The organism is Pseudomonas sp. G3-19, from assembly GCF_054855875.1.
The window spans coordinates 57,672-288,357 of record NZ_JBMPIQ010000003.1; the positions used below are offsets into that span (position 1 = coordinate 57,672).

Sequence of the window (230,686 nt, forward strand, 5' to 3'; positions counted from 1 at the left end):
ACGACCAGTACGGCCATGCCGTGGGCGATCGGGTGCTGCAGGCGGTGTGCGAGCGCATCGGCCATCGTTTACGGCGGACTGATGTGTTCTGTCGTCTCGGTGGTGAAGAGTTCATGGTGCTGTGCCCGGACATCGACGGCGAGCATGCGTACATGCTGGCGGTGGAGTTGTGGCAAGGCCTGCGCAGTGCGCCGGTGGATGTGGTCGGGGTGGTGACGGCCAGTTTCGGCATCGCCAGCTGGCGCCCGGGGGAGGGCGCGGATGCGCTGCTGCTGCGCGCGGATTCGGGGGTGTATGCGGCGAAGCAGGGCGGGCGCGATCGGGTCGAGCAGATGAGCTGAGCCTTGGCACGATCTACCTGTGGGAGCGGGCTTGCTCGCGAAAGCGGTGTGTCAGCCAGCAAAAATACTGACTGATCTGACGCCTTCGCGAGCAAGCCCGCTCCCACATGAGAGCGGCTGTGTTTTTACAGGGCCGAAGCGGTCTGCGGCAGGCGCGGCTGCTTGTACAGATCCAGCAGCACCTGATCCAGCACCGACGACGCGCCGAACGGGGCCTTGTCGTTGAGGATCGCCACCACCGCCCAGGTGTTGCCGTTGACGTCGCGGCTGAAGCCGGCGATGGCGCGCACGGTGTTCAGGGTGCCGGTCTTGACGTGGGCCTCGCCGCGCATCGCGGTGGTCTTCAGGCGTTTGCGCATGGTGCCGTCGGTGCCGGCAATCGGCAGCGAGCTGATGTACTCGGCGGCGTACGGGCTGTGCCAGGCGGCTTGCAGCATGTTGGCCATCTCGCGGGCGCTGACGCGTTCGGCGCGCGACAGCCCGGAGCCGTTCTCCATCACCAGGTGCGGCGCGGTGATACCTTTCTTCGCCAGCCACTGGCGGACTACGCGTTGTGCGGCCTTGGCGTCGTCACCGTCGGCTTCGTTGCGGTACTTCTGACCGAGGCTCAGGAACAGCTGCTGAGCCATGGTGTTGTTACTGTATTTGTTGATGTCGCGGATGATTTCCGCCAGATCCGGCGAGTAGGCGCGGGCCAGCAGCTTGGCGCTGCTCGGGGTCGCGGCGAGGCGATCCTTGCCCTGGATGCTGCCGCCCAGTTCCTTCCAGATCGCACGCACGGCACCGGCGGTGTAGGTCGCGTGGTCGAGCAGCGACAAATAAGTCTGCGAGCTGCAGCCATCTCCCAATTGACCGGCGACGGTCACGGTCACGCTGCCGTCAGGCTGGGTCACCGGGTTGTAGCGCACACCACCGGTGCACTGCTTGGAGTTGAGCGCCTTGACCGTATTTTCGATACGCACGCTGGCAATCGGCGGCTCCACCGAGATCAGCACCCGGCCCCCGTCATTGCGCGCGACGAAGCGCAGGGCCTTGAGGTTGACCAGCAGCGAGTCCGGTTTGACCAGGAACGGCTTGTTCTCGTCATTGCCGTCGTCGTTGAACTCGGGCAGTTGCGGCTGGATGAAGAAGCTGCGGTCGAGGATCAGGTCGCCGGTGACCTGGGTCACGCCGTTGGCGCGGAGGTCGCGCATCAGCAGCCAGAGTTTTTCCATGTTCAGCTTCGGATCGCCGCCGCCCTTGAGGTACAGGTTGCCGTTGAGAATGCCGCCACTGAGGTCGCCGTCGGTGTAGAACTCGGTTTTCCACTGATGGTTGGGGCCGAGCATTTCCAGCGAGGCGTAGGTGGTGACCAGTTTCATGGTCGAGGCCGGGTTGACCGAGACGTCGGCGTTGTACACGGTCGGATTGCCCGGGCCGTCGAGCGGAATCATCACCAGCGACAGTGCAGTCGGCTGCAGCTTGCTGGCCTTGAGGGCTTTTTCGACGTTAGGGGTGAGGGCGGTATTGATAGTGGCAGCGGCAACCGGCAGGGCCAGGGGCAGAAGAAGGCCGGCAAGAAAGAGAGGACGCAACGATTTGATCATATGAAATAAAACCCTGCAGAAGAGGGGAAAAATAACGAGGGCATGGATGAAAAAGCCCTCAGTGGTCATGAAAGTGTCGGCATTATGCCCCAAGGTGTAACAGCTTGTGCCTTGCCCGGGGCGGCCATTTCGTTATTTTTTTACAGGCGGTCGGCCACCGTACCCAGAGAGTCGGGCAATTGACCGCTTAAACTGGTAAAGTGCCGGCCGTTATTACTTAAGAGGATTGTTCCAATGGCGACTAACCGTTCCCAGCGTCTGCGCAAAAAACTGTGCGTTGATGAATTCCAAGAGCTGGGTTTCGAACTGAACCTGGACTTCAAAGAAGACTTGTCCGAAGAAGCCATTGACGCTTTCCTCGAAGCATTCATCAAAGAAGCCATGGAAGCCAACGGTCTGGGTTATGTTGGCGGCGATGACTTCGGTCTGGTTTGCCTGCAGAAGCGTGGCTCGGTCAACGAAGAGCAGCGCGCTGCCGTTGAAGCCTGGCTGAAAAACCGTAGCGAACTGACCAGCATGACCGTCAGCCCGCTGCTGGACGTCTGGTATCCGGAAAAGCCGATCAACGCGGCTAAGTGATACTGAAAAAAACGGCGACCTGAGGGTCGCCGTTTTTTTATGCCTGGGCTTTACGCCAATTCAAAATCAGTAACGTCAAAACCCCCGCGACAATCCCCCAGAACGCCGAGCCGATGGAAAACAGCGTCAACCCCGACGCCGTGACCATAAAGGTGATCAGCGCCGCCTCGCGTTCCTTCACTTCGCTCATGGCAATGCTCAGGCCGTTGATGATCGAACCGAACAGCGCCAGCGCGGCAATCGACAGCACCAGTTCTTTTGGCAACGCGGCAAACAGCGCCGCCAACGTAGCGCCGAATACGCCGGCAATCCCGTAAAAAATCCCGCACCAGACGGCGGCGGTGTAGCGTTTGTTGCGATCCTCATGGGCGTGCGGCCCGGTACAGATCGCCGCGCTGATCGCCGCGAGGTTGATGCCGTGGGAGCCGAATGGCGCCAGCAACAGCGAGGCGATGCCGGTGCTGGTGATCAGTGGCGAGGCGGGCACGTTGTAGCCGTCGGCGCGCAGTACGGCGATGCCGGGCATGTTCTGCGAAGTCATCGCCACCACGAACAACGGAATGCCGATGCTGATGGTTGCGGCCAGCGAGAAGTGCGGCGTGGTCCAGACTGGCGTCGCCAGTTCCAGGTGGAAACCGCTGAAATCCAGCAGGCCCATGAAGCCCGACAGCGCGGTGCCGATCAGTAGCGCAGCCAGTACCGCGTAACGCGGTGACAGGCGTTTGACCAGCAGATAAGTGAAGAACATCCCCAGCACCAGCCCGGTGCGGTGTTGCGCGGCGACGAAGATTTCGCTGCCGATCTTGAACAGAATCCCCGCCAGCAACGCTGCCGCCAGCGACGCCGGGATCTTCTTCACCAAGCGTTCGAAGCTGCCGGTCAGGCCGCAAATGGTCACCAGCACCGCGCAGGTGATGTAGGCGCCAATGGCCTCGCCGTAGCTGACGCCGCCCAGGCTGGTGATCAGCAGGGCTGCACCGGGGGTCGACCAGGCGATGGTGATCGGTGTGCGATAGCGCAGCGACAAGCCGATCGAACACACCGCCATGCCGATCGAGATCGCCCAGATCCACGAGGAAATCTGTCCGCTGCTCAGGCCCGCCGCTTGCCCGGCCTGGAACATCAGCACCAGCGAACTGGTGTAGCCGGTCATCATTGCAATGAACCCGGCAACGATCGCTGAGGGCGAAGTGTCGGCGAGGGGGCGCAGGCGCGTGTAGGTGGCGTCGTTCATGACGGCGGTGTTCCTTATACAGATGGAGATGTCGTAGCAACGCTGAACCCTGTGGGAGCGGGCTTGCTCGCGAAAGCGCTGGGCCAGTAAAGGCAGATGTCGCCTGACACACCGCCTTCGCGAGCAAGCCCGCTCCCACAGGAGAGTTGTGTTCTGGCAGCGGATTCTGCGATCAAGCCTAAACTCAATCGTAACGGATCGTTGCAATACAGCCGTGGTCACAAACAGCCGTACAGTCGTGTTGCCACCATCCATTGTGTACAATCGCGCTGTTTTTTACGCGATACTTGCCAGCGACCTACTGTGCCGTATTACAGTCACGGTCTATTCGCCGCAGTTCTCCCGACTCGAGTGCCCATGAACGAACAGTTGCAACCCCTCAAGAAACAACCGCGAGCAGGCAAAGCCGGCCGCAGCGGAACCCAGGACGATATTGTCTACGCGCATATCTTCGAGGCCATCCTCGAACAGCGTCTGGCGCCCGGCACAAAATTGAGCGAAGAAGCGCTGGGGGAAATCTTCGGGGTCAGCCGCACCATCATTCGCCGCGCGCTGTCGCGTCTGGCCCATGAAGGCGTGGTGCTGTTGCGGCCGAACCGTGGCGCGGTCGTCGCCAGCCCGAGCGTTGAAGAAGCGCGTCAGGTGTTCATGGCCCGCCGTCTGGTGGAGCGCGCGATCACCGAACTGGCCGTGCAGCACGCCACCGCCGAGCAGATCGCCGAACTGCGTCAGATGGTCAACGACGAGCGCGACAGTTTCTCCCGTGGCGATCGCGGCGCCGGTATCCGTCTGTCGGGCGAATTCCATCTGAAACTGGCCGAAGCGGCGAAGAACGCGCCACTGATCAGCTTCCAGCGCAGTCTGGTCTCGCAGACCTCGCTGATCATCGCCCAGTATGAAAGCGGCAACCGCTCGCATTGCTCCTACGACGAGCACACTCAGTTGATCGACGCCATCGAAGCGCGCAACGGTGAGCTGGCAGTGGACCTGATGATGCATCACATGGATCACATCGACAGCAAGCTCAACCTCGATGAGGAGAGTGCGTCGGATGATTTGCATGCGGTGTTCTCGCATCTGTTGCAGACCAAAAAAACTGGGCGCCCGGCGGCCAAGCTTTGAGCTGACACCGAGTCGCGGCCTTCGCGAGCAAGCCCGCTCCCACATTGGATCTTCAGTGAATATAAAATTTGGCATCGACTGAGATCCCCTGTGGGAGCGGGCTTGCTCGCGAATACGGTCTGACAGGCAACAAAAATCCCCCGGGGCTAACACCACCGGGGGATTTTTTTATGCCTCGGGAAAACTCAGCGCTGATGCACCAAAGCCCCCGCCGCATAAGTCTGCTGCACCGTGCGGTCATCGCCCAGTGTCATCAGCACAAACAACGTTTCAGCAATGTTGTTAGCCTGTTTCAGGCGATAGCTGAGCAGTGGCGTGGCGTTGTAGTCCAGCACCAGGAAGTCGGCGTCTGAACCCGGTTGCAGGTTGCCGATCTTGTCTTCCAGACGCAGTGCCCGCGCACCGCCCAGCGTCGCCAAGTACAGCGACTTGAACGGACTCAACCGCGCGCCCTGCAGCTGCATGACTTTGTAGGCTTCGTTCAGCGTTTGCAGCAGCGAGAAACTGGTGCCGCCGCCGACGTCAGTGCCGAGACCGACGTTGAGCTTGTGCTTCTCGGCCATCGGCAGATTGAACAAACCACTGCCGAGGAAGAAGTTCGAGGTCGGGCAGAACGAGATCGCCGAGCCGGTTTCCGCCAGTCGCGCGCATTCGTCGTCGCACAGGTGCACGCCGTGGGCGAACACCGAGCGCTCGCCGAGCAGTTGGTAGTGATCGTAAACGTCGAGGTAACCCTTGCGCTCCGGGAACAGTTCCTTGACCCACTCGATTTCCTTGAGGTTTTCGCTGATGTGGGTCTGCATGTACAGATCCGGGTATTCGGTCAACAGTTGGCCGGCGAGGGTCAGTTGCTCCGGGGTGCTGGTCGGGGCGAAGCGCGGGGTGACCGCGTAGTGCAGGCGGCCCTTGCCATGCCAGCGTTCGATCAGCGCCTTGCTCTCGACGTAGCTCGATTCGGCGGTGTCGGTCAGGTAGTCCGGGGCGTTGCGGTCCATCATCACCTTGCCGGCGATCATCCGCAGGTCGAGCTTCTCGGCGGCCTCGAAGAACGAGTTCACCGATTGCGGGTGCACGCTGCCGAATACCAGCGCGGTGGTGGTGCCGTTGCGCAGCAGCTCCTTGATGAAGATATCGGCCACGTCGTCGGCGTGGGCCTTGTCACCGAACTGGCTTTCGCACGGGAAGGTGTAGGTGTTGAGCCAGTCCAGCAGTTGCTCGCCGTAGGCGCCGACCATGCCGGTTTGCGGCAGGTGGATGTGGGTGTCGATGAAGCCCGGGGTGATCAGCGCGTCCTGATAGTGGGTGATCTCGATGTCCGCCGGCAGGGTCGGCAGCAATTCACTGGCGTGGCCGAGGGCGCTGATCTTGCCGCCATCGACCACCAGCAGGCCGTCCTCGAAATATTCGTAGGAGGCTTCGATCCCGACTTCGGCGGGGTCGGCGATGCTGTGCAGGATGGCGGCGCGGTAGGCTTTGCGAGTCAGAGGCATGAGGGTTCTCTAATCAGTTTGAGGCTTTGAGTTTGGCGGCCTGACTGCGCCGGGAAACCGGCAGCAGTTTGGCAATCGGTTCGGCGCTGGCGCTGTGCTGGCCGAAATTGGCGTTATAGGTGGCGATGATTTCGCCGGCGATGGAGATGGCGATTTCCACAGGCAGTTTGCCTTTGACGTCGCCGATGCCCATCGGGCAGCGCATGCGTTGCACGACGCCGCTGTCGAAACCGCGATCACGCAGGCGATGTTCGAACTTGGCCCGTTTGGTCTTCGAACCGATCAGGCCGAAGTAGGCGAAGTCGTTGCGCTTGAGGATCGCGGCAGTGAGTTCCAGGTCGAGCTGATGGTTGTGGGTCATGACGATGCAGTAGCTGCCGGCGGGCAGGTCGTCGATTTCATCCACAGGCTCTTCGGCGACGATTTTACGCACGCCGTGGGGGATCTGTTCGGGGAATTCCTCTTCCCGCGAATCGATCCAGCGCACCCGGCACGGCAGGCTGGCGAGCAACGGTACCAGCGCACGGCCGACGTGCCCGGCGCCGAACACCGCGATCTGCGCCTGCACCTGGCCCATCGGTTCGAAGAGCAACACGGTGGCGCCACCGCAGCACTGGCCGAGGCTGGCGCCGAGGCTGAAGCGCTCCAGATGGGTGTCCTGCTTGCCGCTGGCGAGCATCTCGCGGGCGATCTGCATGGCTTTGTATTCCAGATGCCCGCCACCGATGGTGTCGAAGGTCTGTTTCGCGCTGACGACCATCTTCGAGCCGGCGTTGCGCGGGGTCGAGCCGAGTTCTTCAATGATCGTCACCAGAACACAGGGTTCGCCCTGGTTCTGCAGGTCGGCGAGGGCGTCGATCCAGTTGTACATAGTTCACCCCTACAACATCGTTGTCTGTTCGGGCCTATTCGCGAGCAAGCCCGCTCCCACATTGGATTTGCACAAGTCCAACAGTCAGCACATATCCCTGTGGGAGCGAGCTTGCTCGCGAATGGCCGCACCTCGGTCCCTAGAGCGGAGCCAACTCGGTTTCAGCTTCGACCGCTTTCACCGTCTTGAGCTGGCGCATCTGCTCACAGCCCCACAACACCCGCTCCGGGGTCGCCGGCGCATCGATCTGCGGCTGATGCTTATAGTCACCGAGGCTCGCCACCGCGTCCTTGATCGCGCACCACGCGGCAATCCCGAGCATGAACGGCGGCTCACCCACAGCCTTGGAATGGAACACCGTGTCTTCCGGGTTCTTGCGGTTCTCCACCAGCTTCACCCGCAGGTCCAGCGGCATGTCCGCCACGGCCGGGATCTTGTAGCTGGCCGGGCCGTTGGTCATCAGCTTGCCCTTGTTGTTCCAGACCAGCTCTTCCATGGTCAGCCAGCCCATGCCCTGGACGAAACCGCCCTCGACCTGACCGATGTCGATCGCCGGGTTCAACGAGGCGCCGACGTCGTGGAGGATGTCGGTACGGAGCATCTTGTACTCGCCGGTCAGGGTGTCGACGATCACTTCGCAGCACGCCGCGCCGAAGGCGAAGTAGTAGAACGGCCGACCACGGGCCTGGCTGCGGTCGTAGTAGATTTTTGGGGTCTTGTAAAAGCCGGTGCTCGACAGCGAGACCTGATTGAAATACGCCAGTTGAATCAGCGCCTCGAAGGTCATGATGTGGTCACGCACGCGCACATGGCCGTTGTGGAATTCCACGTCTTCTTCGCTGACCTTGTAGTGCCGCGCGGCGAATTCCACCAGACGCTGCTTGATGATCTCGGCGGCGTTCTGCGCGGCCTTGCCGTTGAGGTCAGCGCCGCTGGAGGCCGCAGTCGGCGAGGTGTTCGGCACTTTGTCGGTGTTGGTCGCGGTGATCTGCACCCGATCCATTTCCACCTGGAACACTTCGGCCACCACCTGCGCGACTTTGGTGTTGAGGCCCTGGCCCATTTCCGTGCCGCCGTGGTTCAGGTGGATGCTGCCGTCGGTGTAGACGTGGATCAGCGCGCCGGCCTGGTTGAGGAAACTGGCGGTGAAGGAGATGCCGAATTTCACCGGGGTCAGCGCCAGGCCTTTTTTCAGGATCGGGCTGTTGGCGTTGTAGCGGCGGATCGCTTCGCGGCGCTCGGCGTACTGGCTGCTTTCTTCCAGTTCAGCGGTCATTTCCTCGAGCATGTTGTGCTCGACGGTCTGGTAGTAGTGGGTGACGTTGCGCTCGGTCTTGCCGTAGTAGTTGGCCTTGCGTACCGCCAGCGGATCGAGGTTGAGGTGACGGGCAATCGCGTCCATCACTTCTTCGATGGCGACCATCCCTTGCGGGCCGCCGAAACCACGGTAGGCAGTGTTCGACGCGGTGTTGGTCTTGCAGCGGTGACCATTGATGGTCGCGTCCCCAAGGTAGTACGAGTTGTCCGAGTGGAACATCGCCCGGTCAACGATCGACGCCGACAGATCCGGCGAACAGCCGCAGTTGCCGGCCAGGTCCATGTTGATCCCGTGCAGACGCCCGCTGCTGTCGAAGCCAACGTCGTACTCGACATAGAACGGGTGGCGCTTGCCGGTCATCAGCATGTCTTCGACCCGTGGCAGGCGCATCTTGGTCGGCTGGCCGGTGAGGTGCGCGATCACCGCGCACAGGCACGCCGGGCTGGCGGCCTGGGTTTCCTTGCCGCCGAAACCACCGCCCATGCGGCGCATGTCGACGACGATCTTGTTCATCGACACGTCGAGCACTTCTGCCACCAGTTTCTGCACTTCGGTGGGGTTCTGCGTCGAGCAGTAGACGATCATGCCGCCGTCTTCGGTGGGCATTACCGAGGAGATCTGGGTTTCCAGATAAAAGTGTTCCTGGCCGCCGATGTGCAGCGTGCCCTGAATGCGGTGTTCGGCGGTGGCCAGGGCCGAAGCCGAATCGCCGCGCTGATGGGTGTGGCTGTCGAGCACGAAGTGGCGTTTGCGCAGGGCTTCGACCACATCCAGCACCGGCTCGAGATCTTCGTACTCGATGATCGCCGCCATCGCCGCTTTGCGTGCGGTTTCCAGGTCTTTCGCCGCCACGGCCAGTACCGGTTGCCCGACGAACTGCACGTCATCGATGGCCAGCAGCGGATCGCCCGGCAGCAACGGGCCGATGTCTTTCAGGCCCGGCACGTCTTCGTGGGTGATCGCAATGCGCACGCCTTCGAAGGCGTAGCAGGGCTTGGTGTCGATGCTGATGATTTTCGCGTGGGCGCGGTCCGACAGCCGTGCGTACACGTGCAGTTGATTGGGAAATTCCAGACGATCATCGATGTACTGCGCTTCACCGGACACATGCTTGGCGGCGCTGTCGTGCTTGACGCTGCGGCCGACACCGGTGGTCAGGTCCTTGGCAAACAGTTCCGCCAATTCGGCTTGGGTCTTCTCTACGGCGTGATGGTTAGACATAAGCGGTCACCCGAGTCTCGATGTGCGGTGTTTGCAGTTCGATGAAGTATTTGCGCAGCAGGTTCTGCGCACTGAGCAGGCGATATTCCTTGCTGGCGCGGAAGTCCGAGAGCGGCGTGAAGTCTTCGGCCAGTGCGGCGCAGGCGCGTTCGATCACGGCGTTGTTGAACGGCTGACCGAGCAGCACGGCTTCGCAATGGGCGGCGCGTTTCGGGATCGCGGCCATGCCGCCGAATGCCATGCGCGCATCGCTGATCACGCCGTTTTCCACGCGCAGATTGAATGCGGCGCAGACGGCGGAGATGTCATCGTCCAGACGCTTGGAGACTTTGTAGGCGCGAAAGCGCTGCTCGGCCGTGGCACGCGGGACGATGATCTTCTCGATGAACTCGCTTTCCTGACGGGCGGTGACCTTGTAGTCGATGAAGTAATCTTCCAGGTTCAGCGTGCGCCGGGTTTCGCCTTTGCACAGCACCACTTGCGCGCCGAGGGCGATCAGCAGCGGTGGCGAGTCACCGATCGGCGAGGCGTTGCCGATGTTGCCGCCGAGGGTGCCCTGGTTGCGGATCTGCAGCGAGGCGAAGCGGTGCAGCAGTTCGCCGAAGTCCGGGTATTCGGCGGTCAGCGCTTCGTAGCAGTCGGAGAGGGCGGTGGCGGCACCGATTTCGATGCGGTCGTCGAAGGTTTCGATGCGCTTCATTTCGGCGACGTTGCCGACGTAGATCATCACCGGCAGGGTGCGATGGAACTGGGTGACTTCCAGCGCCAGATCGGTGCCGCCGGCCAGCAGCCGCGCTTGTGGGTAAGCGTCATACAGATCGGCCAGATCGGCGACGGTCAGCGGCACCAGGCAACGCTTGTCGCCACTATTGAGTTCACCGATATCGGTCGGGGCGATGGCTTTGAGGCGGGCGATGGTCTCGGCTTCGCGGGCGTCGAACTGGTCCGGTTGCTTGCCACAGCAGGATTGCTCGGCGGCGGCGAGGATCGGCCGGTAGCCGGTGCAGCGGCAGAGGTTGCCGGCCAGCGCTTCGTGCGCCTTGGCCGGATCCGGTGCATCGCTGTTCTTTTGCAGGGCGAACAGCGACATGACGAAGCCGGGGGTGCAGAAGCCGCACTGCGAGCCGTGGCACTCGACCATGGCTTTCTGCACGCTGTGCAGTTCGCCCTGGTGCTTGAGGTCTTCGACGCTGATCAGTTGTTTGCCGTGCAGCGACGACACAAAGGTCAGGCACGAGTTGAGGCTGCGATAGCGAATGTGTTCGCGGCCGGCGTCATCCGTTTGCAACTCGCCGACCACTACGGTGCAGGCGCCACAGTCGCCGCTGGCGCAGCCTTCTTTGGTGCCGGATTTGCCCACGTGTTCGCGCAGGTAATTGAGCACGGTCAGATTCGGGTCCAGGGCGTGCTCGCTACGGAGTTCCTGGTTAAGTAAAAACTGGATCACGGAAGGCCTCGCAGACTCATTATTGTTGTTAACCGACTTCAACCGAATTTAGCAGGTCTGACTTTTCGGTCAATGGTTTTCTGACTTAAAGGTCAGGAAAAACGGTTTTGTCGATTAACGCGTGCTCTATTGAGTATTGACCCTGAGCGGATCCACTGCCTTTTTGCTTGAATCGTGCCAAAAAGCGCCGTGCGGGCACTCCGCCATGCACCTGCATTTGCGCTACACTGCGCCGCTTGTGCAGATCGAAGAGTTTGAAGGACAACCATGACGTTCAAGGCGCCGGACAGCCTCGCCGAGCAAATTGCTCACCACCTCGCCGAACGCATCATTCGCGGCGAAATGAAGCCGGGAGAGCGCATTCAGGAACAGAAGGTCACGCTGGCCCTCAATGTCAGCCGCGGATCGGTCCGCGAAGCCCTGCTGATCCTCGAACGCCGTCACCTGATCGCGATCCTGCCGCGACGTGGCGCCCATGTCACCGAACTCACCGCGCACAAGGTGCAGAGCCTGTGCACGCTGATGAGCGAGCTGTACATCCTGCTCGGCAATGCGGTCGCCAATGGCTGGCAGATCCAGGCCGACATGGCGCCGTTCGTGCAGATCCAGCAGCGCCTGACCGCCAGCTACGAGCGTCAGGACATCCGCACCTTCGTCGACGACAGCTTCGCCGTGATGCGCGCTGCGTACCCGTTTGCCAACAACCCGTACCTGCAAGAGACCGTCGAGAACCTGCAGCCGGCCATGAGCCGTGCCTATTTCCTCGCCCTCGAACAGCGCAAGGCCGAAATGAGCGAGTTTCTCGAACTGTTCGAACGCCTGCTGGCCGCTGTGCTCGCCCGTGATTTGCCGCAGATCCGCATCGTGCTGACGGCTTACGCCCAGCGCAGCTGCGATCTGGTGGTCTCCGCCCTGACGGTTGCCTGAGCGTGCGGCTGAAGTGCATCAAACTGGCGGGGTTCAAGTCCTTCGTCGACCCGACCACGGTGAACTTCCCCAGTAACATGGCGGCGGTCGTCGGGCCGAACGGTTGCGGCAAGTCGAACATCATCGACGCCGTACGCTGGGTGATGGGCGAGAGTTCGGCGAAGAACCTGCGTGGTGAGTCGATGACCGACGTCATCTTCAACGGCTCGACCAGCCGCAAACCGGTGAGCCAGGCGAGCATCGAGCTGGTGTTCGACAACTCCGCCGGCACGCTGTTGGGCGAATACGCGGCTTACGCGGAGATTTCCATCCGTCGTAAGGTGACCCGCGACAGCCAGACGACTTATTACCTCAACGGCACCAAATGCCGTCGTCGCGACATTACCGATATCTTCCTCGGCACCGGTCTGGGCCCGCGCAGCTACTCGATCATTGAGCAGGGGATGATCTCCAAGCTGATCGAGTCCAAGCCTGAAGACTTGCGCAACTTCATCGAAGAAGCGGCAGGCATCTCCAAGTACAAGGAGCGCCGGCGCGAGACCGAAAACCGCATCCGCCGCACCCACGAAAACCTTGCGCGTCTGACCGACCTGCGTGAAGAGCTTGAGCGTCAGCTCGAACGTTTGCACCGGCAGGCCGAGTCCGCCAAGAAGTATCAGGAATACAAAAACGAAGAGCGCCAGCTCAAGGCGCAACTGTCGGCCCTGCGCTGGCAGGATCTGAACGATCAGGTCGGCCAGCGCGAGTCGATCATCGGCACCCAGGAAGTCAGTTTCGAAGCGCTGGTTGCCGAGCAGCGCAATGCCGATGCCGCCATCGAGCGCCTGCGCGACGGGCACCACGAACTGTCCGAGCGCTTCAATCTGGTGCAGGGCCGCTTCTATTCGGTCGGCGGCGACATCGCCCGGGTCGAGCAGAGCATCCAGCACGGTCAGCAGCGCTTGCGCCAGTTGCAGGACGATCTGAAAGAAGCCGAGCGCGCGCGTCTGGAAACCGAATCGCACCTGGGCCACGACCGCACGCTGCTGCTGACCCTCGGCGAAGAGCTGGACATGCTCACCCCCGAGCAGGAAGTCACCAGCGCCGCTGCCGAAGAAGCCGCCGCTGCGCTGGAAGATTCCGAAAGCGTCATGCACGGCTGGCAGGAGCAGTGGGACACTTTCAACCTGACCGCTGCCGAACCACGGCGCCAGGCCGAAGTGCAGCAGTCGCGGATCCAGCAGCTGGAAACCAGCATGGAGCGTCTGGCCGATCGGCAAAAGCGTCTCGCCGAAGAGCGCGATCTGCTTTCCGCCGACCCGGAAGACGCGGCGATCATGGCGCTCAACGAGCAGCTCGCCGAATCCGAAGCGACCCTCGAAGATTTGCAGACCAGCGAAGAAGCGCAGGTCGAAAAACTGGAACAACTGCGTCAGGAATTGCAGCAGGCACTGACCGCGCAGCAGCAGGCGCAGGGCGATTTGCAGCGCCTCAACGGGCGACTGGCGTCGCTGGAAGCCTTGCAGCAAGCCGCGCTCGACCCGGGCACCGGCACCGCCGAATGGCTGAAGGAACACAACCTCGCCGAACGGCCGCGTCTCGCCGAAGGCTTGAAGGTCGAGGCCGGTTGGGAGCTGGCGGTGGAAACCGTGCTCGGCGCCGATCTGCAAGCGGTGCTGGTGGACGACTTCAACGGCTTCGATCTGTCCGGTTTCACCCAAGGCGATCTGCGCCTGCTCAGCCCCGCCAGCGATGGTGTGCGAGTGGCGGGCAGCCTGCTGGATAAAGTCGAGGCGCAGATCGATCTGTCGCCGTGGCTCGGCCAGGTCAAACCGGTCGACAGCCTTGAACAGGCGTTGGCCCTGCGCGGCCAGTTGAGTGCCGGGCAGAGCCTGATCAGTCGCGACGGTTACTGGGTTGGTCGACACTTCCTGCGGGTGCGTCGCGCCAGTGAAGCCGAGAGCGGCATGCTTGCCCGTGGCCAGGAAATCGAGACGCTGCAGGTCGAACGCGAAGAGCGCGAAGCCACGGTCGAAGCCATGGAAACCCGTCTGCAAACCCTGCGGGCGCAACAGCGGCAGCAGGAAAACGGCCGCGAACACTTGCGCCGTTTGCTGCAGGACGAAGCCCGCTCCCAAGGTGAATTGAAAGCCCAGTTGTCCGCCGGTAAAGCCAAGGCTGAACAGCTGACGCTGCGCCGCACCCGACTCGATGAGGAGCTGATCGAACTCGGCGAGCAACGCGAACTGGAACACGAGCAGATCGGCGAAGCGCGCATGCAATTGCAGGAAGCGCTCGACGCCATGGCGCTGGATACCGAGCAGCGCGAGTTGCTGCTGGCTCAGCGTGACAGCCTGCGAGAACGCCTTGATCGCGTGCGCCAGGAAGCCCGCCAGCACAAGGATCACGCCCATCAACTGGCGGTGCGTCTCGGCTCGTTGCGCGCGCAGCACGATTCCACGCGTCAGGCGTTGGAACGTCTGGAGATGCAGGCCGAGCGCCTGACCGAAAAACGCGAACAGTTGAGTCTGAATCTGGAGGAGGGCGAGGCACCGCTGGAAGAGCTGCGCCTGAAACTCGAAGAGCTGCTCGACAAACGCATGACCGTCGACGAAGAACTGAAGACTGCGCAGATTGCGCTGGAAGACGCCGACCGCGAATTGCGCGAGGCGGAAAAGCGCCGGACCCAGGCCGAGCAGCAATCGCAACTGATCCGTGGCCAGCTCGAACAGCAGCGCATGGAATGGCAAGCGCTGACCGTGCGGCGCAAGGCGTTGCAGGATCAATTGCTCGAAGACGGCTACGATCTCAATGGCGTGCTCGCGACGTTGACCCCCGAGGCCAGTGAACGCGCCGCCGAAGAAGAACTCGAACGGATCAATGCGCGGATTCAGCGCCTGGGTGCGATCAACCTCGCGGCCATCGACGAATACACGCAACAATCCGAGCGTAAACGTTATCTGGATGCGCAGGACGCCGATCTGGTCGAAGCATTGGAGACCCTGGAAAACGTCATTCGCAAGATCGACAAGGAAACCCGTAACCGCTTCAAGGATACCTTTGATCAGATCAATGGCGGATTACAGGCGCTTTTCCCGAAAGTTTTCGGTGGTGGCAGCGCGTATTTGGAACTGACGGGCGAAGATCTACTCGATACAGGGGTGACGATCATGGCGCGGCCGCCAGGAAAGAAGAACAGCACCATCCATTTGCTCTCTGGCGGGGAAAAAGCCCTGACCGCACTGGCACTGGTTTTTGCGATCTTCAAATTGAATCCGGCGCCGTTCTGCATGCTCGATGAAGTTGACGCGCCACTGGATGACGCTAACGTTGGACGCTACGCACGATTGGTTAAAGAGATGTCGCAGACCGTGCAGTTCATCTATATCACCCACAACAAGATCGCCATGGAAATGGCCGATCAACTGATGGGTGTGACGATGCACGAGCCGGGTTGTTCGCGACTGGTTGCAGTGGATGTCGAGGAGGCGATGGCGATGGTGGACGCCTGAGTCAGCGTGGTGTCGGAAGGGTATGAGTAGTCTGTAGGACTTTTTTACCGACTTCGACTTGCTGGCCAATCGACATATTCGCGCAAGCCAATGTGACAGACGGTGTAAAGTTGTCTTTGGTCGTGCTAGTTTAATGTCAATTTTTCGTATACGTGGGCAAAACGCCTGTCAGAACATAGAGTTGGCGCCACGTTTTAAAGCGGTTTGCACAATGTAAACCCCTTATTTTTCAGCATTTTTTATAGAGGCACGGGATTACATGGAAATCGGTCTGCGCGAGTGGCTGATCGTCATCGGCATCATTGTGATAGCCGGTATTCTTTTCGATGGCTGGCGCCGTATGCGCGGCGGCAAGGGAAAACTGAAATTCCGTCTTGACCGAAGTCTGTCCAACCTGCCGGACGAGGACACCAGTGCCGAGCTGTTGGGCCCGGCCCGCGTGCTGGATACGCATAAAGAGCCGCAACTGGACGAACACGATCTGCCGTCGGTGAGCATGCCGGCCCGCGAAGCACGCGAGCCTCGCGAATCCGGTTCGAAACGTGGCAAGCGCGGCAGCAATGGTCCGGCCCAGGGCGACCTGAACCTCGATCTGGATTTGGACGGCGGCCCGAGCTTCAGCAGCCGTGATGACGACTTCGTCGACGACAGCAAGCCTGCGCCAGCGGTGGCCGACAAGGATCAGCCGCAAGCCGAAGAAGTCCTGGTGATCAGCGTGATCTGCCGCGATGCCGCCGGCTTCAAAGGCCCGGCCCTGCTGCAGAACATTCTCGAAAGCGGTCTGCGGTTTGGCGAGATGGATATTTTCCACCGCCACGAAAGCATGGCCGGCAACGGTGAAGTGCTGTTCTCCATGGCCAATGCGGTCAAGCCGGGCATCTTCGATCTGGACGACATCGACCATTTCAGCACCCCGGCGGTGAGCTTCTTCCTCGGCCTGCCAGGCCCGCGTCATCCGAAGCAGGCCTTCGACGTGATGGTGGCGGCAGCGCGCAAGCTGTCCCAAGAGCTGAACGGCGAGCTGAAAGACGACCAGCGCAGCGTGCTGACCGCACAGACTATCGAGCACTACCGTCAGCGCATCGTCGAATTCGAACGCCGCGCCCTGACCCAGAAGCGCTAAAGGCCAGAGCGCAGTTGTGGCGAGGGAGCTTGCTCCCGCTCGGTGGCGAAGCCGCCGTAAATCCTGCAACCGGGTTGTGCCTGATGCAACACGGTGGATGGTATTGGGGCTGCTTCGCAGCCCAGCGGGAGCAAGCTCCCTCGCCACAATGTCCATAGCCTTGAGCCATTGTGATTTAGAAGATTGAGCAGCCTCGGCTGCTCTTTTGCTTTATGAGAGAACACCCATGACCGCCGCCAAAAACCGCATTCTAGAGCTGCGCGCTGAACTCGATCAGCACAACTACCGTTACCATGTCCTCGACGAGCCGAGCATTCCGGACGCCGAGTACGACCGGTTGTTCCACGAGCTCAAGGCGCTGGAAGCGGCCAATCCGGAATTGATCACCAGCGACTCGCCGACCCAGCGTGTCGGCAGTGTGGCGCTGACCGCGTTCACCCAGGTGCGTCACGAAGTGCCGATGCTCAGCCTCGGCAACGCCTTCGAAGAAACCGACATGCGCGAGTTCGACCGCCGGGTGACCGAAGGTCTGGATCTGCCGGCCGGTGATCTGTTCGGTGGCGGCGCGGCGGTGGAATACAGCTGCGAGCCGAAACTCGATGGCCTGGCGGTCAGCCTGCTGTATCAGGACGGCGTGCTGGTGCGCGGCGCCACCCGTGGCGACGGCACCACCGGTGAAGACATCAGCGTCAACGTGCGCACCGTGCGCAACATCCCGTTGAAGCTGCACGGCACAGGCTGGCCGGCGACCCTCGAAGTGCGCGGGGAAGTGTTCATGTCCAAGGCCGGTTTCGAGCGCCTCAACGCCTCGCAACTGGAAGTCGGCGGCAAGACCTTCGCCAACCCGCGCAACGCCGCTGCCGGCAGCCTGCGTCAACTGGATTCGAAGATCACCGCCAATCGCCCGCTGGAATTCTGCTGCTACGGCATCGGTCAGGTCTCCCACGATATCTCCGATACTCACATCGGCAACCTCAAGCAATTGCAGAAGTGGGGCATGCCGATCAGCCACGAGCTGAAGCTGGCCAAAGGCATCGGCGAGTGCCTGGATTACTACCGCGACATCGGTGAGCGGCGTAACGCGCTGGCCTACGAAATCGACGGTGTGGTGTTCAAGGTCAACAGCATCGCCGATCAGCGCGAGCTGGGCTTCCGTGCCCGCGAACCGCGCTGGGCGATCGCGCACAAATTCCCGGCGATGGAAGAACTCACCGAACTGCTCGACGTGGAATTCCAGGTCGGTCGCACCGGCGCGGTCACTCCGGTGGCGCGGTTGAAACCGGTCAAGGTCGCCGGCGTCACCGTCGCCAACGCGACCCTGCACAACATGGATGAAGTGGCGCGCTTGGGCCTGATGATCGGCGACACGGTGATCATCCGTCGCGCCGGTGACGTGATCCCCCAAGTGGTGCAAGTGGTCACCGAACGCCGTCCCGAGAATGCCCGTCCTGTAGCGATTCCGGAGAGCTGCCCGGTCTGCGGCTCCCATGTCGAGCGTACGCAACTGGTCAAGCGCAGCAAAGGCAAGGAAACCATCAGCGAAGGTGCGGTGTACCGCTGCGTCGGCCGTCTGGCCTGTGGCGCGCAACTGAAGCAGGCGATCATTCACTTTGTCTCGCGCCGGGCGATGGACATCGAAGGCCTCGGCGACAAGAGCGTCGAGCAACTGGTCGACGAAGGTCTGGTCAGTTCGCCGGCCGATCTGTATGCGTTGAAGTTCGACGACATTGTCGATCTGGAAGGCTTTGCCGAGGTCTCCAGCAACAAGCTGCTGGCGGCGATTGAAGACAGCAAGCAACCGGGACTGGCGCGGTTCATTTATGCGCTGGGCATTCCCGACGTCGGCGAGGAGACGGCCAAGGTGTTGGCGCGCTCGCTGGGTTCGCTGGAGCGCGTGCAGCAGGCGTTGCCGCAAGTGCTGACCTACCTGCCGGACATCGGCCTGGAAGTGGCGCACGAGATTCACAGCTTCTTTGAAGATGCACACAACCAGCAGGTGATCACCGAGTTGTTGGGGCATGGCCTGCAGATTCAGGATCAGGGTGAACTCGGCGCCGAATTTGCCGCCAGCACGACCCTCGGTGGTCTGCTCGACAAGCTGCACATTCCCTTTGTCGGCCCGGGCGGCGCGCAGAAACTGGCGGACAAATTCGGTTCGCTGGAAGCGGTGATGAATGCCGACTGGCTGGACATGCGTCAGGCGCTGCCGGAGAAGCAGGCCAATTCGGTGCGCGAGTTTTTTGCTGTGCCCGAGCATCGGCAGATCGCCGAGTCCGCCGAGAAACAGTTGCGGGATTTCGGCATGCACTGGCTGAGCGAGAAGAAAGTCGTCGAAGGCCTGCCGCTGTCCGGCGAGACCTGGGTGCTGACCGGCAAGGTCGAGTTGATGAGCCGTGATGTCGCTAAAGAGCACCTGGAAAGCCTCGGCGCCAAGGTCGCCGGCTCGGTATCGGCGAAAACTCATTGCGTGGTCGCAGGGCCGGGTGCTGGCTCGAAGCTGACCAAGGCCAATGAACTGGGGGTGAAGGTGATGGATGAAGAGGCGTTTATCGCGTTCCTCAAAACCCATGGCATTTCTGCCTGATAGGGCTCAAACCTGTAGTGAGGGGATTTATCCCCGACCGGCTGCGCAGCAGTCGTAAAGCCTGAGCACACGGTTTGTCTGATTCAACTGAGTTTTAGGATTTGGGGCTGCTTCGCAACCCATCGGGGCGGTGCGACGTTTCGCTAAATCCCCTCACCACAAGGGTGGTATCGGCCAATAGCCGTGGAGTATTCGGAACGATGTCGGCTCGGCAATGATCTAGTCTTGGCAAGCCCCAGGGAGAGATCGCCATGTACCGCTTTTTCGAGCAGCTCAGTTCTCGCATCGTCGCGCCGTTCATGGGCGAATCTTCACGCAACAGCAAAATCTGGCCGTGCCGCTGCGGCCAGTCGCTGTTCTTTCGCAACAGTCAGTGTCTGGCTTGCAGCGCCTTGTTGGGCTATCAGCCTGAAGAAAGTCGCCTGACCTCGTTGCAGCCCGGGCCACAGGACGGCAGTTGGACACTCGATGCCGATCCCGACGCCGGACTGTTTCGTCGCTGCGCCAACCTCGACACTCCCGCCGCGTGCAACTGGCTGCTGCCGGATAACGGCCACGACAGCCTGTGCATCGCCTGCAGCCTCAACCGCACCATCCCCGACCTCTCAGTGCCGGAAAACCCCGAACGCTGGCGCAAAGTCGAAATCGCCAAGCGCCGGCTGGTGGCGCAACTGATCACCCTCGGCCTGCCGGTCATCCCGAAAACCGTGGATGAGGCCACCGGTCTGGCCTTCGACTTCATCGGCGTCGACCTCGAAGGCAACGCGCCGATGACCGGCCACGCCAACGGCCTGATCACCCTCGACATCAAAGAAGCCGACGACGCCCATCGCGAGCAGATCAGGGCGGCGATGCATGAGCCCTATCGCACGCTGCTCGGGCATTTTCGGCATGAGGTCGGGCATTATTATTGGGATCGTCTGATCGCCAATGGGCCGTGGCTTGAACCTTTCCGAAACCTGTTCGGCGACGAGCGCGCCAGTTACGCCGAAGCGCTCGACCGTCACTACCAGCAAGGTGCACCGCTGGACTGGCCGCAACACTACGTCAGCGCCTACGCGACCATGCACCCATGGGAAGATTGGGCCGAAACCTGGGCGCATTACCTGCACATGATGGATGCGGTGGATACCGCGCTGGGTTTCGGCATGAGCGCGCGGGAAATGGACTTCGACTACCAGCCGTTCCCGTCCAGCACGCTGTACGACCCGGAGCACCCCGGCGGCCCGGCGTTCCTGTCGTTCGTCAATGCGTGGATCGAACTGGCGGGCATGCTCAACGAGCTGTCACGCAGCATGGGGCAGCCGGATTTCTACCCGTTCGTGCTGCCGGCGGCGGCGATTGCCAAGTTGCACTTCATCCATCTGGTGATCCAGCAGGCGGGCGGCAAGGCGGACGAGGTGTTGCAGGCGCAATAGCAAGTGCTTGAAGCCCTTCATATTTTTAATCTGAAACCAACGGTTGTAACTTCGCTTCAGATAGGTACAATGGCGCGGCTCGCCGACAGGTGAGTGTCGTTATGGTGACCCCATCGGTCCCCCCGCAACGATTACCCGTGAACCTGGTCAGAGCCGGAAGGCAGCAGCCACAGCGGGAACATTGTGTGCCGGGGTGTGGCTGGTGGGGTTACCACCTTAACGAACGAAGAACGCTTCAACAGAACTGCATGGGTTTCGCCCACTGCGGTTTTTTTATGCCCGCGATTTGGGCTTTCACACCAGCCCCTGTGGGAGCGAGCCTGCTCGCGAAGGCTGCCCCCCGATGCCTGTTCAGTCACCAAGGTTGAACAGTGGCATACTCCACCGTCTTGCTGCGCGCGTCGTTGACAAGTTCGCGCCCTGGCTACGAGGTTGTATGCACCCGGAACATCACGATTTATCCACCGCCGTGTACTTGCCCGTGACGGATGAGACCTGCGCCAGCCTGTTGCAGCCCGATGGCGCAAAAACCCTCGGCGAGTTGACGGATGCGCAGCTGGCCGCCGTGCTGGTCATCCAGAATCTGGCTCAGGCCACCGAAAAGGATCTCACCGCCGTAGCGGCGGAGAAGGTGCTGGCGCGACTGATCGCCTGGGCGGTCGATGGCGGGGCAGGGCTGCTGTCCGAGGCGCAACGGCTGTTCGACCCGCGCCAGTTGTACTTCGGCCTGAACGCCATCAGGGGATTGAACCTGCGATTGCTGTTGGCCGAAGAGGTGTCGGCGCAGGATTACCTGCTGCCCGATGGCAAGTGGGATGACGAGTTCAAGACGCGCCACCACGCGATCAACAATCCGTTCAGCCAGCAGATGATCAGCCCCGCGCACCGCGAGCGCTGGCTCAGCGCCGCGCAGGACAAACTGGTCAGAACCTTCCGCGCCAACCTCGATGAAGACCTGCACGTGCAAGGCTATGCCGGGATCGGCAAGAGCCACCTGGTCGGTGCCTTGACCGAGTGCCTGGACCCCGGGAAAACCCTTTTGCTGGCACGCACCCCGGAAAAACTCGCAACCCTGTGCCAGCGCATGGGCGTTGCCAGTGAACGCAAGCCAGGCATCACCTTTGAGGCGTTCGCGCGCGGGCTGATTTATGGGCGCAAGCCACAGCCGGCAAGCGCCGCCGGCCGAGTCGCGAGCAAACAGAGTCTGGCGCAGGAGCTGAACATCCTCGGCTTTCGCGAGCATGACGCGCAAAGGACTCTCAACGTCTGTCTGGAAACCCTCGAGCGCTATTGCCACTCCCGGGATTACAGCCTGTCGGCGCATCATCTGCCGTATTTCAAACTGTCCTTGTCCAGCCTTGAGTCCAAGGTGCTGCTGGAATATTCAAGCCGCGTCTGGACTTACCTTGAGGCCAACCCGGCGTGGGGCCGGCAGAGCGGCTTTGAAGCCTTGTTGCTGATCAAGCGTGCAAGCCTTGCGGGCTGCGTGGTGCCGCCGCGTTATACCCACGTGCTGATTGACGAGAGTCAGGACATTCCCGCTTCGCTGCTGCAGATAATCGAGCGTGGCCGACAGGTGCTGATCACGCTGGGCGATGAGTATCAGCATGCCGAGCGCGATCTGGTGAAAAGAAAGCGTGAAGTGCGCCAGAGCGATATCACCTATTCGGTGCGCTCGGGGCGCAACGTCGAACGTCTGGTCAATCCGCTGATTTCCCGGCACTCGGAAAAGAGCAAGGTGCCGTTCGAAGGCGCGCGTGAAGCTGACGTCGGCATCGAGTTTTATCCGCAGGGCTTTGTCCCGCCGGAAGGTTGCGTGGTGCTGACGGCGTCCCCTTGGGACACCATGAAGTGGGCCATGCAGCTGCACGATGCCAATTGCCTGTTCAGCTTTGCCGACATGAAAGCCCAGCGCGACCTCGAGCACTTCATGATCACCGCCATCGAACTGTTCAGGGTCGACTTCTACAGTGCCGAACACAGCGAGAAGGGCCCGCATCGCTATTTCAGCGATCTGCCGAAGTGGCAGCAGGTGCGCGATGCCAACCAGTTCGACGAGGCGTTTCTGTGGGTCGAGGCCGAACTGGAGAAGGGCTTCAAGGTCGCTGACCTGACCCGGCTCAACCGGATGATCGGCGGCCCCGGCAAAAGCTGCCTGTTGATGCAGGCGCACGAGGCGGGCGGCATGGAGTTCGACCGCGTTCTGCTGACGCCCGAACTGCTGACCAATGTGCAGTTCAAGGACGCCTACGCGTTCGATCAGCGGATCTGCGCCGTGTACATCGCCATCTCCCGCGCCCGGCAGCAGCTTTATCTGCCGTACGATGTGGTCGAATGGATCGAATTTCACGACTACCAGAAATTCCGTGAGTCGCACGGCTACTGAATAATTCTCTGTCGGAAATGTCCCCCTGTGGGAGCGGGCTTGCTCGCGAAGGCGGTGTGCCAGTTAACGAATCAGATGACTGACACACCGCCTTCGCGAGCAAGCCCGCTCCCACAATGGGTTATGGGGTGGCTTCAGTGGACCCGGTATACAACCGGATGATGTCATCAATCTCCCCCGACATTTTCATCCGCAACAACGTGCGCAAGATCCGCTGCACCGGCACCTGAGGGTCATTCCTCACGTAGCAGCCGACATGCTGCTCCTGCAACACCGCGACGCCGTGCAGTTGCTGCCCGGGCAGCAGGCGCTGATTGAACCAGTCCAGTGTCCATTGATTGCTCACCGCATAGCGGTAGCGGCCGGCCAGGAGTTTTTCCAGTACTTGTTCCTGATTACGCGCGTCCTCGCGTTGCAGGCGATCGGCGTCGAACAGCGGTTGCAGGGTCGGATAGGTATAGCCGAGCACGGTGCCGATCGATTGGCGGGGCAGGTCGGCAGGGTCGACGCGGGGCGGCTGAGCGTCGCGGCTGATCAGCAAATCGCGCTGGAACAGCAGCGGAAGGCTCCAGATATAGTCCCCGGACTGATTCGGCAGCCACGATTGTGCGGCATAGCAGCGCACGTCGACTTCGCCGTGCTCCATGGCGTTCTGCACCCGGGCGCGCGGCAGGACGTGGAATTCGGCCGGCACGCCGACCTGCGTCGCAAGGCTGAGCATGATGTCGTGGAGGATGCCCTGGGTTGGGCGGCCATGGTCGATCTGCACCATCGGCATCGCCCAGCTGTCGGCCACGACGAAGCGCAGCGGCGGTTCGGCCGCGCTCACGCTCAGACTGATCCCCAACAAGGCTCCCAAGGCCCAACGCATACATGCTCCGATGAGTCCCGATCATGAGCGAAATTTCCCCGCCAACAGCAGCTTAGCCAGATTAGACGAGCACACCGGATGCAATTTTGCCCTTGCTCCGCTAGCATTAGCCGCTTCAGCTTCCTTCGTTGCGACGGTTTTCGATGAGTTATCAGGTTCTTGCACGTAAATGGCGTCCGCGCTCGTTCCGCGAAATGGTCGGCCAGACCCATGTGCTCAAGGCTCTGATCAATGCCTTGGACAGCCAGCGGCTGCATCACGCGTACCTGTTCACCGGTACCCGCGGGGTCGGTAAGACCACCATTGCGCGGATCATTGCCAAATGCCTGAACTGTGAAACAGGTATCACTTCCAGCCCCTGCGGCGAGTGTTCGGTATGCCGCGAGATCGATGAAGGGCGCTTCGTCGACCTGATCGAGATCGACGCCGCGAGCCGGACCAAGGTCGAAGACACCCGCGAGCTGCTCGACAACGTGCAGTACGCGCCGAGCCGTGGGCGCTTCAAGGTCTACCTGATCGACGAAGTGCACATGCTCTCCAGCCATTCCTTCAATGCGCTGCTGAAAACCCTCGAAGAGCCGCCGCCGTACGTCAAGTTCATCTTGGCGACGACGGATCCGCAGAAACTTCCGGCAACGATTTTGTCGCGTTGCCTGCAGTTCTCGCTGAAGAACATGACGCCCGAGCGCGTGGTCGAGCATCTGACCCACGTGCTCGGCGCCGAAAACGTGCCGTTTGAAGACGACGCGCTGTGGTTGCTGGGCCGCGCCGCTGACGGCTCGATGCGTGACGCCATGAGCCTGACCGACCAGGCCATCGCCTTCGGTGAAGGCAAGGTATTGGCCGCCGATGTGCGGGCGATGCTCGGCACGCTGGATCACGGCCAGGTCTTCGACGTGCTGCATGCACTGATCGAAGGCGACGCCAAGGCGTTGCTCGAAGCCGTGCGCCACCTGGCCGAGCAAGGCCCGGACTGGAACGGCGTGCTCTCGGAAATTCTCAACGTGCTGCACCGCGTCGCCATCGCCCAGGCCTTGCCTGAAGGTGTCGACAACGGTCATGGCGACCGTGACCGCGTATTGGCGCTGGCGCAGGCGCTGCCGGCCGAAGACGTGCAGTTCTATTACCAGATGGGCCTGATCGGTCGCCGCGATTTGCCGCTGGCGCCAGATCCCCGTGGTGGCTTCGAAATGGTCCTGCTGCGGATGTTGGCCTTCCGGCCAGCTGACACGGCGGACGCCCCGAGGCAACCGCTAAAGCCAGTGGGGATCAGCCAGGCCACAGTTGATTCCGCAAACTCAGTGGCTGCCGCGCCCAAGCCTGCGCCGGTAGTCGCTGCGGCTGTCGCGCCTGCACCGGTGGTTGCGCCAGCGCCGGCTCCAGCGCCTGTGGTGGTGGCTGCGCCGGCACCCGCGCCAGAAGCAGAACCTGAACCGGTCGCCGCCGAAGCGCTGGTCGACCTGCCGTGGAACGACCCGGTCGAACCCGAGCCAGAACCCGAGCCGGTGCAGCAACCAGCCGTCGAGCCTGTGCTGGAAACCGCCAGCGAGCAGCCCGAGTTGCCGCCGATGCCGCTGCCGACCCCGGACAGCGTGGTGCCGGATGCACCGGAGTGGGCCGCTGCGCCGATTCCCGAGCCGTCGGTCGCCGACGTCGATGCCGCCACTCCAGGCATGGACCTCGACGACGAGCCGCCGCTGGACGAAGACTACATCGAGCCGGACATGGATTCGGCCTACAGCTACCTCGACGACCTGGCCAGCGAACACACCGCCGAGCCGGCCCCGGAACCCGAGCCGGAGCCTGCCGCAGCGCCGGCCACCGGTCTGGCGTTGCAATGGCTGGAGCTGTTCCCGCAACTGCCGATCTCCGGCATGACCGGCAGCATTGCCGCCAACTGCACGCTGATCGCGGTCGATGGCGACCACTGGCTGATGCACCTGGACCCGGCGCACAGCGCGCTGTTCAACGCCACGCAACAGCGGCGCCTGAACGATGCGTTGAACCAGTTCCACGGTCGCACGCTGACCCTGACCATCGAATTGATCAAGCCCGAGCAGGAAACCCCGGCGCAGGCCGCGTCCCGTCGCCGGGCCAACCGTCAGCGCGAGGCGGAGGAATCGATCCACGGTGATCCGTTCATCCAGCAGATGGTCCAGCAGTTCGGTGCGGTCGTGCGACACGATACTATTGAACCTGTCGATGCCTTGGTCGCCCAAGGCTAATAACTGAGGGCGTTCGGCGTTAAGTGCCGGGCGCTGTTTTGATCCAAGTACTTTTGAGGTGATTCCCATGATGAAAGGTGGCATGGCCGGCCTGATGAAGCAGGCGCAGCAGATGCAGGAAAAAATGGCCAAGATGCAGGAAGAACTGGCCAACGCCGAAGTCACCGGCAAGGCCGGTGGCGATATGGTCACCGTGGTGATGACCGGTCGTCACGACGTGAAAAGCGTCAGCATCGACCCAAGCCTGGTTGAAGGCCTGAGCGAAGACGACAAGGAAATGCTCGAAGCCGTTGTCGCCGCGGCCGTCAACGACGCCGTGCGCAAGATCGAAGCCAACAGCCAGGAAAAAATGGGCAGCATGACCGCCGGCATGAACCTGCCAGCAGGTATGAAACTGCCATTCTGATTCGCCATCGCGAGTTGGATGAGCTACACAAAATGCCAGGCATCGCGCCTGGCATTTTTGTTTCTGCCTGAGTGTCATGTGTTGGCAGAGCTGACGCTTTCGCGAGCAAGCCCGCTCCCACATTTGGAATGCGTTCTTCCTGTGGGAGCGGGCTTGCTCGCGAAGGCGTCGACTCGGACCAACTGAAGAAACATCGAACCCACCACCGCCGCCAAAGGTCTGCTCCCTATACCCCCGAATTCCCCATTCACAGGAGACGCTGACATGTCCGACCCTCTGACCCTCAACCAACGCTTCGTCCTCGCTTCACGTCCGGTGGGCGCGCCGACTCCGGAAAACTTCCGTCTGGAGCGCGAAGCGTTGCCGGATCTCGAAGACGGCCAGGTGTTGCTGAAAACCCTGTACCTGTCGCTGGACCCTTACATGCGCGGGCGCATGAGCGATGCACCATCCTACGCCGCGCCGGTACAAATCGGCGAAGTGATGACCGGTGGCGCTGTCAGCCGTGTCGAGAATTCCCGTCATCCGAAATTCCACCAGGGCGATCTGGTGGTCGGCCTCACCGGCTGGCAAAGCCACAGCATCAGCGACGGGCGCAACATCATGCCGATTCCGTCCGGTCTGCCGAGCCCGTCGATGGCGCTCGGTGTACTGGGCATGCCGGGGATGACCGCGTACATGGGGCTGATCGACATCGGTCAGCCGAAAGAAGGCGAGACCCTGGTGGTGGCTGCAGCGTCCGGTGCGGTCGGTTCAGTGGTCGGTCAGGTGGCGAAGATCAAGGGCCTGCGCGCCGTGGGTGTGGCCGGTGGTGCCGACAAATGCAAATACGTGGTCGAGGAACTGGGGTTTGATGCCTGCATCGATCACAGGGCGCCGGACTTTGCCGAACAACTGGCCAAGGCTTGCCCGAATGGCATCGACATCTATTACGAGAACGTCGGCGGGCATGTGTTCGATGCCGTGGTGCCGCTGCTCAACCCCAAGGCGCGGATCCCGCTGTGCGGGCTGATCGCCGGTTACAACGCCACTGAAGCGCCGCAAGGTCCGGATCGTCTGCCGATGCTGCAACGCACCCTGCTGACCAAGCGTGTACGGATTCAGGGCTTCATCGTGTTTGACGACTACGGCGACCGCCAGCCTGAGTTCATCAGCCATATGGTGCCGTGGGTGCGCGACGGCAAGGTCAAATTCCGCGAAGACGTGGTGGAAGGTCTGGAGCAGGCGCCCGAGGCGTTCATCGGTCTGCTGGAGGGGCGCAACTTCGGCAAACTGGTGGTGAAGGTCGCCCAGGACTGAGCATTTGACGCTGGCCAGAGGCGCGGGTATAAACCGCGTCTCGTTGTTTTGTCGGACTTTTTACCCATGAGCTTCAGCCCTTTGATTCGCCAACTGATCGACGCCCTGCGCACTTTGCCGGGCGTGGGTCAGAAAACCGCCCAGCGCATGGCGTTGCAGTTGCTCGAGCGTGATCGCAGCGGCGGCACGCGCCTGGCCCAGGCCTTGAGCCAGGCCATGGAAGGGGTGGGGCACTGCCGTCAGTGCCGCACGCTGACCGAAGACGATCTGTGCCCGCAGTGCGCCGACACGCGCCGCGACGACACGCTGCTGTGCGTGGTGGAAGGGCCGATGGACGTGTATGCGGTGGAGCAAACGGGTTTCCGTGGGCGCTACTTCGTGCTCAAGGGCCACCTGTCGCCGCTCGACGGTCTGGGGCCGGAAGCTATCGGTATTCCGCAGCTGATGGCGCGTATTGAAGAGGCGGGCACGTTTACTGAAGTCATCCTCGCCACCAACCCGACGGTGGAAGGTGAAGCTACTGCGCATTACATCGCCCAGCTTCTGGCCAACAAAGGCTTGATCGCCTCGCGGATTGCCCACGGTGTGCCGCTGGGTGGGGAGCTGGAGTTGGTGGATGGCGGGACACTGGCGCATTCGTTTGCCGGGCGTAAGCCGATTTCCCTCTAAGTCATAGGGTGTCTGAACAGACGCCTTCGCGAGCAAGCCCGCTCCCACAGTTGATCGAGTTCATTCAGATTGAATGCGGTCGAATGTGGGAGCGGGCTTGCTCGCGAATGGCGCACCTCGGTCTGACTGATTCACACAAACCTATTGAAAACCAAGCAAGCGCTCGGTTAACGTCGGCCAACCCCTCAGTGGAGTTCGCCGATGCCTGCTTTCCAGGAATACTTCGACCCCAGCCACCAAATGGTCCGCGACAGCGTCAGACGTTTCGTCGAGCGCGAGATCCTGCCGGACATCAATGCGTGGGAAGAGGCCGAAAGCTTTCCCCGTGAGCTGTACCAGAAGGCCGGGGCGGCGGGGATTCTCGGCATCGGTTATCCCGAAGCGCTGGGTGGCAGCCACGAAGGTGATGTGTTCGCCAAGGTTGCCGCCAGCGAAGAACTGATGCGCTGCGGCTCCGGTGGTCTGGTCGCGGGCCTCGGTTCGCTGGATATCGGCCTGCCACAGATCGTCAAATGGGCCCGGCCCGAGGTGCGCGAGCGCGTCGTGCCGCAAGTGCTCAGCGGCGAGAAAATCAGCGCCCTGGCGGTCACCGAGCCCGGCGGCGGTTCCGACGTCGCCAACCTGCAAACCCGCGCCGTGCGTGACGGCGAGTTCTACCGGGTCAGTGGCAGCAAAACCTTTATCACAAGCGGCGTACGTGCCGATTTCTACACCGTCGCAGTGCGCACCGGAGCGCCGGGTTTCGGCGGCATCAGCCTATTGCTGATCGAGAAGGGCGCCCCAGGCTTCACCGTAGGCCGCCAACTGAAGAAAATGGGCTGGTGGGCCTCGGACACCGCTGAACTGTTCTTCGACGATTGCAGGGTGCCTGTGGGCAATCTGATCGGCGCCGAGAACATGGGCTTCGCCTGCATCATGGGTAATTTCCAGAGTGAACGACTGGCGCTGGCACTGATGGCCAACATGACCTCGCAGCTCGCGCTCGAAGAGGCGCTGAAGTGGGCGCGCGAGCGTGAGGCGTTCGGCAAACCCATCGGCAAGTTCCAGGTGATCAAGCATCGGCTGGCCGAAATGGCCACGGCGCTGGAAGTATCGCGCGAGTTCACCTACCGCCAGGCGGCGAAAATGGCGGCGGGGCAGAGCGTGATCAAGGAGATTTCCATGGCCAAGAACGTTGCCACGGACACCTCGGACCGGATTACCACCGAGGCAGTGCAGATTCTTGGTGGCCTGGGTTACATGCGCGAAAGTCTGGTGGAGCGGCTGTATCGGGATAACCGCATTCTGTCGATTGGCGGCGGGACGCGGGAGGTGATGAACGAGATCATCAGCAAGCAGATGGGGCTTTAGGTTCTGCGGTGAGGCTGCAGGCCCCTTCGCGAGCAAGCCCGCTCCCACATTGGATCTGTGGCGTTCACAAATCCTCTGTGGGAGCGGGCTTGCTCGCGAAGGCGCCAGTACAGACGCCGCTTACTTGTCAGTCAAAGCAAACTGCGTCAGACAGAAAGTAGGAATCCCCATATCTTCCAGGCGCTGCGAACCCCCCAGCTCCGGCAGATCAATGATCGCCGCCGCTTCATGCACCCGCGCGCCCATGCGGCGGATCAGGTTGGCCGCGGCGATCAGCGTGCCACCGGTGGCAATCAGGTCATCGAACATCACCACCGAATCGCCTTCGCACAGGCTGTCGGCGTGTACTTCGAGGAACGCTTCACCGTATTCGGTCGCATAACCCTCGGCCAACACGTCCGCCGGCAGTTTTCCCTGCTTGCGGAACAGCACCAGCGGCTTGTTCAGTTGGTAGGCCAGCACCGAACCGATCAGGAAACCGCGCGCATCCATCGCGCCGATGTGGGTGAAATCGGCTTCCACATAACGGTGGGCGAAGCTGTCCATCACCAGGCGCAGGGCCTTGGGCGACTGGAACAGCGGGGTGATGTCGCGAAAGATCACGCCCGGTTTCGGGAAGTCGATCACGGGGCGGATCAGGGATTTGATGTCGAAGGAGTCGAAGACCATCGTCGAGGTGTCCTGGCAGGGCTGCAAACGGCGCAGTATACCCGCGGCTGAAACGCTTCGCTCAACCGCGGATCGAGATCAGCCTTCGAGCGAGCCGCCGGCCAGGGCGCAGAGCTGGATCGGGTCGAGGATGTGGATCTCTTTGCCCTCGGCGGCGATCAGTTCGTTCTGCTGGAAGCGGGTGAATACCCGTGACACGGTTTCCACCGCCAGGCCCAGATAATTGCCGATTTCATTACGCGACATGCTCAAGCGGAACTGGTTGGCCGAGAACCCGCGAGCACGGAAGCGGGCCGATAGGTTGACCAGGAACGTGGCGATGCGCTCGTCGGCGGTTTTTTTCGACAGCAACAGCATCATTTGCTGGTCGTCACGGATCTCGCGGCTCATCACCCGCATCAACTGACGGCGCAGCTGCGGCAGTTGCAGGGCCAGTTCATCAAGGCGTTCGAAAGGAATTTCACAGACCGAGGTGGTCTCCAGGGCCTGGGCCGACACCGGGTGTTTCTCGGTGTCCATGCCGGACAGGCCGACCAGTTCGCTCGGCAGGTGGAAACCGGTCAGCTGTTCTTCGCCGCTGTCGCTCAGGCTGAAGGTCTTCAGCGCGCCGGAGCGTACTGCATAAACGGAATCGAAGGTGTCGCCCTGACGGAACAGGAACTCACCCTTTTTCAACGGGCGGCCACGTTTAACGATTTCGTCCAGCGCATCCATGTCTTCCAGATTCAGAGAAAGTGGCAGGCAGAGAGGGGCCAGGCTGCAATCCTTGCAATGGGCCTGGTTGTGAGCGCGCAGTTTGACTGGCTCGGACATTTCTTAAATCCTTGTGGGAAAACACACATAAGACGTAAGGGTAACCCACGGGGGGACATTCAGGCCAGCCTGTGGCGAGTTTGTCCCGCGGGCGTAAAGCCGCAGGGCAAGTGGCCGATAAAGGGGTATCACCACGCATGCAAGGAATCGCTTCGATGGCCGCCATTGACACGCTGAACCCCGGTAATAGCGGCGTTGCGTCTGTGCCGAGCACCGCCAGGACGGGCACCGACAGCGAGCAGAATGCCGCCTCTGCGCCGTTGACAACCCCGACCTTGGTCGAGGGCGTCAAAGTGTCGCTGTCCGGCGCCTCCATCGAAAAATCCTTCAGCGTCAGTGGTGAGAACAGCGACATCGAAGACAGCGGCTTGCCCGAGAACGTCCAGCAGTTGCTGAAGATGATCCGCAAACTGCAAAAAGAGATCGCCGAGAAGAAAGCCCGGATGGCGGCCGTCATGTCCGACAGAACACTGACCAACGAAGCCAAGGTCAATATGCTCGCCGCGCTGCGCGGTGCCATCGCCGCCCTGAATACCGGGCTGATCAGCGCCAATCTGGCCCTGTCCAAAGTCATGGATCAGTCCGGCCTCACCTCCGAGCAGAACCTCAAACTCGGCTCACTGCTGACGAAAAACTAGATCACCCGCGAGAAGCGCTGGCGGTTCTGCTGTTCCAGATACGCGTCGAACACCATGCACACCGAACGCACCAGCAGACGCCCGGCCGGCAACACCTCGATGCGCTCGCGTTCCAGCGTGATCAATCCATCGTTGGCCATGCCTTGCAGTTGCGGCCACAGCTCGCCGAAATAGCCCTGAAAATCGATGTTGAACGCTTGCTCGATTTCGGCGAATTCCAGGCTGAAATTGCAGATCAGTTGCTGGATCACCGCACGCCGCAGGCGATCGTCGGCATTGCACACCAGGCCACGGCTGGTTGCCAGTTGCGCGGCGGCGAGGGTGTTCTGGTACTGGTTCAGATCGCTGTTGTTCTGGCAGTAGAGGTCGCCGATCTGGCTGATCGCCGACACCCCAAGACCAATCAGGTCGCAATGGCCGTGAGTGGTGTAGCCCTGAAAGTTGCGCTGCAGGGTCTGTTCTTCCTGAGCGATTGCCAGCTCATCGTCGGGCAGCGCGAAGTGGTCCATGCCGATGTAGCGGTAGCCGGCGGCGGTCAGTTGTTCGATGGTGCGCTGGAGCATTTCCAGTTTTTGCGCAGGGCTTGGCAGTTCGTGGCTGTTGATCCGCCGCTGCGGCATGAAGCGCTCCGGCAGGTGTGCATAGTTGAACACCGAGAGTCGATCCGGTTGCAGGCTGATGACTTCCTCGACGGTGCGCGCAAAGTTCTCCGGGGTCTGCTTCGGCAGGCCGTAGATCAGGTCGATGTTGATCGAGCGAAATTGCAGGGTGCGCGCGGCGTCGATCACCGCGCGGGTTTCTTCCAGGCTTTGCAGGCGATTGACCGCCCGTTGCACCGCCGGGTCGAGGTCTTGCAGGCCGATGCTGACCCGGTTGAAGCCGAGTTCGCGCAACAGACCCATGGTCGACCAGTCGGCCTCGCGCGGGTCGATCTCGATGCCGTAGTCGCCGGAATCGTCATCCAGCAGATTGAAGTGTTTGCGCAGGTGCGCCATCAACTGCCGCAGTTCGTCGTGGCTGAGAAAGGTCGGAGTGCCGCCACCAAAGTGCAGTTGCTCGACTTTCTGCGCCGGTTCCAGGTGGCAGGCGATCAACTGGATTTCCTGCTCCAGCCGTTGCAGATACGGCTGCGCTCGCCCGCGATCCTTGGTGATGACCTTGTTGCAGGCGCAGTAGTAGCAAATGTTCGCGCAGAACGGCACGTGCACATACAGCGACAACGGGCGCAACGCCTTGCGGCTGTCGCGCAGGGCGTGGAACAGGTCGAAGGTGCCGACCTGGCTGTTGAATTGCACGGCCGTCGGATACGAGGTGTAGCGCGGCCCCGCCAGGTCGTAGCGGCGGATCAGATCAGTGTCCCAACGAATGGCGTCGAGCATGCGGGCATTCCCCCGGATAGGCTGGCAGTGTGGCGAGTCTATCGGGGTGCGACGACGGGGCTGTTGATTTGCATCAACGGCGGATTGGTAGTCACTGCTTTTGTGGTGAGGGAGCTTGCTCCCTCACCACTGTTTAGTGGCCCATCAACCAATGTTGGTGAGGGCCAGGAAGCGTCCAGATCCCGAACACAATCACCAACAACCCCCCAGCCATGCGCACGCTGCGTTTACGCAGCAACGCCGTGACCCGCTCGGCCGCCAGCCCGGTCGCCAGCAGCACCGGCCATGTGCCCAGCCCGAACGCCAGCATCAACAGCGCACTGTCCAGCGCATTGCCCTGGCTCGCCGACCACAGCAGCGTGCTGTAAACCAGTCCGCACGGCAGCCAGCCCCATAGCGCGCCGAGCAATAACGCACGGGGCAGTGTCGACACCGGCAGCAATCGATTGGCCACCGGTTGAATGTAACGCCACAAACCACGACCAAGACTTTCGATGCGGGTCAGGCCGCTCCACCAGCCGGCCAGATACAGGCCCATGGCGATCAGCAGCAGTCCGGCGAGGATGCGCATGACCATCGCCGCCGGGCTGTTCGCCACCGCCCAACCGGCGAGGCCGATCAGCAAACCGGCGGTCGCGTAACTGAGGATCCGTCCGAGGTTGTACGCCAGCAGCAGACGAAAGCGTCGGCTGCGCTGCTCCTTGGGAATCGCCAGGGTCAGCGCGCCCATCAGGCCGCCGCACATCCCCAGGCAGTGACCGCCGCCGAGCAGGCCGAGGATCAGCGCGGAAACCAGCAGCGGCGCCAGCTCAAGCATGGGGTGGCGCCTTGTCCTGCGGTTTGTCGGCTTTGGCTTCGTCCACGGCGGCGGTGTGGTTCGGGTCCTGATCATCGAACAGGATGCTGTGGGCCGGACCATCGAGGTCGTCGTACTGCCCGCTGTCCACCGCCCAGAAGAAGATGTACACGGCGATGGCCACGATCAGCAGGGCGGCCGGGATCATCACGTAAAGAGCTGGCATCGGTACTCCTGGCCCGCGCGGCTCAGGCCGGCAACGGGCGGGTTTCTGAACGGGTGCCGGCGACCGGCGCGCTCGGCAGGCGAGTCAGGCGCAGGGCGTTGAGCACCACGGTCAACGAACTGATCGACATGCCGACCGCAGCCCACACCGGGGTGATCCAGCCGAGGGCGGCGAACGGCAACATGAGGCCATTGTACAGCGCCGCCCACAGCAGGTTCTCGATGATTACCCGACGGGTTCTGCGCGCTAAGGTAAAGGCTTGCACCAGCGCGTCGAGGCGGTTGGACAGCAGCACCGCGTCGGCACTGGTTTTCGCCAGATCGGTGGCTGATCCCATGGCCACGCTGATGTCGGCAGCGGCCAGCACCGGTACGTCGTTCACCCCATCACCGAGCATCAGCACTTTACGACCTTGAGCGTGCAGCTGTTGCAGCACTTGCAGTTTGTCGTCCGGACGCAGACCGCCACGGGCCTCGTCAATACCCAGTTCGGCGGCGACGCTGGTGACCATCGGCGAGCTGTCGCCGGACAACAGCAGCGTGCGCCAGCCACGGGCCTTGCAGGCGGCGAGCAGGGCGGGCGCATCGTCGCGCAGGCGGTCGTCGAGAACGAACCACGCCAGCGCTGCCGAGTCATCGCCGAGCAGCAGCCACTGACCCGGTTCATCCGGCATCGCCGGCAGCGGCGAACCGCTGAGGGCGCAGACAAATTCTGCCTGACCGATGCGCAAACGCTGTGTGCCAACCAGCCCTTCGAGGCCGAGTCCCGGCGTGCTGTGCACTTCTTCAGCCGCCAGTGGCGCACGACCGAAGGCGCGGGCAATCGGGTGTTCCGAACGATTTTCCAACGCGGCGGCAAGGCTCAGGCACTGGTCGCTGTTCAGCGTGCCCAGTGGACGGATCGAACGCAAAACCAGCCGCCCCTCGGTGAGGGTGCCGGTCTTGTCGAAGATCACCGTGTCAATCTGGTTCAGGCCTTCCAGTACATGGCCGCGCGTCAGCAACAGGCCGAGTTTGTGCAGGGTGCCAGTGGCGGCGGTCAACGCCGTCGGGGTTGCCAGCGACAGCGCGCAAGGGCAGGTCGCCACCAGCATCGCCAGCACGATCCAGAACGCCCGCGACGAATCCAGCTGCCACCACAACAGGCCGATCGCTGCGGCCGCAATCAGCGACAACAGCAGAAACCATTGCGCAGCGCGGTCGGCGATTTCTGCCAGTCGCGGTTTCTCGGCCTGGGCGCGATCAAGCAGACGGACGATGGCCGACAGGCGCGTGTCCTGACCCAGCGCCAGAACCTCGACGGTGAGCGCGCCTTCGACATTCAGCGTGCCAGCGGTGACCGCATCGCCCAGCGTGCGCGGTTGCGGCAGGTATTCGCCGGTCAGCAGCGATTCGTCGATGCTCGACTGGCCGTCGAGGATCTTGCCGTCCGCCGGCAGGATCGAACCCGGTTGCACCAGCACCCTGTCACCCAGGCGCAATTCGCTGAGCAGGATGCGTTCGCTCTGGCCGTCGGCGTCGAGGCGCAGGCACGAGGCTGGCAACAGGTTCACAAGCTGCGCGGTGGCCGCGGCGGTGCGCTCGCGGGCGCGTCGCTCCAGATAGCGCCCGGCGAGGAGAAAAAGCGCGAACATCCCGACCGCATCGAAATACAGCTCACCGACGCCGGTGATCGAGGTCCAGATCCCGGCGATGTAGGCACTGCCGATCGCCAGCGACACCGAGACGTCCATGGTCAGGTGGCGGGTGCGCAGATCGCGCATCGCGCCCTTGAAGAACGGCGCGCAGCTGTAGAACACGATCGGTGTGGTCAGGAACAGCGCGACCCAGCGCAGGATCGTGTGCAGTTCGGGGCTGAGGTCGATGTTGAATTCCGGCCAGGTGGCCATGGTCGCCATCATTGCCTGAAACCACAGCAGCCCGGCGACACCGAGCTGACGCAACGCGAGACGGTTTTCGCTGGCCAGTTGCTCGCTGGCGCGGTCGGCCTGATAGGGGTGGGCGGCGTAACCGATGTGGCGCAGCTCGGCGAGGATCTGGCTCAGCGGCAATTGTGCGTCGGCCCATTGCACGTGCAGGCGATGGTTGGACAGATTGAGCCGCGCCTCGGCCACCGCCGGCAGGCTGCGCAGGTGTTTCTCGATCAGCCAGCCGCAGGCGGCGCAACTGATGCCTTCCATCAACAGCGTGGTTTCGGCGAGCTCGCCCGCGTGACGGACGAAGGGCTTTTGCACGTCGGCGCGGTCGTACAGCGCCAGTTCATCGGTCAATTGCACCGGCAAGGCTTCGGGGTTGGCCGAGGCTTCGCTGCGATGCTGGTAATAGCTTTCCAGACCACCGGCGACGATGGCTTCGGCCACGGCCTGACAGCCGGGGCAGCAGAACTCGCGGGACTCCCCGAGCACGACGGCGGTGAAGCGGCTGCCCGACGGGACGGGCAGAGCGCAGTGGTAGCAGGGGAGTGGGGTGGTCATGGCATCGTTGAGGGGGTAAGCCCTTGCATTGGGGTTGTCCGCTTGCCCTCAACCTAGCCCTCTCCCGGAGGGAGAGGGAGCCGATTGATGGAGGCCGGAAAAGAGGTGCATCCACGGATATCGTCACTGCCATACACAAGGCATGCGAGCCCCTCACCCTAACCCTCTCCCTCCGGGAGAGGGTTAGGGTGAGGGGCTTCTGCAGTTTATTTATTTATCCAGGTCTTCGGCGCCCTGCAGCGGTTCGTCACCGAGCAGCAGATCCTTGTCGTGGCTGACCTGTTCCTCTTCGAACATGCGCCACACGTGGTCGTCCTGCGTGCCCAGCAATTCGACAAAACGCCGGCCTTCGACCTTGTCGCCCAACTGACCGATGTAACGGCCGGTTTCGGTTTCGCTGCGGGTCAGGACGATCTTGCGATCCTTCTCCGGCTGGGTCGGCGAGATCAGGTTCAGTTCCAGGGTTTTCGGCTGGCTGTCACCGCTCAGGCGCAGGTCGACTTCGCCGGTCAGGTCATCCAGATGCACGCTGGCGCGCATCTTCAGCTCCTGCGCCAGCAGCTCGCGATCCAGCGAGCGGTTGATGCCTTTGCCGGCCTCGTAATAGTTGTCGTTGACCAGGTTGTCCGGGTTGTTCACCGCGATGGTCACCATCGACAGGGTCAAGGTCACCGAACAGGCCAGAATTCCGATGATGATCCACGGCCAAAGGTGCTTGTACCAAGGACTGGCGGCGTTTGCTGCGGGCATGTTCAGTTCTCTCAACGGGTTTGTGGGCCGATGAATCGGCTCTTGGCTTCAACGTGGACGCTGTCGTCGTCGGCATCCTTGAGGATGAATTTCACCTCGTTGGTGCTCGACGGCAATTGTTCCGGTGCGCTCGACAACTCCACCGGCATGCTGAAGATTTCGCCGGCCGGCACCTTGATCTCGCGTTTGCCCTGCAAGCGCAGGTCCGGCAGACCGGCGGCTTCCAGGACGTAGGTGTGGTCGCGCTGATCCTTGTTCATGATCTTCAGGCTGTAGACGTTTTCGATCCGGCCTTCGGCGTTTTCGCGGTACAGCACGCGATCCTTGCTGACGTCGAAGCCGACCAGCGAGCGCATGAAGAACGCCGTCACCAGCAGGCTGATCATCGCCAGCAGCACCACCGCGTAGCCAATCAGGCGTGGCCGCAGTTTATGGGTTTTCTGGCCGGAGAGGTTGTGTTCGGTGGTGTAGCTGATGAGGCCGCGCGGGTAGTCCATCTTGTCCATGATCGCGTCGCAGGCGTCGATACACGCGGCGCAACCGATGCACTCGATCTGCAGGCCGTCACGGATGTCGATACCGGTCGGGCACACCTGAACGCACATGGTGCAATCGATGCAGTCGCCCAGACCCATGGCCTTGTAGTCGACACCTTTCTTGCGCGGGCCACGGCTTTCGCCGCGACGCGGGTCGTAGGAAACAATCAGGGTGTCCTTGTCGAACATCACGCTCTGGAAACGTGCGTAGGGGCACATGTAGATGCACACCTGCTCGCGCAGCCAGCCGGCGTTGCCGTAGGTGGCGAGGGTGAAGAAACCGACCCAGAAATACGACCAGCCATCGGCCTGGCCGGTGAAGAACTCGATCACCAGTTCGCGGATCGGCGAAAAGTAGCCGACGAAGGTCATGCCGGTGACGAAGCCGATCAGCAGCCACAATGAATGCTTGGCGAGCTTGCGCAGAAATTTGTTGCCGCTCATCGGCGCTTTATCGAGCTTGATCCGCTGGTTGCGGTCGCCTTCGGTGACCTTCTCGCACCACATGAAAATCCACGTCCACACGCTTTGCGGACAGGTGTAGCCGCACCAGACGCGGCCGGCGTAAACGGTGATGAAGAACAGGCCGAACGCCGCAATGATCAGCAGCCCCGACAGCAGGATGAAGTCCTGCGGCCAGAAGGTCGCACCAAAGATGAAGAACTTGCGTTCCGGCAGGTTCCACCACACCGCCTGATGCCCGCCCCAGTTCAGCCACACCGTACCGAAATACAACAGGAACAGCGCGGCGCCGCCGATCATCCGCAGATTGCGGAACAGGCCGGTGAAAGCACGGGTGTAGATTTTTTCTCGAGAGGCGTAAAGATCGACGCTGTTGTTCGCGTTTTTGCTCGGTGGTGTGACGTCGTGTACCGGAATCTGGTTGCTCATCATTGCATCCCACGGCAGTGGACAAATGCCTCGGTCGATACGTGCCGACCGCGGTCAGAAAGGGGTGTCGCAGTGGCGCAATGATACGCCTGTCGCTCTAACTCAAGGGTGCGACCTTTGGTCGCGTTGGGGAAAAAGCATTATTGGTGTAGCGAATGCAGCAAAGCCTGATGCAGATCAATTGACTTGATGAGTATGGACAGTTTTCGCGCAGTCGCTCGCTCATTGTTCCCATGGATTGATCAGGGCGACACCGCTCGACTGGAAATCGCCGACGTTACGAGTGACGACGGTGAGCCCGTGCACCAGTGCCGTGGCAGCTATCAATGCATCGCTTTCATTGGCCTGGTCGGGTACATGCAGGCTGGCACAACGCAGTGCCACCGCGGCATCGACCGGCAGGATTCGGGCTTCGAAGGCCGGCATGACGTGACGCGTCAGCCAGCTGCGCAACAGCTTTCCTTGAGCAGGATCACGCCGTTCCATTCGTAGTACCCCGGTTTCCAGTTCTTTCAAGGTAATGGCCGAGATGTACAGGCGCGGTGCGATGACGCTTTTGGCCCAACTGACGACATTGGCATCGGCTTGCGGCTTGCGAAGTTCGGAAATCACATTGGTGTCGAGTAAATACATCAGGACAGATCCACAGGACGATGAATGATGACTGCGCGCTCGGTTTCGAAATCGATGTCGGCAGCCTCCGGCATGACCAGCAAATCGACAATGCTGGCGTGTGCACCGCTCAGTTTCTGAAATTCCTCAATGCTCAACAGTACGTGAGAGGCCTTGCCACGGTCGGTGATGATCACTGGACCCAGACGTGCAGCCTTTTTGGCGCCGCTGGTGTCCTGATTGAATTCACGGCTGGAGATGGTGGTGATTGCCATCATGGTTGACCTCTCGCAATACAGATGTAGCAACGTTACTACTTCGCCTTGGGGGCGGCAATCGAGGAAGACAGGACTCAGCCGTCCGTTGGTCGGTCCGTGGCAGGCATCAGTCGAGCCAGCCTCGCACAAGGCGCAGACCGGCTCGGATTGATTCAGACGTGGCGTCAAGACTCAGGGAAGTCTGCCGCCGCCCAGGCTCTCGAGACTGCCGGTATTTCTGTGGGGCTTTGTGGTGCTTCTGGAGTCGGGTTGCAACGGATTACCCAGTGTCACGGCAATCGATTCCACGGGGTGGTTCGATGGATCGATTGCCTGATCGTTGTCTATGAGTTTCTGATCAACCGGGAGAGGGTTTTTGCTGTCATTCAACATAGCGGCTTCATCCTTGAAGTGGCTCCGATGAGGGTCAACGGGCTGTGGACGACCCTACAGAGCATAGCGAATCGAGTCCATCAGGCATGTGTCTCAAAGTATTAATTTCGAAGGCGATTTTAATATTCAAGAAATATCATTAGTTAATTAATGGGTTTTGCTTTCTTGTTTTTTTCGAATAGCTTATTGGCTGTTCTGCAGCGTGCTAGTTGCATGTTCATGTTTTGAAATTTAACGGAATAATGGAGTGTTATGAAAATCAAGGAAGTTAAAAAGCTTTTCGCTTGTCTGTGTCTGGTGTCCCTGACTTCTCTCGCCAGTGCCAACGAAGGTATGCCGCAGCACATGGTATTTGCATCAGACCCGCAATACCCGTGGACAGAAAAGTCGGACAGTGGCGAGGATGAGTCGAGCGCGGATTTCGAAAAGCGCGCGAAATGGCTGGTGGAAACCCAGTTCGCGAGCATTGCCCAGTTCCGCACCGAGATGGGCGGGCAGGCTGCCGTGCCATTGATGATCAACGGTGACATGACCGCGTTTGGCCACGGCTGGCAGCGCTCTTTCATCGGTTCGATGCTGAAGAAACACTTTGGCGATCACGTGCTCTACGGATTGGGCAATCACGACTACCAGAACAACGTGAATGACTGTTTCAGTGAAAGTTGCGCAGCGGGCAGTATTGTTGATTACCGTGATCATCATGTCGGTAAAGTCGATGAATTTGATCTGGAAGTCACCGGCAGCTTTGTGAATAAACACTATCTGGGTAGTCTGGCTTATTCAAAGAATATGGGTGAAGTGCATCTGGTGCAGTTGAACAATGAACCCACTTATGCGGTGAAGATTTCTCACGCGTTGAATCCGACCACATTCGATATCACGGCGTCGCTGGACTGGCTGGAAAATGATTTGCGAATAGCGCGAGCGCAGGGCTACGCGATCATTATCAACATGCACAAGCCCTATGAGTGGAAAGGCAGTTGGGATCAAGAGAAGCGCTTTCGCGAAATGATTGAAAAGTATCAGGTGACGGCGATGTTCGCCGGCCACTTCCACGACGAGGGTGGTAGCCAGACCTATATGGGGAGCGTGCCGATGTTTCTCAGCGGTTCAGCTTCTCAGCAGACGTACCTGACCGCCACTTTTTCCAAGGATCGCAAGCAATTGGAGGTGAGTCTGGTCGAGGACAATCAGTGGCGCAAACGTACGCCGGTGGCCACCGTGCCGGTGAAGTCGATCTGGGCCAGTAACCCATAAAAAATCCCCCGCCAGAGCACTGGCGGGGGATTCTTCATTACATCAAGCCCTGGCCTTATTGCGCCTCGGCCTCCGGCGCTTTTTCACCGTGGGACAGGCTGTACACGTACGCTGCCAGCAGGTGCACCTTGTCGTTGCCTTGCAGTTGTTCCTGCGCCGGCATCTGGCCCTGACGGCCGTAACGGATGGTCTGCTGCAGTTGCGCGAAGCTCGAACCGTAGATGAACGCGGCCGGGTGGGTCAGGTTAGGCGCGCCCATCGCCGGGGTGCCTTTGCCTTCCGGACCGTGGCAGGCCACGCAGTTGGCGGCGAACAGTTTCTGGCCGTTGGCCGGGTCAGCCTTGGTGCCTTCCGGCAGTTTGCGGCCATCGAGCTGGGTCACCACGAAGGCTGCGACATCGGCTACGCCTTGTTCGCCAATGACTTCGGCCCAGGCCGGCATCACCGCGTGTCGACCGCCCATGATGGTGGTCTTGATGGTTTCCGGCTCGCCGCCCCAGCGCCAGTCGGCGTCGGTCAGGTTCGGAAAGCCATAGGCGCCCTTGGCGTCGGAACCGTGGCATACCGAACAGTTGGAGGCGAACAGACGGCCGCCCATCTTCAGTGCTTGCGGATCCTTGGCCACTTCCTCGATCGGCATCGCCGCGAACTTGGCGAAGATCGGACCGAACTTGGCGTCCGAGCGGGCCATTTCCTTTTCCCACTCATGCACGCCGGTCCAGCCGGTCTGGCCGTTGGCGAACGCGGTCTGCTTGTCGTTATCGAGGTAGTTGTAGCCCGGCAGCAGGCCTTTCCAGTTGCCCAGGCCCGGGTACAGCACCAGATAACCCAGGGCGAACACGATGGTGCCCACGAACAGCATGAACCACCATTTCGGCAGTGGGTTGTCGTACTCCTCGATCCCGTCGAAGGAGTGGCCGACCGTTTCGTCCGTCTGTTCGCTGCGCTGGCCCTTGCGGGTCGACAGCAGCAGCCAGGTCAGGGCGAAGATCGTACCGAGACTGAGGACTGTGACGTACAGACTCCAGAATGTAGTCATTCTTTGTTACTCCTAGAAGCTTGCTCGACGTGCTTGATGGCTTCGGGATCATCCGCAAAAGGCAGCAAGGTTGCGTCTTCAAACTCCGACTTGCGCTTGGGGCTGAATACCCACAACGCCAAACCGATGAAGGCCACCATCACGACGACGGTGCCCAGGCCGCGAATCATCCCGATATCCATGAAGAATCACCGTTTGCTTTTGATGATGGTGCCCAGGCCCTGAAGGTAGGCCACCAGCGCGTCCATTTCGGTTTTGCCCTTCACGGCATCTTTTGCACCGGCGATGTCTTCGTCGGTGTAAGGGACGCCGAGCGTGCGCAACACTTCCATTTTCTTGGCCGTGTCTTTGCCGTCGAGCTTGTTTTCCACGAGGAACGGGTAAGCCGGCATTTTCGACTCAGGTACCACGTTGCGCGGGTTGTACAGGTGCGCACGCTGCCAGTCATCGGAGTAACGACCGCCCACGCGAGCCAGATCCGGGCCGGTACGTTTGGAACCCCACAGGAACGGGTGGTCCCAGACGCTTTCACCGGCGACCGAGTAGTGGCCGTAGCGTTCGGTTTCAGCGCGGAACGGACGGATCATCTGCGAGTGGCAGCCGACACAACCGTTGGCGATGTAGACGTCGCGGCCTTCCAGTTCCAGCGCCGAACGCGGCTTCATGCCTTCGACCGGCTTGTTGGTGACGTCCTGGAAGAACAGCGGAACAATCTGGGTCAGGCCGCCAATGCTGACGGCGATGACCATGAAGAAGGCCAGCAGGCCAATATTCTTCTCGACAGCTTCATGCTTCATCAGTGAGCTCCAACGACAGCGATCTGGGCAGCGGCTTCGGCTTCAGCCGGGTTCGAGGCGCGCACGGTGCGCCAGACGTTGTAAGCCATCAACAACATGCCGCTGGCGAAGAATGCACCGCCCAGGGCACGGACGATGTAGCCCGGGTGGCTGGCCTGCAGCGCTTCGACGAACGAGTAGGTGAGGGTGCCGTCATCGTTGATTGCACGCCACATCAGACCCTGAGTGATGCCGTTGACCCACATCGAAGCGATGTACAGCACGGTACCGATGGTCGCGAGCCAGAAGTGCGCGTTGATCAGGCCGACGCTGTGCATCTGCGCACGACCGAACAGTTTCGGGATCATGTGGTAGATCGCGCCGATCGAAATCATTGCCACCCAACCCAAAGCGCCGGCGTGGACGTGGCCGATGGTCCAGTCGGTGTAGTGCGAGAGCGAGTTGACGGTCTTGATCGCCATCATCGGACCTTCGAAGGTCGACATGCCGTAGAACGCCAGCGACACCACGAGGAAGCGCAGGATCGGGTCGGTGCGCAGCTTATGCCAGGCGCCCGACAGGGTCATCATGCCGTTGATCATGCCGCCCCAGCTTGGCGCCAGCAGGATGATCGACATCGCCATGCCCAGCGACTGTGCCCAGTCCGGCAGTGCGGTGTAGTGCAGGTGGTGCGGACCGGCCCAGATGTACAGGGTGATCAGCGCCCAGAAGTGCACGATCGACAGGCGATACGAGTAGATCGGACGTTCGGCCTGCTTCGGCACGAAGTAGTACATCATCCCGAGGAAGCCGGTGGTCAGGAAGAAGCCCACGGCGTTGTGGCCGTACCACCACTGGATCATCGCGTCGGTCGCACCCGCGTAGGCCGAGTAGGACTTGAAGAAGCTCACCGGCAGGGAGGCGTGGTTGACGATGTGCAGCATTGCGGTCACGACGATGAACGCGCCGTAGAACCAGTTACCGACATAGATGTGTTTGGTCTTGCGCTTGGTGATGGTGCCGAAGAACACCAGCCCGTAGGAGACCCAGACAATGGCCAGCAGAATGGCGAGCGGCCATTCCAGTTCGGCGTATTCCTTGGTGGTGGTGTAACCCAGCGGCAAGGTAATGATTGCGCCGACGATGACCGCCTGCCAGCCCCAGAAGGTGAAGGCGGCAAGGCTGTCGGAGATCAGTCGCGTCTGGCAGGTTCGCTGCACGACATAGTAGGAAGTGGCAAACAGTGCACAACCACCGAAGGCGAAAATCACCAGGTTTGTGTGCAACGGGCGCAGGCGTCCAAAGCTCGTCCACGGCAGACCGAAGTTCAACTCCGGCCAGACCAGTTGCGAGGCGATGAAGACACCAAGCCCCATGCCAAGGATCCCCCAGACCACCGTCATGATGGCGAACTGGCGGACTACCTTATAGTTATAAGCAGTCGGACTGATTGCTGTGCTCATTCTAAGGTTCCACGGTTTGGGTGTTTTATTAGGATTAAAATCGGCCGCAAGTATGCAGAGAGCAGGGGGTCATTGCAACGCGCCATGACCTGGGTCAATGCTTTCCAACGCTGATTCTGCGGCCTTTCCATACGCCGCGTAAGGTCAAAATTGGCCTCGGACAAAATGTCGCAACGGACGAAAAAAGCGAGGGGATCAGGTCGCTTGTAACGGGGTGTGTTCAAACGCTCAGTTCGGGTGACGGACGGTAAATGGCACGACAGCCGGTATCTACCGGCGTTTGCGGCCACATCAGTCAGCCGGTTCGAAGAACACAGCAGTCAGCGTTGACCTGGAACCAGCACAAGCCAGTCCGCATCGAGCAAGCGTAGACCCGAATCCGGGGAACCGAAAGGAGAGGGTGTGACGGGGTGCGACAATGCGTCGCAAAGGGGCGGGATGCTGCCGCACCGAGAATGGTGCGGCAGAGGTGTGTGCAATGATTACTGTTTGTTGTCTTCAGTAATCAGTTTTTCTGTATTCAATCCATGGCTAAGGCTGTACACATAAGCTGCGAGCAGTTGCACTTTATCGTTGCCCAACAGTTCGTTCTGTGCCGGCATGTGGCCCTGGCGACCGTGGCGGATGGTCTGCTCAAGCTGCGTCAGACTCGTGCCATAAATAAATCCGGCCGGGTGCGTCAGATTCGGCGCACCCATGGCTTCAGTGCCGTGGCCGGTTGCCCCATGACAGGCTACGCAGGTGGTGCTGAACGCTTGCTGTCCGGCTTGCAGGTCAGCTTTGCTGTCGGCAGGCAGCGGCAGGCCGGCGAGTTCGTGACGCACATACGCCGCGACGTTCTTCACCCCGGCTTCACCCAGCACGTCGCCCCAGGCTGGCATTGCCGCCATCCGGCCACCCATGATGGTGGTCTTGATGGTCTCGGCATCGCCGCCCCAGCGCCAATCGCTGTCGGCCAGGTTAGGGAAGCCGAAAGCGCCCTTGGCGTCGGAACCGTGGCACACCGAGCAGTTGGAAGCGAACAGCCGGCCACCCATTTTCAGCGCCTGCGGATCCTTCGCCACTTCTTCCACCGGCATGGCGGCGAATTTGGCGAAGATCGGCCCGAATTTGGCGTCGGCCTTGTTCATTTCCTTTTCCCACTCGTGGACGCCGGTCCAGCCGTCCTCGTAGCCGGGCAGGATGCCTTTCCAGTTGCCCAGGCCCGGATACAGGATCAGATAGCCCACGGAGAACACCAGCGTGCCGGCGAACAGCATGAACCACCACTGCGGCAGCGGGTTGTCGTACTCCTCGATGCCGTCGAAGCTGTGGCCCATGGTCTGGTCGACGCTGCCCTTGGTCTCGCCCCGGCGGGTGCCGATCAGCAGCCAGGTCAGGCCGATCAGGCTGCCGATGGTCAGTACGCAGATCCACGTACTCCAGAAGGTGGTCATGGCCGGGTACTCCTTGGTTCAGATACTGGTTGGGTGTCGGGTTTCGGCTCGTCGGCGAACGGCAGCAGGCGCGCTTCGGCGAACTCCGGCGTGCGCTTGCGGTTGAACACCCAGATCGTCAGGCCGACGAAGGCGACGAACACCACGACGGTGCCGAGGCCGCGAATCAGCCCTGCACTCATTTCAATGATCATCGTGCTCACCTCTTGCTCTTGATCGCAGTGCCGAGCACTTGCAGGTAGGAGACGAGGGCGTCCATTTCGGTCTTGCCCTTGAGGCTGGCGACCGCGCCGCTGATGTCGTCGTCGGTGTACGGCACGCCGAGGGTGCGCATGGTCTTGAGCTTGGTTTCGGTGTGGCTGCTGTCGACCGCTTGCGTCACCAGCCAGGGGTAGGCCGGCATTTTCGACTCCGGTACCACGTTGCGCGGGTTGTACAGGTGCGCGCGGTGCCAGTCGTCCGAGTAACGCGCGCCGACCCGGGCCAGATCCGGCCCGGTACGTTTCGAACCCCACAGGAACGGGTGATCCCACACGCTCTCACCGGCCACCGAGTAGTGCCCGTAGCGTTCGGTTTCGGCGCGGAACGGGCGGATCATCTGCGAGTGGCAACCGACGCAGCCTTCGCGGATGTAGATATCGCGGCCTTCCAGTTGCAGCGCGGTGTAGGGCTTCATGCCTTCCACCGGTTTGTTGGTGACGTCCTGGAAGAACAGCGGGACGATCTGGGTCAGGCCGCCGATGCTCACGGCGAACACCATCAGCAGCATCAACAGGCCGACGTTCTTTTCAATCGTTTCGTGTTTCATGGCGGACTCCTCAGGCCATCTGCGCGGCAGCAACGACGTCAGCAGGCTGCGAGGCCCGCACGGTGCGCCAGGTGTTGTAAGCCATCAGGAACATGCCGCTGAGGAAGATCGCCCCACCCACCAGACGCACGATGAAGCCTGGGTGGCTGGCCACCAGGGTTTCGACGAAGGAGTAGGTCAGCGTGCCGTCCTCGTTGACTGCGCGCCACATCAGGCCCTGGGCGATGCCGTTGACCCACATCGAGGCGATGTAGAGCACGGTGCCGATGGTCGCGAGCCAGAAGTGCGCGTTGATCAGGCCGATGCTGTGCATCTGCTCTTTGCCGAAGACTTTCGGGATCATGTGGTACAGCGCGCCGATCGAGATCATCGCCACCCAGCCGAGTGCGCCGGCGTGTACGTGGCCGATGGTCCAGTCGGTGTAGTGGGAGAGGGCGTTGACCGTCTTGATCGCCATCATCGGACCTTCGAAGGTCGACATGCCGTAGAACGCCAGTGAGACCACGAGGAAGCGCAGGATCGGGTCGCTGCGCAACTTATGCCACGCGCCCGAGAGGGTCATCATGCCGTTGATCATGCCGCCCCAGCTCGGTGCCAGCAGGATCAGCGACATCACCATGCCCAGCGACTGCGCCCAGTCCGGCAGTGCGGTGTAGTGCAGGTGGTGCGGGCCGGCCCAGATGTACAGGGTGATCAGCGCCCAGAAGTGCACGATCGACAGGCGATACGAATACACCGGACGTTCGGCCTGTTTCGGCACGAAGTAGTACATCATCCCGAGGAAACCGGCGGTGAGGAAAAAGCCCACGGCGTTGTGGCCGTACCACCATTGCACCATCGCGTCGGTCGCACCGGCGTACACCGAGTAGGACTTGGTCAGGCTCACCGGCAACTCAAGGTTGTTGACGATGTGCAGAATCGCCACGGTGATGATGAACGCGCCGAAGAACCAGTTGCCGACGTAGATGTGCTTGGTCTTGCGCTGCATGATCGTGCCGAAGAACACGATGGCGTAGGCGACCCAGACGATGGTGATCAGGATGTCGATCGGCCATTCCAGCTCGGCGTATTCCTTGGAACTGGTGTAACCCAGTGGCAGGCTGATCGCTGCCAATAGAATCACAAGCTGCCAGCCCCAGAAGCAGAATGCGGCGATTTTCGGCGCGAACAATTGCGTCTGGCAGGTGCGTTGTACCGAGTAGAACGAACTGGCGAACAGCGCACAGCCACCGAAGGCGAAGATCACCGCGTTGGTGTGCAGCGGGCGCAGACGGCCGAAACTGGTCCAGGGCAAATTGAAGTTGAGTTCGGGCCAGACCAATTGGGCCGCGAGAAAAACCCCGAGCCCCATGCCGACGATGCCCCACACCACCGTCATAATGGCGAATTGGCGGACCACCTTGTAGTTGTAGGCGGTACTGATAGAAGTGTTCATGGTTCCCCATCCACGGTTCAGCCGAAGTGAGCGCGCGCGGAAAACGCCGCGAATCCTTCGCCTGGAGTTATAGGCAGACTAAAAGCGAGGCAAGCATGGACAAACAGCACAAGGCCAGTATTGACGGGGATCAATGGGCGCAGTGCGTGCGGGATCATGGGTGGCTTTGGGATGCCGCGTCGGGCGAGGCTTCGGCGACTCTGATCCTGGCGCATGGGGCGGGGGCGCCGATGGACAGTGAGTGGATGGCGGATATGGCTGGGCGCCTTGCTGGATTGGGCGTGAACGTGTTGCGGTTTGAGTTTCCTTATATGGCGCAGCGGCGGGTGGATGGCAGTAAACGGCCGCCTAATCCGGCGCCGAAATTGCTGGAATGTTGGCGTGAGGTTTATGGCCTGGTGCGACGTCATGTCGCTGGGGTTTTGGCGATTGGCGGGAAGTCGATGGGCGGGCGGATGGCCAGTCTTTTGGCTGACGAATTGGGCGCCGATGCGCTTGTCTGTCTTGGATATCCGTTTTATGCGGTTGGGAAACCTGAGAAACCGCGGGTTGAACATTTGGCTTCTTTGCGGACTCGGACGTTGATTGTTCAGGGGGAGCGGGATGCTCTCGGAAATCGGGACGCTGTCGAGGCTTACGATCTATCGCCGAGTATTGAGGTGTTTTGGTTGGCCTCTGGGGATCATGATTTGAAGCCGCTCAAGGTTTCCGGGTTTACGCATGAGCGGCATTTGGCTGCCGCCGGGCAGAAGGTGGCTGCGTTTCTTCAGTGTTGACCGAGCCGAGCTGAAATTTTGAAACTCATGAAGATCGGCTCCCTTTCCCCCCTCGCTCCCTTGGGGGAGAGGGCTGGGGTGAGGGGGTAGATCTTGAACGTTGCACACTTTTCGAACTGTGTGCATATCCGTTGCTGCGGTAACGGCTACTTAGGGTTCCGCCCTTACGGCGGGTCACTTTTTACAAACGCCTAAAAAGTAACCAAAAACGCTTGCTCCTACGTCCGGCCCGCTCGCTAAAGCTCGGGGTCCCTTCGCTCCGGGATCCATCCGGGCGCAGCGCCTACGGTTTGCTTCGCTGCACCTCCTCTCGCTGTGTTTGGCTGCGCCAAACGGTCGCTGCGCTCCCACCCCCGGATCAATCCCTCCGCTCAGCCTTCCGATGTCGCCTGTGGATCAAGATCAAGAGCGACAGCCGAGCTTGCGCTCATCCTGTTGAGTGGTGAGGAGCAAGAGCGGTGCGCGTTCTGCTCTTGCTTTTGTGTGGGAACCCGCCTGCTGGCGAAGGCGGCCTGACAGCCGACCATTCTATTACTGACTGCACGCAATCCCTGTGGGAGCTGGCTTGCCAGCGATGGCGGCCTGACAGCCGACCATTCTCTTACTGATGTACCCGGCCCTACTGTGGGAGCGAGCCTGCTCGCGAAAGCTGTCTTCCGCGCGCCATCCATTTCAAACAGGCAATAAAACCCCGGAGGCTTTCGCTAACCAGTTTTTCACGATCAAAGGATCGCATCCTGCGGCAGCTCCAAGGAGTCATTCTTTCAAATTACATTGAAGGGGTACTCCTCCGGAGTTGCAGCGAGCACCCCTGCCAGAGTTAGCCAGCATCCGATGGTCTCAGTCTCGTCATGGTGAAAGTCCCCTTGGGATTCAGACGATAGCGATGACTTTTGAACACGGCCTCGAATGATCCCGTAGCGATGTCCGTTTCAGCATCATATTTAACGCTGAGGATCGCCGAGTCGGCGTCCACCGAAGCCATTCCGATAAATCCCGGCGGCGCAGGGATCCAATGGCTGTGGACAAATGTCAGCCCGTCGTCGAAGTTATAGACGCCTGTGAGTGACTCATCGGATTGGTAGGGCAGAGTCATGGAGAACGAAAAATAGCTTTCATCGTCGAAATTTCCTGTTCCACCACTGATGGACCAATACCGCTCGCCCAAGAACTCGTCCTGATAGAAAGATCTGAATTTCGCTGTTTTCCGTTTACCGCCCAATCTCCATTGAAACCTGTCATCACTGACGAGCGGTTTTTTCGGGAGAAACATAACGTGCGTGGTCATTGTTAAACCTGCCTTTTCAATTAAGAGGAGGTGTTACAACCGACTGCAATTACGGTTTCTCTTGATATCCGCTTGAACAGGTGTGCGTCTACTGTCAGATCTGACAGCTAGGCAGCCAGCCTTATATGTGCTGGTCAGCTAATAACGTTGCCGAGACTGCGTGAATATCCGTTGCCGCGGTAACGGCCACTTAAGGTTTCGCCCTTACGACGACTCACTTTTTTGACAAACACCTCAAAAGTAAGCAAAAAACGCTTGCTCCAACGTTCGGCCCGCTCGCTGGAGCTAGGGGTTCCTTCGCTCCGGGATCGATCCGGGGGGCAGCGCCTACGGTTTGCTTCGCTGCACCTCCTCTCGATCGCCGAGGCTTGCGAATCGTTGTCGTCGGCCAAAGTCATGGCTGGCAATATCGCCAACTCAATCGGTGGCCCGGAGGGCAATCCGCTGCTGGCGCTGCAACAGCTGATCATTTTGAACGAGCTGTTGGTTAATCGATTGCTGGACAAACTGCGGTTGCCTCAATAATTCCGCTGGCCGTTATGGCCTCTTCGCGAGCAAGCTCGCTCCCACATTGGTTCTGCGTACACAGGACTAAATGTGGGAGCGAGCTTGCTCGCGAATGCGGTCTGCCAGACACCACCAGTTTCAGACTGGCAACAAAAAGCCCGGACGCTTTAGCTGTCCGGGCTTACAGGTCAAAAGATCGCAGCCTTCGGCAGCTCCTACAGGTGATCGGTGTAGGAGCTGCCGAAAGCTGCGATCTTTTGATTTACTTTGTGGTGGATAGCCTGCCAGTGATCACATATTTATCGAACACTTTCTGCCCATCACGCGCGGCGTGCCGAGCATCCAGGAATGTCAGTTCATCACGAACTTACTGTTTGTGGGGGTTTCGCGTGGGGTATGTATTCATGCTGGCCGATCTGCGTGATTGAGTAGCGACCGGCAAGCGATAGAACTTGGCTGCACCAAGCACCAGTCGGCGCATTCTGGCGCAGTTGTAGGCAGTGTCTGCGTTGCTTGAGTGAGATCGTCGTTGGCAGAGAAGGCGTCTTCGCGAGCAAGCTCGCTCCCACAGGTGATTGTCGTCGTGCGCAGAACTGTGACTCAACGCAGTGCCAATGTGGGAGCGAGCTTGCTCGCGAATGCGGTCTGCCAAGCACCATCAATTTCAGACTGGCAATAAAAAGCCCGGACGCTTTCGCTGTCTGGGCTTTTAAGATTAAAAGATCGCAGCCTGCGGCAGCTCCTACAGGTGATCGGTGTAGGAGATGCCGCAGGCTGCGATCTTTTACTTTTAGCGGTTAAACCGCTCCACCAACGAATACTGAGTATTCGCAGTCTTGGTCAGCTCTTCACTCAGCAACGCCGAGTTATGCGCCTGTTCCGAGGTCTGGTCTGCCAACTCCGAAATGTTGCTGATGTTGCGGCTGATTTCTTCAGCCACGGCACTTTGCTCTTCGGTCGCAGCAGCGATCTGCGTGGTCATGTCGGTGATGTTGGCCACTGCTTCGCTGATGCCGACCAGTGCCTGATCCGCTTCCAGTACCCGCGCCACACCTTCTTCGGCCTGGCGATGGCCGGCTTCCATGGTCTGCACGGCGCTGGACGCGGTCTGCTGCAGCTTGGCGATCAGGGCGTGGATCTGGCCGGTGGATTCGCTGGTGCGTTGCGCCAGTTGGCGCACTTCGTCAGCTACCACGGCGAAGCCACGGCCCATCTCGCCGGCACGTGCCGCTTCGATGGCGGCGTTGAGGGCGAGCAGATTGGTCTGGTCGGCGATGCCTTTGATCACGTCGACCACGCCGCCGATTTCGTCGCTGTCCTTGGCCAGTTGGGTGACGGTCAGGCCGGTTTCGCCGACCACCACCGACAGGCGCTGGATGGCTTCGCGGGTTTCCCCGGCGATGTCACGGCCACGACCGGTCAGGCGATTGGCTTCCTGGGTGGCGTCGGCAGTGCGCTGCACGTGGCTCGCCACTTCTTGCGTGGTGGCAGCCATCTGGTTGACGGCGGTGGCGACCTGTTCGGTTTCCACGCGCTGGCGCTCCAGACCGCTGGAGCTGTTGTGCGCCAGGGCGTCGGACTGTTTGGCCTGATCGGTCAGGTGCTCGGCGGTGTCCTGCAGACGGGTCAGGCAGGTTTTCAGGCGCGCTTCCTGGCTGAGGATCGACATTTCCAGACGCGCCTGCGCGCCACGGCTGTCGGTGTACATCTGCGCGATCAGCGGGTCGGAAGTGGTCTGCTCGGCCAGACGCAGCAGGCGCTTGAGCCCGCGTTGCTGCCATTGCAGACCCATCAGGCCCAGCGGCACCGAGAGGCCCGCTGCCAGGGCGAAGCCCCAGTGCGAGTTCAGGGTTGCGCCGATCACGAAGCTCAGTTGGCTCACCAGAATGAACGGCAGCCAGTCCTGCAGCACCGGCAGCCATTTGTCGCTGGAAGGGATCGCCGACTTGCCTTGGTTGATGCGTTGGTAGAGCGCTTCGGCACGGCGGATCTGTTCGGCGGTGGGTTTGATCCGCACCGACTCGTAACCGACCACCTGATTGCCGTCGAACACCGGTGTCACGTAGGCGTTCACCCAGTAGTGGTCACCGGATTTGCAGCGATTCTTGACAATGCCCATCCATGGCAAGCCTTGTTTCAGTGTGCCCCACATGTGCGAAAACACCGCAGCCGGGACGTCGGGGTGACGAACCAGGTTGTGCGGCGCACGGATCAGCTCTTCACGCGAAAACCCGCTGATTTCGACGAAAGCGTCGTTGCAGTAGGTGATCACGCCTTTGGCGTCGGTTGTGGAAATCAACCGCTGCTGAGCCGGGAAAGTCCGTTCGCGTTGTGTAATGGGCTGGTTATTACGCATGGTTTTTCAATCCGCAAGGCTTTGAAAGGTTGTCGGCGCTGTCAGGAAATTATTGAAGTTTTTTTTTCAGATATAAGTACGGCGTCGCAAAACCGCTCTTGCTTCAACCGGCCAGCATCGGATAGGTGAACAGCGCAAAATGCAGCAGGTTCAGCCCGAAATGCGTGGCGATCGCCGCCGCAAGGCCACCGAAACGGTAGGCCAGACCATAGCCGACACCCGCCAGACCCGCCAGCAACACCCAGTGCCAACCCGCGCCCAGATGCGCCAGGGCAAAGATCAGCGACGCCAGCAGCAGAGCGAGGTTGTCGCCGTGGGGCAGGTGTTTGAACAGTCGGCTCAAACCGCCCTGTATATAGCCGCGAAACAGCGCTTCCTCGACCAGCGTCACCAACAGCAGATTGTTCAGCAGCCACAGCCATGCTTGATCAGGCCACTTCGGCGCCCAGGCAATCATGCCGAACAACAGTGCGCCGCCCAGCGCCAGGACGGCGCTCAAGGTCAGGGCGAGGACGCTGGCGTACTCCGTCGGACGCAGCGAGCGTGCCGCGACAATCCACGGGCAGGCGAGCAACAGCCAGAAGCCGATCAAGGGTTTGTCCAGATTCAGGTACATCGCAAACGGCACGGCGTCGTCGGTGAAACGCAGCGGGGCGATGGCCCGGCCGTTGGCGAATCCCGGCAACCAGTGCAGCGCCAGCGACAGGGCGAGGAAGATGAACACGGCATGCCCCAACAGGCGCGCCACCGGCACCTGCTGTTGGCGCACGGCGAAACCGGTCAACAGCAATAGTCCCACGGAGATCAGCGCGAGCCAGCCGAGTTGGCCAAAGCTCAACGCCAATCCATAACCGAGGCTGAGAAGTGCCAGATAGAGCCATGGCAACGCCTTCATCGAAAGTCCTTGTGCAGAATTTTGTGGAAGGGCTTTCTACACGGGTGAGGGCGTGGGGACAAGTAAAGCTGTGGCGGGATGCGGGGACAGGTTCCAAACCTGAGGCCATCCACAAAACCCATTGTGGGAGCGGGCTTGCTCGCGAATGCGGTGTGTCAGGCGATAAAAATCTCGACGGATACACCGCATTCGCGAGCAAGCCCGCTCCCACAGTAGATCTGTGTGTGGCTGAGGAATCAGCGCAGATCGAGCTTCGCCGCCGCGCGCTCGGTGATTTCCGTGCGCAGTTTCAACGAAAGCGCCGCGCGGTGCCGAGCCTCATCGACGACAGCACTCGGCGCCGTCTGCGGGCTGCCCGATTCAAAAGGCGGCGCCGGCGCATATTCCAGCTGCAGTTGAATTAACTGCGCCGCCTCGGCCCCCACCAGTTCGGCGGCCAGCACCAGCGCAAAGTCGATGCCTGCGGTAATGCCGCCACCGGTAAACAGATTGCCGTCGCGTACCACCCGGTCCTGCACCGCAATCGCGCCGAGTTTCGGCAGCAGTTCGTGATAGGCCCAGTGGGTGGTCGCGCGTTTGCCTTTCAACAGTCCCGCCGCGCCCAGCACCAGCGAACCGGTGCACACCGACGTCACATACCTGGCCTGCGCTGCCTGACGCCTGATGAACTCCAACGTCTGCTCATCTTCCATCAGCGGCCCGACCCCGGCGCCGCCGGGAATGCAGATCACATCCAGATCCGGGCAGTCCTCGAAGGTGGTGGTCGGTTTCAACAGCAGGCCGGTGCTCGCAGTGATCGGCACCAGATCTTTCCAGATCAGATGCACCTGCACGTTCGGCAGCGAGGCCAGTACGTCATAGGGACCGGTCAGGTCGAGTTGCTGCACCTGCGGAAACAACAGAAAACCGATCTGCAACGTCATGGGATTTTTCTCCATTTGAGGGGTGGACGGCTTCACTGTAGGCGCGTAGGTTCTGGCGTATACGCCAATAACCCCACGAATTACGCCAAATGCCCAAAGTCATCCATGTACTCGCGTTTGCCAACATGCAGATTCTCGACGTCACCGGCCCTCTGCAAGTATTCGCCTCGGCCAACGACATCGCCCGCCAACGCGGCTTGCCGGTGCCGTATGCGCCGTCGGTGATTGCTCGCGAGGGTGGGGCGGTGATGTCCTCGGCGGGGCTGGCGGTGCTCGCCGAACCGTTGCCGCAAGACGCCAGCGACACGCTGATTATCGCGGGTGGTTGGGGGATCTATCCGGCATCCGAAGATGAGTCGCTGGTGGATTGGGTACGCGAGCACGCAGCGAAATGTCGACGCGTCGCCTCGGTGTGTACGGGGGCATTTCTACTGGCGGCGAGCGGCTGGCTCGACGGACGTCGCGTGGTCACCCACTGGACCCGTTGCGAACAACTGGCGCAGCAGCACCCGAAGCTGCAGGTCGAAGCCAATCCGATCTTCATCAACGACGGCCCGGTCTGGACCTCGGCCGGCGTCACCGCCGGCATCGATCTGGCGTTGGCGATGGTCGAGGAAGATCTGGGCCGCGACATCGCCCTCGACGTCGCCCGGCATCTGGTGGTGTTCCTCAAGCGCCCGGGTGGGCAATCGCAATTCAGCGTAACCCTGGCCCTGCAGAATCAGGGCAATCGCTTTGATGAACTGCACGCCTGGATCGCCGAAAACCTCACCTGCGACCTCGGCGTCCCGACCCTGGCCGAACAGGCCGGCATGAGCGAACGCAGTTTCGTCCGCCACTACCGCGCCGACACCGGCCAGACCCCGGCCCGCGCCATCGAACTGATCCGCGTCGAAACCGCCCGGCGCCTGCTGAGTGATACCGTGCTGCCGGTGAAACGGATTGCGGCCAATTGCGGGTTTGGCAGTGAAGAAACCTTGCGCCGCAGTTTTCTGCGCGCGATCGGGGTGACGCCGCAGGCGTACCGGGAGCGGTTTTCGGTCAGCGCTGGCGAAGCAGAGTCAGCGATGCCCTTAGGGGCAATTACCCGAACAGAACCTTCTGCCAATGATCTTCGCTGATGATCGCAATCGGCACGCCGCTGTCTCTCAGCTCAACGGCTTTCTTGATCTTGGTGCCGTAAGAGCTGTGAAGCCACTGATCATTGCCAATGCTGCCCACTACCAAATAGTGAATCTTTTTGCTGACGGAACCACCAATAAGGCCGCCGCGTTCGAGGATCTGCGACTCACATTCTTTACGTGGCCCATAGGCCATGACGCCTGTAAACAGGAAGACCCGATCAATCAGGCATAACTGCGGGGCAGGGTGGTCGAGAGGAAGGCTGGCCGGAGTGGTAAACGTTGGTGTTTGTGTTGGTGCGACTGGCAGCCCGGTGAACTGATGCAGCATTTCCAACAGCTCCGCAGACTCGTCGGCGTCTAGAACTCCATCACTGAGCATGTCGGCAAGACGTCTGTAAAGGATGTTCACAACCGGATCATCCAGGTGCACCAAATGGGTTTCAATCCAGGTTCTGAGAAACTCGGCTTCTTGCTGGTTGATCGTGCCGTCTGCGGCAAGCCCGGCGGCGATGCCGATGAGAGCATCGACCGAGCGCCGCTCGATTCTTGCCTGGTGAAAGAACACGCTGCTCTTAAATTCCTGATGCAAATCGACCATCGTTGCTTCTCCTTAAGCCTCGGCTTCCGCCACCTGATTGAAATACTTCGTCCGATCCGGGGTAAACGTTACCCGCATCTTCGTCCGCGAGCAGGTCAGCGAACGCTCTTCACCCAGATCAATATCCAGATCCTCGCCACGCAACCCCTGCCACTGCGCCAAGTATTTCAGCGAGCCGTATTTCTCGTTTTTCTTCAGGCTGCGGCTCACGCCACCTTTCCAGCCGAGCACCGGCAGTTCGCCGGCGAGGCATTGTTGGGCAAGGTCGGGGAAGCGGGTGGCGCGCTGACGGCCGATTTCCCAGCACTTGATCAGGCCTTTGTCGGCGGCTTCCCAGAGTTGGGTGCGGGTCAGGCCGCTGCGCAGGGGCGTGGCGATGGGGCGGTGGACGTGCTGGGTCATTCTGTTTCCTTGAATTCGGGTTTTATTGGACAGCTCCGCTGTGCCCGTTGCGGTGGATGGTAGGGGGGGATGTAACAGCTGGCAACAGGGTATTTCAGGGTGTAAGTGCAGGTTGCGGGGGAGGGATTTGCCAGGGTGTTGTTTAGAAGAAGCAGGAACAGACTACCCAAACTGTGGTGAGGGGATTTATCCCTGATCGGCTGCGCAGCAGGCGCAAAGCCAAGCAACGCGGTGCTGTTGACGAAATGCACCGGAAAAATCAGGACTGCTGCGCCGCCCGTCGGGGATAAATCCCCTCATCACAGGGGATCTGATTCTGTTTATTTCTGTGTAGGGGTTAGCCCGGCGCAGCGCGCTTATGCGGCATATTTCCTACAAACACTGGCGAAATTACGGCTGCCAAACACTCTTTTCCCCACTCAAACGCCGATCCAGAAAACTCGCCGCACTGATCAGCGCCAGATGCGTCAGCGCTTGCGGGGTGTTGCCCAGATGGCGGCCCTTGCTGTCGAACTCTTCGGCATACAGGCCCAGTGGGTTCGCGTAGCGCAGCAGTTGTTCGAACTCCAGATGCGCCTTTTCCACCTGACCGGCGCGGGCCAAGCATTCGACGTACCAGAATGAGCAGGCGGCAAAGGCGCCTTCGGTGCCGGTCAAACCGTCGATGTTGGCGTCATCGTTGCGATAGCGATAAACCATGCCGTCGCGTACCAGAGTCTTTTCGATCGCTTCAAGGGTCGACAGCCAGCGTGGATCCTTGGCGCTGACGAAGCGCACCAGCGGCATCAGCAGCATCGAACCGTCGAGCGCGGTGCCGCCCTTGTACTGGACGAAATGCCCGCGCTCCTCATCCCAGAAGTTGTCCCAGATGTCGGCATAGATCGCCTGCCGGGTCTGATCCCACTGGACGAACGGCGCCGGCAGCGAGCGTTTCGAGGCCAGGCGAATCGCCCGGTCCAAGGCCACCCAGCACATCAGTCGCGAGTGCAGGAAGTGATGCTGCTCACCGCGCATTTCCCAAATGCCGACATCGGTTGTCTGCCAGGTCTCACACACCTGATCGACCACTTCGCGCACGTGTTTCCAGCCCTGGTGGGAAATCGCGTCGCCGTACTTGTTGACCAGGTACACCGCGTCCATCAGTTCGCCAAAGATATCGAGCTGAATCTGATCGTACGCGCCATTGCCGATGCGCACCGGTTGCGCGCCGCCATGGCCGGAGAGGTGGGAGAGTTCGGTTTCCGGCAGCTCCTGGCGACCGTCGATCGCATAGAGGATGTTGAGTTTGGTCGAATTTCCCTGGCAATCGCTGACCCGACCACGCAGCCAGCCCATGTAGGCATTGGCCTCATCGACAAAACCCAGGCGCATGAACGCGTAGACGGTGAACGAAGCGTCGCGGATCCAGGTGTAGCGATAGTCCCAGTTGCGCTCGCCGCCGGGGGTTTCCGGCAGGCCAAAGGTGGCGGCGGCGAGGATTGCGCCGTGCTTGCGCGAGGTCAGCAGCTTCAGCGCGAGGGCCGAGCGATTGACCATCTCCCGCCAGCGCCCGCGGTAGTTGGACTGACCGATCCAGTCGCGCCAGAACTTCAGCGTGCGCTCCAGGCACATTTTCGCGCCGTCATCCTTGAAGCGCGGATCGTCGGCGCCACCGAGGACGAATTCGGCGTGCTGATCCTGTTTCAAACTGAAGGAGGCAACGGCCGACTCGCCATCGATGTGCAACGCCTGATCCGCCACCAGCCGCAGCGATGGCTGACCCTCCGCACTGAAAATCACCGATTGTTGATCCATCTGCGCCCGGGTGTTGGCACGCGCGTAGTCATGCCGCACCGCGCAGCGCATGTGAAACGTCGCTTCACCGCTGACTACCCGCACCCGGCGCATCAGCAACGGCAGGTCATCGACACTGTCGCCGATCGGCAGCAGATCGGTGATTTCCACTACGGCCTGTTCGCTGAGCCAGCGCGTCTGCAAAACGTTGGTGTCGGGCAGGTAGATCTGCTCGCGCCGGGCATCGGGCAAGTCCGGGGCGAGCTGGAAAATCCCTGCCTCGGGCGTGTCGAGCAGTGAACAGAAGATCGACGGGCTGTCGAATTCCGGCCAGCAGAAAAAATCCACGCTGCCCTTGTCGTTGACCAGTGCGGCACTGCGCAGGTCACCGATGATGCCGTGGGCGTCGATCGGGCTTTGTCGTTCAGGATGATGCTCAGCCATTGCCACGAAACTCCGGATAAAGACTCATGCCGCCGTCGATGAACAGGGTGGTGCCGACGATGTAGTCGGCGGCGTCGGAAGCGAGAAACACTACGGCGTTGGCGATGTCCTCGACATCGCCGATGCGACCGTAGGGGATAAGCTCCAGCAGCTTCTCACCGGCCGCGCCTTCGGTGGCTTGCTGATTGATTGCCGTGCGAATCGCCCCCGGCGCGATGCCGTTGATGCGGATGCGCTGCTGGCTGACTTCCTGGGCGAGGGTCTGCATCAACTGATCGACGCCGCCCTTGGACGCCGCATAGTTGACGTGCCCGGCCCACGGAATGCGCTGATGCACCGAGCTCATGTGAATGATCTTGCCGGCCGCGCGGGACACGCCTTCACGCACGCCCTGGCGATTGAAAATCCGCAGCGCGGCGCGAGCGCAGAGGAACTGGCCGGTGAGGTTGACGCCGATCACCGTGTTCCAGTCTTCGAGGGTCATGTCCACCGCCGGCGCATCCTTTTGCATGCCGGAATTGGCCACCAGAATGTCCAGCGCGCCAAAGGCCTCGAGGGTCTCGGCGAACAACCGTTCGACCTCGTCTTCCTTGGACACATCGGCGCCGATGGCCAGTGCCTGACCGCCGTCGGCGATGATTTGCTGCGCCAGTGCCTCGGCAGGTTCGGCCTGACGGTTGTAATTGATCACGACGGCTGCGCCGGCAGCGGCCAGCGCTTTTGCGGCAGCGTGGCCGATGCCGGAGCTGGCGCCGGTGACCAGTGCTACTTGGCGGGCGAGGGAAATCTGCATGCTCGAAATGCCTGGGTTAAGGGCTCAGTCAGCTGACCCATGGCGAGCTGCGAGAGTTCATCCGCATGCATGAAAAGATCGACACGTTCAGACGTGATAGCGGCCACTGTGCCGGTGCCATTCAAGACTGCCGGAGACCCAGCTTTTTATGCCGGTCAGAAAACGCTGCAGCAGCGGCGATGCATCCGGCAGCACGGCTTGTTCCGCCGCTTCATACAGGTGCACGATTTCGTCATGAACGTGCGCGCACTTGATCATCGCTTGTCGGGGCGTGCAATTGTGTTCGCGAGCCAGTAACTGCGGCAGATTGAAATCGCCGATTGCGGCCTGATTTTCCTTGTGTGCGGAATACAGATCGTTGGCGACGATTGTGGCGCTGGCGGCCAGCGTGGTCACGCGCCGCACGGCAGGGGCGCTGTAGATGTGTGCTGGCAGTTCGTATCCACCGATCACGTCGATCAATGACATGCAGGGTAAAAAGCTGTTGGTCTGGCGTTGAGCGAGGTATTCCCAGATGGGTGGGGTCAATCCTTCCAGGCGCCAGGCCGCTTCGGCAGTCATGGTGACAAACATGGCGATGATTTCGTGGCGTACCCTGGCCACTTGTACGGAAGATGCGAATGCCTGAACGCGGTCCATATAGGCGCGAAGCGCAACCAGTACCGGGTCACTGTTCAGTGCATGATCAAGACCGCAACGAAAGCGAGAGGGCAGGTGCGCCGGCTCCAGTGCGGCCAGCGCCAGCGAAAGTCGGGGCCCTACCAGGCGCGGTTCGGAGCCGGTTCGCTCGTCATCACAGTAGTAATCATCCACGGCAAACAGGGCGGCGATGCACTGTGCCGAAAGCAGCAGGCGATCGGGATCGTGAGTGTCGGTATGGCAAAGCATGGCGAAGCGACCGAACCCCATGGCGCGGACCTTTTCGAGTTGTCCCGCAAATATGCCGACTTCCTTGATCCATGGCATAAGCCGATCTTCGACGGCCTCGGCCAGCGCCGTATCAACCCGAAACGGCGCCGGACAATACAACGGCGGGACGGCCCAGGGTGATCTTGCCTTTTTCCCAAAAGCATCAGGCATTGATCGTGCCGCTGACGCATCGTGGGCGGCCTCGAACCATTGCCTTACACCCCCTATCCCGAACTGCTCGAACATCCGGCGAAACCAGATCGTGAACTGCTCGGGTGCCTGTTCGATCCGTTCGGTGATCTCCTCCAGCGACAGCCACTCCCAACTTTCGACTTCCTCGGGATTGGCTACCGGATCGAGCTGGCTGAGGCCGGCAAACACGTGGTCAAATTCATGCTCGATCAGTTCATTGGACATTTGCTCGTAATAGAGCATCGAGGCGACTTTTTGCAGTTTGCACGTCGTGCCCATTTCCTCCTGCAGTCGACGCAGGGCAGCGGCGGCCGTGCGTTCGCCGGGGCGAGGATGCCCGCAGCACGTGTTGGTCCATAATCCGCCGGAATGATATTTGCCCAACGCGCGTTGTTGCATCAGCATCCGACCTTGTGAGTCAAAGAGCAGAATCGAAAATGCGCGATGGCGCAGTCCCTGGTGATGCACTTTCATCTTTGAGGCTACACCGGTCTGGCGATCCTTGGGCGATACCAGAATAAGCTGTTCTTCCATGGCAAGGCTCCTTGGCGCGTGCGCTATGGGATAGTGCTCAAGAGCAGTTGCCCGTTCATTCAGGAGCGGTACGCCATTGAGTCAAAGCCTCATGAGAACTGCAATCGCATGAAAAGGCACCTGTAAAACCTGACAGGTGTGCGCGATTTTCGACGATTGGTTATGTGATTCCAGACGTCGGCGGCAATGCCATTGGTCTTGGGGAGCGATCCTGGGAGAGTGCCTGGAATCGCAAGGTGTCGAGTTTCGCGCCTTCACATTCCACCAACAATTCCCCGCTTCCACGCTCATCAACCTTTATGGCAACTTGGCGGCCCCTGATGAGGCTGTACCCATGGCAAACCCCTACCGCGAATTATTCACCGCCCCCGGCGCCCGGGCTTTTGTACTGGCCGGGATGATCGCGCGCATGCCGATTTCCATGACCGGCATCGGCGTGATCACCATGCTCTCGCAGCTCAAGGGCGGGTACGCGCTGGCCGGTGCGGTGGCGGCGACTTTTGCCCTGGCCACGGCTTTTTGTGCGCCGCAGGTCTCACGGCTGGTGGATCGTTTCGGCCAGGGCAAAGTGCTGCCGTTGTCGGCGTTGATCGGTGGCGGGGCGCTGTTGATGTTGCTGCTGTGCACGCGTTTGCAGGCGCCGACCTGGACGCTGTTCATCTTCGCCGCGCTGGCCGGCTGCATGCCGAGCATGTCGGCGATGGTGCGCGCGCGCTGGACCGAGATCTATCGCGGCCAGCCGCAATTGCAGACTGCCTATGCGCTGGAATCGGTGCTTGATGAAGTTTGTTTCATCGTCGGCCCGCCGCTGTCGGTGGGTTTGTGCGTGGTGGCGTTTCCCGAGGCCGGGCCGTTGGCCGCGCTGTTGGCGTTGGCGATCGGGGTGACGGCGTTTGTCGCCCAGCGCAGCACCGAGCCGGCGGTGCATCCGCAGGAATCACAGCATCAGGGTTCGATCATTCGCTCGACCGACGTGCAATGGCTGCTGGCGTTGATGCTTGCCATGGGCGTCATCGTCGGTGTGGTCGATGTGGTCAGCGTCGCGTTCGCCCAGCAGCAGGGCCAACCGGCAGCGGCGAGCATCGTGTTGTCGGTGTACGCCATCGGCTCGTGTCTGGCCGGTATCGCGTTTGGCGCGATGCGCTCGAAACTGCCGTTGCCGCGGCTGTTTCTCTACGGTGGGGTGGCGACGGCGGTGACCACGCTGCCGCTGTTGCTGGCGAGCAATATTTTCGGTTTGTCGCTGGCGGTGTTTGTCGCGGGATTGTTCTTCTCGCCGACGCTGATTGTGGCGATGGCGTTGATCGAACGCATCGTGCCGCCGGCCAAACTGACTGAAGGCCTGACCTGGCTGGTGACGGGGTTGAGCATCGGCGTGGCGATCGGCGCGGCCGGCTCGGGCGCTCTGGTGGATGCTTTCGGTGCACGCAGCGGATTCTGGCTGGCGATTATGGCGGGGGCGGTGGTGTTGGCGTCGGCGTTTCAGAGTTATCGGCACCTGAAATAACCCGGCCATCGCGGGCTGTTGTGGTGAGGGGATTTATCCCCGATGGGCCGCGAAGCAGCCCCAAATCCAGCCAGCTCTTTCCTTCAGAAGAAGCGTGCCGGGTGAGTTTGCGACTGCTGCGCAGTCGATCGGGGATAAATCCCCTCGCCACAGAGTTATCCACACAGACAGCGGATGGGTTACCAACCCCGCCCCGAATTCACCCAGAAATTCACCGACAGTGACGTCGACACCGACTCCACCTGATGGAACCAGCCCTCCGGCAGAAACAGCAGATCCCCGGCCTCCAGCGTCACGCGCAGGAACGTCACATCGCGTGCTGCGGGAAAGCGCTCATAGTCCGGTGCGTCGGGGTTGAAGTCGCAGCCGTCCAGGCCACCCTTTGGCGCTGTCGACCAGGTGCCCAGTGCTTCGCGGTGATGCGGGGCGGCGAGGGTGAACTGCTTCTGGCCCCAGACCTGCGCGAACAGGTTGTCGGTGTCGTCGCGGTGCAGCGGCGTCAGCGTGCCTTTGGGGCCGATCCAGATGCGTGGCGGGATGAACAGCGAAGCATCGAAGTAGGGCGGGTACTTGATCTGCTGCAGCAATTGCGCCGGCAGGATGTTGTTGCCCATGTAGGCCGGTGGTTCGCCGTCAGCCCGTTTGACTGCCGGTTGGTCCAGCGAGGCAATGAACTCGGCCATCGACGTCGAGCGGAAATCACGTTCGGTGGAAAAGGTTTTCTTCACGTAATCGCCGTGGCGGGTGATGCCCTGCAGTTCGGCGAAATGCACCAGTGATTCCTCGCGACTGAGCTTGAACAGCGGCCAGTCCTGCAAGGCATTGCTGATCACCACCGGGATGCCGTTGGGCAAGTATCTGCTTTTGAATTCGCTGACCGACAATTCATCGCGCGCATGGCGCTCGATGCGGGTCTGCACCGGCAGCCCGGCGGTGAGTTGTTCGCTGAAGCGTGGCGGGGTCGGGTAGCGCTTGTTCATGTCGACCTTTTGCGCCACTGCGCCACCGTGCATCGCATGCTCGATGATCTGCGGCAGCAGCGTCGCCAGGCCCATGTTGCCGCCGATTTTCAGGCGCCCGCTGGCGAACAGTTCTTCGACATTGACTCGGCCGCCCATGATCCCGAGAAAATCACTCTCGGCCACTTCAATGGTCACGTCGGGGCTGGGGTGGCGTCCGGGCGCCGTGCGACTGCTGGCCTTGACCTCGGACCAGTAGGCCTGCTGCGGGCCAAACACGAATTGGAAAACGCCTTCGATGCCGACGGCACCGGCGTTGGCGAACAACTTGCCCAGGATGCTCTGCAGGTCCACGGTGAATCCTCGTTATTGGTTTTGGCCTGAACAGTTAACGAGCGCCTGTTGGCGCAATTTACCGGCGCGCGACTAATTTGCCGGGGGGCGTAATCCGTTTATCTCTACAGACAAATTTTTCGAGGAAAGCCGGGTGAACAAGCTGACCCTGCTGTGCCTGCCGTACTCCGGCGCCAGCGCCATGGTCTATAGCCGCTGGCGGCCAAAACTGCCGCAATGGCTGCAACTGCAACCGGTGGAACTGCCGGGGCGCGGTGCACGTTTCGACGAGCCGCTGCACACGGATATGCGGGCGCTGGCGATGCAACTGGCCAAGGAATTGCGGCCGAATCTCAAAGCGCCGTATGCGTTGTTCGGCCATAGCCTGGGCGCGCTGCTGGCCTGCGAAATCGCTCACGCGCTGCGCGCATTGGGCTGTCCGGAACCGGTGGCGCTGTTTCGCCTCGGGCACGGCGGCGCCGACGATGCGCGCCGATTACGATCGCGGTTTTGCCGAGCCGAAAACCGACGCCGAGCTGATCGATCAATTGCGCACGCTCAACGGCACCAGCGAAGAAGTGCTGGCCAATGCCGAACTGATGAGCCTGACCCTGCCGATCCTGCGCGCGGACTTCTTGCTCTGCGGCAAATTCGAGCCGTTGTCGCGGCCGTTGCTCAACTGCCCGGTGCACGTGCTGGGCGGCAAGGCGGATCGCGCGACCACCGAACAACTGATCGGCTGGAGCAAGGAAACCCGTGGCAGCTTTTCAGTGGACATGCTCGCCGGCGGGCACTTCTTCATTCATGAGCATGAAGCCAAAGTGCTCAAGGTGATCAAGGATCAGCTGGAAGGGCATCATCGCCGGCATATCATGGCCGCAATCGCCTGAGCAGCGCATCACTCAATGTGGGAGCGGGCTTGCTCGCGAAAGCGGTATTTCAGTTATTGCATCGTTGACTGACACACCGCTTTCGCGAGCAAGCCCGCTCCCACATTTGATTTGTGTTTATGAAAAAAGCCGCTCAATCGCCCGCCTGACAGTTGTTCTCATTCGCTAATTTTTCCGGTCTGTATTCGTTTTATAGGGACGACGTGCCTTTGTGCTTCCTGCCTACTGATCCGGATGCTGAGAAATGAATGCTGAAGACTCCTTGAAACTTGCTCGCCGGTTTATCGGGTTGCCCCTGGAAAAGCGCCAGATGTTCCTCGCGGCCCTGCACAAGGAGGGCGTGGATTTCGCGCGGTTCCCGATACCCGCCGGCATCGCAGCCGAGGATCGTCAGGCGCTGTCTTACGCGCAGCGACGCATGTGGTTCCTGTGGCAACTCGATCCGCAGAGCGGCGCCTACAACCTGCCCGGTGCGGTGCGACTCAATGGTCGACTGAACCAGTCGGCGCTGGAGCAAGCTTTCGCCAGTCTGGTGGAGCGCCACGAAACCCTGCGCACGGTGTTCCAGCGCCAGGCCGATGACAGCCTGCTGCAAGTGCCAGCCACCGCGCCGCTGCTGATTAACCGGGAAGACTTCAGCGCACTGCCGGCCAGCGAGCGCGAGCAGGCGGTGATCCGTGCCGCCGAACAGCAGTCGGTGTTGCCATTTGATCTGGCGGTCGGCCCCTTGCTGCGGGTGACCTTGCTCAAGCTTGCCGAGCAGGAACACGTGCTGCTGCTGACCCTGCACCACATCGTGTCCGATGGCTGGTCGATGAACGTGTTGATCGACGAGTTCATCCGTTGCTACGACGCGTTCGACGCCGGTCAGACGCCGCAATTGCCGCCATTGCCGATCCAGTACAGCGACTATTCGCTGTGGCAACGCCGCTGGCTGGAGGCCGGTGAGCAGGCGCGCCAGCTCGACTATTGGCAGGCGCAACTGGGCGACGAACACCCGGTGCTGGAGCTGCCACTGGATCATTCGCGCCCGGCGATGCCGAGCTATCGCGGCACTCGTTACGAGTTTGCGGTCGACGGCCAACTCGCCGAGCAACTGCGCAGCACTGCGCAACAGCATCAAGTCACTTTATTCATGTTCCTGCTCGGCGCCTTCAATGCGCTGCTGCACCGTTACACCGGGCAGACCGACCTGCGGGTCGGCGTGCCGATCGCCAACCGCAATCGCGGCGAGATCGAAGGCCTGATCGGCTTCTTCGTCAATACCCAGGTGCTGCGCACGCAGCTGCACGGACAGACTCGGGTCGATGAACTGCTGCGGGCGGTCAAGGAAACCGCGGTCGGTGCCCAGGCGCATCAGGATCTGCCGTTCGAGCAACTGGTCGAAGCGCTGAAGCTGGAACGCAGCCTCAGCCACACGCCGCTGTTCCAGGTGATGTACAACCATCAGCCGCACGTGGCCGATATCGCCACCATCAGCACCGCATCCGGCCTGCAACTCGACAGCCTCGACTGGCAGAGCCGCACCACTCAGTTCGACCTGACGCTGGACACCTGGGAGAAGGGCGGCAAGCTGCACGCCGCGCTGACCTACGCCAGCGACCTGTTCGATGCACCGACCATCGAACGCATGGCGCGGCACTGGCTGCGCCTGCTGACGGCGATGGTCGCTGATCCGTCGCAGCGCATCGGTGAGTTGCCGCTGCTGGAGGCTGACGAGCAGCGCACCCTGGTACACGACTGGAACAACGTCCACGCGCAGTACCCGAGCGACACGCCGATTCATCAATTGATCGAAGCGCAGGTCGCGCGTACGCCGCAGGCACCGGCACTGGTGTTCGGCGAGCAGACCCTGAGTTACGCCGAACTGGATGCCCGGGCCAATCGCCTGGCGCATCTGCTGCGCGAACAGGGCGTGCAGGCGGACAGTCTGGTCGGCGTGTGCGCTCTGCGTTCGGTGGAAATGGTCGTCGCGCTGCTGGCGATTCTCAAGGCCGGCGGCGCCTACGTGCCGCTGGATCCGGAGTACCCGCAGGAGCGTCTGGCCTACATGATCGGGGACAGCGGCATCACTTTGCTGCTGACGCAACAGGCGTTGCTGGCAGCGCTGCCGACTGACGGCGTAAACGTCATCACCCTGGATCAGCCGGGGCTGCTCGACCGTTACAGCGATAGCCGTCCGGAGGTCAGCGTCGATCCGCTGAACCTGGCCTACGTGATTTACACCTCGGGTTCCACCGGCAAGCCGAAGGGCGCCGGCAACAGCCACGCGGCGCTGGTCAACCGTTTGTGCTGGATGCAGGAGGCCTATGCGCTGGACGCCAGTGATTCGGTGCTGCAGAAAACCCCGTTCAGTTTCGACGTGTCGGTGTGGGAGTTCTTCTGGCCGCTGCTGACCGGCGCGCGGCTGGTGGTGGCCGCGCCGGGCGCGCACCGTGATCCGCTGCAATTGATCGATAGCATCAACCGCCACGGCATCAGCACGCTGCACTTTGTGCCGTCGATGTTGCAGGCGTTCATTCACGAGGCCGGCGTGGAGAGCTGCAGCGGACTCAAGCGGATTGTCTGCAGCGGTGAAGCGTTGCCGCTGGATGCGCAGCTGCAAGTCTTCGCCAAACTGCCGAACGCGAGCCTCTACAACTTGTATGGCCCGACCGAAGCGGCCATCGACGTCACTCACTGGACCTGTGTCGATGAAGGCGCGGACAGCGTGCCGATCGGCCGGCCGATCGCCAACCTGCGCACCCATGTCCTCGATGCCGAATTGCTGCCGGTGCCGAGCGGTGTCGCCGGTGAACTGTATCTGGGCGGCGCCGGGCTGGCGCGCAGTTATCACCAGCGTCCGGCGCTGACGGCCGAACGTTTTGTGCCGTGCCCGTTCCATGACGGCGCGCGCCTGTACCGCACCGGTGACCGTGTGCGGCAGCGTGCCGACGGGGTGATCGAATACCTCGGGCGTCTCGACCATCAGGTTAAGTTGCGCGGTTTGCGCATTGAGTTGGGTGAAATCGAAACCCGCCTGATGCAGCACTCGCTGGTGCGTGAGGCGGTGGTGCTGGTGCAGGGCGGCAAGCATCTGGTGGCTTATCTGGTGCTGGAAAACCCGCAGGCAGACGAGCAGTGGCAGCAAGAGGTCAAGGCGTGGCTGCTCGGCAGTCTGCCGGAGTTCATGGTGCCGACCTACCTGATCACCCTCGACAAATTGCCGGTCACCGCCAACGGCAAGCTCGACCGCAAGGCCTTGCCACAACCGGATGCCGCGCCGCAACAGGCATTCGTGGCGCCACAGGACGCCATGCAGAAAGCCCTCGCGGCGATCTGGGAAGCTGTGCTCGGCCTCGACCGCGTCGGCCTCGAAGACAACTTCTTCGAGCTGGGCGGCGATTCGATCATCTCGATTCAAGTGGTCAGCCGCGCGCGGCAGGCCGGGATCCGTATCAGCCCGCGTGACCTGTTCCAGTACCAGACGGTGCGCAGTCTGGCGCTGGTCGCGAGCCACGATCATCTGTCCACTGTGGATCAGGGCCCGGTGACCGGCGACGCCGTGCTCGGGCCGATCCAGCAGGATTTCTTCAGCCGCGCGATGCCGGTGCGCGAGCACTGGAACCAGTCGTTGCTGCTGACCCCGCGTGAGGCATTGAACGCACAATGGCTCGATGCCGCGCTGACGCACCTGATCAATCACCACGACGCCTTGCGCCTGCGTTTTGTCGAAGGCAGCGAAGGCTGGCAGCAAAGCCACGGCCCGCTGCTGACGGGCGCTGAGCTGTGGCAACGCGATGCCGAATCTGCCGAACAGTTGCAGGCGCTATGCAACGAAGCGCAGCGCAGCCTCGACCTGCAAAACGGCCCGCTGCTGCGCGCGTTGCTGGTGACGATGGCCGACGGCTCGCAACGACTGGCACTGATCATTCATCACCTCGCAGTCGATGGCGTTTCTTGGCGGGTGCTGCTGGAAGATCTGCAGCAGGCTTACGAGCAACTGGCGGCGGGTGGCGGCATTCAGTTGCCGGCCAAGACCAGCGCGTTTCAGAGCTGGACCGCGCGTCTGGCGCAGGAAGCGTCGCGCTTCGATGAGCAATTGGGTTATTGGAAAGCCCAGCATCAGGGTGCCAGGGATCTGCCTTGCGAACGCCCGGATGGCAGCCTGCACAACCTGCATGGCGAGAAAATCGAATGGCGCCTCGACGCCGAGCGCACCCGCCAGTTGCTGCAACAGGCGCCCGCCGCCTATCGCACCCAAGTCAACGATCTGTTGCTCACCGCACTGGCGCGCACCATCAGTCGCTGGAGCCAGCAGCCGGGCACGCTGATCGAACTGGAAGGCCATGGCCGCGAAGACCTGTTCGATGACATTGACCTGACCCGCACCGTGGGCTGGTTCACCAGTCTGTTCGCGGTCAACCTGACCGCCAGCGCTGATCTCGACGGCTCGATCAAGTCGATCAAGGAGCAACTGCGCGCGGTGCCGGACAAAGGTCTGGGTTACGGCGTGCTACGGCATCTGGCCGCACCGTCGGTGCGCGCCGAACTGGCCGCGCTGCCGCAACCGCGCATCACCTTCAACTACCTCGGCCAGTTCGACCGCCAGTTCGACGAGACGGCGCTGTTCGTGCCGTCGGTTGAAACCAGCGGCGTGGCGCAGGATCCGTCGGCGCCTCTGGGCAACTGGCTGACCGTGGAAGGTCAGGTGTATGGCGGCGAACTGTCGATGAGCTGGGGCTTCAGCCGCGAGATGTTCGACAGCGCCACGGTGCAGCAACTGGTCGATCAATACGCCAGCGAATTGCAGGCGTTGATCGAACATTGCTGCACGCTACCCATTGCGCAAGCGACGCCATCGGACTTCCCGTTGGCTCGGGTGACCCAGGCGCAACTGGATGCGCTGCCGGTGCCGGCCGGTGAGCTCGATGATGTCTATCCGCTGTCGCCGATGCAGCAGGGTTTGCTGTTCCACACCCTCTACGAGCAAGCGGCGGGGGAATACATCAATCAATTGCGCGTGGATGTGCAAGGCGTTGACCCTGAGCGTTTCCGCGCCGCGTGGCAGGCCACCGTCGATGCGCAGGACATTCTGCGCAGCGGTTTCGTCTGGCAGGGCGAACTGGCGCAACCGCTGCAGATCGTCCATAAGCAGGTGCAGTTGCCGTTCAGCATTCTCGACTGGCGCGAGCGCGACGATCAGCCGGCAGCCCTTGCGGCGCTGGCCGATGCCGAACGTCAGCAAGGATTCGATCTGAGCCATGCACCGTTGCTGCGTCTGGTGCTGGTGCAGACCGCTGCCGAGCAATGGCACCTGATCTACACCCATCACCACATCCTGATGGATGGCTGGAGCAACTCGCAGTTGCTCGGCGAAGTGTTGCAGCGCTACAGCGGTCGCACCCCGGCCCATGGCGGCGGACGGTATCGCGATTACATCGCCTGGCTGCAGCGTCAGGACGCGCAACTGAGTCAGGACTTCTGGAGCGCTCAGTTGGCCGCGCTGCAAGAGCCGACCCGACTGGCCCGCGCCGCCATCGGCGGCGAAGGCGACAGCGGCCACGGCGACCATTATCTGACGCTGGACGTGCCGCGCACGCAGGCGCTGGAAGCGTTTGCCCGCCAGCAGAAAGTTACCGTCAACACCCTCGTGCAAGCTGCGTGGCTGCTGTTGCTGCAGCGCTACACCGGTCACGAAGCGGTGGCGTTCGGTGCGACCGTGGCCGGGCGTCCGGCGGATTTGCCGGGCATCGAGCAACGGGTCGGCCTGTTCATCAACACCCTGCCGGTGATCGGCGCGCCGCGTCCGGATCAAAGCGTTGGCCAATGGCTGCAAGCGGTGCAGGCGCAAAACCTCAGCCTGCGCGACTTCGAACACACGCCGCTGGCGGACATCCAGCGTTGGGCCGGGCAGGGCGGGGAAGCGCTGTTCGACAACATTCTGGTGTTCGAAAACTACCCGGTCGCCCAGGCGCTGAGCCAGGCCGGGCAAGGCCTGACATTCGGTGAGGTCGGCAACCTGGAGCAGACCCACTACGCCCTGAGCGTGGCGGTCACCCTCGGACAGCAACTGGCGCTGCACTACAGTTTCGACCGCAGCCAGTTTGCCGGTGAGGTGATCGAAGGCATCAGTGCCCATCTGCTGCAATTGCTTGAGCAGTTTGCGCTGTCGGCCGAACGCAACCTCGGCGAAATCGCTCTGGCCAGCGCTGACGAGCATGCCCGCCAGCAAGCCGAAAACCGGCCGCAGCCGTACCCGCTGGACATCGCGGTGCATCAGCGCATTGCTGTGCTGGCGGCCGAGCGTCCGCAGCGCACCGCGGTGATCTTCAACGGTCAGCACTTCAGTTATGGCGAGATCGAGCAGCGTGCCAATCAACTGGCTCACGCGCTGATCGCCCGTGGTGTCGGCGCCGAGACTCGGGTCGGCGTGGCCCTCCCGCGCAGCGAGGCGGTGATCGTCGCGCTGCTGGCGGTGCTCAAGGCCGGCGGTGCCTATGTGCCGCTGGACACCAGTTACCCGCGTGAACGCCTGGCCTATCTGATCGAGGATTCAGGACTGGCGCTGCTGATCAGCGATTCGTCGGTGTCGGCGCAATTGCCGGTCGACGAGTCGGTGCCGTTGCTGGAACTGGACCGTCTCGACCTGCGCGAATTGCCGAGCACGGCGCCACAGGTGGCAGTCGATCCGCACAACCTCGCGTACGTGATCTACACCTCCGGTTCCACCGGTAATCCGAAAGGCGTCAGCGTTGCCCACGGCCCACTGGCGATGCATTGCCAGGCCATCGGTCAGCGCTACGAAATGCGCGACAGCGACTGCGAATTCCACTTCATGTCGTTCGCCTTCGACGGCGCCCACGAACGCTGGCTGACCAGCCTGACCCACGGGGCTTCGCTGCTGATTCGCGACGACACGCTGTGGACGCCGGAGCAGACCTATAACGCGATGATCGAACACCGCGTGAGCGTGGTCGCGTTCCCGCCGGTGTACCTGCAACAACTGGCCGAACACGCCGAGCGTGTCGGCAACCCGCCGAAGGTGCGGATCTATTGCTTCGGCGGCGATGCGGTGCCAAACGCCAGTTTCGAGCGGGTCAAACGCGCGCTCGATCCGGACTACATCATCAACGGCTACGGCCCGACCGAAACCGTGGTCACGCCATTGATCTGGAAGGCTGGCCGTGAAGAGCCATGCGGTGCCGCTTACGCGCCGATCGGCAGCCGGATCGGCGACCGCAGCGCCTACGTGCTCGACGCCGATCTGAACCTGCTGCCACAAGGCATGGCCGGTGAGCTGTACCTCGGTGGTACCGGGTTGGCGCGGGGTTATCTGAACCGTCCGGGGCTGACTGCTGAGCGTTTTGTCGCCGACCCGTTCAGCGCAAATGGCGGCTTGCTGTATCGCACCGGTGACCTGGTGCGCCAGCGCGTCGACGGCACGTTCGACTATCTGGATCGCATCGACAATCAGGTGAAGATTCGTGGGTTCCGTATCGAACTGGGCGAAGTCGAAGCGGCGCTGCAAGCTCTCGACGGCGTGCGTGAAGCGGTGGTCGTGGCGCAGGAAGGCAGTGCCGGCAGTGGCAAGCGTCTGGTGGCTTACGTGGTCGGCGATTCAGCGAGTGCCGAGTTCACCGACGACCTGCGCGCGCAGCTCAAGGCCAGCCTGCCGGCGCACATGGTGCCGGCGTATGTCCTGCGTCTTGAGCGCATGCCGCTGACGCCGAATGGCAAGCTCGATCGCAAGAACCTGCCAAAACCGGACGTCAGCCAACTGCAACAGACCTATGTCGCCCCACAGACGGCGCTGGAGCAACAACTGGCGGCGATCTGGCAAGACGTGCTCAAGCTTGAGCAAGTCGGTGTCAGCGACAACTTCTTCGAACTGGGCGGCGACTCGATCATCTCGATTCAGGTGGTCAGCCGGGCGCGGCAGGCCGGGATCCGCTTCAGTCCCAAAGACCTGTTCCAGCACCAGACCATTCAGGCCCTCGCTACAGTCGCGCAGACCGGCGAGGCGGTGCAGCCTATCGATCAGCATGCGCAAACCGGTGAAACCGCGCTGTTGCCGATTCATCAGGCATTCTTTGCCGAGGCGATTCCCGACCGTCACCACTGGAACCAGTCGGTGATGCTCAAGCCGACGCAGGCGCTGGACGCTCAGGTACTGGAGCAAGCGCTGGATGCGTTGGTGGTTCAGCACGACAGCTTGCGTCTGGACTTTGTCGAGCAGGCCGCGGGTTGGTCGGCGCACTACCGCGACGTCGCCACGCAAGCGGGTGAAACCATTCTCTGGCAAGTCGAGGTCGCTGATCTCGCCGCCCTTGAGGCACTGGGCGACAAGGCCCAGCGCAGCCTGCAACTGAGCGGCGGTTCGCTGATCCGCGCGGTGCTGGCGAACCTGGCTGATGGCAGTCAGCGCCTGCTGCTGATCGTCCATCACCTGGTGGTCGATGGCGTGTCGTGGCGGATTCTGTTTGAAGACCTGCAAAACGCTTATCGCCAGCTCCTCGCAGGTAAGCCTGTGCAATTGCCGGCGAAAACCAGCGCAGTCAAAGCTTGGGCGGCAGCGTTGCAGGACTACGCCCAAACCCCAGCGTTGCAGGCCGAACTGGGCTTCTGGCAGCAGCAGCTGCAGGGCGCTTCAGCGGCTTTGCCTTACGACCGGCCGCAGGGTGGTCAGCAACACGATCAGGCACTGACCCTGCGCAGCAAACTCGATCAGACCCTGACCCGTCAGCTGTTGCAGGAAGCTCCGGCGGCTTATCGCACCCAGGTCAACGACCTGTTGCTGACCGCGCTGGCGCGGGTGCTGGTGCGCTGGACCGGTGACGACAACGCGTTGGTGTTGCTTGAGGGCCATGGTCGCGAAGACCTGTTCGAACACATCGATCTGACCCGCACCGTGGGCTGGTTCACCAGCGTATTCCCGGCACGCCTGGCACCGGCTGCGGAACTCGGCGCGTCGCTCAAGCAGATCAAGGAACAGCTGCGGGCGATCCCCCACAAAGGCATCGGCTTCGGCGCACTCGCGCACCTTGGTGATGAGCCGGCGCGTGCCACCCTGCAAGCCTTGCCGGCGCCGCGCCTGACTTTCAACTACCTCGGCCAGTTCGACGGCAGCTTCGACGCTGCCAGCGATGCCCTGTTCGTGCCGACCAGCGAGTCCGGCGGCGCAGAGGTCAATCTGCAAGGGCCGCTGGGCAATCCGCTGGCGCTCAACAGCAAGGTGTTCGGCGGTGAGCTGGACCTGAGCTGGACCTACAGCGGCGCGATGTTCGACACCGCCACCATCCAGCGTCTGGCCGACGACTATGTGCAGGAGCTGACCGCGCTGATCGGCCACTGCTGCGACACTGGCAACCGTGGCGTGACGCCGTCGGACTTCCCGCTGGCGCAACTGTCGCAAGCGCAACTGGATGCGCTGGTGCTGGAGCCGCAAGGCATCGACGACATCTATCCGCTGTCGCCGATGCAGCAGGGCATGCTGTTCCACACCTTGCTCGAACACGGCAATGGCGACTACATCAACCAGATGCGCCTGGACGTCGACGGTGTCGATCCGCAACGCTTCCGCGCGGCGTGGCAGGCGGCGGTGGATGCGCATGACATCCTGCGCAGCGGTTTCTTCTGGCAAGGCGATCTGCCGCAACCGGTGCAAGTGGTGCAGCGTCAGGTCGAGGTGCCGTTCAGCGTGCTCGACTGGCATGGCAGGACTGATCTGGAGGCAGCGCTGCAAACCCTCGCCGATGAGGAGCGCGCCCTGGGTCTGGACCTGAGCTGTGCGCCGCTGATGCGCCTGGTGCTGGTGCGCACTGCAGCCGAGCGTTATCACCTGATCTACACCAACCATCACATCCTGATGGACGGCTGGAGCAGCGCGCAGTTGCTCGGCGAAGTGTTGCAGCACTACAGCGGCGAAGCGGTCGCCCGTGGCGCGGGTCGCTACCGCGATTACATCGCCTGGCTGCAACGTCAGGATGGCGCGGCGGCGCAAGCCTACTGGTTGGCGACGCTGGGCAATCTGCAGGAACCGACGCGCCTGGCCAATGCCATCGCGCGGCCGCAGGCCGGTTTGCCGAGCGTGGGTTACGGCGATCATTACCAGGTGCTGGACGCTGAGCTGAGCCAGCGCCTGGGCGAGTTTGCCCGGGCCGCGAAAGTCACCGTCAACACCGTGGTGCAAGCGGCGTGGCTGCTGCTGTTGCAGCGCTACACCGGCAAGGATTGCGTGGCGTTCGGCGCCACCGTCGCCGGGCGCCCGGCGGAGCTGCCGGGGGCCGAAGCGCAGATCGGCCTGTTCATCAACACGCTGCCGGTGATCGCCGCGCCGCCCGCGCAGCAGAGCGTGATCGCCTGGCTGCAAGCGGTGCAGGCGCAGAACCTCGCCTCGCGCGAGTTCGAACACACGCCGCTGGCGGACATTCAGCGCTGGGCCGGGCAGGGCGGTGACGCGCTGTTCGACAGCCTGATGGTGTTCGAGAACTACCCGATCGGCGAAGCACTGGAGCGCGGTGCGCCGCAAGGTCTGCGCTTCGGCGCGGTGGCCAATCAGGAGCAGACCAACTATCCACTGACCCTGCTGGTGAACATGGGCGCGCAACTGTCGGTGCATTTCAGTTATCAGCGCGACAGCTTCGCGGCGGCCAGCGTGGCGCAGTTGGGCGCGCATCTGCAGCGTCTGCTGAGCCAGATGGCGGATGGCGGGGAACGTTCGCTCAGTGAACTGAACCTGATTGAACACGGCCCGCAAGTGAACAGCGATTTCGTTACCGAGCAGTGCATCCATCAAGCCATCGCCAATCAGGTGGCGGCGACCCCGGATGCCTTGGCGGTGACCTTCGCCCATAAGCAACTGAGCTACGCCGAACTGGATGCCCACGCCAACCGTCTGGCGCATAAATTGGTAGAACTGGGCGTCGGCCCGGAAGTGCGCGTGGGCGTGGCGATGCCGCGTTCCGAGCAGTTGCTGATTGCCTTGCTCGCGGTGCTCAAGGCGGGTGGCGCTTACGTGCCGCTCGACCCGGACTATCCGGCGGATCGCGTGGCTTACATGCTCGAAGACAGCCGCGCGCGGGTGTTGCTCACCGAGCATGCAGTCGCGGCGACCCTGAGCGTGCCGGGCGATACGCAAGTGCTGCTGTTGGATCAGCTGTCGCTGAGCGGCTATCCGAGCAGCGCGCCGCAAACATCGGTCGCTCCGGACAACCTCGCCTACGTGATCTACACCTCCGGCTCCACCGGCAAACCGAAAGGCGTGGCGATTGCCCATCGCAACGTCATGGCGCTGATCGACTGGTCGGCCAAGGTCTATAGCCGCGACGACATTCAAGGCGTACTGGCCTCGACGTCGGTGTGCTTCGACCTGTCGGTGTGGGAACTGTTTGTCACCCTGGCCAACGGTGGTTCGCTGATCATCGCGCGTAATGCCTTGGAGCTGGCGCAACTGCCGGCCCGCGATCAGGTGGGCCTGATCAATACCGTGCCGTCGGCGATTGCCGCACTGCAGCGTGCGGGGCAGATTCCGCCGAGCGTGCGCATTATCAACCTCGCTGGCGAGCCGCTGAAACAAGCGCTGGTGGAGGCGTTGTATCAGCAGTCGACGGTCGAGCACGTCTACGACCTGTACGGCCCGTCGGAAGACACCACTTACTCGACCTGGACCCGCCGCAGTGCCGGTGGTCAGGCGCGGATTGGTCGTGCGCTCGATCACAGTGCCAGCCATCTGCTCGACGCCGATCTGCACGCGGTGCCGCAAGGCGTTTCGGCCGAGCTGTACCTGTCCGGCGCCGGCATCACGCGCGGTTATCTGGGACGTGCGGCGATGACCGCCGAGCGCTTCGTGCCGAATCCTTTCGTCGGCAGCGGCCAGCGCATGTACCGCACCGGCGACCTGATTCGAGAGCGCGAAGAGGGCGAGCTGGAGTACATGGGCCGGATCGACCATCAGGTGAAAATTCGTGGATTCCGCATCGAACTGGGGGAGATCGAGGCGCGATTGCTCGCGCAACCGGCAGTCAGCGAGGCGGCGGTGCTGGCCGTCGACAGCGACACCGGCGCGCAACTGGTGGCGTATGTGGTCGCCCCGCAACTGGAGATGCACGACGGGGACGCGCAGCGGCAACTGCGCGAGGGACTAAAGACTGGCCTCAAGTCTTCGTTACCTGACTACATGATTCCCGCGCACCTGCTGTTCCTTGAGCAGTTGCCACTGACCCCCAACGGCAAACTCGACCGCAAGGCCCTGCCGGCGGTCGATGCCAGCCAGATGCAGGCCGCGTATGTCGCGCCGCACAGTGAGCTTGAGCAGCAGGTCGCGGCGATCTGGCAGCAAGTGCTCGAAGTGCAACGCATCGGCTTGAACGATCACTTCTTCGAACTCGGCGGGCACTCGCTGCTGGCGGTCAACGTGGTGTCGCGCATGGCCCTTGAACTGGGCCTGACGCTGACCCCGCAACTGTTATTCCAGCACCCCGTCCTGAGCGATTTTGTCGCTCGACTCGATACAGGAGGCGGGGCAATCAACGAACAGAAACTGAGCAAGCTGGAAGCCCTGCTTGACGATATGGAGGAAGTCTGATGGACAAGAGTGTTGCTTTGAGGGTAGCCAAGCGCTTTATCACTCTGCCGCTGGACAAACGTAAGCTGTACCTGGAAAAGATGCTCGAAGAGGGCGTCTCTCCGGCCAACCTGCCGATCCCGGAAACACGTTCCGGGTTTGCGGCGATTCCTCTGTCGTACGCTCAGGAACGTCAACTGTTCCTCTGGCAAATGGACCCGCACAGCACCGCGTATCACATCCCCAGCGCCCTGCGCCTCAAGGGTCGGCTGGATGTGGCGGCGCTGGAGCGCAGCTTCAACGCCGTGGCGGCGCGTCACGAAAGCTTGCGCACCACTTTCGCCGAACAGGGTGAAAGCTTTTGCCAGGTGATTCACCCGCAGCTGCCGCTGAGCATCAGCCTGACGCCATTGCCGGAGGGCCTCGACGCCGCCGGGGAAGACGCGGCGATCAAGGCCTTCGTCGAGAGCGAAACCGCACGCCCGTTCAATTTGCAGCAGGGCCCGCTGCTGCGGGTGGCGCTGCTCAAAGTGGCACCGGACGACCATGTGCTGGTGCTGATCCAGCACCACATCATCGCCGATGGCTGGTCGATCAAAGTCCTGGTCAACGAGCTGATCCAGCATTACGCCGCCGACACCGCCGGGCAGCCGCTGAGCCTGCCGGAACTGGAAGTGCAATACGCCGACTACGCGATCTGGCAGCGCCACTGGCTGGAAGCGGGCGAGCGCGAGCGCCAGTTGGCTTACTGGGTCAAGACCCTGGGCGGCGAGCAGCCGGTGCTGGAGCTGCCGATCGATTTCCCGCGTCCGGCCGTGCAAAGCCTGCGCGGTGCGCGGCTGGAACTGAACCTGCCGGCAGACCTCGGTGACGCCCTCAAACAACTGGCGCAGCGCGAAGGCGCAAGCCTGTTCATGCTGTTGCTGGCGTCGTTCCAGGCGTTGCTGCATCGCTACAGCGGTCAGGCGCAGATTCGCGTCGGGGTGCCGACCGCCAACCGCAACCGTGTCGAGACCGAAGGCCTGATCGGCTTCTTCGTCAACACGCAGGTGCTGAATGCCGAGGTCAGCGGGCAACTGCCGTTCAACCAGTTGCTGGCTCAGGTCAAACAGGCGGCGATGGATGCGCAGGCGCATCAGGACCTGCCGTTCGAGCAACTGATCGAAGCCCTGCAACCGGAGCGCAGCCTGAGCCACAGCCCGGTGTTCCAGGTGATGTTCAACCACCAGACTAGCCGTGATCAGGGACGTAGCGCGGCGCAGTTGCCGCAGCTGAGTGTCGAGGATGTGCAGTGGGAAGGGCGCACCGCGCAGTTCGACCTGACGCTGAATACCTACGAATCCAGCGACGGCTTTGCCGCCGAGCTGATCTACGCCACTGACCTGTTCAAAGCTGAAACCGTCGAACGTCTGGCGCGTCACTGGCAGCACCTGCTGCGCGGCATCGTCGCCGCACCGAGCCAGCGCGTCGGCGAATTGCCGTTGCTGGAAAGCGCCGAGCACGGCGTGCTGTTGCAGGACTGGTTGCGCAGCGCCGACCGCACTGCGCAAGCCGAATGCGTGCAGCAGGATTTCTCCCGGCGTGCCCAGCAAACACCGCAGGCCACTGCCCTGATCATCGGCGAAGACGTGCTGAGCTACGGCGAGCTGGATGCCCGCTCCAGTCAACTGGCGCACAAGCTGATCGAGGCGGGTGTCGGCGCGGATCAATTGGTCGGCATCGCCGTCGAACGCAGTGTGGAAATGATCGTCGGCCTGCTGGCGATCCTCAAGGCTGGCGGTGCTTATGTGCCGCTGGACCCGGCGTATCCGCAGGATCGTCTGGCCTACATGATCGAAGACAGCGGCCTGCAATTGCTGCTGACCCAAAGCCATTTGCAGGCGCAACTGCCGATCCCGCCGGGCGTGCAAAGCCTGTTGCTGGATCAGCCAAACTACTGGCTGGCGGCTTATCCACAGACCGCGCCGGACGTGGCAGTCAATGGCGAGCATCTGGCCTACACGATCTACACCTCCGGTTCCACCGGCAAACCCAAAGGCGTGATGGTGCGCCACGCGGCGCTGAGCAATTTTGTCGCGAGCATGATCGAACAGCCGGGCATCTGTGCCGCCGATCGCATGCTGTCGCTGACCACCTTTTCGTTCGATATTTTCGGCCTGGAAATCTACGGCCCATTGCTGGCCGGCGCCTGTGTGGTGCTGACCGGCAAGGATGTGCATCAAGACCCGCAAGCGGTGCTCGAACTGATCGAGCGTCACGCCGTGACGGCGCTGCAAGCCACGCCTTCGACCTGGCGCATGCTGCTGGACAATGAACAGGCGCCAATCCTGGCGGGCCGCACGTTCCTCTGTGGCGGTGAAGCGCTGCCGCAGGAACTGGCGCAACGCATGCTCGCACTGACGCCGAGCGTGTGGAACCTCTACGGCCCGACCGAAACCACTATCTGGTCGGCGCAGCACGCCTTGAGTGCGGACAGCAGCCGTCCATTCCTCGGCACGCCGATCGACAACACCGCGTTGTACATCCTCGGCAGCGACCTTGAGCTCAATCCGCTCGGCGCCCCGGGGGAATTGCTGATCGGCGGCGACGGCCTCGCTCGTGGTTACTTCCAGCGCCCGAGCCTGACTGCCGAACGCTTTGTCCCTGATCCCTTTTCGAAAACCGGCGCGCGTCTGTACCGCACCGGCGACCTGACCCGTTACCGCGCCGAAGGCGTGATCGAGTACATCGGGCGGATCGACCATCAGGTGAAAATCCGTGGTTTCCGGATTGAACTCGGCGAGATCGAAGCGCGTTTGCTCGCCCTCGATAGCGTGCGCGAAACCGTGGTAGTCGCTCAGGACGGCCCGAACGGCCCGCAACTGGTCGGCTATGTGGTGCCGACCGCCGACGATATTGCTGAAGTCGAACTGCGCGCCGCATTGAAAGCCAGCCTCAAGGCCGAGCTGCCGGAATACATGGTGCCGGCGCACCTGCTGTTCCTCGCGCAACTGCCGCTGACGCCGAACGGCAAAGTCGACCGCAAAGCCTTGCCGGCACCTGACGCCAGCCACTTGCAATCAACTTACATCGTCCCGCAGACCGCCACTCAGCACAGCGTTGCCGAAATCTGGCAGGCGGTGCTCAAGCTTGATCGCGTAGGCCTGAGTGACAACTTCTTCGAACTGGGCGGCCACTCGTTGCTGGTCACGCAAGTGGTCTCGCGCGTACGTCAGGCGCTGAACGTTCAAGTGCCGCTGCGCACGTTGTTCGAACACAGCACGCTGGAAGACTTTGTCGCCGCGCTGGGTGTCGATCAGGCGCATCGGGAGCCGCCGATTGTTGCCTTGCCACGCCAGCAACCGCTGGCGCTGTCCTATGCCCAGGAGCGTCAGTGGTTCCTCTGGCAACTGGAACCGACCAGCACCGCTTATCACGTGCCGGCGGCGCTGCGTCTGCGCGGTGAGCTGGATCTGCCAGCGTTGCAGCGCAGCTTCGACGCGCTGATCGAGCGCCACGAATCGCTGCGCACCTGCTTCGTCGAACAACAGGGGCAGACCCTGCAAGTGATCCAGGCTCATGGCACGCTTGATCTGCAGGTGCAGGACGTGGCAGCGGATCTCGACGAGGCGGCGCTGCAAGCGCTGGTCGCCGCCGAAACCCTGCACCTGTTCAATCTGCAGCAAGGCCCGTTGCTGCGGGTCAAACTGCTGCGTCTGGCCGCCGATGACCACGCGCTGGTCATCACCCTGCATCACATCGTCTCCGACGGCTGGTCGATGAATGTCATGGTTGATGAGCTGGTGGCGTTGTATGCCGCCTACAGCCAGGGCCAGAGCGTGCAATTGCCGGCGCTGCCGGTGCAGTACGCCGACTACGCCGTGTGGCAGAAACAGTGGATGGACGCCGGTGAACGCGAGCGTCAATTGAGCTACTGGACCGCACAACTCGGCGATGGCGATCAACCGCTGCTGGAGTTGCCGACCGACCGTCCGCGTCCAGCCGAGCAGAGCTATCGTGGCGCCCGTCGCGATATCCCGCTGAGCCTCGAACTGGCCACCGCGCTCAAGCAACTGGCGCAACGCGAAAACGTCACGCTGTTTGCGCTGTTGCTGGCGTCGTTCCAGACCTTGCTGCATCGCTACAGCGGTCAGGCCGATATCCGCGTCGGGGTGCCGGTGGCCAACCGCAACCGGGTCGAGACCGAAGGCCTGATCGGTTTCTTCGTCAACACCCAGGTTCTGAAGGCCGAGTTCGACAGTCAGCAGACGTTCCGCAGCCTGCTGCAACAAGTGAAAAATACGGTGCTCGGCGCCCAGGCGCATCAGGATCTGCCGTTCGAGCAACTGGTCGACGCGCTGCAACCGGAACGCAGCCTCAGCCACAGCCCGCTGTTTCAGGTGATGCACAACCACCAGAGCCAGGTACGTCAGGCGCAGGGCGCCACGCGTCTGCCAAACCTGGCGATTGAAGGCTTGCCGTGGGCGTCCAGTACTGCGCAGTTCGACTTGACCCTGAACACCTTTGAATCGAGCGACAACGTCTGGGCCGAACTGACGTACGCCACCGACCTGTTCGACGTTGAGACCATCGAACGCCTGGCGCAACACTGGACCCATCTGCTGCAAGGCATCGTCGCCGACAGCGCTCAGCGCATCGCCGAACTGCCGCTGCATGACGCCGCCGAACGCGCGGCGACCTTGCAGCAGTGGAACCCGGCCATCCGCGATTTCCCTAGCGAACAGTGCCTGCATCAACGGATCGAACAACAAGCCGCCCGCGCCCCGCAAGCGATTGCCGTGAGCTGTGCCGGGCAGTCCTTGAGTTACGGCGAACTCAACAGCCGCGCCAACCAGTTGGCCCACAAGCTGATTGCCAGCGGTGTCGGCCCGGACGTGCGCGTCGGTCTGGCGGTGGAGCGCAGCCTCGACATGCTGGTCGGCCTGCTGGCGATTCTCAAGGCCGGCGGTGCCTATGTGCCGCTGGACCCGACGTATCCGGAGGAACGCCTGAGCTACATGATTGGCGACAGTGGCATCGCCTTGCTGCTGACCCAGAGCCATCTGCTGGGGCGTCTGCCGGTGCCGGATTCGCTGCGCAGCCTGATGCTCGATCAGGAGCGTGACTGTCTGGAAGGCTACAGCGACAGCAATCCGCAGGTACGCATGAGTCCGGACAACCTGGCTTACGTAATCTACACCTCCGGCTCCACCGGGCAGCCGAAGGGCACGTTGCTGGCCCATCGCAACGTGCTGCGCCTGTTCGAAGCCACTGATGCGTGGTTCGATTTCGGCGCCGCGGATGTCTGGAGCCTGTTCCATTCCTACGCCTTCGATTTCTCGGTGTGGGAGATTTTCGGGGCGCTGCTGTACGGCGGCAAACTGCTGGTGGTGCCTTACGAGGTCAGCCGCTCGCCGGAAGATTTCTTCGCCTTGCTTTGCCGCGAAGGCGTCACCGTGCTCAACCAGACGCCGTCGGCGTTCAAGCAATTGATGCAAGTGGCCTGCGCCCCCGAACACGCGGCGCAAGCACTGGCGCTGCGTTACGTGGTGTTCGGCGGCGAGGCGCTGGAGGTCAAGAGCCTGCGTCCGTGGTTCGAGCGTTTCGGCGATCAGACACCGCAACTGATCAACATGTACGGCATCACCGAAACCACCGTGCACGTGACCTACCGACCGATTTCGCTGGCCGACTTGCAGCGTGATGCCAGCAGTCCGATCGGCGAACCGATTCCCGACCTGTCCTGGTACTTGCTCGACGGTGATCTGAATCCGGTCGCCAAAGGTTGCATCGGTGAGCTGTACGTCGGTCGTGCCGGCCTGGCTCGCGGTTACCTGAACCGTGCGGATCTGACCAGCCTGCGCTTCATTCCCGACCCGTTCGCCGCCGATGGCGGGCGTTTGTACCGCACCGGTGACCTGGCGCGCTACCGCGCCGACGGCGTGATCGAATACATCGGCCGGATCGACCATCAGGTGAAGATTCGCGGGTTCCGTATCGAACTTGGCGAGATCGAAGCGCAACTGCTGGAACAGGCTGCCGTGCGCCAGGCCGTGGTGCTGGCGCAGCCGGGCCTCAGCGGTCAGCAACTGGTGGCGTATCTGGTGCCAGGCGACGCCGCGCTGCTCGACGCAAGCCCGGCCGAACAGGCGCTGTGGCGCGACAGCGTGCGCGCCGAACTCAAGGCCAATCTGCCGGATCACATGGTTCCGGCGCACCTGTTGCTGCTGGCGCAATTGCCGTTGACCGCCAACGGCAAACTCAATCGCAATGCCTTGCCGTCACCGGACGCCAGCCAGGCGCAGCAGGCCTATCAGGCGCCGCAAAGCGCGATGGAGCAGGGTCTGGCCGCGATCTGGCAAGACGTACTGAAGCTGCCGCAAGTCGGCATCAACGACAACTTCTTCGAATTGGGCGGCGACTCGATCATCTCGATTCAGGTGGTCAGCCGTGCCCGTCAGGCCGGCATTCGCCTCAATCCCAAAGACCTGTTTCAGCACCAGACCGTGCAGCGTCTGGCACTGGTCGCGCAGTGGGGTGGCGACGAATCGACGATTGATCAGCAAGCCGCGAGTGGTGCGGCGTTGCTGCTGCCGATCCAGCAGCAGTTCTTCGCCGACGAAATTCCGCAGCGTCACCACTGGAACCAGTCGGTGCTGCTGCAACCGCGGCAGGCGCTGGACGCGGAAAAAGTCGAGCAAGTGTTGCGCGCACTGGTCGCTCATCACGATGCCTTGCGCCTGAGCTTCACCCAGCGCGATGGCGTGTGGCAGGCCGAGCACCGCGCGGTCGAAGCGCTGCCGCAGCACCTGCTCTGGCAGGAGGACGTGGCCGATGCCGCCGCCCTTGAAGCCTTGGGTAATCGCGCCCAGCGCAGCCTCGATCTGCAACACGGGCCGTTGCTGCGTGCGGTGCTGGCGAATCTGGCCGATGGCACGCAGCGTCTGCAGTTGGTGATTCATCACTTGGCGGTGGACGGCGTGTCGTGGCGGATTCTGCTGGAAGACCTGCAAAACGCTTATCAGCAATTGCTGAATGATCAGCCGTTGAGCCTGCCGTCCCGGACCAGCGCCTTCAAGGACTGGGGCGAGCATTTGCAGCGTTACGCCAACAGCCCGGCGTTGCAGGCCGAACTGGCTTGGTGGCAGGCCTGCCTGAGCGATGTGAGTACCGATCTGCCGTGCAAACGCGTTGACGCCAGTCAGGACAATCGTCTGGCCCAGACCGTACAAACCCGGCTCGGCACCGAGCTGACCCGCCAACTGCTGCAAGAGGCCCCGGCGGCGTACCGCACCCAGGTGAACGATCTGTTGCTGACGGCACTGGCGCGGGTCATCGGTCGCTGGAGCGGGCAGGCGTCGACGCTGATCCAGCTCGAAGGCCATGGCCGCGAAGAACTGTTCGACGGTGTTGATCTGACCCGCACGGTGGGCTGGTTCACCAGCCTGTTCCCGGTGCGCCTGACACCGGCAGACACGCTTGGCGAGTCGATCAAGCAGATCAAGGAACAACTGCGCTCGATCCCTAACAAGGGCATCGGTTTCGGCGCCTTGCGTTACCTCGGTGATGCCCGCGCGCAGCAGAGCTTGCAGGCCTTGCCGAGCCCGCGCATCACCTTCAACTACCTTGGGCAGTTCGACGGCAGTTTCGCTGGCGACGAGGCTGCGCTGTTCGTGCCGTCGCCGGACAACGCCGGCCTCGATCAGAGCCCGGAGGCGCCGCTGGGCAACTGGTTGACCCTCAACGGTCAGGTGTATGGCGGCGAGCTGCGGGTGGGCTGGACGTTCAGTAGTGAGCGCTTCGACAGCGCGGTGATCGAAGCCCTGGCCGCAGATTACGCCGCAGAACTCGCAGCGTTGATCGGCCATTGCCTGACCCCGGGCGTCGAAGGCCTGACCCCGTCGGACTTCCCGCTGGCCGGCCTGACGCAGGCGCAGCTCGATCAGTTCCCGCTGGCGCCACGGCAGGTCGCCGATGTGTATCCGCTGTCGGCGATGCAGCAGGGCATGTTGTTCCACAGCCTTTACGAGCAGGCCACCGGCGATTACATCAACCAGGTTCGGCTCGATGTCGAAGGCCTCAATCCGCAACGCTTCCTGCAAGCCTGGCAAGCGGCGGTGGACAACCACGACATCCTGCGCAGCAGCTTTGTCTGGCAGGGTGAGCTGGCGCGTCCGGTGCAGGTGGTGCACAAGCAACTGGACATGCCGTTCCGCGTCCTCGACTGGCGTGATCGCGACGATTGTCAGAGCGATCTGAATGCGTTGGCCGCAGCCGAACAGGCGCAAGGTTTCGACTTGAGCCAAGGGCCGCTGTTGCGCATGGTCGTGGTGCGGCTGGACGAGCAGCGCTGCCACTTGATCTACACCAACCATCACATCCTGATGGACGGCTGGAGCAACTCGCAGTTGCTCGGCGAAGTCCTGCAGCGCTACAGCGGGGTTGCCCAGCCGCCATTGGCCGGGCGTTACCGCGATTACATCGAATGGCTGCAGCGTCAGGACGTGCAGGCCAGCGAGCGTTACTGGACCGCGCAACTGGCTGACCTGCAAGCGCCGACCATGCTGGCGCAAGCGTTGCAGGCGCAGCGCGGCGATGCACCGCGCGACGGCCACGGAGAACATTTCTGCGTGCTCGACGCTGAGCAGACGCGGCGTCTGGGCGAGTTCGCGCGCCAGCAGAAAGTCACCCTCAACACGCTGATTCAGGCGGCATGGCTGCTGCTGTTGCAGCGCCTGACTGGCCAGCCGTGTGTGGCGTTCGGCGCGACGGTAGCGGGGCGTCCGGCCGAGCTCAAAGGGGTCGAGCAGCAGATCGGCCTGTTCATCAACACCTTGCCGGTCATCGCCAGCCCGCAGTCGCCATCGAGCGTTGGCGAATGGTTGCAGAGCGTGCAGGCGCAGAACCTGGCCTTGCGCGAACATGAGCACACTCCGCTGTTCGACATTCAGCGTTGGGCCGAGCGCAACGGTGAGGCGCTGTTCGACAACATTCTGGTGTTCGAGAACTACCCGGTGTCCGAGGCGCTGGCGCAGGGCGCACCGCAAGAACTGCGCTTCGGTGAAATCCACAATCATGAGCAGACCAACTACCCGCTGACGCTGCTGGTGCACTTGAGCGACGAGTTGTCGATGCACTTCAGCTACCAGTGCGAAAGCTTTGCCGCGCACAGCGTAGTGCAACTGGCCGGGTATCTGCAGCGCTTGCTCGGGCAGATGAGCGAGTCGGGGGAGCGTTCGCTCAGTGAACTGAACCTGATCGAGCACAGCCCGCAGGTGAATAGCGATTTCGCCACCGAGTTGTGCATCCATCAAGCCATCGCCCATCAAGTGGCGGCGACTCCGGATGCCTTGGCGGTGACCTTCGCCAATACGAAGTTGACCTACGCCGAACTGGACGCGCAGGCCAATCGTCTGGCGCACAAACTGCTTGAGCTAGGTGTCGGCCCGGAAGTGCGCGTGGGCGTGGCGATACCGCGTTCCGAGCAGTTGCTGATTGCCTTGCTTGCGGTGCTCAAGGCCGGTGGCGCCTATGTGCCGCTAGACCCGGACTACCCGGCCGATCGCGTGGCTTACATGCTTGAAGACAGCCGTGCGCGGGTGTTGCTCACCGAGCAGGCCGTTGCGAAGACCCTGAGCGTGCCGAGCGATACCCAAGTGCTGCTGTTGGATCAGCTGTCGCTGAGCGGTTATCCGAGCAGCGCGCCGCAAACATCGGTGGCTCCGGACAACCTCGCCTACGTGATCTACACCTCCGGTTCCACCGGCAAGCCGAAAGGCGTGGCGATTGCCCATCGCAACGTCATGGCGCTGATCGACTGGTCCGCCAGGGTCTATAGCCGCGACGACATCCAAGGCGTGCTGGCCTCGACGTCGGTGTGCTTCGACCTGTCGGTCTGGGAGCTGTTTGTCACCCTCGGCAACGGCGGCTCGCTGATCATCGCCCGTAATGCCTTGGAGCTGCCGCAACTGCCGGCCCGCGATCAGGTGCGCCTGATCAATACCGTGCCGTCGGCGATTGCCGCACTGCACCGCGCGGGGCAGATTCCGCCGAGCGTGCGCATCATCAACCTCGCTGGCGAGCCGCTGAAACAAGCGCTGGTGGAGGCGTTGTATCAGCAGTCGACGGTCGAGCACGTTTACGACCTGTACGGCCCGTCGGAAGACACCACTTACTCGACCTGGACCCACCGCAGCGCCGGTGGTCAGGCACGGATCGGGCGCGCGCTCGAGCACAGCGCCAGCCATCTGCTGGATGCCGATCTGCACGCGGTGCCGCAAGGCGTTTCGGCCGAGCTGTACCTGTCCGGCGCCGGCATCACGCGCGGTTATCTGGGGCGTGCGGCGATGACCGCCGAGCGCTTCGTGCCGAATCCTTTCGTCGGCAACGGCGAGCGCATGTACCGCACCGGCGACCTGATTCGTCAGCGCGAGGAGGGCGAGCTGGAGTACATGGGCCGGATCGACCATCAGGTGAAAATTCGCGGCTTGCGTATCGAGCTGGGCGAAATCGAAGCGCGTCTGCTGGCGCATGCCGCCGTGCGTGAAGCGGTGGTCGTGGCCAGCGAAGTGTCGGGCAGTCAGCAACTGATTGCCTATCTGGTGCCGAGCGATCCGGCGATCATCGAGGCCAGCGCCGAGCAACAGGCCGCACTGCAGCAAACCCTCGGCAACTGGCTGGGCGCGACCCTGCCGGATTACATGGTGCCGAGCCACCGCCTGTGGCTGGCGCAGCTGCCGCTGACCCCCAACGGCAAGATCGATCGCAAGCGCCTGCCAGCACTGGAGCTGAGTGCCGCGCAGTTGCATGTCGAACCGGTGAATGCCACCGAGCAAATGTTGGTGGAGATTTGGAAAGAAGTGCTGGGCCTTGAGCAGGTCAGCACCCATGACAGTTTCTTTGCCTTGGGCGGCGATTCGATCATCTCGATTCAGGTGGTCAGTCGCGCCCGTCAGCAAGGGCTGGAGTTGAGCCCGAAAGACCTGTTCCAACAACCGACCATTCAACAATTGGCCCTGTGCGTGCAGGCTGCCGAAGGGCATGTGGCGCCGGAGCCGGCGCTGATCGACCTGCCGCTGCACGGCTTGAGCGAGGCGCAAGTGGCGCAACTGCCACTGCCGGCGGGGCAACTCGACGGGCTCTATCGCTTGTCGCCGATGCAGCAGGGCATGCTGTTCCTCGGATTGAATTCGCCGGAATCGGACCTGTACGTCAACCAGTTGAGCGTTCCGGTGCAGGGTCTTGAGCCGCTGCGTCTGCAAGCCGCGTGGGAAACCGTCAGCCGTCGCCACGACATTCTGCGCACCGGTTTCCTCTGGCAGGACATGGCCGAGCCGCTGCAATTCGTCCTCGCCGATCCGCAGTTGCCGTTCAGTCTGCTCGACTGGCGTGAGCAGGATCATTCGGCCGAAGCCTTGCAAGGCCTGGCGGATGCCGAGCGGGCCAAGGGTTTCGACCTTGACCAGCCACCGCTGCAACGGCTGACACTGGTGCAAGTCGGCGAGCACAGCTATCAGCTGATCTGGACTTACCATCACATTCTGATCGATGGCTGGAGCAGTTCGCAGTTGATCGGTGAAGTGCTGAGCCAGTATTCCGGACGACCACTGGCCGAAGCGGTGCCGTACCGTGGTTACATCAACTGGCTGCAGCAGCAGGACGCGAATGCCAGCGAAGGTTTTTGGCGTCAGCACCTGAGCCGGCTCGACGAGCCGACCTATCTGGCGGACGCGGTGACGCGCACCGGCAGCGGTCGCGGTCACCAGGCGCTGTACAGCCGTCTGGGCGAGGCCCGCACCGAGCAGTTGAAAGCCTTTGCCCAGTCGCAGCAGATCACCCTCAACACCTTGGTGCAGGGCGCATGGCTGGTGCTGCTCAGCCGGTACAGCGGCCAGCGTTGCGTAGCGTTCGGCGCGACGGTGGCGGGGCGTCCGGCGAGTCTGCCGGCCTCGGAATCGATCCTCGGTCTGTTCATCAACACCTTGCCGGTGATCAAGGACGTGCCGGCCGAGCAGGCCGTGGGTGCCTGGTTGCGCGAGTTGCAGGATTTCAACCTGGAGATGCGCGAGCGCGAATATACCCCGCTGACCGACGTCCAGCGTTGGGGCGGGCGTGCCGGGCAGTCGCTGTTCGACAGCATCATCGTGTTCGAGAACCACCCGATCGATCAGGCGCTGCGCGAGTGGCGCGATGATTCGCTGAAGTTTGGCGAAATCAATAACTCAGGCCTGACCAACTTCCCGATGGACCTGATGGTCACTCTCGAAGACGGGCTGGTGATCGAGTACATGTTCCTGCGCGAACATTTTGATCTGGCGACCGTGGAAGGCATCCGCAGCAACATGGAAGGCCTGCTCACGGCCCTGGTTCAGGACGCCGGGCAGGCGCTGGGACGCATCGGTCTGCCGACCGGGCAAGTCGCGCCCACGCCGGACGTTGTCGCGCACCCGCAGACCACGCTGGTGCACCAGCGCATTGCCGGGTGGGCCGCGCAACGTGCCGAACAAACCGCAGTGATCTTCAATGAGCAAGCCTTCAGCTACGGCCAGATCGAAGCGCGGGCCAATCGTCTGGCGCATGCGCTGATCGCCGAAGGTGTAGGCCCGGAAGTGCGGGTCGGTGTGGCCCTGCCACGCAGCGAAAACATGATCGTCGCGTTGTTGGCGGTGCTCAAGGCCGGGGGTGCCTACGTGCCGCTGGACGCGACTTATCCGCGCGAGCGCTTGAGTTATCTGATGCACGATTCGGGCATCGCCTTGCTGCTCAGCGATTCGAGTCTGCGTCAGGTGCTGCCGACCCAGGCCAACCTGCATGTGCTGGAACTCGATCAGCTGGACCTGCGCGCTCAGCCGCCGTCGGCACCGCAGGTGGCGGTGCAGCCGGGCAACCTGGCCTACGTGATCTACACCTCCGGCTCCACCGGTCAGCCGAAAGGTGTCGGCGTGGCGCACGGGCCGCTGGCGATGCACTGCCAGGCGATCGGCCAGCGTTACGAAATGAGCGCGGCCGATTGCGAGTTGCACTTCATGTCGTTCGCCTTCGACGGCGCGCATGAGCGCTGGCTGACCACCCTGACGCACGGCGCGCGTTTGCTGATTCGCGACGACAGCCTGTGGACGGCCGAACAAACCTACGACGCCCTGCATCAGTATGGGGTGACCGTGGCCGCGTTCCCGCCGGTGTACCTGCAGCAACTGGCCGAGCATGCCGAACAGCACGGCAATCCGCCGCCGGTACGGATCTACTGCTTCGGCGGGGATGCGGTGCCGGTGGCGAGTTTCGAACTGGCCAAACGAGCGCTGCAACCGCAGTACATCATCAACGGCTATGGCCCGACTGAAACGGTGGTCACGCCGCTGATCTGGAAGGCCGCGGTCGACGATCAATGCGGCGCGGCCTATGCGCCGATCGGCAGCGTGGTCGGCGAGCGCAGCGGTTATGTGCTCGACAGCGATCTCAACCCGCTGCCGGCCGGCATTGCCGGTGAGTTGTACTTGGGTGGCGCGTTGGCTCGCGGTTATCTGGGGCGTGCCGGTGGCACCGCCGAACGTTTCGTTGCCAACCCGTTCAGTGCCGACGGCAGTCGCCTGTACCGCACTGGCGACCTGGTGCGCCAGCGTGCCGACGGCACCGTTGATTACCTCGGGCGGATCGACCATCAGGTGAAGATCCGTGGTTTCCGCATCGAGCTGGGTGAAATCGAAGCGCGCCTCAAGCAGCAGCCGGGCGTGCGTGACGCTGCCGTGGTGGCCCGCGAGGGTGTCAGCGGCAAGCAACTGCTCGGCTATGTACTGGCCGCTGCCGAGACGCCGGCCGACGGATTGGGCGAACGTCTGCGCGAGCAACTCAAGGTCAGCCTGCCGGATTACATGGTGCCGGCACACCTGATGGTGCTTGAGCGCATGCCGCTGACGCCGAACGGCAAACTTGACCGCAAGGCCCTGCCGAATCCGGACGCCGAACAGCGCCTGGCCTACGTCGAGCCGCGCACCGAGCTGGAAAAAGCCCTGGCGAAGATCTGGCAGGAGGTGCTGAAAATCGAACGGGTCGGGCTCAGCGACAACTTCTTCGAACTGGGTGGCGACTCGATCCTCAGCCTGCAAGTGGTGGCCCGCAGCCGTGTGCTCAAGGCTCAGGGCCTGAGCCTGAAACTGCGCGATCTGATGCAGAAACCGAGCATCGGCGAACTGGTAGCGAGCGTTCAGGGCACGGCGGAAAAAGCCTCCGGGTTGCTGGCGATGAACGCCGAGGTCAAGGGCGTGGCGCCGTTGTTCTGCCTGCATGCCGGCTTCGGCACGGTGTTCGACTACGAGCCGCTGGCGCGGCGCCTGAGCGGTCAACGCCAACTGTTGGCGATTCAGTCGCGGATGCTGCTGGATCCGGCGTTCAACGACACCTCGCTGCAGGAAATGGCCAGTGATTACCTGGCGCAGATTCGCCAGAAACAGCCGCAGGGGCCGTATCACCTGCTGGGCTGGTCGCTGGGCGGAACGCTGGCGATGTTGATCGCCGCGCAACTGGAGCAGGCCGGGCAACAGGTCAAGTTTGTCGGGCTGGTCGACAGCTTCGTGCCGTCGGCGGCGGTCGATGCCGGGGCGGTCGATGACTGGCAAGCCGACCTGCGCGATTTCCTGCAGGTGACGCTGCCGGACGCCGCACCGGGCCTGTCCATCGACGGTGAAGAAACGCCGCACAACCTGCGTGCGCTGTTCCAGCGTGCCATCAGCGCCGAGCGCGGGGCGTCGACCTATGTGGCGCTGGGCGCCGAAGAACTGGCGCAGGTGTTCAGCGTGGCGCGCCGGCTCAAGCAGTTGTCGCTCAAGCTTGAGCGCTGTGCGCCGCTGACCGTCGACCCGACGTGCTGGTGGACCTTGGGTCGCGAAGCCGAGGCACTGGAGCTGGCGGCGCAACTCGACCAGCCGGGCATGGGCGGTGAATGGCTGGATTGCGGGCACTTCCAGATCCCGCGCGATGAAACTTTCCTGTCCGAGGCTGAAGAAATGCTCGGCCAGATCGTTGAATCAGTAGTCATGTCCTGAAACCTGCTGTGAAACCCAAGCAAAACCGATCGGGCGCTGATGGCGCCCGATCGGTTTGGAGATTTGAATGTCATTGAATCCTGATATCGCCGCATTTCTGCAACTGGTCGGCAACGGCCGGGCCAGTGGCAAACGCGTCGGCATGCATGAGCTGACCCCGAGCGAGGCCCGTGAACAATTCGATCAGTCATCGTTGCTGATGGACGCCGGCGGTGAAGAACTGGCCGTGGTGGATGAGCTGCAATTGCCGGTGCGTGACGGTGCACTGTTGAACGCACGGATCTACAGCAATCATCCGTTGCAGGCGGGCGCCGGACGTCCGGCACTGTTGTATTTCCATGGCGGCGGCTATGTGGTCGGCAGCCTCGACTCGCATGATTCGCTGTGCCGTGCGTTGGCCTTGCTGGCGGATTGTGTGGTGCTGTCGGTGGCATATCGACTGGCGCCGGAACATCGTTTTCCGACAGCGGCCGACGATGCGCAGGATGCCTGGGACTGGCTGGTGGCGAGTGCTGCTGACGTGGGCATCGACACGGCGCGGCTGGCGATTGCCGGTGACAGCGTCGGTGGCAGCCTGGCCACGGTGCTGGCTGCGCAACTGACGGATGCCGCTGTGCAGCCGCGTTTGCAGGTGCTGATTTATCCGGTCACCGATGCCAGTCGCATTACGCCTTCGATCGAGCGTTTTGCCGAAGGTTATCTGCTGGAGAAGGCTTCGCTGCAGTGGTTCTACGCGCACTATCAGCGTGATGCCAGCGATCGTCTCGATCCGCGTTTCTCGCCGTTGCTCGGCGAAGTTCCGGCCAATGTCGCGCCGGTGCTGATGGTGTTGGCCGAGTGTGATCCGTTGCACGATGAGGGGGTGGCTTATGCCCGGCATTTGCAGGCGGCGGGGGTTGTTGTGGATTTGCAGGTTTACGCCGGCATGACCCATGACTTTATGCGGATGGGGGCGATTGTTGATGAGGCTGAAGAGGCGCTGAGGTTGATTGCTGGGCGATTGGTAGAGGTGTTTGCTTTGGCTTGACGGGGTGGGGGGGGTGAATATCCGTTGCTGCGGTAACGGCCGCCTAGGGTTTCGCCCTTACGGCGACTCACTTTTTTTACAAACGCCCGGAGTGCCGGCCCAGTAAAAAAGTAAGCAAAAAAACGCTTGCTCCTACGTTCGGCCCGCTCGCTGGGGCTCGGGGTCCCTTCGCTCCGGGCTCCATCCGGGCGCAGCGCCTCCGGTTTGCTTCGCTGCACCTCCTCTCGCTGTGTTTGGCTGCGCCAAACGGTCGCTGCGCTCCCACCCCCGGATGAATCCCTCCACTCAGCCTTCCGACGTCGCCTTACAGATCAAGATCAAAAGCAGGCGAGCTGACACTCGGCCTATTGAGTGGTGAAGAGCACGGGATTCGGCTTTGGTTTTGTGGTGCTCTTGCCCCTCATCGGAACGCCGCCCGCCCAGCCCTCTCCCAGAGGGAGAGGGGGCCAATTTTTGGGCTTTTCAAAATTGGTGTTCGACTCGGTATTTCACGTCGGCGCACCTCTCCCAAACACCGCGATCAGTTCCCTCTCCCTCCGGGAGAGGGCTAGGGTGAGGGGTTTTTGATGTGGTTTTTGATCTTGCTTTGGCTTTTGATTTTTTGCCCCTTCGGCAGGCCGAGCGTAGGTGTCCATCCGGGGGATAGGCGCGCAGCGCCATGCGGCGAAGCCGCATCCATCGAGAGGAGGTGCAGCGAAGCAAACCGTAGGCGATGCCCCCGGATGGACACCGTAGCGAGGGAACACTGAGCCTCAGCGAAGTGCCGTACGCCGGGGCAAAGCCTTTTGGGTTACCTTTTCGGCGTCTGGAAAAGGTGACTCGCTGTAAGAGCGAAACCGCCAGCGGCAGCACCCGCAGAAACGGATATTCACCCAAATCCCCAAGAGCCTGGTCGGCCCAAAGGCCGCCAAGTCCCCCAAAAAAAACGCCAGCAAATGCCGGCGTTTCAGTGAGCGCTAAACGTATTACCAGTTGTAGGTCACGTCAGCAGTCATGGTCCGACCTTCGCCGTAGTAGCAATCGAGGGTGCCATTGCACGCGGCAACGTACTTCTCGTCAGTGAGGTTCTGCAGGTTGGCTTGCAGCTTCACGCCTTTGACATGCAGCGGCGATTTCTCCAGGTCGTAAGAGACCATGGCGTCATACACGGTGTAGGACGGAATCTGGAACGAGTCCGACTCGTAATCCGAACCGTAGCTGCTGCGCACGTAACGGGCGCCCAGACCCATGCCGAAACCGGCGAGGGCGGTGGAAATGTCGAAGTCATAGTTGACCCACGCGGAGGCGGTCAGCGGTGGACGCATGGCCAGAGTGCGACCTTCGCGACCGTCGTTGTCTTTCTCCCACTTGGTCTGGTTACGCGACACCGCCGCCAGCACGCGCAGGTTGCGGGTGACGTTGACCTTGCCTTCCAGCTCGATACCGCGCGAACGCACGGAGCCGCTCTGGGTGCTGAAGCCCGGGTTGTTGAGGTCGGTGGTGAGCATATTGTCCTGGTCGATCTGGTACGCCGACAGCTGGATGAAGCCGTCGATGGCCTTCGGCTCGTACTTGACGCCGACTTCGTACTGCTTGCCGGTGGTCGGTTCGAAGGCGCCGCCGCTCATGTCGGTACCGGTTTGCGGCAGGAACGATTCGGCGTAGCTGACGTACGGCGTGATGCCGTTGTCGAACTCGTAGCCCAGGCCGGCACGCCCGGTGAACTTCTCGTCCTTCTGATTGCTGTGGCCGCCGCTCAGCGGTTGCTTGTTGTCGGTTTCGGCGAAGTCATAACGACCGCCGAGGGTCAGGAACCACTGGTTCCAGCGCAGTTGATCCTGAGCGTACAGGCCGGTCTGGGTGATGGTGTTGTCCCATTTGTACGGCTGACGGAAATTGATCTGGCTGCCATACACCGGGTTGTACAGATCCAGACCTGGAGCGGTGCGGTCGTACAGGCCGAGGAATTTCGAATTGTAGTGGTAGTAGTCCACACCCAGCAGCACGGTGTGCTCGACGTCGGCGGTGTGGAACTTGGCCTGGGCGATGTTATCGATGCCGTAGACCTTGTTGTGCTGCGACCAGTCCACCGCATAACGGCTCTGGTAGCTGCCGTCGTTGAGGCCGGTAACCGGGTTGGTCGGGAACGCATAACCGTGCAGCGGCGCCACGTACTGGTCGTTGATGTCGGCGTAACGCGCGTTCTGCTTCAGGGTCCAGACGTCATTGAGTTCGTGGGCGATCTCGTAACCGACGACGAACTGCTCGCGGTGGTACTTGTTCACGTCCGGCTCGCCGAGGAACAGGCTGCGGCTGATGCGCCCGGCCTGGCTGCGATGTACGGTGCCGTTGGCGGGCAGGCCCTGAGCTTCCGGTACATCGTGGTCTTTCTGGTACTGACCGAACACGGTGATGGTGGTCTGATCGTTGGGCAGCCAGGTCAGGCTTGGCGCCAGCAGCATGCGGTTCTGGCTGGCGTAGTCGATGGCCGAGCCGCTGTCGTTGACCACGCCGGTCAGGCGATAGAGGAATTCGCCTTGATCGTCGATCGGGCCGCCGAGGTCGAAGGCACCGTACTTGCGGTCATAGCTGCCGCCACCGAGCTTCACTTCGTGCAGCGGGGTCGCGGTCGGACGCTTGCTGACCATGTTGACGATACCGCCCGGCTGGTTCTGGCCGTACAGCACCGAGGCCGGACCCTTGAGCACTTCGATGCGCTCCAGGGTGTACGGGTCGATCTGCAGCGAACCGCCGGTGCTGCCGCCGCCGTAAGGCATGTGCAGGTCGTCGAGGTACAGCGGAGTAGGGGAGAAGCCACGGGACGTCGGTTCGTCGAAGATCTTCACTCGATCCGAGAAACCGCCGCCGGTCATGCCGGGCGTGTATTGCAGGGCCTCGGTGACGGTCTTCGAGCCGCGCATCTTGATTTCGTCTTGAGTGACGACGTTGATGGTCTGCGGGATTTCCTTGAGCGACGAATCGGTCTTCGAACCGGTGGCGCTGCGCTTGGCGACGATACCGTCGACCGGGCCCCAGGCCGATTCGGCGGTGGCGGAAATGCTGGTCGGGGCCAGATCGAGGCTGGCGCCGCCGCTGCTGCGTGAACGCAAGGCGACGTTGTTGCCTTCGACGCTGTAGGCGATGTTGGTGCCTTGCAGCAGTTGCGCGATGGCGGCGGTCGGTTCCAGGTTGCCACTGACCGCGCTGCTGCGCAGGCCGCTGACTTCATCCGGGCTGTAAAGCACTTGGAGGTTGGTCTGGCGACCGAATTCCTGCAAGGCGCTCCCCAGCGACTGTGCAGGAATATTGATCGCCACGGCGGCGGCCTGGGCCTGGCCGATCATCGGCACAGTCAGGGCCATGGCGCAGAACGCGGGCAAGGTGCAACGGAAGGAGCGGCGGATCAGCAGAGCCTTGGCGAGCGGGTGGAGTCCGTGCGGTGCGGGCATTGTTCTTCTACTCTTCAAAGTGTTGACTGAGAACTATTTCTATTAACTGTTAGTAAGACGTTGAGCCTTCCGAAAACCGGAAAACTCAACGCAAATTTTTTACAAAATTTTCACAGTCAGGCGGGTTGCAGCTCAGTGACCACTTTGCCGGCGCTCATGCGCACCAGTTGATCGGCGACATCGAAGTAACGATCGTCGTGGGAAATGACGATGATGGTCTTGCCCAAACGCTTCAGGTCCGGCAGCAGCTCGGTGTAGAAAATCCGCCGGAAGGTCGGGTCCTGATCGGCGGCCCACTCATCGAACACCAGCACCGGACGCTCTTCCAGCCAGGCGTTGATCAGGGCCAGACGCTTGCGCTGGCCGGTGGACAGGTCGGTGGTGGTGAACGAGCCGTCACGCACGCTGACCTTGTGCGCAATTTCCAGGCGCTCCAGGTATTGGTTGGCGTCTTCCGGGATATGCGTATCGCCCTGGACCACGTCGTCGAACAGGTAATAGTCGGCGAAGATCGTGGTGAACAACTGGCGGTAATCGTCGCGGTTGGCGGCATCGACGAGCTGCTGGTTGAGGCGGATTTCGCCTTGCTGCGGCGCGTACAGGCCCAGCAGCAACTTGATCAGCGTGGTCTTGCCGCAGCCGTTTTCGCCGACGATGAAAATGATATCGCCCTGTTCGATTTTCAGGTTCACCGGCCCCAGCCGGAACGGCTTGGCGCCTTCTACCGTCGGGAAGCTGTACGAGACATCGGTCAGCTCCAGGCTGTGCACCGGGGTCTTTTGATGGCCCTGATCACTGAGCAGCAGGTGCGGCTCGGGCGAGGAGAATTGCTCGGACAGATCGGCGATCCGGCGGAACGCGATTTGCGCACGACTGACGATCGGCAGGGTGCCAATGATGTGTTCCAGCGGCCCTTTCATGTACAGCAGCACCAGCACGAAGCCGCTCATCACCGCTTTGTCGGCGCTCGGCCACAGCGATTGCAGGCCCAGCGCCAGGCCGATCACCACGAAGAACAGCATCGAACCCAAGGTCTTGGCGACCACGAAAATGTTCACCGAACGCACCTGCGTGTCGCAGATCTTGTCGGCCGTGCCTTCGATGCCCGAGACGAACATGCGATGCCGGCGCGGGCGGTGGATGCGCAGTTCCTTGGCGCCCTCGGCGACAGCGTGGTAGTGCTTCTGCAACTCGTCTTCGTAGTCGCGGGCCTTGAGGAATCCCTGCATGCCGCGCCCGCGTGCGATGTACTGAATGACCGTGCCGATCAGGATCGCCACCGCCATCATCAGGAACATCGGCCACGACAACATCGCCAGGTAGCCCATGCAACCGAGGGTCACGGTCAGGGAAATCGCCAGCGGCGCAAAGGCGAAGGCGAAGTCGCTGATGGTGTCGACGTCGTGGGTCAGCACCGGAATCAGCCGATGGCTGCGATAGCGCTCGATCTGCTCGATCGGCGCCGAGAGGACTTTTTCGCCCAGCTCTTTGCGCAATTTGGCGATGATGTGCTGGCCGACGAAATTGGTGCCGATGTCGGAGAAGATCGAGCTGGTCAGCGCCAGCAGGCACAGGCCGGCAAACACCGCGACCATCGTGCTGGTCAGTGCGCCCTCGGCGTGTAGCACGTTGTTGATGGTCGCCAGCAGCGCGGTGACGCTCAGGCCACCGACCATGCCGAGCAGGATCGACACGCTGACGATCAGTCGAAAGGGTTTGAGCAGGGCGAACAATTCATTGATCACCCCGCGTGTTGGTTTGCTCATGGAGGTTCCCTGCTTGAAGGAGCGGCGAACACCGGCACTGCTCGGGCGGTTCGCCTGGATGACGTAGAGGGCGGTGGGCGCGCCATGGAGGATCGCGCCCACTTTTAGAACGACTGGCAGGACGGCTAATTTAGCCGGACGATGGCGTTACAGATCGCGGGCGACCCGGAAGCCGATCCAGTCGCCACGGGTGTCGGTGTAGGTGGCGTTGCGGTTGCCCGAACGCGAGAACACCGGTGCCTCGCCCCAGTCGTTGCCACGGATGCGCCGCACGTCGCACTTGCCGCTTAACCAGGCACTGCCATCGCTTGGCGCGCCGACGTAGTTCTCGTTGTAGCAATCGGCGGTCCACTCATAAATATTGCCGTGCATGTCGTAGACGCCGAAGGCATTGGCCGGGAAGCTGCCGGCCGGCGCGGTGAAGTTGTAGCCATCGGCGGCGCCATAGGTGTTGGCGTGTTTGGCGATGCTGTATTCCTTGCCTTCATCGAACGGGAAGGGGAACGGCCCCGTGCTGCCTGCGCGGGCGGCGTATTCACGCAGCGACTCGCTGACCAGCCGGTATTGCTGGCCGGTCTTCTTCGACAGCCAGGCCACGTAAGCTTCGACCTCCGGGAAATCCATGCACACCGCCGGGTGCTTGTCAGTGTACTGCTTGCGCGGGTCGCTGCCCTGATAATCCGGGATCCCCGCCTTGCAGGCGCGACCGGGGCGAGTGTCGCCGTCGGGCATTTTGTAGCCGCTGTCCTTGAGGTAGGCGTCCCACTCGCCGCGCAGAATCTGGAAACGGCTGATCGCCAGCGGTTTGGCAAACGTCACCGGGTGCAGCGGCCCTTCATCCGGCTCGCGGCCGACCTCATCCTCCGGGGTGCCCATGGTGAACGTGCCGGTGGGCAGCACGACCATTTCCGGGCAGTCCTTGCAGTCCTTGAACACCTTGCCCGGCGCAGGCGGGGTGGCGGCCTGCGCGGCGCCCGGCAGCAGGCCGGCGGCGAGGGCGGTGAGCATCAGCGCCGGCAGCGCCTTCAAGGAAAATCGACGCAGTTCACTGTTCATTGCGAGTCTCGCTAAAAGAAAAAAGGGAGCGTCCGGGTCAAAGGGCCTGGTCGAGCACGGCCAGCAAGCGGTCGATTTGCTCTTCGTCGTTGAGCAGCCCCGGTGCGGTGCGGATCACCGGGCCGACGTCGCGGTGCACGGCATCGGCCACCACGCGGTTGGCCATCAGGTGCGCGGCGATCTTGTCGCTGTCCTTGCCCTTGACCCGGAAGAAGGTGAAACCGGCGGACAGCTCAGGGCTCAGTGGCGTCACCAGTTCGATCTGCGGCCGTTGCTGCAGGCGTTGTTTCAGGTAGCTGTTGAGCGCGTGAATGCGCGCCTCGACCTCGGCCTTGCCCAGCTCAAGATGCAATTTGAACGCTTCGTCCAGCGCCCAGCGGTGCTCGAACGAGTGATAGCCGCCGGGCGTCATGGTGGTGGAAAACGCCGTGGCTTCAGAGAACGTCGGAATGATCGGGGTGACGTATCTGACCTCGGCGAAGCGGCTGCAGACGATGCCGGTGCCACGTGGGCCGAACATCCACTTGTGGGTGCCGGCGATGAAGAAGTCGCAGTTCATCTGCGCGAAGTTCAGGTTGTCCACGCCGAAGCCATGCACCCCGTCGACCACGTAAACGATGCGGTCAGCGTCGCTGCGACCGCGGTTGTGCTGGTCGACGATGGCGCCGATTTCACCGATGGGCAGTTTCATGCCGCTGCCCGAATGCACCCAGCACATGCCCAGAACCCGGGTTTCGGGGCGGATGGCGCCGTCATTGCGGCAAGGATTTCTGCTTTGCTGGCGCTGTACGAATCCTTGAACAGACGAATTTTGCGCACCCGGGTGCCGTCGCGTTCGCTACGCAGGGCGAGGATGGTGTGGGTCGCGTAGTGCTCGTGCTCGGTGGTGAGGATTTCCTGATCGGGGCGCACGTGCACGCCGCCGTAAATCATCGCCAGACCTTCGGTGGTGCTGCCGGTCAGGGCGATCTGTTTGGCGTCGGCTTGCAGGTAGCGTCCGGCCCAGACCCGCACGTTCTCTTCGCGTTGTTCGATCACGCCGAGATCCCAATCCATCGCCAGTCCGGGATTTTTGTCGAGGGCGGCGCGGTGCCGCTCAATCGCCTCGCGCACTGGTTTGGGGTGCGAGGTGATCAGGAAGTTGGAGAAGTGCAGATACGCCGGATCCTGGTCGAACAGCTGCTGCAACCGCGTCCACTTGTTGCCGGTCACGGGCGCGGCGTTCGCGGCACCGGCGACATTCGGCAGGCTCGCACCCAACGGCAGCGCCGCCGCGAGAATCCCCGCCTGCTTCAAGAACTCACGACGATTGCTCATGGCTTGGCAGTTCCCGGCGCGGCGGCCAGTGCCGGTTTCGCGGCTTTCTCGACCTGATCCCAGACCCGCAGGAAGTTGCCGCCCCAGAGCTTGGCGATGTCCGCTTCGGAATAACCGCGTGAGATCAGCTCTGCGGTGACGTTGCGAATTTCGCCGACGTTCTCGAAGCCTTTGACGCCACCACCTTCGTTGAAGTCGGAGCTGATGCCGACATGGTCGATGCCGATCTTGCGCACCGCGTAATCGATGGCATCGCCCAGATCCTTGAGGCTGGCTTTCGGCTCTTCTTCGAGGATGCCGTAGAGGCGGCTGGCGTACTGGCCGAACTTCTGCTCGGACCACGCGGCAATGATCGGGTCGCCGGGCATCAACGCCATCGCCAGGTTCGGCAGCGGCGGCAGGTCGAAGTCCTTGCGCATCTCGTTGAGCTTGTCCTGGGTTTGTTGGGTGAGCGGACGCAGGTACTGCGAGAACGCGACGATCTGCACCACGCCGCCGCTGTTTTTGATCAGCTGCATTTCCTTGTCGCTGAGGTTGCGCGGAATGTCGACCATCGCACGTGGCGCCGAATGCGAGGCTACCAGTGGCGTGCGGCTGAGCTGCGCGACTTGTTCGAGGGCTTTGGTCGACATTTGCGAGACGTCGATGATCACGCCCAGATCGTTGAGGCGCTTGACCGCCTGCTTGCCCAGATCCGAGAGACCGTCGAGGGCGTCCGGCGAATCATTGAGGAATGGCAGCGGCCGCGACGAATCCGCCCAGTCGTTGTTGCCGATGTAGCTGAAGCCGAACATGCGCATGCCGCGCGCGGTCCACAGGTTCAGCAGGTTGAGGTCGTGGCCCAGCGGATAGGCGTTGAGCATGCTGATGAAAATCGCGAATTTGCCTTCGCCGTGCAGGCGCCGGAAGTCGTCGGGGGTGTAGGCGATGGCCACCTGATTGGGGTAGTCGCGAACCATCCCGGAGATGATCTTGAAGCGGATTTCCTGCTGATTGCGCGCCTCGTCGACGAAGCCAGGGGTCGGCTTGTGCGGGGCGTTGGGGCCGTTCCACATTTCCGGCCAGCCGAAGATGGTCAGCGCGGCGCCGGACAGGCGCCCGCGGTTGGCCTTGGCGAGGTCGAACTGGCCGTCGCCGTCCTTGTCGGCTTCGTGGCCGTCGGTGCCGAAATTTTGCGTCAGGCTGACATGGCTGTCGAAATAGAGCATGCGTTCGTGCAGCTCATCGGCCTGCTTCATGACTTTGGCCGGGTAGCCGAGGTCGTCCTTGAACCAGTGATGCCACACGGCAAAGCCTGCGCCGGCGCTGATCGCCAGGGCCAACGGCAGGCCGATGAATAGAGCCTTTTTCGAACGTGGTTTTGTCATTGCCATCTCAGTCAGGTTCGCCATCGAGGTGCAGGCGCGGGGGCCTTCGCTATCTGGGAAGAACGAGTGGTTGGCGGCAAAATTTAAGCCTGACACTGTGGCGAGGGGATTTATCCCCGATCGAGGGCGAAGCGCTCGCAAGGCCTGCGAGCGCCGTCCCTTCTGGTGTCGCCGCCAGCGTCGGATGGGAGTTGCTTCGCAACTCATCGGGGATGAATCCCCTCGCCACGGGTCATCATCGCCGGGCACGTTAAATTTGCCGGGGGCAACAAACGTTCTAGCTTGGATAAAGCCTGCTTCATGGCTGACACAGGTAGGGCAATGAAGATTTCTCGACGATGGTTCATGGCGGGCCTGGCGCTGACCGGCGCTGCCGTGCCTGCGGCGTATTTCGGGCATCGTGAATGGACGAAGCCGGACCCGACGATCACCCCGGGCGAAGCGTCTTTCGACGTCGCCGACATGGCCGGGCAGCGCCTGGCGAATGCGTTGCGCGGGGTGTGGGATATCCGTTTCGAAGGTGCCGATGCCGGCCTCGAGGGCTTGCCGCTCAAGGGTCTGCAAGTGTTTCTCGACATCGGCCAGAAGGGACGCGGCGTGTGCGGTTTTCTCGACACGCCCGAGCGCCTGCGCTCCGCTGAAACACCGCGTTATCGAATTCTGGGCGACCTCGCGAAAGCCGATGCGGCGAAGCTGAGCTGGCGCCTGATCGGCGCTGACGGTCAGATCAGCTATGAGCTGGAGATGATCCTCGATGAGGTCTGGGCCGACTTCGGCAATGCCGGCAGTGGCACCCTCAGCGGCAAGGCCTTGCGCCTGGACCGGTCGCTGGCCTTGCCGGCGCAGGACAATCGCTTCGTCGCCGTCAAGCGGCTGTTTCCCGAAGCGCGCGAGCGCACGCCGCTCAACCCGACGTTGCTGGCGTGGCTTATCTCTCCCGAGCATCGCCTGTTTCACCAGTTGTGGCATGCGACCCGGGACAAGTGGCACAAACTGCCCGAGGACAAACGCGAAGCCTTGCGCGGCATTGGCTGGCAGCCCGGCCCGCGTGACAAGGAGCGCGATGCCCGTGGCCCGCGAAAGGATCGCAATGGCTCGGGCGTGGACTTTTTCTTCATGCACCGGCACATGCTCGGGACGGCGCGCTCGATGCAGGATCTGCCATCCTGGGAGTTTTTCCCGCTGCCGCAGCCGGAGCTGATCCGCGACCGCGTCGGCTTCGCCCGCTATTTCGACAACCACGACGGCACGGCCTTGCCGCCGACCTGGACGGCGGCGGGCGATGACGAATTCAGCCAGTGGGTCAGTGACATCAAGACTGCCGAAACCTACGAAAGCAACTTCCAGGTCTGGGAGTCGCAGTACCGCGATCCGGCGTATCTGGCCCGGCTCACCCTCGGCCAGTTCGGCTCCGAAGTCGAGCTGGGCCTGCATGACTGGCTGCACATGCGCTGGGCCTCCGTGCCACGCGATCCGTCCAACGGTCAGCCGGTGCCGTTTGCCCGCGATCCGGCGGACTTCGCGGCCCGCTGGTACAACGCCGAGAACGATTTCCTCGGCGATCCGTTTTCTTCCCACGTCAACCCGACGTTCTGGCATTTCCATGGCTGGATCGATGATCGCATCGAGGACTGGTTCCGCGCCCACGAGCGCTTCCATCCGGGTGAAGTCACGCGGCTGCAGGTCAATGGCGTGCCATGGTTTGCCCCGGGGCGCTGGGTCGAGGTCGACGACCCATGGCTCGGGCCGATCACCCATGGCTGCAGCACCACGCCGGGATTGCAGATGGGCAAGTCGGTGGAGATGGATCCGGAAACCATGAAGCTGGCGCTGCGCATCACCTTCATCACCGACGAGGAAAAACTCGCCGGCCTGTTCCGCCGCGTGCCGCAACGGCCATGGTATGCGCGCAATCTGAAGCCTAAAACCAGCCCGACTTGAGGGCTGCGTTATCGTTCTTCGCGAGCAAGCCCGCTCCCACAGGTTCAGGTGTCAGCCCACAATGTCCGGACTGACCCCGGACACCCTATAGGAGTGAGCCTGCTCGCGATAGCGCCCGACCAGTCGACATTCAATTGCCTGAGCCACCGCCATCGCGAGCTGGCTGACTCCTGCATGAGAACGCATTCCTGCTGATGGAACACGATCAAATGTGGGAGCGAGCTTGCTCGCGAAGGCGATCTGTCAGTCGCCGCAATTACAAGGTCTGCCACCCGCCACCAAGCGCCTTGTACAGCGCAATGCTCGCCTGCATCCGCGCCAGGCGCAGTTGCACGTTCTGATCCTGCGCTGCGTACAAGGTGCGCTGGGTTTCGAGGACAGTCAGCATGTCTTCAGCGCCGGCCTGGTAACGGCTCTGTGCGATGTCGAACGCGGTCTGTGCCTGATTCAGTTCTTCGTTCTGCCACAACCGCTGCTCATCCAGGCGACGAATGCTATTGAGCGCTTTTTCCACATCGGCGAAACCGTTGATGATCGCTCCACGGTAAGTTTCCAGCAGCTCTTGCTGGCGCGCAGAGGCCTTGTCGCGTTCAGCGCCGAGGCGACCGTTATTGAAAATCGGTGCGACCAGCCCGGCGGTCAGGTTGTAGAAAGGGCTGCGAATCAAATCGTCGAACTGATTGGCGCCCGAGCCGAGTTGGGCGGTCAGGGTCAGTGCCGGCAACATGGCCGCGCGAGCGACTTTGACGTCAGCTTCGGCGGCGGCCAGTTGGGCTTCGGCGCGTGCGATGTCCGGACGATGCGTGAGCAACTCGCTGGGCACGCCGGCGGCGATGTCTGGCCATTGCAGGTGCTCGAAGGACTCTGTCGCCGACAGTTGCTGCACCGGTCGGCCGAGGAGGGCGGCGAGGCTGATCAGCGCGTCCTGGGCTTGCTGTTGCACGCGCGGCAATTGCCATTGCTGGGCGGCGACCAGGCTCTTCTGTTGCGCCAGTTCCAACGCAGTGGCTGAGCCTGAATCAAACCGCGTCTGCACCAGTTTCAGCACGCTTTGCGCGTTGGCCAGATTGAGTTCGGCGATGCGGCTCTGCTCGCGTAGCGACAAGGTTTGCGCATACGTGCTGGCAACGCCGCTGAGCAATGTCAGTTCGACCGTCGCCCGGTCGAATTCGCTGGCCTGCAGGGCGAACTGCGCACTGTCGCGCGAGGCGCGTTTGCCGCCCCAGAAATCGATTTCGTAAGTGGCGCTCAGGTTGGTATCGAAATAGTCCACAGCCTTGTTGCTGCTGTTGGCATCGAGTTGGCTGTAGCCATTGCCGCGCAGCAGTTTCTGCCGATTAGCATTCAGGCCGGCCTTGACCTCCGGCAACTGAGAGCCGCCAGCGATGACAGTGCCTGCCTGCGCTTGACGCACTCGAGCGACGGCGGCCGCGAGGTCGAAACTGCCGACGCGAGCCTGTTCGATCAGACGATCCAGTTCCGGGCTGCCAAATTGCGTCCACCACTGCGGGCTATTGCGGGCAACGCTGGCGCCATGGGGCGACTGCCAGGCAGCAGGCGCCTGCACACCGCTGTCCGGGCGTTGAACGGGACTGCCGCAGGCACTGAGGATCAGGCACACGGTCAACAGGCTGAGGCGCGGTTTCATAAATCGATCATTCACTGGTAAGGGCTGTGACCGGGTCGAGCCGGGCAGCTTTGCGGGCAGGCATGAAGCCGAAGACAACACCGGTGACCAAGGCGCAGCCGAAGGCGCCGAGTACCGCCATCAAGGAAAAGGCCACGGCCACTTCGCTGAGGATCAGCACGCCGCCGACAATCAAGGCCAGGGCGATCCCGGCAATGCCGCCGACCACCGAGAGCATCACCGCTTCGGTGAGGAACTGCCGGAGGATGTCGCGCTGGCGGGCGCCGGTGGCCATGCGAATGCCGATCTCGCGAGTCCGCTCGCGCACGGTCATGAGCATGATGTTCATCACGCCGATGCCGCCGACCAGCAGCGAAATCGCCGCAATCGAACCGAGCATCAGCGACAGGGTGTTCTGGGTGCGGGCCTCGGCCTGGATCATCGCGGCGTTGTTGGTCAGTTCGAAATCCTTCTTGCCGTTGTGCAGGCGCAGCATCAGTTGCTCGATGGCCTGCTCGGTGTCCTTGACCTTGCGCGCGTCGGCGGCGGCAATGGCCACGTATTCCGGATTGCGCGTGCCGAACAGCCGCACGCTGGCCGCCGAATAGGGGATGGCGATGCGGTTATCACTGTCGGAGTCGCCGGAGCTGGCGCCCTTTTCGGCGAGCACGCCGACTACCTGGAACGGCACATTCTCGATCAGGATGAATTGGCCGATCGGGTTCGGCACATCCTTGAGCAGTTTGCTGCGGACTTTGTGGCCGATCACCGCGACGGCTGCAGCATTCTGCTCATCGGCCTCGGTGAAGTAACTGCCTTGCACCACCGGCCAGTTGAAGATCGCCGGGAAGTTGGTGTCGTTGCCACCGACGTAACTCAGGTGGTCGGCATTACCGTAACGTACGCCGGCCTCGGCGCCGTTGACCGGCATGATCCGCTGCACTTGCGGCAGGCTGGCCAGCGCGTGCACATCGTCGAGGGTGATGATCCCCGGCGGCGTGCGCGGGTTGGGCGCTGAGCCGCTGAGGTAAATAATGTTTGAACCGAAGGCGCCCATCTGCGCCATCACCTGGCGTTTGCTGCCTTCACCGACCGCCAGCATCACCACCACCGACGCCACGCCGATGATGATCCCGAGCAGGGTCAGCGCTGTGCGAAAGCGGTTGATCCACATCACCCGCCACGCGGCATGCAGGGCATCGACCAGTTCACCTTTCCACGCGCCAGTGGCTTCGGCGCCGTCGGCCAGACGCTGGCGCAGATCCACCGCTTGCAGCGCGCCGGGGTTGGCGCTGGTCTGGGCGTGGGGATCATCGCGGGCGCTGTCGCTGATGATCAGGCCGTCGCGTATTTCGATGATGCGTTTGGCCCGGGCCGCGACTTCGCGGTCGTGGGTGATGAGGATCACTACGTGGCCCTGGCTCGCCAGCTCATCGAGCAGCGTCATCACTTCTTTGCCGCTGTGGCTGTCGAGGGCGCCGGTGGGTTCGTCGGCGAGGATGATGTGGCCGCCGTTCATCAACGCCCGGGCAATCGACACCCGTTGCTGCTGACCGCCGGACAATTGATGCGGGCGATTGCCGGTGCGCGAGGCCAGACCGAGGCGGTCGAGCAGGGCGGCGGCGCGGGCGTGACGCTCGGCGGCCGGGGTGCCGGCATAGATCGCCGGCATCTCGACGTTTTCCTGGGCCGAGCCGGACGGAATCAGGTGATAGCCCTGGAACACAAATCCAAAGGCTTCGCGGCGCAGCCAGGCCAGCTCGTCGCTGTCGAGGCCGGCGACGTTTTCCCCGGCAAAGCGATACTCGCCGGAGGTCGGCCGGTCGAGGCAGCCGAGGATGTTCATCAGGGTCGATTTGCCGGAGCCGGAAGCGCCGACAATCGCCACGAATTCACCGGCGTGGATCGACAGGTCGATGCCGCGCAGCACGTGCACTTCAGGTGCATCGCCACCACCGTAGGATTTACGAATGTCCTGCAGGTCGATCAGAGGCGTTTGCATTCAGCCTCCGCTGCCGTCGACCGGGCCGATCAACAGGTGATCGCCTTCGTTGAGGCCGTCGACAATCTGCACCTTGAGCCGGTCGCTGATGCCGGTGCGTACCTCGCGTTGCTGGATGTCGCCGTTGGCCGCCACCACCTGCGCGGTTTGCAGGTTGGCCGTGGTGCTGCCCTGCAACGCGGCGACCGGCGCGGTGAGCACGCCTTTGGCCTGATTGGCGACGAAAAACACCTGGGTGGTCATCTCGGCCATCAAGGCGTTGTCGGCGTTATCGACGTCGAGCAAAACCGTGTACAGCACAACGCGGGCGCTGCCGCTTTTGCTGCTGCTGGCCGGGCTGCCGCCGCCCTGGCTGGTCTGATCCAGCGGCTTGGGCGGCACCGGCAGGATCTGCCGCACGGTGCTGCTCCAGCGCCGCTGACCGCCGCTGAGGGTGGTGAAGTAGGCGGTCATGCCCGGTTTGACGTGACCGATGTCAGCCTCGGAAACCTCGGCCCACACGGTCATCGGTGACAGCTTGGCGATGCGCAGGATCAGCGGCGTCTGCTGTTGCGCGTTGAGGGTCTGGCCTTCGCGGGCGTCGAGGGCAACCACGGTGCCGGCCATCGGCGCATAAATCCGCGTGTAGCCGAGTTCAGCCTGATCGCTGCGCAGGCTCGCTTCAGCCTGGCGGATCTGTGCCTGGAACATGTCGACGCGGGCCTGAGTGGCTTTCAGTTCGGCGCGGGCGGTCTGCACGTCTTCTTCACGGGTGGCGCCGCCGGCCACGAGATTCTGCTGGCGCTGATACTTCTGCCGCGCCAGTTCATGCTGGGCGCGTTGCTCCTGCAATTGCGCCTTAAGGTTTTCGATGGAGAAGCGTCCGGCGTCGAGTTTGGCCTTCTGCGTGGACGGATCGATTTCCACCAGCAGTTGACCTTCCTTGACCACGTCACCGACTTCGACGTGGATTTTCTGGATCTGCCCGGAGGCCTGCGCACCCACATCGACATATCGGCGCGGTTGCAGAGTGCCCAGTGCGGTGACGCTGCTTTCGATGTCGCCACGACTGACTTGCACGGTGGCAAAACGGTCGCGTCCCGGAGGCATGATTTGCCACGCGGCGTAGGCAACAACAGGAATCAGACAAAGGACTGCGAGCAGGGCGCGTCGAGCGGGGCGGGGACGTTTCATGCAGGGTTCCGGCCAGTGGAATTCGGCCCGTCGTCCGGCTGCACGCCACAGCGCGCAGCCGTTGAACGCTGTCGCAGGGCGCGACAGACACGGGGAGCTGTCCTGTAAACGATGAATACGCGGGGGAATTTAAGCGAAGACACAGGATGTTACAGGTATGGAACGGCACTATTTAGCGGGCAACGACAAACGCCACTTTAAATCTATATGAGAATTACTATAAATTACGCACCTCAGTTGCCACTATCTTGCTACCCGTGTTCGCGGGCCGTCGATCAGTGTGCTCAAGGATCGAATCCGCATCGAAGCGGCCGGGAGTCATGTTGGAAAACTACTATCGCGAGCTGGTGTGTTTCCTGAACGCCAAGCTCGGCAACCGTCAGGTCGCCGAAGATGTGGTGCATGACGCTTATGTGCGGGTTCTGGAACGCTCCAGCGACACGCCCATCGAGCAGCCCCGGGCCTTTCTTTATCGCACTGCGTTGAATCTGGTGATCGACGATCATCGGCGCAACGCCTTGCGCCAGGTCGAGCCACTGGAAGTGCTCGACAGCGAAGAGCGCTATTTCACCCCGTCGCCCCATGGCACTCTCGATCACGGCCAGCGTCTGGAGATGCTCCAGCGTGCACTGGCGGAATTGTCGCCGCTGTGCCGCGACAGTTTTCTGCTGCGCAAGATCGAAGGCCTGTCGCACCCGCAGATTGCCGAACAGCTGGGAATTTCCAAGGCACTGGTGGAAAAACACATCGTCAATGCGATGAAGCATTGCCGTCTGCGCATCAAGCAATGGGATGCCCATTGAGCCGCCATCGCTAAATTTTATTTCACTGTCCTCGTTCCTACTCAACAGACGACCTGCTGTCCTGCTCAAGGCCAGTCGGGTCACTTAGGCTCTCCTTTCCCCTTGTTGAGGGGTTCATCCAGAGGACACTGGAAATGACTCAGGCAATTGCATCGCCCATCGTTCACGACCTGATCGGCGTCGGTTTCGGCCCTTCGAACCTGGCGCTGGCCATCGCTCTGCAAGAGCGCGGCCCGACCCACGGCGAGCTGGATGTGCTGTTCCTCGACAAGCAGGCCAACTACAGCTGGCACGGCAACACCCTGTCGACCCAAAGCGAATTGCAGATTTCCTTCCTCAAGGATCTGGTGACCCTGCGCAACCCGACCAGCCCGTACTCGTTCGTCAATTACCTGAAGGCTCACGGCCGTCTGGTGGACTTCATCAACCTCGGCACCTTCTACCCGTGCCGCATGGAGTACAACGACTACCTGCGCTGGGTTGCCGGGCAGTTCACCGAGCAGAGCCGCTATGGCGAAGAAGTGCTGACCATCGAACCGGTGCTGCACAACCATCAGGTTGAAGCATTGCGCGTGATCTCCCGCGACAGCGAAGGCCAGCAGTTGGTGCGCACTGCGCGTTCGGTGGTGGTCAGCGCCGGCGGCACACCGCGTATTCCGGAGGCGTTCAAGGCGCTGAAGGGTGACAGCCGCGTGTTCCACCACTCGCAGTATCTGTCGCAGATGGCCAAACAGCCGTGTGTGAACAACCAACCGATGAGCATCGCGATCATCGGCGGCGGGCAGAGCGCGGCGGAAGCCTTTATCGATCTGAACGATTCGTTCCCGTCGGTGCAGGTCGACATGATCCTGCGCGGTTCGGCCCTCAAGCCTGCGGACGACAGCCCGTTCGTCAACGAAGTGTTCTCGCCGGAGTTCACCGATCTGGTGTTCCAGCAAAACAGCGCCGAGCGTGAGCGCCTGGTCAACGAGTACCACAACACCAACTACTCAGTGGTCGACATCGACCTGATCGAACGCATCTACGGCATCTTCTATCGCCAGAAAGTCTCGGGCATCGCCCGTCATGCGTTCCGTACCCTGACCACCGTCGAGAGCGCCACGGCCACCGAACGCGGCATCGAACTGGCGGTGCGCAACAACGCCACCGGCGAAGTCACCGTGCGTATCTATGACGCCGTGGTCCTGGCCACCGGTTACGAGCGGCAGATGCACCGCAAACTGTTGGCACCGCTGGAAGAATACCTCGGTGATTTCGAGGTCGATCGCAACTACAAACTGATCACCGACGAACGCTGCAAGGCCGGTCTGTACATGCAGGGCTTCTGCCAGGCCAGCCATGGCCTGAGTGATACATTGCTGTCGGTGTTGCCGGTGCGTGCCGACGAGATTGCCGGTTCGCTGTATGAGCATGGCAAGAACCGTGGGCATCGTTCGGTAGCGGATCTGTTGTTGGCGACGGCCAGCTGAGTTTTGCGTCGTCTGTAATACCGCTATCGCGAGCAGGCTCACTCCTACAATGTTCTGTGCACGCAGGACAACTGTAGGAGTGAGCCTGCTCGCGATAGGGCCATCAGAAATGCTGAAAATCCGAAACCTGAACCCTTCCTGAACATCCCCGACACACCTTCTTACACGGGTTTACTCATCCATCATCGAGGCGTAAGCTTCGCGCGTTTTCATCAATAGCGGAGACCCACAGTGGGTACTTGTTCGAGTGACAGTTGTCGGCCGGTCTCGGTAACCGGCAGATTCTCGGCAAGATAACGCGCAGCCTTTCTCTGCCGTTGTCTCGCCGTAAAGCGAGCAGCGGCATCCCGATCATGGTCAGTTGAGACCATGTCCCGACGTCCTTCTCATCGACACTGAAAGTATGTGATTTCGACCGTGTGGTCGCGATCGCAAACCTATCGACACGCCTGTCCTTTGTGATCGGCGCGCCAAGCCTTGCCGTGCCGGATTTTCCGGCGTACGAGGCGCGGTCGTACCTGCTCGACGGTTTCCCGGCTGACCATAGGGGCAACAGCCATGAAACTTACGCTCAAGGAATTTTTCGCAGGCTTCCTGCGCACACGCCACATCGCCCGGCACTTCCGCCGTCTGGCGCTGCTGGAATCGATCACCGACACCACGGTCAGCCGTGAAGTCCCGCCCACCCTGGCCAACACCCTGGTCGATGCAGCCCATCGCGACAGCGGTGAACTGCTGTCGTCACTGGGTACTCACACCGACGGCCTGACCGATTTTGAAGTCGACGCCCTGCGTGCGCAGTACGGCCTCAACGAAGTCGAACACGAGCAGCCGCTGCCATGGTGGACCCATCTGTGGCACTGCTACAAAAACCCGTTCAACCTGCTGCTGACCCTGTTGGCGGTGATTTCGTGGCTGACCGAAGACCTGAAAGCCGCCACGGTGATTTTCTCCATGGTGGTGCTGTCGACGCTGCTGCGCTTCTGGCAGGAAAGCAAATCCAACCAGGCCGCCGACGCGCTCAAGGCGATGGTCAGCAACACCGCCACGGTGATGCGCCGCGACGAGCCGCGCATCGAACTGCCGATCAAGCAGCTGGTGCCGGGCGACCTGATCGTGCTGTCCGCCGGCGACATGATTCCCGCCGACTGCCGGGTGCTCAGCGCCAAGGACCTGTTCGTCAGCCAGGCGGCGATGACCGGTGAATCGATGCCGGTGGAAAAATTCGCCCGTCAGGCCGACCGCGACACGCGCAATCCGCTGGAGCTGGAGAACATTCTGTTCATGGGCACCAACGTGGTGTCCGGCACGGCGGTGGCGGTGATTCTCACCACGGGCAACAGCACCTATTTCGGCGCGTTGGCACAGCGTGTGGGCGCAACTGACCGCGCGGTGACCTCGTTCCAGCTGGGCGTGAACAAAGTCAGCTGGCTGCTGATCCGCTTCATGTTCGTCATGGCGCCGCTGGTGCTGTTCATCAACGGTTTCACCAAGGGCGACTGGACCGAAGCGCTGCTGTTCGCGCTGTCGATTGCCGTGGGCCTGACCCCGGAAATGCTGCCGATGATCGTCACCTCGACCCTGGCCAAAGGTGCGGTGTTCCTGTCGCGCAAAAAGGTCATCGTCAAGCGTCTGGACGCGATCCAGAACTTCGGCGCGATGGACGTGCTGTGCACCGACAAGACCGGCACCCTGACCCAGGACAAGATCTTCCTCGCGCGCAATGTCGACGTCTGGGGTGAAGACTCCGATGACGTGCTGGAAATGGCCTACCTCAACAGCTACTACCAGACCGGGCTGAAAAACCTGCTCGACGTGGCGGTGCTGGAACATGTGGAAATTCACCGTGAACTGAAAGTCGGCACGGCATTTCGCAAGGTCGATGAGATTCCGTTCGACTTCAATCGCCGGCGCATGTCGGTGGTGGTCGAAGGGCGTGGCCAGCCACATCAACTGATCTGCAAAGGTGCGGTGGAAGAAGTGCTGGCGGTGTGCACCCGTGTGCAGCACGGTGACGTCGAGGAAGCCTTGAGCGATGAATTGCTGACCCGGATTCGTCAGGTCACCGCAGCATTCAACGCTGAAGGCTTGCGCGTGGTGGCAGTGGCTGCCCGCTCGATGCCGGAAGGTCGCGACACCTACAGCCTGGCCGATGAGCAGGAACTGACGCTGATCGGTTACGTGGCGTTCCTTGATCCACCGAAGGAAAGCACCGCGCCGGCACTCAAGGCTTTGGCCGAGCACGGTGTGGCGGTCAAAGTGCTGACCGGTGACAACGAACTGGTGACCGCGAAGATTTGCCGCGAAGTCGGTCTGGCCCAACAGGGCTTGCTGATGGGCAACGATGTCGAGCGCATGAGCGACGCCGAGCTGGCCGTGGCGGTAGAAAAAACCAACGTCTTCGCCAAGCTGACGCCGTCGCACAAGGAGCGCATCGTGCGCATCCTCAAGGGCAACGGGCATGTGGTCGGCTTCATGGGCGACGGCATCAACGACGCCCCGGCGCTGCGCACCGCCGACATCGGAATCTCGGTGGACAGCGCGGTAGACATCGCCAAGGAAGCCGCTGACATCATCCTCCTGGAAAAGAGCCTGATGGTGCTGGAGGAGGGCGTACTCGAGGGGCGGCGGACCTTCGCCAACATGCTCAAGTACATCAAGATGACTGCCAGCTCGAACTTCGGCAACGTGTTCTCGGTGCTGGTGGCCAGTGCGTTCATTCCGTTCCTGCCGATGCTGCCGATGCACCTGCTGGTACAGAACCTGCTCTACGACATTTCACAGATCGCGATTCCGTTCGACAACGTCGACAAGGAGATGCTGAAGAAGCCGCAACGCTGGCAGCCGGCTGATGTCGGGCGCTTCATGCTGTTCTTCGGCCCGATCAGTTCGATCTTTGACATCCTGACGTTCGCCTTGATGTGGTATGTGTTCGATGCCAACACCCCGGACCACCAGACCCTGTTCCAGTCCGGCTGGTTCGTGGTGGGGCTGCTGACCCAGACGCTGATCGTGCACATGATCCGCACGCCGAAGATTCCGTTCCTGCAAAGCCGTGCAGCCATGCCGCTGCTGGTGATGACCGGGATCATCATGGCGGTCGGAATCTTCCTGCCGATGGGGCCGCTGGCCAACTACTTCAAATTGCAGGCACTGCCGTCGATGTACTTCGTGTTCCTGCCGATGATCCTGCTGGCGTACATGGCGCTGACCCAGGCGGTGAAAGGCTTCTACATCCGCCGGTTCGGCTGGCAGTAACAACAGGACAACGCTGTTCCCTCTGTAGGAGTGAGCCTGCTCGCGATAGCAATCTGTCAGTCAAAATTTCAACGACTGACACACCGCTATCGCGAGCAGGCTCACTCCTACAGGGGATTCGGATGTTTTCAAGGACAAGACTATGCAAGCCATCAACAACCTCAACCTGACTTCTTTGCTCGACACGCTGGTCAGCCTCAGCGCAGCGTTCATCCTCGGTGGCCTGATCGGGTTCGAGCGCCAGTACCGGCAACGCACTGCCGGCCTGCGCACCAACGTGCTGGTGGCGGTCGGTGCGGCGATTTTCGTCGACATGGCCAACCGTCTCGGCGGTGCTGAAGGCGCGGTGCGGGTGGTCGCCTACGTGGTCTCCGGCATCGGCTTTCTCGGTGCCGGGGTGATCATGCGCGAAGAAGGCAACGTGCGCGGCCTCAACACCGCCGCGACCTTGTGGACGTCAGCCGCCGTTGGCGCCTGCGCCGGTGCCGACCTGCTGGCCGAAGCGGTGCTCGGCACGCTGTTCATTCTGGCCGCCAACACCTTGCTGCGGCCGATCGTCAACAACATCAACCGTCAGCCACTGGACGTGGTCTCGGCCGAAGTCACCAACATTGTCTATGTCATCGCCCGGCGCTCACAGCAGAAAGCCGTGTTCGCCCTGCTCGAAGCCGAGCTGGAACGCAGCAATTACCCGGCCAGCGATGTCGATGTACACGCCTTCGGTGCCGACGAAATCGAGATCGAAGCGACGCTGGCGACGACTTCGGTCGACGGCGATGAACTCGATGCGCTGGTAGCGCGGATTTCGACTTCAGCGCTGGTGGTGCAGGCGTTCTGGAGTCCGAGTACCACGGAATAAGGCAACAACCTCGAGCCGCCACTCGGCGTGGCTCATGAGTGCGGATGAATGACCGGTTTTTTAGGAAAAGTCCTACAGAACTGCTCCTGAGGCTTGCGTAGTCTTGGCGCACCCGTCCACCTCCACGAGATCGAGCATGATCAATAAAACCCTGCGCATCCTGATTGCCGATCCGCAGCATTTTCACCGGATGAAAATCGAGCGCCTGTTCAATGGCCTTGAATACTTCCGCATCGCTCCGGTACAGAGTCTGCTTGAGCTGCTGACCCTGGTGGAGTACGGCTGTGAACCCTTCGATGCGGTGGTTATCAACGCCGAGCTGGCGGCCGGATCGCTGGACCTGCCGGGGTTTTTCCTCAACAACCCGCATGTGCGCCACGCGCTGATCTATAACGAGCCCTCGGCGCCTGCGCTGACACCCGCCGGCTTCGCTCAGGAAAACCTGCAGATCAGCCCCGTCGCCTTGCCCAATGCGGCCGCGATCAAGCACCTGATGGCGCGGGTCGACGTTGCCCCGGTGTGTGCAGCTAATGCCTGGAACCCGGCGCCAGCCTTGCAACGCCGGGCTTGAGCACGAATTACGTTTTTGCGCAACTGTCAGATCTGACAGGTAGATACGACTGGCTTCCCGTGTAACAGTTCTTGCGCAGCCACCCCGGCGGAACAGCCGCTACCGGTGGCGCCATCGTTTTGTTTTTGCCCTGGGAGCGGTCATGAAGTCAGCGCTGATCGTCGACGATCATCCGGTGGTGCGGGCTGCCGTGAAACTTGTGCTCGAAGCCGAAAGGTTCAGGGTGATTCATGAAGCGTCGAGCGCCAGCGAAGCCCTGGAGCTTAGCCGTGAGCACAAACCGGAACTGGTGATACTCGATCTCAAGTTGCCGGGGGTGGGTGGACTGGAAGCGCTGGAGCGGCTCAAGGCCAACGACCCCGAATGCAGGGTGCTGATTTTTACTTCTCAGGATCCGCTGCACTATCAGGATCGCTGTCTGCGTAGTGGCGCCATGGGTTACGTGGCTAAAACCAACCAGTTGCTGCAATTGCACAAGGCTGTCCAGGCGCTGATGTCGGGCTACTCCTATTTTGCTGCACTGCCTGATAGCGGCTCTGTGTCGACCCCGTCGCACCGCAGCGAAAAACAGCTGATCGACGAGCTCTCCAACCGAGAACTGAACATTCTCGTGCAGTTGGCCCTGGGCAAGCCCAACAAGAAAATCGCCGCTGAAATGTTCCTCAGCCACAAGACCGTCAGCACTTACAAAACCCGCTTGATAAAAAAGCTGGGTCTGCACTCAAAGTCAGCGGTGTACTTGCGCGAATTCGCCAAGCGCAACGATTTGATCTGAGTAGCACAGTGAATCTGCGACGCTGGTGGTGCGTGCTCTGGTTGAGCATCACGGCCACCTGCTGGGCCAGTGAGTCGCCGCAGCCTCTGGAGTTGTTGAGCCAGGCAGCACTGGAGAACATTCAGGTCCCGCTCGACCCCCAGGATCAACAGTGGCTACGCCGCCATCCGACGTTGCGCATGGGGATTTCCGGGCCCGATTATCCACCGTTCGAGATCACGCGGAATCGGCAGGAGCTGGAAGGTCTCACCGCCGACTATGCCGAGTTGCTGGCGCAACTGCTCGGGGTTCGGATCGAGGTGCAACGCTACGCAAACCGCGACGCGGTGATGAGCGCACTCAAGCGCGGCGAACTCGATCTGCTGGGCACCTCGAACAATTTCGAGCTGGCCGATCCAGATTTCATCTTGTCGCGCCCCTATGCCGAAGACCAACCGATGCTGGTGACCCGGCTCGACGAAACGTTACCGGCCGACCTGGCAGGCAAACGCATCGCCATGGTCGAGGACTACCTGCCGCTGACCAGCGTGCAGGCGTTCTACCCCGACGCGAAGGTGCAGCGTTACTCCTCGGCAATGGATGCGCTGGGTGCGGTGGCGTTCGGTGTCGATGACGGCTATCTCGGCGATCTGATCAGTGCCAATTACCTGATCAACACCAATTACCGCAATGACCTGCAACTGGCCGGGCCCTCGGGCCTGGATGCCAATCCCTTCGGTTTCGCCCTGCTGCGCAGTGACGTGCGCCTCAAACGCATCATCGACAAGGCGCTGGCGGCGATTCCCATGGAGCGTCGTCAAATGATCGAGCAGCGCTGGAGCGCAGGGCGCGCGCAAATGGCCGCGCAGTCGCAGGTGCGCCTCAGTGCCAGCGAACAGCAGTGGCTGGAGCAACATCCGCGGGTGCGGGTCGGCGTGATCGAAGACTTCGCACCGCTGACGTTTTTTGATGCCGACGGACGATTCAACGGGCTGTCGGCGCAGTTGCTCAACCTGATCAGTCAGCGTACCGGGCTGCAATTCGAAGTGGTTCGGGGGCGTTCGCTGGATCGTCAGATTGAGCAGCTCAAGGCCGGTGAGCTCGACGTGCTGCCGGTGGTGACCCCGAGCAGCGAACGGGAAACCGAGCTGCAATTCACCCGTGCCTACCTGAATAATCCGTTTGTGCTGGTCAGCGCGACGACGGCCGGCAGCCCGCGCAGCCTCGCCGATCTGCCGGGCAAGCGGCTGGCGATTTATCGCGGTCATCCATTGCACGACTTTATTCTGCAGCAGGTGCCCGGGATTCGCCTGGTGGAGGTGCGCAGCCCGGCCGAGGGCATGGAGCAGATCGCCAAAGGCCAGGCCGACGTGACCGTCAGCTCGCTGCTGGTGGCGCGTTTCCTGATCGCCCGCCATTACCGCGAGCGCCTGCGCATCACCAACACGATCGGCGATCAGCCAGCACGCATTGCCCTGGCGACCGCAGCGCAGGATACGGCGCTGCACACGATTCTGAACAAGGCGTTGCTGAGCATCGCGCCGCAGCAGATGGACGAACTGGTCGAGCGCTGGAGCCATGACGTGGTCGTGGAAGAGAGCTACTGGCAGCGTCATCGCCGCGAAATCCTGCTGGCGTTTGCCGGTGCGGCAGGGCTGCTGTTGCTGGCCTTGGCCTGGATCGGTTTTCAGCGCTCGCAGCTGCGTCAGCGTCAGCAGTGGCTGCAACAGTTGCAGCAGGCCAAGGATGCCGCCGACGACGCCAATCGGGCCAAGACTACGTTTCTGGCAACCATGAGCCATGAAATCCGCACCCCCATGAATGCCCTGATCGGCATGCTCGAAATGGCCCTCAAGCGTGCCGAGGAGGGCGTCACCGACAAGCTGGCAATCGAGGTCGCGTCCGCTGCCGGCCAGCAATTACTGGCGTTGATCGGTGATATTCTCGATATCGCACGCATCGAGTCCGGGCATTTGTCCCTCGCGCCGCAGCGGGCCAATCTGCGCGAACAAGTGATCGCGGTGTGCCGCGTATTCGAAGGGCTGGCGCGGGAGAAACGCCTGCTGTGGCAGGTCGAACTGGATGCGCACAGTGACGTCGACGTCATGCTCGACCCGACACGCTTCAAGCAAGTGCTGTCAAACCTGTTGAGCAACGCGATCAAGTTCACCGAGCAGGGTCAGGTGAGCCTGCGTTTGTCATGCTCTGCGAGGCCGTCCGGGATCCTGGCGGTCGCGGTGGTGATTGCAGACAGCGGAATCGGCATCAGTGCCGATGACCGCAAACGCCTGTTCAGTCCGTTCGTCCAGGCCGCTAACCAGGGCCAGTCAGCGCGTAGCGGCTCGGGATTGGGCCTGGTGATCAGCCGTAACCTCTGCGAAATGATGGGCGGCACACTGCGCCTGGACAGCGAGCCGGGGCATGGAACGCGGGTTGAGGTAAACCTGCAACTGCCGCTGTTGACCGCGCTCGAACCCGAGACGGCAGGCCCGCAAGTGGCGGACACGCCAGCGCGTTCGCTGAGCGTGCTGGTGGTGGACGATCATCCGGTCAACCGCTTGCTCCTGTGCCGGCAACTGAGTGAACTGGGCCACGCTACGGTCGATGTCGAGGATGGTGAGCTGGGCTTGCAGCGCTGGCGAACACAGGCTTTCGATGTGCTGATCACCGATTGCAACATGCCCCGGCGCAACGGTTACGAACTCGCTCGGACACTTCGTGAAGAAGAGGCGGCGAGCGGTCGGGCACGCTGCCTGATCCTCGGCTTCACTGCCAACGCGCAGGTCGAGGAGAAAGTCCGTTGTCTTGAGGCCGGCATGGACGATTGTCTGTTCAAGCCAATTCGCTTGCACGATCTGCAACAGGCATTGAAGGCGGCCAGTCGCGGTGACGGTGACCAGCTGTCGGACCCGGCACCGCCGTTGCCCGAGATCGACCTGAGCGCGCTTGAGCAGATGGCCGGGGACAATCCTGCGGTGATGCAGCGCCTGCGCGAACAAGTGTTGCGCAGTCTGCACGACGATCTGCAACAGCTGGACGCTGCGCGCCAGCCACAGGATCTGAGCGAATTAAGCACCCTGGCGCATCACATCAAGGGCGGTGCGCAAATGGTCGGTGCCGCGCGGGTGGCGGCGGCGTGCGCGGAGCTCGAACAGGCGTGTCGCGACGCCGAAACCCTGACTGTCCACCGCTCGGTGGACACGCTGCGCAGGGCCATGCACGACCTCGCGCAGCGGCTTCAGGACTGAGCGATCAATCCCACTGCGGGGCAATGCCTTTCGGGCTGGTCAAACGATGGCCGCGCTCCAGACCGGCGATCAGCGCCATGTCGGATTCGCTCAGGGTCAGCGTGGTGGCGCCGAGGTTGCTTTGCAGGTTTGCGCGTTTGGTCGACGATGGAATCACCGCGTAACCCGACTGCATCGCCCAGGCCAGGGTGACTTGCGCCGGGGTCGCTTGCAGGCGTTCAGCAATCTGCCGGATCACCGGATCCTTCAGCACTTCGCCATAGGCAAGGGTCATGTAGGAGGTGATCTGGATGCCTTGGCTGCGGGCGAACTCGACCACTTTGCGGTTTTGCAGGTACGGGTGCAGTTCGATCTGGTTGGTGGCGATGTTTTCCGCGCCAACCGCTGCGATGGCTTGTTGCATCAAGTCGATGGTGAAGTTGGACACCCCGATCTGCCGGGTCAGGCCCAGACGCTTGGCTTCGAGCAGCACGCCCATGAATTCGGCGACTGGCACCTGATCTTCCGGCGACGGCCAGTGGATCAGCGTCAGGTCGAGGTAGTCGGTCTGCAGTTTCTGCAGGCTTTCCTTGAGGCTGTCGATGAGACGGTCCTTGGCGAAGTTGGCGATCCAGATCTTGCTGGTGATGAACAGCTCTTCGCGAGCAATGCCGCTGGCGGCGATGGCCTGGCCGACCTCGGCTTCGTTCTCGTAGATCTGCGCGGTGTCGATGGCGCGGTAACCGAGTTCAAGGCCGGTGCGCACCGAATCGATGACCACCTGACCTTGCAGGCGAAACGTACCCAGACCAAAAGCGGGAACAGACATTGATGACTCCAGGGTTGCAGTGGGAATGGGCAGGAGTATCCGCGTCTGCGTGCTTGGGAAAAACCGCTGCTGGGGCAAAGCACTGTTGAGCAGAAGTCATGAATCTTTCGCCGCCGGCAACACTCCTGTAGGAGCTGCGGCACGCTGCGATCTTTTGATCTTGTTTTTCAGGATCAACAGATCGCAGCGTACCGCAGCTCCTACAGGGCTTTGTGGATAGGTGCAGCACTGTTCTATAAGTGGAACAGTAAGGCCGGTTTTTACCGTCTAGTCCTTCAGCCGTCATGGATTTATGCTCAATCCATTGCGTCACCCACCTTTTCTGGAGGCAACCATGAAAAACATCATCGGTATCTACACCAGCCCTCGCGGCCATTGGGTCGGCGATGGTTTCCCGGTGCGCACTCTGTTTTCCTATGACAACCTGGGCAAACACATCAGCCCGTTCCTGCTGCTCGATCACGCAGGCCCGGCCGAATTCACCCCGACCACCGAGCGCCGTGGCGTCGGCCAGCACCCGCACCGTGGTTTTGAAACGGTGACCATCGTCTACGACGGCGAAGTGCAGCACCGCGACTCCACCGGCAGCGGCGGCACCATCGGCCCCGGCGATGTGCAGTGGATGACCGCCGCGTCCGGGATCCTCCACGAGGAGTTCCACTCGGATGATTTCGCCAGAACCGGCGGCAAGCTGGAAATGGTGCAGCTGTGGGTCAACCTGCCGGCCAAGGACAAAATGGCTGCGCCCGGCTACCAGACCATTCTCGACGGCGATATTCCCAATATCGCGCTGAAGGACGATGCCGGCCGGCTGCGGCTGATCGCTGGTGAGTTCGATGGGCATAAAGGCCCGTCGCACACTTTCACGCCGATCGACGTCTGGGACCTGCGGTTGAACGCCGGCAAGTTGCTGACGCTCGATCTGCACGAAGGGCGCAACACCGCGCTGGTGCTGTTGAAAGGTTCGGTGCAGATCAACGGCGTGGAAACCGCGGGTGTCGGGCAGTTGGTGCTGTTCGAGCGCGACGGTCGTCAGTTGACCCTTGTGGCCAGTGAAGACGCAGTGGTGTTGCTGCTCAGCGGCGAGCCAATCGACGAACCAATTGTCGGCCATGGCCCGTTCGTGATGAACACCGAGCAGGAAATTCATCAGGCATTCGCCGACTTCCAGTCGGGACGTTTTGGCCGGATGCACGGGTAAATTTCCCCCCTGTGGGAGCGGGCTTGCTCGCGAAAGCGCAGTGCCAGTCAATGCATGTCTGACTGATCCACCGCCTTCGCGAGCAGGCTCGCTTCCACAGGGGTTTTCCGGTGTTTTTGCGCTGGTGTTCTGCCTCTGAAATCAATTACTCCTACACTTGCCCAATCTGTGCGATCTTCTCGCGACCGGGCCCTGTCGGAGTGCTTTGATGTTGTCTTTTTTGACCGAACATCCGTTGTTTTGCGCGTTGATCCTGATCCTCCTCGATCTCGGGCTGTGGCGCCTGATCAGCTCCCGTGGCAGCGAGTGGAAGCTGCTGGTGCGGGTACTGATTTTCAGCCTGTTCAGCGTGCTGTTGTTCAACGAAGGCCTGAATCCGATGGAGCCGGCGCCGTGGGCCGACAACGTGCCGCTGCACCTGGCGGCGACCGGGTTGCAGATCGGCTGGTGGCTGTTCGGCGCGCGCACCCTGACCGTGCTGATCGGTGCGGTGATGATGCAGCGCGTCGGCCACACCGGGCGGCTGTTGCAGGATCTGCTCGGTGCGGTGATTTTCCTGATCGCGATTATCGCGGCGCTGGCCTATGTGCTGGATCTGCCGGTCAAAGGCGTGCTGGCGACGTCCGGGGCCTTGGCGATCATCGTCGGTCTGGCGTTGCAGAGCACCCTCAGCGATGTGTTTTCCGGGATCGTGCTCAACACCACCAAGCCCTATCAGATCGATGACTGGATTTCGATCGATGGCACCGAAGGCCGGGTCATCGACATCGACTGGCGCGCCACGCGTCTGCAGACCAGTCAGGGCAGCATGGCGGTGATTCCCAACTCGCTGGCGGCCAAGGCCAAGATCATCAACTTCAGCCGTCCGAGCAACATGTTCGGGGTGGCCGTCAGTGTCCAGGTCAGCCCGCATGCCCGGCCCAATACGGTGATCGATGCGCTGGAGCGGGCGATGCAGGGCTGCCGCCCGCTGCTGGACAATCCCTCGCCAAGCGTCGCGCTGAAAAGCTCCAGCAGCGCCGGTGCGGAATATGAAATCAGCGGTTTTGTCTCGTCGATGGATCAGAAGCGCTCAGTGCGCAATCAGCTGTTCGATCTGGCTTACCGGCATCTGCAGGCATCCGGGATCAATCTGTTGTCGAGTATCGAACCGATCGTCGCCGGCAACCTCTCGCGGCCACGGGCGCTGCTCGACAGTTCGCCGATTTTCTCCACGCTGCGCCAGGAAGAGAAAGACACCTTCAGCCAGAACATGACCCTGCAAACCTTCCGTGCCGGCGAGACGATCCTCGACGCCGGGGAGGTCAGCGATCATTTGTTCATCATCGAATCGGGCGTGGTCAGCGTGACCTTGACTCGCCATGGCAGCCCGTTCGAATCCGGGCGCATGGGGCCGGGGGAGGTGATCGGCGAGGCCGGGATTCTGTCCGATTCATCAGTGCCGGCGACCTTCGCGGCGAAAACCTTCTGTGCGCTGTACCGCATCGAGAAGACCTACCTGAAGCCGTGTCTGGATGCCCGCCACGACATCAATGAGGCGATGAAAGCCTTGCTCGATTATCGCCTGCACAAGGCCCAGACCCTGACGCAGGACGTGCCGACCGTGGTGGCGAAAACCGGGTTCCTGCACTGGTTGCGCAATCGCGTGTGACAGGGTGGTCTACTCGTCTTCCGGGAGATTGGCTATTTGTCCGGGGCAAGTGCGGGACTACCTTAGTCACACATTCACTGGCCCCGGAAACTCAATCATGAAAGCTCGTACCGATTTCTACACCGCCTCCCCAGACGCCCTGAAAGCGATGATCGCCCTGGAAACCGCGGTCTCGAAACTGCCGCTGGAAAAGACCCTGATCGAACTGGTCAAGCTGCGCGCTTCGCAGATCAACGGCTGCGCCTTCTGCATCGACATGCACACTGCGGACGCGATCAAGGGGGGCGAAACTCCGCGCCGGCTGTTCGCCGTGACCGCATGGCGTGAAGCGCCGTTCTTCACTGAGCGCGAACGCGCTGCGCTGCTGTGGACCGAATCGCTGACCCAGCTGAGCCTGACCCACGCCCCGGACGAAGACTACGACATCGTCGCGGCGCAATTCACGCCCAAGGAAATGGTCGACCTGAGCGTGGCGATCAGCACCATCAACAGCTGGAACCGTCTGGCGGTGGGCTTCCGCAAAACCCCACAGCTCTGACAGTTCACGGTCGAAAACTGTGGGAGCGGGCTTGCTCGCGAAGGCGTCGTGTCAGTCACCTTAGTGGTTATCTGACACACCGCCTTCGTCGGATCGCCGCCCGGAGCAAGCCCGCTCCCACAGTGAAAAGTGCAAAACTTCAGAAGGGTGATCAATGCGCATCTGCACTCGGCGCGGCCGGTGGTTGTACCTTGCGCATCAAGGGCACCATCGCCGTGGCAATGATGAAGCACAGCATGATCATCAAAAAGGTATCGCCGTAGGTCTGGGTCTGCGCCTCGCGGTAGGTCAGCAGCCACAGTTGACGCAGGCCTGCGGTGACGCCGACGTCACCACTCTGACCCTGTGTCGCCAGATTGCCACCGACCTGCGCCAGCCACTGATTCATCGCCTCGTTGCTGCTGTTCAGATGCTCGGCCAAGCGGGTGAAGTGCAGGTTGGTGCGGTCATTGAGAATGGTCGCGCACGCAGCAATGCCGATCGCCCCGCCCAGATTGCGCATCAGGTTGAACAGCCCCGAAGCGTGCTTCAAGCGCGCCGGTGCCAAACCTCCCAGAGTCAGTGTCACTGCCGGCGGCACCGCCAGTTGCTGGGCGATCCCGCGCAGCGCTTGCGGTAGCATCAACTGGCCGGAACCCCAGTCGTGGGTGATCGGACTGAACTCCCACATCGACACGGCAAACAGGCCCAGGCCGATCATCATGATCCAGCGCAGATCCATGCGATTGGCGAGAAAGGCGTACAGCGGAATCGCCATGATCTGGAACACCCCGGTGGAAAAAACCGCCAGACCAATGTCCAGCGCGCTGTAGCCTCGCACCCGGCCGAGAAACAGCGGGGTCAGGTAAATCGTTGCGAACAGACCAATCCCGGTGACAAAGGAAAAGAAGCAGCCCAAGGCAAAGTTGCGATCCTTGAGCGCGCGCAGATCGACGATCGGATTGGCCACGTGCAAGGTGCGCCCGATGAAGGCCAGACCTGCCAGACCGCTGATCCATGCCGTGATCAGAATCGTTTGATCGCTGAACCAGTTCCAGCGCGGGCCTTCTTCGAGGGTGTATTCCAGGCAGCCGAGAAACAGCGCGAGAAACACCATGCTCAGGTAGTCTGCGCCCTTGAGCAGCGACAGCTCCGGCTGGTCGATCTTCACCAGCATCGGCACGGCCACGGCGACGAAAATCCCCGGCACCAAGTTGATGTAGAACAGCCAGTGCCACGATGAAATGTCGGTGATCCAGCCGCCGATCACCGGCCCCAACGTCGGCGCCAGCGACGCCACCGCACCGATGGTTGCGGCGGCGATCACCCGTTGTTTGCCGGTGAAGAAAAAGAACGCGGTGGTGAACACCAACGGAATCATCGAGCCGCCAAGAAAACCTTGCAGCGCCCTAAAGGCGATCATGCTCTGGATGTTCCAGGCCACGCCGCAGAGCAGGCTGGCCAGGGTGAAGCCGACCGCCGAGGCGCAAAACAGCCAGCGCGTGGAGAACACCCGCGACAGCCAGCCCGACAGTGGAATCACGATGATTTCGGCGATCAGGTAACTGGTCTGCACCCACGCCGTTTCATCAGTGCCGGCCGAGAGCCCGCCGCCGATGTCGCGCAGCGAGGCCGAGACGATCTGGATGTCCAGCAGCGCAATGAACATGCCGATGCACATGGTGGCGAAGGCGAACACTTTGGTCGCGGTGGCCATGTCGGCGGCGCTGAACGGTTGCGCCGGGGCGGTGAGGGCGGTGCTCATGGCGCGACGGCCACGGCGCTGGTTTCGGCTTGCGCGCGGGTGTCGACTTCAGCGGTCACCGATAGCCCCGGCCGCAGATGGCCGAGCACGCCATCAGCCGGATCGAGGAGGATTCGCACCGGTACCCGCTGGACGATTTTGGTGAAGTTGCCGGTGGCGTTCTCCGGCGGAAGCACGCTGAATTGCGAGCCGGTAGCCGGGGCGAGGCTGTCGAGGCGGCCGTGGAATTCCTGGCCGGAGAGCACGTCGGCACGGATGCTCACCCGTTGCCCGGGTTTCATCCGCGCCAGTTGATCCTCCTTGAAATTGGCATCGACCCACAGACCGCTGGCCGGTACCACCGACAGCTGTTGCGAACCCGCCTGGGCATAGGCGCCGACCCGCGCGCGGCGGTTGCCGATCACGCCGTCAACCGGCGCGCGCAGCTCGGTGTAGCCGAGGTTCAGTTGCGCCAGATCACGCTCGGCGCGGGCTTGTTGCAGGGCGGCGCGGGCCTGTTGTTTCTGGGTGTCGATCACCGCCAGTTGGCGCTGTGCGGCAAGCAATTCGGCCTGGGCGCGGGCACTCAGGGCCTGGGCGGTCTTGAAGGTGGCGTCGGCGCGTTGGGCGCTTTCCACCGACACGGCATTGGTGCTGACCAGACGTTTGTAACGCGCATTGTCATCCCGCGAGCGGGCGGTTTCGGCACCGGCGGCATCGATGCCGGCGCGGGCCTGGCCGATCACCGCTTGCTGCAGTTGTTCAGTGGCGTCGAGGTTGGCCAGCAGCGCCTCTTCGGCGGCAACGGCGCCCTCGGCTTTGGCGAGGTTGGCGCGATAGTCGCGCGCGTCGAGGCGAATCAGCACCTCACCGGCCCTCACCGATTGGTTGTCGCTGACCAGCACTTCTTCGATGTAACCGGCGACCTTCGGCCCGATCACCGTCACGTCGCCACCGATGTAGGCATCGTCAGTCTCTTCAAGAAAACGCCCGGTGCCCCACCAATGACTGGCGTAAACGCCGACCACGACCAGCGCGACCAAGCCAGAGCCGGTCAGCAGCAGGCGTTTGCGCAGTGGCGGCTTGGCGGGGGTGACCGGGGCAGACAGGTCTGGCTCAAGGGTGGGCATACTGGTCATTGCGTAATACCTGCAGAAACGGGCTGTTATTACGGCTGTAATATGACGCAAGTAATATTTTGTGGCAATTATGTTTTTGTGCCGATCGTCAGTTGCTTACCCGGCCTCGGGGTTTGGAGCGGTTTCGACAAACGACAGCGCCCGTAATACGGGGCCAAATCTTCGAGAACTCGATGAAAGCCCTCGGGGAACCCCTGAGGGACTGACGTTGAACACAGCAAAATCAAATGTTTAAGAAATGTAAGCGTTGTAGGAAGCGTCTTGCATTTGTGTAGGAAGGCTCTGACTATCACTCGCATTGATGAGGTGGCATTACGCTACTTTATGATTGCAAGGATGTTGCGTGCCGTATTTGCTTTGCGCTGTTTTCCGTCGTCGTTCCACGCTTTGCCCGCTGTTGTCGGCCTTTGTGTTGAGTGTGTGTGCCTCCTCGATTCAAGCGGCTGATCCTGTTGCGCCGGGCCAGGAAGTGCTGCGCCAGCAGCAACAGCAACAGCGCGATCTGCAACAACTGCAAATGGAACAACGCAAGCGCCAACTGGAGCGCGGTGCGTTCGGCCCGGCACCGGTCACCCCGGCGATCCCGCAAACCGTCACCCCCGATGAGCGCTGCTGGCCGCTAAGTGGCACGCGTATCGGTGGCGTCACGCTGATCGACAGCGCCAAGCTCAACGCCCGGATCAAACCGCTGCTGGCGCCGTGCATGGGCGTCGGCCAGATCAACCATCTGCTGGCGACCATCACCGCGAGCTACGTCGAGCAGGGCTACATCGCCAGCCGCCCGTACCTGTTGAGCGCGCCGGCGGCGGGGCAGTCGCTGGACATCATGATCGACGAGGGCTACATCGAGTCCATCGAACTGGCCGATCAGAGCCTGCCCGTTTCGCTGGGCGGCGCGTTCCCGCACATGCTCGGCCAGCCGCTGAACCTGCGCGATCTGGAGCAGGGCCTGGATCAATTGAACCGCTTGCGCTCGATCGACCTGACCGCCGACATCGCCCCCGGCAGCCAGCCCGGCGCGTCGCGAATCATCCTGCGCTCGCGCACCTCCGGGCAGTCGCGCTGGGCGTTGGGCCTGGGCATGGACAACCTTGGCAGCGCCAGCACCGGGCGGGATCGCAATACCGTCAGCCTGAGCTTCGACAGCCCGCTGCAACTCAACGATCTGTTGAGCCTCAGTGCCAGCGACACGTTGAATCAGGGCGACCGCTACAGTCGCAACGCCAGCCTGTATTACGCGATTCCCTACGGCTACTGGACCTACAGCGCGTTCGCCAGCCACGCCGAATACCGCGCGCCGTTCAAACTGCCCAGTGCGACCTTGTACAGCACCGGCCTCACCGATCAACTGAGCCTGCGCGCCGACCGCGTGTTGTGGCGCGACCAGAGCCGTCAGCTCAGCGCCAACCTGCAACTGGCACACAAGGACGTCGACAGCTATCTGGAAAATGTCCGTCTGGGCATTCAAAGCCCGACCCTGACCGTGGCCGAAGCCGGACTCAATCTGTTCTGGCTCGACCGTGCGGTGTGGAACCTCGACTTCACCTATTCGCAAGGCCTGCGCTGGCTGGGCGCTGATGACGACGCCAATCATGCGGTCAACAATTTGCCCAAAGCGCAGTTTCGCAAGTACCGCGCTGGCCTCAGCCAATGGCGCAACGGCCAGTTCGGCGCGCAAGCGTGGCAGTGGCAGAGCCAGCTCAATCTGCAATACAGCCCCGACCCGTTACCGGCCATCGAACAGTTGCTCGGCACCGATGATTCGGCGGTGCGCGGCTATCGGGTCAGCAGCGCATCCGGGGCCAGCGGCGCGATCTGGCGCAACACCTTGCGTCTGCCGCTGCGTAGCGATTGGCCGGTGCAGATCACCCCGCGCGTGGGCCTGGACAACGGCTGGCTCAAGGCCGACCACGGCGCCCAGGGCCAGCGCCTGAGCGGCGCCAGCGTCGGGCTGAATCTGGGCTGGAAGAATCTGCAAGTGGACGTCGATTACCAACGCGCCCTCAACACCCCCAACGGTTTGCAGCACGAGCCAGAGACCTGGCTGATGCGCGTGGGGTTGCAGATATGAGCACCAGCGAGACTCATCAAGCAGTGAACAAACCGCCGTCGGATCTGAGCGCGACAGCCACGGCCAAGACCAAATCGCGTGCCGTGATGCCGTACTTACATGGAGACGTTTTTATGCCAGCACACACCTTTGCATTCCATCTTTCTCCTCGGGGCAAACTGCGCTGGGCGATCGCCAGCCTGTTCTTCGCCGTGCACCTGCCCAGCGCCATCGCCGGCGGTGTGGTGGTCGCTCCCGGCCCCGGCGGCACCGCGCAACTGCAGACCCAGGGCGGCGTGCCCATCGTCAACATCGTCGCGCCCAACGGCTCGGGCCTGTCGCACAACCAGTTCCTCGACTACAACGTCGACCGTCAGGGTCTGGTGCTGAACAACGCCTTGCAGGCCGGGCAATCGCAGCTCGCCGGGCAATTGGCAGCCAACCCGCAACTGCAGGGGCAGGCCGCGAGCGTGATCCTCAACGAGGTGATCAGCCGCAACCCTTCGGCCATCAACGGCGCCCAGGAAATCTTCGGCCGCGCCGCCGATTACGTGCTGGCCAACCCCAACGGCATTTCGGTGAACGGCGGCAGTTTCATCAACACGCCTAACGCCAGTCTGCTGGTCGGTCGTCCGGAGTTGAACGACGGCAAACTGCAAGCCTTGAACACCCGCGACGCCAGCGGTCAGTTGCAGATCCAGAGTGGCGGCCTGCGTAACGCCGAGGGTTCGGTCAATCTGATCGCCCCGCGTATCGACAGCCAGGGCCGCATCGATGCCCGCGATCAGTTGAACCTCACCGTCGGGCGCAATCAGGTCGATTACGCCAGCGGTCAGGTCAAAGCCGTGGACCCGGCGGGCAATACCCAGGATCAGCGCATCGACGCCAGCCTGTTCGGCGCGATGCAGGCCGGGCGCATCAATATCGTCAGCACCGCCGAAGGCGCGGGCGTGCGTGTGGGGGCGGTGCAAGTGGCCGGGCGTGACGGCGTGCAGATCCGTTCCGCTGGCGATCTCAGCGTCAGCGGTGAAGCCATCCCCAACAGCCTCGAAGTGACGCGTGCCAGCATTCGCAGCAGTCAGGGTGATGTCGGCCTGCACAGCGGCAACGACCTGACGCTGGCCGCCACCGATGTCAGTGGTCGCGACGTCAACGTCAATGCCAAGCGCAACCTGACCCTGAGCACCGTAGAAAGCCGCAAGCTTCAGGAAAAACGCGAGAACTGGAGCAACAGCACCATCGGCATCACTTGGGAAACCTACGACCGGACCCAGACCGACAGTGAAACTCGCCAGCACGGCAGCCAGATCGTCGCCAGCCGCGACGTCAAGCTGACCTCCGGCAAAGACACCGAACTCAAAGCGGCCAAGGTTGAAGCGGCGAAAAATCTCGATGTGCAGAGTGGCGGCGATCTGCGCCTGACCGCGGCCACCGAAAGCCACACCCAGACTGATCAGGGCAACCATCGCAAGCATCTGTGGAAGGCCGACTGGAACAACAGCAGCGAAGAACAGCGCAGCATCGGCAGTCAGTTGAAGGGCGGCAATATCGCTCTGCAAACCGCCGCGTTGCTGCGCGCCGAAGGTGCCGAACTGAACAGTGCCGGCGATGTGAAACTGGCGGGCAAGCAAGTGGACGTCACCACGGCCACCCGCACCAGTCGCAGCAATAACAACAGTTACTCCGGCGACCTGGTTGGCGGCGGATTCTTCGGCAAGACCGGTGATGCCGACAAGGGCCAGACCCGGCATCAGGGCAGCAAAATCAATGCGGCCGGCAAACTGATCGTCAAGGCTGACGACGTGCGCATCAGCGGCAGCCAGGTCCGTGGCGGCACCGAGGCCAGCGTGATCAGCGATCAGGGTTCGCTGGTGATCGACGGTGTGCAGGACACCTCGCACAGCAACAACCACGACAAGGACAGCAAGTTCTTCGGCATCACCAAGGACGAGTCGCGGCAGAACGCCAGGGACAGCACCACGGTGCGCAGCGAGCTGGTTTCCGACAGCAATCTCAAGCTCAAAAGCGCCAAGGACATCGAAGTGGCCGGCTCCACGGTCAAGGCTGGCGGCGCGCTGACGGCGGACGCTGCGGGGGATGTGAACGTGCATTCCACGCAGAACAGCCACGACAGCAGTTCGACCACCGAGACCCGTGGCTTCGATGCCTACGCCAAAGAGCAAACGCCGGAGCAATATCGCGCCGGGGTGCACTACGAAGACAAGCAGCAGACCGTCACCCGTAACGACGTCAACCAGCAAGGCTCCAGTCTCAGCGGCGGCAGCGTGCAGGTGAAGGCCGGCGGCGACCTGACAATCAAGGGCGGTGAAGTCAAATCCACGGCCGGCGACACCACGCTGAGCGGCAAGAACGTGTCGTTGCTGGCCGAACAGGACAGCCACAAAACTTCGACCGACACCTCCAGCACCGGCGGTGGTTTCTACTACACCGGTGGCCTCGACCGCGCTGGCAGTGGCGTCGACTTTGCCCACAGCACCACGCAAGACAGCAGCAGCAAAACCACCGCGCAAACCACCCACGTGCAAAGCAGCGGCAGCCTGAACATCAATGCCGACAAACTGCTGACCGAAGGCGCGCAGGTCAAGGCTGGCAACGGTCTGAACGTCGCGGCCAACGAGGTCGACAACCGCGCCGCCAGCAACACCGAAAGCAGCACTCACAACCAGAGCAACTGGTCGGCGGACATCGGCGCCAACGTCGAGTACAAGGACATCGCCCGCCCGATTGCCGGTGCGGTCAAGGATGTGCTCAACGGCAAGGTGCCGGACAAGGAAGCCCTGAGCAATCTCGGCCAGCCGAACGTCGGCCTCGACGTGGCGATCGGTCACGGCAGCGCCGACAAGACCGAGCAGAGCAGCAACGCTGTGGTCAGCCGTTTCGACGGCGGCAGTGTCGACGTGAAAACCGCCGGCAACCTGCACGACCAGGGCACCCAGTACAGTGCGAGCAACGGCATGGTCAACATCAGCGCTGACAAACTGGTTGCCGATGCCGCGAGCAACACTCACAGCAGCACCGATAACTCGGTGGACGCCAAGGTCGACGTGCGCGTCTACACCAAGACCGGCGAGGACGTGAACGTCGCCGGCAGCGGCGCGGGTGGCAACAGCTACAGCAGCAAGGACAGCAGCACCGCAGTGGTCGGCGGTTTTGCCGGCAGCCAAGGCGTGAACATCAAGGTGGGCGGTGATGCGCAGTTCGCTGGCAGCCGTTTCGACGGCGGGCAGGGCGGTGTGAACATCAAGACCGGCGGCGATCTGGCGCTGAATCAGGCTACCGACCGCCAGAGCAGCAGCGACTCCAGCCTGCGCGGCAACGGCTCGCTGACGGTCGGCACCTTGCCGGGCACCGACGGCACCAACGTCGACCTCGGCGCTGGCTTCCAGCTTGATCACACCGGCAAGCAGACCAATGACACCCAGGCTCACGTGGCGAGCATCAGCGGCAACGGCCCGGTGCAACTGAGCAGCGGTGGCAATCAGGTTCAGCAAGGCACGCAGATCGACAGCGTCGGCGGCATTGAGCTGCACGCTGACGGCAAACTCGATCTGCAAGCGGCCGTTGATACCCACACCGCGACTGGCAGCAATCTCGGCGGCGGCTTGAAGGGCGGCGGCAGCAAATCCAGCAGCGAGAAGAGTCGCGATCAGGGCGGTAATCTGAGCGGTAACTTCAACATTGGTCGGGTCAACGAAAACTCGCAAACCCTGACCGGTGGCCAGCTCAACAGCCAGAGCAACGTCGCCTTGAGCGGTGACGCGGTGCACCTGCAAGGCACGCAAGTCAGCGCGCCGAACGTCAGCATCGATGCGCAGAAGGGCGGTTTGGTTCAGGAATCGGCGCAGTCCACCGAGAGCCGCAACAACTGGAACGTCGCGCTGAATGCCGGCGGCAACCTGAGCAGCAAGACCCCGACCGCAGCCGATGAAAAGGCCAGCAGTGACCACGGCTTCAACGCCGGGGCCAAGGTCGGCGTCGATTACCTGCAAGGCACCACCCAGCAAAACAGCCAGATCAAGGCTGACAGCGTGGTACTCAATAGCGCAGGCGATGCACAACTGTCTGGCGCGCGGATCGACGCGAACACTGTCGGCGGCAAGGTTGCCGGTAATCTGACCGTCGAAAGCCGTCAGGACTCGAAGACGCAGGCCAAGGTCGATGTTGATCTGGGCCTGACGGCGAAGAAAAATCCACCGAGCGACAAGGAAAAGCTCGCCGGCACCGACTATAAACCGACGCTGAAAGCGCAAGGCGAATACGCGCACAAGGACAGCGTGGTGCAGGCGTCCGGCATCAGTGGCAATCAGGGTGTGAAGTTGAACGTTGGTGGTGGTACGCAGCTGACCGGCGCACGGATTTCATCGACGGACGGCAAGGTCGATCTGGGCGCTTCGAAGGTCGTTGGCAGCGATCTGGTCAACCGTGAATATGGGGTGAAAGCCGGACTGGACCTGCCGCAGAAAACCGAGGAGAACGCACCGAAGGTATCGTTCGATAACGGCAATCTGAAAGTCGGTCCGGTGACCCTGAGCGGCAATCTGGACAGCCAGACCCTACAGGCCGGGATCGACGAAAAAGGCTGAGCAGCACCGCTGTAAAAACTGTGGGAGCGGGCTTGCTCGCGAAGGCGGTGGTTCAGTCGATAAATTAGCTGACTGAATTGACGCTTTCGCGAGCAAGCCCGCTCCCACATTGGTTTTCTGTCTCGACCCGATCTGGCGGTCAGCTCGAAGCCTTCGCCTTACCCGCACTCATCAGCACGACCACCGCCAGCAGCGCGGACAAAATCGAACCCAGCAACACACCCACCTTCACCGAGTCGACCAGATGCGGCGCGCCCGGGAAGGCCAGTGCGCCAATGAACAGGCTCATGGTGAAGCCGATCCCGCAGAGCAGGGCGACGCCATACAGCTGCAGCCAGCCCGCGCCTTGCGGCAGTTGTGCTAGACCACTGCGAATCGCCAGGGCGCCGAGGCCGAGGATACCGATCTGCTTGCCGAACAACAGCCCCAGCGCGACGCCCAGCGGCACCGGCTCAAGCAGGTTGCTCGGAGAAATGCCGGTCAGCGACACACCCGCGTTGGCGAAGCCGAAAATCGGCACCACGGCGAACGCCACCCACGGATGCATTTTTTCTTCGAGGTAGAGCAGCGGCGAGTTGTGCTCGTCTTCGGGATTTCCCAGCGGAATGCACAGGGCCAGAATCACCCCGGCGAGGGTCGCGTGGATCCCCGATTGCAGCATGAAGAACCACAGGAAGGCGCCGGCGATCAGGTATGGCCAAAGCTTTCTGACACCGCAGCGGTTGAGGATTACCAGCAGTGCAATCACCGCCAACGAGGCCAGCAGCATGCTCACCGACAGGCCGCTGGTGTAGAAAATCGCGATGATCACCACTGCGCCCAGGTCATCGAGGATGGCCAGCGCCGAGAGGAAGATTTTCAACGAGACGGGCACTCGTTTGCCCAGCAGCGACAGCACGCCCAAGGCGAAAGCAATGTCGGTGGCGGCGGGGATCGCCCAACCGCTCAGGGTCTGCGGATTACCCCAGTTGATCGCGACGTAGATCAGGGCCGGGACCAGCATCCCGCCCAGCGCGGCGAAGCCCGGCAGCGCGCGCTGACCCCAGGTCGACAACTGACCGGCGAGCATTTCGCGCTTGATCTCCAGGCCCACCAGCATGAAGAAGATCGCCATCAGGCCATCATTCACCCAATGCTCGATCGACAGACCGGCGATCTTGATGTGCAAGGTCGAGAAATACGTGGCCGCCCAAGGCGAGTTGGCGACCAGCAGCGCGGCCAAGGCAGCGGCCATCAGAATCAGGCCACCGGCGGACTCGGCGGCGAAAAATCGCGAGAGAAAGGCCAGGGCAGAAGGCGACTCCTGACGGGCAGCCTGCAGGCGTGACGGATCGTGGCTCATAGGCACAGCAACTCCGCGCGGCGGCCCGACCTGCGCTGAATTAAACCTGCCCTGCCGCGTTGTTGCGGTGGCACCCGGGCGGCATTTTACACAATAGGCGGGACGGCTGCGAAAAACTCGACGACGTGGGTCGCTGCCCGGCAATTTCTCGATACGTGGAAATTGGCTTCCTGATGTGTGCTTAGCTGTGCGTCGTCCGTTTCAGCCTCTGACCCTTTATAAAAATGAAAACAACCCTCGTCGCCTTATTCGCTTTGTTATCAGTCATTCAGACCTCCCTGTCCGTGGCAGAAAATGCCAACGGCAAAAATCTTTATGTCCAGCGCTGTGCTGTGTGCCACGGCGCCGATATCAAGGCAACCGGGCCATTGGCCAATAAAAGCAATCCGCCAACGCCTGACCTGACAACAGCCACCTTCAAGAAACGCCTTAAGGATTATCCGGGCGTCATCGTGTCCTCGATCATCCTTCGTCCCAATGGAAACCTGATTCCAAAAACCTTGCAGGACAACGGCGTGAAGATCGCGCTGCACGCCTGGAGCGTTCAGGATTTTCGCGATCTGCATCAATACATGAGTGAGGTGATTGCAAAAGCACGATGACCTGGAGATGAACGGCGGATCGGGTCTCCAAGGAATGAATTGCCGGCCTTAATAGGAAGCATTACTATTCACGCCTCTTTCCCCAGCACGCTGTCATGAACCCCATGCTGCCCCGCAGACCCGGCTTTTTCGAGCATTACGAAGAGTTGATCGGCACCTGGACCCGGCGTCTGCGCAACCGCGCGCAGGCCGAGGATCTGGCGCACGACACCTTTGTGCGGGTGCTCGAATCCGATTCGGCAGCGGTGCAGCAGCCACGGGCGTATCTGCACCAGACCGCACGCAACATCGCGGTCGACGGTTATCGGCGTGAGGATCGACGGGAAGCCATGGAGTCGCAGGCGATCGATCACAGTGTGTCGTCCACCGGCGACCCGGAGCATTACATGCAGGCGATCCAGTTGGCCGACTCCATCGAACGGGCGCTGCAGGAGCTGCCGCTCAACTGCCGGAAGATTTTCGTCTGGCAGAAGATCGAAGGGCTGACCCAGGCGGAAATCGCTGAGCGCCTGGGGCTGTCCAGAAATATGGTCGAAAAGTATATGATCCGCACCCTGCGCCACTTGCGCGATCGCCTTGACGGCATGCAGTCATGAGCGGCCACCGCGTTTCATCCCCAGCCCGACAGGACATTCCATGATGGATACCCGTGATTGCGCGTGCGGGCAAACAACGGTGCGCGATGAGGCGGCACGCTGGTTTGTGCGTTTGCAGGAACCGCTGATCAGTGCCGACGAACAGCAGCGCTTCGACGTATGGCTGAACCAGCATCCGCAACACCGTGACGAATTCCAGTTGCTGCAAGGCCTGTGGACGGCGGCCGATCTGCTGCCGGCGCCACGTCTCAAGTCCCTCGTCGAAACCCCGCCAGCCCGTCGCGAGCGTCGCCCGCTGCTGCGCTATGCCGTGGCCGCCAGTGTGCTGGCGGTGGCGCTCGGCCTCGGTCTGTTCAGCGGTCTGAATCACCCCGACGGCTACAGCGCCGAGTTCGCGACGGCGCTGGGTGAGCGCAAGCATGTGGCGCTGCCGGACGGATCGGTGATCGACCTGAACAGCCGCAGCCGTCTGCAGGTGCGTTTTGAGAAGGATCGGCGGCTGATCGAATTGAGTGAAGGCGAGGCGCTGTTCAGCGTTCAGCACGACACGGCGCGGCCGTTCGTGGTCGAGGCCGGGAGCGGCAAGGTCACGGTCACCGGCACGCGTTTCGATGTGCGCCGCGATGTCACGCAAACCCGGGTCGCGGTGGAGCAAGGCACGGTCAAGGTGCAGGGGCGCAATGCAGCGGACAATCAATTCATCAACCTGACCGCAGGCCTCGGCACCCATGTCGATGCCGAAGGCAAAGTCGCTGCCGCCTACGCGGTCAACCCCGCCGAACTGACGGCGTGGCGCAGCGGCAAACTGGTGTTCAACAACGCGAGCCTCGGCGAAGTGGCAGCGGAAGTTTCGCGTTATCGCGACAAGCCGCTGACGGCCAGCAACCCGGCCGTGGCCAGTCTGCGCCTGACCAGCGTGTTCAAATCCGACAACACCGACGCCTTGCTCAAGGCCCTGCCAAACATCCTGCCGGTGGCCGTTCGCACCCTGGCCGATGGCAGTCAGGAAATAATTTCAAAATAACATTCAGGTTTTTTTCGAGTTCATCGTCTTCCTGTTCAACTGCAACTGGTTTGCATTAACAGACGCACACTCTTGCGCTCCACAGGACTACGTTCGACGTGAAAAACACCTCAACCAACAACAAAAAATCCCCTTGGTTGCCGCTGGCCCTCGTGCTGGCGGTCAATGCAGCGATGCCGCTGGCCTATGCCGCCGAGGCCATTCACATCCGCGCCCAGCCGTTGGGCCAGGCCCTGAGCGAGCTGGGCCAGCAAACTTCGCTGCAAGTGTTTTTCAGCCCGGATCTGGTCGCCGGCAAACAGGCGCCGGCGGTTGACGGCAATCTTTCCCCCGAGCAGGCGCTGCGCCAATTGCTTCAGGGCAGCGGCCTCGACTATCAGATCAACGAAGGCTCGGTGACTCTGGCGCCAGTCGCGACCGCCGCCAGCAACGGCCCGCTGGAACTGGGCGTGACCGACATCAAAGTGGTCGGCGACTGGCTCGGCGACGCCGATGCCGCCGTGGTACAGAACCACCCGGGCGCACGCACGGTGATCCGCCGCGAAGCCATGGTCGAGCAGGGCGCGATGAACGTCAGTGACGTGCTCAAGCGCGTGCCGGGCGTGCAGGTGCAGGACTCCAACGGCACCGGCGGCAGCGACATCGCGCTGAACGTCGGCGTGCGTGGCCTGACTTCGCGCCTGTCGCCACGCTCCACGGTGCTGATCGATGGCGTGCCGGCCGCGTTCGCGCCGTACGGTCAGCCACAACTGTCGATGGCGCCGATCTCCTCGGGCAATCTCGACAGCATCGACGTGGTACGCGGCGCCGGTTCCGTGCGTTACGGCCCGCAAAACGTCGGCGGGGTGATCAACTTCGTCACCCGCGCCATTCCGGAAAAAGCCACCGGGGAAATCGGCACCACGCTGGAGACCACCCGGTACGGCGGCTGGAAGCACATCGACACGGCGTTCCTCGGCGGCACGGCCGACAACGGCATGGGCGTGGCGCTGTTGTACTCCGGGGTCAACGGCAACGGTTACCGCGAGCGCAACAACGATAACGACATCGACGACGTGCTGCTCAAGACCCATTGGGCGCCGACCGATCAGGACGATTTCAGCCTCAACTTCCATTACTACGACGCCAGCGCCGACATGCCCGGCGGCCTGACGCAGAAGCAGTACGATGACAAGCCGTACGACTCGGTGCGCGATTACGACAACTTCAGCGGGCGGCGCAAGGACGTGTCGTTCAAGTGGATTCGCCAGATCGACGAGCGTACTCAGGCTGAAATCCTTACCTATTACACCGACAGCTTTCGCGGCAGCACCATCGCCGCCCGCGACCAGAAAACCCTCAGCTCGTACCCGCGTTCCTACTACACCCTCGGTGTCGAACCGCGGGTGTCGCGGGTGTTTGACGTCGGCCCGACCACGCAGGAAGTCAGCGTCGGTTATCGCTACCTGAAAGAGGCGATGCACGAACAGTCGAGCCGTCTGGCGCTGGTCAATAATCAGCCGGTGGTCACGCCGACGTCCGACGGTCATGTGTTCCAGGACCGCACCGGCGGCACCGAGGCTAACTCGGTGTATGTCGACAACAAGATCGACGTCAGCAACTGGACCATCACCCCGGGCATTCGCTTCGAACACATCAGCACTGACTGGCATGACCGCGCCGTGCTCGATACTTCGGGCAAACGCGTGCCGGAGAAAAACCGCAGCATCGAAAGCAACGAACCGCTGCCGGCGCTGAGCGTGATGTATCACTTGTCGGACGCGTGGAAACTGTTCGCCAACTACGAAACCTCGTTCGGCAGCCTGCAGTATTTCCAGCTCGGCCAGGGCGGCTCGGGTGACCAGACCGCCAACGGCCTGGAGCCGGAAAAGGCCAAGACCTACGAAATCGGCACGCGCTACAACGATGACGTGTGGGGCGGGGAAGTGACGCTGTTCTACATCGACTTCGATGACGAGCTGCAATACATCAGCAACGATGTCGGCTGGACCAACCTTGGCGCGACCAAGCACCAGGGCATCGAAGCCTCGGTGCATTACGACATGGCGGCGCTCGATCCGCGTCTCGACGGTCTGACCGCCAACGCCGGTTTCACCTACACCCGTGCGACTTACGAAGGTGAAATTCCGGGCTTCAAGGGCCGTGATCTGCCGTTCTATTCGCGGCAGGTGGCGACCGTGGGCTTGCGTTACGACGTCAATCGCTGGACCTACAACATCGATGGTTTCGCCCAATCGAAACAACGCTCGCCGGGCACCGGGGTCAACGCCGATGGCAGCTTCAACGGCAACTACATCACCGAAGGCACGGCCGACGGGCAGTACGGCGACATCCCGGGTTACGTGACCTGGAATGTGCGCGGCGGTTATGACTTCGGGCCGCAAGTGTCGAATCTGAAACTGGGTGCCGGGGTGAAAAACGTCTTCGACAAGCAGTACTTCACCCGGTCCAGCGACAACAATTCGGGGATGTATGTGGGCGCGCCACGGACGTTCTTTGTGCAGGCCAGCGTCGGTTTCTAAGGCGCTGTTGTGGCTGAACCGGTTTCACACGGTTCAGCCACAAAAAGCCTGAAGCTATTGAGGGATCAGAAACTCGATGGTCGGCCCGGGATTCCCGGCCAGGTCTGCGCCTTTGAGGCAGACGTTCTTTCGGCCATTGGCAATGGAAACATGGAACACGCCTGTGGAGGGTGATACGCGTTGAAATCCCTGCCCGTCATTGCAATTGATGCTCCCTGGCTGGCCGTACTTGTATTGAAACCGGGCGGGATCCAGATCCGGTGAAACCGGAAATACTCTGATGTCGTATTCGTCGCCACCTACCGCTTCCACCTTATAGGCAGGCTTCAGCGGTGCGGGCGCGTCCATCATCCAGCGCCAGTAGACGCTGGGTGTTCTTCCGGCCCATTGCTTGGGTACGTCCGTAGGCCGCTGTTGGCCAATCAGGCAGAGAAAGTACAAGCCTGAGCCGTCTTTAAGTTCATGACTCAATTGATTATCGGCGTCCGGTGCAGCCGTTCGCACTTGGCTATAGCCATCAAGGTTCTGACATTCGTCCAGAGTGCGCGTAAAGCGATAGCGGTAGTAAGGCGCGGTTGTGGTGAACGTTTGCAGCCATCGCCAAGGCACGACTTGTCCATGTTCGTCGCGCTCGAGCTTGATGTAATCGCTGTTTTGCGACGAACCAGGAAACGACCAGTTCTCGCCCAGCGAACAACCGTCCAGACGTGGATTGAAATGTCCCTTGGCGAAACAGGCGTCCAGCCCATCGGTTGTGGAGGCGTAATTGGTATTGCTGCGTTTGTTGACCTGTCCCGCCACGACTTCGCAGGGCGCGCCCTTGTCGCAGCGATTGCGGTCACTCCCGCGAGTGGTGGTGCCGAGCACACCCACAATTTCATTGGTGTAACGCGCAAGCAGTGGCGAGCCTGACAGCCCGCTGACAACATCGAGACAACGGTTGCTCAGTTGTCCGACCCAACGCCATGGGCCTTCAATAATCGCCGCCGAGTGTTCTTGTTTGCAGGCCATGCGCTGAATGAAACCGTTCATGGGCGCGCCGGTGATCAGAATGTCGTCTTCGCTGTCCAACGGGGCCCGCGCCAGTTTCAACGGCTGGATACCGTCTCTGATCAACTGTTCCAGAGGCTGTTCAAGCTCAATGATAGAGAGGTCTTGACCGCGTAGCGTGCTCCAGCCAATGCGACTGACCGTGTAGGAACGGCTTTGCGGTTGCGTGTCGAAAAAATAATTGAACGTCACCCGACCCTTTGCAGGTTGATTGACGATGATCTCGTTATTGCCTATCTCCGGATGTGTGCAGTGTCCGGAGGTCAGCACATAGGCGGGTTGCGATACTGCTCCGGGTTCTCGAGTGTCAATCAGCGTGCCGGAGCAGGTCATGCCGCTTTCAACTTCAACACGGCCAATGGCTTGCCAATGCGCATAGTTTCCGCCGGCATTGGCCAGGCGCTCAGCGGGCGCAAAATTGGCAGTGCCTTCACCCCAGTCGTATCGATTGACGGAGGCACATCCCTGGAGAAGCGTGATTAGCGCGATAACTGATCCTGTTCCAATGTTCATGCCGGATTTCCTTTCCTCCTGAGCTGGAAATCAACCCTATGATTGGGGGCAGGGCTTGTCTACTGTCAAACCTGACAGGTACCGCGCCAATGTTCAGACTTTCAAGGTCTTGCCGCCGATGGCCACCGCCACCAACAACACCGCCATCAAGCCAAACGCAAAACTCAAACTGCTGGCATGCGCGACAAAACCGATCACCGCCGGCCCCGCCAGAATCCCTGCGTAACCCAGCGTGGTGATTGCCGGCACCGCAATGCTTTCCGGCATCACCGTCTGCTTGCCCACCGCCGTATACAGCACCGGCACGATGTTCGAACAGCCGGCGCCGACCAGCGCATACCCCAGCAGCGCGGCTTCCCAGCTCGGGGCGAAGGTCGCCAGAAACAGGCCTGCCGCTGCCAGCAGCCCGCCAAACAGAATGATCCGCGTAGCCCCGACACTGCGCACGATCCGGTCACCCAGCAGGCGTCCCACCGTCATGGTCAGGGCAAATGCGGCGTAACCCAAGCCCGCATACGCCGTGTCGATCCCGCGTTCCTGTGCGAGGAACACCGCGCTCCAGTCGAGCGCCGCGCCTTCGGTGAGGAACACGATGAAACACATCCCGCCGATGAACAGCACGATACCGTGGGGAATGGCGAATGCCGGGCCCGAGCTTTCACTGCCGTACGGCAGCATGTGCGGCGCCGCTTTGACCAGCGCGCCGATCAACACCGCCACCACCACCAGCATCGCCGCCAGTGGCGTCAGGCCGAGGCCGAGCAGGGCGCTGACACCGGCCGCGCCGACAATCCCGCCGAGGCTGAACAGGCCATGAAACCCCGACATCATATTCTTGCCACTGGCCCGCTCGACGATCACCGCTTGCAGGTTGACGGTCGAATCCACCGTGCCCAACCCGGCGCCGAACATGAACAGTGTCGCGATCAGCGCCGGTATCGACGACACCGTCGCCAGCAACGGCAGCGCCGCGCAAATCAGCAGGGTGCCGCCGGTGGCGACTTTGCGACAGCCAAAGCGTGTGGCGAGAATCCCCGCCAGTGGCATCGCCAGAATCGAGCCGACCCCCAGGCACAGCAGCAGAAGGCCCAACGTGCCTTCATCGAGTCCGGCGCGGGCCTTGGCGTACGGCACCAGCGGCGCCCACGCGGCAATGCCGAGGCCGGCGATGAAAAAAGCGATGCGCGTCGACACCTGTTGCAGGCGTCCGGGGACGAAGGTGTCTTGGGGGTTGAGGCTGGTCATATCGATCCTTGGCAAAAAACGTCGCGTCCCCGAATGACAGTGATAGCGCGTCGAGGTTCGATCGCAAGTCTCGGGGCGGTGCAACCGACATCCTAACCTGTGGGAGCGAGCTTGCTCGCGAATGCGGTATATCAGCCAATGAATATGGCGACTGATACGCAGCCTTCGCGAGCAAGCTCGCTCCCACATTGGATGACCGGTGTTCACAAATGCCCGTTCTGTGCAGAACCCTGTGGGAGCGGGCTTGCCCGCGATTGCGGTGGTTCAGGCGATGAATATGGCGACTGATACGCAGCCTTCGCGAGCAAGCTCGCTCCCACATTGGATGACCGGTGTTCACAAATGCCCGTTCTGTGCAGAACCCTGTGGGAGCGGGCTTGCTCGCGAAGGCGGTGGCTCAGGCAATGAATAGGGCGCCTGATACTGCGCTATCGTGAGCAGGCTCACTCCTACAAGGGATCGCGGTTTACAGTGATGGCTTCGACAAGGTGAGTGAGGCTAGTGATGACGCAGTTTTACGATGCACGGGGCAATATCTACGGGGTGGTTTCGCCTCAGGCACTTCGTGAGGCGGGGATCGATTTGCCTGTCGGTGCCGCGCAGTGTGCCTTGTCGAGACAGGCATGGAGTCAGGCAGCCATTGCGCTGTGCTGCGATTGGCCTGAGGGGCAGCGTCCGGCGGGGAGCAAATCCCATCGCAGCGATGGCCTGCTGATCGGCCCGTTTCAGTCGGCAGCGCCGTTCGACGTGCTGATCGTCAACACCGACGGCACCTTGGCCGAGCGCAGTGGCAACGGTCTGACGATCTTTTCCCAAGCGTTGCTTGAGCAGGGGCTGATGCGGGAAGAAGGCGCGTTGCTGAAGGTGCATCACGACAAGGGCGACGCCGTGGAAACTTCGGTGAAACCAGCTGCAGTCGAAGGCGTTCACGGCTTCTGGCTGGATCTCGGTCAACCGGGCTTCGGGCCTTCAGCGGTGACCGCCCGGAATGTTGAAAACCGCGAATTCAATGGTCATGAAGTGAGCCATGTAAAACCCTTGGCGCAGCTCGATCCCGCGTGGCAGCACAGCCAGTTCGTGCGCATCGGCAATCCGCATTGCGTGACCTTGCTCACCGACGTTGCCGTGTTGCCGAGCAACCCGCAAATGCGCGAATCGCCCTGGGCTGAAGGCCTGACCCGAATCGCCTACGCGATGCCGACCGGCGCCGGCCAGCCATGCCCGGCGGGCATCAATCTGCAATGGGCCGCGCTTGAGTCCGCGCAGCGCATCGTCGCCCGAGTATTCGAGCGTGGCGAAGGGCCGACGGCGTCTTCCGGCACCAGTGCCAGTGCGGTGGCCTGCGCAGCATGGGCGGTGGGTTGGGTGGCGAGCGGCGAAGTGCACGTCGTCATGCCGGGCGGGACGGCGCCGGTGTTGCTCGAAGAAGAGCAGGGCGAATTGGTGCGGGTCAGGCTGTTTGGTACGGCTCGATTGATCGACTGAAGCGGCAATCGCCTTCGCTGGCAAGCCAGCTCCCACAGAGTTATGTGGTGAACACAAATCACGCGTTCACTGCTGGATACTGTGGGAGCTGGCTTGCCAGCGATGAGGCCATCAGCCTGACAAAAGTTTCAGATTTGTCCGCTGCTGAACGCCACCACCGGCATCTGCCGCTGCATCAGCACCTTGCCGCCACGAATCGAATACAGCGGCAGGCCCTGGCTGCGGATCACTTCGTAGTCGCTGTCCGCCGACAGAATCAGCAGGTTCGCCGGGCGCCCCTCTACCAGGCCATAACGCTCGCCCAGGTGCATGGCCTTGGCGCTGTTGTCGGTGACCAGATCCAGCGCGTTCTGCAGGTTGCGGTAACCGAGCATGTGGCAGATGTGCAACCCGGCTTCCAGCACCCGCAGGATGTTGCCGTTGCCTAGCGGATACCAAGGATCGACGATCGAATCCTGGCCAAAACACACGTTCATCCCGGCTTCAAGCAATTCATTCACGCGGGTCACGCCACGGCGTTTCGGAAAGTTGTCGAAGCGCCCCTGCAGGTGAATGCTTTCGGTCGGGCACGAGACGAAACTGATCCCGGAATGCCCGAGCAGGCGGAACAGTTTGGCGCAGTAAGCGTTGTCGTAAGAACCCATCGCCGTGGTGTGGCTGGCGGTGACCCGCGCGCCCATGTCGCGGCTGCGCGCCTCTTCGGCGAGCACCTCAAGAAAGCGCGAGTGCGGGTCGTCAGTCTCGTCGCAATGCACATCGACCAGGCACCCGGTGCGCTCGGCCAGGTCCATCAGAAACTTCACCGAACTGACACCCTGATCACGGGTGTACTCGAAATGCGGAATGCCGCCGACCACATCGGCGCCCATGCGAATCGCTTCTTCCATCAGCTCGCGACCGTTGCGGAACGACTCGATGCCTTCCTGCGGGAACGCGACGATTTGCAGATCGATCAGGTGCCGGGATTCTTCGCGGACTTCGAGCATCGCCTTGAGCGCGGTGAGTTGCGGATCGGTGACGTCGACGTGGGTGCGCACGTGCTGGATGCCGTGTGCGGCCAGGGCCTGGATGGTCTTTTTCGCGCGGGTCTTGGTGTCTTCTTCGGTGATGGTGACTTTGCGCTCACCCCAGCACTCGATGCCCTCGAACAGCGTGCCGCTCATGTTCCAGCGCGGCTCGCCAGCGGTCAGCGTGGCGTCGAGGTGGATGTGCGGCTCGACGAAGGGCGGCACCACCAGATTGCCGCCGGCGTCGAGGTCGCCGGGGTTGAGGGTCGGGGCTTCGGTCTGGCGGCCGATGCTGCGGATCAGGCCGTCTTCCAGGTGCAATTCGTGCAAACCGTCCTGGTTGCGCAGTCGGGCGTTGATGATGTGCATCAGGCGAATCCTTCTTATAGGTCTGGTAGTGGCGCACTGGCGCGACGGGCGCCGAGCAGGCCGGTGACGATGACATACGTTAGCGCGGCGGCGGCAATCCCTACCAGCGGTGCGACCCAGGGCGAATGGAACGCGGCGAGCGTGCCGACCGCGTAAGCCCCCAGCCCCGGCCAGTTGAACGCCGGCAGCCGTGCGTCGGCCAGCCGCGGATAGCGCCCGCGCCAGCGGAAGAAAAAGTCGGCCATGATCACCCCGCCAATCGGCGGAATCACCGTGCCCAGCAGAATCAGGTACGGCACCAGCATGTCGTACATGCCCAGCAGGGCGAGCAGGGTGCCGATTACCGCGCCGGCCAGGGTCACGGTTTTGCGTCGGCCGGTGCGCAGCAGGTTGCAGCCGGCGACGGCGAAGTTGTAGATGGTGTTGTCCTGGGTGCTCCAGATATTCAGTAGCAGCATGGCCATTGCGGCCATGGCGAAACCTTGCAGCAGCAACACTTCAACCACGTCGGGCTGCTGATAGACGATCGCGCCGTAGGCACCGATCAGCACCATCAAGCCATTGCCGATGAAAAATCCGATCAGGCTCGCCAGCACGGCAACCCGTGCCGAGCGCGAGAAGCGTGTCCAGTTGGTGGCCTGGGTCGCGCCGCTGACAAAGGTGCCGAACACCAGCGTGATCGCGGTCGACCAGTCCAGCGAACTCGTCGGCACCACGCTGAGCAAACCTTCGAGGCCACCGACTTTTACCGTCGCGACCCACATCGACAGCATCAGCAGCAACATCATCGCCGGCACCGCGATGTACGACAGGATCTCCAGGCCGCGATAACCGATATACGCCGTGGCGCAGAACACCAGGCCGAACAGCACCATCAAGCCGAGCACTGTGCCTTGCCCCAGATCGAAGTATTTGCCGAGCACCACGGCGGCGGTCGCAGTGCCCCAGGCGTACCAGCCGATCTGGGTGAAACCGAGGATCAGGTCGCTGAGCTTGCTGCCGACTTCGCCAAAACAGAACCGCCCCATCAGCACCGAATTAAGCCCGCTCTTGAAGGCGATATAACTGAGGCCTGCCGCATACAGACCGAGCAGCAGGTTGCCGACGATGATCACCGCCATCATCTCGCCAAAACTGAACGCCACTCCGAGCTTGCCGCCGGCGAACATGGTTGCGGTGAAAAACGTGAAACCAAGCAACACCATGGCGGTCGAGGCCAGGCCTTTTCGCGCATGCATCGGGACTTCGCTGAGGGGGTAGTCGTTGCCGGGATCGTTCTGCGTCATGGGGCGTTCCTTGCTGGATTGGGGAGACGCGAAGCAAGTTGCAGTGGTCGTGCCAAAGACCGTTATGCGGATTATGTATAGCCGAGTCAGGGATTTCGGCGCGAAAGCAGTGCACCAGAACACATACAGGCCCAATGTGGGAGCGGGCTTGCTCGCGGATGCGCCCGGTCAGCCAATGCAGATGGCGACTGATACACGGCTTTCGCGAGCAAGCCCGCTCCCACAATTTTGAACTGTGTGGGGGGCAGATGTCGGGGATGTCGCGGTAAGCCAAAAAGCACAGGCATAAAAAAACAGCCTCGGGGGCTGTTCTCTATTTTCCTGACAAAACATCAATCCTTTGTAGGAGTGAGCCTGCTCGCGATGGCATCGGCACATCTGAAATCAATGTGTCTGACAAACCGCTATCGCGAGCAGGCTCACTCCTACAGGGGGGATTGTGTTGGATCATTCACCGCGATAGATGCAACCGCTGGTGCAGGTCTCGTGAATGCGGATCGCGCTGAGTTCCGGCAGCAGGGGCTTCATTTCATTCCAGATGAATTTGGCCAGGACTTCGCTGGTCGGGTTTTCCAGGCCGGGAATGTCGTTCAGGTAGTTGTGGTCCAGACGCTCGTACAGCGGCTTGAAAATCGCCTTGATCTCGGAGAAATCGCGGATCCAGCCGGTGTGCGGATCGAGGTCGCCGCTCAGGTGCAGCGCCACCTTGAACGAGTGACCGTGCAGGCGCCCGCACTTGTGGCCGTCCGGTACGTGCGGCAGGCGGTGGGCGGATTCGAAAGTAAACTCTTTGAAAATTTCCACAGTATTTTCGGCTCTGTTCAGGTGGCGTTCGCCGCAGCGATTCGGGCAGGCGGCGAGTTTACCAGCTTGTGTTTGGCGATGCGGGAAAACACTGACTAAAGGGTCAGCAAGCGTTCGGCGAGGCGACCGTTGGCCGCCAGTTCGAGAAACTCGTCGCCGAGACGGCGGCTTTCGTCCATCGCCGCGTGCCAGTATTTCTGCCGACTCGGCGCATCGCCCATGAAGCGCTTGAAGTCGTTACGGTCGGGAAGTTTGCCGTAGGGCAGGCGCGCCAGATATTCCTTCGATGGTGCGAGCAACAGCACGTCCTGCAAGCGCTCCACCGAGGCACGGCGCCACGGCAGGGTCTTGTCGAACCAGCCGGGAATCACCCGGTCGGTGAAGTGCGGATAGAGCACGATGCCGTCGCCGCTGTAGGGCAGGTCGAGGTGATAGTCGAGCAGCCCGCCGTCGCGGAACGTGCCGGTACCGGCGCCCGGCAGGTCGCGCACGCCTTCCATGACCATCGGGATCGATCCCGAGGCCAGCAGCGCCTGGCGCAGATTGCCGGCGTCGAGGGCGACGAAGCGCGACGGAAAGTCATTCAGCGCATTCAACGGCGGGGCAAGGCGCGGGTCGTGAATGATCAGGCGTTCGAAGTGCCGCGACAGCCGCGCGCGACCGCGCAGGTTATCGGCAATCACCGAGCCCAGCGCCAGACCGAGGCGGCCACGATGATCGTCGGCCAGGCGTCCGTGGCTTTTCACCACCATGATGTTCAGGCGGTAGTCGGCGTTGTTGAGGATGCTGGCGTCGCGGCCGTCGAGCAGGTCATTGAGCATGCGCTGCGAGCTCTGGCTGATCTCGGCCATGGTCACGCCTTTGTTGAAGTTCTGCTCGGCGTACAACTGACCGAGGCGGCGGATGCCTTCAGCGGCGTCCGGCAGACAGGCGCTGGCGAAGCGCCAGGAACCGACCGACGCGCCGATCAGCGAGCGCTCACGCGGCGCGCTCGGCAGCCACTCACCGAACAACGCCAGATCCAGCCCTTGAATCCCCAATGCCTTCGGCCCGCCGGCCGCACCGGGCAGGGTGCCGACGTCAGCGGCGTTCAGGCCTTGGGCACGAATGCGCGCCATGGCCCGTGGGCCGGCCTTGAGGGTAAGGGCAGGGAACTTGATGTGGATGGCTGTCATACCGGTCTCGATCGTTAGCAAGCTTTGGATTATAGGCGCACTACTTGACCCTGTGGGAGCGGGCTTGCTCGCGAAAGCGGTGTATCAGTCGCCATCATTACTGCTGACCCACCGCATTCGCGAGCAAGCCCGCTCCCACAGGGTTTTGCATGAATCTGCAAATGAGGTTGGTGTCAGGGGCAATGATGGCAATTCAGTTTCAGTTAAGTTCGCACCGCTATGGTGCCGACCGTAGCTGCACATAAAAACACGGAGACACCCATGAAAACCCTGACTGCCCTGTCCATTGCCTCGATCATCGGCCTGACCGCCAGCCTCGCCCACGCCCGCGATCTTGGCCCCGATGAAGCCCTGCGCCTGCGCGACGCTGGTACTATCGTCTCCTTCGAGAAGCTCAACGCCACGGCGCTGGCCAGACACCCGGGCTCGACCATCACCGAAACCGAGCTGGAAGAGGAGTACGGCAAGTACGTCTACCAGGTCGAAATGCGTGATCCGCAAGGGCTGGAGTGGGATCTGGAATTAGACGCGGTCACTGGGCAGGTTCTCAAGGATCATCAGGATACGTAATGAAGGTTAATGTTCGCGCCACCAGCCGCACGGCGTTGGCGCTTGTGATTGTTTGCTCGGCGGCGATGGCCCGCGACCTCGATCAGGACGAGGCGCTGAAGCTGCGTCAGCAGGGCGTGATCCTGCCGCTGGAGCAGGTGCTGCAACAGGCGCTGGATCGCTATCCGGGGGCCAAACTGCTGGAGGTCGAGCTGGAGGAAAAGCACGACGTTTATGTTTATGAAGTCGAGTTGCTGACGGTCGAGGGCGTGGCGCGCGAGCTGCACCTGAAGGCCGACAGCGGCGAATTACTCAAAGACAAGGAAGATTGACCGATGCGTTTGCTTCTGGTGGAAGACCACGTGCCGCTCGCCGACGAACTGATCGCCGGCCTGCAGCGCCAAGGCTACGCGGTGGACTGGCTGGCGGACGGGCGTGATGCGGTTTATCAGGGTAGCAGCGAGCCCTATGACCTGATCATTCTCGACCTCGGCCTGCCCGGCGTTCCCGGGCTGGAGGTGCTGGCGCAATGGCGTGCCGGTGGCCTGTCGACCCCGGTGCTGATCCTCACCGCCCGCGATTCCTGGGCCGAGCGCATCGAAGGCCTGAAGGCCGGCGCCGACGATTACCTGACCAAACCGTTTCATCCCGAAGAGCTGCATTTGCGGGTGCAGTCGTTGCTGCGCCGCTCCAAGGGCCAGGCCAATCAGCCAACGCTCAAGGCGGCCGGCCTGCATCTGGATGAAGGTCGCCAGTGCGTGATCCGCGACGGCAGCGAGATTCAGCTGACTGCCGCCGAATTCCGTCTGCTGCGTTATTTCATGCTGCACCCGGAACAGATCCTGTCGAAAACCCACCTCGCCGAGCACCTCTACGACGGCGAAACCGAGCGCGATTCCAACGTCCTCGAAGTTCACGTCAACCACCTGCGGCGCAAGCTGGGTAAAGCGGTGATCGAAACCCGTCGCGGCCAGGGTTACCTGTTCGGCGGGCAAGCTTCGTGAGGTCGATCCAGCGCCGTTTGAGCCTGGGCTTGATCAGTGTGATGGTGATCGTCGGTCTGGTGCTGGCGCAAACCAGTCTGTGGTTGTTCGAAGTCGGGTTGCAGCGTTATCTCGAGGCCGGTCTGCGCAACGACAGCGAAAGCCTGCTGGTCGCGCTGGTGCGTGGCCCGCAAGGTTTGCAACTGGATGAGCGGCATCTGTCGCCGGCCTATCAGCGACCGTTTTCCGGGCATTACTTCCGCATCGATTTTGCCGACAGCCACTGGCGCTCGCGTTCGCTGTGGGATCAGGATCTGCCGCTGCTGGAGCACCCGGGTTTGCACAGCAACCTGCAACTGGGCCCGGACGGTCAGCAGTTGCTGGTATTGCGCTCGGACTATCGACGTCTGGGGCAGTCGATCTCGATCAGCGTCGCCCAGGATTACACCCCGGTGCGCGAGAGTTTCCAGCGCATGCGCCAGATCGGCCTCGGGCTGGGCCTGGCCGGTTTGCTGCTGATTCTGCTGCTGCAACGGCTGACGGTGCGCCGCGCGTTGAAGCCGCTGGAACGGGCGCGCGAGCAGATCGCCCAGTTGCAGCAGGGCCAGCGCTCGCAACTGGACGATCAGGTGCCGGTCGAGCTGGAGCCGCTGGTGGCGCAGATCAACCATCTGCTGGCGCACACCGAGGACAGCCTCAAGCGTTCACGCAATGCGCTGGGCAATCTGGGACATGCGCTGAAGACGCCGTTGGCGGTGCTTTTGAGTCTGGCGTCGAGCGAAAAACTCGATGCCCACCCGGAGCTGCGCAAGATCCTCAAGGAACAGTTGGAGCAGGTGCAACAGCGGCTCAATCGCGAGCTTAATCGCGCGCGGTTGTCAGGTGATGCGCTGCCCGGCGCGCTGTTTGATTGTGACGCGGAACTGCCGGGATTGCTGGCAACGCTGAACATGATCCACGGCGAGCATCTGGCGTTGAGTTACGTCGCGCCGCCGGGGCTGCAACTGCCGTGGGACCGCGAGGACTTGCTGGAACTGCTCGGCAACTTGCTGGACAACGCCTGCAAATGGGCGGACGCCGAGGTGCGTCTGAGTGTGATCGAAAGAACAGATGGCTACGCCCTGAGCGTTGAAGATGACGGGCCAGGGATTCCTGAGGAGCAACGCACTCAGGTGTTCAGTCGTGGCACGCGGCTCGACGAGCAGACTGACGGGCATGGTCTGGGGCTGGGGATTGTGCGCGATATTGTCGAGACGTGGGGCGGGTTGCTGGTGCTGGGCGAGAGTGAGTGGGGCGGGCTGAAGGTGGTGATCGAGTTGCCTAAACGCTAACCCCTGCCTGCCAAAGAACTGTAGGAGTGAGCCTGCTCGCGATTGCGCCGATACATTCGAAATCAATGTGTCTGACAAACCGCTATCGCGAGCAGGCTCACTCCTACAGGGACGGTGATGGTTTTCAGACCCGGAACTGATCCATCAGACTCTGCTGCTGATTCGCCAGGCTGTTCAGCGACTGGCTCACCCGCGCCGACTCATTGGCCTGTCCGGACAGCGATTCGGTCACGTCACGAATGGTCGCCACGTTGTTGTTGATCTCCTCGGCCACCGCGCTCTGTTCTTCCGCCGCGCTGGCGATCTGCAGGTTCATGTCGCTGATCACCGTCACTGCATCGCCGATCTGGCGCAGTGCGGTCACCGCTTGCCCGACCTGTTCGACACTGCCCTGCGCCTGACGATGGCTGCTGCCCATCGACCCGACCACATCCTGGGTGCCGGTCTGCAATTGCTCGATGACCTGACGGGTTTCTTCCACCGACTCTTGGGTGCGACGGGCGAGGTTGCGCACTTCGTCGGCGACCACGGCAAAACCACGCCCGGCTTCACCGGCGCGAGCGGCCTCGATCGCCGCGTTGAGCGCCAGCAGGTTGGTCTGTTCGGCGATGGCGCGGATGGTTTCCAGCACGGTGCCGATCTTCTCGCTGTTGGCGGCCAGGCCTTCGACCTGGACCATCGCCGCGTTCATGTCGGCGGCGAGGGCGTCGATGCTCGCGGTGGTGCGGTCGATCACGGTCAGGCCCTGACGGGTGGCGCGGTCGGCGTCCTTGGCTGCTTCAGCGGCTTGCGCGGCGCTGCGTGCAACGTCCTGCGCGGTGGCGCTCATTTCGTGGGAGGCAGTGGCGACCTGATCGACCTGACGGTATTGCTGCTCCATGCCGGCGCTGGTCTGGGTGGCGATGGCCGAGGACTGGTCGGCGGTGTTGCGCGCATCCTGCACCGAGTGCTTCACCTCGGCGATGATCGGCTGCAACTTGTCGAGGAACTTGTTGAACCAGCCAGCCAGTTGACCGAGTTCATCCTGCTTGTCGTAGGCCAGACGGCGGGTCAGATCACCTTCGCCACTGGCGATGTCTTCGAGCATGTTGGCCACGCCGAGGATCGGTTTGGTCACGCTGCGCGCCATCAGCCACACCAGCAGCAGGCCGACCAATGCCGCCAGCACGCCGAGGCTCAGCTCGATCAGGGTGCCGGAGTTGTTGCTCGCATCCAGTTGCTGCTTGAGCGCTTCGGCGCGGCTGACCAGCACCTTTTCCGGCACGTCGAGCAACACGCCCCACGACGGCCCGCCGGGGATCGGCTGGAACGGCGACAGCACTTTCAACTGGCCGTTGCTGTGCAGGCTGCTGACGCTGCTGCTGGCGGCGAGTTGACGCAGCAATTCAGCGCCGCTGACGGTATCCACGGCATCCAGGCGCTTGCTCAGTTTGCTGGCGTCCGGGCTGTAGCCGGCGAGCAGGCCGGTGGGGCTGATGATGCTCACGGCGGTCTGGCCGTCGTAGAGTTTTTTGCTCGCGCCCTGGCTGATCGCCTGCAGGCTGTTGAGATTGATGTCCACCGACAGCGAGGCGATGACTTTGCCGTTGACCATCAGCGGGAAGACGATGCTGGTCATCAGCACGTTCTGGCCGTCGATCACATAGAAGTACGGTTCGATCACGCACGGTTTGAGCGTGGTGCGCGGGCAGGTGAACCAGGCGTTGGCGGCCTGACCGCTGGGGCCGGTGCTGGTGTCGGCCATGTCGCTTTCCGGCAGGGCCATCGAGGTGACTTTGCCGGGAGTCGGCTGCGACCAGTACAGGGCGAAGCGGCCCTTGTCGTTGCTGCCCAGTTCGGCCTGACCGGCGAACAGTTCATCCTTGCCATCCAAGGCGTTGGCTTCGAACACCAGCGACAGACCGAGCAGATCCGGGTTGGCTTGCAGCGCGGACTTGACCTGACGGGTCATGTCTTCGCGCAGGTCGAAGGCATCGAGGAAGCGCTTCTCGGCCTGTTCGCGCAGGAACAGCACCTGCCGCGAGAAGCCGTGGCCGTACTGATAGGCATCCATGAACTGCTGGCGAATGCCGGCAGCCTGCACCTCACCTTGCGATTCAATGCGCGCCTGGGCTGACTCGGTCAGCATCTCCATGCTCGAAGCCTTCACCAGCTCGGAGCTGTGCTCCATGCGGTACAGCGAAAGACCCACCAGCAGGGTCACGATGCCCGCCAGGCACAGGCCGGCGAGCAGGGTGATTTTCCATTGAATGGAAAGTTGTCTGAGCGACATGGAGACGTCCTTATTCGATAAATATCTGAGACTTTGCACTGTAACGGCCGCGTTTCGGCTTTCTTTATTGTTCAAGCGCAATATGACCAATTGCCGCATGCTGGCGATCAGATACCTGTGGTGAGGGGATTTATCCCCGATGGGGGGGCGAAGCCGCCCTCACAATCGTTCAGAGAAATTGCATATTCAGGTTTGGCGACTGCTGCGCAGCCGATCGGGGATAAATCCCCTCGCCACAGGGTCCTCCATTGCCCGTTACATTGATCTCCTTACCGCAGGGTTCTCCATTGCCAGCTACATTTCAGTTCAGCCGCTCGCTTTGACACCGCCGCCACTCTGCGGCACAGTGCGCGCCCTTCTAATAAGACCCTCTTTGCAAATCCGCCGGTTAACCGTTGGCGGACTCATCCTGTCTGGCGGTGATGATTTCATCGCAGTGTTTTTGAGGTAGTGAAATGAATGCAGTGATTGCTGCGGTCGGCGTCATGCTGATCCTCAGCCTGTCCCGTGTGCACGTGGTGATCGCCCTGATCGTCGGTGCGCTGGTTGGTGGCCTGACCGGTGGTCTGGGCATCGACGCCACGCTCAAGGCGTTCAACAGCGGCCTGGGTGGCGGGGCGACGGTGGCGTTGTCCTACGCATTGCTCGGCGCTTTCGCCGTGGCGATTGCCAAGTCCGGCCTGGCCCATGCGCTGGCCGACAAGGCCCTGGCGATGGTTGACCGCCAGCATTCGACCGGCGGCGGCAGCGTCAAGTGGCTGCTGATCGGTCTGCTGTGGGTGGTGGCGATTGCCTCGCAGAACATCCTGCCGATCCACATTGCGTTCATTCCGCTGCTGGTGCCGCCACTGTTATATGTGCTGACCAAGTTGCAGCTGGATCGCCGGTTGATCGCCTGCGTCATGACCTTCGGCCTGATCACCCCGTACATGTTCCTGCCGCTAGGCTTCGGTAACATCTTCCTCAACGAAATCCTGCTGGCCAACGTCGCGCGCAGTGGCGTCGACATCAGTGGCATCAACGTCACCCACGCCATGGGCATTCCGGCGCTGGGCATGGTGTTCGGCCTGGCGATGGCGTTCATCAGCTACCGCAAGAAACGCGTGTACGACCTGGCGAAGATCGAACAGGTCGAGCAAGTGGCGGTGCAGTACAACCCGCTGAGCCTGATGATCGCCGGTGTGGCGATTGCGGCGGCGTTCATTGTGCAACTGCTGCTGGACTCGATGATTATCGGGGCGCTGGTCGGTTTTCTGATCTTTTCGGTGTCCGGCATCGTCAAGTGGCGCGACACCGATGACCTGTTCACCGAAGGCATGAAAATGATGGCGATGATCGGCTTCATCATGATCGCCGCGTCCGGGTTCGCCGAAGTGATGAAGGCTACCGGAGAAGTGCAGACCCTGGTCGAATCGTCGGCGTCGTGGATCAATCACAGCAAGGGCATCGGCGCGCTGTTGATGTTGCTGGTCGGGCTGCTGGTGACCATGGGCATCGGTTCGTCATTCTCCACCGTGCCGATTCTGGCGGCGATTTTCGTGCCGCTGTGCGTGCAACTGGGCTTCAGTCCGCTAGCGATCGTGTGCATCGTTGGTACCGCCGGGGCCTTGGGTGACGCCGGTTCGCCCGCCTCGGACTCGACCCTCGGCCCGACCTCCGGCCTGAACATCGACGGCCAGCATCACCACATCTGGGACACCGTGGTTCCGACCTTCCTGCATTACAACCTGCCGTTGCTGGCGTTCGGCTGGGTGGCCGCGATGGTGTTGTAAACGCTGAAACCTGTGGGAGCGGGCTTGCTCGCGAAAGCGGTGTATCAGAAACATAAATGTTGACTGACACGACGCCTTCGCGAGCAAGCCCGCTCCCACAGGGGAATGCGGTGAATCCCCCGCTCAACTTTTGCTTTCGCGTGCCGTTAACGCCTTTAACCACGCCAATAAAACCAAAAGAGTGAGCCCCCCAATGCGCTTGAGTCTCAAGGCCAAAGTCCTGTCCCTTGCCGTCCTGCCGGTGCTGCTCTTTGCGCTGGTCATCAGCCTGACCACGCTGTTTATCCTCCAGCAACAGGCGCACACCGAAGTCGAACAGACCCGCGAGCGCCTGCTCGCCGATGCCAAGGCCACCCTGCAAAGTTACGTCGCCGTGGCGATGACCACGATCAAACCGCTGTACGACGCGGCCGCCCCCGGTGACAACGCGGCGCGGGCGCAGGCGATCAAGCTGCTGTCGGGCATCCGCTACGGCAAGGACGGCTACTTCTTCGGCTACGACTCCGAGACCGTGCGCCTGTTCAAGGCCAACGACCCCGAAGGCGTGGGCAAAAGCTTCAAGGACAACCGCGACCCGAATGGCGTCTACGTCAACCTCGGCCTGGTGAAAGTGGCGAAGGAAGGCACCCACTATTTGCAATACAGCTCGCCGCTGCCGGGCAATGCCAGCGTGCTGGTGCCGAAACTCGGCTACACCGAGTACCTGGCGAAGTGGGATATGGCGGTCGGTACCTCGGTCAGCCTCGACGGCATTGAAGCGCAAGTGGCAGTGGTCGAGGCGCAAGTGCAGGAGCGCATGCAAGGCGTGATCCTCAGCATCGTCGGCGTGGCGGTGCTGGTGCTGCTGGTGATTGCCATCGCGGGGATGCTGCTGGCCAACACCATTCTGCGCCCGTTGAACCTGATGAAAGCCAACCTCGACGACATCGCGGCGGGCGAGGGCGATCTCACGCGCCGGTTGAACATCACCAGCCAGGACGAACTCGGCGAACTGGCCGGCTCGTTCAACCGCTTCGTCGACAAGATCCACGGTCTGGTGCGGCAGATCACCGAGATGACCACGCAACTCACCGGCCTGGTGACCCAGGTGTCGGATCAGGCCCAGCGTTCCGATCAGGCGATGGAGCGTCAGCGCCACGAGACCGATCAGGTCGCCACGGCGATCAACGAGATGTCCGCCGCTGCCCAGGAAGTCGCCAAGAGCGCGCAGAACGCTGCGGTCGCCGCGCAGCAGACCGACGAAGAAGGCCAGAGCGCCAAACGCGTGGTGGCCGGCAGCATCAAACAGATTCATGCGCTGGTGGATGACATTCGCAGCAGCGGCGTGTCGCTCGACAGCCTGCAGCAGGACGTGTCGTCGATTGTCGGCGTGCTTGGGGTGATCCGTTCGATTGCCGAGCAGACCAACCTCTTGGCGCTGAACGCGGCGATTGAAGCGGCACGCGCCGGGGAGGCCGGGCGCGGCTTTGCAGTGGTGGCGGACGAAGTGCGGGCACTGGCCAGCCGCACGCAGATCAGCACTCAGGAAATTCAGGGCATGATCGATCGCCTGCAGGCCGGCACGCAGTCGGCGGTCGAGGCGATGCGCCGTTCCAGTGAAGCGGGCGATGGCACTTCGGCGCAGGCCAATCAGGCCGGGGCGTCGCTGGATGCCATGGCTGACCTGATCGCGACGATCAACTCGATGAACGCGCAGATCGCCAGCGCAGCCGAGGAACAAACCGCGGTGGCCGAAGAGATCAACCGCAGCGTGCATCAGATCGCGGTGGCGGTGGACAGCGTGGCGGATGAGACCCAGTTGGGCGCGCAGACTTCGCGCAGCCTGGCAGATCTTGGCCAGCGATTGGGCAAGCTGGTGGGCCAGTTCCGCATCTGATAATTGTGTGAATCCTCAAGCGGGCCCTCAACCTAGCCCTCTCCCGGGGGGAGAGGGAACCGACCGCAGCGTCTCGCGTCATACATCGACCTGAAAAAACCAGTCGATTATGGATTCAAAGCCGATCGCTCATGTCAGCGTATCTCTTGACTATCCCCCGATCAGTCCCCTCTCCCTCTGGGAGAGGGCTAGGGTGAGGGGCTTTTGATTTTCAGCTTCAAGGTCTGTCCCAGTACGGCACTTCGCCGAAGCACTCAACAAAGAAATCAATCACCGTCCGCACCTTCACCGACAACCTTCGACTCCCCGGCCACAGCACTGCGATCTGCTGCGGCTCCAGGCTGTTCGACACCTGATACTCGCGCAACACCGGCACCAGCGTGCCTTCGCGCACCGCTTCACCAATCAACCAGGACGGAAACATCACCAGCCCCAAGCCTTGTTCGGCGGCCTGGGTGAGGGTGTCGGCGTGGTTGCCAGTGATCGGGCCTTTGACCGAGTAAGGCGTCCAGTCGTCCTGATCCTGACGGAAAAACCAGCGTTGCTGACCGGTCGCACCTTTGTAGGCCAGGCACTGGTGTTGCGCGAGTTCGTCGGGATGTTGCGGTGTGCCGTGGCGCTTCAGATAAGTCGGGCTGGCCGCGACCTGAAAGCGGTGCGGCGCGAGAATCCGCGCCTGCATGCTCGAGTCGTGCATCGGGCCGATGCGAAACAGCAGGTCGGCGCCTTCCTGCAACGGGTCGACGTAATGGTCAGTCTGCTGGATGTCCAGTTGCAGCTTTGGATAGCGCGCGCACAACTGACCGAGCCACGGCGTCAGATGCCGTTGGCCGAACACCACCGGCGCGTTGATCCGCACCAGCCCGGTGGGTTCGCTTTGCTGTTCCTGCAACGCCTGCTCGGCCTCTTCCAGTTGCACCAGCACCAGCCGCGCATGGTGGCCGAGCATGCGCCCGGCCTCGGTCGGCGTCACGGCGCGGGTGTGGCGGTAGAGCAATTGCTGGTTCAGCGCCTGCTCCATCAACTGGATCTGCCGTGAAATCGAAGAGGGCGCCACGCCCTCGCGGCGGGCGACTTCGGAAAAACTGCCGTGGTCGAGCACCGCCACAAACAGCCTCAGCGCCTTGAATCCTAGTTCGTTCAGCCCGTGCATGGATCGTCCTGCTGTGCGCGTTGCGCAAAAGTGTTGTCCGGATGCTCCCATTTATCGCACAGCTACGCCAGCCGATAATCCGCGCCATCGTTTACTTGCGTGGGTTTTGGATGATGCAGACATTGGATGAAGTGAGTGTGCCGGCGCCGGCGACCCGGTCGTGGTTGCGCCTGTTGTTGCTGCCGCTGGTGATTCTGGCCGGCATGGGCCTGTCGGTGGAGGCCGGGTTACTGGGGCCGCTGGGGCAGCAGGTCGGGCATCTGTGGGCGACCTTGAGCATCTTCGGCGTGGGTTCGGCGATTCTGTTTTTGCTGCTGTTGTTCGCCGGCCCGCAGAAAGGCCCGGCGCTGACCGATCTGCCGCGCTGGCAATTGATCGGCGGCTTTCTCGGGCCGATGTACGTGGTGGTGCTGACCCTGGCGACGCCGCATATCGGGATCGCGATGACGATGATCGCGATCCTGTCCGGGCAGGTCGGCAAGAGTGTGCTGATCGACCATTTCGGCTGGTTCGGCGCGACGCGCAAGAAGGTCAATGCCGAGCGCTGGCTGGCGTTGGGGTTGATAGTGGTGGCACTGGTTCTGATTGCGCGGGGTTGAGAATATGAGTCTGGTTATTTTGTTGGCAGTGGTGGTGTTGGCTGGCGCGGTGTTGAGTGTGCAGGCGGCGATCAATGGGCGCCTTGGTGAAAGCGTCGGGGTGTTGCGCAGCAGTTTGCTGACGTTTTTCGTCGGGGCGGTGGTCACCGGGTTGTTGATTGTGTTTTTTGAGCCGGCGCATGCGGTGAGTTTGCTCGATGTGCCGAAGTGGCAGGTCTGCGGTGCGCTGTTTGGCGTGGTTTACATGATGGTCATGGTTGGCGCGGTGCCTGTTGTGGGGGCGGCGGTGGCGACTGTTGCGGTGATTGTTGGCCAACTTGGGATGGGGATGTTGATCGATAATTTTGGCTGGTTGGGGAATCCGGCGATCGAGCTTTCGTCCTCGCGGGTGTTGGCGATGGTGTGTCTGGGGTTGGCTTTGGTTTTTATGTATCGGAGTAGTGTTCGGGGTTCTGATTGAGTCTTGGGTGTATATCCGTTGCTGCGGTAACGGCGGCTTAGGGTTCCGCCCTTACGGAGAGTGTCAGATTTTTTGTGTGCGGGCCGGTAATGGCCTGCCGTCAGGCAGGCCTTCATTTCACCAGTTCGGCCTGATGAATCGGTCTCCATATAAAACCGCAAACTGATTCATGGCGCTTTTCCAGTCATGGGCGGCGCTGCCCCAGTTGGCGGTGATGTTTTTCAGCGCCAGCCAGATCAGTTTTGTCGCCGCCTCATCGGTTGGAAAGTGGCCTCTTGTCTTGATGATCTTGCGTAACTGCGAATTGATGCTTTCGATCGCGTTGGTGGTGTAGATCACTTTGCGTATCGCGGGTGGGAACACGAAAAATGGGATAACCCGCTCCCAGGCGCGTCTCCAAGCCGCCGCTATCGTCGGATACTGCTTGCCCCACGGCCCCGCTTCGAAGGCGTCCAGAGCCTGTTCGGCGACATCGGCATTGAGAGCTTGATAAATCGGCTTAAGGGCCTTGGCCAGTTCACGGCGCTTGTCCCACGCCGCGTAATCAAGGCTGTTGCGGATCAAATGGACGATGCATGTCTGCAGCGTTGTCTCTGGAAACACCGCACTCAAAGCCTCCGGCATACCTTTGAGCCCGTCAGTTACCGCGATCAGCACGTCTTCGACGCCCCGGGTTTTGAGGTCATTGAAGACCTTCATCCAGAACTTGGCACCTTCAGTGTTCTCGATCCAGATCCCCAAAATATCTCGGGTCCCATCCGGCAGCACGCCCAGAGCCAAGTAGATGGCCTTATTGCGAACCACGCCTTCGTCACGGATCTTGACCCGCAGAGCATCGAAGAAAATGACCGGATACATGGGCTCAAGCGGGCGTTGCTGCCAGGTACTGACTTCCTCCAGAACCGCATCGGTGACGGAGCTGATGAAGTCATGAGAGACATCTGTGCCGTACTGTTCCGAGAGGAAAGCACGAATCTCGCGAACGCTCATGCCACGGGCATACATGGCGATGATTTTGTCGTCGAAACCCGTGAAACGGCGCTCGTGCTTGGGGATCAGGATCGGGGCGAAACTGCCGTCGCGGTCTCTGGGAATATCCAGACGCAACGGGCCGTCTTCGGTCAGCACGGTCTTGCTGCTTCTGCCATTACGCTGATTACTCGAATCCTCAGGGCGCTCCGCGCCCTGAGGATAACCAAGGTGGTGCCCCATCTCGGCGCCAAGGGCTCGCTCGATCAGCGCTTTCTTAAACGCCATCGCGGCATCCTGAATAGCGTCGGCACTCATCGGGCCGCTGACGAACTGGTCGATCAGCTCTTGGGGAATGGAAGGAAGGTCACGCTGGGCCTCTCGGGCCGGTCTCTTTTTGGTCGGCATACATGCACCTCTGCGACATGTTATGCCCGAACACAAAATTTATGACACTCCCCCCTTACGGCGACTCACTTTTTTTACAAACGCCTAAAAAAAGTAAGCAAAAAAACGCTTGCTCCTACGTTCGGCCCGCTCGCTGGGGCTCGGGGTCCCTTCGCTCCGGGCTCCATCCGGGCGCAGCGCCTCCGGTTTGCTTCGCTGCACCTCCTCTCGCTGTGTTTGGCTGCGCCAAACGGTCGCTGCGCTCCCACCCCCGGATGAATCCCTCCACTCAGCCTTCCGACGTCGCCCGTGGATCAAGATCAAAAGCTGCAGCCGAGCTTGCGCTCATCCTGTTGAGTGGTGGAAAAGCATGCGGTCGGCTTGTGTTCTGTGTTGGATCTACCCCTCATCGGAACGCCGCCCGCCCAGCCCTCTCCCGAGGGAGAGGGAGCCGATTTTTGAGCCTTTCAGAACCTGAGTTCGACTGGGTGTTTCACGTCGGCGCACCTCTCCCAAACACCGCGATCAGTTCCCTCTCCCTCCGGGAGAGGGCTAGGGTGAGGGGCTCTTGATCCGGCTTTTGATGTGGCTTTGGCTTTTGATCTTTTGCCCCTTCGGCAGGCCGAGCGAAGGTGTTCATCCGGGGGGTAGGCGCGCAGCGCCATGCGGCGGAGCCGCATACATCGAGAGGAGGTGCAGCGAAGCAAACCGGAGGCGATGCCCCCGGATGGACACCGTAGCGAGGGAACACTGAGCCTAAGCGAAGTGCCGTACGCCGGGGCAAAGCCTTTTGGGTTACCTTTTCGGCGTTTGGAAAAGGTGACTCGCTGTAAGAGCGAAACCGCCAGCGGCAGCACCCGAAAAAACGGATATACACCCAAAAACCAAGTATCCAAATCGCACCCAAGCAAAATCAAAAGATCGCAGCCTTCGTCAGCTCCTACACTGGTATTTACGGCTTATCCCAAAAGCCCAGACAACCACCAAAAAAAGGAGTCTGCCCCCATGCCCGATAGAAAATGCGACTGCCCCAACTGCAAATGCACGATCAAGGAAGGCGACCACGCCTACGCCGTGCACGGCAAACACTATTGCTGTGAAGCCTGCGCGCACCACCACAAGGGCGGTGAAGAGTGTTCAAGCAAAGGCTGCCATTGCGCCCACCCCAAATAACCGCGCGCAAAAAAAGTGGAGCCTAATCAGGCTCCACTTGCAGTTTCAGGCTTTCATCATCCAGCCGTTCGGTACGGCGCACCGTGCCTTGCAGTCGTCGCCCGTCAACCCTGACCACCACGGTTTTCGCCTGGTCGAGGTCTTCCGGTAACGGCGCCGGCACACGCAGGGCGAAGCTATACGGGTCGTCTTCGACAGCCTCAAGACCCACCCGACAGTCCACGCTTTTGGTGATACGTCCGAACAGGGTGTCCAGTCCGTAATCCAGATGCGCCGGGCTGAAGATGCTGGTCATTGTGTACGCCCCCCAAGAGTCCCCATCGCCTGACGAGAGTCTAGCTCGCCGGTCGCCATGTGACGTTTTCCACGCCGAATTTCTCCGCCATCGGTTTGCTGGTCTTTTGCACTTTTTCCCGGCCGAAACGCGGGATGCGACCCACACCGGCGTCGCAGCTTGCCCAGTGCCACGCCTCGGCGTTGTCCATTCTGTCCGAGCGGATAATGAACGACTTAGGCGTGCCGTGAAGGGTGTAATCGATGACAAACAGTTTTGCGTTGTTCATAAAGCCCGTAATCCTCCCTGTGGTATTAGAAGGATCGCGGCGCGTCGGGAAAATTCACTCGGATTGTCCGACGGTATCTATCGTTGTCGACGCTGTGACCGACTGGTTACCATGCGCCTTCCGCCAACCCCAATGAATGCTCGCCATGGCCCTCGCCGCACCCCCCGATCTCACGGATACCGATGTGCCGGTGCAACCGCTGGCGCGTACCTATCCGCGTGGTTTGTTCATCGAGCCGCACGAGCATGTCTGGGGGCAGTTGCTGTATGCAATGAGCGGGGTGATGTGGGTCGAAACCCCGCATGAGGCACTGGTGGTGCCGCCGCAGCGCGCGGTGTGGTTGCCGCCCGGGGTGCCGCATGGAATTCGCGTGGTCTCGGACTTGCAAATGCGCAATATCTACCTGCGCCCGGTGCTGGCGGCAACGCTGGATCCGACGGTGCAGGTGATCGAGGTCGGTGGGCTGTTGCGTGAGTTGATCGTCGGGCTGGTGGAGCAGGGTGACAGCGGTGAGCCGGCTTATTACGACGCCTTGGTCGGGCTGGCGTTGCTGGAGCTCAAGCGTGCCCGGCGCTCACAATTGAAGATCCCGCTGCCGGACGATTCCGACCGGCGCCTGATGAATTTGTGCCAGGCGGTGATGGCGGCACCGTCGCTGGACATTCCGTTCGAACAGCACGCGGAAAACGCCGGGGCGAGTGTGCGCACGCTGGCGCGGTTGTTCAAGGACAGTCTGGGCATGGGCTTCGCCGAATGGCGGCGGCAGGTGCAACTGGCGACGGCGGTGGCCGAGTTGATTCAGGGCGTGCCAGTGAGTGCGATTGCTCGGGAGCTGGGATATTCGCCGAGCAGTTTCAGTGACATGTTCCGGCGCGAACTGGGCGTGGCGCCTTCGCAATTTACGGCCACCTGAACGCAATCCCTGTGGGAGCGCGAAAGCGGTTTGTCTGTGAAGCATAAAGTGACTGACCCGCCGCCTTCGCGAGCAAGCCCGCTCCCACAGGGGACGGCAGTGAACGCGGGGAATTGGCCGAAATTCAGAAGTCCTTGGCCGACGCCTCTGCCCATCTTTCCCTAGACTCTGCCCATTCCTTCAACGCGGCGGAGTTTCCTTCATGAACTATCTGATTTCGCTGGCCATCGGTCTGGGTGTCGGCCTGCTCTATGGCGCGCTGGATTTTCGTTCCCCGGCACCACCGGCCATCGCGCTGGTGGGGCTGCTGGGCATGCTCGCGGGTGAGCAGCTGTGGCCGATGGGCCGGCAACTGGTCGCCGGTTGGCTGTCCTGAATTCCTTTTTCCCTTTGATGGATGTCCTCATGAAAGCACTGCAATTCGATAAAACCGGCGATCTGTCTTCCCTGCATTTCGTCGACGTACCGACCCCGGTGCCCGGCGCTGATGAAGTGCTGGTCGAGATCAAGGCGGCCGGTCTGAACCCCAGCGATGTGAAGAACGTGCTCGGGCGATTTCCGTACACCACGTTGCCACGGATTCCCGGGCGTGATTTTGCCGGTGTCGTGGTCGAAGGCCCGCAGGCGTTGCTCGGTCAGGAAGTCTGGGGCACCGGGCGTGAACTGGGCTTTTTCGCCGATGGCTCGCACGCGCAGTTCGTCAAACTGCCGGCCAATGGCGTGGCGCACAAACCGTCGCACTTGAGTTTCGCCCAGGCCGCCAGCCTCGGCGTGCCGTACACCACGGCGTGGGATGCGCTGGAGCGTAGCTTGGTGACGGCTGAAACCCGTTTGCTGGTGATCGGTGGCGGCGCGGTGGCCACGGCGGCATTGGCGTTGGCCAAGGTGCGCGGTGCGCAGATCCTCGCGGCAGCGCGGCGGCCGGAGCAGGTCAAGGAGTTGCAGGCGCAGGGCTTCCAGACGATTCAGCTGGATAAACCCGAAGACCTCGGCGCGCAGGTCAGCGCGGTGTACAGCGGTGGCGCTGACGTGATCTTCGACACCACCGGCTTCTGGCTGCCGGCCTCGGTGGCGGCACTGGCAGCGTTCGGCCGCATCGCGATCATCGCCGCACCGGTCGACGGCCATGTGCAGTTGCCGGCGCTGGTGTTGTACCGCAAGGGCGGTTCGGTGGTCGGGATCAACTCGCTGCTGTACGGCGTGCAAGCCTGTGCGGCGATGCTCGAGCAGTTTGGGCGGTTCTTTGATGAGGATCTGTTGCCGTTGCCGCAGTGGTTGGTGCAGGTGCCATTGGCGGAGGGGGTGGACAGCTACGCGCAGGTGAATCAGGGCAGTGGCGACAAGGTCATCCTGATTCCCTGACACCGCAAAACAACTGTGGGAGCGGGCTTGCTCGCGAAAGCGGTGTGTCAGCGAAGCAAGTATTGGCTGATACACCGCATTCGCGAGCAAGCCCGCTCCCACATTTTTACCGTGTTGTACTCAGGATTGCGGAACGCCGTTTTCCCACGCCGACCAGTGTTTCAGAATGTCCTGCACCAGCGGGTTGCCGGCGCGATAGAGGTTTTCCAGCGCCGGCACGAACCCGCCCTGATCGGCGTATTTCAGCAGATTATCCACTTCACTGCCGCCCGGTGCCGGCCGATCAAAGTCAGAGCCGGCACGCACCACGGCCAGACGCTGCACATCCACCAGACCTTCGCGACTGGCACGCAGCAGCGCTTCGTAGGTGGAGTTGTCTTCCTGTTGCGTGGTGCAGTATTCGCCGTGGTTATCGGTCAACAATTTGGTCCAGACCTCGGCGCGTTCGCTCAGGCGTGTACCGGAGAACCAGGTGTTGCCCGCCAGCGTGTCGCAGCGCGTGACCACGGGCGGCTGATTGGCCGGGGCCGACGGGTATTTCCGGCGCCACGCCGCCGACTCCTTGCTCTCGCTCAGTTCGACCTTGTGGCTTAGGGCGAAGGCTTTGGCCTGCAGTGTCGGGTTGAGTTCGAAGACTTCGGTCTTGTAGTCCAGCGGCGGTTTTTCGTTGGGGCCTTTGGTGTTAATGCCCAGGTAGCCGGTCGGCCAGCTCGCCGGCGCATCGCGCGAATCCAGTTCCCATTGGGTACCGAATTCCACCAGGTAATGCGCCCACGCGGCGGTGCCGATGGTCCCGTGCTTCGGGCTGATGCCGGCGATACCCGCGATCAGGAAGTAGCTTTTGCGCAGATCGAATTTCGGCGACAGCGCCAGTGCCAAGGTCGAGGCGGCGGCATTGGTCTGGCCCATGCCGGTGGTCAACAGGCACACCTGTTGCGAGTTGCAGCGGATGGTCGGGTACTCGGCGGACAGGCCCGGTACGCGGATTTCCTGCTTGAGATTCAGGCGCTCGATCCAGTTCTGTGCCTCGGGGGCGAACATGGTGATCAGTACGACTTTCGGCTGGATCGGCGCTTCAGCCGCCCACGCCGTGGAAGAGAGCAGGGCCGCAGCGGCCAAGGTCAGACGCGTCATTGCTTGCATGAGAATCTCCTGATTTCAGAACTGGTAGCCGATGCCGGCGTAGTAGCCCCAACCGTTGGAGCGCGCGCGGAAATTACCGTCGCCGAAGTTCAACTCACTGCCGTCCTCCCAGTTGCCGCCGTTATGGAAGTAACGGCCGACCAGGGTGAAGCGCAGGTGGGTGAACGAGTACAACAGCACGTTGGTCGCCACCGTGGCATTGGCGGTGCGCGCCGGATTGTCCTTGTGAATGTCCGAGCCGAAATCGAAGTTGGTGAAACCGATGTAGGTCAGCGACGCGCCGTTGCTGAATTTGTCGATGGGCACGATGTACTTGAGCTGCGCGCGGTAGCCGTCCCATGAATACTCATTGCTCGCGCCGTAGTTTTCCCACTGGTAGCGCCCGTACAGGTTGGCCGACAGGTTGACCCGCGAATGGGTGTCGATGTCGGTGCCGAAGCCGCTGTACAGGGTGTTGGCGCGGTTCTCTTTACGGCTGCCGTGATCGTAGATCCAGTCGAACGCCACATACCATTCCTTGAACGGGCCGATGGCCAGGCTGCGGCCGGCGAGGTAGTCGATGGAGATGCGCGGCTCGTGTTCCATGAACACCGGTGAGCCGTGATCCCACACGCCTTTGTCGTGGCTGTTGCCGATGTTGAAGATCTTCGGAATGTCGACGTAGCCGTACAGCTCGAACGGACCCTTGCGCCCGAAGTACTCGTATTCCAGATAAATGTCGTCGGCCGGTTGCGGCCCGAAGCTGATGTCCTTGCTGCCGATCAGCGTCAGGTCCTGGTTGTACCAGTCCGACAGATACACGCCTTTTTTCGGCGGGGCAGCTTCCGGGCTGAGGGCTTCGCCCTGAGCGGATTCGTCGGGCAGCGCCGGTTGCGCCAACGCGCTGTGGCTGAGAACTCCGGTAACGCCGGTCAGTAGCAGGGAAACAGCAAACGTGCGCGCAAACGGGGCGCGAAGAAGGGAAGCAACGTGCATTCAAAGTCCTTTTTTTCGGATCGAGGCCCGGGTTCTGCGGGTCTGTACGGTTTTGTTACGAAAAAGCCGTTATCGGCAGGTCGCAAACGTTTGCACAAGGCGTACCAGTTTCTTTTAAACGCTGAAATTCTCCTGTGGGAGCGGGCTTGCTCGCGAAGGCGTCGGGTCAGGTGACACATCCTTCTCAGTTACACCGCTTTCGCGAGCAAGCCCGCTCCCACAGGGTTAGTCAGGTGTCGCCAAACCCAGTGTTTACTGGCCGAAACCCTCGTTCTAGACGGCCCTAGTATTAAAGTATTAACACCATTTAATCAGTGCCCCATCGCGGGGCGTCTACTAGCTTGTCAGCCAAGACGCGGTTTTGTGATGACCGTCGCAGTCTTGATTCGCGTGTGGAATAAGCACGTCTCCCACGCCTTCAAGGAAGAATTTGGCCACGACAAGGAGTAGCCCGTGGAAGCAAGGTTTGGTGTCGCCCTCGTTTCGCGTTTTTCCCCACTTTCCCTTGCTGTGCACCTGAGCGTTGCCGGACTGTTGTTCGGCGGCGTCAGCGAGCAGGCGCTCGCGACCTGCTCGGCGGCAGGTTCGACGATTACCTGTTCGGGCGTCCCGACGCTGCCGCTGTTTCTCAATGACTACAGCAGTGCCACCAGCGGCCTGACGGTCAACGTCACCAACGGAGCGCAGATGAACGCCACCCTGGGCGGCAAGGTGCTCAACCTGACCGGGGCCAACATCAACCTGAACAACTCCGGCACCCTCGACCCGGCCTTGCTGGGCCTGGTGTCGATCCTCAGTGGCGGTGCGTTCATCGGTACCGGCGCGACCAGCACGGTGAGCATCGTCAACAACGCCACCGGGCTGATTCGCGGCACCGGCATGCTGCTCGGGCTCAACCTGACCAGCATCGACGGGCTGGGGATTGCCGTGAACAACTCGGTGTCGGGCACCACGACCATCACCAACGACGGCACCATCACCTCCACCGGGCTGTCGGTCGGCGGCATCACCCTGGCCGATACCCCGGTGGTCGGGGTGTATGGCGGTTCGCAAGTCAACATGACCAACAGTGCCAGCGGCACCATCAATGGCCGGATTGCGTTCGAAACGTCAGTGGCGGGCAACACCTTCACCAACGCCGGCAACATCACCGGCGGTGTGTCGATGGGGGCGGGTAGCACCAACACCTTCTACGCGATCACCGGTTCCAGCGTTAACGTCGGCGACGGTGTGCAAGTCTCCGTCGGCCTCGGTGGCCTGATCGGCATCAACCTGACCTTCGCCCCGACCGGAACGATCGATGGCGGCGCGGCGGGTACCAACACGCTGATTCTGCAAAACCCGATCGGCCTTGGCGGCGGCACCACCGGGACGGGCACGGCGTCCAGCGCCACCTACGTCAACTTCAACAACCTGACCCTCAACAGCGGCACCTGGACCTTGCAGGGGCCGTTGGTCAGCGGTGCGACCACCCTCAATGGCGGTGTCGCGCAGTTTAACGACAACGCGGCGTTCGGCAGCGGCGTGCTGACGTCCAACGGCGGGATCCTCCAGGCCAGCAATGCCGGTTTGACGCTGGCCAACCAGATCAACCTGGGCGCCGGCGGCCTGACCCTGCAGGGCATCAACGGCACGACCCTCAACGGGGTGATTTCCGGCACGGGCGGCCTGACCAAGATCGGCAGCGGCCAGCTCAACCTCAACGGCATCAACACTTACACCGGCAACACCGTGCTCAATGGCGGTGTGGTGCTGGTGGGCAACAACCAGTCGTTCAGTACCGGTGGCATCACGGTTGGCGGCTCTTCGAGCATTTCAGCGACGGCACCGATTTCACTGGCTAACGCGATCACGCTCAACAGCACCCTCACCGCAACCGGCACCGGTGCGTTGACCTTGGGCGGGGTAATCAGCGGCGCCGCCAACCTGACCAAGACCGGCAGCGGCAGCCTGACCCTCAACGGCATCAACACCTACACCGGGATCACCAGTCTCAGTGCCGGGGCCTTGCGCGTCGGCAACAACAACGCACTGGGTACCGGTGTGCTCAACACCAGCAACGGCACCAGCCTCGACAGCACCGGCAACGTGACACTGGGCAACAACGTCGGCATCACCGGTGCGCTGAACGTGCTCGGCAGCAATGCCCTGACCCTGGGCGGCATCGTCTCCGGCACCGGTGCGATCACCAAGAGCGGCAGCGCCAGCCTGACCCTGACCGGCAACAACACCAACAGCGGCACCACCGCACTCAATGGCGGCAGCTTGCTCGTTGGCAGCAACACCGCCCTCGGCACGGGCGCATTGAACGCGGCGGCCGGCACCACGCTGGATGCGACCGCCGCCGTGACGTTAGCCAATGCCGTCGCGCTGGCAGGCGGGCTGACCATCGGTGGCACTCAGGCGCTTGGTTTGAGTGGTGTCATCAGCGGCGCCGGCAACCTGATCAAGGGCGGCACTGCGAACCTGACCCTCAGCGGCAACAACACGTTCTCCGGTGGCACCGCGCTGAATAATGGCACGCTGATCGTCGGCTCCAACACCGCGCTGGGCACCGGCGCACTGACCACGGCGGCGGGCACCACCCTCGACGCCAGCACCACCGTGGCGCTGAGCAACGCGGTCGCCCTCGGCGGCAACCTGAACATCGCCGGCAACGCCAATCTGACTCTCGGCGGCATAGTCAGCGGCAGTGGCGGGCTGACCAAGAACGGCGCGGCCAACCTGATTCTCAACGGCGCCAACACCTTCAGTGGCGGAACCACGCTGAATGCCGGCACCCTGACCGTTGGCAACGCCGCCGCATTGGGCAGCGGCGACCTGACCGTCGCGAACGCCGCGACCCTCGACAGCAACACCTCGGTCATCCTCAACAACAACGTCGCCCTCAACGGCAACCTGGCCATCGGCGGCAGCAACGGCATGATCCTCGGCGGCGTGCTAAGCGGCGCCAGCCAGTTGATCAAGAACGGCACGGCCAACCTGACCCTCAACGGCGCCAACACCTTCACCGGTGGCACCGCGCTCAACGCCGGCAGCCTGACCGTCGGCAACGGCGCGGCACTCGGCACCGGCACGTTGACCGTGGGCGGTGCGGGCGCAACGCTTAACAGCAGCGCCAACGTGACGCTGAACAACGCGATTGCCCTGAACGCCAACCTGACTGCCGGCGGTGCCAACCCGCTGACCCTCGGCGGCGTGATCAGCGGCAGCAGCAACCTGATCAAGACTGGCGCTTCGACCCTGACCCTCACCGGCGCCAATACCTACACCGGCTCTACGTCGCTGAACGCCGGGACACTGATCGTCGGCTCCAACACCGCGCTCGGCACCGGCGTGCTCAACGCTGGCAACAACACCACGCTGGACGCCAGCACCGCGACCAGCCTGGCGAACAACGTCAACCTCGGCGGCAACGTGACCATCGGCGGCAGCAATGCGCTGACGCTTGCAGGGGTGGTTTCCGGAGTTGGCGGCCTGACCAAAAGTGGCCCCGCTGATTTGATTCTCAACGGCGCCAACACCTACTTCGGCAACACCGCACTCAACGTCGGCAAGCTGATCGTCGGCAGCAATACCGCGCTGGGCAGCGGTGCGCTGAACGCGGCAGCCGGCACCACGCTGGACACCAACACTGCCGTCACGCTGGGCAATCAGGTCAACCTGGCCGGTGCGATGAACATCGGTGGCAGCGCAGACCTGACCCTCACCGGCACTGTCGCCGGAGCCGGCAGCCTGGTGAAAAACGGCGCGGCCAATCTGAACCTCAACGGCACCAACACCTACGCCGGCGGCACCACGCTGAACGCCGGTACGGTGACCGCCGGCAACAGTTCGGCGCTCGGCACCGGTGCGTTGACCGTTGGCGGCGCGGCAACGCTCGACAGCAGTTCGCCGCTGGTCAGCCTGGCCAACGCGGTCGTGCTCAATGCGGCGCTGAGCGTCGGCGGCACCCAGGACCTGACCCTCGGCGGCGTGATCAGCGGCGCCGGCCAACTGGTCAAGAACGGTAGCGCCAACCTGACCGTCAACGGCACCAACACCTTCAGCGGTGGCAGCACGCTCAACGCGGGTACGCTGACACTGGGCTCGGCCGCTGCGTTGGGCAGTGGCGGCCTGACCGTCGGTGGCGCTTCGACGCTGGACACCAGCACCGGCATGAGCGTCGGCAACAACATCACCCTCAACGCCGGCCTGACCCTGGCCGGCAGCAACACCCTCAACATCAGCGGCGTGATCGATGGCGCCGGCAGCCTGACCAAGGACGGCTTTGGCGATCTGACGCTCAGCGGCAACAACACCTTCACCGGTGCGCTGAACATCGCCTCCGGCAGCGTCACCACCGTGAGCAGCGGGGCGCTGGGCAACACCTCCGGCGCCAACATCAGCGCCGGTGCCAATCTCTATCTCAACAGCAGCGCCAGCCTCAACGGCTTGAGCGGCAGCGGCAGTGTGCAGATCGCCGGAGGCAATACCCTGACGGTGGGCGGCGTGAACAGCACCAGCACCTTCGACGGCGACCTCGGCGGCAGCGGTGCGCTGACCAAAGTCGGAACCGGGACGCTGAACCTCACCGGCAGCAACGGCCTTACCGGCAACACCAATGTCAACGGCGGTACGCTGAATCTCACCGGTTCGCTGGCCAGCACCCAGCTCAACATCAACAACGGCGCGACCCTCACAGGTACCGGTTCGGCGCTTGGTTTCATCACCATCAACAGCGGCGGTCATCTGGCGTTGTCCTCGGGCAACACCTTGTCCACCTCGTCGCTGATTCTCACTGCCAACAGCAATGTCGACGCGAGCCTCGCCACGCCATCGACCTCCTCGCTGATGAACATCGGCGGCAACCTGACCCTCGACGGTAACCTCAACGTCACCGATGCCGGCGGCTTTGGCGTCGGTGTCTATCGCTTGTTCAACTACATCGGCGCACTGACCGACAACGGCCTGACCGTGGCCGGTGTGCCGGTGGGTTATGGCCTCGGTGACATCCTTGTGCAGACCCTTGGCAATCAGGTGAACCTGGTGGTGTCGGCACCGAACACCAACCTGCGTTTCTGGGACGGCAGCCAGACCATCCCGAACGGTAATGTGGACGGCGGCACCGGTACATGGACTGCCGGCGGCACCAACTGGACCAATTCCAACGGCACGCTGAACCAGACCTGGGCCGGCGATTTTGCGGTGTTCCAGGGCACGGCCGGCACAGTGTCGGTCAACGGCACGCAACTGTTCACCGGGATGCAATTCCTCACCGATGGCTACAACGTGGTCAACGGCACGTCGGGTCTGCTGACCGCCGTCAATGGCACCGGCGGCACCACGGCGATGCGGGTCGATCCGGGCGTGACCGCCACGGTCGGCGTGGACATCAACGGCAGCGGCATCCTCAACAAACTCGATGCCGGCACCCTGGTACTCAACGGTGCCAACAGCTACACCGGCGGCACGCAACTGGACGGCGGCAAGATCATCGTCGGCAGCAACACCGCGCTGGGCAGCGGCACGCTGACCGCCAACGCTGGCACACAACTCGATAGCAACACAGCGGTCACTTTGGCGAACGCGGCAACGCTCAATGGCAATCTGACGGTGGTCGGCAGTAATGCGCTGACCCTCAACGGCGTGATCGGCGGGACTGGTGGCCTGATCAAAAATGGCGCGGCCAGCCTGACCCTCGGCGGCAACAACGCTTTCCTCGGGCCGGTGGCGCTGAATGCGGGCGGCTTGATTCTGGCGTCGAACAGCGCGCTGGGCTCGGCCACTCTGAACGCGGCGAGCGGCACCACACTGGATGCCAGCGGCGCCTTTACGGCGGGTAACGCGATCAATCTGGCGGGCAACCTTGATGTCGTCGGCAGCAACGATCTGACACTGAGCGGTGCGATCAATGGCGCCGGCAGCCTGACCAAGAATGGCGCGGCCAACCTGATCCTGAGCGGGGCCAACAACTTCCTCGGCGGCGTCACCCTCAACGCCGGCACACTGACCGCCGGCAACAACGGCGCACTCGGCCTGGGCAACCTGACCGTGGCCGGTGCCTCGGCGCTGGACGGCAACACCTCGGTGTCGCTGGGCAACAACGTGGTGCTCAATGCCAATCTGACCAATACCGGCAGCAGCGACGTAGCGCTCAGCGGCGTGGTCAGCGGCACCGGCGGTCTGATCAAGAACGGCGCGTCGAACCTGACGCTCAACGGCATTAACACTTACAGCGGCGGCACCACACTGAACGCCGGCACCGTGACCCTTGGCACCTCGGCGGGCCTGGGCTCCGGCGCGGTAACCGTGGCGGGTGCGTCGACCCTCGACACCACCGCGCCGCTGGTGCTGGCCAACAACGTCAACGTCAATGCCAACCTGAGCGTGGCTGGCAACAACAACCTGACGCTCGGTGGCGTAATCGCCGGGGCGGGCACCCTGACCAAGAATGGTCTGGCCGACCTGACGCTGTCCGGCAACAACACCTTCAGCGGCACCTTTGATGTGCAGTCGGGCAGCCTCACGACACTGGGCAACTCGGCATTGGGCAGCAATGCCGGAGTCAATCTCGGCGCTGCGGCGACGCTGAACCTCGGCGGCTCCGGCAGTCTCGCCAGCCTGACCGGTAGCGGTACAGCGCTGATCGGCGGCGGCAACACCCTGAGCATCGGCGGCAACAACGCCAGCAGCATTTTTGACGGCGTGCTCACCGGCACCGGCGAGTTGAGCAAACTCGGCACTGGTACGCTGACCCTGACCGGCCTCAACAGCCTGACCGGCAACACCACGGTCAACGCCGGCACCTTGAACGTCAGTGGCGCGCTGGACAGCGCCAGCGTACTGGTCAACAGCGGCGGCACCCTGACCGGCGGCGGCTCGCTCGGCGGGGCGGTAACCGTGGCGGATGGCGGTCATCTGGCCGGCGCCACCGGCAGCACCTTGTCGGTCAACTCGCTGGTGTTCAACGCCAACTCCAATTTCGATGTCGGACTGGGCACGCCGGTCTCCGGTGGCGGCAACGCGCTGGTCAACGTCGGCGGCAACCTGACCCTCGACGGCAACCTCAATGTCAGCGACATCGGTGGTTTCGGCAGCGGTGTGTACCGGTTGATCAACTACACCGGCGGCCTGACCGACAACGGCATGCTGATCGGCACGGTGCCGGGCAGCGTCACTCCGGGCGATCTGACCCTGCAAACCGCGCTGGCCAACCAGATCAACCTGCTGGTTACCGCACCGGGCGTCACCGTGCAGTTCTGGGACGGCAATCAACTCGTCGCCAACGGTTCGGTGGATGGCGGCAGCGGTACCTGGGGCGCCGGCACCACCAACTGGACCGACGTCAACGGCACCACCAATCAGGCCTGGACCAACAACTTCGCGGTGTTCCAGGGCACGGCGGGCACGGTCACCGTGAACGGCGCACAAACCATCACCGGCATGCAGTTCGTCACCGATGGCTACAGCCTGCAGGACGGCACCGCGGGTTCGCTGAATCTGGTCAACGGTTCGTTGGGTAACGCCACGGTTCGAGTCGATCCGAACGCCACCGCGACCGTCGGCGTTGCGCTTAACGGCAGCGGCACCCTCGGCAAATACGACACCGGCACGCTGGTGCTCAACGCCGCCAACGGCTACACCGGCGGCACCGCGCTCAATGGCGGCAAGATCGTGGTCGGCAACAACGCAGCGCTCGGCAGCGGTGTGTTGACCGCTGCGGACGGCACCGCGCTGGACAGCAACGCGGCCGTCACGCTGGGCAACGATGTGGTGGTGAACGGTGGCCTGACTGTCGCAGGCAGCAACGCCTTGACCCTCGACGGTGTAGTCAGTGGGGCGGGCAGCCTGATCAAGTCTGGCGCTTCGAGCCTGACCCTCAACGGCAGCAACACCTACAGCGGTGGTACTCAGCTCGCTGGCGGTACGCTGGTGCTGGGCAACAACAGCGCAATCAGCAGTGGTGCATTGAGCGTGACCGGCAACGCCAGCCTCGACAGCACCTCGGCGCTGCAACTGGCCAACGCGATCAATCTGGGGTCGCAACTGACCCTGGCCGGCAACCAGAACACCACGCTGCTCGGCGCCATCACCGGCACCGGCAGTCTGGTGAAAAACGGCAACGGTGACCTCGTGCTTAGCGGCGCCAACACCTACAGCGGCGGCACCACGCTGAACGCTGGCACTACCACCGGCGACACCAGCAGCCTGCAAGGCGCCATCGTCAACAACGCGGCGCTGACCTTCGCGCAGAACGCCGACGGCAGCTACACCGGCAACTTGACGGGCGCCGGCACGCTGAACAAAACCGGCACCGGCCAATTGCTCCTGACCGGCAACAACACCTTCACCGGTGATACCTCGGTGCAGGCCGGCAACCTGATCGTTAACGGCGTGCTCAACAGTGCCAACGTCAACGTCGCCAGTGGTGCGAAAGTCGGTGGCAGCGGGCAACTGGGCGGCAACGTGCAACTGGCCAGCGGTGCGACGCTGACCGGTGGCGGCACGGCTACACCGTTGTCGGTCGGCTCGCTGGCGCTGTCCTCGGGCACCAACCTGGACTTCAGCCTCGGCTCGGCCGCCAGCTCCACCACGGTGGTCAACGTCGCCGGTAACCTGACCCTCGACGGCACGCTGAATATCAGCAACGCCGGCGGTTTCGGCACCGGGGTCTATCAACTGTTCCGCTACGGTGGCAGCCTGACCGACAACGGGCTGGTCTACGGCAGCCTGCCGGTGTCGGCGGCCAACCTGACCCTGCAAACCGCGATCGCCAATCAGGTCAACCTGTTGGTACAAGGCACGCCGGGTGAGGTGCAGTTCTGGAACGGCGGCACTACCAACCCTGATGGCAGCATCGGTGGCGGCAGTGGCGTGTGGGGCCCGGGCACCAACTGGACCGATCCGAGCGGTACGCAGGCGCTGGCGTCCAATGGTCAATTCGCAGTGTTTGGTGGCCAGGCCGGTACCGTCACTGTGCAGGGCAATCAGAACTTCACCGGTCTGCAGTTCCTCACCGGCGGCTACAGCCTGGTGCCGGGCGCTGGCGGTACGCTGACGCCAGTCAACGGTGCGGACGGCAGCCTGGCGCCGGTGCGGGTCAATGCCGGAGCCAATGCTGAAATCGACGTGCCGCTGATCGGCACCGGCGGTATCGAGAAACTCGCTTCCGGCACCCTCGTGCTGACTGGCGCCAATACCTACAGCGGTGGCACCACCGTCAGTGGCGGTACGCTGATCGGTAACACCACGAGTCTGCAAGGCAACATCACCGACAACGCCACGCTGGTGTTCCAGCAAAACACCGATGGCCAGTTCAATGGTGTGCTCAACGGCACCGGCGCGCTGTTCAAACGCGGCGTGAGTCGCCTGTTGATGGTCGGCAATCAACCGTTCAGCGGTACGGTTTCCGTCGATCAAGGCCTGCTGCAAGTCGGCAGCCGTGCGGCCCGGGCCTCGCTGGGCGCACAAGTCACGGTCGCCAACGGCGCAGGCCTGAGCGGTAACGGCAGCGTCGGTTCGGTGGTCAACCACGGTGTGGTGGCTTCCGGTGGCGCTGACGGCACCTTGAGCGTGGCCGGCAACCTGACCAACAGCAGTGATGGTGTGCTGGCGCTGACCGTCAGCTCGCCAACCGCGACACCGTTGGCGGTGGGTGGTACGGCGGCATTGGGCGGCGGTCTGGTGGTCAACAGCCTGGCGCCGTTCACCGGCAACACCACTTACTCGCTGATCACTGCGGGCGGTGGGGTGACCGGTACCTTCAGTGCCACCGATCTGCCGCAGTACGCGTTCCTTAACAGCTCGCTGATCTACGGTGCCGATTCGGTGACCCTGGCCGTGAGCCGCAACGGCAACTCGTTCGCCGACGTCGCTGCCACGGGCAACCAGCGCGGCACCGCCACGGCACTGTCCAATAACGGTGCGGCCGGTGCGGCGTTGCAGAACCAGATCGTCAACCTCAGCGTCGCCGGTGCGCGCAATGCGTTCGACAGCCTGTCGGGTGAAATCCACGCCAGCACCGCCAGCGCCATGCTGGAGGACTCGCGCTTCATCCGCGAGGCGGTCAATGACCGCATGCGCCAGCCATCGTGCAGCGCGGCGGATGATCCACGCAGACCCCTGGCCCCGAGCGACACGCAACTGAGCAGCAACGGTTGCCACGGGGAAATGGTCGGCTGGATCCGGGCCATTGGTGCCTGGGGCGACATGGGCGGCGACAGCAACACGGCGAAAGTCGATCGCAACCTCGGCGGTTTCATGCTCGGCACCGACAAGGCGCTGGATGACACCTGGCGTGCCGGGATGGCGGCCGGCTACACCCGCAGCAACCTCAACGCGCATGATCGCAACTCGGATGCCAAGGTCGACAGCTACCACCTGGCCGGTTATCTGAACTCGCAATTCGATGCATTGGCGGTGCGCCTCGGCGCGGCTTACAGCTGGCACAGCATCGAGACCAAACGCGATGTCAGCGTCGGTACTTACAACGATCGCCTGAAGGCCGATTACGACGCGCGCAGTGCACAGGTGTTCGGTGAAGTGGGTTACGCGATCAACGCGGCAGGCGTTGCCATCGAACCGTTCGCCGGGCTTGCCTACGTCAACTACGACAGCGACACCGGCAAGGAAAAAGGGGGAGTGGGGCGCCTGAAGGCCGACGCCGATCAGGACATCACCTACTCGACCCTCGGTGTGCGCATCGGCAAGTTGGTGACCCTGGCCAATGGCAGCCAACTGACACCGCGCGCGGCCATCGGCTGGCGGCATGCCTACGGCGACACCAAACCTGACGCCGACCTGACCTTCATCGACGGCGGCGCCTCGTTCAGCACCCAGGGCGTACCCATCGCCAAGGACAGCGCATTGCTCGAAGCCGGCATCGACTTCCAGGTCACCCCGACCGGCAAGCTGGGCATCGGCTACTCAGGCCAGGTGTCGAGCGACAACAACGACAGCGCGTTCAACATCAGCTTCAGTCAAAGCTTCTGAATCATGGTCGAAGTACTTTAGCCGCCCGAAAGGGCGGTTTTTTTTGCACAATCGAAAGTCTTTGTGGCGAGTGATTTCTGCACTGAGGTAGGAACGAGATGGATCTGTCGAAGCATTTGTTACATCTGGAAAACCGCTTGCTGTCGCGCGCCGTGCGCGAGGATGCCGCAGAACTGGCGAGATTGATCGCGGACGACTTTGTCGAATTCGGCGCCAGCGGCGGCATCTGGAATAAATCCGATGTACTGGAAGCATTACCGCAGCAAGTGTTCGCACAACGTACCGTCAGTCAGTTCACGCTCAAGCAATTGTCGGAAGATTCGGCTCTGGTGACGTATCACTGCCATACCGTAGCTGGCGGCCAGCGGGTGCCGGCGGACAGTCTGCGCAGTTCGGTATGGCGGCGGCAGGGTGAGCAGTGGCAGTTGGTTTTTCATCAGGGCACCTTTTGTGCCCGGCCGTGAATCGTGGTGACCCGTCGATAGCTTTCGCGAGCAAGCCCGCTCCCACACTGGATCTTCAGTGAACACAGGATTTGTGGATGACAGCGATCCCCTGTGGGAGCGGGCTTGCTCGCGAAGGGGCCGTGACATTCAGCGCAAAAATCTGCCGGCCCGCGCTCTGCTAGAATCCGCCCCATCAACTGCCAGAGACTCCCCCATGAGCGAGCCGATTCGCCTGACCCAATACAGCCACGGTGCCGGTTGTGGCTGCAAGATTTCCCCGCAGGTGCTGGAAGTGATTCTGGCCGGCAGCGGTGCGCAGAACCTTGACCCGAAACTGTGGGTCGGCAATGCCTCGCGTGATGATGCGGCGGTTTACGAGATTGATGCCGAGCGTGGTGTGGTGTCGACCACCGACTTCTTCATGCCGATTGTCGACGATCCGTTCGACTTCGGCCGGATCGCTGCGACCAACGCGATCAGCGACATCTATGCGATGGGCGGCGATCCGTTGATGGCGATTGCGATCCTCGGCTGGCCAGTGAATGTGCTGGCGCCGGAAGTGGCGCGGGAAGTGATTCGCGGCGGGCGCGCGGTGTGTGACGCCGCCGGCATTCCGCTGGCCGGCGGGCATTCGATCGATGCGCCGGAGCCGATTTTCGGCCTGGCCGTGACCGGTCTGGTAGAAAAACGCCACATGAAGCGCAACGACACCGCCAGCGCCGGTTGCCTGCTGTACCTGACCAAACCGCTGGGCATCGGCATCCTGACCACCGCCGAGAAAAAGGGCAAATTGCGCCCCGGCGACATTGGTGTGGCCCGCGACTGGATGTGCACCCTGAACAAGCCCGGCAGCCGTTTCGGCAAACTCGCCGGGGTCGCCGCGATGACTGATGTCACCGGTTTCGGTCTGCTCGGGCATCTGGTGGAAATGGCCGACGGCAGCCACCTGACCGCACGTATCGGCTACAACCACGTGCCGCGTCTGGACAGCGTCGAATACTACCTCGAACAGGGCTGCGTGCCCGGCGGTACCCTGCGCAACTTCGACAGTTATTCGAGCAAGCTTGGCCGTCTGCAGGAGCTGCACAAGCGCGTGCTGTGCGACCCGCAGACCAGCGGCGGTCTGCTGATTGCAGTTACACCGGAAGGCAACGCCGAATTCCTCGCCGTGGCTGCCGAACTGGGCCTGAACCTGGCGCCGATCGGCGAGCTGGTCGAGCGACAGACCCACGCAGTCGAGGTGAACTGATGTCACGCGACTGCACCGATTACCGCGATATTTTCCTCAACGACCGGCCGATGATGGATGCCCGTGCGCCGATCGAGTTTGCCCACGGCGCGTTTCCCGGCGTGGTCAACCTGCCGCTGATGAACGACCGCGAGCGCGAGCAGGTGGGGACTTGCTACAAGCAGCATGGACAACAAGCCGCCATCGCCCTGGGTGAGCGGCTGGTGTCTGCCGAAGTGCGGGAGCAGCGCATTCAAGGCTGGGTCGAGTTTGCCCGGGCACACCCCGACGGCTATCTGTATTGCTTTCGCGGCGGCTTGCGTTCGCAGATCGTCCAGCAATGGATCAAGGAAGAGGGCGGGATCGATTACCCGCGGGTCGGCGGTGGCTACAAGGCGATGCGTACGTTCCTGCTGGAGACGATCGATCAGGCCGTGGCCGAGTGCGATATGGTGCTGCTGGGCGGCATGACCGGCACCGGCAAGACCGAACTGTTGGTGCAGTTGAGTAATGGTCTGGATCTGGAAGGCCACGCCAATCATCGGGGCTCGAGTTTCGGCAAGCGCGCCACCGGCCAACCGACCAACATCGATTTTGAAAACCGTCTGGCCGTTGATGTGCTGAAAAAACGCGCCGGCGGGATCCAGCAGTTTGTGCTGGAAGACGAGAGCCGGGTAGTCGGCAGTTGTGCCTTGCCATTGCCGCTGTACCGAGGCATGCAAGTGGCGCCGATGGTCTGGCTCGAAGACAGCCTGGAGCAGCGGGTCGAGCGGATTCTGCAGGATTACGTGATCAACCTGCACGCCGAGTTTGTCGCGGTACATGGCGAGCAGGGCTTTGCGCTGTATGCCGAGCGGCTGATTGCGAGTTTGAACAATATCCAGCGCCGGCTGGGCGGCGAACGCCATCAGCGGATGTTCCTGCAGATGGAAGAGGCCTTGGTGGAGCAGGCGCGCAGCGGTTCGGTCGAGATGTTCCGGGACTGGATCAGCGTGTTGCTGCGCGAATATTACGACCCGATGTATGCGTTCCAGCGTGAAAAGAAGGGCGGGCGGATCGAGTTTGCCGGGGAGCGCGGGGCGGTGCTGGAGTATCTGCGTGAGCGGCTGAATCAGCGGGTTTGAGGGTGCTCTTGCGGGCCTCTTCGCGAGCAAGCCCGCTCCCACATTGGGTCTCCACTGGGCAGAAATTTCTGCCTGGCGCAGATCCCCTGTGGGAGCGGGCTTGCTCGCGAAGAGGCCGGTACAGGCAGCGCAAAACTCAAGTCGGACAGGTCGCCTTGCCGTTATCCAGCCCCTGCTTGTAGCTGTGGCTCTGCAAACTGGCCTTGCCGTTGTGCCAGGTCAGGGTCAGCACGTACAGCGAATCGAAATCGCCCGACGCCCAGTCGTCGGTGATGGTCTGCTTTTCGCCGACGGCCTTGCCGGCAACCTTGTTGATCAGTTCCGGCAAATAGCCGTGCGACCATGCGGTGTAGATCGTCGCGTTGTGGTACTTGTCCTCGGTCAGCTCGCGCGCCAGGTCACTGGTGTCGTTGGCGGAGAACTCGATGTTCACCGGCAGGCCGAGCTTGATCGCTGCGGGACTGATGGTCATCAACGGGCGGATGTAGCTGTAGGAGTTGTCTTGTTCGCCTTCCTCGACATTGCGTGTCGGGTTGGCGGCGAACACGTAATCGGCCTTGCCGAATTTTTCCGGCAGCAGGGTCGACAGCTCGATCGCCCGGTTCAGACCCTGACAGTTGAGCTGGCCGAGACCGCCCTCGGGTTTTTCCGCGTGGCGCAGGAAGATCAGCGTCTGCGTACCGTCCACCGGTTGCGCGCGAATCTGGCTCGATTCGAGCGACAAGGTCAGCGCACTGACTGCCAGCAGGGAGGGCAGGGCCACATAGGCGCGATGTTTGAAGCGTTTGGCGAAACTCATGAGGTTCGTCATTGAATATAGGATTCTTCAGCAAATTCGGTTGGGGCTGACCAACCCTTACACCGCGGGCTCCCAGCACCGGGTGTTGTCCATGTCGTGTCGTACTTCCCTTGCAAAGACATAGCTCAGAGTCCACTGAGGCCGCTTGGTTCGATCCTGGCTTCTGCACACTAGCTGCAGAATGTTACGGTTCCTGGATTATGATCAGCGCTTCCCATGTGACTGGATGTTTCCCATGACCGATCTGTCCGCGTTCCCCATCACCCAGAAATGGCCGGCGCAGTACCCCGACTGGATTCAACTCTATTCCCTGCCGACCCCCAACGGCGTCAAGGTCTCGATCATGCTCGAAGAGATCGGCCTGCCCTACGAGCCGCACCGCGTGGGTTTCGACACGCAAGACCAGATGTCCCCGGAATTTTTGTCGCTGAACCCCAACAACAAGATCCCGGCGATCCTCGACCCCCACGGCCCGCAAGACCAGCCGCTGCCGCTGTTCGAATCCGGCGCAATCCTGATCTATCTCGCCGACAAGAGCGGCCAGTTGCTCGCCCAGGAAGGCGCGCTGCGTTACGAGACGATTCAGTGGCTGATGTTCCAGATGGGCGGTATCGGCCCGATGTTCGGCCAGCTCGGCTTCTTCAACAAATTCGCCGGCAAGGACTACGAGGACAAGCGTCCGCGTGACCGCTATGTCGAGGAGAGCAGACGCCTGCTCAGCGTGCTCGACAAACGCCTGGAAGGTCGTGACTGGATCATGGGCGAGCGCTACACCATCGCCGACATCGCCACGTTCCCGTGGGTGCGCAACCTGATCGGGTTCTATGAGGCGGGAAATCTAGTGGGCATCAGCAACTTCCCGAACGTGACCCGGGTGCTGGAGCGCTTTCTGGCTCGCCCGGCTGTGGTGCGCGGGTTGACCATTCCTTCCTGAGGCCACACATAACCCTGTGGGAGCGGGCTTGCTCGCGAAGGCGTCGTGTCAATCAACACGTCTTTTTCTGATACACCTCCTTCGCGAGCAAGCCCGCTCCCACAGGAATAGTGATGACGCCCGCAGATTATTGCGTCCTCGGTAACTCACTGTTGATTGATCCAGGTTTGTACCTGCACCCAGCGAAGGCATAAGCTTCGCCCCCTACGACTTTCGTCTCATCTTCCGATTTCAGGAAAGCCCCATGTCCAGCCAGTTCCCCGAAGCACGTCCCCGCCGTCTGCGCCGCAATGCGAGCCTGCGCAGCCTGTTCCAGGAAACCGAGTTCAGCCTGAATGATCTGGTGCTGCCGATTTTCGTCGAAGAAGAGATCGACGACTTCGTGCCGATCAAGAGCATGCCGGGGGTGATGCGCATTCCCGAGCGCAAGCTGGCCAGTGAAATCGAGCGTTATGCCCGTGCCGGGATCAAGTCGGTAATGACCTTTGGCGTGTCCCATCACCTGGACGCCAACGGCAGCGACACCTGGCGCGAAGAGGGACTGGTCTCGCGCATGTCGCGGATTGCCAAGGACGCCGTGCCGGAAATGATCGTGATGTCCGACACCTGCTTCTGCGAATACACCGATCACGGCCACTGCGGCGTGATGCACAACCACGAAGTCGACAATGACCAGACCCTGATCAACCTCGGCAAGCAAGCCGTGGCGGCGGCGCGTGCCGGTGCGGACGTGATCGCCCCGTCGGCGGCGATGGACGGCCAGGTGCGGGCGATTCGCCAGGCGCTGGACGCCGCCGGTTTCACCCAGATTCCGATCATGGCCTACTCGACCAAATTCGCCTCGGCGCTGTACGGCCCGTTCCGCGAGGCCGGCGGCAGCGCGCTGAAGGGTGATCGCAAAAGCTATCAGATGAACCCGATGAACCGCCGCGAAGCCCTGCGCGAATCGCTGCTCGACGAACAGGAAGGCGCCGATGCGCTGATGGTCAAACCGGCCGGTGCGTACCTCGACGTCATCCGCGACATCCGTGAAGCCTCGAACCTGCCGCTGTCGGCGTATCAGGTCAGCGGCGAATACGCGATGATCAAGTTCGGCGCGCAGGCCGGTGCAATCGACGAGGATCGCGTGGTGCGCGAAAGTTTGGGCGCGATCAAGCGCGCGGGTGCGGATCTGATCTTCACTTACTTTGCGATGGATCTGGCGCTGGCCGGGATCTGACGAATACCGCAGAACCCCCTGTGGGAGCGGGCTTGCTCGCGAAGGCGGTGTATCAGCAACGAATGGGTTGACTGACACGCCGCCTTCGCGAGCAAGCCCGCTCCCACAGTGGGGTTGTGCTGTGTCAGGGGCAGTTGAAGTAGGGGCGGATCCCGTGATCCCGAAAGTACCGCTCGATCACCTTCGGATCCGCGCTGTTATCGGCAATCGCCACATAAGTATCCGGGCGCAACAGGTAAAAACCGTTACGCCCCAATCCCGCCGTTTCAAACGCCGGCCGCCAGTCGAACACGTGCAGCGACAGATGGTGTTCATTGCACCAGGCGATCATCTCGTCGCTGGTGTCGCCGTACACGTGCACCTGCCAGCAGGGCTGGCGCAGCGGCTCGAAATTATCCCCCTCACCATCATGCGCCCACGGCAAGCGGTCGCCGCCGTGGACGTGGCCGGCCGTGCCCTGGCTCAGCGGCATGCCGCGGTAGTTGAGGGTGACCTGTGAGACGGTGCGAAAGAGGAATTCGCGGCTGGCCTCGAACGTGGCCATTTTCGGGATCAGAAACGGTGCCAGACGCGTGCGCAGCAAATCGGCGATGCGCCCCTCGGCGGTGACGAAACTGAACACCTTGTCGGTGGTCGACACCAGCCGCCGGGCGAAGGCGATGCGCTCGGTTTCGTAAGTGTCGAGCAGCTTCGCCGTGGCGCTGCCGTTGAGCACGGCGGCGAGTTTCCAGGCCAGGTTGATCGCATCGCCAATGCCGGTGTTCATGCCCTGGCCGCCGGCAGGGCTGTGCACATGCGCGGCGTCGCCGAGGAGAAACGCCCGACCGCTGCGAAAGTGCTCGGCCACGCGGTGATGCACGCGGTAGGTGGAGAACCAGTTGACCTCGTCGATGTGCACTTTCAGGTGCTCGATGGCGCGGCTGCTGACGTCGGCAAATTGCAGGGTTTCGGCGCGGTCGGCACGTTCGTCACGCACCGTGCCGATCAGTCGGGCACGGCCTTCGCCGGCCAGTGGAAACACCGCAAGGAAGTCCGCTTCATCCAGATCCAGGTGCAGCTCACCGTTCATCGTCGGGCCGCTGGCCTTGACGTCGGCGACGTAGAAAATCTGCTGATAGGTGCCGCCGGGAAAACCGGTGTCGAGGGTTTTGCGCACCACCGAGCGCGCGCCGTCGCAGCCTGCCAGAAAGCACGCCTGACAGATTTCCTGCTGCCCGTCGGGCAAGCGCAAATGTGCGCTGAGGCCATCGCCGGTTTCTTCGAAACTCTCCAGTTCGGTGTTGCGCTCAACCACTACGTCGTAGTCTTCGAGGCGTTCGAGCAGCAGCCGTTCGTGCAGGTCCTGGGGAAAGATTTCGATGAACGAGTAGGGCGTCAGGCCTTCGCCGATGCGCTGCAACGGCAACTGCGCGACCGGTTTGCCCTTGACCCAGAAATTCGCCGCCGCGACCTTGTGGCCGTTGCGCACCACGGTGTCGGCCAGGTCCAGCTGGCGATACAACTCCAGGGTGCGCGCCTGCACCGCCAGTGCTCGTGAGGTGGTGCCGGGCGCGGAGGTCTTGTCGATGATACGCACGCGCACGCCCAGTTTGCTCAGCCACAGGGCCAGCACCAGACCGGTCGGGCCGGCACCGATGATCAGTACGTCGCTGCGGTTCATGGGCCTGTCCTCCGTTGGCTGTGCAGCAAGTATGGATCAGATGGGAAGGGTAGCCAGTTGATCGGTCAGACGGAAAAAGGCCCCGCAGCGGTGGGGCTGTGGGGCCTTTTTTCGGGTGTTTGGCAGGAGATTTGGTGACAGTGAAATTTGCCCCCTCACCCCAGCCCTCTCCCCCAAAGGGGGCGAGGGGGAAAGGGAGCCGATTTGGGTGCCTTTCAAAACCTTAGTTCGACTCGGTGGCACACGTCGGCGTGACTCGAAAGAACACCGCGGTCAGTCCCCTCTCCCTACGGGAGAGGGCTAGGGTGAGGGGCTTTTGAGGGTGAGGGCTTCTCAGCTTTAAAAATCGATAGTGCCCGACAGCTTCGCCACCCGCGGCTCACCCTGGGTCAGATAACCGCCTTGAGCCGACTCCCAGTATTTCTTGTTGGCCAGGTTTTCCACGCCCAAACGCAGGGTCACGTCTTTCTGCGAGACCTTGAACGCATAACGCACACCGGCGTCGAAGCGATTCCAGGTCGGCAGGCTGAGGTTGTTGGCGGCGTCGGCATATTGGCCACCGGTGCGCAGCATCCGCGCATTCAGCGCCACGCCTTGCAGGCCCGGTACATCCCAATCGGCGCCGGCGTTGAACTGGAAGCTCGGCACGCCGATGGCACGGTTGCCGTCGTTGGCGCCGTTCTGGGTGTTGCGCAGTTCGGTGTCCATCAGCGTCAGGCCGCTGATCAGGCGCAGGCCGTTGATCGGCTCGCCGAACACGTTCATCTCTACGCCTTTGTTGATCTGCTCGCCTTCACGCACGTAGGTGCAGGTGGTGGCGCTGTTGATTTCGCAGTAACCGTCGCTCGGCTGCTCGATGCGATAGACGCCCAGGCTCGCGCCGTAAGTGCCCATGTCGACCTTGACCCCGGCCTCGGTCTGCTTGGAGCGCGCCGGTGCGTAGACTTCGTTGCCGTTGGTCACGCGCAAGCCGCCGGTGCTGGCTGGCGAGGTCGGCCCCTGGGCCAGGCCTTCGATGTGGTTGGCGTAGAACGACACATGCTCCCACGGCTTGAACACGATGCCGTAGACCGGCGTGGTGATCGATTCGTCGTAGCTCGACTTGCGGCTGCCGCTGCCGTAACTGGCGTAGTTGTAGCCTTGCACCACCAGTTGCTGGCGACGCAGGCCAGCGGTGATCAGCAGGCGATCATCGAAGAAACCGAGGGTGTCGGAGAGCGCGAGGCTGCGGTTGAAGGTCTTGCCGACGATGCCCGGGTCATTGAGATCGCCGCCGGAAAAATTGCCGACCGGCGACGGCGTTTCCACCGGGTGGTAGATGTTGTTGGCGTACTTGGTCAGGTCGAAATCATAGGCACTGCGCTGTTCGGCCCACAGACCGCTGAGGCCGAAATTGAGCTTGTGGCTGACCGCGCCGGTGTTGAACTTGCCGTTGAGACCGGCCATCAGGCTGGTGTTGTCCTCGTCGTGGGGGATGAACGAGCCGGTGGTGTAGGAGGCGCCGTTGTTGCCCACCAGCGTGGTCGAATTGTAGCGCCCGACCTCGCGGGTGTGCTTGGCGCCGCCGGCGACGTACGCGGTCCAGTTGTCGTTCAGGTCGTATTCGGCGCGGAGCATGCCGAAGGTGTCTTCGATGTCGGTGTAACCCCACTTCGGCGCGTAGTTGGTGTCGGCTGACGGCGCGTCCGGGATGTGCGTGGCGGTGCCGAGGTTGACCGAGTTGCGGCCACCGTTGACGCGTTCTTTCTGGTAGGCGAAGTCGCCGGAAATACGCAGCGCGTCACCACGATAGTCGAGGCCGATGCTGAACAGTTTCGAGCGCTGGTTTTCGTGATCGATGCCGGTGTCGCCTTCGCGCTGCGACAGGTTGATCCGCGCGCCGAAGCGGTTGTCTTCGCCGAATCGCTGGCCGATATCGAAGTGCTGACCGATGCGACCTTCGCTGTTGATATCGGTGGTGTAGCGGCGCAGCGGCTCGTCGCCGGCGCGCTTGGGCTGCAGGTTGACGCCGCCACCGATGCCGGAGCCGGTCGGGGTCACGCCGTTGATGAAAGCGTTGGGACCTTTGAACACTTCCACGCGCTCCAGGGCGTCAGTGGAAATGATCTGCCGCGGCAGCACGCCGTACAGGCCGTTATAGGAAATGTCGTCGCCGTTGAGCGGCAAGCCGCGGATCATGAACACCTGCGCCTGGTTGGAGAAGCCCGAGGCCTGACGCACCGACGAATCATTGAGCAACACGTCGGCAACGTTTTCCGCTTGCTGGTCCTGAATCAGCTGTTCGGTGTACGACGCGGCGCTGAACGGCACGTCCATCATGTCCTGATTGCCGAGCACGCCGAGCTGACCACCACGGGCGACCTGACCACCGGCATAGACCGGGGGCAGGGCGTTGGGCGTCGGTGCCTGGGCGTTGATGTTGACGTTGTCGAGCACCAGCTCCTTGCCGTTTTCGTCGGCAGCGTGAGCGGTGACAGTCAGGGAGCACAGCAGGGCAAGAAGCGTCGGGCGAAACGGGACGGCGAGTCGAGCTGAAACGGGCATGTCGATACCTGGAGGCGTGCGGCTGGTGAGAAAATTAGAACGGCGCGGGGAACTCCTTGCGCAAATACGACTCCAGGCGCAAATGATAGGAGTTCGCAGTAACGTTTTGCAATCAGTTTATCTTGCTGAATTTCCCGATCCGAATGGAAACCTGTAGTGAGGGGATTTATCCCCGATGGCGCGCGGAGCGGGTCGCTTTGATATTGGAAGGCTGCTGCGAAGTCCATCGGGGATAAATCACCTCACCACTAAGGTCACAGTCCTAGCCTGCGTCACCCCTTTGATCGTATGGTGAACCCGCCTCAATGCACGCCAAGGAGCGCCATGCACACCCCTCGATTACTCGTTACCCTCGCCGCGCTGCTGGTGCTCGCCGGTTGCGCCGGCCAGCGCAGTCAGGAGCCTGTTCCGCGTGCGCCGGCTGAAGTGAAGGCCGAAATAGTGCGGCTGATGCCGGCCAAAGTGCCCGACCGTCAAGGCTGGGCCACCGACATCTACGCCGCGTTCGCCGCGCAGAACATCAGCCCGACCACGCAGAATCTGTGTTCGGTGCTGGCCGTGGCCGAGCAGGAATCCACCTTCCAGGTAGACCCCACGGTGCCGGGCCTGGGCAAGATCGCCCGCGACGAAATCGACCGTCGTGCCGCCAAAGTGCATATCCCCGGTCTGTTGGTCAGCGCCGCGCTGCAAGTGCGCTCCACCAGCGGCAAGACCTACAGCGAACGCTTGAACGCGGCACGCAGTGAAAAAGAACTCAGCGCCATTTTTGACGATTTCATCGGCAGGGTGCCGATGGGCCGCACCTTGTTCGGCGGCTTCAACCCGGTGCACACCGCCGGACCGATGCAGGTCAGCATCGAATTCGCCGAGCAGCACGCCAAGGAGTATCCGTACCCGGTAGACGGCACGATCCGCCACGAAGTGTTCACCCGCCGTGGCGGCATGTACTTCGGCATCGCCCATTTACTTGGCTACCCGGTGAGTTACCGCGAGCCGCTGTACCGCTTCGCCGACTTCAATGCCGGCTGGTACGCCAGCCGCAATGCCGCGTTCCAGAACGCCGTCAGCCGAGCTTCGGGCATCCCGTTGGCGCTGGATGGCGACTTGATTCGCTACGACTCGATCATGCCTGGCACCACCGAACTGGCGGTGCGCACCCTCGGCAAGTCGCTGGGCATGCGCAACCCGACCATTCGCGATCAACTGGAGAAGGGTAAGACCCTGGAATTCGAAGAAACCAAACTCTACCAGCGCGTGTTCGAACTGGCCGAGAAGGCTGAAGGCAAGACCTTGCCACGCGCGGTGTTGCCGGGGATCGTTTTGCAGAGCCCGAAAATCACCCGCAAGCTGACCACGGCGTGGTTCGCCAAACGCGTGGATGAGCGCTACAAGCGCTGCATGGCCAAGGCCGGTTGACGCCGGTTCAAAGCACTTTGACGGCTCGGCCAATGGCCTGAATCGGCCCGGTCGGTTTACCGATCGGCGAGCCATTGGCGCCTTCCAGCGTCAGCTCGAACAGCTGATTCGGTTGCAGCGGCGGCAATTTATCCAGCGGCACCGAGAGCGTCTGCCCCGGTTTGACCAGCCCCAGCGACACCGGCCCTTGCCAGCCGTCAGCCTTGGTCCAGAACTCCAGCGCCTTGTCCGCCGGCACTTCGACCACGCCCAGCGGGATCAACTGGATTTCACGCGGATTGCTGGCCTGAATCACCCAGCCTGGCGCCTTGTCCTGCGGCGCGACCAGCACCACCAGATAGTTCGGCTTCGGCGGGGTCTGGGTCAGCAGGATCGAGCCCAAAACCAATGTGGCGGCCAAGCCGGCCGCACTCAAGCCGCGCCACAGCGGCAGCAGATTCCACCACGAGGTTGACGGCGCAGCCGGCGCTTTTTGCGCGAACCGCTCGACACTGCGCTCGATGCGCGGCCACAAGTGCGGCGAAGGCTGCTGCGTGCCGGCAAATTCGGTCAGGTCGAGCAAGCGTCGCTCCCAGGCATCCACCGCCGCTTGCAGCTCGGGCTCGTGGGGCAAGCGCCGTTGCAGTGCTTCGCGCTCCGGCGCCGACAGGGTGCCGAGCACGTACTCGCTGGCCAGTTCATCACGTTCCTGCGCCGATTCAGTGGTCATCCCATGCACTCCCGCAAAGCGTTGAGGCTGCGTTTGATCCAGGCTTTGACCGTGCCCAGCGGCGTGCCCAGGCGCGCGGAAATCTGTGCATGACTGTAGCCGTCGACATAGGCGTGGAGAATGCAGCTTCGCCGCTGCGGGTCGAGTTGTTCCAGACAACGATGGATCCGCGCCGAATGGCCCTGCACATCGAAGGCGTCCTCGTCAGGCTCGGCATCGTGTTCTTCGTTGAACGGCGCCTCCCGGCTTTGATCACGCAGCTGGTTCAACGCCAGATGCCGGGTCACGCTGAACATCCAGCCGCGCGCTGAACCGCGCGCCGGATCAAATTGCGCCGCACCGTTCCAGATCTTGATAAACGCCTCATGCACGATGTCTTCGGCCAGCGCCGCGTCACGTATCAGTCGTTTTGCAACGCCGAGCAGGCGCGGGCCTTCCTGCACGTACAAATCGCGCAGGGCCGACTGCTCGCCGCGGGCACAGGCAGCGAGATGGGCTTCGTAATCAAACAGCGGTTCAGGCAAAGACATGGGGTGCAATCTAGCTCACATTCTTCAAACATCCAGACAACACAGTCTTCTACTGTGGGAGCGAGCCTTTGTGGTGAGGGGATTCATCCCCGACCGGCTGCACAGCAGCCGTAACCGTTGGTTGCGGTGAATGCCTGACTCCGCAGTTGCCGGATTTTGGGGCGCTTCGCGCCCCATCGGGGATGAATCCCCTCGCCACAAGTTCGCTCCCATAGGGACATCAAGGAACTAGTTCGCCGCCCAGAAAATGTAGTCGGCCTGATACTTCACCACTTCCTGCTTGCCCTTGTTCGCCGCTGTGCATTCACTGCCCGGCGCCACGCCGCCCTTGAGCGCGACACGCTGGATATAACTCACGCCGCTCATCGCGCCCTTGCCTTCAGCCGGGTTGGCCTTGACCAGTTGATAGGGCAGGTTGCCCGGGCTCGACGGAGCGACGGCCAATTGCGTGCCGGTGACTTTCGAACCGTCCTTGGCCTGCCAGGTGGCGGGCGGGCCGAAGTAGGTGCCGACCTGCTTGCCGCTGCGATCATTGAGCACCGCTTTCGGGCCGACGAAGGTCCATTCGGTCTGCCCGGCGGCATTGGGCTTGTCGCGGCATTCGTAAGTGATCTCGCCGACCCCGGTGGTTTCCATCGCGATCTTGTGGCCTTCCGGGACTTTGATCGCATCGGGGTAGCTGCTTTGGGCGAAGGTTGTCGAGGACAGGGCGAGCAAACCGGTGAGGCCAATCAGTTGAGTGATGTTCATCAGTGTTATCTCCGAAAGGGGTAGACCGCTGACAGCCGAAGAGGGCTGTTACAGGGACTACCCGTGGCGGAGGCGTTTGGATGCAGTGCCCGACAAATATTTTCCACCTCCACCGATCTCCCCTGTGGGAGCGGGCTTGCTCGCGAAGGCGTCCTGTCAGTCGATATTCATGTCACAGGCATATCGCATTCGCGAGCAAGCCCGCTCCCACAGGGATTTGCGTCGGGCTTGAGGCCGGAGGCTTTCAGCAGTTCCTGGGTATAGGGATGCTGCGGTGCGGCAAAAATCTCCCGCGACGAACCCTGTTCCACCACCTTGCCATCCTTGATCACCAGCAAGTCATGGGCCAGCGCATGCACCACCGCCAGGTCATGGCTGATGAACAGATAGGTCAGCCCATGCTTGATCTGCAGTTGCCGCAACAGCTCCACCACTTGTTTCTGCACCGTGCGATCCAGCGCCGAGGTTGGTTCGTCGAGCAGGATCAGCGCCGGCTCCAGCACCAGCGCGCGGGCAATGGAGATGCGCTGACGCTGGCCGCCGGAAAACTCGTGGGGGTAGCGGTGACGGCTCTTGGGGTCAAGGCCGACTTCTTCGAGTACGCGAATCACTGCTGCTTCGCGCTCGGCCTCGGTGCCGATGCCGTGGGTCAGCAAGCCTTCGGCAATGATCTGCTGCACCGACATCCTTGGACTCAGGCTGCCGAACGGATCCTGGAACACCACCTGAATCTGTCGCCGCAAGGGGCGCATCAAGCGTTGATTGAGCAGGCTCAGCTGCTTGTTGCCGAAGCGGATATCGCCCTCGGATTCCACCAGCCGCAGGATCGCCTGACCCAGCGTCGATTTGCCCGAACCGGACTCGCCGACAATCCCCAGGGTCTTGCCGCGTTGCAGGCGGAAACTGACTCCGTCCACCGCTTTGATGTACGCCTGCGAACGACTGAACAAGCCCTTGGGCAGTGGAAACCAGACCTTCAGATCATCGACTTCCAGCAGGTTGTGCTGGTACGGACTCGGCACCGGCGCACCGCTCGGTTCAGCCTCGATCAGCAAGCGGCTGTAAGGGTGCTGCGGCGCGCGAAACAGCGTCTCGCAGTCAGCCTGTTCGACGACTTCACCGTGACGCATCACGCACACCCGTTGCGCGATGCGCCGCACCAGATTCAGATCGTGACTGATCAGCAGCATCGACATGCCGAGCCGCTGCTGCAACTCGATCAGCAGCTCGAGAATCTTCTGCTGCACGGTGACGTCCAGCGCCGTGGTCGGCTCATCGGCGATCAGCAGTTCCGGCTCATTGGCCAGCGCCATTGCAATCATCACCCGTTGCCGCTGGCCGCCGGACAACTGGTGGGGATAGGCTTTCAAACGCTGCAATGGCTGGCGAATGCCCACCAGTTCAAGCAATTCCAGCGTGCGCTCACGGGCGGCGCGGCCCTTGAGGCCCTTGTGAATCTCCAGCACTTCACTGACCTGTCGTTCCACGGTGTGCAGTGGATTGAGCGAGGTCATCGGCTCCTGGAAAATCATCGCAATCCGGTTGCCGCGCAAACCGCGCATCTGCGGCTCGCTGGCGTGCAGCAAGTTCACCCCGTTGTAAGCAATCGAACCGCTGCTGCTGACGGTTTTGCCCGGCAGCAGACGCAAAATCGAATGCGCCGTGACCGACTTGCCCGAGCCGGACTCACCGACCAGCGCCAGGCATTCGCCACGCCGAATATCGAGGTCCAGACCGTGCACCACTTCCTGCCCGGCGAAGGCGACACGCAGGTCGCGGATTTCAATCAGGTTGTCGCTCATGTCAGCTCCTCGGATCAAGATCGTGGATCAAACGCATCACGGCAAGCCTCGCCGATGAACACCAACAACGACAGAATCAGCGCCAAGGCAAAAAATGCCGTCAGCCCCAGCCATGGCGCTTGCAGATTGCGCTTGGCCTGGCCGATCAGTTCGCCCAGCGAAGCGGTCCCGGCGGGCATGCCGAAACCGAGGAAATCCAGGGCTGTGAGGGTGGCGATGGCGCCGGTCAGAATGAACGGCAGGTAGGTCAGGGTGGAGGTCATCGCGTTGGGCAGGATGTGACGCAGCATCAGTTCGCTGTCGGTCAGCCCCAGCGCCCGCGCGGCTTTGACGTATTCCAGATTGCGTCCACGCAGGAACTCGGCGCGCACCACGTCCACCAATGCCAGCCAGGAAAACAGCGCCATGATCCCCAGCAACCACCAGAAACTCGGCGAGACAAACCCGGACAAGATGATCAGCAGATACAGCACCGGCAGCCCCGACCAGATCTCCAGCACCCGTTGCCCAAGCAAATCCACCCAACCGCCGTAATAACCCTGTAACGCCCCGGCAACGATGCCGACCAGCGCACTGATGCCGGTGAGGATCAGCGCAAACAGAATTGAAATCCGTGTGCCGAAAATCACCCGTGCCAATACGTCCCGCGCCTGATCGTCGGTGCCCAGCCAATTGCTGGAAGAGGGTGGGCTGGGTGCCGGTTCAGTCAGGTCATAATTGACCGTGTCGTAGCTGAACGGGATCGGCGGAAACAGCATCCAGCCGCCCTGATCCTCGATCAGCCCGTGCACGTAAGCGCTGGCGTAATCCGGCTGGAACGGCAGTTCGCCGCCGAAATCGGTTTCCAGGTATTCGCTGAGGATCGGGAAGTAGTAGGCGCCGTGGTAGCGGATCACCAACGGTTTGTCGTTGGCAATCAGTTCGCCGCCGAGGCAGATCAGGCACAGGCCAATGAACAGCCACAGTGACCAGCGTCCACGGCGGTTGGCCTTGAACTGCGCGACCCGGCGCTGACCCAGAGGAGAAAGTGTGAACATCAGGCAGTCCTCGCCGAGAAGTCGATGCGTGGGTCGAGCAGGGTGTAGCAGAGATCACCGATCAGCTTGATCAACAGGCCGAACAGGGTGAACAGAAACAGCGCGCCGAACACCACCGGATAGTCACGCGACACCGCCGCCTCGTAACTCATGCGCCCGAGGCCGTCGAGGTTGAAGATGGTTTCGATCAGCAAGGAACCGGCGAAAAACACCTCGATCAGCGCCGAGGGCACCCCGGCCACCACCAGCAGCATCGCGTTGCGAAACACGTGGCCGTAGAGCACGCGGCGCTCGGTCAAACCCTTGGCCCGCGCGGTGATCACGTATTGGCGGCTGATCTCGTTGAGGAAGCTGTTTTTGGTGAGGATGGTCAGGGTGGCGAAACCGCCGATCACCAGCGCGGTCACCGGCAACACCAGATGCCAGAGGTAGTCGCCGACCTTGCCCAAGGTGCTGAGGCTGTCGAAGTTATCCGACACCAGCCCCTGCACCGGGAACCAGTTGACGTAGCTGCCGCCGGCGAACACCACGATCAGCAGCATCGCAAACAGAAACGCCGGCATCGCGTAGCCGATGATGATCGCCGTGCTGCTCCAGACATCGAACGCGCTGCCGTTGCTGATCGCTTTGCGGATGCCCAGCGGGATCGAAATCAGGTAGGTGATCAGCGTCGCCCACAGGCCAAGCGACAGCGACACCGGCAGTTTCTGCAGGATCAGATCGGTGACCTTGGCGCCGCGAAAGAAACTGCTGCCCAGATCCAGCTGGGCGTAGTTTTTCAGCATCAGCCACAAGCGTTCGTGCATCGGCTTGTCGAAGCCGTAGTGGTGTTTGATTTCCTCGATCAGCGCCGGATCGAGGCCCCGGCTGCTGCGCCCGGCACCGCCAACCGCGGCGACTTCGCCACCACCGCCCATGCCGTGCCCGCTGAAACCTTGCAGGCGGGCAATGGCTTGCTCCACCGGGCCGCCCGGTGCGGCCTGCACAATCACGAAGTTGACCACCAGAATGCACAGCAGCGTGGGGATGATCAGCAGCAAACGTCGACTCAGATAACGCAGCATGTCACTGACCCCCTGCGAGCTGGGTGTGCATCTGTTGCGTGGTCAACGGCTTGGCCGAGACCTCCCACCAGGTGTTGAGGCCTTCGTCGTACGCCGGTTGCACCGGCGGCATGCCGAAGCGGTTCTGATACACCGTCGGCGTGCCCTTGGAGTAGTAGTTGGGAATCATGTAGTAACCCCATTGCAGCACCCGGTCGAGGGCGCGGGCGTAATGCACCATGGCGTCGCGGGTGTCGGCCTTGACCAGCCCGTCGATCAGTTGATCGACCGCCGGGTTGGCCAGCACCATCGAGTTCGAACTGCCGACTTGCGTGGCACTTTGCGAGGCATACAGGCTGTACAGCTCGCGGCCGGGGGAGACGATCGGATCGCCACTGCGCGGGAAACTGGTGACGATCATGTCGTAGTCGCGGGCGTTGAGCCGATTGACGTATTGCGCCGAGTCGATCCGCCGTAGATTCAGGGTGATGCCGATCTGCGCGAGGGTGCGTTTGAACGGCAGCAGCATGCGATCAAAACCGCCCTGACCGTCGAGGAAGGTGAACTCCAGAGGCTCACCGGCGGCGTTGACCAGTCGGCTGTGTTGCGGCGTCCAGCCGGCCTCGGCGAGCAGCTTCAGAGCTTGCAGCTGCTTGTCGCGGATGTAGCCGCTGCCATCGGTTTTCGGCGCCTGATACACCGTGGTGAACACCTCGTCGGGAATCTGTCCGCGCAGCGGTTCGAGAATCTTCAATTCTTCGGCGTCGGGCAGGGCGGTGGCGGCCATTTCACTCTTGGGCCAGAAACTGTTCTGGCGCACGTAGAAGCCGCGCATCATCTGCTTGTTGGTCCATTCGAAATCCCACAGCAGGCTGATCGCCTGACGCACGCGGCGATCCTGGAAGATCGGGTTTTGCAGGTTGAACACGAAGCCTTGGGCGGCGGTGGGTTTTTCCGGAGCGAGGATCGCCTGCTGCAAGCGACCGTCACGCAGCGCCGGACTGTCGTAACCCACCACATAACCGGACGAGGAAAACTCGCGGTTGTAGTCGAACGCCCCGGCCTGCAACAGTTGCCGGGCGACGTCGGTGTCGCCATAGAAATTCACCGTGAGCGTGTCGAAGTTGTACATCCCGCGACTGACCGGCAGGTCTTTGCCCCACCAGTCCGGGTCGCGCTGGAAACTGATGCTGCGCCCGGCATCGACCTTGCTCACGCGGTACGGGCCGCTGCCCAGCGGTGGCTCGAAGCCGCCGCCGTTGGCGAAATCGCGAGTTTTCCACCAGTGTTCGGGCACCACGCGCAGGGTCGCCAGGTCCAGCGCCAGGGTGCGGTTGAGGTTGTTCTTGAAAGTGAAACGCACCTGCCGTGGGCCTTCGATCAGCACGTCCTGCACGTCGGCGTATTGCTGGCGATAACTGAGGCTGCCCTTGGTCATCAGCAGGTTGAAGGTGTAGCGCACGTCCTCGGCGGTGATCGGCGTGCCATCGGCGAAGCGAGCCTTGGGGTTCAGAGTGAAGCGCACCCAGAGGCCATCGGGATCGCGTTCCATCTGTTGCGCGACCAGACCGTAAACGGTGTAGGGCTCGTCGAGCGAACGGAACGCCAGTGGCGCATACACCCAGTCGTTGACCTGCACCACGGAAATGCCCTGATCGGCATACGGAGTGATGTAGTTGTACTGGCCGATCTCCATCGACGCACGACTGAGTGAACCACCCTTGGGCGCGTCGGGATCGACGAAATCAAAATGCTCGAACCCCGCCGGATACTTCGGCGCCTCGCCGTATACCGTCAGTGCGTAGCTGCCGGCGGCCATTGCCGGCACGGCGGCGCAGAGCAAAACGCCGCCGAGCAGCAGGCCTGCCATGTTGCGCATGAATCTCATGAAGTTTTTCCTCTAAGCCCGAAAACTCACTGGCAACGCTGAAAACTGTGGGAGTGCCCTCTGGTGCAGGGGATTTATCCCCGACCGGCTGCGAAGCAGTCGCAAACCCATTGCATGCGGTGATTCTGGTCATCCGCAGTTCAGGTTTTGGGGGCGCTTCGCACCCCATCGGGGATGAATCCCCTCACCACAAAAGCTCAGTCACACAAAGGATGTGTCCAGCCCTGGGGTCAGAAGTGATACGTCATGCGCGCAAACAGCGTGCGGCCCAGCGGGTCGGTGTAGCGCGGGTCATAGCCGCTCTGGAAGTTGTAGGCCTGGTTGGTGAACGGCGGGTTGCGGTCGAACATGTTCTTCATCCCCGCATCCACGTCCAGCACCTTGTTGAAGGTGTAGCCGGCCGACAGGTCCCACACCGAATACGACGCGACGCGCGCATGGGTATCGCGGTCGTAGTCGTTGTAGCCGGTGGTGAAGCGGTTGGTCAGCGACGCACGAGCCGCGCCGAAGGTCCAGCTGCCGGTGAGGTTGTGTTTCCAGCGCGCGATCACGCCGTCCCCTTCGAAGTCGCCGACCTTGTCGGTGAACGGGCCTTTGATGGTGCTCTGGAAGTCATAACTGTCGACGTAGGTGCCTTGCAGCCCCAGGCCGAACTGGCCGTAAGGGGTGTTCGGGAAGCGGTAATCCAGCGACACATCGACACCGTTGGTTTCGACGATGCCGAGGTTGGCGTTGCCGGTGACGATGTAGTTGAGCGTGCCGTCGGCGTTGCGCACGAAGCGATCCGGGTAGCTGCCGGCCTGATCGAACACGGTGGATTCAGGGAACGGCTGGATCTGGTTGGAAATGTGAATCCACCAGAAATCCAGACCCACCGACAGGTTGCTGACCGGCTGATAGACGAAGCCCAGCGTCACGTTGCGCGCCTTCTCCGGGGCCAGATCTTCATTGCCGCCGATCTGATTGAGGAACTGCTGGCCGCAATCGCGCCCGCCGTTGCCGCCCGGTTGCACCACGCCACCGGTACACAGCACCGGGTCGTTGTAGTAGCCCTGGGTGTAGGTGATGCTGCGCGGCGAATACAGCTCGTAGAGCGATGGCGCACGGAAGCCTTCGCTGTACGCGCCACGCACTACCAGCTCCTTGAGCGGCTGATAACGGAACGAATATTTCGGGTTGGTGGTGCTGCCGAAGTCGCTGTATTTGTCGTGACGCACGGCGGCGGACAGTTCGAGGCTGTCGAGCACCGGCACGTTGATTTCGGCGTACGCGGCTTTCACGCTGCGGTCGCCCTCGACGCTGCCGGCCGGGTCGATGCCGAGGCTCTGGATATCACCGGCAAACTGTTCGAAGTCCTGGTGGAATTTCTCTTTGCGGTACTCGCCACCCAGCGCCAGACCGGCGGGGCCGGCACCGAACCAGTCACCGATCTCGCGGCTGATCCGCCCGTCGAAACCGGCGACGCGGCCGACAGCGGTGGAGTAGGCGCCGTGGTACATGGCCTGGTCGATGTACTGCTGACCGGCGGCGGATTGCGGGCCGAACGGGTTGAGCAGACCGCTGGCCAGACCGTTGATCATCGCCTGATCGCTGACATATCCGCTGGTGACACTGGAGACGATTTTGTTCTGGTTGTACGAGGCGCCGACGTTGTAATCCCAGCCGCCGACCAGACCATCGAAGCTCAGCAGAAAGCGCTGACTGGTGTTCTGGTCTTTCGATTCACGCGGGCCGGCAGCGGTCTCGCGCCAGTTCACATCGACCGGTTGCGTCGGGTCGAGGGCGAAGCCGGTCGGGCCGGGGGTGATGCCGTTGCCGGGGTAGTAGGGCGACGACGAATCCAGGCTCAAGCCGGTGAGCGGGGCCGGGCCGACAGCGGTGGCGTTGTTGTTGCGCGACCAGAAGTATTCGAGGTTGACGTTGTGGTCATCCGCCAGCTTGCCGGTGGTCTTGCCGAAGAACGACGTTTTTTCGGTTTGCGGAATCAGGTCGATGTATTCGCGGGTGCTGAAGCGGCACAAGCCGTCACGCGCCACCAGGTTCGGCCCGTTGCAATTGCTGTTGGCCAACGGGTTGGTGGCGTTGCCGTTCTGGCTGTAGTTGCCGGGGAACGCGGTGCCGGAGGTCTGGTCCAGGCCACGGCCGGGCACATAGTCGCGGGCGAAGGAGCGGTCGTTGGCGTCGAGGTTCTGCTGCTTGTTGTAGTTGAACACGCCGAGGACGTTGAAGCGGTCTTGCTCCAGATCGCCGTAGCCCCAGCTGGCGCTCATGTCTTTGGTGGCACCGCCGCCGCTGTGGGTTGGGGTTTCGCCACCGAGGGTGAGCTGGCCGTCGGTCATGGATTTCTTGGTGATGAAGTTGATCACGCCGCCGATGGCGTCGGTGCCGTAGAGGGCCGACGCGCCGTCGCGCAGGACCTCAACGCGCTCGATGGCGGCAAACGGGATCATGTTCAGATCCACCGCGCCGCCGGCCGAGTTGGTGCCGGACAAGGCGTTGTTCGCCAGGCGTCGACCGTTGAGCAGCACCAGGGTCTTGTTCGCGCCGATGCCGCGCATGTCGGCAAACGAAGCGCCACCGGTGGCGGCGCCGACCGAGCCGGCGCTGTTGTTGATCGACTGGCTGCCGGTGATCCGCTGCACCAGTTCGGCGGTGGTGGTCACGCCCTGTTTGCGCAACTCATCGGCCTTGAGAATGGTGATCGGCACGGCCGTTTCCGCATCGACCCGGCGAATCGCCGAACCCGTCACTTCCACCCGTTGCAGTTGCGTGGTCGGCGCCACCACCGCTGCCGCAGCGGGCACGGTGGCGTTGTCACCCTCGGCGGCTTGCACAGTCCCGGCGCCCATCCCCATGGCCACCAGATACAACGGAACAAAACGGTGGCGAGAGATCGTTGCCACCAAAGGTTTGAGCGTGAAGCGTGGAGTGTTCATCAGCATGGTTATTTCCGACTTTTTAGACGTTATCGAATTGGCCTTGTGAGCCCCTCATTGCTCCGCTATCGGTGATACCGCGTGCGGAAAACCACTTTCTTCAAGCAAGCCGATCCCCTCCGAAGACGCGTGGCGTTTTTTCGGTCGGCTGATTGCGACGGGATGCTTCAGCGGTGCCGGGCGCGTTTCTCAACGCGCGCCCGGCACCGCACTCAGTGGGTGGTCATCACCGAAATCTTGCTGATGCCCGAACGTTCGATGGATGCTATGGCCTTGGCCACCTGGCCATAATTGACGTTGGCGTCGGCCTGCAACTGCACGCGTACTTCGGCGTCCTTGGCCTTGACCTCCTTGAGGCTGGCCTCCAGCGATTCCGGCGCCAGTTCGGTTTTCGCCAGGTAGAACTTGCCGTCCTGATCGACGCTGACCACCACCGGGTCTTTCTTTTCGGCGGGAGCGACGGCGTCGGTTTTCGGCAGATTGACCTTGATCGCATTGGTCATCAGCGGCGCGGTGACGATGAACACCACCAGCAGCACGAGCATCACATCCACCAGCGGCGTGACGTTCATTTCGCTGAGCACTTCATCGCTGTCTTGGGTGGAAAAGGACATCAGCTGGCCTCCCGCACGGCGGCTGTGGTTTTGCTGGCGATGGCCTGGCGGCTGATGGAGAACGCACTGCGCGAGGCGAGGGCGTCGAAGTCGTGGGCGAAGTCATCCATGTCTGCCGAAGCGAGTTTCAGGCGGCGCAGGAAGAAGTTGTAAATCAGCACCGCCGGGACCGCGACAGCGATCCCCACGCCAGTGGCGATCAGTGCATGACCGATGGGGCCGGCGACCGCTTCAAGGCTGGCCGAACCGGTTTCGCCGATGCTTTGCAGGGCTTCCATGATCCCCCACACGGTACCGAACAGACCAATGAACGGCGCGGTGCTGCCGATACTGGCGAGAATCGCCTGACCGTTTTCCAGCGAGCGGCGTTCTTTCTGGATCTGCTGGCGCAGGTTGCGCTCCAGACGATCGGAACGGTTGATGGTGTGCGCCAGTTGTTGCGTGGTACGCGGCGATTCTTCCACCAGCAAGGCTTCGAAGCCGCTGCTGGCGATGCGCGCCAGCGAGCCCGGATACTGGCTGGCGTGTTCGGCAGCGGTGAGCAGATCCGGTGCGCCCCAGAAGGCTTTGCTGAACTGTTTGTTCTGGGCTTTCTGGCGCAGGTATTGCGCCGACTTGACCAGCAGGATCGCCCAGCTGACCACGGAAAACAGCACCAGGCCCCAGAGCACACCGGGGACAATCATCGAAGACAGTGAATTGTTCATCGCTACACCTCGCTTGCATTAAGTCGGTTGTGAGTTCGTTGGGTTGTGCCGTTATTGCGGCAATTTGAAATCGATGGTCTGGGTGGCGAAGCCGTCAATCGGCGTGTCACCGCGTTTGGCCGGAATGAACTTCCAGTTCTTTACCGCCGCGACGGCGGCGTCATCCAGTTGCGGCTTGCCGCTGGACTTGGTCACTGTCACCGAGCCGGCGCGACCGTTGGCCAGCACCTGAATGCGCAGCACCACGCTGCCTTCCCAATTGCGCCGCAGCGCCAGCGACGGATATTCCGGCGGCGGGTTGCCAAGGCTGGCGAGACCGGAAATCGCTGCCGATTCCTTGATCGGGCCAGGCGCGGCGGCCGGGGCCAGTGGCGCGCTCGGTGTCGCCGGCGCAGCGGGAGCGGCCGGTTGTGCCGGGGCGGGCGGAGCTTTCGGCGGCTCGACTTTCTTCACCGGTTTGGGCTTCTCGAGCGGTTTCGGTTTTTCGATCGGCTTGGGTTTCTCTACCGGTTTTGGCGGTGGCTTGACCGCGTCTTCGTCTTCCACCGGTTGTTCCGGTTCCGGAGGTGGAGGGGGCGGCGGTGGCGGTGGCGGTTCCGGTGTGGGCGGTGCCGGCGGCGTCGGGCTGGTCAACTCGACGGTCATTTCCGGAATCTGCGGCGGAGTCGGCAGTGGCTCGGGCCGGGTCTGCTGGAAAAACCACCAGGCGCCGCCGTGTATCAGCGCCGATACCGCCACCAGCAACAGCATCTGCTGTTTGTTCAACCCGCCGGGTTGCGAGGTATTGGCCGTGAAGGCTGGCCTGTCCGGTGACAGCGGGATTGGCGCTTCCCGTAACGACCCCGGCAGGGTTCTGTGCTTTACCGCATCGTTCATTAAAGCTCCCTCGGGTTGATGAAGGGCAATAAGGTGCCGTCCGAACATAGGGGTGATGTTCGAGTGGGTGGGTGTAACTTTCTTCAAGGTGTACGCAGGCCGATAGTTGAACTATCTATAGAGCAGGGCTTGCTTACAGTTACTGGCTTAGAGCCATCGACTTCGAGTGTTCATTGGCCATTCCCTGGTTGTTCTTCTATTGCTTGAGATCAGTGTTGGTGTCTCATGCTTGTGCTTTTTTGCATGTAGCAACCGCTGTGCCAGATGTTGCCGAAATGTATAGGTCTTATTTCATCAGTGTTACCCATGTCGCATTTATATAAGTTTTGCCTTTGTCGTGTATTTCTCCGGCCAACAGTTTCCCGAAACTCCTTTGAGTGGAGTTTTTTCAGAGGCGAGTCAGGCTCTACGCGGTATCACGCTGATCGGCGGGATAGAGCGGCGGCTTGGCTAACGGCCCGGGCACTTGCTGGTGCGCGGCGGACTGATTTGGTGCGGGTCTGTGTTTTAGCGGGTCACGGCGTATGTTCCTTGTTCTTGTTTAAATGAAATCAATGTTTCCAGTGCTGAATAATCCAACTCACTGGAGTCGTTTTGGTGCACTTGCAAAGTCTCTGAAAGTTATTGTCCGACAATCCAGTCTGCGTTCATTTAATACGGCGCAGGTGCAGGAATTTTTGCAGTTGTATTTAAAAAATAAATAACACGCCGTTGTCGGCGAAGCGTCATCGCCAATCACGGTGTGTGGTCATGGAGTCAGGTAATAAAATAGAGGCACTGGCCGCCGGGACTGTTCGAATGAACTCGGCGTTGTTGATAAACAAGCAAGCAGAGGCTGATGCGGCAGAGCGTTTGAAGATTCACGCGGTGAACTCCTTGTTGCCAGCTCGGATACGCGAACTTTTGGTTCGGTATCGCACCTTACAAGAACGCGGATAGCGTTCGATGATTGCTCTTGGTGCGGGATGGGCACCGCCAGCGCTGTTTTGCGAGGTTTGAATTCGCAAGTCGCCAATGCATGGGAAAAACGTGCCAAAGCGGATACACCCGCTATAAATAGGGCTACACAGATCTGTCGAGATCGAGGAGGGGGCATGTATCAACTGTACGGACATCGCAATTCAGGTGCCGCAGCCATCGAGGCAGCGCTGGAGTTATGCCAGATCGCCTATCGCTTTATCGATATCGAAGCCTCAAGCGAAGCCGCCGAGGCACTGGCGCGCCTCAATCCACTGAAGCAGGTGCCGACCCTGCAATTGCCCGATGGCAGTGCGATCACCGAGAGTGTGGCGATTCTGATTCATCTGGGCCTGAGTTTTCCCGAGTCCGGTCTGTTGCCGGCCAAGGCGGCTGATCGCGATCAGGCGATTCGCGGCATGGTCTACATCGCCAGCAATTGCTATGCAGCCATCGGCGTCATCGATTACCCCGAGCGCTGGCTGGTGATGCCCGACGAAGCCTCACGGCAGAACCTGATGGCCGGCGCGCGGGAGCGTTTGCACTGGAGCTGGGAAGTGTTTGCCGATCAGTTTTCCGCCGAGTTGTACCTGGACGACGAAACGCCCGGCGCGCTGGACATGCTGGCGGCCGTGGTGACGCGTTGGGCGGGGAGCCGCGAGCACTTGCGCCAGACACGTCCGGGGTTTTATGCGTGGTTGCAGCGTATTGACAGGCATCCGGTGCTGGCGCCGGTGTTTGCCCGGCATTGGCCGTCCTGAACACCCGGTAAACCAAAATGTAGGAGTGAACTCTGTGGTGAGGGGATTTATCCCCGATGGACTGCGAAGCGGTCCCGGCTTTTCTGGGGGTGCTTCGCGCCCCATCGGGGATAAATCCCCTCGCCACAGGGCTCACTTCTGTAAGTGGGAAGGGTCTATTCCCCGCGAATGTACTGTTCCAGCTGCTTGATCAGTTCCGCCTGCTCGGCAATTGCCTCTTTCACCAGGTCGCCGATCGACAGCAGACCGATCAGCTTGCCGTTCTCCACCACCGGCAAATGGCGCAGGCGTTTGTCGGACATGATGCCCAGGCAGGTGTCGACGGTCTGGTGGGTGTCCACGGTGATGACGTCCTTGACCATGATGTCGCGCACCGGTGTTCCCACTGACGAGCGCCCGTGCAGTACCAGTTTGCGTGCGTAATCACGCTCACTGATGATGCCGACCACTTTGTCATCTTCCATCACCACCAAGGCCCCGACGTTTTTCTCGGCCATTTTCATCAGCGCTTCGAGCACCATGTGACCGGGATCGATATGGTGCACTTCCTGATTTTTCTGATCTTTGAGCTTGAGCAGTTGGGCGACGGTCTTCATGGCGGTTACTCAGGTGTTGTCGTTGTTACTCAAGCATCGTAGACCCTTGTGCGCAGGGCAAGGTGGCAAAGCGGCAGATAGCACGCAAAAAACGTCATTTGCCGGTTTTTCCGGCTCACCTCTAACCCTGTGGCGAGGGAGCTTGCTCCCGCTGGACTGCGTAGCAGGCCCAAACCCTGAGAATTCGGTTTGCCTGATACACCGAATTGCCTGGCTTTGCGACTGCTGCGCAGCCGAGCGGGAGCAAGCTCCCTCACCACAGGGAATGGGGTTATCCCTTGAAGGGCAGCGTAGAATGCCCCTCTGATTCAATTCCTGAGGTTGCAGTGGTGGATTTACAGCAGGGCTTCGTCCTGACCCGGCATTGGCGCGATACCCCGGCCGGCACCGAAGTCGAATTCTGGCTGGCGACCGACGCCGGGCCGCGCCGTGTGCGCCTGGCGCCGCAAACGTCGGTAGCGTTTATCCCCGCCGAACAGCGTGAAGCAGCCGAACGCCTGCTGCACGATGAAAAGAACGTCGAACTGCGCCCGCTGGCCCTGCAGGATTTCGAACATCGCCCGGTGCTCGGACTGTATTGCCAGCAACACGGCCAGTTGATGCGCCTGGAAACCGCGCTGTCCCGCGCCGGTGTCGATGTCTTCGAAGCCGACGTGCGTCCGCCCGAGCGCTACCTGATGGAGCGCTTCATCACTGCACCGGTGTTGTTCGGCGGTAGCGCCGACGCTGACGGCGTATTGCTCAACGCTCAACTCAAACCTGATCCGAAATACCGACCGCAACTACGGCTGGTCTCGCTGGATATCGAAACCACCGAAACCGGCGAGCTGTATTCCATCGCCCTCGAAGGTTGCGGCCAGCGTCAGGTGTACATGCTCGGCGCGCCCAACGGTGACGCGAGCATCATCGACTTCGATCTGGAATATTGCGACTCGCGCACCGTGATCCTGAAGAAGCTCAACGACTGGTTCGCCCTCCACGACCCCGACGCGATCATCGGCTGGAACGTCGTGCAGTTCGACCTGCGCATCCTTCACGAACACGCGCGACGCCTCGGTGTGCCGCTGAAAATCGGCCGTGGCGGTGAGGAGATGCAGTGGCGCGAACACGGTAGCCGCACGCACTACTTTGCCTCGGCAGCGGGGCGCTTGATCATCGACGGCATCGAATCGCTGCGCTCGGCGACCTGGAGTTTTCCCTCGTTCAGCCTGGAGAATGTCGCGCAGACCCTGCTCGGCGAGGGCAAGGCGATCGACAACCCGTACCAGCGCATGGACGAAATCAACCGCATGTTCGCCGAGGACAAACCGGCGCTGGCCAAGTACAACCTCAAGGACTGCGAACTGGTCACGCGGATCTTCGCCAAGACCGAACTGCTGACGTTTCTCCTCGAACGCGCCAGCGTTACCGGCCTGCCTGCGGATCGCAGCGGCGGCTCGGTGGCGGCGTTCACCCATTTGTACATGCCGTTGATGCACCGTCAGGGTTTCGTTGCGCCGAACCTGGGCACCAATCCGCCACAGGCCAGCCCCGGCGGCTTCGTCATGGATTCGCAGCCGGGGCTGTACGAGTCGGTGCTGGTGCTGGATTACAAGAGCCTGTACCCGTCGATCATCCGCACCTTTCTGATCGACCCGGTGGGCCTGATCGAAGGCTTACAACACCCGGACGACGCCGATTCGGTGCCGGGGTTTCGCGGTGCACGTTTCTCGCGCACCCGGCATTGCCTGCCGTCGATTGTCGCGCGGGTCGCAGAGGGCCGCGAGACCGCCAAGCGCGAGCACAACGCACCGCTGTCGCAAGCGCTGAAAATCATCATGAACGCCTTCTACGGCGTGCTCGGTTCCAGCGGCTGCCGGTTTTTCGATACGCGTCTGGCATCGTCGATCACCCTGCGCGGCCACGAGATCATGTTGCGCACCCGTCAGCTGATCGAAGCGCAGGGCCACGCGGTGATCTATGGCGACACCGACTCGACCTTCGTCTGGCTGCGTCGCGCGCACGGTCAGGAGGAAGCGGCACAGATCGGTCAGGCGCTGGTCAAGCACGTCAACGACTGGTGGCGCGAGCACGTGCGTGAGGAATACGGCCTGCAAAGTGCTCTCGAATTGCAGTACGAAACCCACTACAAACGTTTTCTGATGCCGACCATTCGCGGTGCCGAGGAGGGCAGCAAAAAGCGCTACGCCGGACTGGTGACGCGCGCCGACGGCAGCGAAGAAATGGTCTACAAGGGCCTGGAAACCGTGCGCACCGACTGGTCACTGCTGGCCCGGCAGTTCCAGCAGGAACTCTACGAGCGGATCTTCCAGCGCAAGCCGTATCAGGATTACGTGCGCGATTACGTGCGCAAGACCCTGGCCGGCGAATTCGATGAGCGACTGGTCTACCGCAAGCGCCTGCGCCGCACCCTCGATGACTACGAACGCAACGTACCGCCGCATGTGCGCGCGGCGCGGCTGGCCGACGATTACAACGCACAGCAGGGTCGCCCGCGGCAGTACCAGAACGGCGGCTGGATCAGTTACGTGATCACCCTGGCCGGGCCGGAACCGCTGGAAGTACGCCGCGCCGCGATCGACTACGACCACTACATCACCCGCCAGCTGCAACCGGTGGCGGACGCGATTCTGCCGTTCGTCGACGACGATTTCTCAACCTTGATCGGGGGGCAACTGGGCCTGTTTTGAGTCCAGCAGTTGCAGGGTCCATTCATCGAGGATGCCGTGGAAGTAACGCTCCAGCGCCTGAGCGAACGGGCAATCTTCGGCGCTGAACTGCGCAAACAGGGTCATTGAAGAGTGGAATTTCAGGTCGTCGGGGTGGCCGAAAATCTCGGCAATCGAGCGCTGGCGGATGTTCAGTACCAACTGCGTGCAGATGCGCAGCCGCGCACCGAGCAGGTCGTGGGTCAGATAGGCCCGCGCTTCTTCGGCGGATTGAATGGCGTAACGCCGGGACATCTCGCTGCCGCCCAGCCCGGCGAACTGCGGGAACACAAACCACATCCAGTGGCTGCGCTTGCGCCCCTCACCGAGTTCACGCTGAACCCGTTCGAACACCGGGTCCTGCGCCTGGACGAAACGCTGCAGATTGAACGGGTCGTACTGATCAGTGCTTCTCATGACGAAGCCCTCGCCAGCCGGCAGCGACTCAGACCATCGCCAGCCGCTGCTTGCGTTGTGGCGCTATGAATACCTGATCCAGCGCCGCCAGATCCCCGGCATCCAGTTGCAACTGCGCCGCTTGTGCATTGAGTTGCACATGTTCCGGTCGCACAGCCTTGGGAATCGCAATCACACCATCCTGACGCAGAATCCACGCCAGCGAAACCTGTGCCGGGGTCACGTTGTGACGAGCGGCAATCTGCTTGAGCACCGGTTCGGCGAGCATCGCGCCGCCCTGGCCGATCGGACAGTACGCCATCAACGGCATGCGCTGTTGTTGGCACCATGGCAGCAAGTCGAATTCGACGCCGCGCTCTTCGAGGTTGTACAGCACCTGATTGGTGGCGCAGGCCGGGTTGGCCAGTTCTTCGAGATCATCGACGTCGAAATTCGACACGCCCCAACGGCCAATCTTGCCGTCCTCGCGCAGGCGTTCGAAGGCTTCGACGGTTTCTTCCCGCGGATACTGGCCGCGCCAGTGCAGCAGATAGAGGTCGATGTAGGCGGTGTCGAGCCGGCGCAGACTGCGCTCGCAGGCTTGCGGGATGCCTTTGCGGCTGGCGTTGTGCGGGTAGACCTTGCTCACCAGAAATACCTGATCACGCAGACCGGCAATGGCTTCGCCGACCACGCTTTCGGCACCGCCCTCGGCGTACATTTCTGCGGTGTCGATAAGGGTCATGCCCAACTCGATACCTTGTCGCAGCGCGGACACTTCACGCGGGTGCGCCGAGCGATCTTCGCCCATGCGCCAGGTGCCCTGGCCGATCACCGGAACCTGCACGCCTGCCAGTTCAAGGGTACGCATTCAAACCTCCTGTGCTGATGGTCATACCTTAGTGGGCAGCAGGATAGCGCAGGGGTTCCAATGGAGGTCGATGAACCTGTGGCGAGGGGATTTATCCCCGATGGGCGCGCAGCGCCCCCAAGAAGCAGGGTTGCTGCGCAACCCATCGGGGATAAATCCCCTCACCACAAGGCAAGTGTTATTTCGCGGAGAACTTCAACACCACGCTGTGGCTGTAAGTCTGCCCCGGATCGAGACGCGTGCTCGGGAAGTCCGGCTGATTCGGCGCATCCGGATAGTGCTGCGTTTCCAGGGTAAACGCGCCCCAGTGCGGATAGACCTTGCCACCCTTGCCCTTGACCGTGCCGTCGAGGAAGTTGCTGGTGTAGAACTGCACCCCCGGCTCGCTGGTGAACAGCTGCAGATGCCGCCCTGACTGCGGATCGCTGACCTCGGCGGCGACTTTGCTCACATCACCTTTGGTATCCAGCACCCAGTTGAAATCGAAGCCGCCCTGTTTCGGTTCGGCGAATTTCAGCTGTGGGTGATCAGCCTTGATGTGCGTGCCGATCGCGGTGGGTTTGGTGAAGTCCATCGGTGTGCCGGCCACTGGCGCCAGTTCGCCGGTCGGGATCAGTTTGCCGGTGACCGGGGTGTAATGGCTGGCGTGCAAGGTGGCCACCTGCTTGAGGATGTCGCCATTGCCGGCACCGGCGAGGTTGAAGTAGCTGTGGTTGGTCAGGTTGAGCACGGTCGGTTTATCGGTGCTGGCCTTATAGTCGATGCGCAACTCGTTGCTGTCGGTCAGGCGGTAGGTCACTTGCGTGGTGAGATTGCCGGGGAAACCCATTTCACCGTCTGCCGACAGATAGGTCAGGGTTACGCCGACCGAATCCTTGTCCTTGGTCTCCTGCGCTTTCCAGACCTTCTTGTCGAAGCCCTGAGTACCGCCATGCAAGGCGTTGGACTTGTCGTTCTGCGGCACCTGATAGCGCTTGCCGTCGAGTTCGAACGCGCCGTCCGCGAGGCGATTACCGAAACGGCCGATGGTCGCGCCGAAATACGCTGTGCCTTTCTGGTAACCCTGAACATCGTCGAAACCCAGCACCACATCGGCTGCTTTGCCGTGTTTGTCCGGCACCAGCAGCGATTGCAGGGTGGCGCCGTAGGTGATGACGGTCGCCTGCATGCCGTGGCTGTTGCGCAGGATGTATTGCTCGACGGGCGTGCCGTCATTGGTTTTGCCAAAGGCTTTGTGTTCAGCGCTGAGGCCGGCCGCGTTGGCGGAGAGGGTGGCGATCATCAGGGACAGTCCGAGGCCGGAGAGCAGGTGACGTGATTGAAGCATGGTTGACCTTCCTTTTTGTTGTTGTTTTCAAAACAGGGTAATAGTCATGCTAATTGTGGGTTGAGTCAGAATTTATAGCCGGTTAAAGGTTTAGTGCAAATATAAAGTCATACTAAATAGTTGCCGAAGGTCGGGAAATCGTGCCAGCGCTGCACTTTTCCGGATTTGGCGGCTCTATCCATGGCCAGGATGCGGCGACGCCCGCCGCACAGGAATGTGCCCGTTCGAGAATTCATGCCGAGAGTTTTTCACCCGATCGCCCGATTTTTTCGCCGCCCGTGCCTGCTGCTGGCCTGTCTGTCATCGCTGTTTGTCAGCGGTTGCACGCACCAGACCGGCAACGGTTTCATCGCTCAGATGCGTGACGGTCAACCGCAGGAATTCCTGCAGACCAGCGTCGATCGCATGGCCACGTTGGCGATGCGCGACAACCTCAACAGTCTTTATCGGTTGATGGGCAAGCTGTATTTGCGCAACCCGGAAGAGCTGCGCAAATCGGGATTCCTCGACATCAACACCGCGGTGAAACAGGTGCGCCTGGCAGTCGAGCAGCAACAACCGTTGCCGGTGCTGGGCGGGCGCAAGGATCTGGCGGCGCTCAGCTATGCGATGAGTCCGGAGTTTCTCGGGGATCGGGTCGGCGCCTTCATCTATGCCATCGGCAGCATGCTGGTCACCGCCCACGGCAATCGCATCGAGTTCTACATGACCGATGCAATCAACCCGACCTTCGTCCACAACGCCGCGCGCAACATCGAGAAAGCCACGTGGATTCTGGCCCAGCGCCAGAACAAGGAAGGCCAGCCGCTGCTGTTCTCCAATGAAATCTCGGAGGAGGGCAGCAACCTGAGTTTCGCCACCGAGTTCGGCAAGATCGTCGCGCGGCTCGACCTGCTGGCGCAGATGCTTGATGAGCGCTACCGGCGCATCGGCCTGAACTACGCGCAGAGCCTGCTGTTCCTGAATTTCCTTCCGGTGCAGTAAGTGCGGAGATCCAATGTGGGAGCGAGCCTGCTCGCGAAAGCGATCTACCAGGCGCTGAATCTCTGATAGATCCACCGCATTCGCGAGCAGGCTCGCTCCCACATTGATCAAATTGTGCGTGGGATTTTTGTATACAATCCATCGCTACTATTGATCCAAAGGGAGCTGCACCTGTCATGACCGACTCCGCAAGCACCGACTTCAACCGTATCGACCGCGCTACCCGCACAGAAAAACTGCCCTATGCCGCGTTACTGGCGTTCGCCATGACCGGCTTCATCGCCATCCTCACCGAGACCCTGCCGGCCGGGCTGCTGCCGCAGATCGGCGCCGGGCTTGGGGTCAGCGAAGTGCTCGCCGGGCAACTGGTGACGCTGTATGCGCTGGGCTCGATTGTCGCGGCGATTCCGCTGACCGTCGCCACCCGGGGCTGGCCACGGCGGCGGGTACTGCTGATGACGGTCGGTGGCTTCCTAGTGTTCAACACCGTGACTACGTTTTCCAGCCATTACGGCTTGACCTTGGCGTCGCGGTTCCTGGCCGGGATGGCGGCAGGCCTGTCGTGGGGAATCATGGCCGGCTACGCCCGTGGCATCGTGCCGGTGCACCAGCAGGGACGGGCGTTGGCAATCGCCATGCTCGGCACCCCGGTGGCGCTGTCGCTGGGCACCCCGGCGGGAACCTGGCTGGGCAACCTGATCGGTTGGCGCGCTTCGTTCGGGATCATGTCGGCGCTGGCGTTGGTGCTGGCGGCGTGGATTGTGCTGGCGGTGCCGGACCGTCCGGGCCAGGCCAGCGCCGAACGCCTGCCGTTGCTGCAATCGCTGCGTCTGCCGGGCGTACGGCCGGTGCTGTTCGTGGTGCTGACCTGGATGCTTGGGCACAACATTCTCTACACCTACATCGCGCCATTCCTGATGCAGGCCGGGCTGGCCGAGCGCGTCGATCTGGTGCTGCTGGTGTTCGGCCTGTGTTCGCTGATCGGGATCTGGATCATCGGCCTGCTGGTGGACCGCTGGTTGCGCTGGCTGACGCTGATCAGCCTCGCGGTGTTTGCCGTGACCGCACTGGTGCTGGCGCTGATATCCCCGTCGCCGTGGCTGATCTACACCTGCATGGCCGTGTGGGGCCTGTCGTTTGGTGGCTCGGCGACGTTGCTGCTGACCGCTGCGGCGGATTCGGCCGGCGAGCATGTGGACGTGGTGCAAGCGATGCTCACCACCTCCTGGAATGTGGCGATTGCCGGCGGCGGCCTGTTTGGCGGGTTGCTGCTGGATCGGGCGGGGGCGATGTCGTTTCCATGGGCATTGTTGATCCTGTCGCTGATCGCGCTGGCGACGGTGTGGATCAACCGGCATCAGAGCTTCAAACCAGGCCGGCGCGTGCATTGATCTACCTGGCACCATAGAACCCCTGTGGGAGCGGGCTTGCTCGCGAAAAGGGCGTGTCAGTCGATATCTACGTGAATGACACACCGCTTTCGCGAGCAAGCCCGCTCCCACTCAGATAAAGGCGGTGTGGCTAGAAGGCATAACGATAGACCGCATCGATATATGTGGTTATATGAAAAATCGCTATGCTGCGGGCCAGATTTTTCCTGTCGTTTTTCTGGACGTCTTAATGGAATTGGCAAATTTCGGCCTGGTGATTGCCGGGCTGGTGGTGGGTTTTATTGTCGGCATGACCGGTGTCGGCGGCGGTTCGTTGATGACGCCGATCCTGCTGTGGTTCGGCATCAACCCGGCAACAGCGGTGGGCACCGACCTGTTGTACGCGGCCATTACCAAATCCAGTGGCGTGCTGGTGCACAAGAAGAACAACAACATCGACTGGGCGATCACTGGCTGGCTGACTCTCGGCAGCGTGCCGGCAGTCGCCATGACCCTGTGGTTTCTCAGCACCCTGCACACCGCGCCCGAGGCGATGAACGCGATCATCAAACAGGCCTTGGGCTTCGTGCTGTTCGCCACGGCGCTGGCGATTCTGTTCAAGAAGCGCCTGCTCGAATTCGCCCACAAACGCGCGGGCGGCAACTACAACCCGAGCGGCGCGCGCCTGAATGTGATGACAGTGATCACCGGGCTGATCCTCGGCACCATGGTCGCCCTGACCTCGATCGGCGCCGGCGCCCTCGGCACGGTCGCGTTGTTCATCCTCTATCCGCTGCTGCCGACCCGGCGTCTGGTCGGCACCGAAATCGCCCACGCCGTGCCGCTGACCCTGGTTGCCGGTCTGGGCCACGCGAGCATGGGCAACATGGACTGGGGCGTGCTGGGCTTTCTGCTGATGGGTTCGTTGCCAGGCATCTGGCTCGGCAGCCACCTGACCGGGCGCATTTCCGATGAATTGCTGCGCCCGTGCCTGGCGACCATGCTGCTGCTGATTGGCTACAAACTGGCGTTCTGATGTAGGGGCTGCCGCAGGCTGCGATCTTTTGATCTTCGTTTTTACGATCAGGATCAAAAGATCGCAGCCTGCGGCAGCTCCTACACTGGGGTATGAAGGATGTTGAATTTCATGACGGTCACCGGCAAATCCTCGTAGACCAGATCCTCGACCACCTCCCAACCCAACCCCGCATACAGCGATTGCGCAGCGTCGGTGTACAGATACAACTCAGTCACTCCCAGCGTCGCCGCCTCGGCGACGATCCTGTTGACCAGTTGCGAAGCAACCCCGCGTCCACGCTCTTCAGCCTTCACATAAACCCCCGCCAGCCAAGGCGTCAGCTGGGGACGGATCTTCATGTCGCTGTCGATCAGCAGCGCGCCACCGAGCAATCTGTCGTCTTCAATGGCCACCACCACGCTGGGAACCGCACCCTTGCCGCAGGCCGCGCGCATCCGCTCGGTGCGGGCTTCAAGGGTATCGCCGTCACGGAATTCGCCCCATTCCTTGAAATTGAGTTCGGCGAGTTCCTCAATCAAATGCGGGTGATCGCACAGGTAGTCGATGTGCATGGGTTGAACTCCATTTCGTGGGCAGAATGACCACCCTAATGCGCTCACAAAAGGTAATCAAATCCGCGTCACGATTACGCCGATGCAGTTGCGCAATGACGCGGCTGACCTAAGCTTCTGACAAGGCGAAACATATTTGCCGGGCACGACCCCGGAACAATCGCCGCGATGCGCAATCATTAGAGCGTGGATATCAAAAGGAGATGCGCATGCTCATCAGGTCACTGACCCTGACACTCTTGCTGGCGATTGCCGGCCCCTTGTTCGCCGCTGACAACGATTCGCCCATAGCCGGGGATATGGGGCGGGCCCGACCGTTGATCGTGATCGCCCAAAGCACCGTCGACCCGGTGTGGGTGGGGTTGAAAAAGTCGCTGGAAGATCCGGCGAACAAGAAGGGCGTCGCCGACCGCAACATCAAGGTCTACACCATCCTCAATATGGCCGGACAACTCGATGGCAAGGATCTCGGCCAGCAAGACACCATGGCTTTGCTGCGGTCGCTGAAACTCGGTGCCGGCGCGTATCCTAAAGTGTTCCTGCTGGGCAAGGACGGCGAGACCAAACTGTCGGCCTCGGGCGATGAAGCGAAATCGGTGGACCTGAAGAAAATCTTCGACACGGTTGACGCGCTGCCGGCCAGCGAAAAGGAAATCAGCGCACCGACGGTCGCTGAAACCAAGGCCACCGCCGCCGAACCGGCAGCCAAGAAAGGCGAGAAGGGCGCCAAGGCGAGTAAACCGGCGAAACCGAGCAAGCCACCGGAAATGCCGGATGATTGATTGAGGCAGGCTCTGAATAAAAAATGGCGAACGTCTTAAACGATCGCCATTTTTTTGTCCGCGGGAATGGCCACGATACTTTGAACATCAGGGCAGGAGCTGACGGATGACATTGACCAGAATCGGAGAAAAAGCCGCAAGCTGGCCATTCTTGGGAGTCAGCATGTCATCAAGGAGAATGCCCAGAAGCTCTTCATCTTCAAGGTCATCGGGTTGCATGCCTCCTGTAAAGATCAACTGATCAACCAGTTGTTTCCGTGCCCCTATGAGTCCGCGATTGCTTTCTTCGGTATGACCGAGATTCAAAATTTCCAGAGCCGAATTTGCGCGTTCAGTTTTGCCGGTCACTCTGCCGGACAGATAAAACTTCAATTCCGACTCGCATTCCTCCATCAAGGGCGTTAGATCTAGTGGGCGCGTGCCTCGATGATGTCCACATTGATTCTGGCGCTGGCAACTGGCGACGATGTTGGTGAACTCCAAGGTGCGATTGGGAGCTTTATCCTGGGCCTCAACGTGCTCGTTATGTGAGTTGTCGCCTGCAATGGACTGGCAGCAATAGGCGCAAAGGCTGAACTGTTCCGCTATACAGGCCGTGCGCACGCTCACGCGTTCTTCGCCGGGCAGGTCCCGGTAACGTAATGTTGTGTTGGCGCGTTTCCATCTGATGAGTTGTTCCGGCTCGGCTCCCTTGGTGATCTTACGCACGGCGCAACTCCAGTTTGCGCAGCAACAGCGCAGCTTTCGCCAGTTCGATATGACCGTCTGGAAGTTCTTCTGCCAGTTCGGCGAATAGCTTCTGGGCAGTTTCCAGATCACCGTCCTGCAGGCGTTCGAGCAGCGCGTTCAAGCGTTTTTGAACGTCACTGTTGCGGATATCGGTGTCCATGACTTCCAGCAGCACCTGATTGGCATCAAGTCCGTACAGGCCGTTGTGTTCGTGGAGTTCACCGTCATTGAGCACGTAAACCAGCACATCCTTGGCGTCGCTGATGACCAGTGGCGAGTGGGTGGTCAGTACGAACTGACAGTTGGGGAAGGTTTCGCTCAGTTGGCGGATCAGACTGCGTTGCCATTTCGGGTGCAGGTGCAGATCCACTTCGTCGATCAGCACGATGCCGTCCCCGTGGAGCGGGTTGTCCAGCGACTGGTTCATCATTGCCAGGCGGCGGGCGATATCACCGACCAGCGCCATCATCGACTTCTCGCCTTGCGAGAGTTGGGCGACGTTGAGGGTGACGCCGTCCTTGTCGATAGCCATGTGCAGGCGCGGCTTACGTTGCACGCGCAGGTTGGTGAAGCCGGGCATGAAAGCGGCGATGGCGGAGCGGACGGCGGTCAGTTGGCGGTCGCGGGAAGAAGCTTTCAGTTTGGATAGAGTTTTCCAAACGTCGCTGTCAGTACCGAACTTTTTGGAGATTTCCAACAATGCGCTTGTGGATACTCCAGTCTCGTTTTCACTATCTTCACGTTCACGAAACCATTCGAAAAAGCGCCGGAAGTCGACGCCTCGATTCAAAGAGTTGTCGTACCCATCCAACTGATCAAAGGTGTGTTTGGTTTTTATTTTAAGTGGTATTTCCAAAACCGAACGCTCGACGGGGTAGTAAGCGATCAGTGGAAGAGACGCCTTATCATTGGCAGTCAGTTGATTGCGATAGTGGTCTGCCAAGCGAGTTGCATCCGCTAACGTGCTGTGCATGGAGTGTTTTCTACCCTGCCTCCCGCGGCCAATACCCCAAACAAAAAGGCTATTGTCACCATCGGAGTCCGAAGGGAGGGGCGTTGTAGACGATTCGTCAATTACAGAGACCAACACTAATGCTGCGTTAGCTCCATTCTGAATGTCTTCCTCAGCCAGATGATTGCCATTGCCTTTCTCGTTACGAACTCTTGCGACCAGCCAACTCAGCGAGTTTGCTAAGGATTTAAGAAGAGTGGTTTTCCCGGCGCCATTGTTCCCAACCAGTACGGTTACGTTAGAAGGGTGTTCTTGGGTAGGCGCCAGTCGAACGTTAACATCGGCGAACCGACCGACATTCGTGAGCCTCAATCTGTAGATTTCCATTACAACGCCCTTCGAGGGTCAGTCGGTTAAAAAGCTTTGGCGCGCATTATGTCATCCCCGGCCACGGATTGATTCGATGGAGTGTAGATACTCCATTTCACCCGGTCACCCATGAAAATAGTTGCCGCATATTCCCACCAGAATGAGCTGCGCAACACCCTTCAAATTCCTCGGATATTTCCTTCAACGCGCGGCGGCGTTGGTGAACTGGTGGCTTGGGTCGAACGCCGATAACCTCTTCGGGCCGCTGCAAAATCAGCGGCCGGATGTGGAAGTCCGTTTGCAGACTCATTCACCAAGCTCCGTTATGCGCATGGCGACATCTTTTATGTCAACATCGCGACCTTACGGTGGCTGTACGCGGGAGCGCTTTTGAGTGCGCCGGGTTAGGGTGATTGGCTCGGTCTTCCACACCTGCGTGCAGCTGCCACCCTCATGTGGAAGTGAGATGGGTAGCGTTTTCAGCAATCCCCATTGGAGTTTCACCCATGAAGAAAACGGATGTCGAATCACCTGAAATTTCCACCAGTTCAAGCAAACCCCGCTATATCCCCATCACCGGCATCGACTGCCCGATCCCCTGTCTCCTGATCGACCGCGAAGCCCCGGTAGACGTACTCCACGGCACCGCCGCCTACCGATTACGAAGCGTGACGCAGTTGTTGGAAACCCTCTCGCTCGGCGACGGCACCGGCCACGATGCCTTGTTGCTGCAGGATTTCGCCCGGGTGCTGGCAATCCCTCTGCGCGACAGCTGCGACCTGATGGATGTATTGGGCTGGAAGCTACAGGCGTAGTTTTCAATCCCCTCAAATAAAAATGGGCGACCTTCACAGGTCGCCCATTTTTCATGGTCCGATTACCGGGTGAGCTCACCCAGAATCTTGTGCGCAATCTTCACCCGCTCCGCATTCGGGTAGTTCCGGTTCGCCAGAATCACGATCCCGACTTTCTTCGACGGCACGAACGCGACGTAGGCGCCGTAGCCTGCAGTGGATCCGGTCTTGTTCAGCAACACGTTCGCCGGCTCCGGTTGTGGCGGATTCAGCCATTTGACCTTGTGCGCTTCCATGGCCATCGGCGTCGAGTTGCCGTCCAGCAGGCGGTCGAGGCTGATCGGATAGGTGTAGCGTTCCCAGCCCAGGCCCTGAGTCATGTCGCCGACGGTGTAGTAGCCGGTGTGGGTGAGGGCGATGGCTTTTTGCACGGGTGATTCGAGTTTGGCGGAGTCGAGGTTGGCCTGGACATATTGCAGCAGATCCGCGGCGCTGGTTTTTACGCCGTAGGCTTCGGAGTCGAGGGCGCCGGGGCTGACTCGAATCGGTTTGTTGTTCTTGTCATAGCCTTGGGCGTAGAGCTTTTGTTCAGACGCCGGCACCGACAGGAAGGTGTGCTTGAGCCCGAGTTTCGGCAGCAGAATTTCGGTCATGACCTGATTGAACGGTTGGCCAAGGCTTTTCGCCGCCAGATAGCCGAACAGGCCGATGCTCGGGTTGGAATACAGGCGATGGCTGCCGGCCGAAAAAGTCGGTTTCCACTGTTGGTAATAGCCGAGCATCTTGTCGGAAGAATCCGCAGCATCCGGGAATTGCAATGGAAGGCCGCCGGCGCTGTAAGTGCCCAGTTGCAGCAGGCTGATGTGGTCAAAAGCGCTGCCCTTCAGTTCGGGCCAGTGCTGGCTGGCCTTGTCGGAGAATTGCAGTTTGCCGCTGGTCTGGGCGTAAGCGGCGAGGGTAGCGGTGAAGGTTTTGCTCACCGAGCCGATTTCGAACAGGGTGTTTTCACTCACTGATTGCCCGGTGCTTTTGTCGGCGACACCGTAGTTAAAGTAGTGCACCTTGCCATCGACGGTCACGGCCACGGCCAGCCCCGCAATGTCCTGTTGCTGCATGACCGGGGTCACGGCGGCCTTGACCAGCGCCTGCAACTGATCGTCGGTTTGCTGGGCAGCCATGCACGCGGTGGCAGCGAAAATCAGGCCGAAAGCGCTGCGAGAAATGACTTTGCTCGGATTGATGAATGACATAAATGAACCACTCTCCATGAGTGTTGAGGGTGTTATCCCGCTAGACTGCGGGCAATTGCAATGTTGGGCAGCTGATCAGCGCCGACAATTTAGGCAGTCTGGCACTCGTCGACAAACGATGATATTTCGGATGAGCCATTAGAAAAATTTGGGACTGGGCATGATTCGACCTCAATTGCCGCTCAATGCACTGCGCGCGTTCGAAGCTTCGGCGCGTCATCTGAGCTTTACCCGTGCCGCCGTGGAGTTATGCGTGACTCAGGCGGCGGTAAGCCATCAGGTGAAAAGCCTCGAAGCGCAACTCAACGTCACCCTGTTCAAACGCCTGCCCCGCGGGCTGATGCTGACCAGTGAAGGCGAGACCCTGTTGCCGGTTTTGACCACGTCGTTCGATCATATCGCGCAGATGCTCGAGCGACTGACTGGCGGTCAGTATCGGGAAATGTTGACCGTGGGTGCCGTCGGAACCTTCGCGGTCGGTTGGCTGCTGCCACGGCTGCCAGACTTCCAGGCGAAACATCCGCTCATAGATTTGCGGCTGTCGACTCACAACAACCGGGTCGACGTCGCCGCCGAGGGGCTGGATTACGCGATTCGTTTTGGCGCCGGAGCGTGGCATGGCATCGAGGCAACGCGTCTGCTCGACGCTCCACTATCGGTACTGTGCGTACCGGAAATTGCCCGGCAGCTGCACACCCCGGGCGATCTGCTGCAACAGCGCTTGCTGCGTTCCTATCGCACCGATGAATGGCCGGAATGGTTTCACGCCGCCGGCCTGGCGACCCACGCGGCGCCGCCGCAGAGCATTGTGTTCGATTCGTCTCTGGCGATGATGGAAGCGGCGCTGCAGGGCAGCGGGGTGGCGTTGGCACCGCCGCTGATGTTCGCCCGGCAACTGGCGGCGGACGTGATTCGTCAGCCGTTTGCGATTGAAATCACCACCGGCAGTTATTGGCTGACGCGCTTGCAGTCACGGCCGGAGACGGCGGCGATGACGGCGTTCAAAAACTGGCTGCTGCAAATCTCTGCCTGACACAAATCCCCTCCTGTGGGAGCGGGCTTGCTCGCGAAGGCGGCGTGTCAGTCAACTCAAATATTGACTGATGCACCGCCTTCGCGAGCAAGCCCGCTCCCACAGGGACGGCAGTGGACTGCAGATCAGAATTCAGCGCACCAGACACGGCCGCTTGTTATCGAACGTCCACCCCGGTATCAAAAACTGCATCGCCACGCTGTCATCCCGCGCGCCGAGACCCATGCCTTTGTACAGTTCGTGGGCCTTGGCCAGCTGATCCATGTCCAGCTCCACCCCCAGCCCAGGTTTCTGCGGCACTTGCACGCAACCGTCGACAATTTGCAGCGGTGCCTTGGTCAGACGCTGGCCGTCCTGCCAGATCCAGTGCGTGTCGATGGCGGTGATGTCGCCCGGTGCCGCTGCCGCGACATGGGTAAACATCGCCAGTGAGATATCGAAGTGGTTGTTGGAGTGTGAGCCCCAGGTCAGGCCCCACTCATGGCACAACTGCGCGACACGTACCGAGCCTTGCATGGTCCAGAAGTGCGGGTCGGCCAACGGAATGTCCACCGACTGCAACTGAATGGCGTGGCCCATCTCGCGCCAGTCGGTGGCGATCATGTTGGTCGCCGTCTTCAGTCCGGTTGCGCGGCGGAACTCGGCCATGACTTCGCGCCCCGAGTAACCGTTTTCCGCACCGCACGGGTCTTCGGCGTAAGCCAGCACCTTATGTTGATCGCGGCACAGGCGGATCGCTTCTTTCAGTGACCAGGCGCCGTTCGGATCAAGCGTGATACGCGCCTCGGGAAAGCGTTCGGCCAGTGCCGTCACGGCTTCGATTTCCGCGTCGCCGCTAAGCACGCCGCCTTTGAGTTTGAAGTCCTGGAAACCGTATTTCGCCTGGGCCGCTTCAGCCAGGCGCACCACCGCTTCGGCGCTCATGGCCTTCTCGTGACGCACGCGGAACCAGTCGTTATCGGCGTCCGGTTCGCTGCGGTAGGCGAGGTTGGTCTCGCGTTGATCGCCGACATAAAACAGATAACCGAGCATCTTCACTTGGTCGCGTTGCTGGCCTTCGCCGAGCAGCGCCGCGACCGGTACGTCGAGGTGTTGCCCGAGCAGATCGAGGAGGGCAGCTTCGAGTCCGGTGACCGCGTGGATGGTGATGCGCAGGTCGAACGTCTGCAGGCCACGGCCGCCGGCATCACGCTCGGCGAAGGTCTGGCGCACCTGATTGAGGATCTTCTGATAGTTGCCGATTGTGCTGCCGAGCACCAGGCTGCGGGCGTCCTCCAGCGTCTGGCGGATGCGCTCGCCACCGGGCACTTCACCGACGCCAGTGTGGCCGGCGTTGTCCTTGAGAATGACGATATTGCGGGTGAAAAACGGCCCGTGGGCGCCGCTCAGGTTGAGCAGCATGCCGTCGTGGCCGGCCACGGGAATCACCTGCATGTCAGTGATGATTGGCGCTTTGGCAGTGTCGTGTGCGGTCATGTTTTTATCCTTGTCAGCATTCTTCAAAACGAATTCAGGCGTGCTTCGGCGCGGCTTCGGCCACGGCGATGTCAGCAGTCGGTTTCGGGGTGGTGCGTGCAGCGAAGACGATGATCGCGGCGATGATCGAGGTTGCGGCCAGGCCGTAGAGGCCGCCCTGAATCGAACCGGTGTGTTCTTCGAGCAGGCCGAAAGTGGTGGGCGCGACGAAGCCGCCGAGGTTGCCCACCGAGTTGATCAAAGCAATCACTGCCGCAGCGATCCGCGCATCCAGATACGCCTGCGGAATCGGCCAGAACAGCGATGAGGCGGACTTGAAACCCAGCGCGGCAAAACAGATCGCGACAAAAGCGAAAATCGGCCCGCCGGTGGTGGACATGAACATCCCTGCTGCGGCGATCAACAACGCGGTGGCGACCCAGGCCTGCTGGTGCTTCCACTTGGCCGAGAAGGCGGCGAAGGCGTACATGCCGACGATCGACAGTAGCCACGGGATCGAGTTGAACAGCCCGACCTGGAAGTCACTCATCTCGCCCATTTTCTTGATGATGCTCGGCAGCCAGAACGTCGCGGCGTAGATCGTCAGCTGAATGAAAAAGTAGATCAGGCAGAAGAGGATGATTTGCCGGTCCTTGAGCAGTTTGCCCATCGATGGGCGGATCGGCGTCGCGGCTTCGCGGGCCTTCTGTTCATCGTCGATGGCGCTGACCAGTGCGTCCTGTTCGGCGCGGGTCAGCCATTTTGCGTCGTGGGGTTTGGCGTCGAGCCAGAACCACACGAACACACACAGCCCCACGGAAAACATCCCCTCGATGAAGTACATCCATTGCCAGCCGTGCAGGCCCAGGCCGTTGATCTGCAAGAGCAGGCCGGACAGCGGGCCGGAGATCAGCGAGGCCACCGCCGAACCACTGAGGAAAATCGCGATGGCCTTGCCGCGTTCGGCGCCGGGCAGCCAGCGGGTGAAGTAGTAGATCACCCCGGGAAAGAACCCGGCTTCGGCCACGCCGAGCAGAAAGCGCAGGATGTAAAAGTGCGTTTCGTTCTGGATGAACGCCATGCCGGCGGCGACCAGGCCCCAGGTGAGCATGATGCGGGTCAGCCAGATACGCGCGCCGACTTTCTGCAGGAGCATGTTGGACGGCACTTCGAACAGCGCGTAACCGATGAAGAACAGACCGGCGCCGAAGCCGTAGGCGGCAGCCCCGATGCCCAGATCATGTTCCATGTGAGTGCGGACGAAACCGATGTTCACCCGGTCAATGTAATTGACGATGAACATGATCACGAAGAGCGGCAGGACGTGGCGTTTCACTTTCGAGATGGCGGACGCGAGTTTCGAATCGACGCCCTCGTTCATCCCGGAGACGGAGGTTTTCACTTGGTTTTCTCCCACTGATTATTTTTATGCGGGGTAGGGCTGGATGCTGCGTTGTTGATAGACATCATACAACTGAGATTTTTTGTCCTACAAGTGGGGTGGAGCGATTAAATTTGTCTGGTGGGTAGATTTCTTATTTCTTTTTAGTGATTTCCCCCGTTTTTATTGGGATAGATTGCTTGTGTCAGACGCGTTTCATGGTTTTTCATGTCAAGGTTCAAACAGATCAGCCACCGTGCCTACTCCGGTTTTTTTCGTTTTATTGAGTGTTGTCATACAAGCTGAAGGCGGTTTCGGCGCTAAAATCGACTCGTCAGCCATCACGCAGTGCTACGATCGGCAAGCCCCGAAGACCGGAACCGAACATGCAAGAAGACCTCGACGCCCCCGCGCCCAAACGTGCGCACAACCTCGCACACGATCTGGTGGAAAAACTCACCCAGAGCATCCTGCTCGGCCGGCTGTCGCCCGGCGACAAGCTGCCGTCGGAGAACGCCATCGTTCAGGAGCACGGCGTCAGTCGCACGGTCGTGCGCGAAGCGATTTCCAAGTTGCAGGCGTCCGGCCTGGTCGAGACGCGGCACGGCATCGGCAGTTTTGTCATCGAGCGCGCTGCCGAGCAGGGCTTGCGCCTGAATGTCGATACCGCTCTCGGGGTGCGCAGCATTCTTGAATTGCGCATGGGCCTGGAGACGCAGGCTGCGGCGTTGGCCGCGTCACGTCGCAGCGAGCAGCAATTGCTGCAAATGCGTCAGGCGCTGGATGACTATCAGCGTCTGCTGGACAGCAACGATAGTTGCGTCGAGGCCGACCGACGCTTTCATCTGCTCATTGCCGAAGCCACCGGCAACGTCTGCTTCAGCGAAATCATGCAGCACCTGGGCAGCGCGATGATTCCGCGTCAGCGGCTCAATGCCGCCGAGCGTGGCGCGGCGGATCTGAGCAAGCTGGGGCAGTTGGCCCATCTGGAGCACGAAGCGATCCTGAATGCGATCAAGCGGCAGGATCCGGACGCGGCGCGCGCGGCCATGTGGCTGCACCTGACCAACAGCCGCGACCGCTTCAGTGCGCAGGGCTGATTGCCGTTGGTCTGCTCGATAGCACCGCCTGCGCAGGCACGCTTCCAAGCTGTATGGCCCGGGTTCTCCGGACCTCCTTGGTGAGGTGTGTCATGGCTAATGATTTGCTGTTTCAAGGTGGTGTGCTGCCGACCGATCCAACCCGTCCGGTGCCCGGCACGGATGAGCCGACACTGGCCGATCACGATGCGCCGCCGGGCATGAGCCCGGGACGTGATCCGTTGAGTGATGCCGATCGGCCGGAAGACTGGAAGGACCCGGCGGCGGACGATGATGTGCCGCCAGCGGATGAGCCTACGCCATTGTCGGATGACAGGCGCTGAGGCTAACCCGGCATGAGATATTTATAGTCTGCGCCGGCCCTTTCGCGAGCAAGCTCGCTCCCATAGGTAGAACGCATCCCCCTGTAGGAGTGAGCCTGCTCGCGATGGGGTCATAGCCTCAGTAAAAACCTCGATCAGACCTCAATCGGTCGACCCTCCACCCGCCGCTCCAGATTCAACGCCAGCACACTGATCAGCACCACCGCCGACCCCACCAGCACCATCAGCGTCGGTCGCTCGCCCAATCCCAGTGAAGCAATCCCCATCGCCGTCGGTGGTATCAGGTACAACGTCATCGTCGCCCGGCTCAAGTCCACATGCTTGAGCACAAAGCCCCAGGCCAGATACGCCAGCGCACTGGGAAATACCCCCAGTGCCAGCACTGCCCACTGCACTTGCAGCGGCGCTTTCACCACCGCAGCACCCAGCCCCGGCAGATAAATCAGCAACAGCAGCGTCCCCGACCACACCGCATAACAAGCCAGACTGAAGCCGTCATAACGCCGGGCGTGATGTTTTTGCAGGGCGAAGTAAATGCTCCATGACAGCGCTGCCAGCAGGATCAGCAAGCCATGCGCGTCGATCTGCCCCAGGCCCCGATCGGCGCTGACCACGATCACCACGCCGACCAGTCCCAGCAAGACGCAGCCCCATCGCCAGACACTGACCTGATCCTTGAACACGTAACGCGCCAGCAGCGTACTGAACAGCGGGCTCGACTGTGCCAGTACGCTGGAGGCGCCGGCACTGACGCTTTGCTGGCCGATGTTCAGCGCCACGTGATGCAGGCTGACGGCAAAAAATCCCAGGGCGAACAACAGCGGCACATCGCGCGGTTGCGGCAGGCGAATGCCCTTGAACGCCGCAATCACGGCCATGAACAACGACGCCAGCAGAAACCGCAGCAACGCCAGATGCCCGGGGTCGTAGGCTTGCAGGCCGATGTGAATGCCGGTCGGCGAATAGGCCCAGCAACCGACCACGAAGGCCATGGCCAGAATGATTTTCAAGGGAGAAGGAGACGGCATGATCGGCGCACCGCAAGGGTTGATGCGCCGAGTATCCGGGCGGCCAGAAAGTCTCCACAACTGACTTATACTGCGCTGAATGTTCACTTTGAGTGATGAGTATGGAGCTGGCGCAGATCCGCATGTTCAAGACCGTGGCCGACGAGGGCAGCATTGCCCGGGCCGCTGAAAAGCTGTTTTGTGTACCGTCGAACATCACCGCACGGATCAAGGCATTGGAAGCTGAACTCGGTGTGGCGCTGTTTCTGCGCGAAGGGCGCGGGCTGCGGATCAGCCCGGCGGGGCAGACGTTTCTCGCGTATGCCGAGCGGATTCTGGCGCTGACCGCCGAAGCCAAGCGCGCAGTGGATCCCGCCGCCGAACCGTCCGGCCCGCTGCGTATCGGCGCGATCGAGTCCTCGGCCACCGGGCGTTTGCCCCGACTGTTGGCCAAGTTTCACCAGCGCTATCCGCAGGTGGCGCTGGAATTGACCACTGGCACCTGGGGCCAATTACTCGACGACACCGTCAGCCATCGCCTCGACGGTGCGATCGTCGCGGTGGACGTCGAGCGAGCGCAACTGAAACGCACGCCGATGTACCGCGAAGAATTGCTACTGATTGCCTCGACATCATTCGGCCCGGTGCGCGATATCCACGATCTGCAGGACAAAACCGTGTTCATGTGGCCGCAGGGCTGCCCGTATCGGGCGGCGCTGGAGCACTGGCTTTTGCGTCAGGGGCAGGCGCTGCCGATTGTCAGCTTGGCCAGTTACGGGGCGATTGTCGGTTGCGTGAGTGCTGGCGCCGGCGTGGCCTTGGTGCCTAAAGGCGTGTTCGAGCAATACGCCAAAGGCGCTGGATGCGTGGGCTATGAGTTTCCCGAACTGACGGCGATCGACAACCTGTTTTACTGGCACGAAAACGCCGGGGTACACCCGGCGCGTGAGGCGTTCGTGGCGATGTTGCGTGAAGAATTCCTCTGATCACATCCAACGCGCACCTGTAGGAGCTGCCGCAGGCTGCGATCTTTTGATCTAGTTTTTCAAAAATAAAGTCAAAAGATCGCAGCCTGCGGCAGCTCCTACAGGGGAGGGGGTCAAGGAGTCAGGTCGCGCATCAGCAGGCCAAAGCGCAAATCCACCGCATCCGGAATCGGCAGGTACACCGTGTGCCCATCCCCCGGCGCAACCTCGATCGCTTCACCCTTGGCACTCTGCAACTGGTGCAGATCGAAGTGGAAATTGCCCTTGGGTGTCATCAGTTCCAGATGATCGCCCAAGGCAAAACGGTTCTTCACTTTGACCTCGGCCAACCGGTCGCGGCGCTCGCCGGTCAGTTCGCCGACGAACTGCTGACGCTCTGACACCGAGCTGCCGTTCTGATAATTCTGGTATTCGTCATGTACATGGCGACGCAGGAAACCTTCGGTGTAGCCGCGCTGGGCCAGTGATTCCAGATCGGTCATCAGACTGCGGTCGAACTCGCGCCCGGCCATCGCATCGTCGATTGCCCGGCGATAGACCTGAGTGGTGCGTGCGCAATAGAAGTGCGATTTGGTCCGGCCCTCGATCTTCAACGAATGCACGCCCATGCGCGTCAGGCGTTCGACGTGCTGCACCGCGCGCAGATCCTTGGCGTTCATGATGTAGGTGCCGTGCTCGTCTTCAAATGCCGGCATCAACTCATCGGGGCGATTGGCTTCCTGCAGCAGAAATACCTGATCGGTCGGCGCGCCGATGCCCAGGGTTGGCTCCGGCTGGAAGGTCTGCACGATCTCGCCGAGCTGGTTTTCCGTGGCTTGCTGCGCCGAATACTTCCACCGGCAAGCGTTGGTGCAGGTGCCCTGATTGGCGTCGCGCTTGTTCATGTAGCCCGACAGCAGGCAGCGCCCGGAGTAGGCCATGCACAGTGCGCCATGAACGAACACTTCCAGTTCCATGCCTGGTACCTGTTCACGGATTTCACCGATTTCTTCCAGCGACAGCTCCCGCGACAGGATGATCCGGCTCAGGCCTTGTTGCTGCCAGAATTCGACGCTCGCCCAGTTCACCGTGTTGGCCTGCACCGAAAGGTGGATCGGCATCTGCGGGAAATGCCGGCGCACCAGCATGATCAGGCCCGGGTCGGACATGATCAGCGCATCCGGCGCCATCTCGATCACTGGCGCCAGATCCTTGAGGAAGGTCTTCAGTTTGGCGTTGTGCGGGGCGATGTTGACCACCACGTAGAAGCGCTTGCCCTGTGCCTGCGCTTCGCGAATGCCGAGGGCGAGGTTGGCGTGGTCGAACTCGTTGTTGCGCACCCGCAGGCTGTAGCGCGGCTGGCCGGCATAGACCGCGTCGGCACCGTAGGCGAAGGCGTAGCGCATGTTCTTCAGGGTGCCGGCGGGGGCGAGCAGTTCCGGGGCGGCGAGGGGGAGGTCAGGGATCATGGCGGCATCGGTCGCAAAAGCGCGGCAGGGTAGTGCAGTGGCAAGTGCGGTTTATTGATCTGGATCTACGTTTGAGTGCGTGGACTTTATCTGTGCAGAAAGGGCACAGATCATGTGCCGGTTTCACTGTGTTCGGTGCGGCGGTGGCTGCTTAAGATTCGCTTGTCAAATCAACCGAGGCAGGACTTTCCCATGCAGAACTTTACTCGCCGCTTTCTCACCGCTTGTGCATTTTCCGGTGTATTGGCCAGCAGCGCAGCGATGGCCGACAACCACCCGACCATTCGGGCAATGTCCGGCGCGACACCGGCTGATCATTTGCCAGCGGGCAAATCCGCACTGGTGGTGATCGATTTCCAGAATGAATATTTCAGCGGCCGGATGCCGATCCCGGACGGTGCCGCTGCCCTGGCGAAAACCCGTGAGCTGATCACTTTCGCTGACAGTCACAAGATCCCGGTGTATCACGTGCAGCACGTTGCCCCGGCCGGCTCGCCAGTGTTTGCCATCGATGGCCAGACCGTCAAATTTCACCCGGACATGCAGCCGCGCCCGCAAGACGTGGTGCTGCAAAAGAGCACCGTCAGCGTGTTCGCCAGCACCGACCTTGACCAGCAATTGAAAAAGGCCGGCATCCAGACCCTGATCATTTCCGGCCTGATGACCCACGCCTGCGTGGCGGGTGCCGCACGGGACGCCGCGCCTTTGGGTTACAACGTGATTGTCGCGTCCGATGCCTCGGCGACCCGCGCCATCACCCGCGCCAACGGCGTGTCTATCGACAAGGATTCGCTGCACAAAGCCGCGTTGGCGGAAGTCGAAGACACCTTCGGCGATGTGTTGAGCACTGCGCAGATCGTCAAACTGCCGGTGCGCTGATTAGCCGGGCTGCATCGTCCAGGCAATCTATGCTCCATGAACAAAGATGGCACTCGCGCGCGCCCCGGCTGACTAAGGTTCGGGGCGTGCGAGACGCCTGACTGACATGGATCGGACATGAACGAAAAAACCCTGCAATTCAAATCCCTCACCGTGCTGTTGCTGTTGGTGACGGTCGCCTTCATCTGGATTCTGCTGCCGTTCTACGGCGCGGTGTTCTGGGCGGTGATTCTCGGCATTCTGTTTGCGCCGATGCAGCGCAAGTTACAGCTCAAATTTGGCTGGCGGCGCAACCTGACAGCGCTCTGCACTCTGGGCATCTGCCTGGTGATCGCGATTCTGCCGGTGATCATCCTCAGCATCCTGTTGGTCCAGGAAGGCGCGACGGTTTACAACAACATCGAAAGCGGCCAGCTGGACATCGGTGCCTATCTGGCACAGTTCAAACACAGCCTGCCGCCGTATTTTCAGCATTTGCTCGATCGCTTCGGCATGGGCGAACTCAACGGTCTGCGCGAGAAAATCGTCAAGGCGTCGATGCAGGGCAGTCAGGTGCTGGCCAGTCAGGCGTTCAGTTTCGGTCAAGGCACATTCGAGTTCGTGGTCAGCTTCGGCATCATGCTGTACCTGCTGTTTTTCTTTCTGCGCGATGGCGCCGAGCTGGTGCGCAAGGTACGCACAGCGGTGCCGTTGGAAGAGAGCCACAAACGCCGTTTGCAGTTGAAGTTCAATCGGGTGGTACGCGCGACGGTCAAGGGCAACCTGGTGGTGGCGGTCACTCAGGGCGCATTGGGTGGGGCGATTTTCTGGTTTCTCGACATCCCCAGCGCGTTGCTCTGGGCCGTGCTGATGGGCTTTCTGTCGCTGTTGCCGGCGGTGGGTGCGGGGATCGTCTGGGCGCCGGTGGCGGTGTACTTCCTGCTCAGCGGGATGATCTGGCAGGGCGTGGTGCTGGGGCTGTTCGGGGTGTTTGTGATCGGTCTGGTGGACAACGTGCTGCGCCCGATCCTGGTCGGCAAGGACACGCGGATGCCGGATTACATGATCCTCATCTCGACCCTCGGCGGCCTCGCGGTGTTTGGCCTCAACGGTTTCGTGATCGGGCCGCTGATCGCAGCGCTGTTCATGTCCAGTTGGGCGTTGTTCATCGAGA

158 protein-coding genes, 1 other RNA gene and 5 pseudogenes (2 of these 164 only partly in view) are annotated in these 230,686 nt (G+C 61.7%); 76 read left to right on the forward strand and 88 right to left on the reverse strand.

Annotated features, from left to right (window positions below; genetic code table 11):
* On the forward strand, nucleotides 1-341 hold the end of the coding sequence (locus ACOYXI_RS00555; RefSeq protein WP_461674116.1) for a sensor domain-containing diguanylate cyclase. 2,047 nt of this gene lie to the left of the window's left edge; only the last 341 of its 2,388 coding nucleotides appear in the window; its start codon lies off the left edge, out of view; it ends in the stop codon at nucleotides 339-341.
* Between the two features lie 125 nt (nucleotides 342-466).
* Here the strand turns inward: ACOYXI_RS00555 and dacB are convergent, their stop codons facing one another.
* Nucleotides 467-1,927: a D-alanyl-D-alanine carboxypeptidase/D-alanyl-D-alanine endopeptidase gene (dacB, locus tag ACOYXI_RS00560; protein ID WP_086794912.1), complete on the reverse strand. Its 1,461-nt coding sequence runs from the start codon at nucleotides 1,925-1,927 to the stop codon at nucleotides 467-469.
* Between the two features lie 234 nt (nucleotides 1,928-2,161).
* On the opposite strand from dacB, the gene ACOYXI_RS00565 reads away from it, so the two are divergent.
* Nucleotides 2,162-2,506, forward strand: a complete 345-nt coding sequence (locus ACOYXI_RS00565) for a YggL family protein (protein WP_134785858.1) — start codon at nucleotides 2,162-2,164, stop codon at nucleotides 2,504-2,506.
* Nucleotides 2,507-2,543: 37 nt separating this feature from the next.
* On the opposite strand, the gene ACOYXI_RS00570 is transcribed toward ACOYXI_RS00565, so the two are convergent.
* A complete protein-coding gene (locus ACOYXI_RS00570; protein ID WP_461674117.1) occupies nucleotides 2,544-3,740 on the reverse strand; it encodes a benzoate/H(+) symporter BenE family transporter in 1,197 nt (398 codons plus the stop codon).
* Between the two features lie 357 nt (nucleotides 3,741-4,097).
* Between ACOYXI_RS00570 and ACOYXI_RS00575 the strand changes: the two genes are divergently transcribed.
* A complete protein-coding gene (locus ACOYXI_RS00575; protein ID WP_027613276.1) occupies nucleotides 4,098-4,862 on the forward strand; it encodes a GntR family transcriptional regulator in 765 nt (254 codons plus the stop codon).
* 185 nt (nucleotides 4,863-5,047) lie between these two features.
* Here the strand turns inward: ACOYXI_RS00575 and guaD are convergent, their stop codons facing one another.
* The 4 genes from guaD to xdhA form a co-directional block, all read right to left on the reverse strand.
* On the reverse strand, nucleotides 5,048-6,352 hold the full coding sequence (gene guaD / locus ACOYXI_RS00580; RefSeq protein WP_041067772.1) for a guanine deaminase: 1,305 nt from the start codon (nucleotides 6,350-6,352) through the stop codon (nucleotides 5,048-5,050).
* A 13-nt stretch (nucleotides 6,353-6,365) separates the two neighbouring features.
* A complete protein-coding gene (gene xdhC, locus ACOYXI_RS00585) occupies nucleotides 6,366-7,223 on the reverse strand; it encodes a xanthine dehydrogenase accessory protein XdhC (protein WP_461674118.1) in 858 nt (285 codons plus the stop codon).
* 139 nt (nucleotides 7,224-7,362) lie between these two features.
* On the reverse strand, nucleotides 7,363-9,762 hold the full coding sequence (xdhB, locus tag ACOYXI_RS00590) for a xanthine dehydrogenase molybdopterin binding subunit (protein ID WP_461674119.1): 2,400 nt from the start codon (nucleotides 9,760-9,762) through the stop codon (nucleotides 7,363-7,365).
* On the reverse strand, nucleotides 9,755-11,209 hold the full coding sequence (gene xdhA / locus ACOYXI_RS00595; RefSeq protein WP_461674120.1) for a xanthine dehydrogenase small subunit: 1,455 nt from the start codon (nucleotides 11,207-11,209) through the stop codon (nucleotides 9,755-9,757). The genes xdhB and xdhA overlap by 8 nt, the downstream gene beginning before the upstream one ends.
* Nucleotides 11,210-11,476: 267 nt before the next feature.
* On the opposite strand from xdhA, the gene ACOYXI_RS00600 reads away from it, so the two are divergent.
* From ACOYXI_RS00600 to ACOYXI_RS00630, 7 genes are all read left to right on the forward strand, one after another.
* Nucleotides 11,477-12,136, forward strand: a complete 660-nt coding sequence (locus ACOYXI_RS00600) for a GntR family transcriptional regulator (protein WP_134785863.1) — start codon at nucleotides 11,477-11,479, stop codon at nucleotides 12,134-12,136.
* A gap of 2 nt (nucleotides 12,137-12,138) precedes the next feature.
* Nucleotides 12,139-15,627 carry a chromosome segregation protein SMC gene (gene smc / locus ACOYXI_RS00605; protein WP_461674121.1) on the forward strand — a complete coding sequence of 1,163 codons (3,489 nt, stop codon included), beginning with the start codon at nucleotides 12,139-12,141 and terminating at the stop codon, nucleotides 15,625-15,627.
* 259 nt (nucleotides 15,628-15,886) lie between these two features.
* Nucleotides 15,887-16,750, forward strand: a complete 864-nt coding sequence (zipA, locus tag ACOYXI_RS00610; RefSeq protein ID WP_027613270.1) for a cell division protein ZipA — start codon at nucleotides 15,887-15,889, stop codon at nucleotides 16,748-16,750.
* Between the two features lie 226 nt (nucleotides 16,751-16,976).
* Complete coding sequence (gene ligA / locus ACOYXI_RS00615; RefSeq protein ID WP_461674122.1) at nucleotides 16,977-19,334, forward strand: NAD-dependent DNA ligase LigA; 2,358 nt, start codon at nucleotides 16,977-16,979, stop codon at nucleotides 19,332-19,334.
* 251 nt (nucleotides 19,335-19,585) lie between these two features.
* A complete protein-coding gene (locus ACOYXI_RS00620; RefSeq protein WP_461674123.1) occupies nucleotides 19,586-20,752 on the forward strand; it encodes a zinc-binding metallopeptidase family protein in 1,167 nt (388 codons plus the stop codon).
* A 111-nt stretch (nucleotides 20,753-20,863) separates the two neighbouring features.
* Nucleotides 20,864-20,960, forward strand: an RNA gene (gene ffs / locus ACOYXI_RS00625) — signal recognition particle sRNA small type.
* A 228-nt stretch (nucleotides 20,961-21,188) separates the two neighbouring features.
* A complete protein-coding gene (locus ACOYXI_RS00630; RefSeq protein ID WP_461674124.1) occupies nucleotides 21,189-23,138 on the forward strand; it encodes a hypothetical protein in 1,950 nt (649 codons plus the stop codon).
* Between the two features lie 121 nt (nucleotides 23,139-23,259).
* On the opposite strand, the gene ACOYXI_RS00635 is transcribed toward ACOYXI_RS00630, so the two are convergent.
* The gene (locus ACOYXI_RS00635) at nucleotides 23,260-24,009 is read right to left on the reverse strand and encodes a substrate-binding periplasmic protein (RefSeq protein ID WP_097087634.1); all 750 of its coding nucleotides are present in this window, start codon (nucleotides 24,007-24,009) and stop codon (nucleotides 23,260-23,262) included.
* Nucleotides 24,010-24,152: 143 nt separating this feature from the next.
* Here ACOYXI_RS00635 and dnaX point away from each other — a divergent pair, with 143 nt between their 5' ends.
* The 5 genes from dnaX (at nucleotide 24,153) to ACOYXI_RS00660 (ending at nucleotide 29,958) form a co-directional block, all read left to right on the forward strand.
* The gene (gene dnaX / locus ACOYXI_RS00640; RefSeq protein WP_461674125.1) at nucleotides 24,153-26,234 is read left to right on the forward strand and encodes a DNA polymerase III subunit gamma/tau; all 2,082 of its coding nucleotides are present in this window, start codon (nucleotides 24,153-24,155) and stop codon (nucleotides 26,232-26,234) included.
* 67 nt (nucleotides 26,235-26,301) lie between these two features.
* Nucleotides 26,302-26,640, forward strand: coding sequence for a YbaB/EbfC family nucleoid-associated protein (locus ACOYXI_RS00645; protein ID WP_003223337.1), 339 nt, complete (start codon nucleotides 26,302-26,304; stop codon nucleotides 26,638-26,640).
* A 264-nt stretch (nucleotides 26,641-26,904) separates the two neighbouring features.
* The gene (locus ACOYXI_RS00650) at nucleotides 26,905-27,939 is read left to right on the forward strand and encodes an NADP-dependent oxidoreductase (RefSeq protein WP_134785868.1); all 1,035 of its coding nucleotides are present in this window, start codon (nucleotides 26,905-26,907) and stop codon (nucleotides 27,937-27,939) included.
* Nucleotides 27,940-28,005: 66 nt separating this feature from the next.
* Nucleotides 28,006-28,608 carry a recombination mediator RecR gene (gene recR, locus ACOYXI_RS00655; RefSeq protein ID WP_007965550.1) on the forward strand — a complete coding sequence of 201 codons (603 nt, stop codon included), beginning with the start codon at nucleotides 28,006-28,008 and terminating at the stop codon, nucleotides 28,606-28,608.
* Between the two features lie 201 nt (nucleotides 28,609-28,809).
* Complete coding sequence (locus ACOYXI_RS00660) at nucleotides 28,810-29,958, forward strand: acyl-CoA dehydrogenase family protein (RefSeq protein WP_461674126.1); 1,149 nt, start codon at nucleotides 28,810-28,812, stop codon at nucleotides 29,956-29,958.
* Between the two features lie 120 nt (nucleotides 29,959-30,078).
* Here the strand turns inward: ACOYXI_RS00660 and ACOYXI_RS00665 are convergent, their stop codons facing one another.
* Together ACOYXI_RS00665 and fnr are read right to left on the reverse strand one after the other, a co-directional pair.
* Nucleotides 30,079-30,627 carry an adenine phosphoribosyltransferase gene (locus ACOYXI_RS00665; RefSeq protein WP_003223345.1) on the reverse strand — a complete coding sequence of 183 codons (549 nt, stop codon included), beginning with the start codon at nucleotides 30,625-30,627 and terminating at the stop codon, nucleotides 30,079-30,081.
* A gap of 78 nt (nucleotides 30,628-30,705) precedes the next feature.
* Nucleotides 30,706-31,440 (reverse strand): fumarate/nitrate reduction transcriptional regulator Fnr, encoded by a 735-nt coding sequence (fnr, locus tag ACOYXI_RS00670; RefSeq protein ID WP_003223347.1) that lies wholly within the window; start codon nucleotides 31,438-31,440, stop codon nucleotides 30,706-30,708.
* A gap of 155 nt (nucleotides 31,441-31,595) precedes the next feature.
* On the opposite strand from fnr, the gene ACOYXI_RS00675 reads away from it, so the two are divergent.
* Nucleotides 31,596-32,078, forward strand: a complete 483-nt coding sequence (locus tag ACOYXI_RS00675) for a hypothetical protein (protein ID WP_098967978.1) — start codon at nucleotides 31,596-31,598, stop codon at nucleotides 32,076-32,078.
* Here ACOYXI_RS00675 and hemN read toward each other — a convergent pair.
* The 8 genes from hemN to ACOYXI_RS00715 form a co-directional block, all read right to left on the reverse strand.
* Nucleotides 32,075-33,457 (reverse strand): oxygen-independent coproporphyrinogen III oxidase, encoded by a 1,383-nt coding sequence (gene hemN / locus ACOYXI_RS00680; RefSeq protein ID WP_134785870.1) that lies wholly within the window; start codon nucleotides 33,455-33,457, stop codon nucleotides 32,075-32,077. The genes ACOYXI_RS00675 and hemN overlap by 4 nt on opposite strands.
* A gap of 133 nt (nucleotides 33,458-33,590) precedes the next feature.
* Complete coding sequence (locus ACOYXI_RS00685) at nucleotides 33,591-34,274, reverse strand: sulfite exporter TauE/SafE family protein (protein WP_097087645.1); 684 nt, start codon at nucleotides 34,272-34,274, stop codon at nucleotides 33,591-33,593.
* Entirely contained in the window at nucleotides 34,267-34,479 is a 213-nt protein-coding gene (ccoS, locus tag ACOYXI_RS00690) for a cbb3-type cytochrome oxidase assembly protein CcoS (RefSeq protein WP_007965536.1), read from the reverse strand. Before ccoS ends, ACOYXI_RS00685 begins: the two co-directional genes overlap by 8 nt.
* A gap of 22 nt (nucleotides 34,480-34,501) precedes the next feature.
* Nucleotides 34,502-36,952, reverse strand: a complete 2,451-nt coding sequence (locus tag ACOYXI_RS00695; protein WP_461674127.1) for a heavy metal translocating P-type ATPase — start codon at nucleotides 36,950-36,952, stop codon at nucleotides 34,502-34,504.
* Between the two features lie 210 nt (nucleotides 36,953-37,162).
* Nucleotides 37,163-37,702 (reverse strand): FixH family protein, encoded by a 540-nt coding sequence (locus ACOYXI_RS00700; protein WP_096797655.1) that lies wholly within the window; start codon nucleotides 37,700-37,702, stop codon nucleotides 37,163-37,165.
* Nucleotides 37,703-37,713: 11 nt separating this feature from the next.
* The gene (gene ccoG / locus ACOYXI_RS00705) at nucleotides 37,714-39,129 is read right to left on the reverse strand and encodes a cytochrome c oxidase accessory protein CcoG (protein ID WP_123587757.1); all 1,416 of its coding nucleotides are present in this window, start codon (nucleotides 39,127-39,129) and stop codon (nucleotides 37,714-37,716) included.
* A gap of 222 nt (nucleotides 39,130-39,351) precedes the next feature.
* Entirely contained in the window at nucleotides 39,352-39,762 is a 411-nt protein-coding gene (locus ACOYXI_RS00710; RefSeq protein WP_461674128.1) for a PIN domain-containing protein, read from the reverse strand.
* Nucleotides 39,762-40,016 carry a type II toxin-antitoxin system Phd/YefM family antitoxin gene (locus ACOYXI_RS00715; RefSeq protein ID WP_177434682.1) on the reverse strand — a complete coding sequence of 85 codons (255 nt, stop codon included), beginning with the start codon at nucleotides 40,014-40,016 and terminating at the stop codon, nucleotides 39,762-39,764. Before ACOYXI_RS00715 ends, ACOYXI_RS00710 begins: the two co-directional genes overlap by 1 nt.
* Before the next feature lie 627 nt (nucleotides 40,017-40,643).
* Between ACOYXI_RS00715 and ACOYXI_RS00720 the strand changes: the two genes are divergently transcribed.
* The gene (locus ACOYXI_RS00720; protein ID WP_098967985.1) at nucleotides 40,644-41,648 is read left to right on the forward strand and encodes a metallophosphoesterase family protein; all 1,005 of its coding nucleotides are present in this window, start codon (nucleotides 40,644-40,646) and stop codon (nucleotides 41,646-41,648) included.
* Between the two features lie 55 nt (nucleotides 41,649-41,703).
* Here ACOYXI_RS00720 and ccoP (ACOYXI_RS00725) read toward each other — a convergent pair whose 3' ends face one another.
* The 8 genes from ccoP (ACOYXI_RS00725) to ccoN (ACOYXI_RS00760) form a co-directional block, all read right to left on the reverse strand.
* Nucleotides 41,704-42,687, reverse strand: coding sequence for a cytochrome-c oxidase, cbb3-type subunit III (ccoP, locus tag ACOYXI_RS00725; protein WP_103368398.1), 984 nt, complete (start codon nucleotides 42,685-42,687; stop codon nucleotides 41,704-41,706).
* Nucleotides 42,684-42,869 (reverse strand): CcoQ/FixQ family Cbb3-type cytochrome c oxidase assembly chaperone, encoded by a 186-nt coding sequence (locus tag ACOYXI_RS00730; protein WP_003175465.1) that lies wholly within the window; start codon nucleotides 42,867-42,869, stop codon nucleotides 42,684-42,686. Before ACOYXI_RS00730 ends, ccoP (ACOYXI_RS00725) begins: the two co-directional genes overlap by 4 nt.
* A 6-nt stretch (nucleotides 42,870-42,875) precedes the next feature.
* Nucleotides 42,876-43,484, reverse strand: a complete 609-nt coding sequence (gene ccoO, locus ACOYXI_RS00735) for a cytochrome-c oxidase, cbb3-type subunit II (RefSeq protein WP_024164411.1) — start codon at nucleotides 43,482-43,484, stop codon at nucleotides 42,876-42,878.
* Nucleotides 43,484-44,926, reverse strand: coding sequence for a cytochrome-c oxidase, cbb3-type subunit I (ccoN, locus tag ACOYXI_RS00740; protein WP_003223381.1), 1,443 nt, complete (start codon nucleotides 44,924-44,926; stop codon nucleotides 43,484-43,486). Before ccoN (ACOYXI_RS00740) ends, ccoO (ACOYXI_RS00735) begins: the two co-directional genes overlap by 1 nt.
* Nucleotides 44,927-45,408: 482 nt before the next feature.
* The gene (gene ccoP, locus ACOYXI_RS00745; RefSeq protein WP_247842465.1) at nucleotides 45,409-46,362 is read right to left on the reverse strand and encodes a cytochrome-c oxidase, cbb3-type subunit III; all 954 of its coding nucleotides are present in this window, start codon (nucleotides 46,360-46,362) and stop codon (nucleotides 45,409-45,411) included.
* Nucleotides 46,359-46,556: a cbb3-type cytochrome oxidase subunit 3 gene (locus tag ACOYXI_RS00750; RefSeq protein ID WP_226500297.1), complete on the reverse strand. Its 198-nt coding sequence runs from the start codon at nucleotides 46,554-46,556 to the stop codon at nucleotides 46,359-46,361. Before ACOYXI_RS00750 ends, ccoP (ACOYXI_RS00745) begins: the two co-directional genes overlap by 4 nt.
* 5 nt (nucleotides 46,557-46,561) lie before the next feature.
* The gene (gene ccoO / locus ACOYXI_RS00755; protein WP_003223389.1) at nucleotides 46,562-47,170 is read right to left on the reverse strand and encodes a cytochrome-c oxidase, cbb3-type subunit II; all 609 of its coding nucleotides are present in this window, start codon (nucleotides 47,168-47,170) and stop codon (nucleotides 46,562-46,564) included.
* A gap of 10 nt (nucleotides 47,171-47,180) precedes the next feature.
* Complete coding sequence (gene ccoN / locus ACOYXI_RS00760) at nucleotides 47,181-48,605, reverse strand: cytochrome-c oxidase, cbb3-type subunit I (RefSeq protein WP_047293096.1); 1,425 nt, start codon at nucleotides 48,603-48,605, stop codon at nucleotides 47,181-47,183.
* A 95-nt stretch (nucleotides 48,606-48,700) separates the two neighbouring features.
* Here ccoN (ACOYXI_RS00760) and ACOYXI_RS00765 point away from each other — a divergent pair, with 95 nt between their 5' ends.
* The gene (locus tag ACOYXI_RS00765; RefSeq protein WP_461674129.1) at nucleotides 48,701-49,381 is read left to right on the forward strand and encodes an alpha/beta family hydrolase; all 681 of its coding nucleotides are present in this window, start codon (nucleotides 48,701-48,703) and stop codon (nucleotides 49,379-49,381) included.
* Nucleotides 49,382-50,201: 820 nt separating this feature from the next.
* Here the strand turns inward: ACOYXI_RS00765 and ACOYXI_RS00770 are convergent.
* On the reverse strand, nucleotides 50,202-50,669 hold the full coding sequence (locus ACOYXI_RS00770) for a hypothetical protein (protein WP_139055690.1): 468 nt from the start codon (nucleotides 50,667-50,669) through the stop codon (nucleotides 50,202-50,204).
* A gap of 255 nt (nucleotides 50,670-50,924) precedes the next feature.
* Between ACOYXI_RS00770 and ACOYXI_RS00775 the strand changes: the two genes are divergently transcribed.
* Nucleotides 50,925-51,194, forward strand: a complete 270-nt coding sequence (locus tag ACOYXI_RS00775) for a DUF6124 family protein (protein ID WP_461674130.1) — start codon at nucleotides 50,925-50,927, stop codon at nucleotides 51,192-51,194.
* A gap of 772 nt (nucleotides 51,195-51,966) precedes the next feature.
* Here the strand turns inward: ACOYXI_RS00775 and ACOYXI_RS00780 are convergent.
* The 3 genes from ACOYXI_RS00780 to inhA form a co-directional block, all read right to left on the reverse strand.
* Nucleotides 51,967-53,532: a methyl-accepting chemotaxis protein gene (locus tag ACOYXI_RS00780; RefSeq protein WP_003223402.1), complete on the reverse strand. Its 1,566-nt coding sequence runs from the start codon at nucleotides 53,530-53,532 to the stop codon at nucleotides 51,967-51,969.
* Nucleotides 53,533-53,635: 103 nt separating this feature from the next.
* On the reverse strand, nucleotides 53,636-54,427 hold the full coding sequence (locus tag ACOYXI_RS00785; RefSeq protein WP_134785881.1) for a CPBP family intramembrane glutamic endopeptidase: 792 nt from the start codon (nucleotides 54,425-54,427) through the stop codon (nucleotides 53,636-53,638).
* A 236-nt stretch (nucleotides 54,428-54,663) separates the two neighbouring features.
* Nucleotides 54,664-55,350: an isonitrile hydratase gene (gene inhA / locus ACOYXI_RS00790; RefSeq protein WP_461674131.1), complete on the reverse strand. Its 687-nt coding sequence runs from the start codon at nucleotides 55,348-55,350 to the stop codon at nucleotides 54,664-54,666.
* 89 nt (nucleotides 55,351-55,439) lie between these two features.
* On the opposite strand from inhA, the gene ACOYXI_RS00795 reads away from it, so the two are divergent.
* Nucleotides 55,440-56,471, forward strand: coding sequence for a GlxA family transcriptional regulator (locus ACOYXI_RS00795; protein ID WP_461674132.1), 1,032 nt, complete (start codon nucleotides 55,440-55,442; stop codon nucleotides 56,469-56,471).
* On the opposite strand, the gene ACOYXI_RS00800 is transcribed toward ACOYXI_RS00795, so the two are convergent.
* The 5 genes from ACOYXI_RS00800 to ACOYXI_RS00820 all read right to left on the reverse strand — a co-directional run bounded on the left by ACOYXI_RS00800 (nucleotide 56,434) and on the right by ACOYXI_RS00820 (nucleotide 62,119).
* Nucleotides 56,434-57,072, reverse strand: a complete 639-nt coding sequence (locus ACOYXI_RS00800; protein WP_135295324.1) for a BRCT domain-containing protein — start codon at nucleotides 57,070-57,072, stop codon at nucleotides 56,434-56,436. The genes ACOYXI_RS00795 and ACOYXI_RS00800 overlap by 38 nt on opposite strands.
* Before the next feature lie 12 nt (nucleotides 57,073-57,084).
* The gene (locus tag ACOYXI_RS00805; RefSeq protein WP_135295325.1) at nucleotides 57,085-57,474 is read right to left on the reverse strand and encodes a hypothetical protein; all 390 of its coding nucleotides are present in this window, start codon (nucleotides 57,472-57,474) and stop codon (nucleotides 57,085-57,087) included.
* 390 nt (nucleotides 57,475-57,864) lie between these two features.
* Nucleotides 57,865-59,691: a glycoside hydrolase family 15 protein gene (locus tag ACOYXI_RS00810; protein ID WP_282413497.1), complete on the reverse strand. Its 1,827-nt coding sequence runs from the start codon at nucleotides 59,689-59,691 to the stop codon at nucleotides 57,865-57,867.
* Complete coding sequence (locus ACOYXI_RS00815; protein WP_461674133.1) at nucleotides 59,684-60,484, reverse strand: glucose 1-dehydrogenase; 801 nt, start codon at nucleotides 60,482-60,484, stop codon at nucleotides 59,684-59,686. Before ACOYXI_RS00815 ends, ACOYXI_RS00810 begins: the two co-directional genes overlap by 8 nt.
* Nucleotides 60,485-60,571: 87 nt before the next feature.
* Entirely contained in the window at nucleotides 60,572-62,119 is a 1,548-nt protein-coding gene (locus ACOYXI_RS00820) for a family 2 encapsulin nanocompartment cargo protein terpene cyclase (RefSeq protein ID WP_098967998.1), read from the reverse strand.
* Between the two features lie 334 nt (nucleotides 62,120-62,453).
* On the opposite strand from ACOYXI_RS00820, the gene ACOYXI_RS00825 reads away from it, so the two are divergent.
* Nucleotides 62,454-63,626 (forward strand): MFS transporter, encoded by a 1,173-nt coding sequence (locus ACOYXI_RS00825; protein ID WP_097087672.1) that lies wholly within the window; start codon nucleotides 62,454-62,456, stop codon nucleotides 63,624-63,626.
* A gap of 179 nt (nucleotides 63,627-63,805) precedes the next feature.
* Here ACOYXI_RS00825 and ACOYXI_RS00830 read toward each other — a convergent pair whose 3' ends face one another.
* Nucleotides 63,806-64,939 carry a cupin-like domain-containing protein gene (locus ACOYXI_RS00830; RefSeq protein WP_108182192.1) on the reverse strand — a complete coding sequence of 378 codons (1,134 nt, stop codon included), beginning with the start codon at nucleotides 64,937-64,939 and terminating at the stop codon, nucleotides 63,806-63,808.
* Between the two features lie 133 nt (nucleotides 64,940-65,072).
* Here ACOYXI_RS00830 and ACOYXI_RS00835 point away from each other — a divergent pair.
* The 4 genes and pseudogenes from ACOYXI_RS00835 (at nucleotide 65,073) to ACOYXI_RS00850 (ending at nucleotide 94,396) form a co-directional block, all read left to right on the forward strand.
* Nucleotides 65,073-65,808 (forward strand): annotated as a pseudogene (locus ACOYXI_RS00835) (thioesterase II family protein).
* 244 nt (nucleotides 65,809-66,052) lie between these two features.
* The gene (locus tag ACOYXI_RS00840; RefSeq protein ID WP_461674134.1) at nucleotides 66,053-78,373 is read left to right on the forward strand and encodes a non-ribosomal peptide synthetase; all 12,321 of its coding nucleotides are present in this window, start codon (nucleotides 66,053-66,055) and stop codon (nucleotides 78,371-78,373) included.
* Nucleotides 78,373-93,369: a non-ribosomal peptide synthase/polyketide synthase gene (locus tag ACOYXI_RS00845; RefSeq protein ID WP_461674135.1), complete on the forward strand. Its 14,997-nt coding sequence runs from the start codon at nucleotides 78,373-78,375 to the stop codon at nucleotides 93,367-93,369. Before ACOYXI_RS00840 ends, ACOYXI_RS00845 begins: the two co-directional genes overlap by 1 nt.
* A gap of 67 nt (nucleotides 93,370-93,436) precedes the next feature.
* Nucleotides 93,437-94,396 carry an alpha/beta hydrolase gene (locus tag ACOYXI_RS00850; protein WP_461674136.1) on the forward strand — a complete coding sequence of 320 codons (960 nt, stop codon included), beginning with the start codon at nucleotides 93,437-93,439 and terminating at the stop codon, nucleotides 94,394-94,396.
* A 965-nt stretch (nucleotides 94,397-95,361) separates the two neighbouring features.
* On the opposite strand, the gene ACOYXI_RS00855 is transcribed toward ACOYXI_RS00850, so the two are convergent.
* The 5 genes and pseudogenes from ACOYXI_RS00855 to pvdM form a co-directional block, all read right to left on the reverse strand.
* Nucleotides 95,362-97,824 carry a TonB-dependent siderophore receptor gene (locus ACOYXI_RS00855; RefSeq protein ID WP_461674137.1) on the reverse strand — a complete coding sequence of 821 codons (2,463 nt, stop codon included), beginning with the start codon at nucleotides 97,822-97,824 and terminating at the stop codon, nucleotides 95,362-95,364.
* Between the two features lie 116 nt (nucleotides 97,825-97,940).
* Entirely contained in the window at nucleotides 97,941-99,590 is a 1,650-nt protein-coding gene (locus tag ACOYXI_RS00860) for a cyclic peptide export ABC transporter (RefSeq protein WP_007968743.1), read from the reverse strand.
* Between the two features lie 147 nt (nucleotides 99,591-99,737).
* Nucleotides 99,738-100,646, reverse strand: coding sequence for a dihydropyoverdine dehydrogenase (pvdO, locus tag ACOYXI_RS00865; RefSeq protein ID WP_096797107.1), 909 nt, complete (start codon nucleotides 100,644-100,646; stop codon nucleotides 99,738-99,740).
* A gap of 37 nt (nucleotides 100,647-100,683) precedes the next feature.
* Nucleotides 100,684-101,963: pseudogene (gene pvdN / locus ACOYXI_RS00870) on the reverse strand (pyoverdine-tailoring periplasmic protein PvdN).
* Complete coding sequence (pvdM, locus tag ACOYXI_RS00875; protein ID WP_461674138.1) at nucleotides 101,960-103,330, reverse strand: pyoverdine-tailoring dipeptidase-like protein PvdM; 1,371 nt, start codon at nucleotides 103,328-103,330, stop codon at nucleotides 101,960-101,962. The pseudogene pvdN and the gene pvdM overlap by 4 nt, the downstream one beginning before the upstream one ends.
* Nucleotides 103,331-103,651: 321 nt before the next feature.
* On the opposite strand from pvdM, the gene pvdP reads away from it, so the two are divergent.
* A complete protein-coding gene (pvdP, locus tag ACOYXI_RS00880) occupies nucleotides 103,652-105,271 on the forward strand; it encodes a pyoverdine maturation tyrosinase PvdP (RefSeq protein WP_461674139.1) in 1,620 nt (539 codons plus the stop codon).
* A gap of 256 nt (nucleotides 105,272-105,527) precedes the next feature.
* Here the strand turns inward: pvdP and ACOYXI_RS00885 are convergent, their stop codons facing one another.
* Genes ACOYXI_RS00885 through ACOYXI_RS00895 form a run of 3 tightly spaced genes read right to left on the reverse strand, consistent with a single transcriptional unit; the run spans nucleotide 105,528 to nucleotide 110,073 of the window.
* Nucleotides 105,528-106,919, reverse strand: coding sequence for an efflux transporter outer membrane subunit (locus ACOYXI_RS00885; protein WP_461674140.1), 1,392 nt, complete (start codon nucleotides 106,917-106,919; stop codon nucleotides 105,528-105,530).
* A 7-nt stretch (nucleotides 106,920-106,926) separates the two neighbouring features.
* Entirely contained in the window at nucleotides 106,927-108,900 is a 1,974-nt protein-coding gene (locus ACOYXI_RS00890; protein WP_461674141.1) for a MacB family efflux pump subunit, read from the reverse strand.
* Entirely contained in the window at nucleotides 108,901-110,073 is a 1,173-nt protein-coding gene (locus ACOYXI_RS00895) for an efflux RND transporter periplasmic adaptor subunit (protein ID WP_135295339.1), read from the reverse strand.
* 320 nt (nucleotides 110,074-110,393) lie between these two features.
* Here ACOYXI_RS00895 and ACOYXI_RS00900 point away from each other — a divergent pair, with 320 nt between their 5' ends.
* The 7 genes from ACOYXI_RS00900 to ACOYXI_RS00930 all read left to right on the forward strand — a co-directional run bounded on the left by ACOYXI_RS00900 (nucleotide 110,394) and on the right by ACOYXI_RS00930 (nucleotide 121,035).
* Nucleotides 110,394-110,876 carry a sigma-70 family RNA polymerase sigma factor gene (locus ACOYXI_RS00900; RefSeq protein WP_027614027.1) on the forward strand — a complete coding sequence of 161 codons (483 nt, stop codon included), beginning with the start codon at nucleotides 110,394-110,396 and terminating at the stop codon, nucleotides 110,874-110,876.
* Between the two features lie 134 nt (nucleotides 110,877-111,010).
* Complete coding sequence (locus ACOYXI_RS00905) at nucleotides 111,011-112,345, forward strand: lysine N(6)-hydroxylase/L-ornithine N(5)-oxygenase family protein (protein ID WP_097087697.1); 1,335 nt, start codon at nucleotides 111,011-111,013, stop codon at nucleotides 112,343-112,345.
* Between the two features lie 558 nt (nucleotides 112,346-112,903).
* Nucleotides 112,904-115,603 carry a magnesium-translocating P-type ATPase gene (mgtA, locus tag ACOYXI_RS00910; protein ID WP_225138208.1) on the forward strand — a complete coding sequence of 900 codons (2,700 nt, stop codon included), beginning with the start codon at nucleotides 112,904-112,906 and terminating at the stop codon, nucleotides 115,601-115,603.
* 142 nt (nucleotides 115,604-115,745) lie between these two features.
* Nucleotides 115,746-116,462 carry an MgtC/SapB family protein gene (locus ACOYXI_RS00915; RefSeq protein WP_007968289.1) on the forward strand — a complete coding sequence of 239 codons (717 nt, stop codon included), beginning with the start codon at nucleotides 115,746-115,748 and terminating at the stop codon, nucleotides 116,460-116,462.
* Nucleotides 116,463-116,598: 136 nt separating this feature from the next.
* Complete coding sequence (locus ACOYXI_RS00920; protein WP_134785897.1) at nucleotides 116,599-117,033, forward strand: chemotaxis protein CheY; 435 nt, start codon at nucleotides 116,599-116,601, stop codon at nucleotides 117,031-117,033.
* Nucleotides 117,034-117,175: 142 nt separating this feature from the next.
* Complete coding sequence (locus ACOYXI_RS00925) at nucleotides 117,176-117,808, forward strand: response regulator transcription factor (RefSeq protein WP_098968015.1); 633 nt, start codon at nucleotides 117,176-117,178, stop codon at nucleotides 117,806-117,808.
* 8 nt (nucleotides 117,809-117,816) lie between these two features.
* Nucleotides 117,817-121,035 (forward strand): transporter substrate-binding domain-containing protein, encoded by a 3,219-nt coding sequence (locus ACOYXI_RS00930; RefSeq protein ID WP_461674142.1) that lies wholly within the window; start codon nucleotides 117,817-117,819, stop codon nucleotides 121,033-121,035.
* Between the two features lie 4 nt (nucleotides 121,036-121,039).
* Here ACOYXI_RS00930 and dkgB read toward each other — a convergent pair whose 3' ends face one another.
* On the reverse strand, nucleotides 121,040-121,843 hold the full coding sequence (gene dkgB, locus ACOYXI_RS00935) for a 2,5-didehydrogluconate reductase DkgB (RefSeq protein ID WP_210557522.1): 804 nt from the start codon (nucleotides 121,841-121,843) through the stop codon (nucleotides 121,040-121,042).
* Between the two features lie 334 nt (nucleotides 121,844-122,177).
* Between dkgB and ACOYXI_RS00940 the strand changes: the two genes are divergently transcribed.
* The 3 genes from ACOYXI_RS00940 (at nucleotide 122,178) to ACOYXI_RS00950 (ending at nucleotide 125,233) form a co-directional block, all read left to right on the forward strand.
* Nucleotides 122,178-123,044: a pirin family protein gene (locus tag ACOYXI_RS00940; RefSeq protein ID WP_461674143.1), complete on the forward strand. Its 867-nt coding sequence runs from the start codon at nucleotides 122,178-122,180 to the stop codon at nucleotides 123,042-123,044.
* A gap of 208 nt (nucleotides 123,045-123,252) precedes the next feature.
* A complete protein-coding gene (locus ACOYXI_RS00945; RefSeq protein WP_098968018.1) occupies nucleotides 123,253-124,695 on the forward strand; it encodes a mechanosensitive ion channel domain-containing protein in 1,443 nt (480 codons plus the stop codon).
* Between the two features lie 97 nt (nucleotides 124,696-124,792).
* A complete protein-coding gene (locus ACOYXI_RS00950) occupies nucleotides 124,793-125,233 on the forward strand; it encodes a carboxymuconolactone decarboxylase family protein (RefSeq protein WP_027614017.1) in 441 nt (146 codons plus the stop codon).
* Nucleotides 125,234-125,384: 151 nt separating this feature from the next.
* Here the strand turns inward: ACOYXI_RS00950 and ACOYXI_RS00955 are convergent, their stop codons facing one another.
* Complete coding sequence (locus ACOYXI_RS00955; RefSeq protein ID WP_461674144.1) at nucleotides 125,385-126,977, reverse strand: DHA2 family efflux MFS transporter permease subunit; 1,593 nt, start codon at nucleotides 126,975-126,977, stop codon at nucleotides 125,385-125,387.
* A complete protein-coding gene (locus tag ACOYXI_RS00960; RefSeq protein WP_461674145.1) occupies nucleotides 126,974-128,095 on the reverse strand; it encodes an HlyD family secretion protein in 1,122 nt (373 codons plus the stop codon). The genes ACOYXI_RS00955 and ACOYXI_RS00960 overlap by 4 nt, the downstream gene beginning before the upstream one ends.
* Nucleotides 128,096-128,438: 343 nt before the next feature.
* Here ACOYXI_RS00960 and ACOYXI_RS00965 point away from each other — a divergent pair, with 343 nt between their 5' ends.
* Nucleotides 128,439-130,166 (forward strand): ShlB/FhaC/HecB family hemolysin secretion/activation protein, encoded by a 1,728-nt coding sequence (locus ACOYXI_RS00965; protein WP_098968021.1) that lies wholly within the window; start codon nucleotides 128,439-128,441, stop codon nucleotides 130,164-130,166.
* 113 nt (nucleotides 130,167-130,279) lie between these two features.
* A complete protein-coding gene (locus ACOYXI_RS00970) occupies nucleotides 130,280-134,749 on the forward strand; it encodes a hemagglutinin repeat-containing protein (protein ID WP_461674146.1) in 4,470 nt (1,489 codons plus the stop codon).
* Between the two features lie 139 nt (nucleotides 134,750-134,888).
* On the opposite strand, the gene nhaA is transcribed toward ACOYXI_RS00970, so the two are convergent.
* Entirely contained in the window at nucleotides 134,889-136,091 is a 1,203-nt protein-coding gene (gene nhaA / locus ACOYXI_RS00975; protein WP_210557529.1) for a Na+/H+ antiporter NhaA, read from the reverse strand.
* A gap of 224 nt (nucleotides 136,092-136,315) precedes the next feature.
* On the opposite strand from nhaA, the gene ACOYXI_RS00980 reads away from it, so the two are divergent.
* The 4 genes from ACOYXI_RS00980 to ACOYXI_RS00995 all read left to right on the forward strand — a co-directional run bounded on the left by ACOYXI_RS00980 (nucleotide 136,316) and on the right by ACOYXI_RS00995 (nucleotide 140,835).
* Complete coding sequence (locus tag ACOYXI_RS00980; protein WP_461674147.1) at nucleotides 136,316-136,693, forward strand: c-type cytochrome; 378 nt, start codon at nucleotides 136,316-136,318, stop codon at nucleotides 136,691-136,693.
* Between the two features lie 95 nt (nucleotides 136,694-136,788).
* A complete protein-coding gene (locus ACOYXI_RS00985; RefSeq protein ID WP_003223490.1) occupies nucleotides 136,789-137,289 on the forward strand; it encodes a sigma-70 family RNA polymerase sigma factor in 501 nt (166 codons plus the stop codon).
* A gap of 40 nt (nucleotides 137,290-137,329) precedes the next feature.
* Entirely contained in the window at nucleotides 137,330-138,313 is a 984-nt protein-coding gene (locus ACOYXI_RS00990; protein ID WP_461674148.1) for a FecR family protein, read from the forward strand.
* Nucleotides 138,314-138,411: 98 nt separating this feature from the next.
* Nucleotides 138,412-140,835: a TonB-dependent siderophore receptor gene (locus tag ACOYXI_RS00995; protein ID WP_461674149.1), complete on the forward strand. Its 2,424-nt coding sequence runs from the start codon at nucleotides 138,412-138,414 to the stop codon at nucleotides 140,833-140,835.
* A 54-nt stretch (nucleotides 140,836-140,889) separates the two neighbouring features.
* Here the strand turns inward: ACOYXI_RS00995 and ACOYXI_RS01000 are convergent, their stop codons facing one another.
* Nucleotides 140,890-142,398 carry a trypsin-like serine peptidase gene (locus ACOYXI_RS01000; protein WP_461674150.1) on the reverse strand — a complete coding sequence of 503 codons (1,509 nt, stop codon included), beginning with the start codon at nucleotides 142,396-142,398 and terminating at the stop codon, nucleotides 140,890-140,892.
* Nucleotides 142,399-142,491: 93 nt separating this feature from the next.
* Nucleotides 142,492-143,643 (reverse strand): MFS transporter, encoded by a 1,152-nt coding sequence (locus ACOYXI_RS01005; RefSeq protein WP_461674151.1) that lies wholly within the window; start codon nucleotides 143,641-143,643, stop codon nucleotides 142,492-142,494.
* A 504-nt stretch (nucleotides 143,644-144,147) separates the two neighbouring features.
* Between ACOYXI_RS01005 and ACOYXI_RS01010 the strand changes: the two genes are divergently transcribed.
* Nucleotides 144,148-145,128 carry a diaminopimelate epimerase gene (locus tag ACOYXI_RS01010; RefSeq protein ID WP_461674152.1) on the forward strand — a complete coding sequence of 327 codons (981 nt, stop codon included), beginning with the start codon at nucleotides 144,148-144,150 and terminating at the stop codon, nucleotides 145,126-145,128.
* Between the two features lie 128 nt (nucleotides 145,129-145,256).
* Here the strand turns inward: ACOYXI_RS01010 and codA are convergent, their stop codons facing one another.
* The 4 genes from codA to ACOYXI_RS01030 form a co-directional block, all read right to left on the reverse strand.
* Nucleotides 145,257-146,504, reverse strand: a complete 1,248-nt coding sequence (gene codA / locus ACOYXI_RS01015) for a cytosine deaminase (RefSeq protein ID WP_027614004.1) — start codon at nucleotides 146,502-146,504, stop codon at nucleotides 145,257-145,259.
* A 14-nt stretch (nucleotides 146,505-146,518) separates the two neighbouring features.
* Nucleotides 146,519-147,790 (reverse strand): cytosine permease, encoded by a 1,272-nt coding sequence (gene codB, locus ACOYXI_RS01020; protein WP_461674153.1) that lies wholly within the window; start codon nucleotides 147,788-147,790, stop codon nucleotides 146,519-146,521.
* 447 nt (nucleotides 147,791-148,237) lie between these two features.
* Complete coding sequence (queD, locus tag ACOYXI_RS01025) at nucleotides 148,238-148,594, reverse strand: 6-carboxytetrahydropterin synthase QueD (RefSeq protein ID WP_007915588.1); 357 nt, start codon at nucleotides 148,592-148,594, stop codon at nucleotides 148,238-148,240.
* A 95-nt stretch (nucleotides 148,595-148,689) separates the two neighbouring features.
* Nucleotides 148,690-149,769 carry a patatin-like phospholipase family protein gene (locus tag ACOYXI_RS01030; RefSeq protein ID WP_134785912.1) on the reverse strand — a complete coding sequence of 360 codons (1,080 nt, stop codon included), beginning with the start codon at nucleotides 149,767-149,769 and terminating at the stop codon, nucleotides 148,690-148,692.
* A 261-nt stretch (nucleotides 149,770-150,030) separates the two neighbouring features.
* Between ACOYXI_RS01030 and ACOYXI_RS01035 the strand changes: the two genes are divergently transcribed.
* From ACOYXI_RS01035 to ACOYXI_RS01050, 4 genes are read left to right on the forward strand one after another with little or no spacing between them, the layout of a single operon-like run.
* A complete protein-coding gene (locus ACOYXI_RS01035; protein ID WP_027614000.1) occupies nucleotides 150,031-150,339 on the forward strand; it encodes a PepSY domain-containing protein in 309 nt (102 codons plus the stop codon).
* Nucleotides 150,339-150,650, forward strand: coding sequence for a PepSY domain-containing protein (locus ACOYXI_RS01040; RefSeq protein ID WP_210557541.1), 312 nt, complete (start codon nucleotides 150,339-150,341; stop codon nucleotides 150,648-150,650). Before ACOYXI_RS01035 ends, ACOYXI_RS01040 begins: the two co-directional genes overlap by 1 nt.
* A gap of 3 nt (nucleotides 150,651-150,653) precedes the next feature.
* Nucleotides 150,654-151,322 (forward strand): response regulator transcription factor, encoded by a 669-nt coding sequence (locus ACOYXI_RS01045; protein ID WP_003223514.1) that lies wholly within the window; start codon nucleotides 150,654-150,656, stop codon nucleotides 151,320-151,322.
* Complete coding sequence (locus tag ACOYXI_RS01050; RefSeq protein WP_098968034.1) at nucleotides 151,319-152,632, forward strand: sensor histidine kinase; 1,314 nt, start codon at nucleotides 151,319-151,321, stop codon at nucleotides 152,630-152,632. Before ACOYXI_RS01045 ends, ACOYXI_RS01050 begins: the two co-directional genes overlap by 4 nt.
* Before the next feature lie 124 nt (nucleotides 152,633-152,756).
* On the opposite strand, the gene ACOYXI_RS01055 is transcribed toward ACOYXI_RS01050, so the two are convergent.
* The gene (locus ACOYXI_RS01055) at nucleotides 152,757-153,512 is read right to left on the reverse strand and encodes a methyl-accepting chemotaxis protein (protein ID WP_461675534.1); all 756 of its coding nucleotides are present in this window, start codon (nucleotides 153,510-153,512) and stop codon (nucleotides 152,757-152,759) included.
* A 102-nt stretch (nucleotides 153,513-153,614) separates the two neighbouring features.
* Nucleotides 153,615-155,003, reverse strand: a pseudogene (locus tag ACOYXI_RS01060) (cache domain-containing protein); the annotation flags it as partial.
* A gap of 356 nt (nucleotides 155,004-155,359) precedes the next feature.
* Here ACOYXI_RS01060 and ACOYXI_RS01065 point away from each other — a divergent pair.
* The 3 genes and pseudogenes from ACOYXI_RS01065 to ACOYXI_RS01075 form a co-directional block, all read left to right on the forward strand.
* Nucleotides 155,360-156,676: a Na+/H+ antiporter family protein gene (locus ACOYXI_RS01065; protein ID WP_461674154.1), complete on the forward strand. Its 1,317-nt coding sequence runs from the start codon at nucleotides 155,360-155,362 to the stop codon at nucleotides 156,674-156,676.
* Between the two features lie 193 nt (nucleotides 156,677-156,869).
* Nucleotides 156,870-157,646, forward strand: a pseudogene (locus ACOYXI_RS01070) (cache domain-containing protein); the annotation flags it as partial.
* Nucleotides 157,647-157,958: 312 nt separating this feature from the next.
* Nucleotides 157,959-158,552, forward strand: a pseudogene (locus tag ACOYXI_RS01075) (methyl-accepting chemotaxis protein); the annotation flags it as partial.
* Nucleotides 158,553-158,769: 217 nt separating this feature from the next.
* On the opposite strand, the gene ACOYXI_RS01080 reads toward ACOYXI_RS01075, so the two are convergent.
* Nucleotides 158,770-159,705, reverse strand: a complete 936-nt coding sequence (locus tag ACOYXI_RS01080) for a LysR family transcriptional regulator (protein WP_139055733.1) — start codon at nucleotides 159,703-159,705, stop codon at nucleotides 158,770-158,772.
* A gap of 113 nt (nucleotides 159,706-159,818) precedes the next feature.
* On the opposite strand from ACOYXI_RS01080, the gene ACOYXI_RS01085 reads away from it, so the two are divergent.
* Nucleotides 159,819-160,304 carry a DMT family transporter gene (locus ACOYXI_RS01085; RefSeq protein ID WP_223007403.1) on the forward strand — a complete coding sequence of 162 codons (486 nt, stop codon included), beginning with the start codon at nucleotides 159,819-159,821 and terminating at the stop codon, nucleotides 160,302-160,304.
* A 4-nt stretch (nucleotides 160,305-160,308) separates the two neighbouring features.
* The gene (locus tag ACOYXI_RS01090) at nucleotides 160,309-160,764 is read left to right on the forward strand and encodes a DMT family transporter (protein WP_461674155.1); all 456 of its coding nucleotides are present in this window, start codon (nucleotides 160,309-160,311) and stop codon (nucleotides 160,762-160,764) included.
* Nucleotides 160,765-160,881: 117 nt separating this feature from the next.
* Here ACOYXI_RS01090 and ACOYXI_RS01095 read toward each other — a convergent pair whose 3' ends face one another.
* The gene (locus ACOYXI_RS01095) at nucleotides 160,882-162,141 is read right to left on the reverse strand and encodes an IS256 family transposase (protein ID WP_134785609.1); all 1,260 of its coding nucleotides are present in this window, start codon (nucleotides 162,139-162,141) and stop codon (nucleotides 160,882-160,884) included.
* A gap of 984 nt (nucleotides 162,142-163,125) precedes the next feature.
* On the opposite strand from ACOYXI_RS01095, the gene ACOYXI_RS01100 reads away from it, so the two are divergent.
* Nucleotides 163,126-163,293, forward strand: a complete 168-nt coding sequence (locus tag ACOYXI_RS01100) for a metallothionein (RefSeq protein WP_081730276.1) — start codon at nucleotides 163,126-163,128, stop codon at nucleotides 163,291-163,293.
* 22 nt (nucleotides 163,294-163,315) lie between these two features.
* Here the strand turns inward: ACOYXI_RS01100 and ACOYXI_RS01105 are convergent, their stop codons facing one another.
* Both ACOYXI_RS01105 and ACOYXI_RS01110 read right to left on the reverse strand, forming a co-directional pair.
* Complete coding sequence (locus ACOYXI_RS01105) at nucleotides 163,316-163,588, reverse strand: hypothetical protein (protein WP_098968039.1); 273 nt, start codon at nucleotides 163,586-163,588, stop codon at nucleotides 163,316-163,318.
* Nucleotides 163,589-163,628: 40 nt separating this feature from the next.
* Nucleotides 163,629-163,856 (reverse strand): DUF6555 family protein, encoded by a 228-nt coding sequence (locus ACOYXI_RS01110; protein ID WP_027613849.1) that lies wholly within the window; start codon nucleotides 163,854-163,856, stop codon nucleotides 163,629-163,631.
* Nucleotides 163,857-163,992: 136 nt separating this feature from the next.
* Between ACOYXI_RS01110 and ACOYXI_RS01115 the strand changes: the two genes are divergently transcribed.
* The 3 genes from ACOYXI_RS01115 (at nucleotide 163,993) to ACOYXI_RS01125 (ending at nucleotide 166,131) form a co-directional block, all read left to right on the forward strand.
* Nucleotides 163,993-164,769, forward strand: coding sequence for an AraC family transcriptional regulator (locus ACOYXI_RS01115; protein WP_135295360.1), 777 nt, complete (start codon nucleotides 163,993-163,995; stop codon nucleotides 164,767-164,769).
* Nucleotides 164,770-164,971: 202 nt separating this feature from the next.
* The gene (locus tag ACOYXI_RS01120) at nucleotides 164,972-165,145 is read left to right on the forward strand and encodes a DUF1427 family protein (RefSeq protein ID WP_007969534.1); all 174 of its coding nucleotides are present in this window, start codon (nucleotides 164,972-164,974) and stop codon (nucleotides 165,143-165,145) included.
* 29 nt (nucleotides 165,146-165,174) lie between these two features.
* Nucleotides 165,175-166,131 carry a quinone oxidoreductase family protein gene (locus ACOYXI_RS01125; RefSeq protein ID WP_461674156.1) on the forward strand — a complete coding sequence of 319 codons (957 nt, stop codon included), beginning with the start codon at nucleotides 165,175-165,177 and terminating at the stop codon, nucleotides 166,129-166,131.
* Between the two features lie 120 nt (nucleotides 166,132-166,251).
* Here ACOYXI_RS01125 and ACOYXI_RS01130 read toward each other — a convergent pair whose 3' ends face one another.
* Nucleotides 166,252-167,274, reverse strand: a complete 1,023-nt coding sequence (locus ACOYXI_RS01130; RefSeq protein WP_461674157.1) for a purine-nucleoside phosphorylase — start codon at nucleotides 167,272-167,274, stop codon at nucleotides 166,252-166,254.
* 15 nt (nucleotides 167,275-167,289) lie between these two features.
* Nucleotides 167,290-168,249 (reverse strand): nucleoside-specific channel-forming protein Tsx, encoded by a 960-nt coding sequence (locus tag ACOYXI_RS01135; RefSeq protein WP_223007311.1) that lies wholly within the window; start codon nucleotides 168,247-168,249, stop codon nucleotides 167,290-167,292.
* A gap of 453 nt (nucleotides 168,250-168,702) precedes the next feature.
* Between ACOYXI_RS01135 and ACOYXI_RS01140 the strand changes: the two genes are divergently transcribed.
* The 4 genes from ACOYXI_RS01140 to mnmH all read left to right on the forward strand — a co-directional run bounded on the left by ACOYXI_RS01140 (nucleotide 168,703) and on the right by mnmH (nucleotide 182,021).
* The gene (locus ACOYXI_RS01140) at nucleotides 168,703-179,223 is read left to right on the forward strand and encodes an autotransporter-associated beta strand repeat-containing protein (RefSeq protein WP_461674158.1); all 10,521 of its coding nucleotides are present in this window, start codon (nucleotides 168,703-168,705) and stop codon (nucleotides 179,221-179,223) included.
* Nucleotides 179,224-179,321: 98 nt separating this feature from the next.
* A complete protein-coding gene (locus ACOYXI_RS01145; protein ID WP_134785921.1) occupies nucleotides 179,322-179,687 on the forward strand; it encodes a nuclear transport factor 2 family protein in 366 nt (121 codons plus the stop codon).
* A gap of 196 nt (nucleotides 179,688-179,883) precedes the next feature.
* Nucleotides 179,884-180,918: a selenide, water dikinase SelD gene (gene selD / locus ACOYXI_RS01150; RefSeq protein ID WP_461674159.1), complete on the forward strand. Its 1,035-nt coding sequence runs from the start codon at nucleotides 179,884-179,886 to the stop codon at nucleotides 180,916-180,918.
* Entirely contained in the window at nucleotides 180,918-182,021 is a 1,104-nt protein-coding gene (gene mnmH, locus ACOYXI_RS01155; RefSeq protein WP_461674160.1) for a tRNA 2-selenouridine(34) synthase MnmH, read from the forward strand. The genes selD and mnmH overlap by 1 nt, the downstream gene beginning before the upstream one ends.
* Nucleotides 182,022-182,157: 136 nt before the next feature.
* Here the strand turns inward: mnmH and ACOYXI_RS01160 are convergent, their stop codons facing one another.
* Nucleotides 182,158-182,832, reverse strand: coding sequence for a histidine phosphatase family protein (locus ACOYXI_RS01160; protein ID WP_461674161.1), 675 nt, complete (start codon nucleotides 182,830-182,832; stop codon nucleotides 182,158-182,160).
* A gap of 223 nt (nucleotides 182,833-183,055) precedes the next feature.
* Between ACOYXI_RS01160 and ACOYXI_RS01165 the strand changes: the two genes are divergently transcribed.
* Both ACOYXI_RS01165 and hemB read left to right on the forward strand, forming a co-directional pair.
* Nucleotides 183,056-183,754 carry a glutathione S-transferase family protein gene (locus ACOYXI_RS01165; RefSeq protein ID WP_461674162.1) on the forward strand — a complete coding sequence of 233 codons (699 nt, stop codon included), beginning with the start codon at nucleotides 183,056-183,058 and terminating at the stop codon, nucleotides 183,752-183,754.
* Between the two features lie 244 nt (nucleotides 183,755-183,998).
* Complete coding sequence (gene hemB, locus ACOYXI_RS01170; RefSeq protein WP_461674163.1) at nucleotides 183,999-184,973, forward strand: porphobilinogen synthase; 975 nt, start codon at nucleotides 183,999-184,001, stop codon at nucleotides 184,971-184,973.
* 124 nt (nucleotides 184,974-185,097) lie between these two features.
* Here the strand turns inward: hemB and ACOYXI_RS01175 are convergent, their stop codons facing one another.
* Nucleotides 185,098-186,633 (reverse strand): FAD-dependent oxidoreductase, encoded by a 1,536-nt coding sequence (locus ACOYXI_RS01175; protein ID WP_461674164.1) that lies wholly within the window; start codon nucleotides 186,631-186,633, stop codon nucleotides 185,098-185,100.
* 339 nt (nucleotides 186,634-186,972) lie between these two features.
* The gene (locus ACOYXI_RS01180; RefSeq protein ID WP_461674165.1) at nucleotides 186,973-189,177 is read right to left on the reverse strand and encodes a TonB-dependent receptor; all 2,205 of its coding nucleotides are present in this window, start codon (nucleotides 189,175-189,177) and stop codon (nucleotides 186,973-186,975) included.
* 324 nt (nucleotides 189,178-189,501) lie between these two features.
* Between ACOYXI_RS01180 and ACOYXI_RS01185 the strand changes: the two genes are divergently transcribed.
* Nucleotides 189,502-190,593: a DUF1615 domain-containing protein gene (locus tag ACOYXI_RS01185; protein WP_266276774.1), complete on the forward strand. Its 1,092-nt coding sequence runs from the start codon at nucleotides 189,502-189,504 to the stop codon at nucleotides 190,591-190,593.
* Between the two features lie 7 nt (nucleotides 190,594-190,600).
* Here ACOYXI_RS01185 and ACOYXI_RS01190 read toward each other — a convergent pair whose 3' ends face one another.
* The 11 genes from ACOYXI_RS01190 to ACOYXI_RS01240 all read right to left on the reverse strand — a co-directional run bounded on the left by ACOYXI_RS01190 (nucleotide 190,601) and on the right by ACOYXI_RS01240 (nucleotide 203,485).
* Nucleotides 190,601-191,302, reverse strand: coding sequence for an anti-sigma factor (locus ACOYXI_RS01190; protein WP_134785926.1), 702 nt, complete (start codon nucleotides 191,300-191,302; stop codon nucleotides 190,601-190,603).
* Nucleotides 191,299-191,832 (reverse strand): sigma-70 family RNA polymerase sigma factor, encoded by a 534-nt coding sequence (locus ACOYXI_RS01195; RefSeq protein WP_210557561.1) that lies wholly within the window; start codon nucleotides 191,830-191,832, stop codon nucleotides 191,299-191,301. Before ACOYXI_RS01195 ends, ACOYXI_RS01190 begins: the two co-directional genes overlap by 4 nt.
* 228 nt (nucleotides 191,833-192,060) lie before the next feature.
* Nucleotides 192,061-192,582: a DUF3455 domain-containing protein gene (locus ACOYXI_RS01200; protein ID WP_027613866.1), complete on the reverse strand. Its 522-nt coding sequence runs from the start codon at nucleotides 192,580-192,582 to the stop codon at nucleotides 192,061-192,063.
* Between the two features lie 167 nt (nucleotides 192,583-192,749).
* Nucleotides 192,750-194,384 (reverse strand): ABC transporter ATP-binding protein, encoded by a 1,635-nt coding sequence (locus tag ACOYXI_RS01205; protein WP_210557563.1) that lies wholly within the window; start codon nucleotides 194,382-194,384, stop codon nucleotides 192,750-192,752.
* Nucleotides 194,385-194,398: 14 nt separating this feature from the next.
* Nucleotides 194,399-195,421, reverse strand: a complete 1,023-nt coding sequence (locus tag ACOYXI_RS01210; RefSeq protein WP_096797383.1) for an ABC transporter permease — start codon at nucleotides 195,419-195,421, stop codon at nucleotides 194,399-194,401.
* Complete coding sequence (locus tag ACOYXI_RS01215; RefSeq protein WP_461674166.1) at nucleotides 195,421-196,485, reverse strand: microcin C ABC transporter permease YejB; 1,065 nt, start codon at nucleotides 196,483-196,485, stop codon at nucleotides 195,421-195,423. Before ACOYXI_RS01215 ends, ACOYXI_RS01210 begins: the two co-directional genes overlap by 1 nt.
* Before the next feature lies 1 nt (nucleotide 196,486).
* The gene (locus ACOYXI_RS01220; protein ID WP_461674167.1) at nucleotides 196,487-198,352 is read right to left on the reverse strand and encodes an extracellular solute-binding protein; all 1,866 of its coding nucleotides are present in this window, start codon (nucleotides 198,350-198,352) and stop codon (nucleotides 196,487-196,489) included.
* Nucleotides 198,353-198,582: 230 nt separating this feature from the next.
* Nucleotides 198,583-201,294, reverse strand: a complete 2,712-nt coding sequence (locus ACOYXI_RS01225) for a TonB-dependent receptor (protein ID WP_210557566.1) — start codon at nucleotides 201,292-201,294, stop codon at nucleotides 198,583-198,585.
* Nucleotides 201,295-201,500: 206 nt separating this feature from the next.
* On the reverse strand, nucleotides 201,501-201,902 hold the full coding sequence (locus tag ACOYXI_RS01230) for an ExbD/TolR family protein (protein WP_461674168.1): 402 nt from the start codon (nucleotides 201,900-201,902) through the stop codon (nucleotides 201,501-201,503).
* Entirely contained in the window at nucleotides 201,902-202,609 is a 708-nt protein-coding gene (locus ACOYXI_RS01235; protein ID WP_007966644.1) for a MotA/TolQ/ExbB proton channel family protein, read from the reverse strand. The genes ACOYXI_RS01230 and ACOYXI_RS01235 overlap by 1 nt, the downstream gene beginning before the upstream one ends.
* 51 nt (nucleotides 202,610-202,660) lie before the next feature.
* Nucleotides 202,661-203,485, reverse strand: coding sequence for an energy transducer TonB (locus tag ACOYXI_RS01240; RefSeq protein ID WP_461674169.1), 825 nt, complete (start codon nucleotides 203,483-203,485; stop codon nucleotides 202,661-202,663).
* Nucleotides 203,486-204,579: 1,094 nt separating this feature from the next.
* On the opposite strand from ACOYXI_RS01240, the gene ACOYXI_RS01245 reads away from it, so the two are divergent.
* A complete protein-coding gene (locus ACOYXI_RS01245) occupies nucleotides 204,580-205,203 on the forward strand; it encodes a glutathione S-transferase N-terminal domain-containing protein (RefSeq protein WP_461674170.1) in 624 nt (207 codons plus the stop codon).
* A 155-nt stretch (nucleotides 205,204-205,358) separates the two neighbouring features.
* Here the strand turns inward: ACOYXI_RS01245 and ACOYXI_RS01250 are convergent, their stop codons facing one another.
* Nucleotides 205,359-205,799: a CBS domain-containing protein gene (locus tag ACOYXI_RS01250; RefSeq protein WP_027613875.1), complete on the reverse strand. Its 441-nt coding sequence runs from the start codon at nucleotides 205,797-205,799 to the stop codon at nucleotides 205,359-205,361.
* A gap of 329 nt (nucleotides 205,800-206,128) precedes the next feature.
* Between ACOYXI_RS01250 and ACOYXI_RS01255 the strand changes: the two genes are divergently transcribed.
* Complete coding sequence (locus tag ACOYXI_RS01255) at nucleotides 206,129-208,489, forward strand: DNA polymerase II (protein WP_461674171.1); 2,361 nt, start codon at nucleotides 206,129-206,131, stop codon at nucleotides 208,487-208,489.
* Here ACOYXI_RS01255 and ACOYXI_RS01260 read toward each other — a convergent pair.
* From ACOYXI_RS01260 to ACOYXI_RS01270, 3 genes are all read right to left on the reverse strand, one after another.
* The gene (locus tag ACOYXI_RS01260) at nucleotides 208,454-208,924 is read right to left on the reverse strand and encodes a DUF1810 domain-containing protein (protein ID WP_098968066.1); all 471 of its coding nucleotides are present in this window, start codon (nucleotides 208,922-208,924) and stop codon (nucleotides 208,454-208,456) included. The genes ACOYXI_RS01255 and ACOYXI_RS01260 overlap by 36 nt on opposite strands.
* Nucleotides 208,925-208,952: 28 nt before the next feature.
* Complete coding sequence (locus tag ACOYXI_RS01265; RefSeq protein ID WP_461674172.1) at nucleotides 208,953-209,774, reverse strand: aldo/keto reductase; 822 nt, start codon at nucleotides 209,772-209,774, stop codon at nucleotides 208,953-208,955.
* A gap of 178 nt (nucleotides 209,775-209,952) precedes the next feature.
* Nucleotides 209,953-211,101 carry an aldose epimerase family protein gene (locus ACOYXI_RS01270; RefSeq protein WP_461674173.1) on the reverse strand — a complete coding sequence of 383 codons (1,149 nt, stop codon included), beginning with the start codon at nucleotides 211,099-211,101 and terminating at the stop codon, nucleotides 209,953-209,955.
* A gap of 234 nt (nucleotides 211,102-211,335) precedes the next feature.
* On the opposite strand from ACOYXI_RS01270, the gene ACOYXI_RS01275 reads away from it, so the two are divergent.
* From ACOYXI_RS01275 to ACOYXI_RS01285, 3 genes are all read left to right on the forward strand, one after another.
* Entirely contained in the window at nucleotides 211,336-212,085 is a 750-nt protein-coding gene (locus ACOYXI_RS01275; RefSeq protein WP_027613880.1) for a hypothetical protein, read from the forward strand.
* Between the two features lie 176 nt (nucleotides 212,086-212,261).
* A complete protein-coding gene (locus ACOYXI_RS01280) occupies nucleotides 212,262-213,476 on the forward strand; it encodes an MFS transporter (RefSeq protein ID WP_461674174.1) in 1,215 nt (404 codons plus the stop codon).
* Between the two features lie 229 nt (nucleotides 213,477-213,705).
* Entirely contained in the window at nucleotides 213,706-214,491 is a 786-nt protein-coding gene (locus tag ACOYXI_RS01285; RefSeq protein WP_064586898.1) for a sulfite exporter TauE/SafE family protein, read from the forward strand.
* Nucleotides 214,492-214,571: 80 nt separating this feature from the next.
* Here ACOYXI_RS01285 and ACOYXI_RS01290 read toward each other — a convergent pair whose 3' ends face one another.
* A complete protein-coding gene (locus tag ACOYXI_RS01290) occupies nucleotides 214,572-215,045 on the reverse strand; it encodes a GNAT family N-acetyltransferase (RefSeq protein ID WP_098968070.1) in 474 nt (157 codons plus the stop codon).
* Nucleotides 215,046-215,254: 209 nt separating this feature from the next.
* Here ACOYXI_RS01290 and ACOYXI_RS01295 point away from each other — a divergent pair, with 209 nt between their 5' ends.
* On the forward strand, nucleotides 215,255-215,827 hold the full coding sequence (locus ACOYXI_RS01295; protein ID WP_027613884.1) for a DUF4174 domain-containing protein: 573 nt from the start codon (nucleotides 215,255-215,257) through the stop codon (nucleotides 215,825-215,827).
* Between the two features lie 87 nt (nucleotides 215,828-215,914).
* Here ACOYXI_RS01295 and ACOYXI_RS01300 read toward each other — a convergent pair whose 3' ends face one another.
* The 3 genes from ACOYXI_RS01300 to ACOYXI_RS01310 all read right to left on the reverse strand — a co-directional run bounded on the left by ACOYXI_RS01300 (nucleotide 215,915) and on the right by ACOYXI_RS01310 (nucleotide 218,187).
* Nucleotides 215,915-216,535, reverse strand: a complete 621-nt coding sequence (locus tag ACOYXI_RS01300) for a retron system putative HNH endonuclease (RefSeq protein ID WP_461674175.1) — start codon at nucleotides 216,533-216,535, stop codon at nucleotides 215,915-215,917.
* Nucleotides 216,528-217,895: an AAA family ATPase gene (locus ACOYXI_RS01305; protein ID WP_134785941.1), complete on the reverse strand. Its 1,368-nt coding sequence runs from the start codon at nucleotides 217,893-217,895 to the stop codon at nucleotides 216,528-216,530. The genes ACOYXI_RS01300 and ACOYXI_RS01305 overlap by 8 nt, the downstream gene beginning before the upstream one ends.
* Before the next feature lie 97 nt (nucleotides 217,896-217,992).
* Nucleotides 217,993-218,187: a hypothetical protein gene (locus ACOYXI_RS01310; RefSeq protein ID WP_135295385.1), complete on the reverse strand. Its 195-nt coding sequence runs from the start codon at nucleotides 218,185-218,187 to the stop codon at nucleotides 217,993-217,995.
* A 196-nt stretch (nucleotides 218,188-218,383) separates the two neighbouring features.
* On the opposite strand from ACOYXI_RS01310, the gene ACOYXI_RS01315 reads away from it, so the two are divergent.
* Nucleotides 218,384-218,692, forward strand: a complete 309-nt coding sequence (locus tag ACOYXI_RS01315; protein ID WP_461674176.1) for a hypothetical protein — start codon at nucleotides 218,384-218,386, stop codon at nucleotides 218,690-218,692.
* Between the two features lie 62 nt (nucleotides 218,693-218,754).
* Here ACOYXI_RS01315 and ampC read toward each other — a convergent pair whose 3' ends face one another.
* Nucleotides 218,755-219,921, reverse strand: a complete 1,167-nt coding sequence (gene ampC / locus ACOYXI_RS01320) for a class C beta-lactamase (RefSeq protein ID WP_461674177.1) — start codon at nucleotides 219,919-219,921, stop codon at nucleotides 218,755-218,757.
* Nucleotides 219,922-220,081: 160 nt separating this feature from the next.
* Between ampC and ACOYXI_RS01325 the strand changes: the two genes are divergently transcribed.
* On the forward strand, nucleotides 220,082-220,954 hold the full coding sequence (locus ACOYXI_RS01325; protein ID WP_461674178.1) for a LysR family transcriptional regulator: 873 nt from the start codon (nucleotides 220,082-220,084) through the stop codon (nucleotides 220,952-220,954).
* Between the two features lie 132 nt (nucleotides 220,955-221,086).
* On the opposite strand, the gene gudD is transcribed toward ACOYXI_RS01325, so the two are convergent.
* Nucleotides 221,087-222,430 carry a glucarate dehydratase gene (gudD, locus tag ACOYXI_RS01330; RefSeq protein WP_135295388.1) on the reverse strand — a complete coding sequence of 448 codons (1,344 nt, stop codon included), beginning with the start codon at nucleotides 222,428-222,430 and terminating at the stop codon, nucleotides 221,087-221,089.
* A 34-nt stretch (nucleotides 222,431-222,464) separates the two neighbouring features.
* Entirely contained in the window at nucleotides 222,465-223,811 is a 1,347-nt protein-coding gene (locus tag ACOYXI_RS01335) for an MFS transporter (RefSeq protein ID WP_461674179.1), read from the reverse strand.
* 365 nt (nucleotides 223,812-224,176) lie between these two features.
* Between ACOYXI_RS01335 and ACOYXI_RS01340 the strand changes: the two genes are divergently transcribed.
* Nucleotides 224,177-224,890 carry a FadR/GntR family transcriptional regulator gene (locus tag ACOYXI_RS01340; protein ID WP_103369508.1) on the forward strand — a complete coding sequence of 238 codons (714 nt, stop codon included), beginning with the start codon at nucleotides 224,177-224,179 and terminating at the stop codon, nucleotides 224,888-224,890.
* Between the two features lie 92 nt (nucleotides 224,891-224,982).
* Entirely contained in the window at nucleotides 224,983-225,213 is a 231-nt protein-coding gene (locus tag ACOYXI_RS01345) for a hypothetical protein (RefSeq protein ID WP_007965409.1), read from the forward strand.
* Nucleotides 225,214-225,347: 134 nt separating this feature from the next.
* Here ACOYXI_RS01345 and ACOYXI_RS01350 read toward each other — a convergent pair whose 3' ends face one another.
* Complete coding sequence (locus ACOYXI_RS01350) at nucleotides 225,348-226,241, reverse strand: DMT family transporter (protein WP_210557588.1); 894 nt, start codon at nucleotides 226,239-226,241, stop codon at nucleotides 225,348-225,350.
* A 101-nt stretch (nucleotides 226,242-226,342) separates the two neighbouring features.
* On the opposite strand from ACOYXI_RS01350, the gene ACOYXI_RS01355 reads away from it, so the two are divergent.
* Nucleotides 226,343-227,206, forward strand: coding sequence for a LysR family transcriptional regulator (locus ACOYXI_RS01355; RefSeq protein ID WP_201138541.1), 864 nt, complete (start codon nucleotides 226,343-226,345; stop codon nucleotides 227,204-227,206).
* A 113-nt stretch (nucleotides 227,207-227,319) separates the two neighbouring features.
* On the opposite strand, the gene trhP is transcribed toward ACOYXI_RS01355, so the two are convergent.
* A complete protein-coding gene (gene trhP, locus ACOYXI_RS01360; RefSeq protein WP_223007282.1) occupies nucleotides 227,320-228,654 on the reverse strand; it encodes a prephenate-dependent tRNA uridine(34) hydroxylase TrhP in 1,335 nt (444 codons plus the stop codon).
* A gap of 192 nt (nucleotides 228,655-228,846) precedes the next feature.
* Here trhP and ACOYXI_RS01365 point away from each other — a divergent pair, with 192 nt between their 5' ends.
* The gene (locus ACOYXI_RS01365) at nucleotides 228,847-229,533 is read left to right on the forward strand and encodes a cysteine hydrolase family protein (RefSeq protein ID WP_098968081.1); all 687 of its coding nucleotides are present in this window, start codon (nucleotides 228,847-228,849) and stop codon (nucleotides 229,531-229,533) included.
* 117 nt (nucleotides 229,534-229,650) lie between these two features.
* Nucleotides 229,651-230,686, forward strand: the 5' portion of a protein-coding gene (locus tag ACOYXI_RS01370) for an AI-2E family transporter (protein WP_027613894.1). Its footprint extends 26 nt past the window's final position; only the first 1,036 of its 1,062 coding nucleotides appear in the window; its start codon is at nucleotides 229,651-229,653; its stop codon lies off the right edge, out of view.

Excerpts from the sequence above, each read along its gene's own strand:
- dacB (WP_086794912.1), bottom strand. The coding sequence starts at position 1,927 with ATGATCAAATCGTTGCGTCCTCTCTTTCTTGCCGGCCTTCTTCTGCCC.
- ACOYXI_RS00565 (WP_134785858.1), top strand. The coding sequence starts at position 2,162 with ATGGCGACTAACCGTTCCCAGCGTCTGCGCAAAAAACTGTGCGTTGAT.
- ACOYXI_RS00570 (WP_461674117.1), bottom strand. The coding sequence starts at position 3,740 with ATGAACGACGCCACCTACACGCGCCTGCGCCCCCTCGCCGACACTTCG.
- ACOYXI_RS00575 (WP_027613276.1), top strand. The coding sequence starts at position 4,098 with ATGAACGAACAGTTGCAACCCCTCAAGAAACAACCGCGAGCAGGCAAA.
- guaD (WP_041067772.1), bottom strand. The coding sequence starts at position 6,352 with ATGCCTCTGACTCGCAAAGCCTACCGCGCCGCCATCCTGCACAGCATC.
- xdhC (WP_461674118.1), bottom strand. The coding sequence starts at position 7,223 with ATGTACAACTGGATCGACGCCCTCGCCGACCTGCAGAACCAGGGCGAA.
- xdhB (WP_461674119.1), bottom strand. The coding sequence starts at position 9,762 with ATGTCTAACCATCACGCCGTAGAGAAGACCCAAGCCGAATTGGCGGAA.
- ACOYXI_RS00600 (WP_134785863.1), top strand. The coding sequence starts at position 11,477 with ATGACGTTCAAGGCGCCGGACAGCCTCGCCGAGCAAATTGCTCACCAC.
- zipA (WP_027613270.1), top strand. The coding sequence starts at position 15,887 with ATGGAAATCGGTCTGCGCGAGTGGCTGATCGTCATCGGCATCATTGTG.
- ligA (WP_461674122.1), top strand. The coding sequence starts at position 16,977 with ATGACCGCCGCCAAAAACCGCATTCTAGAGCTGCGCGCTGAACTCGAT.
- ACOYXI_RS00620 (WP_461674123.1), top strand. The coding sequence starts at position 19,586 with ATGTACCGCTTTTTCGAGCAGCTCAGTTCTCGCATCGTCGCGCCGTTC.
- ACOYXI_RS00630 (WP_461674124.1), top strand. The coding sequence starts at position 21,189 with ATGCACCCGGAACATCACGATTTATCCACCGCCGTGTACTTGCCCGTG.
- ACOYXI_RS00635 (WP_097087634.1), bottom strand. The coding sequence starts at position 24,009 with ATGCGTTGGGCCTTGGGAGCCTTGTTGGGGATCAGTCTGAGCGTGAGC.
- dnaX (WP_461674125.1), top strand. The coding sequence starts at position 24,153 with ATGAGTTATCAGGTTCTTGCACGTAAATGGCGTCCGCGCTCGTTCCGC.
- ACOYXI_RS00645 (WP_003223337.1), top strand. The coding sequence starts at position 26,302 with ATGATGAAAGGTGGCATGGCCGGCCTGATGAAGCAGGCGCAGCAGATG.
- ACOYXI_RS00650 (WP_134785868.1), top strand. The coding sequence starts at position 26,905 with ATGTCCGACCCTCTGACCCTCAACCAACGCTTCGTCCTCGCTTCACGT.
- recR (WP_007965550.1), top strand. The coding sequence starts at position 28,006 with ATGAGCTTCAGCCCTTTGATTCGCCAACTGATCGACGCCCTGCGCACT.
- ACOYXI_RS00660 (WP_461674126.1), top strand. The coding sequence starts at position 28,810 with ATGCCTGCTTTCCAGGAATACTTCGACCCCAGCCACCAAATGGTCCGC.
- ACOYXI_RS00665 (WP_003223345.1), bottom strand. The coding sequence starts at position 30,627 with ATGGTCTTCGACTCCTTCGACATCAAATCCCTGATCCGCCCCGTGATC.
- fnr (WP_003223347.1), bottom strand. The coding sequence starts at position 31,440 with ATGTCCGAGCCAGTCAAACTGCGCGCTCACAACCAGGCCCATTGCAAG.
- ACOYXI_RS00675 (WP_098967978.1), top strand. The coding sequence starts at position 31,596 with ATGGCCGCCATTGACACGCTGAACCCCGGTAATAGCGGCGTTGCGTCT.
- hemN (WP_134785870.1), bottom strand. The coding sequence starts at position 33,457 with ATGCTCGACGCCATTCGTTGGGACACTGATCTGATCCGCCGCTACGAC.
- ACOYXI_RS00685 (WP_097087645.1), bottom strand. The coding sequence starts at position 34,274 with ATGCTTGAGCTGGCGCCGCTGCTGGTTTCCGCGCTGATCCTCGGCCTG.
- ccoS (WP_007965536.1), bottom strand. The coding sequence starts at position 34,479 with ATGCCAGCTCTTTACGTGATGATCCCGGCCGCCCTGCTGATCGTGGCC.
- ACOYXI_RS00695 (WP_461674127.1), bottom strand. The coding sequence starts at position 36,952 with ATGACCACCCCACTCCCCTGCTACCACTGCGCTCTGCCCGTCCCGTCG.
- ACOYXI_RS00700 (WP_096797655.1), bottom strand. The coding sequence starts at position 37,702 with ATGCCCGCAGCAAACGCCGCCAGTCCTTGGTACAAGCACCTTTGGCCG.
- ccoG (WP_123587757.1), bottom strand. The coding sequence starts at position 39,129 with ATGAGCAACCAGATTCCGGTACACGACGTCACACCACCGAGCAAAAAC.
- ACOYXI_RS00710 (WP_461674128.1), bottom strand. The coding sequence starts at position 39,762 with ATGTATTTACTCGACACCAATGTGATTTCCGAACTTCGCAAGCCGCAA.
- ACOYXI_RS00715 (WP_177434682.1), bottom strand. The coding sequence starts at position 40,016 with ATGGCAATCACCACCATCTCCAGCCGTGAATTCAATCAGGACACCAGC.
- ACOYXI_RS00720 (WP_098967985.1), top strand. The coding sequence starts at position 40,644 with ATGAAAATCAAGGAAGTTAAAAAGCTTTTCGCTTGTCTGTGTCTGGTG.
- ccoP (WP_103368398.1), bottom strand. The coding sequence starts at position 42,687 with ATGACTACATTCTGGAGTCTGTACGTCACAGTCCTCAGTCTCGGTACG.
- ACOYXI_RS00730 (WP_003175465.1), bottom strand. The coding sequence starts at position 42,869 with ATGGATATCGGGATGATTCGCGGCCTGGGCACCGTCGTCGTGATGGTG.
- ccoO (WP_024164411.1), bottom strand. The coding sequence starts at position 43,484 with ATGAAGCATGAAGCTGTCGAGAAGAATATTGGCCTGCTGGCCTTCTTC.
- ccoN (WP_003223381.1), bottom strand. The coding sequence starts at position 44,926 with ATGAGCACAGCAATCAGTCCGACTGCTTATAACTATAAGGTAGTCCGC.
- ccoP (WP_247842465.1), bottom strand. The coding sequence starts at position 46,362 with ATGACCACCTTCTGGAGTACGTGGATCTGCGTACTGACCATCGGCAGC.
- ACOYXI_RS00750 (WP_226500297.1), bottom strand. The coding sequence starts at position 46,556 with ATGATCATTGAAATGAGTGCAGGGCTGATTCGCGGCCTCGGCACCGTC.
- ccoO (WP_003223389.1), bottom strand. The coding sequence starts at position 47,170 with ATGAAACACGAAACGATTGAAAAGAACGTCGGCCTGTTGATGCTGCTG.
- ccoN (WP_047293096.1), bottom strand. The coding sequence starts at position 48,605 with ATGAACACTTCTATCAGTACCGCCTACAACTACAAGGTGGTCCGCCAA.
- ACOYXI_RS00765 (WP_461674129.1), top strand. The coding sequence starts at position 48,701 with ATGGACAAACAGCACAAGGCCAGTATTGACGGGGATCAATGGGCGCAG.
- ACOYXI_RS00770 (WP_139055690.1), bottom strand. The coding sequence starts at position 50,669 with ATGACCACGCACGTTATGTTTCTCCCGAAAAAACCGCTCGTCAGTGAT.
- ACOYXI_RS00780 (WP_003223402.1), bottom strand. The coding sequence starts at position 53,532 with ATGCGTAATAACCAGCCCATTACACAACGCGAACGGACTTTCCCGGCT.
- ACOYXI_RS00785 (WP_134785881.1), bottom strand. The coding sequence starts at position 54,427 with ATGAAGGCGTTGCCATGGCTCTATCTGGCACTTCTCAGCCTCGGTTAT.
- inhA (WP_461674131.1), bottom strand. The coding sequence starts at position 55,350 with ATGACGTTGCAGATCGGTTTTCTGTTGTTTCCGCAGGTGCAGCAACTC.
- ACOYXI_RS00795 (WP_461674132.1), top strand. The coding sequence starts at position 55,440 with ATGCCCAAAGTCATCCATGTACTCGCGTTTGCCAACATGCAGATTCTC.
- ACOYXI_RS00800 (WP_135295324.1), bottom strand. The coding sequence starts at position 57,072 with ATGGTCGATTTGCATCAGGAATTTAAGAGCAGCGTGTTCTTTCACCAG.
- ACOYXI_RS00805 (WP_135295325.1), bottom strand. The coding sequence starts at position 57,474 with ATGACCCAGCACGTCCACCGCCCCATCGCCACGCCCCTGCGCAGCGGC.
- ACOYXI_RS00810 (WP_282413497.1), bottom strand. The coding sequence starts at position 59,691 with ATGGCTGAGCATCATCCTGAACGACAAAGCCCGATCGACGCCCACGGC.
- ACOYXI_RS00815 (WP_461674133.1), bottom strand. The coding sequence starts at position 60,484 with ATGCAGATTTCCCTCGCCCGCCAAGTAGCACTGGTCACCGGCGCCAGC.
- ACOYXI_RS00820 (WP_098967998.1), bottom strand. The coding sequence starts at position 62,119 with ATGGAAGAACAGCTTATTCTGGTATCGCCCAAGGATCGCCAGACCGGT.
- ACOYXI_RS00825 (WP_097087672.1), top strand. The coding sequence starts at position 62,454 with ATGGCAAACCCCTACCGCGAATTATTCACCGCCCCCGGCGCCCGGGCT.
- ACOYXI_RS00840 (WP_461674134.1), top strand. The coding sequence starts at position 66,053 with ATGAATGCTGAAGACTCCTTGAAACTTGCTCGCCGGTTTATCGGGTTG.
- ACOYXI_RS00845 (WP_461674135.1), top strand. The coding sequence starts at position 78,373 with ATGGACAAGAGTGTTGCTTTGAGGGTAGCCAAGCGCTTTATCACTCTG.
- ACOYXI_RS00850 (WP_461674136.1), top strand. The coding sequence starts at position 93,437 with ATGTCATTGAATCCTGATATCGCCGCATTTCTGCAACTGGTCGGCAAC.
- ACOYXI_RS00855 (WP_461674137.1), bottom strand. The coding sequence starts at position 97,824 with ATGCCCGCACCGCACGGACTCCACCCGCTCGCCAAGGCTCTGCTGATC.
- ACOYXI_RS00860 (WP_007968743.1), bottom strand. The coding sequence starts at position 99,590 with ATGAGCAAACCAACACGCGGGGTGATCAATGAATTGTTCGCCCTGCTC.
- pvdO (WP_096797107.1), bottom strand. The coding sequence starts at position 100,646 with ATGAACAGTGAACTGCGTCGATTTTCCTTGAAGGCGCTGCCGGCGCTG.
- pvdM (WP_461674138.1), bottom strand. The coding sequence starts at position 103,330 with ATGACAAAACCACGTTCGAAAAAGGCTCTATTCATCGGCCTGCCGTTG.
- pvdP (WP_461674139.1), top strand. The coding sequence starts at position 103,652 with ATGAAGATTTCTCGACGATGGTTCATGGCGGGCCTGGCGCTGACCGGC.
- ACOYXI_RS00885 (WP_461674140.1), bottom strand. The coding sequence starts at position 106,919 with ATGAAACCGCGCCTCAGCCTGTTGACCGTGTGCCTGATCCTCAGTGCC.
- ACOYXI_RS00890 (WP_461674141.1), bottom strand. The coding sequence starts at position 108,900 with ATGCAAACGCCTCTGATCGACCTGCAGGACATTCGTAAATCCTACGGT.
- ACOYXI_RS00895 (WP_135295339.1), bottom strand. The coding sequence starts at position 110,073 with ATGAAACGTCCCCGCCCCGCTCGACGCGCCCTGCTCGCAGTCCTTTGT.
- ACOYXI_RS00900 (WP_027614027.1), top strand. The coding sequence starts at position 110,394 with ATGTTGGAAAACTACTATCGCGAGCTGGTGTGTTTCCTGAACGCCAAG.
- ACOYXI_RS00905 (WP_097087697.1), top strand. The coding sequence starts at position 111,011 with ATGACTCAGGCAATTGCATCGCCCATCGTTCACGACCTGATCGGCGTC.
- mgtA (WP_225138208.1), top strand. The coding sequence starts at position 112,904 with ATGAAACTTACGCTCAAGGAATTTTTCGCAGGCTTCCTGCGCACACGC.
- ACOYXI_RS00915 (WP_007968289.1), top strand. The coding sequence starts at position 115,746 with ATGCAAGCCATCAACAACCTCAACCTGACTTCTTTGCTCGACACGCTG.
- ACOYXI_RS00920 (WP_134785897.1), top strand. The coding sequence starts at position 116,599 with ATGATCAATAAAACCCTGCGCATCCTGATTGCCGATCCGCAGCATTTT.
- ACOYXI_RS00925 (WP_098968015.1), top strand. The coding sequence starts at position 117,176 with ATGAAGTCAGCGCTGATCGTCGACGATCATCCGGTGGTGCGGGCTGCC.
- dkgB (WP_210557522.1), bottom strand. The coding sequence starts at position 121,843 with ATGTCTGTTCCCGCTTTTGGTCTGGGTACGTTTCGCCTGCAAGGTCAG.
- ACOYXI_RS00940 (WP_461674143.1), top strand. The coding sequence starts at position 122,178 with ATGAAAAACATCATCGGTATCTACACCAGCCCTCGCGGCCATTGGGTC.
- ACOYXI_RS00945 (WP_098968018.1), top strand. The coding sequence starts at position 123,253 with ATGTTGTCTTTTTTGACCGAACATCCGTTGTTTTGCGCGTTGATCCTG.
- ACOYXI_RS00950 (WP_027614017.1), top strand. The coding sequence starts at position 124,793 with ATGAAAGCTCGTACCGATTTCTACACCGCCTCCCCAGACGCCCTGAAA.
- ACOYXI_RS00955 (WP_461674144.1), bottom strand. The coding sequence starts at position 126,977 with ATGAGCACCGCCCTCACCGCCCCGGCGCAACCGTTCAGCGCCGCCGAC.
- ACOYXI_RS00960 (WP_461674145.1), bottom strand. The coding sequence starts at position 128,095 with ATGACCAGTATGCCCACCCTTGAGCCAGACCTGTCTGCCCCGGTCACC.
- ACOYXI_RS00970 (WP_461674146.1), top strand. The coding sequence starts at position 130,280 with ATGCCAGCACACACCTTTGCATTCCATCTTTCTCCTCGGGGCAAACTG.
- nhaA (WP_210557529.1), bottom strand. The coding sequence starts at position 136,091 with ATGAGCCACGATCCGTCACGCCTGCAGGCTGCCCGTCAGGAGTCGCCT.
- ACOYXI_RS00980 (WP_461674147.1), top strand. The coding sequence starts at position 136,316 with ATGAAAACAACCCTCGTCGCCTTATTCGCTTTGTTATCAGTCATTCAG.
- ACOYXI_RS00985 (WP_003223490.1), top strand. The coding sequence starts at position 136,789 with ATGAACCCCATGCTGCCCCGCAGACCCGGCTTTTTCGAGCATTACGAA.
- ACOYXI_RS00990 (WP_461674148.1), top strand. The coding sequence starts at position 137,330 with ATGATGGATACCCGTGATTGCGCGTGCGGGCAAACAACGGTGCGCGAT.
- ACOYXI_RS01000 (WP_461674150.1), bottom strand. The coding sequence starts at position 142,398 with ATGAACATTGGAACAGGATCAGTTATCGCGCTAATCACGCTTCTCCAG.
- ACOYXI_RS01005 (WP_461674151.1), bottom strand. The coding sequence starts at position 143,643 with ATGACCAGCCTCAACCCCCAAGACACCTTCGTCCCCGGACGCCTGCAA.
- ACOYXI_RS01010 (WP_461674152.1), top strand. The coding sequence starts at position 144,148 with ATGACGCAGTTTTACGATGCACGGGGCAATATCTACGGGGTGGTTTCG.
- codA (WP_027614004.1), bottom strand. The coding sequence starts at position 146,504 with ATGCACATCATCAACGCCCGACTGCGCAACCAGGACGGTTTGCACGAA.
- codB (WP_461674153.1), bottom strand. The coding sequence starts at position 147,790 with ATGACGCAGAACGATCCCGGCAACGACTACCCCCTCAGCGAAGTCCCG.
- ACOYXI_RS01030 (WP_134785912.1), bottom strand. The coding sequence starts at position 149,769 with ATGACAGCCATCCACATCAAGTTCCCTGCCCTTACCCTCAAGGCCGGC.
- ACOYXI_RS01035 (WP_027614000.1), top strand. The coding sequence starts at position 150,031 with ATGAAAACCCTGACTGCCCTGTCCATTGCCTCGATCATCGGCCTGACC.
- ACOYXI_RS01040 (WP_210557541.1), top strand. The coding sequence starts at position 150,339 with ATGAAGGTTAATGTTCGCGCCACCAGCCGCACGGCGTTGGCGCTTGTG.
- ACOYXI_RS01045 (WP_003223514.1), top strand. The coding sequence starts at position 150,654 with ATGCGTTTGCTTCTGGTGGAAGACCACGTGCCGCTCGCCGACGAACTG.
- ACOYXI_RS01055 (WP_461675534.1), bottom strand. The coding sequence starts at position 153,512 with ATGGAGCAGCAATACCGTCAGGTCGATCAGGTCGCCACTGCCTCCCAC.
- ACOYXI_RS01065 (WP_461674154.1), top strand. The coding sequence starts at position 155,360 with ATGAATGCAGTGATTGCTGCGGTCGGCGTCATGCTGATCCTCAGCCTG.
- ACOYXI_RS01080 (WP_139055733.1), bottom strand. The coding sequence starts at position 159,705 with ATGCACGGGCTGAACGAACTAGGATTCAAGGCGCTGAGGCTGTTTGTG.
- ACOYXI_RS01085 (WP_223007403.1), top strand. The coding sequence starts at position 159,819 with ATGCAGACATTGGATGAAGTGAGTGTGCCGGCGCCGGCGACCCGGTCG.
- ACOYXI_RS01090 (WP_461674155.1), top strand. The coding sequence starts at position 160,309 with ATGAGTCTGGTTATTTTGTTGGCAGTGGTGGTGTTGGCTGGCGCGGTG.
- ACOYXI_RS01095 (WP_134785609.1), bottom strand. The coding sequence starts at position 162,141 with ATGCCGACCAAAAAGAGACCGGCCCGAGAGGCCCAGCGTGACCTTCCT.
- ACOYXI_RS01100 (WP_081730276.1), top strand. The coding sequence starts at position 163,126 with ATGCCCGATAGAAAATGCGACTGCCCCAACTGCAAATGCACGATCAAG.
- ACOYXI_RS01105 (WP_098968039.1), bottom strand. The coding sequence starts at position 163,588 with ATGACCAGCATCTTCAGCCCGGCGCATCTGGATTACGGACTGGACACC.
- ACOYXI_RS01110 (WP_027613849.1), bottom strand. The coding sequence starts at position 163,856 with ATGAACAACGCAAAACTGTTTGTCATCGATTACACCCTTCACGGCACG.
- ACOYXI_RS01115 (WP_135295360.1), top strand. The coding sequence starts at position 163,993 with ATGCTCGCCATGGCCCTCGCCGCACCCCCCGATCTCACGGATACCGAT.
- ACOYXI_RS01120 (WP_007969534.1), top strand. The coding sequence starts at position 164,972 with ATGAACTATCTGATTTCGCTGGCCATCGGTCTGGGTGTCGGCCTGCTC.
- ACOYXI_RS01125 (WP_461674156.1), top strand. The coding sequence starts at position 165,175 with ATGAAAGCACTGCAATTCGATAAAACCGGCGATCTGTCTTCCCTGCAT.
- ACOYXI_RS01130 (WP_461674157.1), bottom strand. The coding sequence starts at position 167,274 with ATGCAAGCAATGACGCGTCTGACCTTGGCCGCTGCGGCCCTGCTCTCT.
- ACOYXI_RS01135 (WP_223007311.1), bottom strand. The coding sequence starts at position 168,249 with ATGCACGTTGCTTCCCTTCTTCGCGCCCCGTTTGCGCGCACGTTTGCT.
- ACOYXI_RS01145 (WP_134785921.1), top strand. The coding sequence starts at position 179,322 with ATGGATCTGTCGAAGCATTTGTTACATCTGGAAAACCGCTTGCTGTCG.
- selD (WP_461674159.1), top strand. The coding sequence starts at position 179,884 with ATGAGCGAGCCGATTCGCCTGACCCAATACAGCCACGGTGCCGGTTGT.
- mnmH (WP_461674160.1), top strand. The coding sequence starts at position 180,918 with ATGTCACGCGACTGCACCGATTACCGCGATATTTTCCTCAACGACCGG.
- ACOYXI_RS01160 (WP_461674161.1), bottom strand. The coding sequence starts at position 182,832 with ATGACGAACCTCATGAGTTTCGCCAAACGCTTCAAACATCGCGCCTAT.
- ACOYXI_RS01165 (WP_461674162.1), top strand. The coding sequence starts at position 183,056 with ATGACCGATCTGTCCGCGTTCCCCATCACCCAGAAATGGCCGGCGCAG.
- hemB (WP_461674163.1), top strand. The coding sequence starts at position 183,999 with ATGTCCAGCCAGTTCCCCGAAGCACGTCCCCGCCGTCTGCGCCGCAAT.
- ACOYXI_RS01175 (WP_461674164.1), bottom strand. The coding sequence starts at position 186,633 with ATGAACCGCAGCGACGTACTGATCATCGGTGCCGGCCCGACCGGTCTG.
- ACOYXI_RS01180 (WP_461674165.1), bottom strand. The coding sequence starts at position 189,177 with ATGCCCGTTTCAGCTCGACTCGCCGTCCCGTTTCGCCCGACGCTTCTT.
- ACOYXI_RS01185 (WP_266276774.1), top strand. The coding sequence starts at position 189,502 with ATGCACACCCCTCGATTACTCGTTACCCTCGCCGCGCTGCTGGTGCTC.
- ACOYXI_RS01190 (WP_134785926.1), bottom strand. The coding sequence starts at position 191,302 with ATGACCACTGAATCGGCGCAGGAACGTGATGAACTGGCCAGCGAGTAC.
- ACOYXI_RS01195 (WP_210557561.1), bottom strand. The coding sequence starts at position 191,832 with ATGTCTTTGCCTGAACCGCTGTTTGATTACGAAGCCCATCTCGCTGCC.
- ACOYXI_RS01200 (WP_027613866.1), bottom strand. The coding sequence starts at position 192,582 with ATGAACATCACTCAACTGATTGGCCTCACCGGTTTGCTCGCCCTGTCC.
- ACOYXI_RS01205 (WP_210557563.1), bottom strand. The coding sequence starts at position 194,384 with ATGAGCGACAACCTGATTGAAATCCGCGACCTGCGTGTCGCCTTCGCC.
- ACOYXI_RS01210 (WP_096797383.1), bottom strand. The coding sequence starts at position 195,421 with ATGTTCACACTTTCTCCTCTGGGTCAGCGCCGGGTCGCGCAGTTCAAG.
- ACOYXI_RS01215 (WP_461674166.1), bottom strand. The coding sequence starts at position 196,485 with ATGCTGCGTTATCTGAGTCGACGTTTGCTGCTGATCATCCCCACGCTG.
- ACOYXI_RS01220 (WP_461674167.1), bottom strand. The coding sequence starts at position 198,352 with ATGAGATTCATGCGCAACATGGCAGGCCTGCTGCTCGGCGGCGTTTTG.
- ACOYXI_RS01225 (WP_210557566.1), bottom strand. The coding sequence starts at position 201,294 with ATGCTGATGAACACTCCACGCTTCACGCTCAAACCTTTGGTGGCAACG.
- ACOYXI_RS01230 (WP_461674168.1), bottom strand. The coding sequence starts at position 201,902 with ATGTCCTTTTCCACCCAAGACAGCGATGAAGTGCTCAGCGAAATGAAC.
- ACOYXI_RS01235 (WP_007966644.1), bottom strand. The coding sequence starts at position 202,609 with ATGAACAATTCACTGTCTTCGATGATTGTCCCCGGTGTGCTCTGGGGC.
- ACOYXI_RS01240 (WP_461674169.1), bottom strand. The coding sequence starts at position 203,485 with ATGAACGATGCGGTAAAGCACAGAACCCTGCCGGGGTCGTTACGGGAA.
- ACOYXI_RS01245 (WP_461674170.1), top strand. The coding sequence starts at position 204,580 with ATGTATCAACTGTACGGACATCGCAATTCAGGTGCCGCAGCCATCGAG.
- ACOYXI_RS01250 (WP_027613875.1), bottom strand. The coding sequence starts at position 205,799 with ATGAAGACCGTCGCCCAACTGCTCAAGCTCAAAGATCAGAAAAATCAG.
- ACOYXI_RS01260 (WP_098968066.1), bottom strand. The coding sequence starts at position 208,924 with ATGAGAAGCACTGATCAGTACGACCCGTTCAATCTGCAGCGTTTCGTC.
- ACOYXI_RS01265 (WP_461674172.1), bottom strand. The coding sequence starts at position 209,774 with ATGCGTACCCTTGAACTGGCAGGCGTGCAGGTTCCGGTGATCGGCCAG.
- ACOYXI_RS01270 (WP_461674173.1), bottom strand. The coding sequence starts at position 211,101 with ATGCTTCAATCACGTCACCTGCTCTCCGGCCTCGGACTGTCCCTGATG.
- ACOYXI_RS01275 (WP_027613880.1), top strand. The coding sequence starts at position 211,336 with ATGCCGAGAGTTTTTCACCCGATCGCCCGATTTTTTCGCCGCCCGTGC.
- ACOYXI_RS01280 (WP_461674174.1), top strand. The coding sequence starts at position 212,262 with ATGACCGACTCCGCAAGCACCGACTTCAACCGTATCGACCGCGCTACC.
- ACOYXI_RS01285 (WP_064586898.1), top strand. The coding sequence starts at position 213,706 with ATGGAATTGGCAAATTTCGGCCTGGTGATTGCCGGGCTGGTGGTGGGT.
- ACOYXI_RS01290 (WP_098968070.1), bottom strand. The coding sequence starts at position 215,045 with ATGCACATCGACTACCTGTGCGATCACCCGCATTTGATTGAGGAACTC.
- ACOYXI_RS01295 (WP_027613884.1), top strand. The coding sequence starts at position 215,255 with ATGCTCATCAGGTCACTGACCCTGACACTCTTGCTGGCGATTGCCGGC.
- ACOYXI_RS01305 (WP_134785941.1), bottom strand. The coding sequence starts at position 217,895 with ATGGAAATCTACAGATTGAGGCTCACGAATGTCGGTCGGTTCGCCGAT.
- ACOYXI_RS01310 (WP_135295385.1), bottom strand. The coding sequence starts at position 218,187 with ATGAGTCTGCAAACGGACTTCCACATCCGGCCGCTGATTTTGCAGCGG.
- ACOYXI_RS01315 (WP_461674176.1), top strand. The coding sequence starts at position 218,384 with ATGAAGAAAACGGATGTCGAATCACCTGAAATTTCCACCAGTTCAAGC.
- ampC (WP_461674177.1), bottom strand. The coding sequence starts at position 219,921 with ATGTCATTCATCAATCCGAGCAAAGTCATTTCTCGCAGCGCTTTCGGC.
- ACOYXI_RS01325 (WP_461674178.1), top strand. The coding sequence starts at position 220,082 with ATGATTCGACCTCAATTGCCGCTCAATGCACTGCGCGCGTTCGAAGCT.
- gudD (WP_135295388.1), bottom strand. The coding sequence starts at position 222,430 with ATGACCGCACACGACACTGCCAAAGCGCCAATCATCACTGACATGCAG.
- ACOYXI_RS01340 (WP_103369508.1), top strand. The coding sequence starts at position 224,177 with ATGCAAGAAGACCTCGACGCCCCCGCGCCCAAACGTGCGCACAACCTC.
- ACOYXI_RS01345 (WP_007965409.1), top strand. The coding sequence starts at position 224,983 with ATGGCTAATGATTTGCTGTTTCAAGGTGGTGTGCTGCCGACCGATCCA.
- ACOYXI_RS01350 (WP_210557588.1), bottom strand. The coding sequence starts at position 226,241 with ATGCCGTCTCCTTCTCCCTTGAAAATCATTCTGGCCATGGCCTTCGTG.
- ACOYXI_RS01355 (WP_201138541.1), top strand. The coding sequence starts at position 226,343 with ATGGAGCTGGCGCAGATCCGCATGTTCAAGACCGTGGCCGACGAGGGC.
- trhP (WP_223007282.1), bottom strand. The coding sequence starts at position 228,654 with ATGATCCCTGACCTCCCCCTCGCCGCCCCGGAACTGCTCGCCCCCGCC.
- ACOYXI_RS01365 (WP_098968081.1), top strand. The coding sequence starts at position 228,847 with ATGCAGAACTTTACTCGCCGCTTTCTCACCGCTTGTGCATTTTCCGGT.